The sequence below is a fragment of the Sorangium sp. So ce1036 genome (assembly GCF_051369805.1).
Classification (GTDB): Bacteria; Myxococcota_A; Polyangia; order Polyangiales; family Polyangiaceae; genus Sorangium; species Sorangium cellulosum_F.
In genome coordinates this window covers 461,374-692,059 of the sequence record NZ_JBBMOX010000002.1, presented here as the reverse complement: position 1 = coordinate 692,059, position 230,686 = coordinate 461,374, and the positions used below count along the sequence as shown (strand labels likewise).

At 73.0% G+C, this 230,686-nt stretch carries 155 protein-coding genes and 6 pseudogenes (2 of these 161 running past the window's edge); 68 read left to right on the top strand and 93 right to left on the bottom strand.

The window, feature by feature from the left end:
- From WMF31_RS39575 to thiO, 4 genes are all read left to right on the top strand, one after another.
- Positions 1–896: the 3' portion of a hypothetical protein gene (locus WMF31_RS39575; protein WP_436607059.1), read on the top strand. It extends 19 nt beyond the left edge of the window; only the last 896 of its 915 coding nucleotides appear in the window; its start codon lies beyond the left edge, outside the window; it ends in the stop codon at positions 894–896.
- A gap of 966 nt (positions 897–1,862) precedes the next feature.
- Entirely contained in the window at positions 1,863–3,623 is a 1,761-nt protein-coding gene (locus WMF31_RS39570) for a DUF1592 domain-containing protein (RefSeq protein WP_436607058.1), read from the top strand.
- A complete protein-coding gene (locus WMF31_RS39565) occupies positions 3,620–4,981 on the top strand; it encodes a DUF1552 domain-containing protein (protein WP_436607057.1) in 1,362 nt (453 codons plus the stop codon). Before WMF31_RS39570 ends, WMF31_RS39565 begins: the two co-directional genes overlap by 4 nt.
- A 104-nt stretch (positions 4,982–5,085) precedes the next feature.
- Entirely contained in the window at positions 5,086–6,195 is a 1,110-nt protein-coding gene (gene thiO, locus WMF31_RS39560; RefSeq protein ID WP_436607056.1) for a glycine oxidase ThiO, read from the top strand.
- A gap of 46 nt (positions 6,196–6,241) precedes the next feature.
- Here the strand turns inward: thiO and WMF31_RS39555 are convergent, their stop codons facing one another.
- The 3 genes from WMF31_RS39555 to WMF31_RS39545 form a co-directional block, all read right to left on the bottom strand.
- Positions 6,242–6,673: a (deoxy)nucleoside triphosphate pyrophosphohydrolase gene (locus tag WMF31_RS39555; protein ID WP_436607055.1), complete on the bottom strand. Its 432-nt coding sequence runs from the start codon at positions 6,671–6,673 to the stop codon at positions 6,242–6,244.
- A 352-nt stretch (positions 6,674–7,025) separates the two neighbouring features.
- Positions 7,026–8,231: a type II toxin-antitoxin system HipA family toxin gene (locus WMF31_RS39550; RefSeq protein WP_436607054.1), complete on the bottom strand. Its 1,206-nt coding sequence runs from the start codon at positions 8,229–8,231 to the stop codon at positions 7,026–7,028.
- A 3-nt stretch (positions 8,232–8,234) separates the two neighbouring features.
- Positions 8,235–9,758 carry a DUF262 domain-containing protein gene (locus tag WMF31_RS39545; RefSeq protein ID WP_436607053.1) on the bottom strand — a complete coding sequence of 508 codons (1,524 nt, stop codon included), beginning with the start codon at positions 9,756–9,758 and terminating at the stop codon, positions 8,235–8,237.
- A 443-nt stretch (positions 9,759–10,201) separates the two neighbouring features.
- Here WMF31_RS39545 and purM point away from each other — a divergent pair, with 443 nt between their 5' ends.
- The gene (gene purM, locus WMF31_RS39540; protein ID WP_436607052.1) at positions 10,202–11,245 is read left to right on the top strand and encodes a phosphoribosylformylglycinamidine cyclo-ligase; all 1,044 of its coding nucleotides are present in this window, start codon (positions 10,202–10,204) and stop codon (positions 11,243–11,245) included.
- Positions 11,246–12,119: 874 nt separating this feature from the next.
- On the opposite strand, the pseudogene WMF31_RS39535 reads toward purM, so the two are convergent.
- Both WMF31_RS39535 and WMF31_RS39530 read right to left on the bottom strand, forming a co-directional pair.
- Positions 12,120–12,689 (bottom strand): annotated as a pseudogene (locus WMF31_RS39535) (pentapeptide repeat-containing protein); the annotation flags it as partial.
- Between the two features lie 896 nt (positions 12,690–13,585).
- Positions 13,586–14,485 (bottom strand): annotated as a pseudogene (locus WMF31_RS39530) (serine/threonine-protein kinase); the annotation flags it as partial.
- 371 nt (positions 14,486–14,856) lie between these two features.
- Between WMF31_RS39530 and WMF31_RS39525 the strand changes: the two are divergent.
- The 3 genes from WMF31_RS39525 (at position 14,857) to WMF31_RS39515 (ending at position 18,328) form a co-directional block, all read left to right on the top strand.
- Entirely contained in the window at positions 14,857–15,738 is an 882-nt protein-coding gene (locus tag WMF31_RS39525) for a Uma2 family endonuclease (RefSeq protein WP_436607051.1), read from the top strand.
- A gap of 278 nt (positions 15,739–16,016) precedes the next feature.
- Entirely contained in the window at positions 16,017–16,712 is a 696-nt protein-coding gene (purN, locus tag WMF31_RS39520) for a phosphoribosylglycinamide formyltransferase (RefSeq protein WP_436607050.1), read from the top strand.
- Positions 16,709–18,328, top strand: coding sequence for an NAD(P)-binding protein (locus WMF31_RS39515; protein WP_436607049.1), 1,620 nt, complete (start codon positions 16,709–16,711; stop codon positions 18,326–18,328). Before purN ends, WMF31_RS39515 begins: the two co-directional genes overlap by 4 nt.
- A gap of 145 nt (positions 18,329–18,473) precedes the next feature.
- Here WMF31_RS39515 and WMF31_RS39510 read toward each other — a convergent pair whose 3' ends face one another.
- The 3 genes from WMF31_RS39510 to WMF31_RS39500 all read right to left on the bottom strand — a co-directional run bounded on the left by WMF31_RS39510 (position 18,474) and on the right by WMF31_RS39500 (position 22,348).
- A complete protein-coding gene (locus WMF31_RS39510; RefSeq protein WP_436607048.1) occupies positions 18,474–19,541 on the bottom strand; it encodes a glycoside hydrolase family 11 protein in 1,068 nt (355 codons plus the stop codon).
- 501 nt (positions 19,542–20,042) lie between these two features.
- Positions 20,043–20,999 carry a glucuronyl esterase domain-containing protein gene (locus WMF31_RS39505; RefSeq protein ID WP_436607047.1) on the bottom strand — a complete coding sequence of 319 codons (957 nt, stop codon included), beginning with the start codon at positions 20,997–20,999 and terminating at the stop codon, positions 20,043–20,045.
- Positions 21,000–21,553: 554 nt separating this feature from the next.
- Positions 21,554–22,348, bottom strand: coding sequence for an ABC transporter ATP-binding protein (locus tag WMF31_RS39500; RefSeq protein WP_436607046.1), 795 nt, complete (start codon positions 22,346–22,348; stop codon positions 21,554–21,556).
- A 534-nt stretch (positions 22,349–22,882) separates the two neighbouring features.
- Between WMF31_RS39500 and WMF31_RS39495 the strand changes: the two genes are divergently transcribed.
- The gene (locus WMF31_RS39495; RefSeq protein ID WP_436607045.1) at positions 22,883–24,355 is read left to right on the top strand and encodes a cellulose binding domain-containing protein; all 1,473 of its coding nucleotides are present in this window, start codon (positions 22,883–22,885) and stop codon (positions 24,353–24,355) included.
- Between the two features lie 136 nt (positions 24,356–24,491).
- Here the strand turns inward: WMF31_RS39495 and WMF31_RS39490 are convergent, their stop codons facing one another.
- Complete coding sequence (locus WMF31_RS39490) at positions 24,492–24,833, bottom strand: hypothetical protein (RefSeq protein WP_242515616.1); 342 nt, start codon at positions 24,831–24,833, stop codon at positions 24,492–24,494.
- Between the two features lie 118 nt (positions 24,834–24,951).
- Here WMF31_RS39490 and WMF31_RS39485 point away from each other — a divergent pair, with 118 nt between their 5' ends.
- Positions 24,952–26,775: a DUF2169 domain-containing protein gene (locus tag WMF31_RS39485; RefSeq protein ID WP_436607044.1), complete on the top strand. Its 1,824-nt coding sequence runs from the start codon at positions 24,952–24,954 to the stop codon at positions 26,773–26,775.
- Between the two features lie 92 nt (positions 26,776–26,867).
- Entirely contained in the window at positions 26,868–28,322 is a 1,455-nt protein-coding gene (locus WMF31_RS39480; protein ID WP_436607043.1) for a type VI secretion system Vgr family protein, read from the top strand.
- A gap of 75 nt (positions 28,323–28,397) precedes the next feature.
- On the opposite strand, the gene WMF31_RS39475 is transcribed toward WMF31_RS39480, so the two are convergent.
- The 9 genes from WMF31_RS39475 to WMF31_RS39435 all read right to left on the bottom strand — a co-directional run bounded on the left by WMF31_RS39475 (position 28,398) and on the right by WMF31_RS39435 (position 38,766).
- Positions 28,398–29,582, bottom strand: coding sequence for an STAS domain-containing protein (locus WMF31_RS39475; protein WP_436607042.1), 1,185 nt, complete (start codon positions 29,580–29,582; stop codon positions 28,398–28,400).
- 374 nt (positions 29,583–29,956) lie between these two features.
- The gene (locus tag WMF31_RS39470) at positions 29,957–31,165 is read right to left on the bottom strand and encodes a PAS domain-containing protein (RefSeq protein WP_436607041.1); all 1,209 of its coding nucleotides are present in this window, start codon (positions 31,163–31,165) and stop codon (positions 29,957–29,959) included.
- 164 nt (positions 31,166–31,329) lie between these two features.
- Positions 31,330–31,971 (bottom strand): superoxide dismutase family protein, encoded by a 642-nt coding sequence (locus WMF31_RS39465; protein WP_436607040.1) that lies wholly within the window; start codon positions 31,969–31,971, stop codon positions 31,330–31,332.
- 338 nt (positions 31,972–32,309) lie between these two features.
- The gene (locus tag WMF31_RS39460) at positions 32,310–33,353 is read right to left on the bottom strand and encodes a hypothetical protein (RefSeq protein WP_436607039.1); all 1,044 of its coding nucleotides are present in this window, start codon (positions 33,351–33,353) and stop codon (positions 32,310–32,312) included.
- A gap of 134 nt (positions 33,354–33,487) precedes the next feature.
- A complete protein-coding gene (locus WMF31_RS39455; protein WP_436607038.1) occupies positions 33,488–34,684 on the bottom strand; it encodes a response regulator in 1,197 nt (398 codons plus the stop codon).
- On the bottom strand, positions 34,681–36,327 hold the full coding sequence (locus WMF31_RS39450; protein WP_436607037.1) for an ATP-binding response regulator: 1,647 nt from the start codon (positions 36,325–36,327) through the stop codon (positions 34,681–34,683). Before WMF31_RS39450 ends, WMF31_RS39455 begins: the two co-directional genes overlap by 4 nt.
- A 212-nt stretch (positions 36,328–36,539) precedes the next feature.
- Positions 36,540–37,658: a hypothetical protein gene (locus WMF31_RS39445; RefSeq protein ID WP_436607036.1), complete on the bottom strand. Its 1,119-nt coding sequence runs from the start codon at positions 37,656–37,658 to the stop codon at positions 36,540–36,542.
- Positions 37,659–37,825: 167 nt separating this feature from the next.
- Positions 37,826–38,515, bottom strand: a complete 690-nt coding sequence (locus WMF31_RS39440; RefSeq protein WP_436607035.1) for a sterol desaturase family protein — start codon at positions 38,513–38,515, stop codon at positions 37,826–37,828.
- 65 nt (positions 38,516–38,580) lie between these two features.
- Positions 38,581–38,766, bottom strand: coding sequence for a hypothetical protein (locus WMF31_RS39435; protein WP_436607034.1), 186 nt, complete (start codon positions 38,764–38,766; stop codon positions 38,581–38,583).
- Between the two features lie 181 nt (positions 38,767–38,947).
- Here WMF31_RS39435 and WMF31_RS39430 point away from each other — a divergent pair, with 181 nt between their 5' ends.
- From WMF31_RS39430 to WMF31_RS39410, 5 genes are all read left to right on the top strand, one after another.
- Positions 38,948–41,578 (top strand): hypothetical protein, encoded by a 2,631-nt coding sequence (locus tag WMF31_RS39430; protein ID WP_436607033.1) that lies wholly within the window; start codon positions 38,948–38,950, stop codon positions 41,576–41,578.
- Between the two features lie 828 nt (positions 41,579–42,406).
- A complete protein-coding gene (locus tag WMF31_RS39425) occupies positions 42,407–43,219 on the top strand; it encodes a hypothetical protein (RefSeq protein ID WP_436607032.1) in 813 nt (270 codons plus the stop codon).
- Between the two features lie 92 nt (positions 43,220–43,311).
- A complete protein-coding gene (locus tag WMF31_RS39420; RefSeq protein WP_436607031.1) occupies positions 43,312–47,307 on the top strand; it encodes a serine/threonine-protein kinase in 3,996 nt (1,331 codons plus the stop codon).
- 139 nt (positions 47,308–47,446) lie between these two features.
- Positions 47,447–48,916 (top strand): serine/threonine-protein kinase, encoded by a 1,470-nt coding sequence (locus WMF31_RS39415; protein WP_436607030.1) that lies wholly within the window; start codon positions 47,447–47,449, stop codon positions 48,914–48,916.
- A gap of 120 nt (positions 48,917–49,036) precedes the next feature.
- On the top strand, positions 49,037–49,420 hold the full coding sequence (locus tag WMF31_RS39410) for a nuclear transport factor 2 family protein (RefSeq protein WP_436607029.1): 384 nt from the start codon (positions 49,037–49,039) through the stop codon (positions 49,418–49,420).
- On the opposite strand, the gene WMF31_RS39405 is transcribed toward WMF31_RS39410, so the two are convergent.
- Positions 49,399–52,236 (bottom strand): AAA family ATPase, encoded by a 2,838-nt coding sequence (locus WMF31_RS39405; protein ID WP_436607028.1) that lies wholly within the window; start codon positions 52,234–52,236, stop codon positions 49,399–49,401. The genes WMF31_RS39410 and WMF31_RS39405 overlap by 22 nt on opposite strands.
- A gap of 527 nt (positions 52,237–52,763) precedes the next feature.
- On the opposite strand from WMF31_RS39405, the gene WMF31_RS39400 reads away from it, so the two are divergent.
- Together WMF31_RS39400 and WMF31_RS39395 are read left to right on the top strand one after the other, a co-directional pair.
- Positions 52,764–54,044, top strand: a complete 1,281-nt coding sequence (locus tag WMF31_RS39400) for an ABC transporter substrate-binding protein (RefSeq protein WP_436607027.1) — start codon at positions 52,764–52,766, stop codon at positions 54,042–54,044.
- 224 nt (positions 54,045–54,268) lie between these two features.
- Positions 54,269–54,616 (top strand): hypothetical protein, encoded by a 348-nt coding sequence (locus WMF31_RS39395; protein WP_436607026.1) that lies wholly within the window; start codon positions 54,269–54,271, stop codon positions 54,614–54,616.
- Positions 54,617–55,609: 993 nt separating this feature from the next.
- On the opposite strand, the gene WMF31_RS39390 is transcribed toward WMF31_RS39395, so the two are convergent.
- Positions 55,610–61,318, bottom strand: a complete 5,709-nt coding sequence (locus WMF31_RS39390) for a sensor histidine kinase (RefSeq protein ID WP_436607025.1) — start codon at positions 61,316–61,318, stop codon at positions 55,610–55,612.
- A 26-nt stretch (positions 61,319–61,344) separates the two neighbouring features.
- On the opposite strand from WMF31_RS39390, the gene WMF31_RS39385 reads away from it, so the two are divergent.
- The gene (locus WMF31_RS39385; RefSeq protein ID WP_436607024.1) at positions 61,345–61,503 is read left to right on the top strand and encodes a hypothetical protein; all 159 of its coding nucleotides are present in this window, start codon (positions 61,345–61,347) and stop codon (positions 61,501–61,503) included.
- A 401-nt stretch (positions 61,504–61,904) separates the two neighbouring features.
- Here the strand turns inward: WMF31_RS39385 and WMF31_RS39380 are convergent, their stop codons facing one another.
- Positions 61,905–63,362 carry a glucose/sorbosone family PQQ-dependent dehydrogenase gene (locus WMF31_RS39380; protein WP_436607023.1) on the bottom strand — a complete coding sequence of 486 codons (1,458 nt, stop codon included), beginning with the start codon at positions 63,360–63,362 and terminating at the stop codon, positions 61,905–61,907.
- A gap of 578 nt (positions 63,363–63,940) precedes the next feature.
- Positions 63,941–64,393 carry a hypothetical protein gene (locus WMF31_RS39375; protein ID WP_436607022.1) on the bottom strand — a complete coding sequence of 151 codons (453 nt, stop codon included), beginning with the start codon at positions 64,391–64,393 and terminating at the stop codon, positions 63,941–63,943.
- Positions 64,394–64,700: 307 nt separating this feature from the next.
- Here WMF31_RS39375 and WMF31_RS39370 point away from each other — a divergent pair, with 307 nt between their 5' ends.
- The gene (locus tag WMF31_RS39370; protein WP_436607021.1) at positions 64,701–64,979 is read left to right on the top strand and encodes a hypothetical protein; all 279 of its coding nucleotides are present in this window, start codon (positions 64,701–64,703) and stop codon (positions 64,977–64,979) included.
- Here the strand turns inward: WMF31_RS39370 and WMF31_RS39365 are convergent.
- The 3 genes from WMF31_RS39365 to WMF31_RS39355 form a co-directional block, all read right to left on the bottom strand.
- Positions 64,976–65,386, bottom strand: coding sequence for a response regulator (locus tag WMF31_RS39365; RefSeq protein ID WP_129355307.1), 411 nt, complete (start codon positions 65,384–65,386; stop codon positions 64,976–64,978). The genes WMF31_RS39370 and WMF31_RS39365 overlap by 4 nt on opposite strands.
- A 281-nt stretch (positions 65,387–65,667) precedes the next feature.
- Entirely contained in the window at positions 65,668–66,810 is a 1,143-nt protein-coding gene (locus WMF31_RS39360) for a hypothetical protein (RefSeq protein WP_436607020.1), read from the bottom strand.
- 16 nt (positions 66,811–66,826) lie between these two features.
- Entirely contained in the window at positions 66,827–67,048 is a 222-nt protein-coding gene (locus WMF31_RS39355; RefSeq protein ID WP_436607019.1) for a DUF350 domain-containing protein, read from the bottom strand.
- Between the two features lie 152 nt (positions 67,049–67,200).
- Here WMF31_RS39355 and WMF31_RS39350 point away from each other — a divergent pair, with 152 nt between their 5' ends.
- From WMF31_RS39350 to WMF31_RS39340, 3 genes are read left to right on the top strand one after another with little or no spacing between them, the layout of a single operon-like run.
- Positions 67,201–68,877 (top strand): M16 family metallopeptidase, encoded by a 1,677-nt coding sequence (locus WMF31_RS39350; protein ID WP_436607590.1) that lies wholly within the window; start codon positions 67,201–67,203, stop codon positions 68,875–68,877.
- A gap of 4 nt (positions 68,878–68,881) precedes the next feature.
- Positions 68,882–70,579: a M16 family metallopeptidase gene (locus tag WMF31_RS39345; protein ID WP_436607018.1), complete on the top strand. Its 1,698-nt coding sequence runs from the start codon at positions 68,882–68,884 to the stop codon at positions 70,577–70,579.
- Positions 70,576–71,607, top strand: a complete 1,032-nt coding sequence (locus WMF31_RS39340; RefSeq protein WP_436607017.1) for a hypothetical protein — start codon at positions 70,576–70,578, stop codon at positions 71,605–71,607. The genes WMF31_RS39345 and WMF31_RS39340 overlap by 4 nt, the downstream gene beginning before the upstream one ends.
- A 412-nt stretch (positions 71,608–72,019) precedes the next feature.
- On the opposite strand, the gene WMF31_RS39335 is transcribed toward WMF31_RS39340, so the two are convergent.
- Both WMF31_RS39335 and WMF31_RS39330 read right to left on the bottom strand, forming a co-directional pair.
- Positions 72,020–72,475 carry a hypothetical protein gene (locus WMF31_RS39335; RefSeq protein ID WP_129355295.1) on the bottom strand — a complete coding sequence of 152 codons (456 nt, stop codon included), beginning with the start codon at positions 72,473–72,475 and terminating at the stop codon, positions 72,020–72,022.
- A gap of 377 nt (positions 72,476–72,852) precedes the next feature.
- Positions 72,853–73,581, bottom strand: coding sequence for a metallophosphoesterase family protein (locus WMF31_RS39330; protein ID WP_436607016.1), 729 nt, complete (start codon positions 73,579–73,581; stop codon positions 72,853–72,855).
- 411 nt (positions 73,582–73,992) lie between these two features.
- Here WMF31_RS39330 and WMF31_RS39325 point away from each other — a divergent pair, with 411 nt between their 5' ends.
- Complete coding sequence (locus tag WMF31_RS39325; RefSeq protein WP_436607015.1) at positions 73,993–75,096, top strand: 2-isopropylmalate synthase; 1,104 nt, start codon at positions 73,993–73,995, stop codon at positions 75,094–75,096.
- Between the two features lie 41 nt (positions 75,097–75,137).
- Here the strand turns inward: WMF31_RS39325 and WMF31_RS39320 are convergent, their stop codons facing one another.
- Positions 75,138–75,449, bottom strand: coding sequence for a hypothetical protein (locus tag WMF31_RS39320; RefSeq protein WP_129355289.1), 312 nt, complete (start codon positions 75,447–75,449; stop codon positions 75,138–75,140).
- Positions 75,450–75,535: 86 nt separating this feature from the next.
- On the opposite strand from WMF31_RS39320, the gene WMF31_RS39315 reads away from it, so the two are divergent.
- From WMF31_RS39315 to WMF31_RS39305, 3 genes are all read left to right on the top strand, one after another.
- Positions 75,536–75,709 (top strand): hypothetical protein, encoded by a 174-nt coding sequence (locus tag WMF31_RS39315; RefSeq protein ID WP_436607014.1) that lies wholly within the window; start codon positions 75,536–75,538, stop codon positions 75,707–75,709.
- Between the two features lie 879 nt (positions 75,710–76,588).
- A complete protein-coding gene (locus WMF31_RS39310; RefSeq protein WP_436607013.1) occupies positions 76,589–77,818 on the top strand; it encodes a PAS domain S-box protein in 1,230 nt (409 codons plus the stop codon).
- A gap of 84 nt (positions 77,819–77,902) precedes the next feature.
- A complete protein-coding gene (locus WMF31_RS39305; protein WP_436607012.1) occupies positions 77,903–81,832 on the top strand; it encodes an amino acid adenylation domain-containing protein in 3,930 nt (1,309 codons plus the stop codon).
- Positions 81,833–82,020: 188 nt separating this feature from the next.
- Here the strand turns inward: WMF31_RS39305 and WMF31_RS39300 are convergent, their stop codons facing one another.
- The 5 genes from WMF31_RS39300 to WMF31_RS39280 form a co-directional block, all read right to left on the bottom strand.
- Entirely contained in the window at positions 82,021–84,276 is a 2,256-nt protein-coding gene (locus WMF31_RS39300) for a molybdopterin oxidoreductase family protein (protein ID WP_436607011.1), read from the bottom strand.
- A complete protein-coding gene (locus WMF31_RS39295) occupies positions 84,276–86,006 on the bottom strand; it encodes a DmsC/YnfH family molybdoenzyme membrane anchor subunit (protein WP_436607010.1) in 1,731 nt (576 codons plus the stop codon). The genes WMF31_RS39300 and WMF31_RS39295 overlap by 1 nt, the downstream gene beginning before the upstream one ends.
- Positions 86,007–86,121: 115 nt before the next feature.
- A complete protein-coding gene (nirD, locus tag WMF31_RS39290; protein ID WP_436607589.1) occupies positions 86,122–86,520 on the bottom strand; it encodes a nitrite reductase small subunit NirD in 399 nt (132 codons plus the stop codon).
- Positions 86,521–86,554: 34 nt separating this feature from the next.
- Complete coding sequence (gene nirB, locus WMF31_RS39285; RefSeq protein ID WP_436607009.1) at positions 86,555–89,095, bottom strand: nitrite reductase large subunit NirB; 2,541 nt, start codon at positions 89,093–89,095, stop codon at positions 86,555–86,557.
- Between the two features lie 601 nt (positions 89,096–89,696).
- A complete protein-coding gene (locus WMF31_RS39280) occupies positions 89,697–91,547 on the bottom strand; it encodes an ATP-binding protein (protein WP_436607008.1) in 1,851 nt (616 codons plus the stop codon).
- A 95-nt stretch (positions 91,548–91,642) separates the two neighbouring features.
- Here WMF31_RS39280 and WMF31_RS39275 point away from each other — a divergent pair, with 95 nt between their 5' ends.
- Positions 91,643–92,572, top strand: a complete 930-nt coding sequence (locus WMF31_RS39275; RefSeq protein WP_436607007.1) for a ketopantoate reductase family protein — start codon at positions 91,643–91,645, stop codon at positions 92,570–92,572.
- 166 nt (positions 92,573–92,738) lie between these two features.
- Here WMF31_RS39275 and WMF31_RS39270 read toward each other — a convergent pair whose 3' ends face one another.
- From WMF31_RS39270 to WMF31_RS39245, 6 genes are all read right to left on the bottom strand, one after another.
- Positions 92,739–93,200 (bottom strand): hypothetical protein, encoded by a 462-nt coding sequence (locus tag WMF31_RS39270; protein WP_129355277.1) that lies wholly within the window; start codon positions 93,198–93,200, stop codon positions 92,739–92,741.
- A gap of 270 nt (positions 93,201–93,470) precedes the next feature.
- Positions 93,471–94,799 (bottom strand): hypothetical protein, encoded by a 1,329-nt coding sequence (locus tag WMF31_RS39265; protein ID WP_436607006.1) that lies wholly within the window; start codon positions 94,797–94,799, stop codon positions 93,471–93,473.
- Positions 94,800–95,028: 229 nt separating this feature from the next.
- On the bottom strand, positions 95,029–95,697 hold the full coding sequence (locus WMF31_RS39260) for a 16S rRNA (guanine(527)-N(7))-methyltransferase RsmG (RefSeq protein WP_436607005.1): 669 nt from the start codon (positions 95,695–95,697) through the stop codon (positions 95,029–95,031).
- A gap of 260 nt (positions 95,698–95,957) precedes the next feature.
- On the bottom strand, positions 95,958–96,566 hold the full coding sequence (locus WMF31_RS39255; protein WP_436607004.1) for a DUF488 domain-containing protein: 609 nt from the start codon (positions 96,564–96,566) through the stop codon (positions 95,958–95,960).
- Between the two features lie 192 nt (positions 96,567–96,758).
- A complete protein-coding gene (locus tag WMF31_RS39250) occupies positions 96,759–102,290 on the bottom strand; it encodes a hypothetical protein (RefSeq protein WP_436607003.1) in 5,532 nt (1,843 codons plus the stop codon).
- On the bottom strand, positions 102,287–104,308 hold the full coding sequence (locus tag WMF31_RS39245; protein ID WP_436607002.1) for a sacsin N-terminal ATP-binding-like domain-containing protein: 2,022 nt from the start codon (positions 104,306–104,308) through the stop codon (positions 102,287–102,289). Before WMF31_RS39245 ends, WMF31_RS39250 begins: the two co-directional genes overlap by 4 nt.
- A 571-nt stretch (positions 104,309–104,879) precedes the next feature.
- Here WMF31_RS39245 and WMF31_RS39240 point away from each other — a divergent pair.
- Positions 104,880–105,644 carry a hypothetical protein gene (locus tag WMF31_RS39240; RefSeq protein WP_436607001.1) on the top strand — a complete coding sequence of 255 codons (765 nt, stop codon included), beginning with the start codon at positions 104,880–104,882 and terminating at the stop codon, positions 105,642–105,644.
- A gap of 247 nt (positions 105,645–105,891) precedes the next feature.
- Here WMF31_RS39240 and WMF31_RS39235 read toward each other — a convergent pair whose 3' ends face one another.
- The 4 genes from WMF31_RS39235 to WMF31_RS39220 form a co-directional block, all read right to left on the bottom strand.
- Complete coding sequence (locus WMF31_RS39235; RefSeq protein ID WP_436607000.1) at positions 105,892–106,251, bottom strand: hypothetical protein; 360 nt, start codon at positions 106,249–106,251, stop codon at positions 105,892–105,894.
- 74 nt (positions 106,252–106,325) lie between these two features.
- Positions 106,326–110,426, bottom strand: a complete 4,101-nt coding sequence (locus tag WMF31_RS39230; RefSeq protein ID WP_436606999.1) for a restriction endonuclease fold toxin — start codon at positions 110,424–110,426, stop codon at positions 106,326–106,328.
- A gap of 86 nt (positions 110,427–110,512) precedes the next feature.
- On the bottom strand, positions 110,513–110,986 hold the full coding sequence (locus WMF31_RS39225) for an SRPBCC family protein (RefSeq protein ID WP_436606998.1): 474 nt from the start codon (positions 110,984–110,986) through the stop codon (positions 110,513–110,515).
- A complete protein-coding gene (locus tag WMF31_RS39220; protein ID WP_436606997.1) occupies positions 110,983–111,330 on the bottom strand; it encodes an ArsR/SmtB family transcription factor in 348 nt (115 codons plus the stop codon). Before WMF31_RS39220 ends, WMF31_RS39225 begins: the two co-directional genes overlap by 4 nt.
- A 541-nt stretch (positions 111,331–111,871) precedes the next feature.
- On the opposite strand from WMF31_RS39220, the gene WMF31_RS39215 reads away from it, so the two are divergent.
- The 4 genes and pseudogenes from WMF31_RS39215 to WMF31_RS39200 form a co-directional block, all read left to right on the top strand.
- Positions 111,872–112,246 carry a hypothetical protein gene (locus tag WMF31_RS39215; protein WP_436606996.1) on the top strand — a complete coding sequence of 125 codons (375 nt, stop codon included), beginning with the start codon at positions 111,872–111,874 and terminating at the stop codon, positions 112,244–112,246.
- The gene (locus tag WMF31_RS39210; protein WP_436606995.1) at positions 112,239–113,204 is read left to right on the top strand and encodes a hypothetical protein; all 966 of its coding nucleotides are present in this window, start codon (positions 112,239–112,241) and stop codon (positions 113,202–113,204) included. Before WMF31_RS39215 ends, WMF31_RS39210 begins: the two co-directional genes overlap by 8 nt.
- Entirely contained in the window at positions 113,201–113,644 is a 444-nt protein-coding gene (locus WMF31_RS39205) for a type II toxin-antitoxin system VapC family toxin (RefSeq protein ID WP_436606994.1), read from the top strand. Before WMF31_RS39210 ends, WMF31_RS39205 begins: the two co-directional genes overlap by 4 nt.
- Before the next feature lie 33 nt (positions 113,645–113,677).
- Positions 113,678–114,487 (top strand): annotated as a pseudogene (locus WMF31_RS39200) (HsdM family class I SAM-dependent methyltransferase); the annotation flags it as partial.
- Positions 114,488–114,725: 238 nt separating this feature from the next.
- Here the strand turns inward: WMF31_RS39200 and WMF31_RS39195 are convergent.
- From WMF31_RS39195 to WMF31_RS39170, 6 genes and pseudogenes are all read right to left on the bottom strand, one after another.
- On the bottom strand, positions 114,726–116,591 hold the full coding sequence (locus WMF31_RS39195; RefSeq protein WP_436606993.1) for a serine/threonine-protein kinase: 1,866 nt from the start codon (positions 116,589–116,591) through the stop codon (positions 114,726–114,728).
- 152 nt (positions 116,592–116,743) lie between these two features.
- Positions 116,744–120,178, bottom strand: coding sequence for a protein kinase domain-containing protein (locus WMF31_RS39190; RefSeq protein ID WP_436606992.1), 3,435 nt, complete (start codon positions 120,176–120,178; stop codon positions 116,744–116,746).
- A gap of 77 nt (positions 120,179–120,255) precedes the next feature.
- Positions 120,256–124,023 carry an FIST N-terminal domain-containing protein gene (locus WMF31_RS39185; protein ID WP_436607588.1) on the bottom strand — a complete coding sequence of 1,256 codons (3,768 nt, stop codon included), beginning with the start codon at positions 124,021–124,023 and terminating at the stop codon, positions 120,256–120,258.
- 96 nt (positions 124,024–124,119) lie between these two features.
- Positions 124,120–125,138: pseudogene (locus tag WMF31_RS39180) on the bottom strand (FIST signal transduction protein); the annotation flags it as partial.
- A 19-nt stretch (positions 125,139–125,157) separates the two neighbouring features.
- Positions 125,158–126,396, bottom strand: a complete 1,239-nt coding sequence (locus WMF31_RS39175) for a PP2C family protein-serine/threonine phosphatase (RefSeq protein WP_436606991.1) — start codon at positions 126,394–126,396, stop codon at positions 125,158–125,160.
- A 159-nt stretch (positions 126,397–126,555) separates the two neighbouring features.
- Positions 126,556–127,578, bottom strand: a complete 1,023-nt coding sequence (locus WMF31_RS39170) for a hypothetical protein (RefSeq protein ID WP_436606990.1) — start codon at positions 127,576–127,578, stop codon at positions 126,556–126,558.
- Between the two features lie 245 nt (positions 127,579–127,823).
- On the opposite strand from WMF31_RS39170, the gene WMF31_RS39165 reads away from it, so the two are divergent.
- From WMF31_RS39165 to WMF31_RS39155, 3 genes are all read left to right on the top strand, one after another.
- Positions 127,824–128,774, top strand: coding sequence for a PAS domain S-box protein (locus WMF31_RS39165; protein WP_436606989.1), 951 nt, complete (start codon positions 127,824–127,826; stop codon positions 128,772–128,774).
- A 162-nt stretch (positions 128,775–128,936) separates the two neighbouring features.
- Entirely contained in the window at positions 128,937–131,726 is a 2,790-nt protein-coding gene (locus tag WMF31_RS39160) for a hypothetical protein (RefSeq protein ID WP_436606988.1), read from the top strand.
- Between the two features lie 257 nt (positions 131,727–131,983).
- Positions 131,984–133,627 (top strand): glycoside hydrolase family 30 protein, encoded by a 1,644-nt coding sequence (locus WMF31_RS39155; protein WP_436606987.1) that lies wholly within the window; start codon positions 131,984–131,986, stop codon positions 133,625–133,627.
- Between the two features lie 51 nt (positions 133,628–133,678).
- Here the strand turns inward: WMF31_RS39155 and WMF31_RS39150 are convergent, their stop codons facing one another.
- The 17 genes from WMF31_RS39150 to WMF31_RS39070 form a co-directional block, all read right to left on the bottom strand.
- On the bottom strand, positions 133,679–135,061 hold the full coding sequence (locus WMF31_RS39150) for an MFS transporter (protein ID WP_436606986.1): 1,383 nt from the start codon (positions 135,059–135,061) through the stop codon (positions 133,679–133,681).
- 67 nt (positions 135,062–135,128) lie between these two features.
- Positions 135,129–135,935, bottom strand: coding sequence for a PEP/pyruvate-binding domain-containing protein (locus tag WMF31_RS39145; protein WP_436606985.1), 807 nt, complete (start codon positions 135,933–135,935; stop codon positions 135,129–135,131).
- A complete protein-coding gene (locus WMF31_RS39140) occupies positions 135,932–137,674 on the bottom strand; it encodes a PEP-utilizing enzyme (RefSeq protein WP_436606984.1) in 1,743 nt (580 codons plus the stop codon). Before WMF31_RS39140 ends, WMF31_RS39145 begins: the two co-directional genes overlap by 4 nt.
- A 281-nt stretch (positions 137,675–137,955) precedes the next feature.
- Positions 137,956–138,975: a metalloregulator ArsR/SmtB family transcription factor gene (locus WMF31_RS39135; protein ID WP_436606983.1), complete on the bottom strand. Its 1,020-nt coding sequence runs from the start codon at positions 138,973–138,975 to the stop codon at positions 137,956–137,958.
- A gap of 226 nt (positions 138,976–139,201) precedes the next feature.
- On the bottom strand, positions 139,202–140,332 hold the full coding sequence (locus tag WMF31_RS39130) for a substrate-binding domain-containing protein (RefSeq protein ID WP_436606982.1): 1,131 nt from the start codon (positions 140,330–140,332) through the stop codon (positions 139,202–139,204).
- A gap of 89 nt (positions 140,333–140,421) precedes the next feature.
- Complete coding sequence (locus WMF31_RS39125) at positions 140,422–141,720, bottom strand: ABC transporter substrate-binding protein (protein ID WP_436606981.1); 1,299 nt, start codon at positions 141,718–141,720, stop codon at positions 140,422–140,424.
- A gap of 543 nt (positions 141,721–142,263) precedes the next feature.
- Positions 142,264–143,058 carry a hypothetical protein gene (locus tag WMF31_RS39120; RefSeq protein WP_436606980.1) on the bottom strand — a complete coding sequence of 265 codons (795 nt, stop codon included), beginning with the start codon at positions 143,056–143,058 and terminating at the stop codon, positions 142,264–142,266.
- Between the two features lie 43 nt (positions 143,059–143,101).
- Positions 143,102–143,962, bottom strand: a complete 861-nt coding sequence (locus WMF31_RS39115; RefSeq protein WP_436606979.1) for a hypothetical protein — start codon at positions 143,960–143,962, stop codon at positions 143,102–143,104.
- A gap of 1,244 nt (positions 143,963–145,206) precedes the next feature.
- Positions 145,207–146,247, bottom strand: a complete 1,041-nt coding sequence (locus tag WMF31_RS39110) for a hypothetical protein (protein ID WP_436606978.1) — start codon at positions 146,245–146,247, stop codon at positions 145,207–145,209.
- Between the two features lie 632 nt (positions 146,248–146,879).
- The gene (locus tag WMF31_RS39105) at positions 146,880–149,051 is read right to left on the bottom strand and encodes a hypothetical protein (RefSeq protein WP_436606977.1); all 2,172 of its coding nucleotides are present in this window, start codon (positions 149,049–149,051) and stop codon (positions 146,880–146,882) included.
- A 9-nt stretch (positions 149,052–149,060) separates the two neighbouring features.
- Positions 149,061–151,118 carry a DCC1-like thiol-disulfide oxidoreductase family protein gene (locus WMF31_RS39100; RefSeq protein ID WP_436606976.1) on the bottom strand — a complete coding sequence of 686 codons (2,058 nt, stop codon included), beginning with the start codon at positions 151,116–151,118 and terminating at the stop codon, positions 149,061–149,063.
- On the bottom strand, positions 151,115–152,215 hold the full coding sequence (locus WMF31_RS39095; protein WP_436606975.1) for a tryptophan 2,3-dioxygenase family protein: 1,101 nt from the start codon (positions 152,213–152,215) through the stop codon (positions 151,115–151,117). Before WMF31_RS39095 ends, WMF31_RS39100 begins: the two co-directional genes overlap by 4 nt.
- 241 nt (positions 152,216–152,456) lie before the next feature.
- Positions 152,457–153,143 (bottom strand): hypothetical protein, encoded by a 687-nt coding sequence (locus tag WMF31_RS39090; protein WP_436606974.1) that lies wholly within the window; start codon positions 153,141–153,143, stop codon positions 152,457–152,459.
- A gap of 108 nt (positions 153,144–153,251) precedes the next feature.
- Positions 153,252–153,695, bottom strand: coding sequence for a hypothetical protein (locus WMF31_RS39085; RefSeq protein WP_436606973.1), 444 nt, complete (start codon positions 153,693–153,695; stop codon positions 153,252–153,254).
- A 159-nt stretch (positions 153,696–153,854) separates the two neighbouring features.
- Complete coding sequence (locus WMF31_RS39080; RefSeq protein ID WP_436606972.1) at positions 153,855–156,998, bottom strand: DISARM system helicase DrmA; 3,144 nt, start codon at positions 156,996–156,998, stop codon at positions 153,855–153,857.
- 478 nt (positions 156,999–157,476) lie between these two features.
- Positions 157,477–158,061, bottom strand: coding sequence for a hypothetical protein (locus WMF31_RS39075; RefSeq protein ID WP_436606971.1), 585 nt, complete (start codon positions 158,059–158,061; stop codon positions 157,477–157,479).
- Positions 157,974–160,259: a hypothetical protein gene (locus WMF31_RS39070; protein ID WP_436606970.1), complete on the bottom strand. Its 2,286-nt coding sequence runs from the start codon at positions 160,257–160,259 to the stop codon at positions 157,974–157,976. Before WMF31_RS39070 ends, WMF31_RS39075 begins: the two co-directional genes overlap by 88 nt.
- 268 nt (positions 160,260–160,527) lie before the next feature.
- On the opposite strand from WMF31_RS39070, the gene WMF31_RS39065 reads away from it, so the two are divergent.
- The 3 genes from WMF31_RS39065 to WMF31_RS39055 are packed head-to-tail and all read left to right on the top strand — an operon-like array spanning position 160,528 to position 163,786.
- Positions 160,528–161,040 (top strand): hypothetical protein, encoded by a 513-nt coding sequence (locus WMF31_RS39065; RefSeq protein ID WP_436606969.1) that lies wholly within the window; start codon positions 160,528–160,530, stop codon positions 161,038–161,040.
- Positions 161,037–162,347 carry a ParA family protein gene (locus WMF31_RS39060; RefSeq protein ID WP_436606968.1) on the top strand — a complete coding sequence of 437 codons (1,311 nt, stop codon included), beginning with the start codon at positions 161,037–161,039 and terminating at the stop codon, positions 162,345–162,347. Before WMF31_RS39065 ends, WMF31_RS39060 begins: the two co-directional genes overlap by 4 nt.
- Positions 162,344–163,786, top strand: coding sequence for a hypothetical protein (locus WMF31_RS39055; RefSeq protein ID WP_436606967.1), 1,443 nt, complete (start codon positions 162,344–162,346; stop codon positions 163,784–163,786). The genes WMF31_RS39060 and WMF31_RS39055 overlap by 4 nt, the downstream gene beginning before the upstream one ends.
- 54 nt (positions 163,787–163,840) lie before the next feature.
- Here WMF31_RS39055 and WMF31_RS39050 read toward each other — a convergent pair whose 3' ends face one another.
- From WMF31_RS39050 to WMF31_RS39040, 3 genes are all read right to left on the bottom strand, one after another.
- Positions 163,841–165,415: a helicase-related protein gene (locus WMF31_RS39050; RefSeq protein WP_436607587.1), complete on the bottom strand. Its 1,575-nt coding sequence runs from the start codon at positions 165,413–165,415 to the stop codon at positions 163,841–163,843.
- Positions 165,337–166,359: an SNF2-related protein gene (locus WMF31_RS39045; RefSeq protein WP_436606966.1), complete on the bottom strand. Its 1,023-nt coding sequence runs from the start codon at positions 166,357–166,359 to the stop codon at positions 165,337–165,339. The genes WMF31_RS39050 and WMF31_RS39045 overlap by 79 nt, the downstream gene beginning before the upstream one ends.
- A 758-nt stretch (positions 166,360–167,117) precedes the next feature.
- Positions 167,118–168,563 (bottom strand): MBOAT family O-acyltransferase, encoded by a 1,446-nt coding sequence (locus tag WMF31_RS39040; RefSeq protein WP_436606965.1) that lies wholly within the window; start codon positions 168,561–168,563, stop codon positions 167,118–167,120.
- 226 nt (positions 168,564–168,789) lie between these two features.
- Between WMF31_RS39040 and WMF31_RS39035 the strand changes: the two genes are divergently transcribed.
- From WMF31_RS39035 to WMF31_RS39020, 4 genes are all read left to right on the top strand, one after another.
- A complete protein-coding gene (locus tag WMF31_RS39035; protein ID WP_436606964.1) occupies positions 168,790–169,350 on the top strand; it encodes a hypothetical protein in 561 nt (186 codons plus the stop codon).
- Between the two features lie 3 nt (positions 169,351–169,353).
- Positions 169,354–170,166 carry a polysaccharide deacetylase family protein gene (locus tag WMF31_RS39030; protein WP_436606963.1) on the top strand — a complete coding sequence of 271 codons (813 nt, stop codon included), beginning with the start codon at positions 169,354–169,356 and terminating at the stop codon, positions 170,164–170,166.
- 19 nt (positions 170,167–170,185) lie between these two features.
- The gene (locus tag WMF31_RS39025) at positions 170,186–170,962 is read left to right on the top strand and encodes a SirB1 family protein (protein WP_436606962.1); all 777 of its coding nucleotides are present in this window, start codon (positions 170,186–170,188) and stop codon (positions 170,960–170,962) included.
- Positions 170,963–171,169: 207 nt separating this feature from the next.
- Positions 171,170–171,754: a Uma2 family endonuclease gene (locus tag WMF31_RS39020; RefSeq protein WP_436606961.1), complete on the top strand. Its 585-nt coding sequence runs from the start codon at positions 171,170–171,172 to the stop codon at positions 171,752–171,754.
- A gap of 6 nt (positions 171,755–171,760) precedes the next feature.
- Here WMF31_RS39020 and WMF31_RS39015 read toward each other — a convergent pair whose 3' ends face one another.
- Positions 171,761–172,669 (bottom strand): sigma-70 family RNA polymerase sigma factor, encoded by a 909-nt coding sequence (locus WMF31_RS39015; RefSeq protein WP_436606960.1) that lies wholly within the window; start codon positions 172,667–172,669, stop codon positions 171,761–171,763.
- 136 nt (positions 172,670–172,805) lie between these two features.
- On the opposite strand from WMF31_RS39015, the gene WMF31_RS39010 reads away from it, so the two are divergent.
- Positions 172,806–173,282, top strand: coding sequence for a carboxymuconolactone decarboxylase family protein (locus WMF31_RS39010; RefSeq protein ID WP_436607586.1), 477 nt, complete (start codon positions 172,806–172,808; stop codon positions 173,280–173,282).
- A gap of 166 nt (positions 173,283–173,448) precedes the next feature.
- Here the strand turns inward: WMF31_RS39010 and WMF31_RS39005 are convergent, their stop codons facing one another.
- The 5 genes from WMF31_RS39005 to WMF31_RS38985 all read right to left on the bottom strand — a co-directional run bounded on the left by WMF31_RS39005 (position 173,449) and on the right by WMF31_RS38985 (position 179,097).
- Entirely contained in the window at positions 173,449–175,224 is a 1,776-nt protein-coding gene (locus WMF31_RS39005) for a hypothetical protein (protein WP_436606959.1), read from the bottom strand.
- Between the two features lie 19 nt (positions 175,225–175,243).
- Positions 175,244–176,185, bottom strand: coding sequence for a hypothetical protein (locus tag WMF31_RS39000; RefSeq protein ID WP_436606958.1), 942 nt, complete (start codon positions 176,183–176,185; stop codon positions 175,244–175,246).
- Positions 176,182–176,775, bottom strand: a complete 594-nt coding sequence (locus WMF31_RS38995; protein ID WP_129355192.1) for an RNA polymerase sigma factor — start codon at positions 176,773–176,775, stop codon at positions 176,182–176,184. Before WMF31_RS38995 ends, WMF31_RS39000 begins: the two co-directional genes overlap by 4 nt.
- A gap of 68 nt (positions 176,776–176,843) precedes the next feature.
- Complete coding sequence (locus WMF31_RS38990) at positions 176,844–178,055, bottom strand: hypothetical protein (protein WP_436606957.1); 1,212 nt, start codon at positions 178,053–178,055, stop codon at positions 176,844–176,846.
- Between the two features lie 634 nt (positions 178,056–178,689).
- Positions 178,690–179,097, bottom strand: coding sequence for a hypothetical protein (locus WMF31_RS38985; RefSeq protein WP_436606956.1), 408 nt, complete (start codon positions 179,095–179,097; stop codon positions 178,690–178,692).
- A 310-nt stretch (positions 179,098–179,407) separates the two neighbouring features.
- On the opposite strand from WMF31_RS38985, the gene WMF31_RS38980 reads away from it, so the two are divergent.
- The 3 genes from WMF31_RS38980 (at position 179,408) to WMF31_RS38970 (ending at position 183,266) form a co-directional block, all read left to right on the top strand.
- A complete protein-coding gene (locus WMF31_RS38980; protein ID WP_436606955.1) occupies positions 179,408–179,674 on the top strand; it encodes a hypothetical protein in 267 nt (88 codons plus the stop codon).
- A gap of 132 nt (positions 179,675–179,806) precedes the next feature.
- Positions 179,807–181,813: an amylo-alpha-1,6-glucosidase gene (locus tag WMF31_RS38975; protein ID WP_436606954.1), complete on the top strand. Its 2,007-nt coding sequence runs from the start codon at positions 179,807–179,809 to the stop codon at positions 181,811–181,813.
- A 322-nt stretch (positions 181,814–182,135) separates the two neighbouring features.
- Positions 182,136–183,266, top strand: a complete 1,131-nt coding sequence (locus tag WMF31_RS38970; RefSeq protein ID WP_436606953.1) for a pirin family protein — start codon at positions 182,136–182,138, stop codon at positions 183,264–183,266.
- 33 nt (positions 183,267–183,299) lie between these two features.
- On the opposite strand, the gene WMF31_RS38965 is transcribed toward WMF31_RS38970, so the two are convergent.
- Positions 183,300–184,883, bottom strand: coding sequence for an ATP-binding protein (locus tag WMF31_RS38965; protein WP_436606952.1), 1,584 nt, complete (start codon positions 184,881–184,883; stop codon positions 183,300–183,302).
- A 410-nt stretch (positions 184,884–185,293) separates the two neighbouring features.
- On the opposite strand from WMF31_RS38965, the gene WMF31_RS38960 reads away from it, so the two are divergent.
- From WMF31_RS38960 to WMF31_RS38935, 6 genes are all read left to right on the top strand, one after another.
- Positions 185,294–187,591 carry a hypothetical protein gene (locus WMF31_RS38960; RefSeq protein ID WP_436606951.1) on the top strand — a complete coding sequence of 766 codons (2,298 nt, stop codon included), beginning with the start codon at positions 185,294–185,296 and terminating at the stop codon, positions 187,589–187,591.
- 215 nt (positions 187,592–187,806) lie between these two features.
- Positions 187,807–190,083: a hypothetical protein gene (locus WMF31_RS38955; protein WP_436606950.1), complete on the top strand. Its 2,277-nt coding sequence runs from the start codon at positions 187,807–187,809 to the stop codon at positions 190,081–190,083.
- A gap of 305 nt (positions 190,084–190,388) precedes the next feature.
- Positions 190,389–192,917, top strand: coding sequence for a PAS domain S-box protein (locus WMF31_RS38950; protein ID WP_436606949.1), 2,529 nt, complete (start codon positions 190,389–190,391; stop codon positions 192,915–192,917).
- Between the two features lie 30 nt (positions 192,918–192,947).
- A complete protein-coding gene (locus WMF31_RS38945) occupies positions 192,948–193,808 on the top strand; it encodes a CPBP family intramembrane glutamic endopeptidase (protein WP_436606948.1) in 861 nt (286 codons plus the stop codon).
- Positions 193,809–194,084: 276 nt separating this feature from the next.
- A complete protein-coding gene (locus WMF31_RS38940) occupies positions 194,085–196,517 on the top strand; it encodes a diguanylate cyclase (RefSeq protein WP_436606947.1) in 2,433 nt (810 codons plus the stop codon).
- Between the two features lie 214 nt (positions 196,518–196,731).
- A complete protein-coding gene (locus tag WMF31_RS38935; protein ID WP_436606946.1) occupies positions 196,732–197,163 on the top strand; it encodes a hypothetical protein in 432 nt (143 codons plus the stop codon).
- A 22-nt stretch (positions 197,164–197,185) separates the two neighbouring features.
- Here the strand turns inward: WMF31_RS38935 and WMF31_RS38930 are convergent, their stop codons facing one another.
- Positions 197,186–198,661 carry an outer membrane protein assembly factor BamB family protein gene (locus WMF31_RS38930; protein ID WP_436606945.1) on the bottom strand — a complete coding sequence of 492 codons (1,476 nt, stop codon included), beginning with the start codon at positions 198,659–198,661 and terminating at the stop codon, positions 197,186–197,188.
- A gap of 345 nt (positions 198,662–199,006) precedes the next feature.
- On the opposite strand from WMF31_RS38930, the gene WMF31_RS38925 reads away from it, so the two are divergent.
- Positions 199,007–199,630: a hypothetical protein gene (locus tag WMF31_RS38925; protein WP_436606944.1), complete on the top strand. Its 624-nt coding sequence runs from the start codon at positions 199,007–199,009 to the stop codon at positions 199,628–199,630.
- A 306-nt stretch (positions 199,631–199,936) separates the two neighbouring features.
- On the opposite strand, the gene WMF31_RS38920 is transcribed toward WMF31_RS38925, so the two are convergent.
- Genes WMF31_RS38920 through WMF31_RS38910 form a run of 3 tightly spaced genes read right to left on the bottom strand, consistent with a single transcriptional unit; the run spans position 199,937 to position 203,487 of the window.
- Positions 199,937–200,797, bottom strand: coding sequence for an HAD family hydrolase (locus WMF31_RS38920; RefSeq protein ID WP_436606943.1), 861 nt, complete (start codon positions 200,795–200,797; stop codon positions 199,937–199,939).
- 29 nt (positions 200,798–200,826) lie between these two features.
- Positions 200,827–202,431 carry a hypothetical protein gene (locus WMF31_RS38915; protein ID WP_436606942.1) on the bottom strand — a complete coding sequence of 535 codons (1,605 nt, stop codon included), beginning with the start codon at positions 202,429–202,431 and terminating at the stop codon, positions 200,827–200,829.
- A gap of 9 nt (positions 202,432–202,440) precedes the next feature.
- Entirely contained in the window at positions 202,441–203,487 is a 1,047-nt protein-coding gene (locus WMF31_RS38910) for an SDR family oxidoreductase (RefSeq protein ID WP_436606941.1), read from the bottom strand.
- A gap of 667 nt (positions 203,488–204,154) precedes the next feature.
- Between WMF31_RS38910 and WMF31_RS38905 the strand changes: the two genes are divergently transcribed.
- Positions 204,155–204,415 carry a SemiSWEET transporter gene (locus WMF31_RS38905; RefSeq protein WP_436607585.1) on the top strand — a complete coding sequence of 87 codons (261 nt, stop codon included), beginning with the start codon at positions 204,155–204,157 and terminating at the stop codon, positions 204,413–204,415.
- Positions 204,416–204,517: 102 nt separating this feature from the next.
- On the opposite strand, the pseudogene WMF31_RS38900 reads toward WMF31_RS38905, so the two are convergent.
- Together WMF31_RS38900 and WMF31_RS38895 are read right to left on the bottom strand one after the other, a co-directional pair.
- Positions 204,518–205,093 (bottom strand): annotated as a pseudogene (locus WMF31_RS38900) (tRNA-uridine aminocarboxypropyltransferase); the annotation flags it as partial.
- A gap of 80 nt (positions 205,094–205,173) precedes the next feature.
- Entirely contained in the window at positions 205,174–205,350 is a 177-nt protein-coding gene (locus WMF31_RS38895) for a hypothetical protein (RefSeq protein ID WP_436606940.1), read from the bottom strand.
- A 1,147-nt stretch (positions 205,351–206,497) separates the two neighbouring features.
- On the opposite strand from WMF31_RS38895, the gene WMF31_RS38890 reads away from it, so the two are divergent.
- The 4 genes from WMF31_RS38890 (at position 206,498) to WMF31_RS38875 (ending at position 211,286) form a co-directional block, all read left to right on the top strand.
- Entirely contained in the window at positions 206,498–206,944 is a 447-nt protein-coding gene (locus WMF31_RS38890; RefSeq protein ID WP_436606939.1) for a DUF4879 domain-containing protein, read from the top strand.
- A 148-nt stretch (positions 206,945–207,092) separates the two neighbouring features.
- The gene (locus WMF31_RS38885) at positions 207,093–207,590 is read left to right on the top strand and encodes a DUF2505 domain-containing protein (protein WP_436606938.1); all 498 of its coding nucleotides are present in this window, start codon (positions 207,093–207,095) and stop codon (positions 207,588–207,590) included.
- Positions 207,587–210,298: a signal peptide peptidase SppA gene (gene sppA / locus WMF31_RS38880; protein ID WP_436606937.1), complete on the top strand. Its 2,712-nt coding sequence runs from the start codon at positions 207,587–207,589 to the stop codon at positions 210,296–210,298. Before WMF31_RS38885 ends, sppA begins: the two co-directional genes overlap by 4 nt.
- A gap of 4 nt (positions 210,299–210,302) precedes the next feature.
- Positions 210,303–211,286: an ABC transporter ATP-binding protein gene (locus WMF31_RS38875; protein WP_436606936.1), complete on the top strand. Its 984-nt coding sequence runs from the start codon at positions 210,303–210,305 to the stop codon at positions 211,284–211,286.
- A 120-nt stretch (positions 211,287–211,406) separates the two neighbouring features.
- Here WMF31_RS38875 and WMF31_RS38870 read toward each other — a convergent pair whose 3' ends face one another.
- The 5 genes and pseudogenes from WMF31_RS38870 to WMF31_RS38850 all read right to left on the bottom strand — a co-directional run.
- Positions 211,407–212,021 carry a hypothetical protein gene (locus tag WMF31_RS38870; protein ID WP_436606935.1) on the bottom strand — a complete coding sequence of 205 codons (615 nt, stop codon included), beginning with the start codon at positions 212,019–212,021 and terminating at the stop codon, positions 211,407–211,409.
- Between the two features lie 34 nt (positions 212,022–212,055).
- On the bottom strand, positions 212,056–212,913 hold the full coding sequence (locus WMF31_RS38865) for a type VI immunity family protein (protein WP_436606934.1): 858 nt from the start codon (positions 212,911–212,913) through the stop codon (positions 212,056–212,058).
- 107 nt (positions 212,914–213,020) lie between these two features.
- The gene (locus WMF31_RS38860; RefSeq protein WP_436606933.1) at positions 213,021–213,470 is read right to left on the bottom strand and encodes a VRR-NUC domain-containing protein; all 450 of its coding nucleotides are present in this window, start codon (positions 213,468–213,470) and stop codon (positions 213,021–213,023) included.
- A 78-nt stretch (positions 213,471–213,548) separates the two neighbouring features.
- Entirely contained in the window at positions 213,549–214,382 is an 834-nt protein-coding gene (locus WMF31_RS38855; protein WP_436606932.1) for a bacteriophage T4 gp5 trimerisation domain-containing protein, read from the bottom strand.
- A gap of 40 nt (positions 214,383–214,422) precedes the next feature.
- Positions 214,423–214,521: pseudogene (locus WMF31_RS38850) on the bottom strand (hypothetical protein); the annotation flags it as partial.
- Between WMF31_RS38850 and WMF31_RS38845 the strand changes: the two are divergent.
- Positions 214,493–214,630, top strand: a complete 138-nt coding sequence (locus tag WMF31_RS38845; protein ID WP_436606931.1) for a hypothetical protein — start codon at positions 214,493–214,495, stop codon at positions 214,628–214,630. The pseudogene WMF31_RS38850 and the gene WMF31_RS38845 sit on opposite strands and share 29 nt — an antisense overlap.
- A gap of 76 nt (positions 214,631–214,706) precedes the next feature.
- On the opposite strand, the gene WMF31_RS38840 is transcribed toward WMF31_RS38845, so the two are convergent.
- Positions 214,707–215,309 carry a contractile injection system protein, VgrG/Pvc8 family gene (locus WMF31_RS38840; RefSeq protein WP_436606930.1) on the bottom strand — a complete coding sequence of 201 codons (603 nt, stop codon included), beginning with the start codon at positions 215,307–215,309 and terminating at the stop codon, positions 214,707–214,709.
- A gap of 218 nt (positions 215,310–215,527) precedes the next feature.
- Here WMF31_RS38840 and WMF31_RS38835 point away from each other — a divergent pair, with 218 nt between their 5' ends.
- The 8 genes from WMF31_RS38835 to tssI all read left to right on the top strand — a co-directional run bounded on the left by WMF31_RS38835 (position 215,528) and on the right by tssI (position 225,400).
- Positions 215,528–216,229 carry a hypothetical protein gene (locus WMF31_RS38835; RefSeq protein WP_436606929.1) on the top strand — a complete coding sequence of 234 codons (702 nt, stop codon included), beginning with the start codon at positions 215,528–215,530 and terminating at the stop codon, positions 216,227–216,229.
- Entirely contained in the window at positions 216,222–217,379 is a 1,158-nt protein-coding gene (gene proB, locus WMF31_RS38830) for a glutamate 5-kinase (protein WP_436606928.1), read from the top strand. The genes WMF31_RS38835 and proB overlap by 8 nt, the downstream gene beginning before the upstream one ends.
- A gap of 196 nt (positions 217,380–217,575) precedes the next feature.
- Positions 217,576–218,103: a hypothetical protein gene (locus tag WMF31_RS38825; protein WP_436606927.1), complete on the top strand. Its 528-nt coding sequence runs from the start codon at positions 217,576–217,578 to the stop codon at positions 218,101–218,103.
- A gap of 182 nt (positions 218,104–218,285) precedes the next feature.
- The gene (locus WMF31_RS38820; protein WP_436606926.1) at positions 218,286–219,164 is read left to right on the top strand and encodes a trypsin-like serine peptidase; all 879 of its coding nucleotides are present in this window, start codon (positions 218,286–218,288) and stop codon (positions 219,162–219,164) included.
- A gap of 109 nt (positions 219,165–219,273) precedes the next feature.
- A complete protein-coding gene (lepB, locus tag WMF31_RS38815; RefSeq protein WP_436606925.1) occupies positions 219,274–219,912 on the top strand; it encodes a signal peptidase I in 639 nt (212 codons plus the stop codon).
- Positions 219,913–220,404: 492 nt separating this feature from the next.
- On the top strand, positions 220,405–221,187 hold the full coding sequence (locus WMF31_RS38810; protein ID WP_436606924.1) for an FHA domain-containing protein: 783 nt from the start codon (positions 220,405–220,407) through the stop codon (positions 221,185–221,187).
- Between the two features lie 208 nt (positions 221,188–221,395).
- Positions 221,396–223,147 (top strand): DUF2169 family type VI secretion system accessory protein, encoded by a 1,752-nt coding sequence (locus WMF31_RS38805; RefSeq protein WP_436606923.1) that lies wholly within the window; start codon positions 221,396–221,398, stop codon positions 223,145–223,147.
- Positions 223,148–223,693: 546 nt separating this feature from the next.
- Entirely contained in the window at positions 223,694–225,400 is a 1,707-nt protein-coding gene (gene tssI, locus WMF31_RS38800) for a type VI secretion system tip protein TssI/VgrG (RefSeq protein WP_436606922.1), read from the top strand.
- 192 nt (positions 225,401–225,592) lie between these two features.
- Here the strand turns inward: tssI and WMF31_RS38795 are convergent, their stop codons facing one another.
- The 5 genes from WMF31_RS38795 to WMF31_RS38775 all read right to left on the bottom strand — a co-directional run.
- Positions 225,593–226,297 carry a GbsR/MarR family transcriptional regulator gene (locus WMF31_RS38795; protein WP_129355148.1) on the bottom strand — a complete coding sequence of 235 codons (705 nt, stop codon included), beginning with the start codon at positions 226,295–226,297 and terminating at the stop codon, positions 225,593–225,595.
- Positions 226,298–226,485: 188 nt separating this feature from the next.
- Positions 226,486–227,136: a TlpA family protein disulfide reductase gene (locus tag WMF31_RS38790; protein ID WP_436606921.1), complete on the bottom strand. Its 651-nt coding sequence runs from the start codon at positions 227,134–227,136 to the stop codon at positions 226,486–226,488.
- A gap of 68 nt (positions 227,137–227,204) precedes the next feature.
- Positions 227,205–227,453: a glutaredoxin family protein gene (locus WMF31_RS38785; protein ID WP_436606920.1), complete on the bottom strand. Its 249-nt coding sequence runs from the start codon at positions 227,451–227,453 to the stop codon at positions 227,205–227,207.
- 36 nt (positions 227,454–227,489) lie between these two features.
- Positions 227,490–228,974, bottom strand: coding sequence for a B12-binding domain-containing radical SAM protein (locus WMF31_RS38780; RefSeq protein ID WP_436606919.1), 1,485 nt, complete (start codon positions 228,972–228,974; stop codon positions 227,490–227,492).
- Between the two features lie 106 nt (positions 228,975–229,080).
- Positions 229,081–230,686, bottom strand: partial view of a DNA internalization-related competence protein ComEC/Rec2 gene (locus WMF31_RS38775; RefSeq protein WP_436606918.1) — the 3' portion only. Its footprint extends 1,022 nt past the window's final position; the window shows 1,606 of its 2,628 coding nt (coding positions 1,023–2,628); the start codon falls outside the window, past its right edge; it ends in the stop codon at positions 229,081–229,083.

Genomic DNA, 230,686 nt, shown 5'->3' with positions numbered 1-230,686 from the left:
TCAACGAGCACAGGACGGTCGAGACCGAGCCGGGTCGGCTCCTCAGCGACATCGCGGCCGAGCACGGGATCGCGGTGTGCCGCGAGGCGTTCCGGGGCACGGGCATCGGCGACTACACGTGCTGGGTGAAGGGGGAGCCGGGCGCGACGTCGCCGCCGACGTTCGTCGAGCGGCTGCTCGGGGTGCGCGGTCAGCGGCGGATGGCGAACAGGACGCGCGTGCTCGGCGACGTGCAGGTCTGGACGCAGGCGGGCCCGGGCAACCGGCTGCGCGCGCCGCGCCCGATCGCGCCGCCGCCGCGGCCGTCGGCGGATCCGGACGCGCCGCGCAAGCCGATCGACGCGAGCGGGAGCGCGGCGTTCCCGTACGGCGATCCGCGCGCGGTCGGCCACGGCAAGCGCGAGCCGATCGCGGCGGGGGCGCTCGAGGCGAAGGCCGCGAAGGAGAAGAAGGCGAAGGCCGCGGCGGCGACGGCGAAGGCGCCGGAGGGCGCGGCGCCGGAGGCGGCGGCCAAGGCGCCGGACGGCGCGGCGTCGGAGGCGGCGGCCAGGGCGCCGGCGGCCAAGGCGCCGGAGGGCGCGGCCGCGGCGAAGGCGCCCAAGGCCGCCGCGAAGGCGCCCGGCGCCGCAGCGGAAGCGTCACAAGCTGCCGCGGGGGCCCCCGACGCCGCGGCGGAAGCACCACGAACCGCCGCGAGCGCGCCCGACGCCGCGACGGAAGCGCCGCGAACCGCCACGAGCGCGCCCGACGCCGCGACGGGAGCGTCGCAAGCCGCTGCGAGCGCGTCCGACGCCGCGGCGGAAGCATCACGAACCGCTGCGAGCGCGTCCGACGCCGCAGAGGCGCCCGTCCCCGCGGCGGCAGCCAAGGAGGGCGGTGGGGGGGCGTCGGCGTAGCGGTCGCGCGCTCTGGCACGACTGCGGGGAGTTGCCCCGGCTCAGCAGAAGAACCGCCATGGCGCCAACGACGCCAAGAAGAGAGGGGAAGGGTTGTCCCTCCATTTTCCCCTTCTACTTCCCTGGTTTCTTGGCGCCCTTGGCGTCATGGCGGTTCGCCTCTCGGCCCGACTTCCCGCAGCAGCGCTGGGGCACCGTTCACGTTGAACAAGCGAGAGCTCAACCGCCAAGGACGCCAAGAATTGATTCTCTCCTTGGCGCCTTGGCGGTTCGAGCTTCTGCACTTTTCAGGCGGTTTCAACCCGTTTGTCGCCCCAGGCTCTGTCTGACGAGCTGCTCGCGCAGCCCGATCCGTCGATCGAGCTCGCCCCACTCGCGCACCAGGCGCGAGATCCCGCGGCTCGTTCATGGCGGCGCTGGTACCCTGGTCGCTTCTCCGCGACGGCGTGAAACGCCCGCGCGGTAGAGCCGGTCTAGCCGGAGAACCGGTGACGCTTCTCCGCGACGGCGTGAAACGCCCCTCATCCATCTCCGCTCTTGCATTCACATTTCTCGTCCCCCTCCGCATGGCTTTTGCGTGCGGCCCCGCGGAGACTTCGTCTCTCCGGCACCACGAGCAACAGCGACGAGCCGACGAGCCCGGAGCAGCCGTCCGCCTGCGAGCCCCGACAGGCCACCAAAGCAGTTTACTCTCGGCAGCAATGTTCGGCGTGGCGCGAGGCGCCGCTGCCGTCGACACTCAAAAACGTGGCAAGAGCCGCGAAAAATGAGTGAGCGAGTGCGCCGCTGGAGCACAAAAGTGCGCGCGATCGGCCCGTAGACGTGTGCCTGACCGGACGGGCTCTGTTACCTTTCTCCTCTCGTCGCTGTTGAGTCGCAGCGTCGAGGACCCATGTCGGCGTCGACCCGTGTGGTCGGCGCCCGCACCGGCTCGTGCCTCTCGTCAGGCGCGGCGTGGAGGAGACGGTGAACCCCGAGCAACACACGCATCGCTGGCCTCTCGAGCTCCCCGGCGCGAAGCTCAGGTACGCCGCGCCGCTCTTGCTCGCGCTCGTCGCGGCGTGCAACGGCCGGATCGGCGGCCCCGGCGAGCCCACGCAACCCGGCGCGGAGGCTGGGGACCGCGGCGGCAGCGGGGACGTGCCCCGGAGCGGCCAGCCCCCGGAAGAGGTGCTGGACTCGCCCTTCTGCCAGACGCCGCAGCCCGGCCCGGCGCCGCTCCGCCGCCTCAGCAACCACGAGTATTCCAACACGCTGAAAGATCTCTTCGCCGGCGTCTCGGGCGTGGCCTCCGCCATCGACACGGCGGTCGCCACGTTCCCGCACGAGCCCGAGTCGCTCGGCTTCCGCAACAACGCGAGCTTCTTGACCGTCGGCTCGCTCGTCGCGCAGAAGTACCTCGACGCCGCCGAGCAGATCGCCGCCGTCGCGGCGCGCGCCCCGGGCCTGGTCTCCTGCGATCCGGCGGCGCTCGGCGACCTCGAGTGCGCGCGCGAGTTCATCCACACCTTCGGCGCCAGGGCGTACCGGAGGCCGCTCACCGAGGCCGAGGTCGAGCGCTACGAGGAGCGCTTCACCGCGGGCGCGGACGGGCACACCTTCGAGGACGGCATCGAGTGGGTCGTCTTCAGCATGCTCCAGTCGCCGAACGTGCTTTACCGGGTCGAGCTCGGAGAGCCGAGCGCGGGCGACGTCACCGAGCCGACGCCCTACGAGATGGCCTCGCGGCTCTCGTACCTGGTCTGGCAGTCGCTGCCGGACGAGGAGCTCACGCGCGCGGCGGCGGCGGACGAGCTCGGCACGCCGGAGCAGCTCGAGGCCCAGGTGCGGCGCATGCTGGCCGATCCCAGGGCCGAGCGCCTCTTCGAGTTCTTCGACCAGTGGCTCGACACCGACCTCCTGAGCGGCATGACGCGCGATCCGGCCGTGTATCCGGACCTCGTGCGCGATCTGCCCGCCCTGCTGCAGGAGGAGACGCGCGCGTTCGTGAAGAGCCTGTTCTCGAGCCCGGGCGGCTCGTTCGACGAGCTCCTCACCGCCGACTACAGCTTCGTGAACGGCGCGCTCGCGCAGCATTACGGCGTGAGCGGCGTGACCGGCGACGCGTTCGTCAAGGTCGACATGCCCGGCCGCGCGGGCGTGTTGACCCAGGGCATGCTGCTCGCGCGCGACAAGGCGACGCGCACCTCGATCGTCCGGCGCGGCCTCAAGGTGCGCACCGACCTGCTGTGCCAGCTCGTGCCCGCTCCCCCCAACGACGTTCAGCTCGATCTCGAGGGCCTGGGAGAGGGGCTGTCGCAGCGCGAGCGCCTCGAGCTCCACCGCACCGAGCCGAGCTGCGCGGGGTGCCACACGCTGATGGATCCCATCGGCGTGGTGTTCGAGTCGTTCGACGCCGCGGGCCGCTTCCGCGCCGTGGACGAGGACGGCAGGCCGGTCGACACCTCGAGCGACATCACGGCCACGCTCGACATCAACGGCCCCCTGGCGAGCGCCGCCGAGCTGGGCCAGCGCCTCGCGCAGAGCGAGGAGGCGCGCGCCTGCTACGTGCTGCAGAACTTCCGCTTCTTCTTCGGTCGCGACACGACCGGCGCCGACCGCTGCTCGATGGCGGCGCTCTCGACCGCGTTCAAGGAGAGCGGCTACAGCCTGTCCGAGCTCGTGGTCGCGCTCGCGCAGACCGACGCCTTCCGCTACCGCCCCGTGATCAACCCGGAGACCCCATGAGACCGCTGAGCCGCCGAACCTTCCTGCGTGGCGCATCCGGTGTCGCGCTCGCGCTCCCGTTCCTCGATGCGATGCGCTCGAGCCGCGCGCGCGCCCAGACGGCGCCCTCCCCGCGCCGCATCATGTTCGTGTTCCAGGCGAACGGCGACCAGACGGCGAAGCGCTTCAGCGCCGCCGGGGAGACGAGCTTTCAGCTCGGCGAGTTCCTCGCCCCGCTCGAGCCTTACCGCGAGGATCTCGTCTTCCTCAACAAGCTGCACAAGCGCTTCCATAATCTGCCGGAGGACGAGCGGGCCGACAACCACCAGCAGGGCGGCAGCTCGCTCGCGCCGTGGAAGTCCGGCACCGGGTCGTTCCCGATCGGCGGCGCCGAGACCACCATCGGTTACGTGGAAGGGCCGAGCGCCGATTACGTGATCGGCGGCCGCGTGCTGGAAGCCGAGGAAGGCGTCGCGCACCGGCACCTCGTGTTCCGCATCGGGCAGAAGTACAACAACATCTGGAACACGCACGCCCACGCGGGCCCCGTGGGCGAGCAGAACCCGATCCCGCCGGAGACCGATCCGTACGAGGCCTACGCCCGCATCTTCAGCTTCGCGTCCGACGGGGCCGCGCAGCAAGAGGTGCTGAGGCGCCTGGCGAAGCGGCAGTCGGCCATCGATCTGGTGCGCGAGGAGGGCAACACCCTCCTCACCAAGCTCGGCGCCGAGGACCGCGCCAAGGTCCAGCAGCACCTCGAGGCGCTCCGCGACGTCGAGCGCGCGCTCCAGGCCCCCAGCGACGCGGCCGCGTGCGTGCCGACCCCGCTCGGCGAGCGGCTCGACCCCTACAAGGACGAGAACCACGTGATCATGGGCGAGCTGTTCTTCAAGATCAGCGCCCTGGCGTTCGCCTGCGATCTGACGCGCGTGGTGAACTTCAACTGGAGCGGCAACACCAGCAACCGCGTCTACTCGAACCTCGGCCTCAGCGAGGGTCACCACGACATCTCGCACAACAGCGACGACGCCGCGTTCGCCGACATACGCAAGATCCACAAGCACCTCTGGCAGCAGAACACCAAGCTCTACGAGATCTTGAAGAGCACGAGCGACGGCGACGGCACGCTCTGGGACCACACGCTCGTCGTGCACTGGAACGAGCTCGGGCAGGGCGACACCCACAGCATCAACGACAGCCTGGTCGTCTTCGCGGGCAAGGCGCACGACCACTTCCGGCGCGGGCGGCTGCTCGACTTCGACAACAAACGCTCCTTCGCCGACATGCTCGTGAGCTGCTTTCACTACATGGGCTTCGAGGACGTCACGAGCTTCGGCGAGGACGTGCTGAACACCGGGGGCGCCCTGCCGCTCACCTGAGCAGGCGCCCGGACGGCGGCGGCGCGAGCGTCGCGGCGCGTCGCGGGCGGCGCGCTCCAGGTTGGGCGGCTGCTCCCGGCGCCCGGCGTGCTATGCACGCGGCGATGAGCGATGTCGTCGTGATCGGGGCCGGCGTGGCCGGGTGCGCATCGGCGCTCTCGCTCGCCCGGCGCGGGCTCTCCGTTCGCGTCCTCGAGCGCAGCCCGGGCGAGGGCGCTTCCTGGGCCGCGGCCGGCATCCTCGGCCCGCAGCTCGAGGCCGCGGGCGATGGCCCCATGGCGCGGCTCTGCCTGGCCAGCCGCGCCCTCTACCCGGAGCTCGTCGCGTCGCTCGCCGAGGCGACCGGGGTCGACGTGGGCTACCGGCGGTGCGGCGCGCTCCGCGTGGCGCTCACCGCGCCTGGCCGCGAGGAGATCGCGCGCGAGATCGCCTGGCAAAAGGCCGCCGGCCTCGCGATGGAGCTCTGCGACGGCGACGCGGCGCGGGCGCGCGCGCCGGCGCTCTGCGCCGAGGTCACCGGCGGCGCGTGGTTCGCGGACGAGGCGCGCATCGATCCGCCGTCGCTGCTGCGCGCGCTGCGCATCGCGGCCGAGCGCGCCGGCGTGCAGTTCCGCGCCGGCGCGGCGGTCCGGCGCGTCCTGGTCGAGCGGGCGCGGGCGGTCGGGGCGCTGCTCGAGGACGGGACCCGGGTCGAGGCGCGCTGGACGGTGCTCGCGGCGGGGAGCTGGTCGTCGCTCATCGAGGCGTCGGGGCTCGCGCCGCAGGCCGTGCGGCCGGTGCGCGGGCAGATCGTCGAGCTCACGCCGGCGTCGCCGGTGCTGTCGCAGATCGTCTTCGGCCCCGGCTGCTACCTGTCGCCGCGGGATGACGGGCGTGTGCTCGTGGGCGCGACCATGGAGTTCGCCGGGTACGTGCCCGCGGTGACGTCGCGGGCCGTGCGCGATCTGCTGACCGCGGCGCTCCGGCTCGTGCCCGCGCTCGGGGAGGCGCCCCTCGGCAGGACGTGGGCCGGGCTCCGGCCGCACCCGCGCGACGAGCTGCCGATCCTCGGCGAGGGGGAGATCGCGAACCTGGTGTTCGCGACAGGGCACTTCCGCAACGGCGTCCTGCTCGCCCCGGTGACCGGGAAGATCGTGGCGGCGCTGATCACGGGGGAGGAGCCGCCGCTGGATCTGGCGCCGTTCTCGGCCCGGCGGCCCGGCCTCGCCGCCTGAGCGGGGCGGCGGGCGCGGAGCGGCGCTGACCGCGACGGCGGCAGCCTCAGGAGCTCGCCGAGAGCCGCGCGCGCACCTTGGCGAGCACCGCGACGTCGGCGGGCGGGAAGAGCTCGTCCCGGAGATCGGGCGCCTCGGCCCAGCGCACGGCGGCGACGTCGAGCGCGGTGGGCGCGGGCGAGCCCTCGGCGAGGGAGGCGGCGTAGAAGAGGAGCAGCACCGGCCGCTTCGGGTAGCGGTGGTACGTCACCTCCACGATGTCGCCGACCTCGGCCTCGACGCCGATCTCCTCGCGCAGCTCGCGGACGAGGGCGTCCCGCGGGTCCTCCTCGGCCTCGACCTTCCCGCCCGGAAACTCCCAGGCGCCCTCGAGGTGAGCGCCCGCCTTGCGCTGCGTGAGCAGGACACGGCCGCGCTCGATGATGACGGCGGCGGCGACGAGGAGGAGAGGAGGAGCGGGCTCGGGTGTGACAGACATGGACGCGTAGGATGTCGACAGCGGTGCAGAAGACAAGGGGACAAGCGCCGTGAGCGCGGCTGCGATGGTCGGCGTCACGCTGGAGGTCCGGAGCGGACCGCGCGGTCGGACCGACACACCAGCAGGTCGATGGCTTTACGGCGAGGCATGCCACTTTACCATCATTTCGAGTCGAACATCTCCGGCGCGACAAAGCCTCGCCGCGCTCCGCGCTGGCGGAGCGTCGTGTGCCGCCCTGACCGCCCCGACCCCGGCCAAGGTCACGCGACGTGCGGACGCCGCTGTCGGTATGCGCCTCCTCGGTGCGCGCGCATGCCGCGTCAGCTCGCGTCTTCCGTGATGTCTGCGCCGATCAGATCGAGCACATCGCCAGGTGCTTCTCCAGTGTCTCGCGTGCGCGAGGAGCGATGGGCAACGATCCGCGCAGCCTGGCCCAGGTCTCTCGCGCGCGCGACGCCGTCTCGGTCACGAGCGCGCCCGTGCGCTCCGGCGACGCGTCGATCTTTTCGGCCAGCGTCTCGAAGTGGGATCGGGCAATGCTGGAGAAGTCCTTCTCGCCGGAGAGGCGCAAGGCGAGACGCTGGTCGAGGCCCGACCCATAGGCCAGCGTGGAGACGAGATCATAGGCGGGGGAGAGGCGCGCACGGCGGCCGTCGGGATAGACCAGCGACCAGTTCTTCAGGTGAGCGTCGGCGTTGCCGCTCAGCACGACGAACACGAGGCGGCGTACCAGCTCCTCGAAATCGGGCTCGCCGCACACGGTTCGCACGATGTTCGCGATCGTCGCATAGTTGTGGCCCCTGTACTTGTCCCGCGGACGCACGTTCAGGACCTGGGCGAAGTCCTCTTGATGAATGCGGGCTCCCTGTTCATCCCGATCGAATCGCCGGATCGCGAGCGCCAGCGCCTCGTCGAAGCGCAGCTCATCCGGCAATCCCTGGACGTCCGTGACCTGTACGAGCCTGAACTCCGGCACCCGGACACCGATCTCCTGTGCCCACGCGAGCATTGAGTACTCGTTCTCTGGAACGCGAGAATACCGCGTATCCGGCAGCTTGACGATCCAGCGTCCGCCCTGGCCCGTGACGGGGAGGGTGAAGCGACTCCCCTGCTGAAGCACCGAGAACTTGAGCTGCATCCCGGCCAGAGAGAAGCGCAGCGCGTCCTCCCCGGGGGGAGACGGGGGGGCAAGCTCGTCGCGTTCGGCGTCTGGCGCCGCCGAGTCTTCGGCCCGGACGACGATGGCGCCGGGAAGATCGCCGCCGAGCGCGGCCAGGAGTGGCAGCTCCTGCTGCTCCTTCACGCCGGCCTTGCGAGCCAGCAGCGCGCGAAGCGCGCTCTCCTCCTCCGGCAGGTAGTTCTGGAAGAACGGAGGCAACCGGCCGCTCTGTCCAGTGTACTCCAGCGGGGGGACCAGGTGATCCTCGAACCACCGACCGAGCACGGGACGGTCGGGGAGCGCCATGTAGCCCTCATCGAGGCGGAACGCGATACGCCCGTCCCGATACCGCTCGAGCACGCCCACCGGCACCTCGCGAAGCAGAACACGCAGCAGCATGCCTCAATCCTCGCTCACGATCATGGAAGCCAGGGACGGGCTGTCGTCGGCGCTCCACTCGCCCTGCCGCTGGAAGTAGCGCTCGACGGTCTTCTGCAACGCTGCCTCCCGCAGCGCGAGGAACCGCGCGGCGTCGCCATCACGCAAGGCCGCCTGCGCCTCGGTCGAGATGGCATGCGAGGCGAGCGTCCGAGCGTCGCTCGTCGCCGTGATGGCCTGGATCAGGCCTCGCATCGGGAGCCGCGGGTGCAGGATGCGGTTCGCCAGGCCTGAGGCGCGGTCATCCTCGGCGAGCTTGCCGCGTAGCACGGTGGGTACCTTCTCCTCGCCGGGCGCGGACAGGAGCGCCGGCAGATCGAGCAGCTCCCCGGTCACCAGATCCCGAGGCCCCAGCGACGCCAGGGCGCAGCACTGGAGCTTGCTGCGCGCCCTGGCGAAGTGAAAGCTGTGGAGGAGCGTGACGTCCTCGGCCGGCGCCGTCCCTGCGAGCGCCAGCAGCCGCTGGACCGAGCCCTCCTCATCGTCCTTCCGGATGCAGGCGAGGTGCTGCCTCATCCCCACGGTGGCTCCGGTCAGGCGGGCGCCGAGCGCCCCCCGCCATAACCAGCGACGCAGCAGCAACCGGCTGCGATCACGAGGCGCCGGGAACTCGTGAAAAAACTTCGACAGCACCACGACGGGCAAGGTGTAGGGCAAGAGCTCCACGTGCGCGAAGCCGGCGTCACGACGGAGAAAGACGATCGTCTCCCGCAGGGCGGCCTCGGTGGCCCGGAGAGCCCCGGGCACCTCGTCGCGATCCAGCGCGTCGGTGAAGTCGCGATCGAGCGGGAGCCCCTTCACCGCCAGCAGGGCGTTGAGCACGTCGCCTTCTGGCAGCGGACCGAATCCCATCTCGGAGGCCCTCTGCGCGACGTGGCGCAGGTCAGAAGGCTGATGCTGGCTGAGCGCCCCGAAGAGCGCGTCGAAGACCTCGTGCGCCTCGAGCGGGCGACCCGAGCGGTTCGTGCGGTGGAAGATGGTCCTCAGCACCTGCTCGTCCCTCGTCTCGACGATGTAACAGGGCATCTGATATTCCCGGATCCGCTTGCCGACGTCGAGCACGAGGGCGCGCTGCGCCGGGTCGAGCGCGGGATGAGCGAACAACCACTCGAGGAGCTGCGCGGAGTCGAGCACGACGGCCAGCGGCAGCCTGGGGGAGGGCCTCTCCGCCTCGGTCTCTTCGCGCCCCTCCGCATCGGCCTCTCCAGGGACCTTCGTGTAGACGAACTTCACGCCTCCGAGATCGAAATGGATGGCGCGCGCGCCGGATACGGGGTGCCCGAGCAGGGTCTCGGCGAGCGTCGTGATGCGCTGTTGCCCGTCGACGACCCACAGAGCATCGGAGCGCGCGGGCGCATCGAGGCTCAGCTTCCCCAGCGAGAGCCGCGCCGCAGGCGCTTCACGCTGCCAGAAGAGCAGCGTCCCGACGGGATAACCCCGGTAGATGCTATCAAATAAATCAAGGCGGTCCGAGTCTTCCCACCTCAACCCGCGCTGGAAAGGAGGGATGCGAATCTTCCCTTCTCGAACCCTGGGGAGAAGCTCGTCAATCTGAAAAGCCCTGGCCTCAGGACGGCGATCCAGCTGCGGCGGTGGCTGGGCGGAACGGCGCGTGGCCATGTTGCGCCGAGTATATCCCGCCCAGACTCGCCCGTCAGTCGCCGGGCGGGCGCGCACAACCGCTCTGGCCGCCCCTACCGCCGATGCGCCGACCCGGACAGCATCGCCGCCGCACACGCGCGCTCCGCCCCGGCGCCAGGCAGCCCAGCGTCCTCGCCGCGCCGCGCCGGGGCGGAGCGCGCCGGCCTCCCCGGCGACCGCCGAGCCCCCGGGAGCGAGCCGGCCCTGCCGGCGGCCCCGGGGCCTCGCCGGGAGCGCGCCCGCCGCCCTCCCGCTTCCCTTTGCCGCCGAGGTATGGGATGGCGCCTGCCATGAGCGTCACGTACCGGGAAGCGGGGGTCGATATCGATGCAGGGGACGCGCTCGTCGAGCGCATCAAGCGGCTCGCGAAGCCGACGCGCACCCCCGAGGTGCTGGCCGACGTGGGCGGGTTCGCCGGGCTGTGCGCGCTGCCGGGCGGGCTGTCCGAGCCGGTGCTCGTCAGCGGCACGGACGGCGTGGGCACCAAGCTGAAGGTCGCGTTCGCCACCGGCGTGCACGACACGGTCGGCATCGACCTCGTCGCCATGTGCGTGAACGACGTGCTGACGGTCGGCGCGCGGCCGCTCTTCTTCCTCGACTACTTCGCGACCGGCAAGCTCGACGTCGACGTGGGCGAGGCGGTGGTCCGCGGGATCGCCGAGGGGTGCAAGCAGGCCGGCTGCGCGCTCCTCGGCGGCGAGACGGCCGAGCTGCCCGGCATGTACGCCGACGGCGAGTACGACCTCGCCGGCTTCGCCGTGGGCGTCGTCGAGCGCTCGCGCATCCTCGACGGCAAGCGCGTCTCGCCCGGCGACGCGGTGATCGGCGTGGCGTCGAGCGGGCTGCACTCGAACGGCTACTCGCTCGCGCGGCGGGTGCTCGAGAAGGAGATGGGGCTCCGGATGGGCGACCGGCTCGACGAGCTCGGCCGGACCGTGGGCGAGGCGCTGCTCACGCCGACCCGGATCTACGCGCGCGCCATCACGGCGCTGCTCGCCGCGTGCGGGGAGGCGGTCCGGGGGCTGTCGCACATCACGGGCGGCGGGCTGCCGGGGAACCTCCCGCGCGTGCTGCCGGACGGGCTGGGCGCGCGGCTCGACCTCGGCTCCTACGAGCGGCCCGCGGTGTTCCAGGTGCTCCAGCGCGGAGGGCCGGTGGACGAGGCCGAGATGCGGCGCACGTTCAACCTCGGGGTCGGGCTCGTCGCCGTCGTGGAGAAGGGCGCGGCGGACCGGGCCATCGAGGCGCTCGCCGGGAGCGGGGAGCGGGCGTGGGTGCTCGGCGAGGTGATCTCGGTCGGCGACGTGCCGTTCGAGGAGCGCGTGCGGTTCTAGAGGGGGCGGTCACCCGCCCTGGAGCCGGGCCCTCAGCTTCTTGATCGCCTCGTCGATCGCCCTGTTCTTCTTGTAACAGGGCCTCACCGCCGTCTCGAGCACCACCAGGGTGCGCGCGTCGCCCTCGGAGACGGCGCGCTCGAGGAACGGGAGCTTCTCGCCGCAGGTGGCGTCGCGCAGCTCGAACGAGATCCGGACCGCAGGGGTTCCGCGCGCCGCGACCTCCGGGTCACGGAGCAGCTTGGCGGCGCGCGTGGCGGGCGTGGAGCGGCCGCGGGTCTCGACCAGCTCGTAGAGGACGTCGATGCCCGCCGCGCCGAAGCGGCGCGCGAGCGCGTCGAAGATCCTGTCGGCGTGCTCCTCGCCCGTCCTCGCGATGGCGATGGCCACGTTGCGCACCGCGATCGCGAGCGGGCGCTCGCGGAGCGCCGTCGGATCGCGCTCGCCGAGCAGGTGGATCGCCTCGGCGGCCTTCACCCACTGGCGCGCCCTGACCGCGTCGAGCAGCGCCTTCCGGGTCGCCTCGTCGGGCGGTGGCTCGGCCGGCACCTCGGGCGCGGCGGCGTCGGGCGCGGCGGGCGCGGCCTCGGGCGCGGGGGCGGTGGACGCGGGCGTCTCCACGGCTGCGGCCGGGTCGACCGGGGCGGGCCCCGACGCAGCGGGCGCGCTCGCGGGGGGCCGCCCCGGGCCGAGCTGGGGGTCGAGCTCCGCCGGGGCTCGCCCGCCGCTGGCGAGCGCTGCGATCACGCCCGCCGCGATCAGGCCGACGCCAAGGAACGGAACGACCCGGCTCAGGCGAGCGCCCCAATCGTCGCGGCGTCGCCGCGAGGCTCGCGCTTCCCTGGCCGCCTGCTTTCGCCTGGCCTTCTCTTCCTCACGCTCCCGGGCGGCGCGCTCTGCCTCGGCCGCCTCCAGCTCCCGCAGCAGCGTCGGGGCAAACGCGGGCCGTGAGCCGCTCAGCGGCTCGGAGACCGGCGCCGAGGCGGGCGCGCTGTCCTCCTCGGGTGGCTCCTCCGGCGAGGCCGCGGGCGATAGCTCCTGCGGCGACGGCAGCCGCTCCGACGGCGGCCGCTCCGACGGCGGCGCCGGCGACGGCGCCTGGGCGGAGGCTGGCGCGTCCACGGACGGCAGCGATGGCGCGCTGGACGAGGGCACTTCCGTGGACCGCGCGGACTCTCCCGTCGATCGCGAGGGCTCCTCCGGCGGCGGGGGCGTGGTGACGGCCAGCGCCGTGGGCGGCGAGACAGGCGCGTTCGACGCCGGCTCTGTCGAAGCTCGCTCCTTCGACGTCGGCTCGCTCGAAGCTCGCTCCTTCGACGTCGGCTCGCTCGAGGCTCGCTCCTTCGACGCCGGCTCGCTCGAAGTTCGCGCCTCCGACGCCGGCTCGCTCGAAGCTCGCTCCTTCGACGTCGGCTCGCTCGAAGTTCGCTCCTTCGACGCCGGCTCGCTCGAAGTTCGCGCCTCCGACGCCGGCTCGCTCGAAGTTCGCGCCTCCGACGCCGGCTCGCTCGTGGCCCGCTCCTTCGACGCCGGCTCGTCCGGGCCTCGCTCGGTCGACGCCGGCGCCTGCGAGGCAGACTTCCTCGACGCGGGCTCCTCCGACGGCGGCGAGGACACCCGCGGCGGGGAGGCAGCGGCTTCGGCAGAGACATCACCGGCGGCCTCCCGCGCAAAGACGACCTGGGCGAAGAGCGCCGCACCGCCCACCGTGGTCGGGCGGGAGTCGCGCGTCAGCTCGGCGACGAGGGTCGGCGTGTTGCGCACCGGCGTCGGCCGCGAGTGGCTGTCCACGCCCTCGTCATCGTCCTCGTCGGCCCCCGCCGGCGCCGCTCGCCGCGCGCTGTCCGCGCTGTTCCCCGGTACCTCGTTCGACTCGCGCCCCGCGCCCTCGCTCCCCGCGCCCTCGCTCCCCGCGCTCGCCGGCGCCTGCGCGCTCGCCGGCGCCTGCGCGCTCGCGCCGCCCTCCGCGATCTCGCCGGTCGCCTGCCCGGCGACCGCGCCCCGCTCGTCCGCGAGCGCATCGACCTCGTTCAGCGAGACCAGGCACGATTCGCCGAGAAGGATCGCCGACGAGCTGCCCGTGGCCGCCCCCGGCTCGCGCGGCGCGGTCCCCGCCCCCGGCTCGCGCGGCGCTGCCCCGGGCCCCCCCTCGCGTGCGGACGCGCTCGGCAGCGGCGGTGGCCGGCCGCTCGGCGGGCGCGCCGGATCCGCCAGCGCGGGCACCGACGCCATCTCCGCCCGCGACGACATCTCCGCCCTCGGCTCCTGCGTCACGATCCCCGACGCGGCGCACGCCGCGTCGAGCGCCGCGAAAAGCTCCGCCGCGCTCTCGTAGCGGGCGCGCGGCTGCTTCTCGAGCAGCCGCCGCACGACCGCCTCGATGGCCGGCGGGACCACGACGCCCGGAGCGTGCTCCGCGATCGCCGGCACGGGCGCGCTGCGCTGCTGGTTGAAGAGCGCGACCGGATCCGTCGCCAGGAACGGGTGCTTGCCGGCCAGCATCTCGTAGAAGATCAGGCCGAGCGCGTAGAGATCCGCGCGCTGGTCGACGAAATCCATCCCGAGCGCCGACTCGGGGGCGAGGTACGCGATGGTCCCGAAGATCACCCCGGCGGTGGTGAGGCGGGCCGGGAGCGACGCCGGCCCGGACGGCTCGGCGTCCGGCGTGGCGACGGATCGGCGCAGCTGGTCGACGCTCACCTTCGCGAGGCCGAAGTCGATGAGCTTCACGAGGTCGCCGTGCGACTCGACCACCATCACGTTGCGCGGCTTCAGGTCGCGGTGGACGATGTCCATCGCGTGGGTCGCGTCGAGCGCGGCCGCGAGCTGCCGCGCGATGTGGACCGCGCGCGCGGCGGGCATCGGGCCGCGCCGGATGATCTCGTGGAGCGTCGTCCCGCGGACGTACTCCAGGACCAGGAAGAACGAGCCGTCCTCGTCCTCGCCGAAGTCGGTCGCGGTCGCGACGTTCCGGTGCTGGATGTGCGCGCCGGCGATCGCCTCGCGCTCGAACCGCTGCACGAGCTCGGGGAGCCGCTCGGTGTCGGGGTGCAGGATCTTGATCGCGACGCGCTTGTGCATGTGCACGTGCTCGCCGCGGTAGACCGCGCCCATGCCGCCCATGGCGACGACCTCGTCGATGCGGTAGCGCTTCGAGATGACCCGCCCGATGTAAGACGCCGCCCGGCGCTTGGCGGCCGCTTCGGCGGTCAGGGGCGGCTCGGGCGGACGGTCGGACATCGTGGCGGCGCCACCCTACCCTGAGCGGGGCGGTATGGGTACTACCCGCGGCGTGGGGACGCCCCGAGGGCCCCGGCCGGAGGGGGTCCGTGCGCGGGGCGTGGGGGCGCCCCACGCGCGGCAGGGCCCGATGAAGGCGTTCGGCCCGCCCTGCGTGATGGCGACCGAGCGCCCCACGCGCGAAGGGGCCCGGTGGGCAGAAGAGGTTGGGTGAGCACAGCGGCTGATCTTTGCGAACGATCAGACCTCTTCTCACGTATGTCGCAGACCGCTTTGCCTCGAGAAAGCCGGCGCCTCGAGCGCAGCGTCGTCCCAGAAAGAAGGGGTCAGCGGGCCTCGCGGGGACCTCTTGGGCCGAGTACACTGTGGCCATGACCCAGGCGTTCAGCTCGCTCCCGTACCATGTCGATCCCGCGGATCCTCGCGCGCCCAGCGTCGATCAGTGGCGCCGCATGACCCCCGAGGAGCAGGCGCGCGTGGTGGACATGCTCCCCTCCGAGCTGCCGATCGAGCTCTGGCCGCCGGAGGGCGATGTGCACCGCAAGGCGAAGGAGAGCCCCGTGCAGGCGCTCTCCGCGTTTTTCCAGCGCACGGGGCGGAAGGTGTACATTTCCTCCGAGCTCCCCGTGTATTACCCGGGCGAGCGCGTCATCGCGCCCGACGTGCTGGCCGTCATGGACGTGGAGCCGCACGAGCGCAGCAGATGGGTTGTTCAGCGCGAGGGCAAGGGGCTCGACCTCGTGATCGAGGTGCATGTTGCGGGCGATGCGCACAAGGATCACGTCGAGCGGGTCGAGCGCTATGCCCGGCTGGGGATCCTGGAATACTTCGTCTTCGATCGCGCAAGGTTGCGGCTGCACGGATACCGGTTGCCCGAAGGAGCACGGCAATATCAACCGATCTTGCCGCAGCGCGGGCGCTACCCCTCCCACGTGCTCGGCCTGGAGCTGAGCGTGGAGGGCGACAAGCTCCGCGCCTTCGCCGGCACGGCGGCGCTGCCCGATGCCGGGGAGATGATCGCCCAGCTCGAATCGTCGGTGAACGAGGTCGTCGCGCACAAGGAGGAGGCCGAGCGCCGCGCGGACGCCGAAGCCGAGCGCGCCGCCGAGCTCGAGCGGAAGCTCGTCCTCGAGGCCGAGCGCGCCCAGCAGGAGGCCGAGCGCGCCCAGCAGGAGGCCGAGCGCGCGAGCGCGCTGGAACGTCGCCTCGCCCAGATCGAGGCCGAGCTCGCGCGCCTGAAGCAAGGCCGCTGACAGGGCCTGCGGGCCACGTCGGAAGCAAGGCCGCTGACAGGGCCTGCGGGCCACCTGGGCCGGCCGGTGGAGCAGCCCGCGGGGGGCTCACCGGAGGGGCTGGAGTGCAGGCGAGCCACAAAAGGGGCTCGCCGGAACGCAAGCCCCGGAGGGGAACCCCCGCGGGCTGCTCCACCGGCCGGCGTGCTTGACCTCCCAGCGGGACCGCAGCGCAGCAGCCAGGCCGCGCCCGCCCCGGATCTCTCCCGCGCCCGCCCCGGCCGTAGTATCTGCCCCCCATGCCCACCCTCGATCTCGGCGTCCTGATCTCCGGCCGCGGCTCGAACCTCCAGGCGATCCTCGACGCGATCGCCGCAGGCCGCCTCGACGCCCGCGTCCGGCTCGTCGTCTCGAACCGCCCCGGCGTGGCGGGCCTCGCCCGCGCCGAGCGCGCCGGGATCCCGACCCGCGTCATCCCGCACCAGGGCTTCGCCGATCGCGACAGCTTCGACGCCGCCATCGCCGCCGCCCTGCGCGAGGCGGGCGCGACCTGGGTCGTCCTCGCCGGCTTCATGCGCCTGCTCTCGCGGACCTTCCTCGACGCCTTCCCGCACCGGGTCGTCAACATCCACCCGTCGCTCCTGCCCTCCTTCCCCGGCGTGGACGCCCAGAAGCAGGCGCTCGAGCACGGCGTGCGCATCACCGGCTGCACCGTCCACCTCGTGGACGCCGGCACCGACACCGGGCCGATCCTCGCGCAGGCCGCCGTCCCCGTGCTCGACGGCGACGACCCCGACACGCTCGCCGCGCGCATCCTCGACCACGAGCACGCCCTGCTCGTCCGCGTGCTCTCGTGGATCGCCGAGGGGCGCCTCCGCGTCGTGCCCCCCCCCGTGCCCGGCGGCCGCGCGCGCGCCGCGCTCGCCGGCGTCGACGCCGCGCTCGGGCTCACCCACGAAGGCCGCGCGCCGCAGCACCTCGGGGAAGGGGCGTGATCCACAAGCACTACGACGTCATCGTCCTCGGCCGCTCCATCGGCGCGCTCACGGCCGCCGCGCTCCTCGCGCGGCGCGACTTCACCGTGATGGTCGTCGGGCACGGGGAGCGCCCGCCCACCTACCGCCTCGACCAGCACGTCCTGCGCCGCCGCGCCTTCACGATGCTCGCCGAGCCGTCGCCGGCGTGGCGCCGCTTCCTCGTCGAGCTCGCCCAGTCGCAGACCTGGAAGCGCCGCATCGCGCCCGCCGTGCCCATGCTGCAGGTCGTCGCGCCGCGCCGGCGCCTCGACGTGCCGCCCGACATGCTCCTCTTCGGCCGCGAGATCGACCGCGAGTTCCCCGAGCTCCGGCGCGTCGTCGACGAGCTCTACACCGAGCTCGCCTACGTGAACGGCGCCGCCGACGACGCGTTCTCGCACGACGCCGTCTGGCCGCCGGGCACGTTCTGGGAGCGGCGCGAGACCGCGCGTTACGCCGCCATGCTCCCCTACGCGCGCGCCGAGCCCGACGCCGACCTGCTCGTCGAGTTCCCGCGCGGCCACCTCTTCCGCTCCATGGTCACGCAGTCGGTGCTCTTCGCCACGGATCTGTCGGCGCTCCCGCCCCCGTTCGCGGTGGCGCGCCTGCACGGGGCCTGGACGCGCGGGCTGATGATGCTCCCGCGCGGCGAAGAGGAGCTCGAGGAGTTCCTCGTCGAGCGCATCCTCGCCCACGGCGGCCGCTGCCTGCTCGACGAGCGCGCCGCGTCGGTCCACGTCCGCCGCGGCACCGCGGCCGGGGTCGTGATCGACGGCGACGACCACCCGCACGGCGGCAGCTTCGTGATCACCGACATGGACGGCGAGACGCTCGCGAGCCTGTCGGGCGGCGAGGGCATCCACAAGCGCGCGCTGCGCGAGTGGCCCCGCATCACGTCCTCGGTCGGCCGCTTCGTCGTCTCGCTCATCGTGCGCCGCGAGGGGCTGCCCGAGCCGCTCGGCCCCGAGGCGCTCCTGCTCCCGTTCCCGTCCGCGTCGGCCGCCCGGCCGAGCGCGGCGCCGCGCGCCCCCGACGGCGCCGGCGGCCGGTCGAGCGCGCCGCGGCAGGCGCGGCCCGCTGGCCCCGCGCGCCCCGTGGTCCACCTCCAGCGCTGCGATCTCCCGCCGCCCTCGACCGACACGCTGCTCGTGGCGGAGATCCTGCTCCCCGACCGGGGCCCGCTGTCGCTGCTCGAGGCGCGCCAGGCGGTGCTCGACGCGCTCACGGCCGAGCTCCCGTTCCTGGAGCGCCACCTCGTGCTCGTGGACTCGGTGCACGACGGCCTGCCCGTGTGGGTCTACGACGGCCCGAGCCGCCGCCTGGTCGAGCGCGCCCTGCTGAAGGGGGCCGCCCCGGGCGCCGAGCCGATGGTGCGGCAGCTCGAGGTCGACCCGCCCGGCTACCTGGGGCTCGCGGGCGAGCCGATCCGCGGCCCCATCGAGCGGACGCTGCTGGTCGGCCGGAGCGTGCTGCCCGGGCTCGGGCAGGAGGGCCAGCTGCTCGCCGCGTGGGGCGCGGCGCGGCTCGTGACGCGGACCGACCGGCGCAAGGAGCGGATGCGCCGCGACATGTGGAGCAAGGTCGAGATCGGCTAGCGCCGCCGCGGGAAGTCGGGCCGGGAGGCGAACCGCCATGACGCCATGGCGGTTCTTCTGCTGATCCGGGGCGACTTCCCGCAGCCGTGCTGGAGCACCGATCGGCCGAGAAATGAAACGTCAAGGCGCCGAGGGCGCCGAGGTCTCATTCCATCGAGAACTTCACGTCAGCCTTCCCGCTGCTCTGATAGCCTTCCACGGTCATCGAGACCTCGTACAGGTTCCCCATGTTCATCCCCAGGCGCTCCCACGCAGCGAAGTGGTTGCCGACGGTGATGGTCCCGCTCGCACGCTTTTCCTTACGGACGCTCCAGTACTGATAGAACGTCGCGGTGCCTTCGATGGAAGGCTGGTTGACTCGCTGGGTCCGGTAGATGTCATAGGTGCCCCCGTCACTCTCGACGGTGCCCATGTGCCCTTGTCCGCCCGGGGGACGCCAGTTGCCCCAGCTATCGACGATGTAATATTCCACGAGCGGACCCTTCGTCCACCCATAGACACACAGGTACGAATTTCCGTTCGGCTGGTAGTTGGCCTCGTAGGTCACGACCTGGTCCTTGGACCCGGGCCTCACGCCTTTACGACCCAACAAGTTATTGATGTTGTTCCAGTCTACGCTGAAGCCGTCCGACTTGTTGACCAGGCACCCGCTCCCTTGATCCTTCCAGTATTCATAAGTGTACCCGCAGTGGTCGCCAATACCGTTGTCGCAGACCCTCATCTCGGGCTCCGCGCACGCGAGCGGTGTGCCGCCGGTGCCGGTCGTGGCCCCGGTGCCGTCCGAGCCCCCGGTGCCGGTCGTGGCCCCGGTGCCGGTCGTGGCCCCGGTCCCGGTGGTGGCCCCGGTGCCGGTCGTGGCCCCGGTGCCGGTCGTGGCCCCGGTCCCGTCCGAGCCTCCGGTCCCGCCCGCTCCCGTCCCGGTGGTGGCCGGGCCGCCCGTGGTCACGCCGCCCGAGCCATCCGTGCCGCCGGTGCCGCCGACTCCCTGACGGACACAGCGGAATACCGAGCCGTCGCAGGTGCAGACTCGCGGGTCGGCCGCGCTGGAGCTCCGGTCACAGACGGCACCCGCGCCGAACGCGCTGCACTCGGTGCCATCGTTCACGCCCTCGCAGTTGCCCCCGACCGTGCCACCGGTGCCGCTCCCCGTGGTCACGCCGCTCGTCGTCGTGCCCCCCGTCCCAGCCGAGTTGCCCCCAGCCCCGGGCTCCACAGGTGAATCGTCCGCCCCCGCGCAGCCAACGGCAACGACCCCTAAGACCAAAGTAAAAGTTTGAAGCAAAACTGAACGCACGGCTCCTCCTTGGCTTGACGACCCGATCCCCGACAGACTACCTCGTATTCACGGCTGGCACCAGCGCTCGGTGGCCACCACGACCCGGAGGGGCGCTCCAGTCGCCGGCCCAGGGCCAACCCTCAGGCCCGCCCCGGCCAAGCCGCGAATGAGATCGAGGAGCCGCCCCCAGCACGGTGGGCCTGCGAGCGCCCGTCGAGACAAGGCGTCCTCGGCCAACCGGACGGCGCGACGTCGGCGGAGCTGCGCCTCCCCGTGGGATCCGAGGCTGCGAGGACGGAGAGCGGTCGCTCCGGCCCCTCGCTCCAGGGCCTCGGAACCGGAGCGATGCTCTCCCCGCGAGGCGCCGAGGCTGCCTGAGCCGCGAGGCGCCCCGGGGAACGTCGCCCGGCCGCGACAGGCCGCGGACGACGACGACGATCACTCCAAGGTGGGAGTATCCCACTCGATCCATTTGGCCAGATCGGCAGTGGCGACCGGCTGCGGCTCCATCCTCCCGTCCGGATCAGCCTTCCGGGTCAGGTGGGCCCGGATGGCCCTCCTCAGCGGCTCCGCCTGCTCCGGGTAGAACTGGCAATGGTTGTGCGGGTCCGACGGCCTGCCGCCGTGATAAGCGACGTTCTTCTCCACGCCGAGCGCCTCGTACACCTCCCCGCCAGCCGCGGTGGCCGCGTGCTGAGCGATCGATCCCAGCTCGCCGATACGCGAATTGTCCAGGACGAGGAACCCGCGCGGCGCGTACATGGCGACCATCGAGCGCGTGTCCACCGGGATGACGTTCACGTTGCTCCTGTAGTTGCCAAAGACGGTCCCGAACCACCCCTGCGCCTCGCTCCAGGCGGAGCTCAGCGACTGAGCCGGTTTTCCGTTCGGCCCCACGGGATTGGTATTCACGATCCGGAGCGCAGACACGCCGCCGGTGCCGGATTCGTGCGGGATGCCCAGCGCGATTCGCTCGTCGAACGCGCCGATGGTGAACGCGCCCTTACCCAACCTGGAACAGCCAGTGACGCCGATGGCCGTGGGATCGATGATGTCGTTCCGCCCGGCGTCCCGCTCGTCGACCAGCACGTCGAGGATGCGGCTCACCCCCCAGGCCCAGGCGACTTGAGCGCTGGCGCCGGTGTTGCCATAGATGTTCGAGAACAGGCCGCTCCTGCTCGTCTCGCTCGCGATGCGGTTGTTGTCATAGCTGATCGTGGCGACCCCCTCCTCCGCGAGGAGGGATCTATCCAGGCTCCCCCCTCCCAGCCCGATGATGGCCGGGACGGGGCCGCTCGCGCCCCGCGGCAGGGACACCGACACGCTGAAATCGATCGTCTTGCCGCCGTGCTCCACGTGCACCGAGATGGAGCTGCCGCTCACCTTCCCGGTCACCGTATCGGGTCTCCCCGGCTTCTGAATCCCATGAGGGAGAGCCCCGCTGCCAAAACAGTCCAATCCACCGCTCTTGCGCGCGCGCGTTCTGCCATGAGCTCTAATCCCCGCGATCGAAAATTCTGATCTCCGGCTCAACGCCTATTTCTTCGCCTCCAGTTCCCCCCGCTCGACTCCGCCCAAGAAGATCCAGAGAAATTGATGGTTTCTGCCTTCGATGCGCTCAGGCACATCGCTATCGAGAGCCGCAGGCCGTGGCGCGAAGGCGGCCCCTTCGATGCATGAATAAGCTCTTGACGCGGCGTCGCTCTTCCAGGACGGCGGCGGACCGCGTAAGGGACCTTCTGTCACCTGGGAGGTGAGCGTGGCGATCCAGCCCGCAGCGGCGCGGCGGGAGCGCTCGCCCGACCGGCAGCAGCTCGTCCTCGGGGCCGGCGGCGGCTCCGTCCGCGCCGCGGACGGAGCCGCGCCGGGCGGCGGACGCCGGAGCCGGCGCGCACGCCTCGCCCGGAGGCCCCGGCCCCTGCCGCCGGAGAGCGGCGACGGCGCCGGGGTCAGGGAGCGCGGGGGAAGACCTGGAAGAACCCGCCGCGCTCGACCACGGAGAGCGGCACGTCGAACAGCCGCGACAGGCGCTCGTCCCTCAGCACCTCGCGCTTCGGGCCGTCGGCGAAGACGCGGCCTCTCGCGAGCAGGACGACCCGCTCGATCTCGGGCGGGATCTCGTGCACGTGGTGGGTCACGAGGACCAGCGTCTTGCCCTGCCGCGCGAGCCGTCGGACCACGGCGACGAGCTCGATGGCGGCCTTCAGGTCGAGGCTCGTCGTCGGCTCGTCGAGCACCAGCGCCTCGGGATCGTGCACGAGGGCCCGCCCGAGCAGGCAGCGCCGCTGCTCGCCGGCGGACATCTCCGCGATCGGCTCGTCGCCGAGGTGCGCCACGCCGAGGTCGCGCAGCACCGCCTCGGCCCGCGCGCGCTGGGCGTCGGTCGGCGGCTCGTGCGGGTGCAGCCCGGCGCTCGCGAAGAAGCCGGAGAGCACCACGTCGAGGCCGCGGACGCCCCGCGGATAGGCCATCTGCAGCTCGTAGGACACGAGCCCCAGCCTGCGGCGCAGCGCGGAGACCTCCCACCGCTCGCGGCCGAGGATGCGCACGGCCGAGCCCTCGCGGACGACCGGGTAGATCTCCCGCGAGAGCAACCGGAGCAGGGTCGACTTGCCGGCCCCGTTCGGCCCGAGGATCGCTGTGCTCTCTCCCTGCTCGATGCGGAGCGAGAGGGCCTCGAAGACGCGGGTGTCGCCCCGGAAGACCTCGGCGTTCTCGATCTCGATGAGCGGCGGGGGGCTCACCGGGCCGCTCCATGGGTCGCGTTCATCGGGGGCAGACTAGCAGGCTCCTGGAGCGCTGGGCTGGCTGAAAGAGAACGACACACAACCTGGCGCGCTGTCGGACGGGGTCGGCCGTGGTGGCGCGGGGTGCGGGGCGCGGGATGGATGACCGCACCCGGCACCGGGTCCTTGTCTGAAACTTCTGCTCTCACTGCGTCATTCAGCGAGGAACAACGGACGATCCCCGGCGCAGATCGCGTCGCTCGCCCGGATCTCGAGGGACTTCGCGCGTCGTGACTCCTCAGGACACGGGTGGTGGATCAGCGGTGTCCCGGATCATCGATCCACTCCAGCGCTCGACATCACATGTCGTCTGGGTGGGAATCACCAGGAAAGCCCTGCGACAGCGCGCTGGCAAACTCATGACATGATGGCCCGGTGATTGCAGTTGGCCGGGGACCTTCAACACGTGCCCCGCGCCAAGCCGACGCTGGCGCTCGGGAGCATAAAAATCCGGCGCGTGGCCGGGCCGCGCGGCCGCTTGGAGAGAGACGGATGACGAAGATCAAGGGTTCGCTTTTCGGTGCTGGGGCCGTGGGGTGCACGCTCGCCGTGCTCGGGGGGTGCATCGTCGCCGCAGACGACGGCTCCAGCGTTGCCGAGGAGGACGGGATTTTCGCCGAACAGGCAGCGGCCGCAGCGGCCTCGCAGATGCGCTTCGGGGTCGCCCCCTACTGGGACCAGAGCTGGGCGCCGCCCGCGTCCGGGCCGGCCAACGTCGACGTGGTGGCCGTCGGCGACTGGCTCCTCGCGCGCGGGTTCACCGCGACGCACGGCACCAAGCTCGGCCAGATCCTCGACCGAGGCAAGACCCCCTATTTCTTTGGCTACATCGCCACCGCGATGACGAAGGACGGGCTCGGATCCCAGGACGACTGCGACGGCAACTCGGGCAGGCCGCTGTGCCAGAGGGGCGCCGCGTACATGCGCGCGCACATCGGCGAGATGGTGGCGGCCTACCGGAAGGCGGCGGGGGCCATCGGCGACGCCCTGCGGAGTCGCGGGGCGTCGGCCGAGCCGCTGATCCACATCGAGCCGGACTGGTACCAGTTCTCGCAGACGGCGCAGACCAACGCGCTCACCGAGGCAGAGTCCGACGACTTCATGAACCGGATCCTCGGCGCCATCCGCGAGGGCTGCCCCTCGTGCAAGGTGGTCATCGACTTCAGCCCGTGGTTCAGCCCGTCGGCCACCAAGTGGGCGTCGTCCGTCGGGGACTTCTACGACGGCTGGGATCGCAGCGTGGTGAAGTACGTCGGGCTCACGGGCAAGCAGTTCCCGTTCACCGAGGGCAGGATCGACAACTTCACTTACCGCGACATCACGCGCGCGGTCGGCCTGCCGCTCGTCGTCGTCGACGCGTACACGTTCGGCGGCTACGCGATCGACATCGATACAAGCTGGCTCAACGAGAGCAACATCGCCAAGGCCGTCGACATGGGCATCGCCATCGTCATGCTCTCGCAGAAAGGCGACGTCGCCGGCTATGACCGCTTCATCGCCCAGGTGAAGGGCGGCAGCTCCAGCAGCAGCAGCTCCAGCTCCAGCAGCAGCTCCAGCTCCAGCAGCAGCGGCGGCGGCACCACGTCCTCGTCCAGCGGCAGCGGCAGCGGTGGCAGCGGCGGCGGTGGCACCACGTCCTCGTCCAGCAGCAGCAGCGGCAGCGGTGGCAGCGGCGGCGGCGCGACCGGCGGGGCTGCGCGCGTCGAGCCCGGGACGGCCTCGATCACGATCACCAGGGACTCGGACTGGGGCCAGGGCTATTGCAGCAAGGTGAAGATCACCAACGACGGCTCCGGCCCCGTCACGTGGAAGGCCATCCTCCCGAAGGAAGGCACCATCACGAACTCGTGGAGCAGCGTGCTCACGCAGGACGCCACCAGCTGGATCTTCACCGGCGCCGACCACAACGCCGAGCTCAAGACCAAGGACGCGTCCGCCGATTTCGGCTTTTGCGCCAAGCGGTAGCGGCCCGGGCCCGCTCGGCGGGAACACCGCGCCCCGCGCGGCGGGACCACCGACGGCGGGCAACGGCCCATGGCCGGCTCGACGAGCCGGCGCAGGGCGCAGGGGCCGATCTCGAGCGCGGCCCCAGCGCTCGACATCAGCAGGCGCCGGCGCAGCCGTCGGCGCTGTTGAACCAGAGCCCGCCCGCGTCCTCGCACGCGCTGCGGTCGTACTTGCCCGTACAGCAGCGCTCCTCGCTCTCGCAGACCTTCGCGGCGCCCTCGCCGCTCCGGAAGCAGCAGTTCCGGTTCTCGGGAGGATCGGGCACGGCGGCGGCCGGATCCTCGGGCGCGCTGACGTCAGGCGCGGTCGCCTTCTCGATGGCCACCGGGACTGCAGGTGCGACGAGCGTCGCCACCGTGTCGCAGCCGAGCGAGGCACTCCCGACGAGGACCACGAGCCCGGCCACCAGCGCACGAACGGTTCCAGCCAGCTTCATGGCCGCCGTGGGTGGCATGGTCGCAGGCCGGCTGCAAGTGGCATGCTCTGCGTCTCCCGGCGTGAGATCTCCCGACGCGAGATCGGCGACGACTGCGGCCGTGCTATAACCCGACGCCATGGCGACCACGGCGATCGCGCCCGACAGGGTCCTGCCTTTGAACGGCGCTGCGGCCACCGCGGTCGCGTGGCGCAGCCGGGACCAGCTCCGTGTGACCGTGATCGTCAAGGCGACCTTCGCCTTCGCCGCCGACACGGTGATGCCGAGGGTCGAACCGCAGAAGATCCTCCGCGGCGAGGTGCACCACGGCGACAACCCCGGTCGGAGCGTCCGGCTCACGAGCGATCTCGCGCCGCACCTGGAGCGCGCCGACGTGCTCTTCACAGGCCACGCCCACGCGCCGCCGCCAGGGACACCCGTGCAGTCGTTGCCTGTGCGACTCGCGATCTCCGACGAGGGGGGGGCCCTCCTGGAGAAGGAGCTCCTCGTGCAGGACAGGGCGGGGTTCCAGCGGATGCCGATCGTGTACGAGCGGGCCGTCCGCGGGGAGAACGACCAGGAGAATTTCCTCGGCGTGCCGGCGACGGGCGACCCCGCCGAGGTCGAGGCGAACGTCCTCGATCCCCGTGAGCCGGCGCGCCCGGCGGGCTTCGGCCCGATCGCGCGCGCCTGGCCCGCGCGCAGGCGGCTGCTCGGGTCGACCCCGCGCAAGGCGCTCGACGCCCCCATCGCCGAGATCCCCGACGCCTTCGAGTGGGCCTATTTCCAGGCGGCGCCCCCCGATCAGCGGATGCGCTACCTCCGCGGCGACGAGTGGATCGAGCTCCACGGGCTCCACCCCACGCTGCCCCGCCTGAGGACGCGGCTGCCCGAGGCGCGCGGCCGGGCGCGCATCCACGGCCTCTCGAGCGCCGGCGTGAGCGAGGGGCAGCCGCTCGACCTGAGCGCGGACACCCTGCGCATCGACGGCGACGAGCAGCGGTGCACCCTGGTCTTCCGCGGCAGCTTCCCCGTCCCCGACGAGGCCGCGCTCGCGGCGGTGTTCGTCGTGGCGGGGGTCGAGACCGTGGACGCGCCGCTCGACTGGCCCGAGAGGCCTCCGGAGCGGGGCGCCGCGGCCCGCGAGCCCGGGCGGGCGGAGGCGGTCGCCAGCGCAGCGCGGGCCGTGGACGCGCTGAGCGCGACCCAGGCGGCTCCGGCCGCCGCGGCGGGCACGGTGAGCCTCCCGGCCGACGGCGCGGCGACGGCAGCGTTCGCCCTGGCGGCGGCCGTGACCCCGTTTCGACCCGGGATCGCCCTCCTCGATCGCGACGCCGCGGCCGCGGGCCCGGGTGCGCACGGACCGCAGCAGGACACGGGGACGATCGCCTTGCCCCCGGACGAGGAGGCGGCGCCCGGATGGCGCCCCTCGGCCACGCTGGCGCTGCTCCCCGAGCAGGACAGCCGGGCGGCGGACCGGCCGCCGCTGCCCTTTCAGCCGGCGTCCCCGGGCGAAGCAGGGCCGCTCCCGTCCGCGGGCGCGCGGGAGCCGGGCGCGGCGGAGGAGCGGCGGGATTCGGGCACGCTCGCGCTCGCGCCCGAGGACGGCGGGGACGCGGGCACGGTCGCGCTCGCGCTCGAGGACGACGGGGACGCGAGCCCGGAATCGACGGAGAGCCCCGGACCGCACCGGAGCGCCGCCGGCGCTGGCCCCGCGCCCGATCCCGCGGACGGCGCGGAGGCCCCGCCGAGCGCCCCGGAGCCGCCTCCGCCGCCTCCTGCGCCGGAGCCGCCGCAAAGGGCCGTGATCAGCGCCTCGCCGGCGCGCTCCCCGGAGCCCGACACGCCGAGCGCGGCGCCTCCCCCGCCCCGGCCGCCTCCTGCGCCGGAGCGCCCGGCCCTGCCCACCCCGTCCCCCGCGCTAAGAAGGAGCCTTTACGAACGGTTCGATCGCAAACGGTAGCTCGCCGCACCCGGGCGGACGCGAGGGGCGCCCGGGGGAGGCGCCGAGCGGCAACTGCCCCTCTCCCACGGCACCATGATGGAGCTGCGACGATGACATCCCGATCCGATTCGCTCGACATCCATCTCGAGCTCTCCGCCTTCCCGCCCGATCTGCTCCAGGTCCACAGGCTGACGGGCCGCGAGGCGATCTCGCAGCTCTTCTCGTTCGACGTCGACATCAGCTGCCCGCGGGAGGCCGCGGTCGATGGCCAGGCGCTGACGGGCGAGAGCGTCGCGATCGTGCTCGAGCAGGACGGCGTGGAGCTCCGGCGCATCCACGGGATGGTGGCCGAGGTGCGCGACATGCTCGCCAGCTCGCTGGAGCACCGGGCGTACCGGCTGCGGATCGTCCCGCGCGCCTTCCGGCTGACGCTCGTCGAGACCACGGAGATCTCGATGAACGTGACCGCGCCCGATCTCATCAAGCAAAAGCTCGAGCTCGTGGGCCTGAGCGGGGGCGACGTGGAGCTCCGGCTCATGGGCAGCTATCCGACGCGGGAGTTCGTGGTGCAGTATCAGGAGACCGATTTCGCCTTCGTCTGCCGCCTGGCAGAGCACCACGGAATCAGCTTCTTCTTCGAGCACCAGGACGGGAAGGACACGATGGTCTTCGCCGACGACGCCGGCGGGTTCTCGCCTGCGCCGGGGGCGGCGTCCGTCCAGTTCCGCGAGCGGGGAGAGACGCGGGACGTCTTCGAGATCGAGGCGCGATCACGGCTCATCCCGAGCGTCTTCGTGGCCCGGGACTACAACTACCGGCAGCCGATGCTCGATCTGACGTCGGAGCACGTCCTGTCGGACGGGTTCGCGGGGGGCGTGATCGAGTACGGCGGCCATTACAAGACGCCGGCGGAGGGCAAGGCGCTCGCGCAGATCCGCGCCGAGGAGCGGCAGGCGACGCAGCTCGTCTACGCGGGCAGGAGCTCGGTGTGCGCGCTCGGCGCGGGCGCGCGCTCCACGCTGGAGGGGCACCCCGACCTCGAGCCGCTCGAGCTGCTCTTCGTGGAGGTGGAGCACCACGTGACCCAGGCCTCCGGCAGCATGGAGGCCGGGGAGCCGCAGCGCTACGTCAACGCGTTCCGGGCGATCCCGGCGCGGAGGACGTACCGGCCGCCGCGCGCCACGCCGACGCCCCGGATCACCGGCGTCGTCACGGGCATCGTGGACGCGGGGCCGGGCGGCGGGGGCAAGGACGCGCAGATCGACGACCAGGGCAGGTACATGGTCCGGTTCCTCTTCGACACGGCGGCGGCGGCGGGGGGCGGCGCGCCGTCCCGGCCGGTGCGCATGCTCCAGAACCACGCCGGGGCGAATTACGGCACGCATTTCCCGCTCAAGCCAGGGACCGAGGTGCTCATCGCCTTCGTGAACGGCGACCCCGACCGGCCGGTCATCGTCGGGGCCGCGCCCAACCCGCTGACCCCCTCGCCGGTCAACAACGCGAACCGGTCGACCCACCGGATCAAGACGCAGGGGGGGATCGTCTTCGATCTCGTGGACGAGTGATGCCGCGGCCGCGGCCCCCGGCCGGGGAGCCCCCAGAGGGCCGCACCACCCGCCGCCGCGCAGCGCCGGCGCCGCTCAGGGCTTCGGCGAGGGGCGCGGGGCCGCGGGCGCGCCGGGCGAGGCACCCTTCGCGCGGCTCATGCTCCGGATGGCGTAGTTGAGCGCGGCGCGGAGGTTGCGCTGCGTGTTGAGCTGCGAGAGATCGAGCCCGAGCGCCACCATCGTCTGCGCGACGGTCGGCTTGATCCCGGCGACGATCCCGTCCGCGCCGAGCAGCCGGATCGCCGTGATCAGCTCGATCAGGTGGCTCGCCACCTTGGTGTCGACGACCTCGACCCCGGTGAGGTCGAGGATCGCGAAGCTCGCCCGCTTCTCCACGATCTGCGACAGCAGGCTGTCCATCACCTCGGCCGTGCGCACGCTGTCGACCGTGCCCACCATCGGGAGCGTGAGCACGCCGTCCCAGACCTCGATGATCGGCGTCGACAGGTCGCGGATCACCTTCTGCTGCGCCGCGATCTGATCGAGCTGGATGCGCAGCTCGTTCTCGACGCGCCTGGAGTCGGTGACGTCGAGCGACACGCCGAGGACGCCGTCCACCCCCTCGCCGCGCTCGTCCCGGAGCGGGATGATCCAGTGGTCCCAGTCGATGCCGCGCTCCTGGGAGGTGAAGCGGTGCACCGCGCCGTCGAACCACTGCTGGCGCACGTCGTCGTCGTTGCGCGAATGGAGGTCGAGCACGTTCTGCCCGGCGTACGGCCCGGTCCTCTGTCCGCTCTTCTCCAGCGCCTTGCCCGCGTGGTAGTGGCAGAGCCCCGCGCGATCGATCGCCCAGAACTCCATGCGATCCATGTGCCCGGCGATGCCGTCCAGGAGGCGCGCCTTGAGCCGGAGCGTCTTCGGATCCTCCCCGGCGTCCTCGGGCGCGGCCCGGAGCGAGCCGAAGACCGCACCGCCGTCCGACGACCGCCGCGCGCTGCACGTCATGCGCTGGTAGGCCCCGCCCGCGCCGCGCAGCCGGACGACGAACGAGACGGGCGCGTCCGCCCCGAGGACCCTGGACCAAGCCGCCGAGAGCGCCTCGCGATCGTCCGGGTGCGCGAGCTCCGGGAGCCGCGCGCCGTCGAGGGCCGCGGCGCCCAGCGCCTGCCGCGCCACGTCGCTCCCGCGGAGCAGCGCTCCGTCGGCCGAGGCGACGAAGAGCAGATCGGGAGACCTGGTGAAGAACTCATCCAGCAACACGTTCGAAGCAGCTTCCATCAGCCTCACATCCATCGAGAGCGGAGAAGGGGAAGGGTACCGCGAATGCAGCGAATTTCGGAAGGATTCTCCTGCTGCCAAGACGCTCATGAGGCCGCGGGGGGCTGCGCGGCGCGAGCGCAGCGCGACCTCGTATGCCAGCTTGGCGGCGCTGCATACCACGAGGCGATGTGGCGAGTCGGGCTGCGCCCAGGCATGGACGAGCCCGCACGGCGGGTGACGGGATCTGCGCGGCCGAGCTGCCGCTCGAGCGCATGCGAGCGGGATCGAGGCGGACGTGGCGAAGACGTATGTCGCGCGGAGCGCCTAGTACTACAGCCGCGGTTAGGGAGCCCGGGCGCGGGCGACCGGGCTCCCTAACCGCGGCTGTAGTACTAGGCGCTCTCGTTGGGCGACGGCCGCGGGGCCGGCGGCGCGCCGGGCGAGGCGCCCTTCGCGCGGCTCATGCTCCGGATGGCGTAGTTGAGCGCGGCGCGGAGGTTGCGCTGCGTGTTGAGCTGCGAGAGATCGAGCCCGAGCGCCACCATCGTCTGCGCGACGGTCGGCTTGATCCCGGCGACGATCCCGTCCGCGCCGAGCAGCCGGATCGCCGTGATCAGCTCGATCAGGTGGCTCGCCACCTTGGTGTCGACGACCTCGACCCCGGTGAGGTCGAGGATCGCGAAGCTCGCCCGCTTCTCCACGATCTGCGACAGCAGGCTGTCCATCACCTCGGCCGTGCGCACGCTGTCGACCGTGCCCACCATCGGGAGCGTGAGCACGCCGTCCCAGACCTCGATGATCGGCGTCGACAGGTCGCGGATCACCTTCTGCTGCGCCGCGATCTGGTCGAGCTGGATGCGCAGCTCGTTCTCGACGAGCCTGGACTCCGATACATCGACGGACACGCCGAGCAGGCCGTGGGCGCGCTCGCCGGGCTGGTCGCGGAGCGGGATGATCCAGTTGTCCCAGTGGACGCCGTGGGACTCGCTGCGGAAGCGGCGCACCTCGCCATCGTACAATCGCCGCATCTCGGCGGCGCTCTCGGGCTCCCGCGCGTGGAGCTCGAACACGCTGCTCCCGAGGAACTGCCCCGGCTTCAGCCCGGATTTCGCGAGCCCCTTCCCCCGATGATAGGTGAAGACCCCTTCCCCATCCAGCGACCATACCGCGATGGAATCCATGTGCTCGGCCATCTCGTCCAGCAGGCGGGCCTTGAGCCGGAGCGCCTTCAGCTCCTCTCCGGCGAGCCCGGGGGCGACCTCGGGCGCGGCCCGGAGCGAGCCGAAGACCGCACCGCCGTCCGACGACCGCCGCGCGCTGCACGTCATGCGCTGGTAAGCCCCGCCCGCGTCGCGCAGCCGGACGCTGAACGAGACGGGCGCGTCCGCCCCGAGGACCCTGGACCAGGCCGCCGAGAGCGCCTCGCGATCGTCCGGGTGCGCGAGCTCCGGGAGCCGCGCGCCGTCCAGGGCCGCGGCGCCCACCGCTTGCCGCAACGCGTCGCTGCCGCGGAGCAGCGCACCGTCGGCGGAGGCGACGAAGAGCGGGTCGGGACACCTGGCGAAGAACTCACCCAGCAATGCGTTCGAAGCAGCTTCCATCAGGCCCATGTCTCCCGGAGAGGGCCGGAGGCTATCGCGAACGCGGCGCGTTCTGGAAGAGCTCTCTCATGAGACCGGGGCGGTTCATAGGCCGATGGGCGCGCCGCGCCAGCGCAGAAGCGCGCTCGCTCCCTCGGGGCGCGAGCGCGCAACCACGGTCGGCATCACTTGCCCTGCGCGATCACCCCGCAGCCGATGCGTCCTCCGGCGTTGCCGGCCGGCTGGCTGCCGTCGTCCTGCTTCTCGTGGACGATGATGGCGCGGCCGATGAAGGAGTTCGGCGCGCCCTCCTTCAGATTCGCCCCCTTGGCGACGATCTCGTGGGTCCCGGTCCCATCGGCCTTGACCTCGATGTTGCCGAGATCCCCGAGGTGACGCTCCCCGCCGTTGGGGAGGCCATGCGGGTGGTTCTCGGGGTTGTAGTGCGCACCCGCGCTCATCGCGTCCGGCGCGCTGCAGTCGCCCTTCTCGTGCACGTGCACGGCGATCTTCCCGGGGGGAGCGCCCGAGACCTGGACGGCCACCTTCACGCCGCCCTCCGTCTCGGTGAACGTCGCGCTGCCGTTGAGCTTCGAGTTGCTCCGCGCCTCGATGGGCACCACGACCGACACCGCCGGCGCCGCGCCGTCCGCCTGCTCGCTGGCCTCGGGCCCCGGCGTCGCCCCCGTGGGCGCGACCGGGGTCTCGGGCGCAGGCTGCGCCGGCTCGACCGGCACCTGCGGCGCAGGCTCCGGCGCGCCGCCGCAGGCAGCGACGACCAGGGCGAACGAAGCGAGCAGCGGAAGGGGATGACTGAGCTTGATCACGACAGGGACCTCCAGGTTGCGTGAAGCCGTTGTGCCTCCGCCCACTCCTAGAGCGGTCTCAGCGGGCGATCAACAGGCCCGCTCGACCTCCGGCAGGCAAATCGCCCGCGCGCCCGGGCCAGACACCCATCGGCTCGTGCAAACTCCGATGCTCCCATCGGGAAAACCCCTGACGAGCGGCGGCGCCGCGCGAGGCCTGAGGCATTCTGCCACATCGAGACGAGGCGCTCGCGCCATCGGGACCGAGGGTGATCGCGCCATCGATCCTGAGGCTACCGCGAGATTGGAGGAGGCGCGGGCGCGGTCTCCGCGCCTCGGGCGAGCTCAACGAGGCGAGCTCACTGCTGGGTCGGGCAGCCGATGGGCTCGGTGCCGATCACGACGTCATCGATCCACATCGTGCGGGGCGCGTCCTCCTGGTACGACTCCCAGCCGAAGCCGAGGCTGGTGAACTCCGGCGCGGTCCACTCGTAGTCCTCCACGTTGTTGGCGCAGCCCTGGCCGGCCCCGGACATCTTGAGCTCGGTGATCTCCTCACCGTTCAGCCAGAAGCGCATCTCGTTCTTCGGCCCGTCGAAGCTGAACTCGACGCACGTCCACTCGCCGACCGGGACCACCTTGCCCTCGGCGTGATGCCAGCAGTCCGTCTGCGGCGCGGTCCGGGGGTCGCTCCAGTAGCCGGGCGTGTCGTAGTTCGCCATGAGCTGGCTGCCGCCCTCGACCGGATGCTGACCGCCGTAACGGTACACGGCCGAGTAGGGCATCCCCTCGAAGTCGCTGTTCGGGACGACGCCCGCGCCGTCGACAAGGGTCCAGTGCACGTCCGTCTCAGGCGCGGACTCGAGGAAGAACATCATGCGGCCATGGACGACGTTGCCCTCGACGGGCAGGGCGCTCTCGTCCTTGAACTGGATCATGGCGGACTTGTAGTTGTTGTCGCCCGAGCTCTGGGGCGTGGTCACCTTGACCGATTTGGTGCCGCTGTACGCCATGGTCGTGTCGACCGAGACCGCGGAGCCGTCCATGGCCGTGTAGACCGTCCACTTGCCGCCGGGCGCCTCCGCGGCCGTGTACGCCTCGAAGTCGTCGCAGTAGAGCCCCGCGCAGGCCGACGCACCGCCGCCGTTGCCGCCCTCGCCGCTGCCGCCCTCGCCGCTGCCGCCTTCGCCGCTGCCGCCTTCGCCGCTGCCGCCCTCGCCGCTGCCGCCCTCGCCGTCACCCCCGCCGCCGTCGTTACCCCCGTTGCCGCCGCTGCCGCCCGTGCCGCTGGTCGACGTCGACGTGGTGCCGCCGCTGTCGTCATCCGAGCAAGCGGCAGCGCCCATCGCCGCTGTCGCGAGCAGGGCGAGCAAGGTAACACAAGAACGAAGCTTCGTGTTCATTCGATCCTCCGCGGCGACTATGCACGAGGGCCCCGCGTGGTTCAAGAACGAACGTTTGCTGTGGATCGCCCTTTTCATGGGCCTGATCGGCCATGGCACAGGCATGGTGCGGCGCGATCCGCCGCGCGCTGGAGCTACCTTGAAGCGCCTGCCGCCCCGCCTCCGGGAGCCGGCGTGCGCGCCTGTTCCACGTCCTCTCTGGCCGCCTCGGGCGAGATCGCATAGAGCCTCTCCTCTCCCTGCTTGCCTCGTATCCGCATCAGCACGGGCGCCGCGCTCCCCGGGCTCCCGGCCGCGGCGAACGTCGCCTCGTCCATCAAGAGGCCGCCGGGCCTCGCCTGCGCCTGGATCCGAAACGCGGTGTTCACGCGATCACCGATGATCGTGAACTCCCGCCTTCCGCTCGACCCGATGCTCGCCAGGACGACCGGCCCCGTCGAGAGGCCGAGCCGCGTCGGGAACGCCGGCCGGCCCTCCGCGCGCTGCCGCTCGTTGAAGGCCGCGATCGCCCGCTGGATCCGCTCCGCCGCCGCGAGCGCGTCCGGCGCGCTCCGGAAGAACGCGAGCATGCCGTCGCCCACGTACTTGTCGACCTCGCCCCCGTGGTCGTAGACGACCTGCGCCACCGTGGCCATGTACAGGCTGAGATCCGCGAGCAGCGGCCCCGGGTCCTCCCGCTCCGACAGCCGCACGAAATCCTCGATGTCGCTGACCAGCACCGTCAGCACCTCGCGCGCCGGCGGGCTCGGCCGGTTCGACGACACGCTCTCCTCGATGCTCTCCCACGCCCGGTCGGACAGGTACCCGCGCAGCGCCGCGTGCATCTGGCAGATCTGCGCGTACCGCGCCTCGAGCTCCGCGCGCTGCCGCTCGAGCTCCCGGCGCTGCCGGTGCAAGAGGAGCTGCGTCTCCACCCGCGCCAGCACCTCGCGGAGCTCGAACGGCTTGGTCACGTAATCGACGCCGCCCGCCTCGAACGCCATCACCTTGTCGCCGATGCCGGTCATCGCGCTCAGGAAGATGACCGGGATGTCCGCCGTCCGGGGCTCCGCCTTCAGCCGCCGGCACACCTCGTAGCCATCCATGTGCGGCATGTTCACGTCGAGCAGGATGAGGTCCGGCGGCTCGGCCGCGACCGACATCAGCGCCATCGCCCCGCTGATCGCCGCCCGCACCTCGTAGCCCTGCGCCGTCAGCATCGAGGTCAGGAGCGACAGGTTCGCCGGCATGTCGTCGACGATCAGGACGCTCGGCGGCGGCTCCTTCGCGCGCTCCGGCCGCGCGCCCGCGCCGCCCTCGAGGGCCTCTGCCTTCGTGCCTCTGTCCGTCATGACGGCTCCTCCTCGTCGGCGCTCGAGAGCGCCAGAATGCTGTCGAACCGGTACCGCCGCGCGAGCTCGGCCACGGCCCCCGCGAGCTCCGCGTCCGCCGGCCGGATCCGCTCGACGGCCGCCTGCACCGCCCGCGGGTCGAGCCGCGTCGCCGCCTGCCGGAGGTCCTTGCGGAGCGGCGCCGGCAGGTCCGCCGCCGCGCGCGCGAGGTCCACGGTCCGCGCGGCCGGCGCCGGCGGGGCCTCCGCGGGCTGCTCCTCGTAGGTAAAGCGCGCCCCGAGGTGCCTCGAGAGGAGCGCGAAGAGGTCCGCGTCGCGGAACGGCTTGCTCAGGAAATCGTCGCACCCGGCCTCGAGCGCGAGCGACCGGTTGTGCTCGAACGCGCTCGCGGTCATCGCGACCACCACCGTCTCCCGCCCGCGCGGGCTCCGCTTGATGCGGCTCGCCGCCTCGTAGCCGTCGAGCAGCGGCATGCGCAGGTCCAGGAGGACGAGGTGGGGCGCCCACGTCTCCCACTGCGCCATCGCGCCGAGCCCGTTCGTCGCGCTGCGCACCTCGAAGCCCGCCGAGTCGAGCAGCTTGAGCAGGAGGTGGCGCACGTCCCACCGGTCGTCGACCACGAGGACGCGGCATTTGGGCTGGCCCGGTGCGAGGCCCACGACCCGCAAGGAGCGCGGCGCCCCGCCGCGCTCACGCGCGGCGTCCGAGAGCGACAGGCGCACGTCGAAGCGGAGCGTCGTCCCGCGGCCGACCTCGCTCTCCACGTGGATGTCGCCGCCCATCATCCGCACGATCCTGCGGCTGATGTGCAGCCCGAGGCCCGTGCCCTCGCGCGCCCCGCGCGCGCTCGCCGTCTGCACGAACGCCTCGAAGAGCTCCGCGATCTCCTCCCGCGCCATGCCCCGGCCGGTGTCCGTCACCTCGAACGACAGCCGCACCCGCCCCGCCCCCGCGCCCTCGTGCGCGCCGGTCGCGAGCCGCGCCCACGCGCGCAGCGTCACCGACCCCTTGCTCGTGAACTTCAGCGCGTTGCCGAGCAGGTTGATGAGCACCTGCCGCAGCTTCCCCTCGTCGCCGTGGACGTGCCGCGGCACGCCCGGATCCCGCTCCACCGCGAGCGCGAGCCCCTTCCGCCGCGCCTCCACCGCGAACATCTCCGAGAGATCCGAGAGCGTGTCGTGGAGGTCGAAGTCGGCCTCGGCGAGCGTCATCCGGCCGGCCTCGATCTTCGCCATCTCGAGGATGTCGTTCACGAGGCCGAGCAGGTGCTCGCCGCTCTTGCTGATGACCGTGAGGTTCTCGCGGTGCCGGTCGCCGAGCGATCGGTCGCGCTCCATGAGCTGCGCGAAGCCGAGGATCGAGTTGAGCGGCGATCGCAGCTCGTGGCTCATGTTGGCGAGGAACATGCTCTTGGCCCGGCTCGCGGCCTCGGCGTCGGCCGCCGCCTTGCGCGCCGCCTCCTCGGCCCGGCGCGCCTCGTGGAGCTCCTCGCCGAGCCGCTGCTCGGCCGCGCGGCTCACGGCGAGCTCCTGCGCCTTGCGCTCGAGATCGCGCTCGCGGGCGCGGAGCCGCCGGTGGAGCGCCCAGAGGACGACCACGAGGAGGGTCCCGACGAGGACGCTGGCGGAGACGACGAGCTGCATGCGAACTGCCCCACCCGCCGCCTGTCCACGGCGGGACGGACCGGCGCGCCGATCCCGTCGCAGGGCACAGGCCAGCGTACATGACTTCGGGACACGGCGTGACGCCGCGATCGGCCGCGCACGCGCGGCGCGACCGGCGCGCGCGGCGCGTGGGTCAGGTGGGCCACGTTCGTGGCCCTCGGGCCGGCGAGCCACGGACGCGGCCCGCCGGCCTAGCGAGCGCCGCCGTCCGGCTTCGCCCGCCGCGGGGCGACGACCTCGTCCGGCGCGCCGCCGTCTCCCGCTGGCGGGGGCGCGCCGCGCCCCTCGGGCGCCGGCGGCAGCCGCGGCGCGGGCGCGGGCCTCTCCAGCGCGCGCAGCGAGGCGAGCCGCGCGACGAGCGCCGAGGCCTCCTCGGCCGACAGCGAGACGCGGGCGTGGAGCTCCTTGCCCTCGGCCGCGATCTCGACGCGCTGGAGCAGCGCGCCGAAGCCGATGAGCCGCGTCGCGAGATCCTCGGCGCGCGCGTCGCGGGCGGCGCGCAGCCGCGCGCCGAGCTCGGCGCACGGGGCCTCCGCGTCGCAGAGGATGACGCCGCGGACGGCGATCTCGGGGCCGAGCGCGACCCCGGCGCCCGCGGCGACGACCGACGCCGCGGGCGAGCGGGCGCCGCCGCCCGGCGCGAGCTCGCGCTCGAGCTCGGCGCGCTGCTCGGGCGTGAGCACCACGGTGACGCGCGCCGCGGCCTCGCCCACCTCGCGGGCGACCTCGCGGTGCGCGGCGCTCTCGCGGACGGGCTCGGCGCGGCCGTCGGCGGCGTCGATCATGGCGCGCAGGTACGCCCCGCCGCCGAGCAGGATCGGCCCCCCGGGGCGCACGGCGATCTCGCCGCGGCCCTCGGCGCTCGAGTCGCGCACCGCGTGGAAGCTGCCGATCTGCGTGACGACGGGCTGGCCGCCGCGGGCCTCGACGACCTTGGAGGCGCACGTGAGCAGCGCCTCGCTCTGCACGGCGCCCGCCGCGACCAGCCCGAAGTCGCCGCCCTCGCCCGCCGCCGGGATGGCGAGGACGACCTCGGTGAGCCCGGCCATCGGGTCGAAGCCGCACACGTCGCGCACCTTGCCGAGGCCGGGGATCTCGCGCTCCTCGCGCAGGAACGAGGCGAAGGCCTTCGACGCCCGCAGCGCCGGGAGGTCGAGCGAGGCGACGAGCAGCGCGTCCGCCGGCACCGCGTCGAGCGCGCTGGGCGCCGGGGGGCTCTCCTGCCGGCGGCCGAGCAGCCAGGCGATCCCGCCGCCGAGCAGCGCCCCGGCGAGCAGGAGGGCGAGGCCGTCTCGGGTCCGCGTCTGCACGCGCGACCGTTAGCACACACAACGGCAGGCCGGGCGCCCCGGTCGCGGGGGGAGGGGCGCGCCGGGGGGCTCCCCTCCGGGGCTTGCGTTCCGGCGAGCCCCTGTCGTGGCTCGCCTCCACGCCAGCGCCTCCGGGGAGCCCCCCCGGCGCGCCCCTCCCCCCGCGGCTACGCGCGCGACGCGGGCCCGGGCGGGGGCGACCAGCGCGTCCCGCGGACGACGTCGAACACGGGCACGGTCACGTTGAAGTTCCAGCGCTTCATGAGCCGCGGATCGTGGTGCCGCCGGTGGTGCTCGCGCAGGCAGAGGAGCCCCGGGAGCCGGAGCACCACGCTGTCCGCCGGCAGGTGATAGGCGAGGTGCAGCCACTCGTAGCTGACGAAGAACCCCATCGCCGTCGCGAGCCCGAGCAGCGCCGCGTCCCGCGTGAACAGGATCCCCGCCGCGGCGGTGAGCGGCAGCAGCAGGACGAAGACCAGGAGCACCGAGTACGGCGGCGTCAGCACCAGCCACAGCTCGCGGGCGCTCCGGAGCGCCATGTCGTCGGCCGTGAAGGCGAGGTGGTGCTCGCGCTCGTGCCGCTCGAACAGCGTGCCGAGCAGCGGCGCCCGCCGGTGCAGCACCGACCTGTGCGCCCACCACTCGAAGGCGAAGGCGAGCAGCAGCGTCGCCGGGACGGCGAGGAGCTCGACCGCCTCGACGGCGTCGAGGGAGCCCACCGCCGCCGCGAGCACGAGCGCGCCGAGCGCCGTGGGCGCCGCGAGGTGGAGCGCAGGACAGTACCCGCGCGGGATCCGCGCCGCGATCTCCGCGCGCCGCCGCCGCCGCCGCGGAAAACCCCGCTCGTTCGCGACCATGGGGGACTATGAATTCCAAAAAAACAGAACGCAAGCGGGGCTCGAGGCGCGGGCGGTGTGCGCGCTCAGCGGTCCGGCCGCTCCTCTCGCGATTCCGCGCTGTCCTGGCGCGCGCGTCCGTCCGCCGTCGCATCTCGCTCGAACAGCGCGCCGATGGCCTCGCCGATGCGGCCGATCTTCGTGGCGAGCAGCACCACGATGAGCAGGAAGGCCACGAGGGCGATCTCGTTCGGGGAAGCGCCGAGCACCATGTGCCGATGTCTACCACGCCGGCCGCGCCGCGCCGCGGCCCGCGCGGGCGAGGAGGCGCTGCGTGGCAGGAACGCGGAGGTCCGCGATCGCGTTTGACAGCCCGCCGGCGACCGTCGACAGTCCAGCCGATACGGGGCCCTCGGTGCAGCTCCGCGGGGCCGACCTCCAGAGATGACCGCCGTGTCCGAGCTCCGCGACGACCCCGAAGCCGTGCAGGCGCGCCTGCGCGCGGGCGCGATCCTCCTGGCCGACGCGTCGCCGGAGGGGGAGGCGATCGGCACGGCGCTGCGGAGCCGGGGGTTCGACGTCACCGCGACCTCGATCGCCGAGCTCGAGGCGCGCCTCGGGCGCGACGCGCCGCGGGTCGTGATCGTCGACATCGATCAGCCCGGCGCGATCGAGGCGCTCGAGCGGCTCTACCATCATCGCCCCGGCGGTGTGGCCGCGTCCGTCCTGCTGGTGGGCGATCCGGCCCGCTCGGCGGAGCTCGATCCGCAGCTCTTCGGGCAGGTCTTCGAGCGGCCGGTCGACATCGCCGAGCTCGCCGCGCACGTGAGCGCGGTCGCCGAGCCGGTCTGGCTCCGCAGCGATCACGGCGCCGCGCCGCGCCCGCCGACGGCCCCCCCGGGCCCGCTCGACCAGGAGCTCCCGTCGAGCCCGGACTTCTCCAGAGAGCTCGACCCGCTCGACGTCGGCTCCGTGCTGCCGCCCCCGGAGGACGGCGAGGCGGTCGGATCGCGGCTCTTGCCGGCCCGGATCAGCCCGGAGCTCGAGGAGATCCTCGTCGCCGCCGAGCAGCGGGTGACGGCGAAGGCGCACCCCTCGAGCATCCCGGCGGCCGAGGAAGAGGTCGATCTGATCCTGTCGCCGGAGCTGCTCTCCGCCCTCGACGAGCCGATCGATCCGGACGACGACGAGCCGCGGACCGGCGCGAACGCGGCCTTCGCCCCGCTGCACGCCAGCCCGGCGCCGCACGCGGCCGCGGTGTCGTACGCGGCCTCGGCGTCGCAGCCGAGGACCGGCGAGGGCACGCACGGCGGCGCGGCCGTGCCGCACCAGGCAGCCACGCGCTCCGAGCCCACCGGGCCGGGTGAGCCCATCGACGAGCTCGCCGAGCCCGGGGACGAGCCCCACGTCGAGCCGCCGCTCGACGCCGCGTACGCGACGAGGCGCACCGGAGCCGAGCTCGCGGCGCTCGCGCGCGATCCGGAGGCGCTCCTGCCCGAGCGGGAGGACCGCGAGCACGGCTCTCCCCCGCCGCGCTGGGGAGGCGGGCGCGACGCCGCGCCGCCGACGCCGCGCGAGGCGGTCCGGCCCCACGGCGGCCAGTCGCCGCCGCCGCGCGCCGAGCCCGCGTGGGAGCGGACGCCCGCCCCTCCGGCGGCCTCGCGCGCCGAGCCCGCGTGGGAGCGGACGCCCGCCCCTCCGGCGGCCTCGCGCGCCGAGCCCGCGTGGGAGCGGACCCGCGATCCCCGCGCGCCCGGGTTTCTGCCGCCCGCGGCGGCGCCGCCGGGCGTCGCGCTCGCGCCGCCCACGGCCGGCGCGAGCCCCCCCGGGCGCGCCCTCATGCCGCCGGCGGCGCCCGTCGCGGCGGGCGCGCTCGGCCGCCTGCCCGCCCCGGCCCCGCTGTCCGTCGCCGTCACCGGCGCGCCCGGGCGTGCCCCCGCGCCGCCCGCGCCGCCGGTGCCCTCCGCGCCGGCCACGGTCAGCACCGGCGCGCTCGCCCGCGCGCCGCTCTCGTACGCGGCGGCCGACGAGGCCCCGAGCTCCGCCGGCGCCTCCGCCACCGTGCTCGGCCCGGGGGACGCGCCGCGCGCGCTCGCCCGCGCCGTCGGCAGCCGCGCCTCCGGCTCGCTCGCGGTCTCGACCGAGGCGGGCGTGCGGCGCATCGTGCTGCACGAGGGCGATCTCGTCACCGCCGGCTCGGGCATCGCCGACGAGACGCTGCTCGCCTTCCTGGTCGGGCGCGGCGACATCGCGCGCGAGGTCGCCGCGCGGCTCTCGGGCAAGCTCCCCGCCTCGGGCCGGCACGCCGGCGCGGCGCTCATCGCGCACGGCCACCTCGGCCAGGACGATCTCTGGCCGGTCCTGCGCGCGCACGCCGAGTGGATCATCGGGCACGTCGTGCTCGTCGAGGCCGGCACGTGCGATCTGGAGTCCGAGCCGCCGGGCCGCCTCAAGGCGGAGCCGAACGTCTTCGGCGGCGCGACCGGCGCCGAGGTCTTCGTCGAGACCGTCCGCCGCGTCATCGCCCCCGAGGTGGCGCTGCGCCGCCTCGGCGGCCCGGGCGCGCGGCTCGACGACGGCGTCCGGCGCAACCTGCTCGGCGAGTGCGCGCTCCGGCGCGAGGAGGAGGAGCTCGTGCGCAGCGCGCGCGGCCGCGCCGTCGGCGAGCTCGTGGGCGCGGCGGAGCCCGACCACGCCAGCGTGCTCTACGCGCTCGTCTGCCTGGAGGTGCTCGACGTCCTGATCCCCCCGTCGATCACCGAGGCGCCGCCCGCGCCCGTGGCGGATCCGCTCGACGAGGAGGCGATCCGGCAGCGGGTCCGCGCGCGGCTCGCGCTGGTGGAGGAGGGCGACTACTTCTCGATCCTCGGCGTCCCGCGCGACGCGACGAGCTACGAGATCCGCCGCGCGTACCTCGCGCTCCGGAGGGCGTTCGAGCCGTCGACGCTGCTGACCGCCGCGACCGTGGACCTGCTCGACGACGTGCGGCTGGTCATCGAGGTGCTCGACGAGGCCTACGAGATCCTGCGCGAGCCCCACCGGCGCGAGCGCTACCGGCGCGCGATCGAGGCGGGGCCGCCGTAGCGGCGGGGTGTGGGCTCGCCGGGGGCTCTCCGAATCGAGCAGCACGACTGCGGAGAGTCGCCCCGGATCAGCAGAAGAACCGCCATGGCGCCAAGGCCGCCAAGAGGAGAGGCACCCCCGCGCTTTTCCCTCCTGACTTCCCTGCGTCCTTGACGGCCTTGGGTCCCGGTAGGGACGGCCCGTGCGTGCTGACCTACCTTCGGTCAGTCTGGGCCGCCCCCGGACAGAACCCGGCGAGCGGATTTCCCGCACCGGGCTCCCACATCGGGTCGACGGACCGGCTCGCGGTCTCGCGGTAGAGACGGCCAGGGATGATGGATGCGGGGCTGCGGGAGGGGGAACCGCTGCTCGAATACCGTTCGTTGCGATCGGGTCCGGTTTGCGCGCTGGCTCCTCCGCTGAAGCTGGCGATGCCGGCTCACGCGCGCACGCTCTCGAAACTGGTGCGATGCTCGGTAGTTCGTGGACACTCCGCAGCACCGGAAGCGTCCTGCGAGCACCCTGGCGAGCCATGCGGGGCTCGTTCGACGCGACGTTGCACGATCTCTCCTCTCGCCGTGCTGCACCGCCAGCTCGAGTGGATGCGACATCTGTCCGAAGCAGAAGTCGCTTTCCCTTGGATGTCGGGTCCGGATTCAGGGCGAGTCCATCGTGTGGCGCAGCGGGTCCGTCTGCCACGAAACAGGCTGTCATATCGACCAGGCCGCGAATTTTCGTCGCGCCTCCGGGTTTGTATCTTGTCCATATAATCGGGGCGCGCTATGATTGCGATAAACTGGCGACTGTCGTGCTTTGCAGGGGGGGATGGACATGAGAAGCAATCGTCCCGTGCGTACAATCGTGTGCGCCGCGCTCTCGCTCGCCGCTGCCTCGTGCGGCGTCGAGGGGGCGGGGCGCGAAGACGTGGAGGTCCGCGAGAGGGCGCTGTTGAGCGACAATGCGCTCAACATGAACGCGCTCAACATGAACGCGCTCAACATGAACGGGCTCGAGCTCTCCGCGCTCAGCTCTATCACGCTCTCGCCAGACAACCTCGCGGCGATCCGCGATCCGGGCACGATCGGCAGCATCGCGCGGCAGCTCGTCCAGTACGCCGTGAGCTGTGCGTTCAGCCCGACGCAGTCGTTCAGCTTCTCCTGGACCGATAGCAGGGGCGTGGTCCATAACGAGGACTACTGGGGGCAGCTGGGGCTCGACACAAACTGGGCGACAAAATCCCTGTCCAACGCGGGGCAGAAGTGGGTATCCGCGTGCCTGGCGGCGCGCGTCAACTGGTATGGCGTCCCGGTGACTGTTTCAGCGCGGGGCTCGACAGGCGGTCTCAACGTCACCGACGCCGGCGAGCTCAATACATACATTTTCGAAGAGGGGGCCTTCTTCGGCAACATCTTCGGCGCGATCCCGGTGATTTATGCGTGCAACCTCCCCGAGAACGACGCCCACTCGCGGGGGCAGTACCGCGATTGCGCCGCCGGGCATCTCATGAAAAACGGGTCTGTGCAGGATTGCGGAATCATCCAGCGGGTCGGTTCGTGCAGCACGCAGTGCGCCGGGCTCACCAACAGCGGGAAGTACCATCCCCACTGCATCGACAGCGCGGACGTCACCTGGAGCGAAGTCATCACCGTCTTTCTCAAATAAACACGGGCTCGATGGTCCGCGAACTTTCCCGGCAAGTGCGGGCGTCGACGCTCACGCAAGCGCAAATCCGTTGCTCGTCCTGCGGGCGGCGCGTGTCGCGCGACGCCCCGGAGTGCCCCGACCACGGCCAGGTGTCCGCCCAGGTCGTCGTGCCGGTGGAGGACGAGAGGTCGAGTATCTCGCCGCACGCCGTGGAGGCCAGACGCGTCGACGTGCCGGGCTATCGCGTCCTGCGTGTCCTCGGGCGCGGCGGCTTCGGGACCGTGTTCGAGGCCGAGCCCGAGGCGGGCGGACCGAAGGTGGCGATCAAGCTCGCGCGGCACGACAGGATCGAGGCCGCGCTGCACCTCGCGAGCGAGCTCGCGCCGCTTCGAGCGGTCGGTCCCCCCCACGTCCCTGCGGTCTACGGCTGGGGCGAGCTTCACGACGGGGTGTTCCACGTCGTGATGGAGCACATCGCGGCGCCCACGCTGGCCCAACGGATGGTGGCGCGCGCCATGCCTCTCCACGAGGTGGCCCCGACGGCGACGGCCATCCTCGACGCGCTCGCCGCCGTCCACGCCGCAGGCTTCGTTCACGGCGACCTCAAGCCCGAGAACATCTTCGTCGATGACGCCCCGATGGCTCGGCTGATCGACTTTGGTCTGGTGCTCAAGCCCGGCGACGGAACCGAGTCGTCAGTGGACAGATGGATCGCTGGCACCGCGGAGTACATGGCTCCCGAGCAGTGCGCCAGTCACGGGGAAGTCGGCCCGCGCGCGGACGTTTACGCCATGGGAGTCGTCCTGTACGAGATGCTCACGGGTCGCCCGCCGTTCTGGGGGGCGCCGGCCGTCGTGCGGCAGGCGCACTGCGAGCGTCGGCCGGCGCGCCCCTCGGCGTTCGTCCCGGTGCCGGTTCCCATCGAGGGCGTCATCCTCCGATGCCTCGCGAAGGAGCCGCTGGATCGCTTCGCGGACGCCGCGGAGCTGCAGGCGGCGTTCGCCGCGGCGCTCGCGAGCGTCGACGCATGCGAGCAGCCCAGCTCGGCGCCCAGGTCGGCGTCCGCCTTGCAGGCACCCGCGCCCCTCCTGCGCGAGCGCCGCCGCGTCGTCTTCGTGTTCTTCGCGTCCGAAATCGATGTCATCGGGCTCCGGCGCAAGCTGATCTCGCTCGGCGGGCAGCTCGTCCATTCCAGCCATGGTCGCTTCGTCGCGATGTTCGGCCATGAGGCGGGAGATAACCCGATTCGGTGGTCGATGCTCGCCGCGCTGGAGCTCATCCAGCGCGATGTCTGCGCCCGTGCCGCCGTCGACCTCGCCTTCGTCACGATCCTGCCCCGCGCCGATGGATCTCGCCGCTATCTGAGCCCGCTGTTCTCCAGCGTCGACCGCTTCCCGGCTGCGAGCGACCCGCCGGGGGTCTTCCTCACCCCTGCCGTGGCGGCGCTGCTCCCCGAGGTGTCCGGCGCCAGGCTCGAGGATGCTCGCGCCTGGGTTCGCGTCGATAGAATCCATCCCGGCTCCCTTCCGCCGCTGGACGACGTCAATACGCACACGGGCGTGCTCATCGGGCGAGACGAGGTGCTGAATCAGCTCCTGTCCAGCGCACGCGCGGCGGCCCTGGGCAAACCCTCTCTCACTCGGGTCGTGGCGGAGCCAGGCTACGGCAAGAGCCACCTCGCCGCCGCGCTGGTCGAACGCCTGCGCGCGATCGATCAGCGCGGCACCGTCCTCGCGATCCGCGCCGGCGAACTGGCGCTCGACGGCGGCGACCAGGCGCTGCGTTCGTTGCTGGTGCAAGCGCTCGGCCTCAAAGAGACCGCGCACGCCAGCGCCGTTCGCGCGCATCTCGACGAGCGGCTCGGCGAGCGCGCCGCCGCGCTCGGCCCGATCCTGGCTTTCGCCCTGGGCTGCCTCGCGCCTGACGCACCGGAGATCGCCGCGCGCACGGCCGCCCCGCGAGCGCTGGAGTCAGCGGTCAGGGTGAGCGTGGCGGAGGCGCTCCGGCTACGGGCCGCGGAGGCGCCGCTGCTCATCGTCCTCGACGACGCCCACCACGCCGGCGAGGTGACGCTCGCGGCGCTGGCGCTCGCGACGCGCGCCGACCTGGGCGCGCCGATCTGGGTCTGCACGCTCGAACGCCCGGGCTTGAATGGAGTCGGACAGGCAGGCGTCGCGCTCAGCGATGCGGTCGCGGTCCACCACCTCGGGCCGCTCGATCCGCAGAGCGCGACCGAGCTCTGTCGCGTGCTCCTCCGTCCGGTCGAGGAGGTCCCCGACTTCGCTGTCCAACACCTGGTCAAGCGGGCCCAGGCCATCCCGCTCATGCTCGTCGAGCTCGTCCGCGGGCTGAAGCGAGAGGGGTTCGTACGCCGGCGCGCGATGGGCGGCGGGTGGTACCTGGCGACAGACGAGATCGATTACTTGCCGAGCTCGCCGCGCATCGAGTGGCTCGCCGAGGGGGAGCTCGACAGCTTGGCGCCCGTGCTCCGCGTCCACGCGCGCCTGATCGCATTGCTCGGCGCGGATGCGACCCTGCCCGAGATCGAGGGGGTGCTCGGCCGCCTCGATCAGCAGGGCGACGTCGAGTCGCTCCCGCTCGACGCCCGCGTCAGCGTGGCGCGCCTCCTCGCGTCGGGCGTGCTCGTGCAGTACGACGACACGACGATCGGCTTCCGCCACGCCCTCACGCGGGAGGCGGTCGCGCAATCCACACCGGAGGCGCTGCGGAACCGGATCCACTGCGCCGCTTACGATTACTACGGTGAGGTCCTGGCCATGCCCGAGGCGCGGCGGCATGCGAGGCTCGCCTACCACGCGGAGAAGGCGGGCATGGGCGCCGCCGCGCAGGCGCTGTACCTCGATCTCGCCGAGCAGTCGCACGCGCGCCACGTCTACGTCGAGGCCGAGGCGCTCTACACCCGTGCCATCGAGCAGCCCGCGCCGCCCTCGCTCGCGGCCTTTCGCGGGCGCGGGCTCATGCGTTACCGGGTCGAGCGGTACCAAGACGCGCTCAGTGACTTTGCCCGCGCGCGCGACCTGGCCGCGGCGCAGCGTGACGCGGCGACGGAGGCCGAGATCCTCCTCGACGAGGCGACGGTGCTCGACTGGATGGAACAGTACACGAGCTCCGAGGAGCGCGTGCGATGCGCCAGGCAGCTCGCAGCGGCCGCGGCGCTCGACTCGCCGCAGATCGAGGCGCGCCTGTTGCTTGGCTCTGGGCGCTCGCTCCACCGCTTCTGCAAGGAAGCGGAGGCCGCTAGCACGCTGGAACGGGCGGCGGCAGCGGCCGAGCGCCTCGGGGACGCGGAGTACGAGACGCTGGTGATCGCGCTCGTGATGCTCGGCTTCATCTACCCGGCGCTCGGGCGGCTCGCCGACGCACGGCGGGTGCTCGATCACGCCATTCGCCTCGCCGAGGAGCACGGAGACATGCTCCATCTCGTGGGCGCCATCAACAACCGAGCCCTCCTGCTCGCGTGCCTCGGCGACAAGGCTGGTATGCTCGCCGACTTCTCGCTCCAGATCGAGCTCGCGCGCATGCTCGGGCATCGCACGCCGGAGCTCTTCGGGCACTACAACCTCGGTGAGTTCCTCTATCTCATGGATGACATGGAAGCCGCCGCCTTCCATGTGCAGCGCGCGATCGAGCTGGAGAGGCGCCGGTCCGGCGATCAGGGCCGTCCTGTGTTCGCGCTCCTCGCTGCCCGGGTGCAGCTCTATCGCGGCGACGTGGCGGGCGCGCGCACGGCGATCAGCGCGATATGGACGAAGCAGGCCATCGCCATCCGCGACGGGCGCCCGGACGGGCTCATGCTGCCCTCGGAGGAGGTGCTCGCGTGCATGGTCGATCTCATGACGCGCGAGGCGAGCGACGCGGAGTGGGACGAGCTCGACAAGGCGTCGGCGCTGCACTCGGTCGGCCAGGAGCGGATCGAGGTCATCGAGGCGCGGGCGCTCTGGGATTACCGGCGCGGGCGCCTCGAGGACTCGCGGCGCCACCTGGATCGAGCCATCGAGCTCGCGGCGCGCATCCCGAACGTGATGGGCGCTCGTCTCCGCCGGTGGCTCGACGTGGTCAGCTCGAAGCTGCAGGAAACGTCGTGAGTCGATTCAAATCATGACGCTGCCAGCGACGCACTCGTCGCGTGGTCGTCTCGACATTGGAGACGGCGCTGCGCGTGGGTGGTTTCGTGCGGAGTTGATGGAGCCAATCGTTCAGAGCGTGAGCCTTGCCGGGGGAGCCATGGACGACGAGCAGGAGACGAAATCGATGTTCTTGTTGGACCAGCCGCCTCTCGGCGGCGATCTGCCTGGCGGAGCGCAAGTCGGCGACTACGTCATCGACGTTTTGCTTGCCAGCGGGGGATGCGGAGCGGTGTACGGAGCGAGGCACCGGCACACGGGCGATCGTGTGGCGCTGAAGGTGCTCCACCGCGGGCTGGCGGCCTCGCCGAAGATCGTCAAGCGCTTCCTGCGCGAGGTCGAGGTGGTCCGGCTCCTCAAGCACCCTGGCATCGTGGAGATATTCGCCGCGGGGGAGCTGGAGGACGGCAGGCCGTTCTATGTCATGGAGTATCTTGAGGGCGTGACCCTCGACGTGCTCACGCGGCAGGAGGGTCGGCTCTCTCCAGAAGAGGCGCTGAAGCTGCTTGAACCGGTCTGCTCAGCGCTCGAAGCCGCCCACCATGCCGGCATCGTCCATCGCGACGTCAAGGGCAGCAACGTCTTCGTGACAAAGAAGGTCCCCCGCGCCGTCAAGCTCCTCGACTTCGGCGTCGCGAAGATGCTCGGATCGGCGGAGACCGCCATGGGCTTCACCACGGCGGGCCGCACCCTGGGCACGCCGAGCATCATGGCGCCCGAGCAGATCCTGGGCGGTCCTATCGACATGCGGGTGGATGTCTACGCGCTCGGCGTCCTGCTTCATCGCATGCTGACCGGAGCCCTCCCCTTCCACTCCCCCGACGCCGCCGAGCTCGCGCGGCAGCACCTCGAGGAGCCGCCGCCCAAGCCCAGCCGCCGCATCCCGCTCTCGCCGGCGATCGATGCCGTCGTGCTCCGTTGCCTCGAGAAGCTCCCGGAGCACCGCTACCCATCGGTGGCGAGCTTCCTGCACGAGCTGCGCGAGGCCGTGGGCGAGGCTGCGTCCGGGCGGGATACGCTGCCCGGGCTGACGGTGAACGCGATCGCCATCCACGTCGAGCTCCGCGCGCGCATCGACGAGGACGATTTCGACGATGAGCTCGCCGATGAGCTCGGCGGAACCCTCGACTTCGCCGAGCGGAGGATGCGGCAGGCAGGGCTCATTCTGGTCTCGACGACAGGCAGCGAGATCCTGGCGATGCGCCTGCTCTGGGGTGACGCGACCGAGACGCTCGCGGCGCGCGAAGAGGTCATGACGGTCGCATCGGCGCTTCAGATGGACCTCGCGCGGCGGACGTGCCTGAGCGCGCGCTTTCACGCCAACGTATGTCTCCACACAGCGCCTGTGGCGGTCCGGTCGATGCTCGACCCGGAGATCCTCGGCGGTGCGCTGGCCCGCGTCGGTGAATGGGCGCCCATCGAGGACGTCGGCGGCCTCTGCGCCACGCCGGACGCGCTCGCAGGGATCGATGGGCTGGACACTGAGCCGGGGCCGTCTGGTCTCTTGATGATCCGACAGGGCGCGGCTCCGGTACCGCGCGAGCGCACGCTCCAGAGCGAGCTCGCGTGAGCGGAGCAAGACGCGCACACCCGGACTAACCGCTTACGGGGAATCGACCGCGGATGAGCTCGGCGACGGCGTGGAGGGTCAGGTCTGCGCCTTGCAGGCGCCCCTCCGGCAGGAGGCACCATGTCGAAGGCGAGCGACTTCATCGACGCCCTGCGTCGGATCGAGACAGACGGCAACGTCGAGCCCATGGCCGCGCTGTTCGGGCCCGACGCCGAGCTCAGCAACCCCGCGATCACGAGGCCGCTCCACGGCCAGGACGGCGCCCGCAACTTCTGGCGCAGCTACCGCCACACCTTCAGCGAGGTGCGCTCCGAGTTCCGGTGCGTCGTCGAGTCGGAGTGCGCCTCGTTCCTCGAGTGGACGAGCCGCGGGACGCTGTCGCACGGGGCCGCCTTCTCGTACGACGGCGTGAGCGTCATCGAGCACCCGGCCGGCGTGATCACGCGGTTCAAGTCGTACTTCGACCCGAAGGCCCTCGGCCTTCAGCTCGAGCACGCGGCGTAGCGCCGCTCGCCGGCCCGCGCGACCGCGTCGACCACGATCTCGCCCTGCTCGACGCCGATGATCGCCGCGGCGCCCTCCTCGAGCTGACCGCGCAGGATGAGCTCCGCGAGCGGCGCCTCGATGAGGCGCGCGATCGTGCGCTTCATCGGCCGCGCGCCGAGCTCCGGGTCGAACCCGCCCGCGTCGAGCAGCGCGTCGATCGCCTCCGGCTCGACCTCGAGCGCGACGCCGCGCGCCTCGAGCTCGCGCTCGAGGCCGCCCAGGAGCCGGCGCGTGATCTCGGCGACGTCCGCCCGCGTGAGCGGCGCGAAGCAGAGCACCTCGTCGATGCGGTTGTAGAGCTCGGGCGGGAGCGCGGCGCGGGCCGCGGACAGCATCACCTCGCCGAGGCGCTCGGGCGACGGGGCCGAGGACGCGCGGCTGAAGCCCACGGAGCGCTCGGCCTTGAGCGCGCCGGCCTCGGCCGCGCCGAGGTTCGACGTCATCACGAGGACGGTGTTCGTGAAGTCGACCCTGCGGCCGCGGCCGTCGGTCAGGCGCCCCTCGTCGAAGACCTGCAGGAACGCCTCGAGCACGTCGCGGTGCGCCTTCTCGATCTCGTCGAGCAGCACCACCTGGTACGGCCTCCGCCGCACCGCCTCGGTGAGCTGGCCGCCCGCCTCGTGGCCCACGTAGCCGGGCGGCGCGCCCACCAGGCGCGCCACCGCGTGCGACTCGGCGTACTCGGAGAAATCCAGCCGCGTCATGGCGTCCGCCGAGTGGAACAGCGCCTCGGCGATCGCCTTCGCCGTCTCCGTCTTGCCCACGCCGGTCGGCCCGAGCAGCAGGAACGACCCGATCGGGCGGCGCGCGCGCAGCCCGGCCGCGTTCCGGCGGAGCACCCGGGCGATGCGCGCGAGCGCCGCGCCGTGGCCGACGACCCGCTCGGCGAGCAGCGACTCCAGCGCGAGCATCCGCTCGCGGTCGGTCTCGAGCAGCCGCTCGACCGGCAGATCCGCGAGCTCGGCGACCACCTCGGCGACCTCGGCCGGGCCCACCTGCCGCGCGGCCGCGCCCAGCGCGGCGCGCTCGCCCGGCGCCCCCACCGGAGCGCGCTCGCCCGGCGCCCCCACCGGAGCGCGCTCGCCCGGCGCGCCCTGCGGCGCGCGCCGCCGCGTGCGCGCGCCGGCCAGGTCGAGGATCGAGAGCGCCTTGTCGGGCAGCGCGCGCCCGGGCAGGTAGCGCACCGACCAGGCGACGGCCGACGCCAGCGCCTCGTCGGTGAACGAGAGCCCGTGGTGCGCGCCGAGCCCCACCGCGACGCTCTGGAGCAGGAGGAACGCCTCGTCCTCCTCGGGCTCGTCGATCTCGACCACCGTGAAGCGCCGCGCGAGCGCCGGATCGACCTCGATGCTCTTCCGGTACTCCTCGGGCGTGGCGGTGCCGATGAGCGTGATCTCGCCGCGGGCGAGCGCGAGCTTGAGCTCGGCCATGGCCTCGTCGAGCGCGCCGCTGCCGAAGAGCTCCGACAGCCCGTCGATGAACAGGATCACCCGCCCGCCCGCCTCGCGGAGCTCCGCCCGCAGCGCGGCGAACCGCTCGCTGAGCGCGCCGCGCGCGCCCGTGCCGGAGAGGAGCTCGGAGGGCACGATCTCGACGACCACGCGCGGCTCGCGCTCGTCGAAGGCGAGCCGCTGCGCGACGCCGCGCGCGACCGAGGTCTTGCCCACGCCCGCCGGACCGAGGAGGCAGGGGTTGTTCGCGTGGCGCTTGGCGAGGACGTCGAGCGCCTGCTCGATCTCGCGCTCGCGGCCGACGACCGGCTCGAGCTCGCCCTGCGCCGCCGCGAGCGAGAGGTTGTGGCCGAGCGAGGCGAGGGCCGGGAAGCGCGCGCGGTCGAGGGTGAAGAGGGCGAAGCGCGCCGCGGGGCTCGCCGCCGCGGCGGCCCCGAGCGGCCACCCCGCGGCGCTCGCGTGGTCCGGCGCCGCGGCGGCGCTCCGGGGCGCCAGGGCCACGGCGGCGAGCGGCTCGGCGGCGGCGGGCGCGTCCTCCGCCGGCGCCGCGGGCTTCTGCGGGCGCGGCGGCGGGAACAGCGGCACGGCGACGCCGGGGCCCCGCGCCGACGGCCGCAGCTCGGGCACGGCGACGCCGGGGCCCCGCGCCGACGGCCGCAGCTCGGACACGGCGACGCCGGGCCCCTTCGCCGACGGCCGCAGCTCGGAGACCGCGACGCCCGGGCCCTTCGCCGGCGGCCGCAGCTCGGGCACGGCGACGCCGGGCCCCTGCGCCTGCCGGAGCTCGGCGGGCGAGCGCGCCGGGCCTGCGGCCTCGCCGCGGGCGCGGCGCGCCGCGGACGCCCTGGGCGCCGCCGGCGACCTGTCCGGCGCGTCGCCGTCACGGGGCGCGCGCGACGGCACGGCGCGCCGCGCGTGCACGACGCCGAGCGCGATCTGCAGCGCCGCGGTCCGCAGCCGCGCGAGATCGACCCCGGACTGCGTGAGCGCCCGGTGGGCGGCCGAGGTGCGGTCGGACAGCAGCGCGAGCAGCAGGTGGAGCGCCGCGGGCTCCTTCGCGGCCGCCCGCTTGGCGACGTCGCGCGCGCCCCCCATGGCCCGGCCGATCGGATCGGGGCCCTCGTCGTCGACCGAGCGGGTCGCCTTGAGCAGGGCCTCGTCGTCGAGCCGCCGGTCGCGGAGCAGGTCCGCCGCGGGGCCTCCGCGCAGGGCGACGGCTGCGAGGAGGTGCACGCTCGACAGGCGCTCCTTGCGCTGGGCGGCGAGGTCCTGCGCGAGCTTGCGAAGCGTGACGAGCTCGGCGTGGGAGCGAGTGCTGGTCATCCTTCCAGAGGTCTCCAGGCCCCCGGTTCGCACGCCCGAGGGGAGCGGGCCAAATTTCGGAGGCCGGGGACGCCCGGGGGGCGCGCGCCACGCCCGCGCCTCCCGGCGGCTCGCCCGCCCTTCCCGGCGGCTCGCCCGCGCCTCCCGGCGCACCGCCGCGGGGCACCGCGCTCACGCGCTCCTCCTCGCGGCGGCCGCGTCAACGAACGATGGCGCCTCGGTGTCGCGGACAGGAACTCGAGCGCCCGCCATCCCACGTGCTCCTGCTCCACAAGCGCACACGCGTCCCGGACAAGGCCAGGTGCGCCGCGTCGCACAATGACGTGAATTCCCATCCTGACCTGCGATCCTCATGCTCGCTGTTCATTTCATACGCCCTTGACAGATCCGCTCGCGACGCGGTGTCATCGTCTCGGGGGTCACGAATGTTCCTTCGGCTGCGCGCCGCTCCGGATCGCCGTGCTCGAGACGGCAAGCGGCACGCTCATCTCAGGCGACGATTGCGCTGTGTGGAGACGGGGCTGCTTGTGGGACTCGCGTCCCTGCTCTCGGCGTCATGCTCGCCGACAGCGCCCGATCGCCCCGAGAATGCGGTGGTCGTGGGCGCCCTCCTGCCCTTCTCCGGCAGCGAGTCGGCCATCGGCCGCAACCTCGAGCAGGCCATGTTGCTCGCCGTCGAGGACCTGAACGCGGCGGGTGGGCTCGACGGCAGGCCGTTCGACCTCCTGAGCCGGGACAGCCACTCGAGCTCGGAGCGCGGGCTCGGCCAGCTCCTCGAGCTGCTTTACACGGATCGGGTCGACTACCTGATCGGGCCCGAGGAGAACGATCTCGCCCGTGAGATCGTACCGGACGTGAAGGGGCGCAACGTGTTCCACATGATGCCGGGGTACGCGGCGCCCTCCGTCGCGCGCAGCGAGGTGAGCGGAGGCTGGATGCGGCTCGCCGCGTCCCCGCTCGCCGTCGGCTGCGCGCTGGCGAAGCACGCCCTCCGCGAGGACGTCGACGCCGTGAACAGCATCGCGGCGCGGGACGACTACAACACCAGCGTCAGCAGCGAATTCACGAGCCATTTCGCGCTGATCGGGGGCAGGGTCCTCCCCTCGGTGACGATCACGTCGGGCGAGCAGACGTACCTGAGCAAGATCGAGTCCGCCCTCGCGCCGCAGGTCGGCAGCACGCTGCTCGCCGCCTACCCCGCCACCGCCTCGACCCTCATCACCGAATGGGCCATCTCCGGACACCGGGGCACCTGGCTGCTCGGCCCTGCGCTCCGCACCGAGGTGTTCCTCGCCAACATCCCGGCGGGCTCCCTCGATGGCTACATCGGGGTCTCGCCCACGCTCAGCCTGCGGAGCGAGTGTCGCGTCGTGGACGAGGAAGAGGACACGGTCGACTGCGCGACCGGGAACGCCGCCGCCTTCATCAGGCACTTCGCCGACCACTGGAACGGACAGGCGCCGTTCCCCGCGGCGCATTTCTATTACGACGGCGTCGTCCTCATCGCGATGGGCATCACGTACGCCCAGGCGACGGGCGTGACGCTCCCGCCATCCGGACGCGAGCTGCAGAATATCCTCCGCGAGCTCAACAGCCCCGACCACGAGGTGGCCTCGTGGCGTGATCTGGGGACGGCCATGGCCAAGCTCCGCGCGGGAATCCCGGTCCGGTATGCCGGGGCGGCCGCCGAGTACGAGTTCGACGAGTTCGGGGCGAACAAGCATCGTTACATGAACAGGTGGACCATCGACGGCGACACCTTCGTCGACCTGACGCCCATCTCCGTCACATGCGAAATCTGGAGATGAGCTCGCCGCGACATTGATTCCAGGACAGACCCTCACGCAGGCCACCGCGCGCGACCGAACGACCTTTGCTCCAGGAAGGGTATCATGACCGCGATGCGACGACGTTGGATGACGGCCTTCGGGCTCACGCTGATGGCGGCGGGCTGCGCAGCAAACGAGGCTGCCGACGTGGGCGGGGACGCCGCGCACAGAGAGCCCTGATCGAGGCCGCGGATCCGCCCGTCGTGGGCATGCTCGGCCTGTTCAACCTCTCGTACCGGTGCGCGCTGGCCGCGGAGGCGGCGGGCAAGCCAGAGATCCCCGTCGTCGCGTTCGACTTCGAGCCGAAGACCGTCGAGCTCATGCGCGCAGGTCGCATCGCGGCCACGCACACGCAGCGGCAGTACTACGAAGGGTACCTCGTGCCCTACATCCTCTATGGCATCAAGACCATCGGCCTCGACGCGACCAGGGCGATCCTCGCTCCGCAGCTCGTCGGCGGCGACAAGGTCGACATCGGCCTCGACGTGGTCCCGGGGGACAGGGTCGACGAGTACATCAATTTCCTCGACCAGATCGGCGCTGCGCAGTAGCGGCGCCGCGACGCGCTCGCGCGGGGGGTGCGGCCCCCGCGCGCGGCGGCCGCCTCATCCGAAGGATCGGCTCCTCGGTGTCGCGAACGAGGGCTCCGCGAGCTCGAGGGCTCCGCGGGAGCGGGCGAGGTCGCCGTCGGCCGCCCGCCGTCGGCCTCCCCGCCGGCGCCGTCGGCCCGTCGTGCCCGGGGCGACGGAGGCCCGGCCCGGCGCTTGAAACGGCCGAGCCGCCCGTCGCAACGGCTGCTGCAAGCCTTGAAGCGGCGACTCGGAGGCCCAGTCGGCGCTTTCAACGCTTGAAACGGGCGAACCGCCCGTTGCAACGCTTGCTGCAAGCCTTGAAGCGGCGGCTCGGCCGCCCAGCCGGCGTTTTCAACGCTTGAAAGGGCCGGCTCGGCCGCCCAGTCGGCGCTCTCGACGCTTGAAGCGGCCGGCGCGGCGCGCCGGGGGTCGTCCTCGAGCGTTGAGAGCGCCCGCTGGAATCCTCGGAGCCTGGCTCCCGGCCTCGGAAGGGGTCGCTCGACCTTCGAGGGAGCGCTTCCCCCCGTCGGGATCCCGGGCGCTTCGAGCGACATCGCGGCGATGGCGATCCTCAGGTGATTAACGTGCCTTTTCCGGCACCACATCGTCGTCCAGCGCCTTCCTTCGAGCGGCGTGGACCGCCGCGAGCCAGTGCGCCTGATCCGGGTCGCTGTCCCACGGCGGGGCCTCCCGATTGAGCGTGTCCCAGTACTCGCGCGCTGCCGCCTCGCGCTCGCTCTCGCCGTCGGGCGCGTCCTCGCCCCGGTCCGCGGAAGCGCGCCAGGGGTCCGAGGCATGGGGGCTCAGGTTCGGCCACGGTCGACCGGGCGCCCCGTCAAAGACCCCGCCGCCGGCTCTGGAGGTAGCTCTCGTAAGCGCTCCGAGCGATGGCGTCGCGCCGGCGGCGGTTGACATGCCCCATGCAGCACGTCTTCGGGTCGCCGCGCGCGGCGCGGCGCGGTGTTGCTGCGCCTAGATCGAATCGCGCGAGCAGGCCGGCGCGCGCGGCGACACAGGCGGCCCGGCCCCGGGGAGCTCGACGGTGAACGTGGCGCCGGCGCCGGGCGCGCTCTGGACACGGATCGAGCCGCCGTGCGCCTCCGCGATCTGGCGGCTGATGTACAGGCCGAGCCCCAGCCCGCCGTAGTGCCGGTCGGACACGGCGCGCTCGAAGCGGTCGAAGATCCGCGGCTGGCGCGCCGGATCGATGCCGATCCCGTGATCCGTCACCGAGAGGCGCACCGCCCCGGCCTCCTCGCCGGCGACGATCTCGATGGGCTTGCCCGCGCCGAACTTGATGGCGTTGGCGAGGAGGTTCGTGACGATCTGATCGACGCGGGAGCGATCCCAGCGGCCCACGAGCCGGCCGCTGGTCCGCAGCGAGACCGAGCACCCGGTGCGCGCCAGATCCAGCTCGAATCGCGCGGTCACCTCGCGGACGACCGCCCCGAGGTCGACCTCCTCGACATCGAGCGAGACCCGGTCCATCTGGATGCGTGAGACCTCGAGGAGCTCGCTGTTCAGGCGGGCCAGGCGCGTCGCCTGCCGCAGCGCGCGCTCGACCTGCTTGCCCATCGCCTGCGGGTCGAACGGCCGGCCCCCGTGGAGGCTCCGATCCATGGCCTCGAGCGAGAGCGTGAGCGACGTCATCGGCGTGTTGAGCTCGTGCGTCGCCACGGTGAGGAACTCGTCCCGCAGGCGAACGGCGTCCTGGGCAGCGCGGTACAGCCACGCATTGTCGATCGCGAGCGCGGCCCTGCGCGCCACCTCCTGGACGAGCTCCAGGTCGGCCTCCCCGTAACGGCGCCCGGGGGCGGCCGAGATGACGCTCAGCGCGCCGATCGGCCGCCCCCGCGCCACGAGCGGCACGCTGATGAAGCTGCGCGCCCCGAGATCGCGGAGGAGCGCCACGTACCCCTCGTCCTCGGCGTATTTCCGGAGGTCCTCCTCCGAGAGCTCGGGGACCAGGAGCGGCCCCTCGCCCCGCTGGACCCTGGCCGCCGGGTCGGACGCGCGCCAGTCGAGGCGATACCGCCGATTCAGCTGGTCGAACAGCGGCTCCTTCGCGGGATCCCGGTGCGCCCAGAAGGATCGCCGGAGATCCTCCCCTTCAACGAGGTCGATCACGCACCAGTCGCAGAGCGATCGCACCGACAGCCGCGTGATGTGCGACAGCGTCTCCTCGTCATCGAGCGACCCGGAGAGGATCTCCCCGGCCTCGGCCAGGAAGGCCGCGCGTCGCCCGGCCGCCTCGGCCGCGGTCCGCGCGGACTGCTCCCTGGCGAGGAGCCGCGCGTTCTCCAGGGAGATCGCCGCCTGCGCGGCGAGGAGCGAGAGGGTGGTGAGCCGCTCCGGCGGGAACGCGCCCGCGAGGAGGGTGTTCTCGAGGTAGAGCAGGCCCGCCACCTCCGCCTGCCTCAGGATGGGCATGCAGAGGAGCGATCGGGGCTTGTGCCGCGCGAAGTACTCGTCGCCGGAGAACCGGCCCACGCTGGCCGCGGTGTTGACCAGGATGACGTGCTCCTTCGTCCGGTGGACGTAGCGGACGAGCGACATGGGGACGCGCCGAGAGGCGTCCTCCGTCGAGCGCGGGAGGGAGATCGCCACTCCCCCGCTCTCTTCGAGGGTCGCCTCGGCGCCGATGGAGAGGCGCTCGTCCTGAGCCAGGACGAGGCAGGCGCGCTGCGCGCCGCCCTGCTCGAGGACGACCCTGAGCAGCGTGCGCAGGAGCTTGTCGAGGACGATCTCGCTGGAGATGGTCTGAGACGCCTTGATCACCGAGAGCAGGTCGAGCTGCTCGGGCCGCGCCGCGAAGGAGGCCGTCGGGGCGAGCGGCCTCGTATCCCAGAGGCGCGGGCTCTGCTCATCGATCCGCTGGACCTTGCCGTCCGCCCCCCAGCGGGCGTAGCCGGCGCGGGCCTCGCGGAGGTAGGTGTCGGCGATCAGGTCGAACCCGCGTTCCCGGTAGAACCTCGACGCGATCTCGTAGGCCAGCGCCTCGTTGTGGACGAAGCCGCCCTCGCGCGCGCGGCGAATGGCCTGCTCGTACCGCTGCGCCGCAAGGTCCCCTTCGCCGCGGAGGCGCGCGACCTCGGCGCCGATCAGCGCCGCCCGATCGCCGAAGTTGTCGGGGCAGCTCTCCGCCCAGGCGTCGATCTGCTCCTGGTGGGCGAGGAGGGCCTCCAGGTGCCGGCGCCGCTCGCCGGCGTCGCCCGCGCGGCAGCGCGCCGCCCGCACGAGCGCTCCATAAAAATGATACTCGGCCACCTCGAAGAACGAGCCTGTCGTCCAGAGGAGCGGCCGCGCCTTCTCCGCGGCCTCGAGCGCGGCGTCGAGGTCGTCCGCGAGGAAGCGCGCCTGCAGCTTGCGTATCCAGTACCAGCAGGTCGCGATCGCGAGGCGCGGATCGCCCTCCAGGCGCTGCTCGAACCGGCGCTCGTCGAAGTCCGCGTCGTTGAACGAGGCGAGATCGGGCAAGAGGCCCCGGAGCGCCCGGATGAGCTGGAGCTGCACGGTGATGATGGCGATCTCGAGGCCGAACCGCGCCCGCCGCACGAAGAGGAGCGCGCCCTCTGCCTCCCGCTGCACCTCGCCGAGGGGCTCTCCGGCGGCGAGCAGGAGCGTGATGAGGCAGTTCTTGTTGTACGAAGCGTACGTGAGATCGCCGGTCTCCTGCCCCGCCTCGAACCCGCGCCGCAGGAGCTCGACGCCGCTGCGCAGGTGCCTCACCCACGGGTTGACGCGGTGCCCGAAGCCCAGATAGACGCGGGACTTGAACCGGAGGGCCCCGCGGCGCTCCAAGAGGTCGAGGCCGAGCTTGGCGAACCGGTAGGCCATGCGGTAGTCGCCGAAGCGCGGCCCGAGGAGCATGCCGAACCAGGTGTATGCGATGCACGAGGCGTCGCCGTTGCCGTGCTCGAGGCTGAGGTTCGTCATCCGAGACACGACGAGGCAGTTCAGGTTCGCGTCGGTGAACAGGGCCGGCGACTGGGCGTGGGTCAGGACCTCGAGGGTCGCGCGGCACTCCGGATCGGTCATCTGGGGCGAGTCGATGAGATCCTCGACCGCGCGGCCCCCGAGCAGCGTGAAGACCCGCTCGTATTCCTCTTGCACCTCCTCGTCCGTGGGGTGCGGCGACCACGTGATGCCGACCCTGCGGAGGTAGTCGAGGCCCACCTCGACGCTGCGGTCGCTGCGGTCCATGGTCGTGTAGAGGCCCAGGCGCACGCACGTGACGGCGGCCAGATCGATGAGGCTCTCGGCGCGGCGCGAGAGCGCCGAGAGCCGCTCCTCCGCCGCCGAGAGGTCGCCGGTGAGGTACTCGCACTCGGCCCGGTGGAGCTCGAGCGCGAAGGCGAGCGCGTACCGTCGCTCCCAGCCGTCCTCCGGGAGCAGCGCCCCGCCGGCGGCGAGGTACTTGAGCGCCGAGGCGCAGGCCGTCGACGCCTTGGCGCGCTTGCCCGCGATGAGGTTGAGCTCGGCCACCCGCTCGCGCTCCTCCTGCGACGTGATCAAGGGGGCGCCGCGGTCGAGCTGATTGACGATCTCGAAGATCTTCTCCTCGAGCTCCTCGGGCGCCGTGCGCGACGCGAGCAGCCGGCCGATCGCGAGGTGCATGGCCGGCCGCTCGCCCTCGGGGATGAGCGAATACGCGGCCTCCTGGACCCGGTCGTGGAGGAACTTGTACGCGGGGTCCAGGCGCAGGACGAGCCCGGCGCGGACGGCCTCCCGGAGGTCCTCGTGCGCCTGCTCCACCGAGCCGCCGCGGACCGTCGCGAGGAGGGCGACGTCGGCGGCGCTCCCGAGACAGGCGAGCTGCTTCAGCGCTCCCTGGGTGCTCGGGGGGAGCCGCACGAGCTTGCCGACCATCAGGTCGATCACGTTGTCCGTGAACCCCTTTTCACGGATCTTCGCGACGTCCCACCGGAAGACCTCGGCGCGCTCGTCGAACGCGATGAGCCGCTCCTCGTGCAGCGCGGTGAGGAACTGGATCGCGAAGAAGGGGTTGCCGGCCGTCTTGTCGTGGACGAGGTCCGCGAGCTCCCTCGCGTCCTCGCGGCGGCAGCGGAGCGCGTCGCTCACGAGCGCGGCGAGGTGCTCCCGCGAGAGCGGGCCGAGCGCGATGTCCGAGATGCGCGCGCCGTCCTTCCGCGCCTTGTTGAGCGCCAGCATGAGCGGGTGCGAGGGGGTCACCTTGTTGCTGCGGTACGCGCCGACGAGGAGGAGGTTGCGCGTCCCGGGGTGCGTCAGCAGATCACGGAGGAGCTCGAGGCTCGCCAGGTCGGTCCACTGCAGGTCGTCGAGGAAGAGCGCGAGGGGGCGCTCCTCCCGGGTGAACACCCCGATGAAGCTCCGGAGCGCGGCGCGGAACCGGTGAGACGCCTCCGCCGGCGGGAGCTCGGGGACCGGCGGTTGCCGGCCGATGACGAGCTCGACCTGCGGGATGACATCCACGATGAGCTGTCCGTTGCTCCCGAGGGCGCCGAGCAGCCGGCGCCGGAGGGCCGCGATCCGGTCCTCCGGCGCGGCGAGGACCTCGCGCACGACCTCCCGGAAGGCCTGGATGATCGTGGAGTGCGGGATCTCGCGCTTGCACTGATCGAACTTCCCCGCGAGAAACAGGGCTCGCTCCCGGGCGATCGGCTCGCAGAGCGCGTGAACGAGCGCCGACTTCCCGCTGCCGGAATAGCCGGAGACCAGGACGAGCTCGGGGGCCCCCGTGTCCACCACGCGCTCGAGCGCCCGCAGCAAGGCGGTCGCCTCGTCCTCGCGGCCGTAGAGCTTCCGAGGGATCTGGAAGCACCCGGAGGTGTCGCGCTCGCCCAGGGGGAACGGCTCGATCGCGCCCCTGGCCCGGTGCTCCGAGAGGCACCGCTCGAGGTCGTGCTTGAGGCCGCGGGCGCTCTGGTAGCGATCCTCCGCCATCTTGGCGAGGAGCTTCAGGACGATCGCCGAGAGGACCTCGGGCAGCGCCGGGACGACCGCGGAGGGCGGCGGCGGGTCGCGGGCGACGTGGCAGTGCACCCACTCGAGCGGATCCCGCGCCTCGAAGGGCAGTCGCCCGGTGAGCATCTGGTAGAACGTGACGCCGAGCGCGTAGAGGTCGGCGCGGCTGTCGATCGCCCGGTCCATCCGCCCCGTCTGCTCCGGGGCCAGGTACGGCAACGAGCCCTCGATGAGCCGGGGAGGCCCCGCCGGCGCCTGCTCGCGGGAGAGGTGGGCGGCGAGGCCGAGATCGGCGATCTTCACCTGGCCGGTGGTGGTGTTGACGACGAGGTTCTGGGGCTTGAGATCCTTGTGGAGGATGTCCCGCCGGTGGAGCTCCGCCACGCAGGCCGCGATGCGGACCGCGAGCTCGAGGAACCGCTCGGGGGCCATGGGCGCGCCGATGAGGTGATCGAGCGACTCGCCGCCGAAATCCTCCATGACGAGCGCCGGCAGCCCCTCGAACGTCTCGAGGGCGAGCGGGCGCACGATGGCCTCGTGGCCGTCCAGCAGCTTGCCAATCGCGTACTCGCGCTGCAGGCGCTCGATGTCCTGCGAGCGGCCGCTCCTCGGGTCGAGGACCTTCAAGATCACCGGGAGGCCATCGGCGCTCCGGACCGCGCGGAGCAGACGGGTACTCCGGCCCTCGTGGAGGGTCTCGAGGATCGTGTACGGGGAGGGAGGGTGCATCTCCATGGGGAGATTCACCGGGAAGGCTCGCCATGCGCCGCTCGCGCCCGGCGGCCCGGCGGGACGTGGCAGCCGTCGTCGACGCCGGGGCGGTCGAGCCCGCGCGCCTCCCCCGGCGGACATGGCCGCGCGACGGGCGCGAGCGCCCGGCGCGCGCCGATCGCCGCGCTCCCCGCCCCGCGCTCCCCTGATCGTGTCATCGCCCGACCCCCCTATCGATACCACGACGCCCCAACCGCGCTCGCCCCTGAGCCCGCGAGCGCACGAGCGGCCGGGCTCTGAGGTGCGCTGAGCAGCAGGCGAGGCGCGGGCGCCCCTCCCGCGCGGGCTGGTCGAGGCCCCCCGCTCACTTCGGGAGGGATCCGGGGATCGGGAGCGAGCCTGGACAACGACGCTCCAGAGCACCGATCACGTTGAACGAGCGAGAGCTCAACCGCCAAGACGCCAAGGACGCCAAGAATTGATTCTCTCCTTGGCGTCCTTGGCGTCTTGGCGGCTCGAGTTTCTGCACTTTTCAGGTGGTTTCAACCCGCTTGTCGCCCTAGGACTGCGTCACCCAAGCTCGGCGGGAGGTCTCGAGAGAGAGGCGCCGTCAGTTCGATCCCGTGTACTTGAACTCCAGGATCGCTCCCGGGTTCTCCACCAGCCACGTGGCCCCACCGTCCGGCGTGCTCGCGTTCCCCGCGGTGTCCGTGATCACGTAGAGCGTCCGGCGATCCGGGCTCATCGCGAGGTCGCGGTAGCGGTTGATGGTCTTGAAGTACTCGACGGGCTCGCCGACCACGGATTTCCCGTTCGGGCTCAGCTTCACCCGGTACAACGCGCCCTTCTTGAGGGCGGTCATCAGGAGCGAGTGCCCCCACCCGGGGATGCCGTAGCCGGCGGGGTAGTAGTGGAGCGAGGAGGGCGCGATCGTCGGCCAGCAGATGTACTCGAGGAACCCGCACGCCGTATCGCGGAAGTTGTAGTCGTTCTCGACGGTGTAGAAGGTGAGGAGCGGCTCGGTGAAGTCAGGGTGGCTGAAGGCGCTCTCCGGCTGCCGCGGCACGGAGGCGGGCGGCACATGGTCGTCCCAGGCGAGATCCTCGCAGGGCGTCGGGCTCGCGGCCGACCAGTTGTCGTACGTGTAGGCCTTGTCGTCCTGATAGCCGACGACATGGGGCCAGCCGTAGTTCTTGCCGGGCCGGATGAGGTTCACCTCGTCGTCGCTCTTCGGCCCGTGCTCGTTCGCGTAGAGCTTGCCGCCGCGGCCGAACGTGAGGCCCTGCGCGTTCCGGTGGCCGTACGAGTAGATATGGCTGCGGATGCCGTCGATCTTCGGGTTGTCCTCCGGGATCGAGCCGTCGAGGTTCATGCGCAGGATCTTGCCCACGTACTTCGACCAGTCCTGCGCCGCGACCTCGGCCGCCGTGGGCAGCTCCTGCGCCCGGATCGGGTTGCACTTCCTGGCGAACTGGTTGTTCCCCTGATCCCCGATGGTGTAATAGAGCCTCCGATCAGGCCCGAACAGGAGCCGCGCGGAGTTGTGATCGTCGCTCCCCGGCAGCCCCGTGATGACGTCGTGAGGGCTCCCCAGCGTCTCGGTCGCCGGGTCGTACGTGTAGCGGCGGATCTTCGTCCTGCGCTCCACCGCTGGACCGGGGTCGACGTCATAGGTGTAGGAGACATACACGTAGTCTCTCCCCTTGCCCTGGAGCAGCTCCGGGTGCAACGCCAGGGCCAGGAGCCCGTCCTGCCCCCCCGACTGGAACGCTTCCTCGACGGTGATCGCGGTCGTCTGCGCGCCGTCCTCCGGGTTCACGCGCACGACGCGCTTGCCCACGCGCTCGGTCAACCAGAGGCGGTCATCCGGCCCCCAGACGATCCGCATCGGGTACGACAGGCCCCGCAGGATCTCGCGCGAGGTGAAGGAGGCTTCCCCGGCGGCGTCGGCATCACTCCCGTCGTCGCCGGGCTCACCGACGACGGCTTGGCCGTCGGCGCCGACCGGATCCTCCTGCGGCTCCGCAGGGCCGCACCCGGCGAAGCCCCACGACATCGTGGTGAGCAAACCAACCTGTGCCAGAACAACAGCTGGACGGTGTGAGACGAAGAAGGACATAGGACTACCTCACTGCTTCTTTCAAGTGACGGCGCTGATCGAGCCCACCGCGCCGGGGCGCGGCGGACCTGCTGAGAGAGCTTCCAACGAGAGAACGCGGATCGCAGGGCGCCCGGTAAGGCGTGTGCAGGTTAGGATAAGGTCTTAACTGTATAGGAAGCGCCAAGGCCCCCCGAGCTGTCAAGTCGAATCCACGTTGCAGCACGAATGACACGGCGCGCGACGGGGCGTTGAACTCAGCGGCATGGACGTTGCGTTCCGAAAGCTGAAAGGTGCGTCGGCCCGCCGACATCGGATCCAGCGAGGGCCGGCGCGTCTCCAGTCTCCACGCCGAGCGGCGCAGCGGCCTCGTCCGGGGAGGTGAACGAGCCGTGGAGCACCCGATCGGCGCGGCAGCACGCCTCCAGGCGGCTCGGGCCATCGGCGGGGATGGTCGAGGCTCGACCTATCCAGATCGAAGCGCGGGATACAGATCACCCATGGGGGCGGCCGACGGCCAAACGGTGATGGCTGGCTCTGACCGCCCATCAGATGATCAGGATGACGTCGATATCGCTCTCCGCGGGGAGCGCGCCCGCCGCGGGCACGTGAGGCGCGTTGGCCGGCGCGAGGCGGAGCGCGCGGGTGAGCCGCATCGGCGGGCGTCCGGGCAGGGGCCCGCCGGCCGCCGGCGCGCTGCGGGGCGGCTCGCCGTGCGCGCGCTCCGCGCAGCGGGCGATGGCGGCCCGGATCGCGCAGAGCACGCGCTCCGCGTCGAGCCCGCCGAGCGCCTCGACCGCCCTGGCCAGGCCCTCGTCGACGCAGCCGGCGCACGGCGTCGAGCGCGCGGCGAGCCGCACGACGAGCCTCGCCGCCGAGCCGCCGGGCTCGGAAGGCTTGAACGGCACGGCGAGCGCCGAGCCCTCCCCCACATCAACGCTGATGAGGACGTGCTCGCGATCGCGCACGATCACCGTTTGCCGCGGATATCCCGTGTTCATGCACCCTGGAGCCGACTCACGTCGACTTGCGCTGACGAGTATCCACAGGCGGTCCGAGCTCGCCTGTCCGCTCTTCTCCACATCGTCGCTGGTGAGGCCTTCTGCCATTCGCGCGCCCTCCGGGACGGCGAACCTACTGCCGCCAGAGGCGGACGGCGATGGGGGCTCCGGACAGACAATGTCCGTGATGGCGAGTCCGCTCGGGACGCCTATCCGCGGCGGTGAGCGCGGTCCCACCGATCCTCGCTGCGTCCGTTGCGCCGCTCGGCGCGAGGCGGTAAGCACAGCCACGGGTGGAGGGCGAAGCGTGGGTGAGCCGGAGCGACGCGACGAGGACCCGGATCATGGCCCAGGCGGTGTCGGGAAGGACCGCGCGCCGCTCGGTATCTTGTTCCTCGCCGCGGCGTTCGCGCTGGCGCTCCTCCTGACGGTGATCGGGCTCCTCGCGTTCACGGCGATGACCCCGAGATCGCCGCCCGGGCCCTCGGGGGAGCACCCCGGCGCAGGCCCGGCCCGCGGGGCCGGATCGAGCCCGCGCCCCGCGCTGCACGAGCGCGGCCGGCCGGGCTCGACGGCGGGTGTCTAGCCGCAGGTCTTCTGGACCACGCCGAGCAGCGCGCCGAAGTCGACAGGCTTCTTCAGGTAGCCTGTCCCCTCGGGCGGGCCATCGTGGCCGGACACGATGGTCACCGGGATGGCCGCCAGCGCGTGCACCTGCTTCAGCGCGGCGAGCATCTCCTCGCCGGTCATGATCGGCATCATCAGATCGAGGAGGATGAGCCCAGGCGGCGGGTCCGCCTGGTGCAAGAGATCCAGCGCCTCCCGGCCGTTGCTGGCGCAGTACACGTCGTAACCCGCGGATTCGAGCATCTCGCGCAGCATGTCGCGGAGCTCGGCGTCGTCGTCGACCAGGAGGACAGGGGCGCGCGGGTTTGGGGGAATCGGCGTCACGCGCGGCGTGCTGGGCCCGCCGGTTGGCCAGGGTTCATTCATTGCTGTCACCTCTTCGGGCTTCGCAAGCATGTAGGCGCGATGGCAAGCAAGAGCCGTGCACACGGCGCATGCTGTCAGGATGTCCAGATGTCCTCCGGATCCGTGGTTCCGGGACTCGCGGGGCGGCGCCGCGCCGCGCGCCGGGCGGGGGACGGGCGGGACGTTGCGGGAGCACGGGCGCCGCGAGCGAGGCCATGCGAGCGGCGAGGGTTACGGGAGTTGCGTCGCGGGTCAAGCCTCTCGTCTCGCCGGCCCGCGCGCGGCGCGTCTCGTTGTCTCGCTCACGATGCCGCGGCGTTTGCTGCCCGCGCGGCGTCGCCGGACCGGAACCCGAGCGCGCGCGCCTGGGCGGGGCCGGTATGACGGCGTCGCCAGATCACCGCGTCGAGCACGTAGTGGGTCGCCTGCGGGACCGCGAGCAGCGGCACGAGCAGCGACAGCGCGCGCGGCCCGAGGAGCGGCTCCCCGGCGCCGCCGAAGAGCTCCGGCCGGTCGTGCCAGACGAGCCGGTCCCAGATCATCTCCTCGGCGAACGCGAGCGCCAGCGCGAGCCCGAGGAAGCCGAGCAGCCCGCCGGAGAGGAGCCGCGCGAGGAGCGAGCCGGGCGCCTCGCGGGCGCGCTCCCGGGCGTACATGAACAGGAGCGCCATGTACGGCACCCCGTGGGCGATCACGTTCGTCACGGTGAACTGGAGATCGCTGTCGGTGGCGACGATGCCGACGTACCAGGTCGCCGCGGTCGTCGCCACGACGACGTGCTTGCCGAGGTTCAGCGGCGCGCGGTCGACCCATGCCCGCTGGATCGCGCGGGCGACGTAGGCGACCGCGAGCGCGGCGTACACGGCGCCGAGCGGGCCCACCGCGGCCGCGAGCCAGGACGCGGTCACGAAGTCGCCGTCCATGAACCAGTGGAACGCGCGCGGGGCGTGCGCGTGCCAGTGGAGGAGCGGCCACCCCGTCGCCGCGTAGACGAGCGCGTCGTCGAGGAAGCGATCGAGGCGCGACCGCTCGCCCGCGAGCGCGCGGTAGATCGCGACCCACCCGACCTGCTGGCGGACGAAGTGGATCACGGCGACGTAGGCGAGCGCGCGCCAGAAGGTCAGCGCGGAGGCGAGGTGCAGCGCGACGCCGGCGGCGTAGCAGGCGACCGGCGCGGCGGCGTAGAGCGCCGGGTGGCGGCGCAGCTCCTCGCGATCGAGGTAGGTGCGGAAGAGCGTCGTGTGCACGTGGGCCACGTCGACGCCGACCACGAAGAGCAGGAAGCCCCACGTCGGCAGCTCGCCGCCCGCGGAGAGCGCCGCGAGCGCCAGCGCGAACGCCGCGGAGCCGCCGAACACCGCGAGGTCGGGGCCGCGGCCCCACAGGTAGGCGCCGCGGCGGCCCGCGGGCAGCGCGCCGAGGAGGTCGGGCCCGGCCGAGGCCAACGCCGAGCCCCGCGCGTCAGCCGTGGATGGCCGCCGAGATGATCCAGGCGAGCCCCAGGATCACCGAGCCGATCACGATCGCCAGGGCCGTGTTCTGGTCCTCCTCGATCTCCTTGCGGATGGAGAACGGGGTGAGCTTCGTGATGAGGAGGAACGCGAGCAGGAACACGACGAGCCCGAGGGCCACGAAGACGAGCGTTCCGGCCACGGCTTTCATCAGGGTATCGGCGTCGGGCATCGGCGGTTCTCTCTGAGCTCGGGGCGGCGCGGCGCAGTGCGCGTGCGCGCTGCGCGTGAGCCTACGCGAGTCGGCCGGCCGGGTGAAGCGCGGTCGCCGGGTCGAGCCGCGGGCGCGCCGGGCCGGCGACGTGCTATCGCCTTGCCGTGTCGATGATGGTGAGCCGCCTCCTGCTCCGCCGCGCCCTCACGACCGGGCTCGCGGCGCTCGGCCTGCTGACCGCGGGCGCGCCCTGGCCTGCCTCCGCCGCGCCCCCCTCCGGCCAGCCGACGAAGGCCGCCGCGGGCGCCGCGAAGGCCGCCGCGGGCGCCGCGAAGGCCGCCGCGGGCGCCGCGGAGGCGCCGCTCTCGCTCGCGCTGCCCGTCGAGCGCGCCACGCTCCAGAACGGGCTGCGCGTGGTGCTGAGCGCCGACAGGAGCTCGCCCACCGTCGCGGTGGCCGTGACGTACGACGCGGGCTCCCGGGACGAGCCGAGCGGCAGGAGCGGCGTGGCGAGCCTCGTGACCGGCCTGATGGCCCGGGGCAGCCGCAACGCGCCGCCGGGCGAGCCGCGGCGCCTCGTGGCCGAGCGCGGCGGCGAGCTCTCCGCCGTCACGGGGGTCGATCGCACGACCTTCACGACGGCGCTGCCCGCGAACGAGCTCGCGCTGGCCCTGTGGCTCGAGGCCGATCGCATGCGGGCGCCCGACCTGAGCGCGGCGGCGTTCGAGGCGCAGCGCAAGGAGGCGCTGGAGCGCCGCGACGCGGCGCTCGGCGCCGCCTACGGGAAGGGCCCGGACCGGCTCGGGTCGCTCGTCTTCCAGGGGTACTGGCCCCACGAGCACCCGGCGCTCGGCCAGGCGGCCGATCTCGCGGGCGCGGAGCTCGCCTGGGTCCGCGACTTCCACGCCGCCCACTACGGCCCGGGCCGGGCGGTGCTCACCATCGCCGGCGATTTCGACGCCGGCGAGGCGATGGAGCTCGTCCACAAGTACTTCGACGACATCCCCGCCGCCCCCGCGGCGCCCTTCAAGGACGTGCGGTTCCCGGAGCAGACCAGCCAGCGCACCGCCGTGGTGCGGGACAGCGCCGTCCGCGTCCCGTCCATCCTCTACGGGTGGGCCATCCCGCCGCGCGCGAAGGCGGATCACCGCGCGCTGGAGCTCGCGGCCTTCCTGCTCGGCCACGGCGAGAGCTCGCGCCTCGCGGCGCTCCTCGTCCGGGACAAGGCGGCCGCGCAGTCGGTGCGGGTCGCGACGCACGGTCACCGCGGGCCCGATCTGTTCTCCATCGACGTGCGGCTCGCGGGCGGCGCCCGGGTCGGCGACGTCGAGAAGCTCATCGAGGGCGAGATCCGGTCGCTCGCGACGGCGGGGCCGACGCAGGCCGAGCTGTCGAGGGCGCGCCGGCTCCTGCAGTCGGCGTTCGTGGCGAGCCTCGCGGGCGCGAGCGCCCGGGCGCGGGCGCTCGGGGAGCACGAGCTCCTCTTCGGCGACGCGGCCCACCTGAACGGCGAGCTGGCCCGCTACTTCGCGGTGACCCGGGAGGACGTGCAGCGCGCCGTGCGCGAGCACCTCGGCCCGACCCGCAGGACGATCGTGGAGACCTACCCGCCCGACGCCGAGGAGCTCTCCCCGCGGCCGCGGCCGCGGCCTCCCGCGCGCGCGGCCTCGGGGAAGAAGGGGCGCGGCGCGCAGGCGACCTCGGGCAAGGGCTCGACGAAGGCGCGCGGCGAGGCGGCCCGGCCTGCGCCGAAGGCGGCCCGGCCCGCGCCGAAGACGACCCGGCCCGCGCCGAAGGCGGCCCAGCCCGCGCCGAAGAGGAAGCCGGCGAAGACGAAGAAGAAGTGAGGCGATGAGCGAGCAAGGCACGCGAGGCGAGCAAGGCATGCGAGGCGAGCGAGGCGACCGAGGCACGCGAGGCGACCGAGGTACGCGGCGGCGAGGGCGCCCCTCCCTCCCCTGGATCGCGGCCCTCGCCGCGGCCGTCGCCGGCGGGTGCGCTCCCGCCGGTGACGGGCGCGCGCCGCGCGCGCCGGCGCAGCAGGCGGCGCCGGCGGAGGGCGCGCCCGAGGCGACGCCCCCCGCGGCCGCGCTCCGGGAGCAGCCCCCGCCGTCCGGCCCCGCGCGCCTCGCGCGCATGCCCGCGATCTCGTGGGCCGAGCTCCCGACCGGCCTGAGCGTCGCCACCGCGGTGCACCGCGCGCTGCCGCTCGTGGAGGTGCGCGTCGTGGTGCACGGCGGCTCCGCGGCCGACGGCGAGCGCACCGGGCTCGCCGCGCTCACCGGCGAGCTCCTCGTGCACGGCGGCGCCGGCGGCCTCTCGGGCCGCGAGCTGCTCGCGCGCGTCGCGTCGCTCGGCGCCTCGCTCCGGGTGGACACCGGCCTCGACGCGACGGTGATCGGCCTGCGCACCACCCCGGACCGCCTCGCGGAGGCGATCGAGCTGCTCGGGCTCGTGGTGCAGCGGCCGCGGCTCGACGCCGCGGAGCTCGGCAAGCTGAAGGCCCGCGCGGTCGAGGCGGCGCTCGACCGCGCCCGCCTGGACGACCGCTGGGGCGCGCTGATGGTCCTCTTCCGCGACCTCTACGCGCTCCCGGGCGAGCTGCACCCGTACGCGTCCTTCGCCGCGACCGCGGCGGAGCTGCCGAAGATCACCGCCGCCGACTGCCGCGCGTTCCACGGCAAGTGGTACGTCCCCAGGAACACCGTCGTGGTGGTGGCGGGCGACACGACGCCCGAGGCCGTGCGCGCGGCCGTGGAGAAGGCGTTCACCGACCGGCGCGCCGACGAGCCGCCGGCGCTCTCGTTCACCGATCCGGTCCCCCCGGGGTCGCTCAAGATCACGATCGTGGATCGCCCGAAGAGCGCGGAGAGCGAGCTCTTCCTCGGCGTCCTCGGCCCCGAGCGCCGCGACCCGGCGTGGCCTTCGTTCGCGGTCGCGGGCGAGGTGCTCGGCGGCCCCTCGGGTCGGCTGTCCCAGGACCTCCGCGCGCGGCGCGGCGTCGCGCGCGCGGCGGCGGCGGCGACGCTCGACGTCGCGCACGGGCCCGTGCCGCTCGTGGCCCACGCGCGCGCGCCGTCGGCGAGCACGGGCCTGGTCGCAGAGGAGCTCCTCGCCCACGCGGAGCGGCTCGCCGCCACGACGCCGTCGCAGGAGGAGGTCGAGGTGGCGGCGCGCCGGCTCGCCGCGGGCCTCGGCCTGGCCGTCGAGACGGCCGGCGGCCTCGCCGACGAGATCGTGGCGCTCCAGGTGCTCGACCTGCCGGACGACCACCACGACGGCTACCGCAGGGAGCTCCGGGACATCACCCCCGTCCTCGCCGGCAAGGCCGCGGCCGACCACGTGCGCCCCTCGCGCGCCGCGCTGGTCGTGACCGGCGACGCGCAGGAGATCGGCCCGATGCTGAGCCGCTTCGGCGACGTCAAGGTGGTCGACCCGACCCGGGCCTTCGAGCGGAAGCGCACGATCCCGCGGGCCCCGGGCGGCGCGCCCGGCCAGGCCCCGGCGCCGGACGGCGCGGCGCACGCGCCCGCGCAGGACCGGCCGTGACGGCGAAGGCGCGCCGCGCGCGAGCGCGCGCCGGGCGCGCCGGCCCGGCGATGTCGCGCGTCGTCGCGCTCGCGGCGGGGCTCGCCGCCGCGGTCCCGGGTCGCTCCGGGGCGCAGCCGAGGCCAGCGCCGGTGACGGTCGCGCCGGCGGCCCACGCGCCGGCCGCGGGGCCGCTCGACGGCGCGACGTACGACTACGCGCACCCGTCGGCGCCCGCGCACGCCGCGGCCCGGGACGAGGCTGCCGGGGCCGGGGCAGCGGCCGACGCCGGCGTGGCGGCGCGCCCGGTGCCGCCGGAGCAGCGCTGGATGGGTCGCGTCTTCGTGCACCGCCTGGCGGCCGCGGCCCCGGCGCGGCCGCGGCCGATCCTCGTGTTCCTGCACGGCACCAACGCCGAGCAGATCAGGTACCGCTGGATGGGAGGCGGCCGGGAGGGCGATGTCCGGCGCATCGCGGCAGAGCTCATGGAGGCGGGTCGGATCCCGCCGATCCTGGTCGCGGGGCCGAGCGCCATCCTCCCGGCGGCCATCGCCGCGCCCCGGACGAGCTGGCCCGCCTTCGATCTCGACACGTTCCTCGACGCCACCGCCGCGCGGCTGCGCGGCGTCGCGACCATCGACCGCACGCGCGTCCTGGTCGCGGGCCACTCCGGCGGCGGCTGCAACGAGGCGGGCGGCGTCGTGACCGCCCTGCGCGCGTCCACGCCCGTGCACGCGGCGCTCGTCATCGACACGTGCATGGACGCCGACATCGCGCTCCCCCTCGCGCTGTCCCCTCCGACCACCCACGTCGTCGTGTCCTGGCAGACCATGACGTGGGCCCGGCGCCCCCTCGGCGCGTTCCGGCGGGCGTTTCAGGCCGCGGTCGAGGCGCACCCGGCGGCGCCGGGCGTCCTTCGCGAGCTGGAGCACCTCCGCCCGACCGAGCCCATGCCGCACGACGCCATGGTGCCCCTGGTGCTGCGGCGGTGGCTCCCGCCGCTGCTCTCGCCCGACGCCGCGCCGAGCATTCCCTGCGTCTCGCCGTGATGCGCCCGACCGCGGCAGGGTCGTGGCGGCCGCCCCCCCCGCGCGGGCCTCAGGCGCGCAACGCGCAAAAAAAGAGCGCCCGTCCGACGGTGGGGGGGGAACCGTCCCTCAGGCGCTCTGCCCTCCGGTATTGCAGGAGCTGGGCCAGGGAACTCCCGACGGCGGATCATCGATCTGCGCGCCCCGCCCAGGGCGTCGCCATTTCAATTCGGACATGCCCGATTTCATTCATGAAATTGCGGCACGGGCGCTGCCCCGGCGGGGAGCCGTCCCGGAGGGCGGCGCTCGTCGGCTCGCTCGGGGCGCGATGGGCCGCTTGCGGCGGGCGTCCTGCGCGCATCTTCCCGCCGCTACGACGCGCCCGATGCGCCCGCGCTCGTGCCGCTGGTGCGGCGCGCCCCTCGGGCCGGCGCTACGCGGTGCGACCCGTCGGGCCGGCGCCGACGCGCCGCATCTTCCCGACGCGCCTCGCCTGCTGCCGGATGTGCTCCACCGCCTTGTCGAAGAACACCTCGGGTGAGCTCTTGCTGACGGTGATCTGCTCTCCGGCGACGAGGACGACGAGGAGCCCCCTGTCGGTCCTGCCCAGCGCGAAGAGGTCGACGGTGAACGGCGGCTCGTCGTCGATGGTGAGCGACAGCTGACACTTCAGGACCTCTCCGACGCCGGGCTGACTCTCGACGACGAACCGTTGCAGGAGCCCGCTGGCGTGGACGTCCCCGGTGACCCGATTGAGCGCCCACCGGTCCCTCGGCCAATCCATGTGATCACGGAGCTCGTATATCCAGTACAGGAGCTCCTCGGCGACCTGGCCGATCGCCGCCTTGGATGCCTCGTAGGACAGCTTCACCTGCTCGTACTTCGTCATCGGGGCCTCCATCGCTCCTCGGCCGCCTCGGCGAGGCCTCCGCGGGGGCTGGCCGCGTCGCTGGAGCGCCTTCTGGGTCGCGCTCGCTGCGCGGGTCTGGGTGGATCAGGGTGAATCAGGGTGGAATGAGCGCGCCCGTCACGCGTTCGTCGATATCGGGCCGCCCGGGCATCCATGGTCGCTGTCGTGGTACCGGAGGACGGCTCATACCATGGAAACCCGCCCGATCCAATGAGGTCTGTCCCGCGCCGTCCCCGTCACAACGCGCGCCGGCGGCTCCGGAGGATACTGCGGTGTTCCTCGCTCGCGCTCCCTGGGCCGGGCCGCTCGCCGCGCTCGTCCCACAGCGCCTGATGCGCCCCGGGTGAGCCGCTCGATCAGGCGTAGTGGCGGAGCAGCGCGCCGCGCATCGGGTTGTCGCAGGCCCGCGCGGCCTCGCGGAGCGCCTCCCGGTCGACGGGCACCCGGTGCAACGTGACCTGGACCGCGCCGCGGCGCGCCTCCACCGTCGCATACTCGGCGTGATCGAGCAGCGTCGGCGGCCCCCCGGCCGCGAACTCCTTGAACGGGAGCCCGACGCTGCCCGGGTTGACGAGGAGCGTGCCGCGGTGCTGGCGGAGCATCTGAATGTGCGTGTGCCCCCCGGCCATGACCGTCGCCGCGTAACCCGCGAGGGCGCGATCCAGCTCCTCGGGCGGCGTGTCCGCGAGGAGATTCTCCATGTGAGACCGGGGTGAGCCGTGAAACAGGAGCAGCGTCGACCCGGCGTCGAGCGGGATCTCGAGGCGCGCCTGGAACGTGCGCAAGAACGCGAGATCGTCCCCGGAGAGCTGATCACGACACCAGTCCACCGCGTCGACGACGATCGGCACATCGGTGTAGGTGCGGATCAGCGCGGGCTCCAGCAGGAACTCGTCGTGATTGCCGAGGATGCACGGACACCCGAGCTCCCGCAGCACGTCCAGGGTGGCGCCCGGGCGCGGCCCCAGCGTCGCGACGTCCCCGAGGCAGACCACCTGATCGACGCCGACCTCCTCGATGCTGGCCATCACGGCCCTCAGCGCCACCTCGTTGGCGTGGATATCGGAAATCAGCGCGATCCGCATGGGAGGACCTCCTCGTGGGCGGCCGATCGACGAACCGGGGGGGCGTCGGCGGCCTCACGGCGGCCGATCGAGCGTCGAGGGTAGACCATGTCCGGCGGTGCCTCCAGCCCTTCGCGCCGGCCGAGCGCGCGCGATGGTCGCCGCCCGGCGGGCGTCGCGAGGAGTCGCGGCGGGCGCGGCGCGCGACTCGGGGGCAGCGGCGCCGGGGCCGGCCGGGATCGATCGCGCCCCGGAGGCGCGTGAGATGCGATGGCGCCGCGTGAACGGCTGTGCTCGACAGCGCGTCATTGCCGGTCAGGCGCACACACGGGTTGGGTTTGCAGCCGGCATGAAGTAATGTCCCCGCGCGCCGAGCTCGCGCGCCGGGCAATGCGCCACTCCCAGAGCATCTCACAGAGGTCAACGCAGCGCATGAACGCCGACGTCCGGGATCCCGGCGCCGCGGCCCCCTTCGACTGGAATCGCACGGAAGCCGCGCCCCAGGCGCCCCCAGCGCCCGCCGGGGGCGACGCGTGGCTGCCCTTCGGCCGCGCGGCCCGGCCGGTCGAGGTGCTCGACGAGACGCTGCGCGACGGCATCCAGGGCGTCTCCATCGTCAACCCGCCGCGCGCGCGCCGGATCGAGCTGCTCCACGCCATGGCGAGCGTCGGCGTCGACGTCGTGAACCTCGGCATCCCGGCGGCCGGGCCGGGCCACTTCGAGGACGCGCGCCTGCTCGCCCGCGAGATCGTCGCGGCCCGGCTCCCGCTCGCGCTGACCGCGGCCGCGCGCACGATCGACGCCGACGTCGAGGCGATCGCCCGCGTCGCCGAGCGCGTGGGGGCGCCGATCGAGGCCTACGCGTTCATCGGCAGCTCGCCCATCCGGCACTTCGTCGAGGGGTGGGGGCCGGATTTCCTGGTGCGCCGCGTCGAGGGCGCGGCGCGGGCCGCCGCCGCGGCGGGCCTCTCGTTCTGCCTCGTCGCCGAGGACGCCACCCGCTCGCCGCCGGAGGCGCTCCGCGCCCTCTTCCGCGCCGCCGTCGGCGCCGGGGCGGCGCGCGTCTGCCTGTGCGACACGACCGGCCATGTCACCCCGCCCGGCGTCGCCGCGCTGATCGCGTTCGCCCGGCGCGAGCTCGCCGCGCTGGGCGCGGCCCGGATCGCGCTCGACTGGCACGGCCACAACGACCGCGGGCTCGGCCTCTCGGCCGCGCTCTGGGCGGTGGCGTGCGGGGTCGAGCGGGTCCACGCCACCGCGCTCGGCGTCGGGGAGCGGGCGGGCAACAGCTGCCTCGAGCTGCTCCTCGACAACCTCGGCCGCCTCGGCGCGCGCCCCGCCGTGCCGCGCGAGCGCCTCGCCGCGTACTGCGCGGTCGCCTCCCGCGCGCTGGGCTGGCCGATCCCGGCCGATCACCCGATCGCCGGGGCGCGCCTCCGGGCGCCGCCGCCGCCGCGCGGGGCCGCGCCGGCCGAGCCCGTCGAGCCAGCCCTGCCGGCGGGCCTCTCCGCGCCGGAACGCGCGCCCCGGAGGTGAGCCCCCCCGAGCGTGACCCCCCGGCGCCGGGCCTCGGCGCCTCAGCGCGGGGCCACGCGGGCCAGCGCGGCGCGGACGATGGGCGCTGCGGGCGCGAGCGCGTCCACGAGCTCGCCGACGCGGCCTGCCGCACGCTCGGCGCGGGCCCACGCCGCCGAGTAGCCGAGCGTGCCCGGCGGGTGGGCCGACGCGAGGGCGATCGCCTGCCGGAGGTCGTCGCCGATCTCGGCCAGGGCGTGGAGATCTGCCACGCCGGCGCCGCGGGCGCGCGCCGCAGCGTAGAGCGCGCGCACGATGCCGAGCAGGTCGCGGGCGGCCTCCAGGGGGAACGGGTCGCGGCGGATCGAGAGCACGCCGGCCGCAGATCCGGGAGGCCGGGCGGGGCGTCAAGCCGGTGCGTCGTCGCGCTGCGGCTCGAATGTTGCAGCTCCACGGGGTCATGAGCCCCACGACGCAGGAGCCCCCGAAGCCCGAGGGCCCGACCGACGACGATTTCTCGCAGCCGCCCAACCCGGGCGATCCCGGCCCGGAGCAGCCGAAGCCGTCCGCGCCCATCGATCCCGCCGAGGATCCGCGGATCCCGCATCCAGGCGAGATCCCGCGCGGGATCTGAGCCGAGCGGGCCCGCCGCCCGCGCGACCCGCCCGCGCGACCCGCGCCGCCGCCCGCCCGCTGTCCGGGATCGCGTCCCATCACGCGCGCTGTCCGGGACTGCGGCGCTGCGTCCGGGACTGCGGTGCTGCGTCGCGACGGCTTCACGCCGTGATCTGCGGCGGTCACCCGACGACCTTTCGACCCCAGCAGACGGCATTTCGCCCCGGCCGGTCGGAATGTGCAGATGTCGTGAGCGGAAACCGCCCGTTGCGATGCAGGAGATACTGCACGGCGAGGCGCGCGGCGCTGACGCCGTCGGCGTCATGCTCCATGGATTTGTGCTGGAGCAGGATCGCCGGGAGGACATATCGACGGACATCGCGTGGCCGGGTCGTGCGGTGTCCACGGGGAGCGCGCGGGCCACGCCGTCGCATAAAAATGTATCTTGAGTCAGCAGGGTCGGCTACGCTCCGGCTCCTGCATGACAGGCGAGGTGCCGGGCCCGCGCTGCGCGGCGCACGGCGATCCCCGTTCCTGATTGACATCGATGCAGGATGTCCTCGGGAATCGAATGCATCGCTGAAATAATTACACATTCACGGGCTCCAGGGCCTTGTGCCGTGGCGCCCTGTGCGCAGCGGGCCGCCTCGCCCCACGCGCGCGAGGCGCGCTGGCGGCGAGCGCCCCTGCGGCGAGCGCAGGAAACGTCCCTATTTCATTCACGCCATCTGACGTCCTACCGACTTCCAGGCGCGGCCCATCGGCTGTACCATCGCTGCGCCAGGCGACGTGTTTACGGACTTCGCCTCGATATCCTATCTGCCAGGGAGGTTCCATGGATCCCGGTGAAACGGCGCACCCTTCGCTTCATGGCGAGCTTGTGGCGCTCCGCGCCCGTATGTCCAGGCTCGAGCAGATCGAGCGGGAGCTGCGAGCAGAGCTGCGCCGCGTGTACCTCATGCACGAGGCCGCGCCCTACCTCATCTGCGTGCACGATCCCGTCGAGAAGCGGACGCTCTACGAGAACCGCTCGCTCGCCGCCGCGCTTGGATACCCGAATGACGACGCGGCGTACTCGGGATTCGGCGGCTTCCTTTCGCTCGCGCACCCGGACGACCAGGCCCGGGCTCGCGAGCAACTCGATGGCAGCGGCAGCGCGGGCGAGCGCGCGGAGATCGCGTGCCGGTTGCGCAGGGCGGACGGCTCATGGCGCTGGATCAGCCGGCGCGACATCGTCCTCGATCGGGACGACGCCGGCGCCCCGCGCCAGATCATGAGCGTCTTGCACGACATCACCGAGCAGCGAGAGGCCGAGGCGGAGCAGCGCCGTCAGGCCGAGGATCTGAGCGTGTCGAAAAGATTGGTTGACAACGCGCTCGACGGTATCACCCTCACGTCGATGGCGGGCGAGGTCATCTATGCCAACGTCGCCTTCAAGACGATGAGCGGCTTCGGCGACGGGGCGGTCGGGCGCATGATGACCGATTTCTACTCGCCGGAGAGCTTTCATCAGCTCTCCGCGGAGGTCGTGCCGACCCTGACCAGGGACGGCGCATGGCGCGGCGTCCTGAGGATACGGCGCCCGGACGGGAGCGAATGGATGGGGCAGACCAGCGCCTTCATGATCGCGGGTCCATCAGGGGAGCCCACGGGGATGGCGGCGTTCTGGAGGGACATCACCGAGCAGCTCCGGTACGAGCAGGAGAAGCTCGCGCAGATTCAGGTGATCGAGGCGCAGCAGGCGGCGCTCCGGGAGCTCGGCACGCCGCTCATCCCGATCGCCGACGGGGTGATCGCGATGCCGCTCATCGGGGCGATCGACCGGGATCGCGCGCAGCAGATCCTCGAGGCCCTCCTCGGCGCGCTCGGCGAGACGCAGGCGGCGGTGGCGATACTCGACATCACCGGCGTGAAGGCCGTGGACGGCGAGGTCGCGGCCGCGCTGGTCCGCGTCGCGCAGGCGGCGAGCCTCCTCGGCGCCGAGGTGGTGCTGACGGGCATCCGCCCCGTCGTCGCGCAGGCGATGGTCGATCTCGGGGTCGAGCTCCGGGGGCTGGTCACCTGCGGCACCCTGCAAAGCGGCGTCGCCTACGCGCTCCAGCGGAAGGTGCGGCCGGGCCGCGCCTGATCGTCCTCGCGCCGTCGCCTGCAATCCAACGAAGGGAGTTCAAGCATGCGTGCTCGAGCGACAGGGAGTTGTTTGTCCTGTGGGGTGGAAGATCTGGCCGGCGAGCTGCCGGTGCTCGAGCTCGTGACGGACCACCCCCGCCCATCCGCGCTGTCGTTGCGCCGCGCCTCGGTGTCCCGCACGCTGCCCGCTCACCTCGCTCCGGCGCTCGAGGCCGTGAGCCGGCGGTCGAGCACGACGCTCTTCGTCACCCTGCTCTCCGCCCACGCCGCCTTGCTGCACCGCCACACCGGGCAGAGCGACATCCTGATCGGCGCGCCCTTTCCGCGCGGCGGCCGCGCGCAGGGCTGGGAGCCCGGGGACGGGCCTCATCACCCGCTCGTCGTCCGCGCCCGCTTCCACGAGGAGCCGAGCTTTCGCGCGCTCCTCGCGCAGATCGCCGCGCAGGTCGCCTCCGCCGAGGCCCGCGGCCCCGCGCCGTTCGACGCGCTCCTCGCGCGGCTCGGGCTGGCCGAGGACGCGAGCCGACATCCGCTGTTCCAGACCACCTTCGCGCTCGATCCCGGCGGCGACGGCGCGGCGGGGCCCACCGCGACCGGGTTCTCGCGCGCCCGCGCGGCCGTGCCCGTCGAGCTGTCGCTGTCCGTGGCGGCGTCCGACCGAGGGCTCGCCGCCACGATGGCGTACAGCGCCGACCTGTTCGATCCGGGGACCATCGAGCGGATGCTGGGCCACCTGCACCTCTTGCTCGCGGGGCTCGCGGAGGACGCCGAGCGGCCCGTCGCCGACGTCCCGCTCCTCACGCCGGAGGAGCGGCGCCGGGTGACCCTGGAGTGGAACGCGACGCGGAGCGCCTACCCGCGCGACGCGTGCATCCATGAGCTCTTCGAGGCGCAGGTCGCGCGGGCGCCCGGCGCCGTCGCCGCCGTCGACCGCGGCGAGACGCTCACGTATGGCGAGCTGAACCGCCGCGCCAACCGGCTCGCTCACTGGCTCTCGGCGCGGCGCGCGGGCGCCGAGCTGCGCGTGGCCGTCTTCGTCGAGCGGTCGCTCCGCACGCTCGTCGCGCTGCTCGGCGTCCTCAAGGCCGGCGGCGCCTATGTCCCTCTCGACCCGGGCTACCCGGCGCAGCGGCTGCGCTCCATGCTCGAGGACGCCGAGGCGAGCATCCTCCTCGGGGAGCGCGCGCACGCGACGAGGCTCGGCTTCCGCGGAGAGGTCATCGACCTCGACGAGGCGTGTCGCGGGCCCGGCGACGAGGGGAACCCGGCCCGCCGGGCGACGGCGACCGATCTCGCCTACGTGATGTTCACCTCCGGGTCGACCGGGCGGCCCAAGGGGGTCGCCGTCCCGCACCGGGGGGTCGTCCGCCTCGTCAAGCAGACCAACTACGTGGCGCTCGGCCCATCGGATCGGGTGGCGCACGCCGCGAGCCTCTCCTTCGACGCGTCGACGTTCGAGATCTGGGGGGCGTTGCTCAACGGCGCCCGCCTCGTCCTCGTGCCGCACGAGACGCTGCTGTCGCCGGAAGGGCTGCCGGCGCTCGTCCGACGCGAGGGGATCACCGTCATGTTCCTGACCACCGCGCTCTTTCACCAGATCGCGAGCGCGAGCCCGGGCGCATTTCGGGGGCTCTCGTACCTCGTCGTCGGCGGGGACGCGCTCAGCCCGAAGCTGGCCAGCGACGTGCTCACGCGCTGCGCTCCAGCGCGCCTCGTGAACGGCTACGGCCCGACCGAGAACACGACGTTCTCCACGGCGCACCTCGTGCGCGCGATCCCCGAGGGCGCCGTGCGCGTGCCGATCGGGCGGCCCATCGCCAACTCGCGCGTCTACGTGCTCGACGGCCGGCGCAGGCCGGTGCCCGTGGGCGTCCCGGGAGAGCTCTACGTCGCCGGCGACGGGCTGGCCCGGGGTTACCTGAACCGGCCCGAGCTGACGGCCGAGGCGTTCATCCAGAACCCTTTGCCCGAGGAGCCCGGGGATCGCCTCTACAGGACGGGCGACAGGGCCCGCTACCTGCCCGACGGATCCATCGAGTTCCTCGGGCGCATCGACGCCCAGGTGAAGATCCGCGGCTTCCGCGTCGAGCTCGCGGAGGTCGAGGCCGCGCTCGCCGCGTGCCCCGCCGTGCGCGACGCCGTGGTCGTGGCCCGGGAGCACGCGCCCGGCGACAGGCGCCTCGTGGCCTACGTCGTCGCGAGCGCGGGCGCGCGGCGCGGCCCGGCGCGCGGCGAGCGCGGCGCGGCCCAGCGCGCGGCCGACGGGGAGGACGCCGGCGCCTCGCCGCGCGATCTGTCGAGGATCCTGCGCCGGTACCTGCAGGAGCGGCTGCCCGCCTACATGATCCCCGCCGCGTTCGTCGCGCTGCCGTCGCTGCCGCTCTCGCCCGGCGGGAAGGTGGATCGCCGGGCGCTCCCGGCGCCTCCCCGCGACGCGCGCCGCGCCGGCGCGCCGGCGGAGCTCGGCACCCTGCTGGAGCAGCAGGTGGCGAGGATCTGGGCGGAGGTCCTCGACACCGACCGGATCGAGGCCCACGCGAGCTTCTTCGAGCTCGGTGGGGACTCGCTCTCCGTGGCGCAGGTGCTGCTCCGCGTGAAGGCGGCGTTCCAGGTCGACGTGCCCGCGCGCCGGCTGTTCGAGTCGCCGACCGTCGCCGGCCTCGCCCGCGCCGTGGAGGAGGCGCGCCGCGACGGGGCGCGCGGCGCCGCGGCGGGGGCGCGCCGCGCGATCGACCTGCGCGCCGAGGCCGTCCTCGATCCCGACATCCGCCCTCGCGGAGCGGCCGTCGACGCGAGCGCGCCGCCGCGCGACGTCTTCCTGACCGGCGCCACGGGGTTTCTGGGCGCCTTCCTCCTGCGCGAGCTCCTCGAGCGGACCTCCGCGACGGTGCATTGCCTCGTCCGCGCCCCGGACGCGGAGGCGGGCCTCTCGAGGATCCGGCGGGCGCTCGAGGCCTACGGGATCTGGGAGCCCGCCCTCCGCGCGCGGATCGTCGCGGTGCCCGGCGATCTCTCGCGGCCGCTGCTCGGGCTCACCGCGGCCGGGTTCGAGGCGCTCGCGGCGCGCGTCGACGCGATCTACCACGCTGGCGCGGAGGTCAACTACATCAAGCCGTACGCGTCCCACAAGGCGGCCAACGTGCTCGGGACGCAGGACGTCCTGCGGCTCGCCTGCCACTGCCGGACCAAGCCCGTCCACTACGTGTCGACGATCGGCGTGCTCGGCCACATCGGCTTCTTCACCGGAGTCCGGACCGTGAAGGAGAGCGACGATCTCGAGTGCTCGGCGGACTACCTGCACACGGACATGGGCTATTCCCAGAGCAAGTGGGTCGCGGAGAAGCTCGTGTGGCTCGCGCGCTCGCGGGGCGTGCCGGTCACCGTCTTCCGCCCCGGATTCATCACGGGTCACAGCGAGACGGGCGCCGCGAACCTGAGCGACTTCGCGAACCGGATGATCCGGGGGTGCCTCGCGATGGGCGCGGCCCCGGATCTACCGGAGCAGAGCAAGGAGTTCGTGACGGTCGATTACGTCAGCCAGGCGATCGTGCACCTGTCCTGCCGGCAGGGGTCGCTGGGGAAGGTGTTTCACCTGGTGCCCGCGCCGTCGCGGCGGCTCGACCTGAACGGCTTCTTCGATCTGCTCGGCGCCCATGGTTATCCGCTGGAGCGCCTGCCTTACGCGCGGTGGCGCGAGGCGCTCCTGAAGGAGGCCCGGCGTTCGCGCGACAACCCGTTTCTGCCGCTCCTGCCCATGCTGACCGAGGAGGTCCACGGCGGCCGGACCCGCTGGGAGATGCAGGAAAAGATGCCCGCATTCGATTGCCAGAACACCCTCGACGGGCTGGCCGGGACATCCATCGAGTGCCCTCCCATGGACATGCGGCTGCTCGACACGCTCCTCGCCTACCACGTGCGCAGCGGGCACCTGAGCGCGCCGGCCTCACCCGGGAGCGACGTGCGCCCCCGGTCCGGCAAGTGGATGGCGCGAAATATCCCAAGTGGACGGTAGGCCCAGCGGGGGCGGGGGATCTGAGGGCATTGCCGGAGGGGCCAGAGCGCAGGCGGGCAAACGATAGAGCGCCCGCCGGAGCGCCGGCCCCGGAGGCGATGCCCTCAGACCCCCCGCCCCCGCTGGGCCGGGCCATCGTCGAGGCCCCCTGACGCCCTGAGGAGACGCGCCTGGAGGACGCGGCGCGCCTACCCGCGATCCTCCTCGCGCCGCACTTTCACCGCGCACGCCTTGTAGGACGGCTGGCGCGAGTACTGATCGAACGCCGGGAACGTCAGCTTGTTCGTCACCTCGTAGTGCATCGGGATGAACAGCTCCCCCGGCTGCACCGAGTTCGTGATGAACGCCCGCGCCTTGATCTCCGCCCGCCGCGACGCGACGACCACCCACTCATTCATCGCCACCCCGAGCCTCCTCGCGTCCACCGGGCTGACCTCGACGTAGATCTCCTTCGGATAGAGCCGCCGCAGCACCGCGGACTTCTTCGTCCGCGTCTGCGTGTGCCACTGGCTGGAGCTCCCTCGCCCCGTGAGCAGCGTGAACGGGTACTGCTCGTCGGTCGGCTCCGGCAGCGGGCGCGGCGCCTGGAACGCGAATTTGGCCCGCTGATCCGGCCGGAAGAACCGCCCGTCCTCGAACAGCCGCCGCTCGTTGTCCTCGGGCTCCGCGCCCTCGGGGAACGGCCACTGGATGCCCCCCCGCTCGTCGATCATCGCGTAGTCCCTGATGCCCGAGATATCGCAGGGCTGCCCCTTCGACAGCCGCTTCAGGATGTGGAAGACGGCCTCCGGGCTCCTCCACTCCTTGAACAGGTCGCCGCACCCCCAGTACTGGGCGATGAGCTGGAAGATGTGAAAATCGGCCAGCGCCTGGCCCGGCGCCCGCGCGACCTTCTTGACCAGGCCGATGCGCCGCTCCGAGTTGATGAACGTCCCTTCCTTCTCGGCCCACGACGCCGCCGGGAGCACGAGGTGGGCGCGCTCCGCCGTCTCCGTCGTCGTGAACATGTCCTGCACCACGAGGAACTCCAGGCGGCCGAGCAGCTCGTGCAGGTCCTCCTGGTTGATCCACGAGTGGGCCGGGTTCGTCGCGATGATCCAGAGCCCCTTGATCTTCCCCTTCAGGATGCCCTCGATGATCCGATCGTAGGCCAGGCTGTTGCGGCTCGGGATGACCTCCTCGGGGATGTCGAGGAGCTCGGCGACCTCCCTCCGGTGCTCCTCCTTCGTGAAGTCGCGCCCGGCGAACAGGCCCGTCGTGTTGCTGAACATCCGCGAGCCCATCGCGTTGCACTGGCCCGTGATCGAGTTCGCCCCCGTGCCGGGCCGGCCGATGTTCCCCGTCATCAGCGCCAGGTTGATCAGCGACTGCGCGACCCGGACGCCCTCGTGGCTCTGGTTGACGCCCATGGTCCACCAGAACGACACCCGCTTGCCCCGGTGGATCGTCTCCGCGAACGACGAGAGCTGCTCCTCGCTGAGCCCCGTCGCCTCGGACACCCGCGCCGGCGTGAAGCCCTCGACGTGCGCCTTGAACGCCTCGAAATCGACCGTGTGCTCGCGGATGAACGCCTCGTCGATCCACCCCCGCTGGATGAGCAGGTGCGCGATGCCGTAGAACAGCGACAGATCCGACTTCGGCCGGAGCGCGTAGTGCGCCGTCGCCGCCATCGCCGTCTCGGTCTTGCGCGGATCCACGACGAGGATCGCGGGGCGATTCCTGTTCTTGCACAGCCGCTCCCACATGATCGGGTGGGCGATGCAGAGGTTCGAGCCGACGAGCACCACCACGTCGGACTCCTCGAAATCACGGTAGGTGTAGGGCGGCGCGTCGAAGCCGAACGCCTCCTTGTAGGCGACCACGGCCGTCGCCATGCACTGCCGGGTGTTGCCGTCCCCGTGCAGCATGCCCATGCCGAACTTGGCGAGCGCCCCGAGGAACGCCATCTCCTCGGTGACGATCTGCCCGGTGCTGATGAAGGCGACCGACCCCTTCCCGTGCGCCTCCTGGATCGCCTTGAAGCGATCGACGAACGTGCGGAGCGCGACGTCCCACTCCACCCGCTCCAGCTTCCCGCGCGCGTTCCGCAGGAGCGGCGCCGTGGCGCGGTCGCTCGCCCGGAGCGGCGTGAGCGCCTCCCAGCCCTTCGGGCACGCCATCCCCAGGTTGACGGGATAGTCGGTGTTCGGCGTGAGGTTCACCGCCTCCCCGTCCTTCAGGTGGATGTTCAGCCCGCACCCGGTCGAGCAGAAGCCGCACACCATCGTCGTCGTCTGATCGGGCTTGAGCCGCGCCGGCACCCTCCCGAGGCCGAACTCGCCGGGCGTGAGCAGCAGCTCGCGCGTCAGCGGGCCGTTCCGCTGCAGGAGGATGTTGTCGCTCACCTTGCGCTCCGGAGGCGTCGTGCTCGCCGGAGACGGCCTGTTCGCGTCGCGGGTGGTCATCAGGAGAGCCCTCCGGGCATCTTGGAGGCGGGCGCGGCGGCGAAGAAGAGATACCGCTCGAAGAGCTCCCCCGAGAGGCAGAACAGGAACGCGACGACCGCCATCGCCATGAGCGCCTCCGAGCTGATGCCGCTGTCCGGCGCGGCGAAGAGGCTGAGCGCCGGCAGGACGATGCCGCCGAGCGCCCCGCACGCGAAGCGCCACGCCGTCGCGCCCTGGAGCTCCCCCGTCATCAAGATCGCGCTCCGCTTCAGCGTCGAGTGGCTCCGCTTGCGGAGGTGCCGGAATATCGAGAGCTCCACGAGCAGCTTGAGCGCCGTCGTCACGCAGAGGAACGCGGAGAGCGCGCGGAAGCCGCCCGTCAGGAGCAGCGCCGCGTGCTCGCGGCTCGAGAGCAGCGCGATCATGAGGATGGTCGAGCTGCCGAGCACGGCCGCGGTGGCGGCGAACTTGAAGCCGGTCAGGGCTCCTCGCCAGTGCTCCCGCTGCGTCGCCGCGTACACCATCACCGAGCAGAAGACCCCTAACATCCCGCTCAGCGCGACCGTATAGGAGAGCGGGCCCTGCAGGTGGCGGAGCGGGAGCAGGGCCGGGAGCGCCGGCATGGACGCCACCCAGAACGAGGCGGCGTAGAGCGTCCCGGCGCCCGCGAAGAGCGAGAAGCCGAGGATCTCCCGGCTGAGCCAGGACGTCTTGAGCCCGAGGAACGCCCGGAACGCGTATTGCGGGCGCCCCAGGTGGAGCAGGCTCGCCGCCAGCGCCGCGAGCCCGAACACGAGCGCGAAGGTGGCGCTGTGGCCGCCGAAATCCTGGGTCGCCTGCTCTCCGAGCGCCTTGTTCAGCGCCAGGCTGACGCAGAAGGCGCCCACCGAGAGCTGGGTCAAGACGAGCATGATGACGAGCGGCGGGTGGGAGTGCTCCCGGTTCACCTCGTAGAAGTCCGCGGGCAGCATGTTGCGCGGGAACGACCGCTTCGTCTTGTAGCTGGTCGTCGGGAGCGTGTGGCCCGGCGCCGGCGCCCCCGGCAAGAAGATGTTCGCCTCGCTCTCCTGCACCGCGTTCGCCTGATCGACGACCGTGATCCGGATGGCGCCGTTCGGGCACGACTGCACGCACGCCGGGGCCTCGTCGTTCGCCAGCCGGTCGCTGCACATGTCGCACTTGCGCACGATCCCCCGCTCCGGGTTGAACTTCGGGGCGTCGTAGGGGCACATCAGGATGCAGTACTGGCAGCCGATGCACTGGTCATCGAGGTGCTTGACGATGCCGGTGACGGGGTCCTTCTCGTACGCCTTGACCGGGCAGCCCGACATGCACGCCGGGTCCAGGCAGTGGTGGCACGAGGTCGTCACGCTCTGCTGCGCGGGCGCCTGCGGCGTGCCGCCGTGGAGCAGCCCCACCGACCGCCACACCTCGGACTCGTCGAGCCCGTTCAGGCTGTGGCACGCGGTGACGCACGCCTTGCACGCGGTGCAGGCGTCGAGGTCGACCTCGAAGGCGTACTGCTGCCCCGGCTTCGGCCGCTCGAGGGGGATGAGATCGCGGTAGTACCTGGACTGGGCCGGGAGCGCGTGCTCCTCGTGCAACCGCGAGAACCGCTCGACGGCGGTGAGCTCCTGCTGCTGCTCGAGGAGCGCCTCGAGCAGCTTCTGGTTGCTGTCCTGGCGCCTCTTCGGCGAGTTGACGACGGGCAAGCGAAAATGGGTGTCAGACACCTTTGCGACGCTCATCGAAAGTTCCTGTCTACCCCGCGCGGAAACCCAGTCCGGAGGACTTCAGGAGACACACCGCGAGCGCCTGCGTGTCCGCCGCGAGGATGAATGTGGCGCTGCTCCCGGATCCCACTCAACCCGCTCGCCGATCGGGCGGCTGCGCCGCCGCCTGGACCTCGACCCGCCCGCCCCGGACCCGCACCGGGAACACGGGGACGCGCACGCCCGGGTCGTCCAGGCACTGGCCGGTGCGCAGATCGAAGCTCTGCTTGTAGATCGGCGAGGCGATCTTCGGGACCCCCCCCTTGTCGCCGACGATGCCGCGGGAGAGGACGAACGCCTTGCTGAACGGGTCGAAGTTGCTGAGGGCGTAGATCTCCTCGCCCTCGCCGACCCGGACCACGGCGATCTGGCGCTTGCCCACGAGCGCGCAGACGCCCGTGCTCGGGATGATGTCCTCGACCGCGCAGACATCGACCCAGCCCTCGGTCGTGCCCTCGTCGCGGAGCGCCTCCGGATGCCGCTCGTTCATGCTCGATTCCCTGAAAAGGCCGATGTTCATGGTGCTAGATCATCTCCTCGACGGCGGTCGCCTTCTCCTTCCACGCCGCCGGACGGTGCTGCGCCCGCTCGCTGACGAAGACGATGCTCCGGTCGGGCTCCCTGGCGTTCACGAAGGGGCGGAACTGCTTCAGCTTCTCCTCATCGTTGATCGCGGCCTTCCACTCGCACTCGTACGTGGCGATGATGTGGGCCATGTCCCTCTCGAGCTCCTCGCAGATCCCGAGCGAGTCCTCGATGATGACCTGCTTGAGGTAGTCCATGCCGCCCTCCAGGTTGTTGAACCACGTGGCCGTGCGCTGGAGCTTGTCGGCCGTGCGGATGTAGAACATCAGGAAGCGGTCGAGGTACTTGAGGACCGTCGCCTCGTCGAGATCCGCGGCGAAGAGCTGGGCGTGCTGCGGCTTCATCCCGCCGTTGCCGCAGAGGTAGAGGTTGTACCCCTTCTCCGTGGCGATGATGCCGAAGTCCTTGCCCTGCGCCTCGGCGCACTCGCGCGCGCAGCCCGACACCGCCGACTTCAGCTTGTGGGGGCTGCGCAGCCCCTTGTAGCGGTTCTCCAGGGTGATGGCGAAGCCCACGGAGTCCTGGACGCCGTAACGGCACCACGTGCTGCCCACGCACGACTTCACGGTGCGGAGCGCCTTGCCGTAGGCGTGCCCCGACTCGAAGCCCGCGGCGATGAGCTCGGCCCAGATGTCGGGGAGCTGCTCCAGGCGCGCGCCGAACAGGTCCACGCGCTGGCCGCCGGTGATCTTCGAGTAGAGGTTGTACTTCTTCGCGACCTGCCCGAGGGCGATGAGCTGCTCCGGCGTGATCTCGCCGCCCGCCACGCGCGGGACCACCGAGTAGGTGCCGTCGCGCTGGACGTTGGCCATGAACCTGTCGTTCGTGTCCTGCAGCGGGAGGTGCCGCTTGCTCAGGATGTGCTCGTTCCACGTCGAGGCGAGGATCGACGCCACCGCGGGCTTGCAGATCTCGCACCCCTTGCCCTTCCCGTGGCGGGCGAGCAGGTCGTCGAACGACCTGATCTCGTGGACCCGGATCAGGTGATAGAGCTCCTGACGCGAGTAGCCGAAGTGCTCGCAGATGTGGTTGTTGACCGCGACGCCGGCCTTCTTGAGCTCCTTCTTCAGGAGGTCGGTGATCAGCGTGGTGCAGGAGCCGCAGCCCGTGCCCGCCTTGGTCTGCCCCTTGATCGCGGCGACCGTGTGGAGCTTGTCATCGCAGATGGCCGAGCAGATGGTCTTCTTCGTGACGTTCAGGCACGAGCAGATCGTGGCCGAGTCGGGCAGCGCCTCCACGCCGAGGCCGGCGGGCTTCGCGCCGTCGCGGGGCGCGACGATGAGATCCTCGGGGTGCGGCGGGAGCGCGATCTTGTTCTGCACGAGCTGGAGCAGCTGCCCGTAATTCGAGGCGTCGCCGACCATGATGCCGCCGAGCAGCAGCTTGCCGTCCGCGCTGACGACGAGCTTCTTGTAGACGTTCGACGTCGTGTTCATGAAGCTGATCACGCGCGCGCCCGGCTGCGCGGCGAAGGCGTCGCCGAAGCTCGCGACGTCCACGCCCATCAGCTTGAGCTTCGTGCTCATGTCGAAGCCGCCGAACCTCTCCTCTCCGCCGGTGAGGGCGTCGACGGCGACCCGGGCCATGTGGTAACCCGGCGCGACCAGGCCGTAGAGCTGGTTGTTGAAGCTCGCGCACTCGCCGATCGCGAGGATGTCCGGATCGGACGTCTGGCAGCGCTCGTCGATGGCGACGCCGCCGCGGTTGCCGAGCGCGAGCTCGCACTTCCGGGCGAGCTCGTCCCTCGGGCGGATGCCGGCCGAGAAGACGATCATGTCCGTCGCGAGCTCGCTCTGGTCGGCGAAGAGCATCCTCGCCACCCGGCCGCGCTCGGCCACGATCTCGGTGGTCGACATGTTCGTGTGGACCTCGACGCCGAGCGCCTCGATCTTCCGGCGGAGGATCATGCCGCCGGCCTCGTCGACCTGGAGCGCCATCAGCCGCGGCGCGAACTCGACCACGTGGGTCGCGAGGCCCATGTTCTTGAGCGCGTTGGCCGCCTCCAGCCCGAGCAGCCCGCCCCCCACGACCACGCCGACCCGGGCGACCTTCGCGTGCGCCTGCATCGCCTCCAGGTCCTCGATCGTCCGGTAGACGAAGCAGCCTTTCGCGTCCCTGCCCTTGATGGGCGGGACGAACGGGTACGAGCCGGTGGCGAGGACGAGCTTGTCGTAATAGACCGTCTTCCCCTTCGCGGAGGTCACGCACCTCCGCCGCCGGTCGATGGCAACGGCCTTGTCGCCGAGGAGGACCTGGACCCCCGCCTCTTCGTAGAGGCCGGGCTTCACCATCGACAGATCCTCGGCCGATTTGCCGCTGAAGAAGGCGGACAGGTTCACCCGGTCATAGGCAAGCCGCGGCTCCTCGCAGAAGGTCGTGATGTTCCATTCGCGCAGGAAGCCGCCGAGCACCATGTTCTCGATGAACTTGTGCCCGACCATGCCGTTCCCGATAACGATGAGGTCCTTCTTCTTGCTCATGCACCCGCCTTGCTGGGCCTGGTGACGCACGCTCACGCCACGTTCACTCCGCCATCCGGGTGATTCGCCGGACGGATCCCGGACTTCATGGGTCTACTGTGACCCCTGTTTCACGGTTGTTTCGCAGCGATGAATTGTCGCCCCCGCCGCGCGCCCTCATCGGGCGCGCGTCACCCTCGGCCCCTGTTTGGCCCCTGTTTCCTGCATGTTTCGCGGTCACCGAGGCGCGCATTGCAGTCCTGCACTGGGCGTCCACACCTACACCGATGAATGGAAATGGGCGCACCGCGCGAGTCACGTCCGTCCGTTTCAACCACGTTTCGCGCCCGGACCGGATGCAGTGGAGTCCGTCCGTCTCACGCTTCGCGCCCGGCTCGGATGCAATGGAATCCGGCCGCGCACGGCGGGGCACGGCCGAGGGGGGAGGAGGGCGGGGGGTGCTCACTGGAGGGGCTTGCGTGGAGGCGAGCCACAAAAGGGGCTCGCCGGAACGCAAGCCCCGGAGGTGAGCACCCCCCGCCCTCCTCCCCCCTCGGCCGAGCGGGGCGCCTCCCTCGGCCGAGCGGGGCGCCTCCCTCGGCCAAGCGTCGCAGACAGACGATCAGCCCGGCCGGCTCGCCCTGGCCACGAGCTCGAGGAGCTGGTCCGAGGCGACCGGCTTGGTGAGGTGCGCGTCGAAGCCGGCCTCCCGCGAGCGCCGGCGGTCCTGGTCCTGGCCGTAGCCGGACACGGCGGCGATGTAGGCGTGCTGGAGCTCGGGGGCGGCGCGCAGCCGCCGGACGACCTCGTAGCCGTCCATCCCGGGCAGGCCGATGTCGAGCAGGATGAGATCGGGCCTCCCGGCGCGGGCCTCCTCGATGGCCGCGGGCCCGTCGTGCGCCATCGCGACCGTGTGGCCGTGGAGCTTGAGGATGCGCCGGAGCCCGTCGGCGGCGTCCACGTTGTCGTCGACGAGCAGCACCCGGAGCGCGGCCCCGCCGGCGCTCGGCGCCTCGCTCCGGCGCGGCGCGGGGGCCTCCTCGGCGGCCCCCGCGAGCGGGAGCCAGACGCTGATGGCGGTGCCCTCGCCGGCGCCGGCGCTCCGCGCCTCGACGCGCCCGCCGTGCAGCTCGGCGAGCCGCTTGACCAGCGTGAGCCCGACCCCGAGGCCGCCCTGCGACCTGTCGAGCGTGCGGCGCGCCTGCATGAACGGCTCGAAGACGTGCGGGAGCAGCTCGGCGGGGATGCCGACCCCGGTGTCGACCACCTGGAGCCACGCCTCGCCGCCCTTCGCCTCGCAGGCGAGCGAGACGCGGCCGCCCGGGTTCGTGTACTTGATCGCGTTGTTGAGGAGGTTCACGACGACCTGCTCGAGCCGCACCCGATCGCCGTGCACGAAGACCGCCGGCTCCACCGACACGCTGAGCTCGTGCCCGCGCTGCTGGAGGAGCGGTCGCGCCGACTCGACCGCGGCCTCGACCACGGCGCCCACCTCGAGCCGCTCCCGCTTCAGCGCGATCTTGCCGCGGGTGATCCGGGAGACGTCGAGCAGATCGTCGACGAGCCGCACGATCGTCTTCACCTGCCGCTCCAGGATCGCGAGGATCTGCTGGTCGTCGCGCTCGCCGCGATCGCTCATGTTCATGCGCAGGAGCTCGAGGCCGGTGGTGATGGGCGCGAGGGGGTTCCGGAGCTCGTGCGAGAGCATGGCGATGAACTCGTCCTTGCGCCGGTCCGCCTCGTAGGCCTCGCGGTAGAGCCGGGCGTTCTCGAGGGCGACGCGCCGCTCGCGCTCGATGATGGCGGCGCGCTCCTCGTGCAGGCGGGCGCGCTCGATCGCCTGCGCGCACTGGCGCGACATCGCGACCAGGAACTCCCGCTCCTCCTGGTCGAACGGGCGCGGCTCCGCGAAGCTCAGCCCGAGCACGCCGATCGGCCGGTCCTGGACCAGGAGGGGGACGCAGCAGAGCGAGGTGGTGGTGACGGTCAGCTCGCCGGCCGCGAACGCCGGGTACCGCGCGCAGAGCTCGTCGCGCGAGCGCAGCCAGAGCGGCGCGCCGGCCCGCATGGCCTCGGCCAGCGGGAGATCCGCGGTCACGGGCAGCTCCCGGTAGCGCTCGACGGCGGCCTCCGGGTAGCCGACGGCCGCGAGGCACTCGAGGACGTCGCCCGCGGCGACGACGATCGTCCCGGCGTACGCGCCCGCGGCCGCGATGCCCTGGTCGATGACGACCTCCGCCACCGCCTCGCTGGTGAGCGCGTCCGCGAGCGCCGCCGTGATGCGCTGGAGGCCGGCCATGCGCTGCGCGGCGCGCTCGGCGGCCCGGCGCGCCTCCTGCTCGGCCAGCAGGCGCGCTGTCTCCTGCTCGGCCAGCGGGCGCCCCTGCCCGGCGTCCAGGATCGGGCCCGGCGGGGCGCCCGAGCTCGGGCCTTCGCTGGTGCGAGGCGTGGTGACGGCATCCGGCCTGCGCATCTGGATCCATGCATATCTGCAATCGGCGCTCATGGCCACAGGCCGCGCCGCGCGATCGGGGCCGCGGCGCGATCGGGTATGATAGGGTCGCGGCGATGCGGATCCTCGTTGTCGGCGCGGGCGCCGTGGGCGGTTATTTCGGGGCGAGGCTCGGCCTCGCGGGAGAGGACGTGACCTTCGTGGCGCGCGGCGCGCACGCCGAGGCGATGCGGTCGCGCGGGCTCGTGCTGCGCACGCCGGCCGGCGAGCTGCGCACGCCGCCGCTCCGCGTCACCGAGCTCGACGGGGCGCGCGGGCCGTTCGATCTCGCGCTCGTGGCCGTGAAATGGCCGTCGCTCGCCGCCGTGAGCGCGGCGCTCCCGGCGCTGCTCGCGCCCGACGGCCTCTGCGTGCCGCTCCTGAACGGGCTCGACTCGGAGGACGCGGTCGCGCGCGATCTCGGCGCGTCGCGCGTGATCGCCGCCGTCGCGTTCATGTCCGCGAGCCTCGCCGGCCCTGGCGAGATCCACACGGTCGCGCCGACGCGCGCCGGCCTCGCGCCCTACCGTCCCGGGCAGGAGCCGCGGGTCGAGGCGGTCGCCGCGCTGCTCGAGCGCGCGGGCATCCCGGTCCGCCGGGCGTCGGATCACCGCGCGATGCTCTGGGAGAAGATGGTCTGGAACGCGCCGTTCAATGCGATCTGCGCGCTGACCGATCAGCGCGCCGGCGTGGCGGCGGAGCGGATGGAGGACCTCGTCCGGGCGGGGATGCTCGAGGTGATCGCGGTCGCGCGCGCGGAGGGGACGGACATCTCCGGGGCGATCGCGGATGCGATGATCGCCATGACCCGCAAGGAGTACCCGCTCACGGAGCCGTCGATGCTCCAGGACGTGCGCGCCGGCCGCCCCACGGAGGTCGACATCCTCCAGAGCGCCGTGGTCGACCGCGGCCGCCGGGCCGGCGTCGACACGCCGGTGCTGCGCACGCTCGCGGCCCTGCTGCGCGGCCTGGCGCCGCGCCCGGCGGCGCCCGCGAGCGCCGGATAGGCCCGCCCGGGGTTGCTCCCGCGCGCTCCTCCGTGGCCGCGCGGGGCCCCTCGCCGCGGGACGCCGCGAGCCCACCTCGTGGCACGGTCCTCGCCGCGAGCTCACCTCAGAACACGGTCCTCGCCGCGAGCTCACCTCAGAACACGGTCCTCGCCGCGAGCTCACCTCAGAACACGGTCCTCGCCGCGAGGCCCCTGCCCATGGGGAGGATCTGCACGCGCCCCACCTCCGTCACCGTGCGCTTCGCCGGGAACAGGAATCCGCCGAGGATCTGCAGCGCGCCGATGGCCTGACCGAGGCCGTCCGCCACGAGCAGCACCTTGTTCGTCGCCTCGTGGTTGCACGACCCCCTGCAGCGCCCGCGCGAGCCGAGGTCGATCCAGGGCCCCGCGACGGGCACCCAGAGGGCGCGGTCGGCCGGTTTGTCGCTGACGGCCGCGACGACGGTCGAGATCCCGTAGGTCGTACCGAGCACGGCGACGCCGCTCCAGATGAGCCCGCGATTCGGCACCGAGTCGGTGATCGTGACCGTGTCGCGCGCCCTCTCCTGCGCGCGCGCCGTCGAGGGCACACCGATCATCGCGACCGCCACGGCGGCGGCCGATGTGAAGAGAGCGAGCTTCTCCATGCGATCCTCCTGCCCCGGCGCGCAGGAGCAAGCAGGGTGCCGGCGCGACGTGCCCGGATCCGTTGTGTCGCTGCGGTGACGGGCGCACCCCGCCGCCCGATCCGTGTGGCGATCTGCCCCGCGTGAGACAGCGCGCCTCGTGCCTGACGCGAGGGCGCTCATGAAGGAGGGCTGGAGAGGAGGAAGTGATCTGTGGCGCGCGGGCCTCGTCGCCTCGCGAGCCCGCAGAGCTCGATGGAGGAGAAGAGGCCCAGTCCTGGAGTGCGGCGATCAGGCGCCGCCAGCGCCGTCAATGCCGCCAGCGCCGCCTTCGCCCGTGCCGCCGCCGGCCGTGCCGCCAGCGCCACCCTCGCCCGTGCCGCCGCCGGCCGTGCCGCCAGCGCCGCCCTCGCCCGTGCCGCCGCCGGCCGTGCCGCCAGCGCCGCCCTCGCCCGTGCCGCCGCCGGCCGTGCCGCCAGCGCCGCCCTCGCCCGTGCCGCCGCCGGCCGTGCCGCCAGCGCCGCCCTCGCCCGTGCCGCCGCCGGCCGTGCCGCCGGCGCCGCCCTCGCCCGTGCCGCCGCCGGCCGTGCCGCCGGCGCCGCCTTCGCCCGTGCCGCCGCCGGCGCCGCCCTCGCCGCCGGCGCCGCCCTCGCCCGTGCTGCCGTTGCTGAGCGGATATCTCGGGTCGAGGCAGAAGAAGCCGTCAGGCGTCTCGGCGCACTCTTCGGACGTCTCGCAATCGCTCTTCTCCTCGCACTCCTTCGGGTCGTAGGTGCAGAAGCCGTGGGTATCGAGGCCGAAGAACTCGCAGCGCCCCTGCGGCACCATGCAATCGGTGTGCGCCGTGCACGCCCTGGTGCAGAGACCGGCGTCGCTGACGCCGAGCGAGGCCCCGTAGACGCAAAGACCGTTCTCGATTCCGCCGCAGTCGGACTCGAACGGATCGCCGCCGAAGCTGCAGTACTGGGAGCACGCGCCGACGCCGCCAGGGAAGACCTCGCACAGCCCGGCGCACGCGTTCTCCTCGGCGTCCGGATCGCACGCGGCGCCCAGCGGCAGGCCTTCCGGCGGCTCGTCCACGCAGAAGCCGCTCCGGAGATCGCACTTGCGATCGCCGGAGCACTGGCTGTCGGAGCCGCAGGTCGGAAGGCAGAGCACCCCGATCTGGATGTCCTGACAGCGAAGCTCCTCACGGCCTTGACACTTGTACGGATCGAGATCGTCGGCGGCGCCCCGCAGCTCGGGCTCCCCGGGCGTGCAGCCGAGGTAGCATGCGCCCTCGAGGCAGAGGCTGCCGTCGCCCTCACAGTCGCTATCTTCTTCGCAGTCCTTCGTGCAATACCCGCCTGGCGGACCGCCCTCGGGGTCGGACTCCGGAAAGCAGACCCCATCCGGACCGCAATCGGCGTCCACCTCGCACGCGGCGCCGAGGAACTCCGCGACGCCCGGCGTGGTGGTGCCGGTGGACACGGTGCTCGTGGGCGTGGTGGTGCTGGTGGTGGTCGTGGCCGTCGAGCCCCCCCCGGCGCCGTCGTCCGGGTCATCGGAGCCGCAACCCATGAACCCCGCCGAGAAGGCGCCCGCGGTGAGCAGGATCGCCGAAATCCGTTGCACTTTCATCGCTGTCTCCCGAGCCAGGAGGCCCTGCCCACCGGGGGCGCGCCTTCATGTGGTTTACCGACAGTAACGGAATCGGTGCGGCTCCGCTACACCGGACAGACCGCGGCTCGCTCGAATCGCGCCCCCGTGGAAGCCGACAGCGCGGCAGGAGGGCGCCGCCCTGCAGAATGGCAGTCGAGTGGTCTCTCGATACTCCTTCAGGGGATCCCCGGACAGGAGTTCAGACCAATTACGTGATCACTGAAACATACCGCACGGCCCTCCGCTCCGCGCCGGTGAGCGGCCAGCGATACCGGTGGTCGCCCGCGGGCGCCCAGCCGGGGAGCGACGGCGGCTCGTCGCGGGCGAGCAGGACCCAGACCTCGCGGCGCGCCGGAGGCTCCCCCGCCGTGAGCGCCGCGCCGAGGGGCAGCCACGCCTCCGGGGCGAGCGTCGCGCGGGAGATCGCCACCTCGAACGATCGCCCCGCGCGCGCGAGGTCCTCGCCGCGCGCGCGCTCGACCCGGGGCGCCCGCGCGAGCTCGCCTTGCTGGACCAGGGTGCCGGTCGCCGTCCGCAGGAAGGCCACGCGTTTCTGGAGCGGCTCGACCAGCGTCACCTCCAGGTCGGGCCGCAGGAGGGCGAGCGGCAGGCCCGGCGCGCCCGCCCCGGTGCCGACGTCGACCACGCGCCGGCCCTCGGGCACGTGCTCCGAGAGGAGCCGCGCGTCCGCGAGCATGAGATCGGCAAGCTCCTCGGCGCTCCGCGCCGCGGTCAGGTCGACCTTCGCGTTCCACGCCGCGACGAGCTCGATCCAGCGCGCGAGCGCCGCGGGGGCGCGGGCGGGGAGGCTCGCCTCGCGACCGGCGAGCAACGCCGCGATCCGCTCCGCCATCCGTTCGGGGCCGCCCAGGTCCATGCGCGCAGTGGAGCACAGGACCCGGCGCCGGGGCACCCCTCCGGCGGCGGGAGGTGGGGGAGCTCGGGGGGTTCACTTCCGGGCGGCGGGAGGTGGGGGAGCTCGGGGGGCTCACTTCCGGGCGACGGGAGGTGGGGGAGCTCGGGGGGCTCACCTCCGGGGCTTGCGTTCCGGCGAGCCCCTGTCGTGGCTCGCCTGCACTCCAGCCCCTCCGGTGAGCCCCCCGAGCTCCCCCACCTCCTCTGATGCCAGCGCGGCGGTCAGCGGCCGTGGCGCGCGCCCGTGCGTCCGCCGCGACGGCCGCCGGGGGCCGCGGCGTCGCCGAGCGGCAGGGCGCGCTGGGCGCCGAGGTCGTAGATGAGGTGGCCGGCGCCGTCGATCCGGGCGGCAGGGTTCAGCGCGTGCGGGGCGCGGGCGCCGCGGCCGAGCAGGTGGACGACCGGGAGCCCGCGCGCCACGAGGGCGTCGGCGATGAGGCGGCGGTGGCACCGCCACCAGAGCGTCTCGGCGCACATCAGGGCCATGCGCCGGCCGGCCCGGGCCTCCGCCTCGAGCTCGGCGAGCGCGCGCTGGAAGGCGTCGGTCTCCATGTGATCGGCGTAGGCCCGGAAGCTCGCGTTCTCCCAGGCGAGGTGGGGCGAGCCCTCCCGCCCGGACCGCCGGCCGCCGAGGGTGTCGCCGCGGAAGACGTACGTCACCCCGAGCGGCGGCAGCGCGCGGGCGAGCGCGTCGCGCGACAGGTGCGGCGACCGGCTCGATCCCGGGAACCTCCGGACGTCGACCAGCGTGTCGGCCGACCCCTCGCCCAGGAGCTCGACGAGCTCTTCCAGGCTGCGCGTGCCATGACCCACGGTGAAGACGGTGCCCACGGGGAAAGCGTTGCGCGGCGCCCGCGGACCGGCAACGCCGGTTCCCCCCGCCCCGGACACCGGCCCCGTCGCGGCGGTCACCCGCACAGGAGACGGGCCCAGATCGGCGTTTTCGGCGCGGAAGCGCACTCCTGTGCGCTGAGCACCGAAAACGTCGAGATGGGCCCGTATCCGAAGCGGGTGACCGCCTATCTAGCCCATCGAGCGGAGCAGGTGCTCCAGCGCGCGGCGCTCCTCCGCGTCGGTCACCGACTTGAGCGCCCGGTTCACCTCGCCCACGGCCGCCGCCGCCAGGAGCGCGACGGCCGCCGGATCGGGCGCGCCGCGGGCGCGCAGCCACGCGAGCGCCTCGTGCTCGGGGTTGATGACGATCTGGCACCGGCTCGCGTCGTAACGAACCGGCCTCCCGGAGCGGCGCTCGACGACGGAGCGCACCGGGGCGCCCTCGAGGCCCATCTCGAGGACCGCCGCGAGCAGCGCCGCGGCGAGCGGGCTCTCCGCCTCCCCTTGCGGCCCGGCCACCGCGTCGAGCCGCGCGTCCCCGCCGCCGATCAGGTCGCGGACGCCGCGCCACAGCGCGGACGCCCACGCGCGCACGCCCCGCTCGGAGCGCGGCGCCCCCGCGGCGACCTCCACGGCCGGCACGCGCTCGGGGTCCTGCTGGGCCCCGAGGACGGCCTCGGCGCCGGGGACGCACGGCGCGCCCTCACCCCCCGTCGCTCCCTCGCCTCCCTGCGCGCCCTCGCCCCCCGCCGCGTCATCGCCTCCCTGCGCGCCCTCGCCCCCCGCCGCGATCCCCCCGGCCGGGGCCGGCGCGCTGGGCGCGCCGAGCTCGCGCAGCACGCCGGGGGCGGCGCGGTGGCGCAGCACCTCGACGAGCGGCGAGCCCTCGTCGAGCAGCACGAACGACGGCGCCCCGCCCGGAAAATCGCCGCCCGCGCCCCCGCGGCCGTCGGAGATCCACAGGCGGCGCCGCGCCGCGAGCTCCGCGCGGATCTCCGCCGGGCCGACGCGCTCCCCGGCGACGGTCCGCGCCGCGAGCGTGCCGCCCTCCAGCCGGTCGAGCAGGTGCAGGTTCCACAGGTACGGCGCCGCGGCGGGCTCGTCCGAGAGCTCGGCCGCCATCGACGCGGCGGCCTGCATCGCGAGCTCCGCGACCGCGTCCCAGCGCCCGCCCGGCGGCCAGACGAGGAGCATGCCCTCGACCGGCGGCCGCCCGATCACGCCGCCCGCGTCGCGATCGACGCGCAGCTCGCGCGGCGTGAACGCGCCGCGCAGCCCGCCCCCCGAGGCCCCGCCGGCGGCGCCCGCCGTGGGCGTCGCCACGAGCACCCGCGGCGCGCGCGGCCACCGCGCCGGCAGCCAGAGCACGCCGATCACGAGCAGGAGCTGCTGCCAGCCCTGGACCACGTCGACCCACCGGGTCGCGAGCGCGTCCGCGGGCGGCGCGAGCTCGGCGCGCAGCCACCGCGCCGCGGCCTCGCGCACCGCCCGCCGGAGCCGCTCCGCGTCCGCGCTCTTCCCGAGCCCGTCGAAGGTGTCGTTCGGCGCGAGCGCGTCGTCGTTGATCGCCGCGCACAGCGGCCACCCCTCGCCCGCGTCGATCGCGCACAGCGGGCGGCGCCCCACGTGCACCGCGATCTTCGCCGCGCCGGCGCGCTCCGGCACGAGCAACCCCATCTCGCCGTACGCCACGGGCTCGCCCGCCCGCGCGCCCGCCCACGGCTCGAACGGCGTGACCTCGAAGCACGCCGCGCGCGCGGCCTCGTCGAGGCCGATGGTGACGAGCGGCGGCGCCGCGAGGCGCGCCTCGGCCGCGAGATCGCGCGCGATCGCCAGGGTGGCGTCGTTGACGAGCACGGCGGTCGAGAGCTGCAGCCGCTCGGCCTCGCTGAGCCGGAGGACCGGCCGGCCGTAGCTCCGCTTCGGGTACGGCGGCGGCGCCGAGGTGCACAGCCACCCGGCGGCCGCCGCCCGCCGCAGATCGTCGAGCGACCAGTAGCGGCCCTCGATGTCCTGGAAGACCGGCGCGCTCGCGGCCCGCGCGACGAGGCGCTTGCCGGACGCCAGCGTCGTCAGCACCCCGCGGCGCGTGTGGCTCCGCGCGAACGGCGGCAGCTCGTCGAAGCGCGGCGCGAGCGAGATCAGGTAGCGGCCCGCGACCCGGGCGAGCTTCGTCAGCAGCGCGCGCGTCTCGGCCCGCGACGGGTCGTCCGCGCCGGTGCGGGCCACGATCCGCAGCGGGATCGGGAGCTCCGCCTCCACCCGGCGCTCCGCGCCGTCCGGCCCGACGAGGCGGACGTCCGACGCCGGCCCCTCGATGATCTCGAGCTCGCCCTCGGCCTCCCGGACGTGCAGCGCGGCGAGGCGCACCCTGAGCCGCGGGTGCGGCGGCGCGCCCGGCAGCACCGGCGCGCCGCGGACGCTCCGGGCGGCGGCGTCGCGCCGCGGCCCCTCGCCGGCGGCGGCGCGGCGCTCCCGCTCGAGGGCCGCGCGCCGCCGCCGCGCCGGCAGCCCGCCGTGCGCCATCGCGGCGCGCCCGCCGGCCCAGCGCAGGAACGCCGCGCCCTCCCGGTCGTCGCGGACGAGGACCGGGTACCACGAGAGCGTCTCGAAGCCGGGCGCCTCGTGGAGCACCGGGATCGACGATCTCCCCGGGTGCGCCGCCTCGATGGTCTCGAGCGAGCACGAGACCACCTCGCCGCGCGCGTCGAGCATGCGGAGCAGCGACAGGCGCCGGAGGCGCGCCCCGAGCTCGCCGAGGGCGGGCTCGACGGGGCTGCGCCGGGCCTGCTCCGCGATCGCCCGCGCGCAGTCGAGGAGGTAGGCCGTCACCCGGGTGTCCGGCCGCCCGCGGTCGCGGAGCGGGTCGCCCCGGAGGCCGAGCCGCGCGCGCGCCGCGCCGTCGCCCTCGAGCGCGGCCACGAGCGCCTCGCAGAGCTCGCGCTCGGCCGCGTGGACGGCGGCGTCGTTGCGCGGCGACAGGAGGCTGCCCCAGCCCCTGCCGGGCACGGCGGCGTCGTCGTCGATCGCGATCGCGACGGGGCCGAGCAGCGGCGCCCTGGGCGGCGCGGCGAGCGGCTGCGCGGCGTGGTGCCACGCCTCGGCCATCGCGTCGCTGGGCGTGACGAGCGCGACGGAGCCGGGACGGACGACCTCGAGGACCGGCGCGCCGGCGGCGCCGGGCCCCGCGAGCTCCTCCAGGGCCGCGGCGAGCGCGCGCCGGCGCGCGGGGCCCCGCGCCGCGAGCTCGTCCTCGGTGAAGAGCCCCGGCGTGTAGAGGACGAGCTCGCGATCCGGGAGCGCGGCGGCGAGCCAGTCGAGCTCGCGCTGCGAGGCGGCGAGCACGGGCCGCCCGTCGACCGCGCGCCCCCGCGCGTCGGGCGGCGCGACGCACAGGCCGCGCGACGCCCGCGCGAGCGCGGACAGGCCCTCCAGGCTCATGAACCGGCCCGTCACGAGCATGGGCCAGATCCGCGCCTTCAGCAGGCCCTCGAAGGCCGACGGCGCGAGGTCGTCGCCGGGCGGCGGCGTCACGCCGCCCTGGCCATCCGGGACGCCGAGGCGCGGCGGCGCGCAGAACAGCGCCCCGATCGCGGCCCGGAGCGGGGCGCGCAGGCGCGCGAGCTCGCGCTCGGACGGCGCGCCGCGCGCCGCCGCGCCCGGGAGCACGGGCCTCGGGCCGAACAGCCGCCGCGCCTCGCGGTCGGCGGCGGCGAGCGCGACCCGGAGGGCGTGGCGGACCGCGCGGAAGAAGCGCTCGTCGCGCTCGACGCCCTCGTAAGAGAAGCGGGGCCGGACGCGCCCCTCCCACGCGAGCGCGATCTCGACCGGCAGGGGGACGGCGGCCGGATCGAGCTCGACGGTCTCGAGGTGCCGCCCCTCGACGAACACGCGGACCTCGGCCCTGCGCCGGGCGTCGCCGTCGCCCGCGAACACGGCGAGCTCGCCGCGGAGGCCCGTGAGCGGGCCCTCGCGCTCGTGGAAGGCGGCGCGGAGCGCGTGCTCGGGGGAGGGCGGCACGACGGGCTCGCCGGTCGCGTGGCGGAGGAACGCCCTGCGGCGCTCGGCGCCGAGCCTGGCCTGCTCGAACATGACCTCGGCGTCGGCGAGCGGGAGCCCGGCGAGGGCGCGCTCCACGAGGCCCCCGCGGCAGCGGAGGACGTCGTGGGCCCAGGGGGAGAGCTCGTCCGGGAGGTCGGCGTCGCCGCGCAGGAGGAAGAGGGGCGACCCGTCGCGCGCGTCGAGCGACGCCAGGGAGACCGGCCGCCCGAGGCCGTCGCGGAGCAGCGGCAGCGCGCGCACGGCCTCCGCGGCGGCGGGCAGCGCGTCGCCCGCGCGCGCGGCGCCGGTCGCGACGCACGCGAACGCCGCGAGCGCGTCCTCGAGCCGGTCCGGCTCGAGGTCGACGACGGCGACGCTCTCGGGGACGGCGCCGTCGCCGCAGACGAGCGCGGTGAGCGCCGCGAGGGCGTCGAGCAGCGCGGCGGTGGCCGCCTCGCGGAGCAGCGGCCGGAGGGGCGCGTCCTCGCGCAGCGCCGAGCGCGACGCGTTGGTGGGCAGCTCGTCCGCGTCGGCGACGATGCGGACCGGGAGCTCGACGCCCTGGTAGGGCGCCGAGGGGAACCGCGGGGCGAAGCTCCAGCGCTGGCGGACGAGCCGCACGCCGCGCTCGAGGTAGTCGATGACGGGGAGGCCGGAGAGGGGTGGGGAGAGGGGTGGGGAGGGCGGTGGTGCGAGGGGTGCCGGGAGCGGCGTCGACAGCGGCGAGACGAGCGGCGACGAGCGCAGCGCGGCGCGCGACGACTGCGGCCCCGAGCGCGACGACTGCGGCCCTGAGCGCGACGACTGCGGCCCCGAGCGCGACGACTGCGGCCCCGAGCGCGACGACTGCGGCCCCGAGCGCGACGACTGCGGTCCCGAGCGCGACGACTGCGGCCCGGAGAGCGCGACGGCGCGGGAGCTCGGGACGGCCGCGTCGTCCGGCGCGCTCGGGGGCGCGACGATCTCCAGCGCCGCGCTGCGCACGCCGCGCACGCGGAACGGCACGCGGAGGAGCACGGCGCGCCCGAGGGTCGGCGACGCGCGGCGGAGCGGCTCGCCGCCGAGCGTGATCGGGATCGGGAAGTCGCCCGTCGCGGCGGCGAGGTGGCCGAGCTCGGGCGGCAGATCGCCCGTGATCGCCCGCTTCAGCACGGACCAGCCGAGCCGCCGCCGCACCTCGATCCGCATGCCGGACGCGGGCATGCCGGGCGGCCGCGGCACCTCGTCGCAGGCCGGGGCGGCGGCCGGGGCGAGCGGCTCGGCGGGCGCCTCGAGCAGGGCGGGCGTGAAGCGCACCCGGGCGCAGGTCGCCCCGGGGGCCTCGCCGGACGGGCCGCGGCCGGTCGTGAGCAGATCGACGCGCGCGGGGCGCAGCCCGAGCGCCGCGTTCACGCCGAGGGCGAGCAGGCGGAGCCGCCGGGACGGCTCGTCGGGCGTGGGGTTGAGCAGGTGGTCGAGGAGCCGCGTCAGGACGGGCGCGTCGAGCGGCTCGCCGTCGAAGGTCAGGGAGACGTCGTCGGCGTCGTAATCGAGGTCGATGCGGGTCGCGCCGCCGGCCGCGGCCGCGCGGACGAGCTCGAGCAGGTAGAGGTCCAGATCGACGAGCAGGTGCTCCCTGAGCTTCTGGACGGCGCGCCGGGCATCGACGCGGATCGCGCCGCGGGCGACGACACGGCTCACCGCGGGAGCCCCTGAGGTGCGCCGGGCGCGCCGTGGAGATCGCCCGCGCCGCGCGCGCTGCTCGCGGGCGCCTTCGCGCCGGGCGCCGCGCCCGGAGGCGCCTTCGCGCCGCGCGCGCTGCTCGCGGGCGCCTTCGCGCCGGGCGCCGCGCCCGGAGGCGCCTTCGCGCCGGGCGCCGCGCCGGCGGGCGGCGGCGGGCGCGCCGCGACGTCGAGGAGCCGGTCGCTGTCGTCGGGATCGAGCGGCCCCCTGGCCTCGACGAGCAGCGCGCGCGCGAGCAGGTTGCCGGCGGTGACGGCGTCGAGGGCGGCGCGCCTGCGCGCGAGCGCCACCGCGTCGCTCTCGACGTTGAGGTACAGCGTGTACCCGGGCCGCCAGCGCGCCGCGCAGCGGGCGACGTCGCGCGCCGCGTGGCAGGAGCGCCCGGGCCCGCCGGCGGCCTGCGCGCGCGCGGGCAGGAGGATCGCGCTGCGCTGCCGGAGCGCGCCGTCGATCTGGCAGAGGCGGACCCCGGCGACCGCGTGCCGGGCGCGGGCGAGCGCCTCGGCGACGACCGTGAGCAGCGCGGCGTCGCCCTCGGAGGCGCTCTCCGGCGCCTCGCGCACGAGCAGGTAGGCCGCGCGCACCTCCTCGATGCGCGCGAGCGGGAAGCACTGCGTGAGCAGCGAGAGGACGGCGGGGTGGCAGCACAGCACGACGGGCAGGCCGCCCTGCGTGACGGCCTCGGTGAGCGCGTCGGGCCGCTGGGCGACGAGCAGCGGCTCGCGCCCCGGCGCGAGCGACCGGAGGCCGGCGCGCGCCCGGTCGCCCGCGAGGGGGTTCGCGAGCGGGAACGGGATCTCGTCCGGATCGAGCGCGGTCGGCGGCGTCAGCGCGGCCTCGAGCAGGGCCACGTACTCGGCGACGGCCGCGCTGGCCGCGACGGCCACGCCGCCCGCGCCGCGAGCGACGGCCGCGACGCCTGCGCCGGCCGCGCCGCGCGCGAGGCCTGCGCCGGCCGCGACGCCCGCGCCGGCCGCGGCGGCCGAGGCGGCGGCGGCGGCGGCGGGCGCGAGGCGGGCGGCGAGCTCGCGCCGGAGCGGCCCCTTCACGAGCTCGCGCACGCGGGCGAGCGCCTCCCAGAAGGCGTCGTCGCGGCGGACGTTGTCGCGGCTCAGCGTGTGCTGGAGGCGGGGGCTCATCACCTTGAACCGCACGCCGGACAGCCCGCTCAGGACCTCGTCCGCGGTCTCGAAGAGGGTGAGGCCGCGGTTGTAGAAGCCCGCGAAGCTCTGGCCGTGCTCGACGGCGGCGTCGCGGCTCACGTGCTGCGCGAAGCGATGCGCGCCGGCCGAGGGGCCGACCACGAGCGTGGCGTCGCCCTCGACCGAGGTCACGGACACGGGCGCCGCGACGGTGAGCGGGCCGTCGATGCGCTCGACGCGCGCCCTGGCGAGGGCGTCGGGGCCGGCGATGCCGAGGGTGATCTCGCACTCGGCGTGGCGGCACCAGCGGCGGAGGGCGGCCCGCGCGCGCCGCGCGTGCTCGACGAACGCCTCCCGGGTGAGCTGCTTGAACAGGGTGACGCGGGTGCCGCTGCCCTCGCGCGGGCCGGCGTCCTCGAGCTCGTAGCTCGTGTCGCCGAGCAGCCGGAGGCGGTAGGCCTTTCCGTCGCGCCACGTCTCCACCTCGACGTGCTCGGGCTGGATGGCGAACACGGAGACGAACCCGACGCCGTACTTGCCGATCTTGCCGACGTCGCCCTCCTTGGACGAGCTGAAGAGCGTGAGGAGCGGCCCCTCGATGTCGTCGCGGGACATCCCGGCCCCGTCGTCCGCGACCGAGGTGGCCGAGGCGCCGGGCAGCGCCTCGACGCGGACGGCGATCGTCCGCGCGCCGGCGTCCATGCCGTTCTGGACGAGCTCGCGGAGGAAGGCGTACGGGTCGGCGAACTGCTGCACCATGTCCGCCACGGGGCCTGGCGGCGGGCCCTGGGGGGCGGGCCGGCGGTCCTCGTGGAGGGAGCGATAGGGTGCCATGGCGCCCTGCGAGGCTATCACACGGCCAGGCTGAGCCTCGGGGCTGTGCCGGAGGACTCATGAGGATCCCGCGAGGCGCCCGCCCCGGGGAGGCTCGGAGGCTGGACGCGACCACCACGGCTCGCGGCCGGGGCTCTGGGATTGGTCGGCGCTACCTCCACGCCTCGCAGACGGGGCGCCGAGGTTGGTCGACGCAACCATCACCCCTCGCCGACCGGGCTTCGGGGATGGTCGGCGCTACCTCCACGCCTCGCCGACGAGGCTCCGGGATGCTCGGCGCTACCTCCACGCCTCGCCGACGGGGCTCCGGGATGGTCGGCGCTACCTCCACGCCTCGCCGACGGGGCTCCGGGGATGGTCGGCGCATCCTCCACGCCTCGCCGACGGGCCCAGGGGGGCGCGTCTGTTGACCGTCGTATTACCAGTGAAATCTCGGCATGTTGACGAGGATCTCTGGAGCCCTGGTGTCGCCATCGGTCGAATGCCCTCTCGTCATCAGCGCGCTCGACTGGCACGGTTCCGACGGCCTGGGCAGCTTGACGCCACAACTCGCCCTTCTACCCTCGGCAGGATGCAAAACCTCACGCTGTCCGACCTGAAGCTCGGACTCACCGACCTGTTCGACAAGCGAAGATCAGCGCTCCTGCGCTCCAGCTCCGGCAAGACCTACGAGCCGATGCTCGCGAGGAAGCTGGCGGAGATCTCCGCGCTTCCGCCCGCCGTCGTCGGCGGGAGGGCCCTCGCCGCGGAGCTCGACGAGACCGACGCGGAGCACGACAGCCTCGGCAAGGCGGTCTGGCACATGACCGAGGCTTACCTCCAGCACCCGCAGATCTCGCCGGAGACGGCCGCCGCGGCGGCGCGGATCCGGCGCGCCTTCATCCCCGCGCTGTCCGAGCTCAAGGCGAGCTACGCGGACGAGGCGACGGCGGCCATCGAGCGCAAGAAGGTCCTCGGAGAGCACAGGGCCGATCTCGAGCGCTTCCCCGTCGCCGAGGGGGAGACCCTCTATCACTGGATCAGCGGCTTCCTCGGCGCCGGCGAGCGACTCCACTCCATGCTGAGCGACCGCGCCGACGTGAGGGAGACGTCCCGCAAGGGCGCCGGCGCGCTCCGCGCCGCCACGATAGGCCTCCTCTCCCGCCTGCGGGCGGGCCTCGCCGACGAGGTCGAGCACACCCCGGAGCTGCCGCGCGACCTCGACGCCCAGGTGTTCGGCTACCTGGACGAGCTCCATGGCCCCCGCGCCGCCGCGGCCAGGGCGAAGAAGGCGAAGAAGGCCGCGCCCGGGGCGGCGGAGCCGGCCGAGGAAGCCGTGTCGACCGAGATTACCTGAACGTCCGCTCGTTGGTCTCGCGGCCGGCAGCTCGCGGCCTTCGGGTCCTGGCCCCCTCTCGCGCCGCGCGCTGCCACTTGGCCGGGGGGTCTGCCTGATGGCGCGCCGATCGGATCCGTCGTGTTTCACACCACCCACGTGCGTTAGGGCGCAGCGCTCGCCTCCCAGCGCTGCGCCCTCGTCGTAGTAGTCGGCTTCTCCACGGCCCCAGCGGACAGCACCGCGTCTCGCCGCCACCCCCTGGACATCAGCCAGGAGCTCGAAGCTCTTCTTCGAGAAGGACATCGTCCTCGATCCTGAGGATTGCCATCTTCTCCCCGTCCTCACCCTGGACATGAAAGTACCCGGACAGATCAAGCCCGAGGAGCACCATCTCGCTTAGCACGCAGCGAAGCATGACTAGCCCTTCCTCCGTCACATCTGCCCCGTAGAATACATATCGCGTCCAGTTGATTGGCTCACCGCTCCAGCACCACCCCTTCATATAGAGCTGCGCTTTCTCATCGTCGCCCCATCGCACACGCATTGTCGAAATGATGGATATGACATCCGGAAAGGCCTCGGGCGACATCTCCAACCAACCGCGAACCGAGTAGAAGTATGACATGATTATCGCCTGTGGCTGCGCTCTCGCTCGATGGTCGACAAGTTCACGCGAGCACCATGACTCGCATCGGCTGGTCAGGAGGAGCAGCCGCCTCCTGTCGACGGGGGTAGACCGACGCGCACTTCGGCCCCCTTTTCTTCGATGTAGTCGCGAACTTCAGGATGCGGCTCCTCTTTGAACCAATAAACCGGCTTCTTGCCGTATTGACCCGCAAGACGCACCGTCTCCTTGATTTGAACCCTGGTGCTTTTACTCAAAAAATTCTTCGGCTTGGCGATTGCAGTAGACGAATCCTTTGCCTGAATAAGCTCCGTGGATGTCACCGAGTCAAATTCTCGGTTGTCAATTATCTGCGATGTTCCCCCGCTGACTCTTCTCACCTCTTCTTCCCAGGCTTTCCCTGCCTCACCGAATATCTTGCCTTTTGCAAGACCAAGGGGATCGATGTGAACGGTCGGACTGCCATTGAACATGAACAGCTGCCGGCTTCCGGTTATCCCCAGCGGATCCGGGCTGCACCACCCCCCCGTCTCCGGATCGAAGAACCGGAACCGCGTGTAGCAGAGCCCCGTCTCGTCATCCGCGTACTGTCCCAGCAGCCGGAACGGCGACTCCACGGGCGTCTTGTGGTTGAGCGCGCTGATCGGATCGCGCTGCACCTCGACGACCTTGCCCCAGGCCGAGTGCGCCGCCGCCCACGCGACGAGCCCGCCCGGGTCGAGCAGCTCCTTCGGCATGCCGAGGTGGTCGTTGATGTACGTGAGCACGCGCCCGTCCTGTTGCTGGAGCAGCGGGACGAACGTCCCCGGCGCGTGCACGAACGTCCGCGCCCCCCGCTCCCGGTCGACCTCGGCGGCGAGCTCATCCCCATCCCAGACGAAGTCCACCACGCGGGGCCGGCCGACCAGGGCCGCGCCGATCACCTCCTTGCGTATCCGCCTGCCGAAGGCGTCATAGGTCATGACGACCCGCGTGCCATCCGGGAGCCGCACCTCGCGCAGCCGGTCGCGGCAGTCCCAGGTGTACCGGGTCATGTCCTGCTCGGTCGCGGCCCCGCCGTTCGGGTGGTTCTCCCGGTAGCGCGACAGCTCCACCTTGGCGGTGCGCCGCCCGCGCGCGTCGACCTCGTACGCCGCCGCCTCGGTCCTGCGCAGCACGCCGCCGCGCTCGATCCGCCACGACGGCTGCATCCAGTCCTGCGCCGGCTGCGCCTGCGCCAGCACCCCCGCGCCGCCGCGCTCCGCGAGCTCCTCGAGCATCCGCGTGATCGAGCCAGCCGGATCGTACGTGAAGACCTCGCGTCGCTCCCCCCGCTGCGCGGACAGTAACCTGTCGACGCGATCGTAGCGGTACGCCGTCGCCCCCCAGCGCGCGTCGTCGATGCGCTCGACGCGCCCGCGCGCGTCGTAGAGCCACTGCCGCGCGACCAGCACCTTCGGCACCCCCGGCGCCGGCGCCGTCGCGCGCTGCTCGATCAGCCGGTCCATCGCGTCGTAGGCGCTCCGCACCGCGATGCCCGCCGCGCCGTCCTCGCCCGCCTTGGCGCTCGTCCGCTGGATCTCCCGCCCGAGCACGTCGCGCTCGAACGCCATCCGATGCCCGTCGTGCTCGATCGCGCTCAGCGCGTCGAGCGCGTCATACACATACCGCGTCCTCGCGCCGTCCGGCATCACCCGCTCGACGCGCCGCCCGCGGGCGTCGTAGGCGTAGCGCACCACCTTGTCGCCCTGCCGCGCGCATACGACGCGCCCGAACGCGTCGCGCTCGAACCACGTCTCGACGCGCTGCCCGCTCGCCTCCTCCAGCACCGCGCCGATCAACCGCCCCATCCGGTCGCGCGCGTAGCCGATCACCCCGTCCGGCGTCTCGTCGCCGATCAGGTTCCCCGCGCGGTCATGGAACAGGTTGCGCCACGTCTCGTCCGCCCGGTGCTCGATGCGCCCGAGCCGGCCCGAGCTGCGGTAGCCGTAGCGCAGCGTGCGGCCATCGAACGTGTCCTCCTGCCCGACCCTGCCCGCATCGTCATAACGGAAGACGTACTCTTCGCCCCTGGGGTTGATGACGACCTGGAGCCGCTCCTTCTTCGTGTACGCGAAGCGCCACACGCCCCCGCCCGGCTCGACCACCTGCGCCAGCACGCCCGTGCCCTGGTAAGCGAGCTGCGTCGTCTGCCCCAGCGCATCGACCAGCCGCACCGGGTTGCCCATGCGGTCGTAGGTCGCGACCGTCCGCGTCCCGTCGGGCCGCTCGACGCGGATCGGCCGGCCCATCCGGTCGTACGCCACGCGCGTCGTCCGCCCGAGCGCGTCGGTCTGCGACACCGGCCGGCCCATCCCGTCGTGCGCGTAGGTCGTCCGCGCGCCGCGCGCGTCGGTCTCGGCGATCACGTTGTGCCGCGCGTCGTGCTCGTAGCCGAACAGCAGGCCGCCCTGCCCGCCGCCGTGTCCGTGGATGCCCGTCACGCGGCCGTGCGCATCGCGCGCGAACGCGTACGCCTCGCCCGTCGGGAACAGCACCGCGCTCACCTCGCCGCGCGCGTCGCGGATCACCTGCGTGACGAGCCCCTCGGGGCCGATCTGCCGCACCACGAGGTCGCCCTCGACCTCCCACCGCGTCTCGTTGCCGAGCGCGTCGACCTCGCGGATCAGGTTGCCCCGCGCGTCGTACCAGCGCTGCACGCCCTCGCCCGCGCCGTTCACCTCCGCGACCAGGCGCGCGTCCTCGTCGTACGCCCGCTCCCACAGCACCGTCCCGTCGGGCAGCGCGGCGCGTGTCACCAGGCCGTCGGCGTTCCAGGTGTACACCCGCGGCTCCTCGCCACGGACCTCGGTCGTCCTCGCCCGCGCGTCGCGGCAGAGCTCGACCTCGTGCAGCCCGTCGTTTCCGCCCGTCTTCCGGCACCGGGATCCGTGGCGGTCCTCGTAGGCGTACCAGAACCGCTCGCCGTTCTTCAGCGTCGCCGACGTCATGCGGTGGCGGACGTCGTAGTCGTAGCGTTCCACCCCGCCCACCGCATCGATCGCCGCGATCAGACACCCCGCGTCGCCATATCGGTACTCGACCCACTGCTCCAGCCGTCGCTCCGCCCACAGCTCGAGGCGCGTGATCCGCCCCTCCTCCCATCGCACCTCGAGCTCCCGACCCGCGGTATCGACGATCCGGACGAGCCGCTCGCCCTCGTGCTCCAGCCGGATCTCGTTGCCATGCACGTCCCGGATCGCCCGGAGGCGCGCCCTCGTCCCGTCGCCCTCCGCCGCGAACACCCGCACATGGCGCGCGTCGAGCGCCACCACCCGGAACTCGCGCGCGCCGTCGCGGTGGAGCTCCAGCCGCTCGCGCCGGTGGAACGTCGTCTCCCCCGGCCCGACCTTCTCGAACCAGATCCATCGCCCCTCGCCGTCGCGCAACGCGAGGACCTCGTCTCCCTCTTCGATCCATTGCTCGCAGGAAGACGCCCACCCCGGCCCGAACGCCCCGTCCCGCTCCTCGTGACGCGCGGACGAGTAATGGCGCGCCCAGACGAGCGGGATCCTCCCCGGAGCGGCGATGTCCACCGCCGCGTCGACCACCGCGCCGCTCGTGACATCGACCGGGTGTCCCTCGGTCGTGCACTCCTCCAGCGGCGGCGACGACGACTTCCCTGCCTTCGCCCCCTTGTGGCTCCCCCCGCCACCTGCCCCTCCGCCGCCGCCCGGCGCGCTCGGTCCGCCGCCGCCCGGCGCGCCGGCGCCGCCGCCGCCGCCTCCGCCGCCCGTGCCCCCGGCCCCGCCGGCCCCGCCCGCGCTCGTCCCGGCGCCGGCGGTCACCGACTTGTTCATCTGCCCCATGCTGCCGGTGATCCCGGCCATCCCGAGCTCGATGAGCACGTTCGGCGCGCCGAGCCACGGGAAGCAGGGCCCCCCTGTGTTGAGGCTCAACGTCTCCTTCAAGGTGCCCGGCTCGTTGCCGTGACACGCCTTCATGCACCCGCCGACCGTCAGGATCTTCTTTCCCTCGATCTTCGTGCGCATCGGCGCGTCGATGACCCCTTCGGCCACCGTGCCCATCGTGGGGTAGGGGATCGGCAGCGGGCTCGGCGCCGCCGGCGTCGTGCACACGCTCACGGCCATGCCCGTCATCTGGTGACCCGAGCCCTCATGGACGGTATCCAGGCTCAGCGCCGTGACCTTCCCCATGACCGGGAAGCATCGCGCGTAAGCGGGCGCACCGTCAAGGCGACGCCGGCCGCGCGGCGGCGAGATCGGCCGCGCGGGCGCGCCGGCTAATGGGCCACGTGCGGATTCGACAGCGCGGCGGCCAGCTTGTCGAGGAGCCAGACGGTGCCCTGCTCGCGGCCTGGCGCATCGTCCTTGTTGCCGAAGAAGACGCCTTGTTCGGTCATCCGCAGGTGAGTGCCCGTGCCTTCCGGCAGGAACTCTACCGAGGCGAGCGACACCGACAGCTTCTTGTCGTCCACATACATGTCGTAGGCGTAGACGAGGAGCCGGTTGGGGACGATCTCATGGAAGCGGGCGTCGAAGTACGAGACCTTGCCGTCCGGGAAACGACCTTTCGCGGTCTCGCGCCCGCCCGGGCGGAACTCGAAGACGCGTTCGAGCTCGGTCCACCCGTCCGGTCCGGCAAACCAGCGCGCCTTGGCCTTGGCGCTGGCCCAGGCCGAGAAGACGCGCTCCGGAGCATAAGGATACGAGCGGTCGAGGACGAAGGAGGAGCAGTGGACAGGCTGTTCGATCATTGGGCATTTCCTTTGCGCTCAAGCTCTTCGGCGAGGAGGTACTCGTCGAGCTTGTCGAGGTGGCGGTTCCATTCGGCGCGACGCTGGGAGATCCAGCGCTCGAGCTCGTTCAGGCCCCGGGGATCCATGCGGCAGGTCCGGACACGGCCGACCTTCTCGGTCCGAACCAGCCCGCTCTTCTCCAGGACACCGATGTGCTGGACCACGGCCGCCAGCGAAATGCCGAGCGGCGCGGCCAGCTCGCTGACCGACTTGGCGCCCCTGGCGAGCGCTTCCACCAGCGCCCTGCGCGTCGGGTCGCCGAGAGCATGGAAGACGTCGGCGGCGGGTCCATGGTTAAGCACGGACTAAAGCGTAGTGCGTGCGATGAGGACAGTCAAGCGGGCACTAAAGTAACGATCGCGCCCCCGCCGACCGACGAGCGCGCGCGTTGCCCCCACCGCCGTCACCGCCGCCCGGCGCACCTCGGCGCCGTTGTCCTGCCCGGGGCGCCCGCGGCCGGAGCGCCGGCTGCGGGCGCTCCGGCATCGACCGGTGGATCACGTCAGAGCCGGTCTTCCTGCCGCGCGTCCCCAGTCCGCCTGAAGGCATTTGCGGACACGGCTATTTGCTGCCGATGAGCGCTCCCTGCGCTCGCATCCCCCAGGAGCGCTGGTCGTCGCTGCAACGTCACTGGATGGCGGCCTCTCCGGCTCCGAACCGGCCAGCCGGCGGCCGTTGCGAAAGCTGGGCACGAGCCGGGGAGGATTGCACAAAGAAAAGGAGGCAATGCCATCGGGGCTGTCGAAACATCCCCTTGGCCGAGCCTCCACGGTTATACTGGAACGCCCTGTCGTGCCCTGTCAAGGCCGACATGGAGCGGCATCTCGCCACCACAGAGGCCCGATGAGCAACCCCTCCGCCCAGATCGTCCTCACGCTGGGGAAATTCGAGGCTGCGCCATCGCCGCTTCCCCCCGCGTCTGAGCAGCATTGCATCGATGCTGAGGTCGCTCGCCTCCTCCCCGTCGCCGACGAGGTCGAGCAAACCGTCCGCGCCCAGCTCGCCCGCGCGCAGCGCCTCCGCCAGGCCGCCCTGAAGCGTGCCTTCGAGGGCAAGCCCGTCCCGCAGGATCCACGTGACGACCCCGCGAGCGCGATGCTCGATCGGATCCGCGCGAGACGCGCCGTGCCGCCCGCCCCGAACGGCCCGAGCAAGACCTCCCGCAAGAGCCGCGCTAAGGTGGTCCGAACCCCCGAGGGGAGGATCGACGATGGGTGAACGCTCCAGGACCATCAAGCACCCCGCGTCGGGCAGGCAGCTCCGCTGCGCGCGGCACGTGCTCCGTTTCACGGGCGACGAGGTCGCAACGCAGCGCGCCCCGTTCCTGCGCGACCTGCTCGACGTCCTCGTCGACGGAGCGCAGCAGGCGATGCGCCTGCAGATCGACGGCCGCAGCACCGCGCCGGGCACGCCTCCAGCCTGGCTGGAGGACGCGGCAGCGTTCGAGATCGAGCAGATAGAGGAGCGCGAGATCGTCCTCCGCGCCCCCTCGCTCGCGGAGGCGCTATCGCTGCGCTCCCGGCAGCTCGATCTCTTCACGGCCGCCGAGCCGGGCCGCTCGTGCCTCGACTACCTCGAGGACAGCCTGGACGACGCCCTCGCCGGACGCGAGGACAGCGATCGCTACGATCGGCCGCTCATGGCCACCCTCGAAGGGTTCGGCCGGCTTTTCCGCCACGGCGTGGACAGCATCGAGCTGGTCAACGGCCGGACGCTCCGTGTCGACGCCGGAGGCATCGAGGCGATCCGCGCGCTGCGCCAGCGCACGCCCGAGGATCGACGCGTCGCGGTCGGCGGCAAGCTCGACGCGATCCGCCACAGCGATCGCTCCTTCACGCTCGTCCTCACCTCGGGCGAGACCCTGCGAGGCCTGGCCGCCGAGTCGGTGGCTCCAGCGGACCTCGCGAGGCTCTTCGGTCAGCCGGCGATCGTCTCGGGCATCGCCAGGTTCCGGCCCTCCGGCAAGGTGCTGCGCATCGAGGCCGAGCGCATCGACCCGGCGACGGGCGACCTCGCGGCCTGGTCGACGATGCCGCGGCCTCTGGACATGCCGGCCGAGCCGCACTGGTTTCGTGTGCCGCAGGGGCCGAGCTCCGGCGTCGCGGCGATCTTCGGCGGTATTCCGATGGATGACACCGAGGAGGAGTTCCAGGAGGCGCTCGAGGAGCTCTCATGACAGTGCCGGAGGGGCCGGTCGTCCTCGACACCAACGTGGTGTTGCACCTTGCGCGCGGGAACGAGTTCGGCCGCCGTCTCGACGCCGCGTATGGGCTCCAGACCCGTCCCTTCCGTCCGATGATCTCCATCGTGACCGTGGGGGAGCTGTTCGCTTTCGCCAGACGCCGAGGCTGGGGGGCGGAGCGGACCGGCAAGCTGAGCCAACTCGTCAATCAGCTCGTCGTCTTCGACATCAACCGTGCCATCATCGAGCACTATGCGGCGATCCACACGTTCCTGATCGGCTCCGGCCGAGCCGTGGGGGATAACGATGTCTGGATAGCCGCCACCGCCGCCGCGACATCGGCGCTGCTCATCACGACGGACAAGGACTTCGAGGCCCTCGCCGGGACCTTCCTTCAGGTGTCGGTCTTCGCTCTTCATCCCGGGAAACATTGAACGCGTCGAACCCCTCCGCCCAGATCGTCCATCGGGCCGAGCGAGGACGAGGGGCAGCCGCCCGTCGAGACCCGGGACAGCCTCGCCGCCGATCCCGGCTCCCGCTACTCCATGGTCCTGACGAACCCGCCTTTCGGAAAGAAGTCGAGCGTCGTGGTCCTCACCGAGGAGGGCGACGAGGCGCGCGAGGGGCTCACGGTCATGCGTGAGGACTTCTGGGCGACGACCAGCAACAAGCAGCTCAACTTCATCCAGCACGTGAAGACCCTCCTCGCGATCCACGGGCGCGCCGCCGTGGTCGTGCCGGACAACGTGCTCTTCGAGGGCGGGGCCGGGGAGACGATCCGCCGCAAGCTGCTCCACGACTGCGATGTGCACACGCTGCTCCGGCTGCCGACAGGCATCTTCTATGCGCAGGGCGTGAAGGCCAACGTGCTCTTCTTCGACAAGAAGCCCGCGAGCGAGAAGCCGTGGACCCGGAAGCTCTGGATCTACGATTTCCGGACGAACCAGCACTTCACGCTGAAGACCAATCCGCTCTCGCGCGCGGATCTCGACGACTTCGTCGCCTGCTACAAGCCGGGGGAGCTGCACAAGCGGAGAGCGACGTTCTCGGAGAAGAACCCGCCCGGGCAGTGGCGAGCCTACGAGTACGCAGAGCTGGTCGCCCGGGACAAGTGCAGCCTCGATATCTTCTGGCTGAAGGACGAGAGCCTGGAGGCGTCCGAGAACCTCCCGACGCCGGACGTGATCGCGGGGGAGATCGTGGAGGACCTGCGCGCGGCGCTGGAGCAGTTCGAGGCGGTGGAAGCCGATCTGAGGGCGCGGGCGGCGGCGGGCTGAGGCGTGGGGGTTGCCGCGACCGTCCCTGAGCCCCGACGGCGAGGCTTCGGGGTTGCCTCGACCATCCCTGATGCCCCGACGGCGAGGCTTCGGGGTTGCCTCGACCGTCCCTGAGCCCCGACGGCGAGGCTTCGGGGTTGCCTCGACCATCCCTGATGCCCCGACGGCGAGGCTTCGGGGTTGCCTCGACCATCCCTGAGCCCCGACGGCGAGGCTTCGGGGTTGCCGCGACCATCCTTCACCGCGGTGGGGCGCTGACCGAGATGCCCTCTCCCCGCGAGGGCGAGGCGGATGCAGGAGGTATCCCGCTCGCGGAGAGCAGCGGGGCCGCAGCAGCGCGGGGCGCGCCGCCCTGAGGCGTGGGCCGGGCCTGCTCCGGAAGCACCCCGCGCCAGGCGTCCGCGACCGGCTCGGCCGAGGGCGCGGAGGACGCCGCGGGGGGCGCGCTGGCCGTGGCGGCCACGGGCGGCGGACCGGGCGAGCCCGCGCCCGCGAGGGGCGCCTCGACCCCGGGAGCGCTGGACGGCGGCTCCGGAGGCGGCGCTCCGCTCACGAGCAGCACGGCGGCCACCGCGATCGCCGCCGCCACCCCGAAGCCCACCCGCGAGGGCGAGAGCCACCGGCGCGGCCACGATCCCGGGAGCGCGCCGTGGGAGCTCGGCTCGACGACCATGGCCTCCTCGAACCGCGGCTGAGCCGGAACGGCGGTGACACTGCGCTTCGCTCCGGGCTCGCTGACCGGAGCAAGAGAGGACATCGGAGTCGACGGCGGTGGAACCGACGGCGACGCGCTGGAGAACACCGGGGTCGACGGCGGCGGAACCGACGGCGGCGCGCTGGAGAACACCGGGGTCGACGGCGGCGGAACCGACGGCGGCGCGCTGGAGAACACCGGGGTCGACGGTGGCGGGACCGATCGCGGCGACACCGACGATGGCGGCGGCACCGACGGCGGCGACACGGACGACGGTGGCGGGATCGACCGCGGCACTCCCGACGAGGGCGGCGGGACCGACGGCGGCGGCAAGGAGCGAAGCCGCTCCAGCAGATGCGCATCGAGCCCTCCCCCGGACGGCGGCGGGTAGGAGCTGGTCGACGTGGAGACCGCGCCGCCATCCCCCCGCCCCGCCACGCCCGCGCCGGGTCGCGCGCCGCCGCGCGACGCGCGCGGGCGATCGCGGAGCACGCGCTGGATGCGCTCGACGAGCCGGTGGGCCGCGGGCGGCGCGAACGGGCGCAGCGCCTGCACCAGCTCCGCCACGTCGGCAAAGCGCTGGTCGCGATCCCGCTCGAGACACTTCATGATGACCGGATCGATCTCCGGCGTGAGCCCGCGCCGGACCTTCGACGGCAGCGGCGGCACGTACCGCCCGCCGAGCACCAGCGAGACCGTCTGCACCGAGCGGGCGTGCATCGGATACCGCCCCGTCAGGAGCACATAGAGCAGCGAGCCGAGCGCCCAGATGTCCGCGCGCGCGTCCACGTCGCGCTGCCCGCGCATCTGCTCCGGTGGCATGTAGTGCGGTGTCCCGAGCATCAGGCCCGTGCTCGTCCGCAGCTCGCCGAGCCCCAGCGTCGACGCCTCCGACACCTTGGTGATGCCGAAATCGAGCACCTTGATGCACGGCAATCCATCGCGCGTGTGCGTCAAGAACAGGTTCGCCGGCTTCACGTCCCGGTGCACCAGCCCGAGCGCGTGCGCCTCCGCGAGCGCGTCGCACGCCTGGATTATATAGAGCGTCGCCTCCTCGACCGGCAGCGGGCCCCGCTGCTTGCGGAGCGCCCGGAGATCACGGCCGGTGAGCAGCTCCATCACCAGGAAAGGAAGGCCGCTCTCGAGCCGCCCCACGTCGTACACCCTCACCGCGTGCTCGCTCCGGAGCCGCGCCGCGATCCGCGCCTCCCGCAAGAACCGCCGCGCCATCTCCGGATCGGCGGCCGTCGCCGGCAGCAGCAGCTTGATCGCCCGCAGCCCTCGGGCCTCCACGTCCGTCGCGGAGAGGACCGCGCCCATCGACCCCTTCTCGAGCAGGCGATCCACACGGTACTTGCCCGCGATCAGGGTTCCGGCCTCCAGCCCTTGGATCTCTTCCAGGCCGCGCATGTTCGAGACCTCCGACCGAGAACGCCGCGCCGCTCTGCCCTGAGCATATCGCATCAAGGTCCAGAGCACGAAAGCGACCAGGTCAGGGCATGGCAGCCGACGCCCCCCGCGGGCAGCGCCGCCCGGCGCCGCTGCAGCGCCCCCCGGCGCCGCTACGGAGGCCCGCTCGGCCTCTCGATCACGACCGTCCGCCGCGCGCCGCCCGCCTCGAGCGTGAGCTCGAGCGCGCCCCCTCCCCGCGCTTCCTGCGCGATGCGCTGCAATGCGTCGAAGCGGAGGATCGGGTGGCCGTCGACGGCCACCACCACGTCGCCGACGCGGACGCCCGCGGACGCCGCGGGGCCCGGGTCGTCCACGGAGACCACGACGGCGTCGCCGCTCGTCTTCAGCTCGCCCTCCAGCAGCGGAAAGACCGGCGCCACCGTCAGGCCGAGCACGCTCACCGTCCTCCGGTAGCTCTGCACCGCCTCGTCGAAGCGCTCCCGGGGCATGCGGTAGCGGGCGACGGCCACCACCGCGCCGTCGCGCTCCTGGAAGCGCGCGTCGACGCGCTCGGGCGTGGCGAACGCGCCGACCTGCCGCAGGTAGCGGCTCGCCTCGGCCTCCGCCATGCCGGCGCGCCGCGCGCCGCCGCCGCGCGCCTTCAGGAAGCCGTGGGCCTGCGACCCGGCCAGCGCCGGCACGACGTGGCTCGCGAGCCGGGAGATCGCGTCGGCGCGCGCGGACGCCAGCGCGGCCTCCCGGGTCGCGCCCGTGCCCTGGCCGACGACGAAGACCGCGCCGCCCTCGGAGACGAACGGCTGCTGCATCCAGGGCGGCATCTCCCCGGCCGGCGGCGCCGCGCTCGCCGCGCCCGGGCTCGCCGCGCTCGCGCCCGGGCTCGTGCCGGAGGCGACGTCCGCCCCAGGCGCGCGGCGCGCGCGGCCCCAGCCCAGGTGCGTGACGCCCACACTCACGACCAGCAGCGCGGCCGAAAGCGCGACCGCCACGTACGCAAGGCGCGACCCCGGTCCGCCGGCCCCGGCGGCGGCCCTGCCCGCGGCCGCCGCACGAGGCGCGCCCGCCAGCAGCGACCCCGCCGCGCCCCCCTGCCCCGCCAGCGCCGGCGACCCCGCCGCGGCCGCCGGCGACCCCGCCGCGCCCCCCTGCCCCGCCAGCGCCGCCCCCGCCGCGGCAGGGCCCGCCCCCGCGGAGAGCGCCGCCGGCGCGGGCTCCCCGGACGCATCGCGCGGCGCCGGCCCGGCGCCGAGCCGCTTCAGCGCCGGCCGGAGCGACTGGAACGACAGCGGCGCGTTGCACCGCTTGCACGGCACGTACGGCTCCCGGTCCTCCAGCGCGGCCTGGACCGCCTCCTTCACGTCGAGCACCGCCTGCCTCGGCGCGTCGCACCGCGCGCAGACGCCGTCGACGACCGCCGAGGCGACCACCGCCCGGAGCCGCGGCGCCGCCGCGGCGAGGTGCTCGAGCAGCGCGACCGGACAGCCCTCGATCCGGATCGACGTCACCTCGTCGCCCAGCGCGCGCAGCGACAGCTCGAGCGCCTCGGCCCCCTCCTTCGTCACCCCGGCCGCGCCCGCGAGGTCGAGCACCAGGTCCCCCTCGATCCCGTCGAGCGCCCGCTTCCACCGGACCTGCGCGTCGAGCTTGCAGCGCACGCGGATGCGCGTCCCCCGCTCGTCGACCGTCTTCTCGATCGCCTCGCTGGTCCCGGCGTCGAGCCGCGTGAGCTCGTCGAGCGCGACCCGGACGTCGGCCGGGAGCTGGATGCCCGCGTGGCTCACCGCGAACGCGAAGTAGCTCTCCGCGTCGTCGTCGAACACCGCCGCCCCGCCGCAGCGCGGGCACGGGCTCGCCGGCGGCTCGTGCGTCCGGACGACGTGCGCGTCCCGGTCGCAGTCGAAGAGCCGCTCGAACGCGGCGCCGCAGCGCTCGCACCGGTACGGCCCGTAGAACGACACGATGCGCCCGTCGCCGAAGAAGCGCCGGATCATGCTGACCTGGTTGACGATCGGCTCGGTGCAGCGCGCGATGTACAGCTCCGACGCGCTCAGCGAGACCTCCGCCAGCATCGCCATCCACTCGCGCACGCCGAACGACGTGACCCGCTGCACCCCGCCCAGGTCGAACAGCACGCGCCCGCCGATGCCCCGCGCCACCACGTGGCCCTGGAGCTCCTCGGTCATCCGCCCGGACAGCGAGACGACGAGCAGGTTGCCCAGCTTGCGCCGCGTCACCGTGAGGGCGCGCGGCCCGGGCGCGGCCGCGCCGTCGAGCTCCGATCCCGGGCCCGCGTCCGCGAGCGAGCGCGCGGGCGGCCGCCTGGAGCGCGGCGGCGCGGGGTCGAGCGCCCCCACGGCCTCGAGCCGCGACGACGCCTCGAGCCGCGACGACGCCTCGAGCTGCGACGACGCCTCGAGCTGCGACGACGAGAAGAGCGGCGCCGACAGCTTCGTGGCCGCCCCGGCCGTGCGGCCGCCGCCGTGCGCGCTCGCCGGCGCGCCGCCGAGCCCGTCGAGCTCCCCCGCGAACGAGTCGTCGTTCTGCAGGCTCGACTCCTGCTTCTCGACGATGTGCGACAACAGCTCGGACTCCGAGCCGAGCGCGCCCCGCCACGCCTCCACCCGCTGGCCGAACAGCTCCTCCATGAACGACGACAGCGCCAGCGCCGACGTCGCGAGCCGCTGCTCCCGGGCGAACGCCTCCAGGTCGATCTGGAGATCCCGCGCGGTCGCGTACCGCTTCTCCCGGTCCCGCTCCAGGCACCGGAGCACGATGCGCTCCAGCTCCGGCGGGTAGTCGTGGCTCACCTGGCTCGGCGGCAGCACCGGGTCCTCGACGATCGCCCGCATGAGCTCGAACTCGGTCGCGCCGCGCCGGAACAGCCGGCTGCCCGTCGACATCTCGTACAGCAGGATGCCCACCGAGTAGATGTCGCTCCGGCGATCGAGCTGCTCGCTCGTGCACTGCTCCGGCGACATGTACGGGACCTTGCCCTTGAGCGCGCCGTCGCGCGTCTCGTTGACGCGGTTCGCCGCCTTCGCGATCCCGAAATCGAGGATCTTCACGGCCCCGTCGTACGTGACGAAGACGTTGTGCGGCGAGACGTCGCGGTGGACGATGTCGAGCGGCTTGCCGTCGAAGCCGACCTTCTCGTGCGCGTAGTGCAGCCCGGCCGCGACGCCGATCGCGATGGTGACCGCGTGCTCCACCGGCATCCGCCGGTTCGCCGACCGGAGCGTCTTCTTGAGCGTCCTGAGATCCTCGCCGTGCAGGTACTCCATGGCGATGAGCGGGACGCCGTCGACCTCCTCGATGTCGTACATCTGGACCAGGTTGGGGTGGTCCAGGGTCGCCGCGATGCGCGCCTCGTCGAGGAACATCCGCACGAACTCGGGGCTGTCCGCGAGGTGCGGGAGGATCTGCTTCACGACGCAGATCTTCTTCACGCCCGAGATGCCCGCGACGGAGGCGACCCAGATCTCCGCCATGCCGCCCATGCCGATCTTCTTCAGCAGGCGGTACCGGCCTAGCGTCGTGGAACGGCGCGCCGCGGCGCTCATGGGGCCGGCCACGTGGCGCTCGGTCATGCGCCGGCCTCTGCCATCCGGGCCCTTGGCGTCGCTTCTCCGGGAGCACGGCAGGCGATCATCTGGCTCATCGAGGTTCAGCGGCCTGTGGACTTCGCGAAAGTCACGCTGCGGCGCTCACCGCGCGACTCGATCTGGAGCGCCATCGTACCACCGGTCGGCGTGCGCGCCCACGCGTCCGCCGCGGCCCTGTCGAACGCCTCGACCGAGTGGACCGGGCGCTCGTTCACCGCGAGGACGATGTCGCCCGCGGCGATCTCGGGCGACGCGTCGCCGCCTCCGCGGCTCCCCGTTGCTGCCCGCGCGCGGGGGACCGCGACCACGATGAGCTCGCCGGCGGTGCGCACGCTCGCCTCGAGCTGCGGGAAGAAGGTCGCCACGGTGATGCCCTGGAACGTGGCCGTCCGCCGGTAGTGCGCCGCGGCCGCGTCGAAGCTCTTCCGGGGCAGACGGTAGCGCGCGAAGGCGACGACGCCGCCGCCCTCCCTGCGCACGACGGCCTCCGCGCGCTCGGGCGTCGCGAACGCGCCGACCTGGGCGAGGAACCGCCCGGCGATGCGCTCGGCGAGCTCGGCGCGCGGCGGCGGGGCGGCGCCGGCCGGCGGCTGCGCCATGAGCAGCCCGACCACGGGAGAGCTCGCGATCTCGCCGACGAGGCTCGACGTGAGGCGCTCGATCGCGCCGTGGCGCGCCGCGGCGAGCGCGTCGGCCTCGCTCGGGCTCGGGCCGCCGCGGCCGACGACGAGGACGCTCTCGCCCTCGATGACGAACGGCCGCTCCACCCACGCGGGCGGCAGGTCGTCCATCGCCGACCAGCGCGCGGACGCCTGGGCGGACGCCGGCGCCGCGGACGCGGCCGAGGAGGCCGCGGGCGCCGCCGGCGCGGCCGTGGGCGCCGCGGACGCGGGCGCCGCCGCGGGGCCCAGGCCGCCGCGCCACAGCGCGAAGCCGGCCGCGACGAGCGCCACCACGCCGACCAGCGCGACGAACGCCGGGCTGCCGGCCGCGCCCGGCTGCGCCGCCGCCGCGCCGGCGGGCGAGGCGCTCGCGGCGGCCGTGGGCGTCGCGCTCGCGGCCGCCGCCGGCGCCGCGCCGGCGGGCGAGGCGCTCGTGGCCGCCGCGGGCGCCGCGCCGGCGGGCGAGGCGCTCGCGGCCGCCGCCGACGCCGCGGCCGGGGGGGACTGCGACGCGCGCGCGGCGTGCTCGCCGAGCACGTAGAGCAGCGAGCGCGAGCCGTCGAAGGAGAGCGGCGTGCTGCACCGCTTGCAGGGGACGCGCGGATCGTGGCCGCCCCGGAGCCGCTCGGCGTTCCTGTCGATGTCGACGATCACCGCCCGGATCGCGCCGCACGACGCGCAGCGGCCCTCGACCACCGCCGACTCGACCCGCGCGCGCTGCGGCCAGGAGGGGCTCGCCATGCGCTCGGCGAGCAGCCGCGGGCAGCCCTCGATGCGCACGTCCTCCACGGCGCCCTCGATCCCGCGGAGCGCCGCCTCGAAGCGCGCCGCGCCCTCGGCCGTCACCCCGGGGACGCCGCTCAGGTCGAAGACGACCTGGCCCTCGAGGCCGTCGATGATGCGGCTCCACCGGAGCGCGGCCGTCATCTTGGCCCCCACCTTGAGCCGGGTGACGCGCCCGTCGACGGACTTCTCCACCGCGTCGCCGCCGACCGGGTCGTCGCTCTTCTCGAGCTCGAGCAGGATCGCCCGCACCTCGGGCGGGATCGCGCCGGCGCCGTGCTGGGCGACGAACCCGAAGTACGTCTCCGCGTCGTCGTCGAAGGCGCCCGCCCCGCCGCAGCGCGGGCACACGGCCTCGGGCGGCCGGCCCCCGGCCAGCGCGGCCGCGTCGTGCACGCAGTCGACGAGCCGCTCGAACTGGGCGCCGCACCCCTCGCAGCAGTAGGGCGCGAAGAACGAGACGACCTGCCCGCCGCCGGCGAACCTGCGGATCATGCTGATCTGGTGCACGACCGGCTCGGAGCAGCGCGCGAGGTAGAGCGCGCGCAGGCGGGGCTGCGCCGCCTGGAGCATCTGGAGCCACTCGCGGACGCCGAACGACGTGATCCGCTCGACGCCGGCGAGATCGAACAGGACCCGCCCGTCGAGCTCCCGGGCGAGCGCCGCCCCCTTGAACGCCTCGGTCATGCGCCCGGCGAGCCGGACGACGAGGACGTCGCCGATCCTGCGCCGGTCGGACGCGAGGGCGTCGAGGCGGCCCGAGGCGCCGACCGGCGGGACGCTCCGCGTGGGCGCGGCGCGGTGCGCCTTCGCGGCCAGCGACAGCCGGTCCACGGTGGTGGGCAGGTGGCTCGACGAGACCGGCCCCGAGCCGGGCCCGCGCGCCGCGTCGCGCGGCGGCCTGCGGCCCTTCGACGGCGGCGGCGCCGGGATCGTCGGCCGCGGGTCCTCGCCGGTGCGCGCCGTGGGCGGCGTCGTCTGCGGCGCCGCGGGCTCGGCGCGCGGCAGCGGCGTAGGCGATTCGGAGAGGACGGTGAGGGTCATGGTCTGGTTGTGCAGGTCGCAGTGGCCGGTCGCGTAGGGCGCGATCTCGCCGTACGAGTAGAAGCCCGCCACCTGCGTGCCCCGCGGCAGCGCGCCCAGCACCGCCTCGACCTCCTCCTCGACCCGGTCGCCCAGCACGATCCGCCGCCCCACGCAGCTGATCGCGATCGCCAGCGCGCCGTCGCCCCCCGCCCGCGACCCCTCGCCCGCCCCCTCACCCGCCGACCGCGCCGCGCGCTCCGCGCCCCCGATCAGCCGCTCGAAGTCCGCCTTCATGAGCTGCACCAGGTGGCCCTCGGGCACGTCGCCCGCGAACGTCATCGACTGCTTCTCGTGGTCGACCGCCAGCACCGTGCGCACCAGCGCCTTCTCGTCCCCCGCCGCCGCCCGCAGCGACAGCGGGAACAAGAGCGCAGACGCCGGCAGCTCCGACGCCTTGTCCCCGAGGTACTCCTTGTACAGCGCGAGCGCCGGGCGCCCGTCCACCTCGTAGAGCACGTTGCCCTCCGAGCGCGTCACCACCCGCTCCGGCCCGAACTGGTCCCAGCCGCCCCGCGACCCGTGCTGGATCACCACGTGCTCGCCGTACAGCCCCACCGCCGCCACGATCCCGCTGCGCACCGTGTCCCCGGTGCACACCCACGTCCGCTGGAACCGCGTCCCGTCCCCCGATAGCCCCCCGGTCACCACCACCGACTCCGGCAGCGCCGCGTTCAGCCCGCGCACGAGCTGGCTGCCGTTCACCCCGAGCCCCTCGCTCAGCAAAAGCACCCCGCACAGCCCGGGACGGTCCAGCTTGCGCGCCAGCGCCTGCCCCGCCGCGAACGACTCCGCAGCGCTCCCCACCTCCACCTGCGCCGTCCGCAGCGCCGTGCGCTCGAACCGCGCCACCGCCACCGACAGCGTCCCGTCCCGCACCGCCGCGCCCGCGATCTCGCCCGCGCTCGAGCAGCCGACCATGTGCGACCTCGGGTACGCCCGCCGGAGCTCCCGGATCGCCCCGGGGTCGTCCGCGAACTCCGGCGCCCCGAACACCAGCACCAGCGTCCGGTCGCTGTCGAGCGCGGGCAGCGCCCGCACCGACCACGCGCCCGTCTCGCGCGAGAACGAGAACGTCTCGAGCCGCATCCCCGACGCCGCGCTCGAGGCGGGCCACTGCGGCTCGAAGGAGGTGTCGGACGCGATCTCGAGCTCCTCGAACTCGGCCATCCCGCCCGCCGGCTGCGCGACGACCCGGGCCGCCACGCCCGCCTTCTCCTTCGCGTCGCGCGGCTTTCGCTCGGGATCGCCGGAGCGGAGGGTGGGCAGCGCCGGCGACTCGGAGAGGACGGTGAGGGTCATGGTCTGGTTGTGCAGGTCGCAGTGGCCGGTCGCGTAGGGCGCGATCTCGCCGTACGAGTAGAAGCCCGCCACCTGCGTGCCCCGCGGCAGCGCGCCCAGCACCGCCTCGACCTCCTCCTCGGCCCGGTCGCCCAGCACGATCCGCCGCCCCACGCAGCTGATCGCGATCGCCAGCGCGCCGTCGCCCCCCGCCCGCGACCCCTCGCCCGCCGACCGCGCCGCGCGCTCCGCGCCCCCGATCAGCCGCTCGAAGTCCGCCTTCATGAGCTGCACCAGGTGGCCCTCGGGCACGTCGCCCGCGAACGTCATCGACTGCTTCTCGTGGTCGACCGCCAGCACCGTGCGCACCAGCGCCTTCTCGTCCCCCGCCGCCGCCCGCAGCGACAGCGGGAACAAGAGCGCAGACGCCGGCAGCTCCGACGCCTTGTCCCCGAGGTACTCCTTGTACAGCGCGAGCGCCGGGCGCCCGTCCACCTCGTAGAGCACGTTGCCCTCCGAGCGCGTCACCACCCGCTCCGGCCCGAACTGGTCCCAGCCGCCCCGCGACCCGTGCTGGATCACCACGTGCTCGCCGTACAGCCCCACCGCCGCCACGATCCCGCTGCGCACCGTGTCCCCGGTGCACACCCACGTCCGCTGGAACCGCGTCCCGTCCCCCGACAGCCCCCCCGTCACCACCACCGACTCCGGCAGCGCCGCGTTCAGCCCGCGCACCAGCTGGCTGCCGTTCACCCCGAGCCCTCGCTCAGCAAAAGCACCCCGCGCAGCCCGGGACGGTCCAGCTTGCGCGCCAGCGCCTGCCCCGCCGCGAACGACTCCGCAGCGCTCCCCACCTCCACCTGCGCCGTCCGCAGCGCCGTGCGCTCGAACCGCGCCACCGCCACCGACAGCGTCCCGTCCCGCACCGCCGCGCCCGCGATCTCGCCCGCGCTCGAGCAGCCGACCATGTGCGACCTCGGGTACGCCCGCCGGAGCTCCCGGATCGCCCCGGGGTCGTCCGCGAACTCCGGCGCCCCGAACACCAGCACCAGCGTCCGGTCGCTGTCGAGCACGGGCAGCGCCCGCACCGACCACCTCCTGGGCTCCCGGTCGTAGTGGAACGTCTCGAGGATCATGGGGCGCCTCGCCCGCAGATTACAGCACGCGGGCCACGACGAGCGTCATGTCGTCGTCGAGCGGGCGCCCGCCGTGGAAGCGGGAGACCGCCGCCATGATCGCGTCGCGCGCCTCCTCCGGCGTGTACGTCGCCACGCTCTGGAAGAGCGACCGGAGCCGCCGCTCGCCGAACTGCTCGGACGCCGCGCTCTCGCACTCGGTCACGCCGTCGGTGAACCAGAGGAGCGCGTCGCCGCGCTCGAGCTGCACGGTGCTCGACGCGTACTCGGCCGAGCTCGCCGCGCCGAGCGGCGAGCCCTGCGACGCGAGCTGCCGCACGGCGCCGTTCCTGACGAGGTACGGGAACGGGTGGCCGGCGTTCGCGAGGGTCAGCGAGCGATCCTCCGGATCGAAGACGCTCGCCGCGCAGGTCATCAGGAAGCGCTGCTTGCCCGCCTCGAAGATGCAGCAGTTCATCAGCGCGAGCAGCCGCGCGGGGGTGAGCGCGTCGCGCTCGAGCGTGCGCGCGAGGTCGCAGGCGGCCTTCGCCGCCCCGGTGATGATCGCGGACGAGATGCCGTGGCCGGTCACGTCGCCGATCACCGTGAGCATCTTGCCGCCCGGCAGGTCGTGGAACGTCCAGAAGTCGCCGCCGCACTCGGCCGCGGGCTGGAAGTGGCTGGCGAGCCGCAGGGCGCCCCGCGCGATGACGTCCTCGCCGGGCACGAGCATCTGCTGGACGGCGCGCGCGACCTCGAGCTGCTTCTTCAGCGACGCCTTCTCGGCCGTGTCGGCCAGGAGCTGCACGAGCCGGTCCCCGAGCCCGACGAGCTGGACGCGCACCTCGTTGATGGCCTCGTCCGAGTCGCGCGAGCCGGCGGCGCCGCGCGCGGCGCCGCCCAGGGAGAGGATCTCGCCGAGCCTGGCGGCGAAGCGCCGCGTGGTCGTGGAGACCGCGGAGCCGGCGTCGAGCGGCCGGTCCGGCTCGGCCTGCGAGCTCGCCGCGTCGTGGAAGATGGTCAGCGCGTCGCCGATGGCCACGACGACGCTGCGCAGCCGGTCCCGCTCGGCGAGGAGCTGCCGGTGGAGCGCGCCCATCTCGTTCGTGGAGAGGTCGAGCGACCGCGTGAGCAAGCTCCTGTCATCGGCGACGTGCCGGTAGTGCTCGCTGATCCGCGCGACGACCTTGTGCCACGTCTCCCGGTCCGGCGGCTCGTCGATATCCTCGATCCCGAGCCGCCGGAGCTGCCGCACGAGGAGCGGATCGATCTCAGCCACCGATCCCCTCCGGACGCGTCGCCCGGGGGCGGGCGGTGGCGGGGCCCCCGGGGTGCTTCCCGGAGGGGCTGGAGTGCAGGCGAGCCACGCGAGGGGCTCGCCGGAACGCAAGCCCCGGAGGGGAGCACCCCGGGGGCCCCGCCACCGCCCGCCCCCGACCTACCACCCCGGCCGCTCCAGGGTCTCGACGGTCGACGTGGAGCGCTCGAAGAAGTGGAGGGACGCCGGCAGCGAGCGGAACTCGCGCGGGTTCACGTCGAGGTCCCAGAAGGACGTGACCATCGTGGACGAGGTCGGCGCGACGTCGATGACGAGCACCGCCCCGGCCGCGTAGATCTTGAGCATCCCGAGGCCGGCGCCGCCGCGCGAGGTGTCGAGCACGTCGCCGCGCGAGGCGTCCGCGGCGCGGGCGCTCAGGCCGCGCGTGATGCCCTCGAAGACGTGGTGGCGCCGCAGGCCGCCGAACGGGTCGTGGGCCTGGAGCGCGAGGTGCGCGCCGTCGGTGCCGAGCCGGAGCGTGGGGATCTCGCTCTCCTCGAGCACGATGTCGCGCCGCCGGTCGTGCGTGTAGCGGGGGCGCCCGCGGCCGTCGATGGGCGCGTCGTACATGGCGTTCATGAGCAGCTCGTGCGCGAGCGCAGCGAGCCGCTCGGCCACGCGGGCGGGCGCGCCGGCGCGCTCGGCCCAGTGCGCGACCTCGGCGACGGTCCGGTCCCGGTCCTCGCTCGTGCGGGGCCGCCACTTCACGATGGTGGCGCCCCACGAGAGCAGGTCGGACAGGCGCGGCGGCAGGGCGAGCGGCTTCAGGATGCGCCGGACCGCGAGGGCGATCTCCCACGGCCGCGGCATGGAGGCGAAGCTCGGCCAGCCGACGATGCTGGAGAGCCGCGGCTCCTTGAGCGCGGCGTGGAGCACGGCGTCGGTGCTCCCCGAGGTCCACACGAGCAGGTGCAGGCTGGGATAGCGCTCGGCCGCCCACTCGAGCGCGAGCTCGAGATCGGCGGCGTCGCAGCCGAGCAAGAGGGGGCGCTCGGACAGCCGGTCGCGCAGCTCGGCGGGGTCGCTCGCCACGGGCACGTCCTGCATGCCGGCGGCCGCGGCCATGACGCGGGCGATCCGCTGGCCGACGACCCGGTTGCGCTCGAGGACGGCGATCGTCGCTTTCGGGGCAGAATCGCTCAAGAGGGCACCGTGGGCTGGCCCGGGCGGGGAGCCGCCCGGGGGAGGAGAGGAACACGGCCATTACATCACGATCCGCCGCCCGGTGGCGCCGCGGAAGACGCCCCGCCGCGGCGCGGCGCAGCGCGGCGAAGAGCACCAGCTCGCCCGATCGCCGGCGCGGCGAGAGGGCGACCGCGCTGCCGCGCCTTTGGTAGGCTCGCCGACGGGGACGCCGCTGTCTGCCGCCTTGCGGGGGTGATGGGATCATGAACGAGGATGTTGCCAACGGTCGCCTCGCCTTGGAGGCGGAGCTGGAGACGCTACGCCGGCGCAACGCCGAGCTCGAGCGGGAGCTCGCCGAGAAACGGCAGGTGGAGATCGCGCTGCGGGAGAGCGAGGCGCGCTACCGGGGTATCGTCGAGGACCAGACCGAGCTCATTTGCCGCTTCCGGATGGATGGCACGTTGACCTTCGTCAACGACGTGTACTGCCGGTACTTCGACAGGACGCGGGACGAGCTGGTCGGCCATCACTTCACGCCGCTCGTCCCCGAGGAGGACCGGCAGCTCCTCGACGCGCAGTTCGCGAAGCTCGGCCCCGAGAACCCGATCGTCCACACCGAGCACCGGGTCGTGCGCCCCGACGGCTCGATCCGCTGGCTGCGCTGGACCAACCGCGCGCCGCTCGGCGAGGGGGGGCCCCACGCCGAGTTTCAGGCGGTCGGCGTCGACGTCACCGCTCGTCGCCGGGCGGAGGAGGAGGTGAGGCGCCTCAACGTCGAGCTGGAGCAGCGCGTGGCGGACAAGACGAGGCAGCTCGAGCAGCTGGTTCGCGAGCTCTCGACCCCGCTCATGCCGGTGGCGGATCAGGTCATCGCGATGCCGCTGATCGGCTTCCTCGACAGCGCCCGCGCCGCGGCGGCGCTCGAGGCCGTGCTCCACGGGGTCACGTCACACAACGCCACGACGGTGGTCCTGGACATCACGGGCGTGGGGATCATCGACTCCCAGGTGGCGGACGCGCTGATCCGGATGGCCAGGGCGGTGAACCTCCTCGGCGCGCAGGTGGTGCTCACCGGCACGCCGCCGCGGATCGCGCAGACGCTGGTCGCGCAGGGCGTCGATGTGGGCGGCATCGTCACCCTTCGGACCCTGAAGGAGGGTATCGCGTTCGCCCTGCAGCGCGGCCACGCCGGCCCACGAAACTCGGCCCTCTAACACGGCGCTTGTCCCGGAGCGGTGATGAAAACCGCTCTCGAAGGACTCGTGCGCGACGCAGGAGCCCGGGCGTGTGACGCGTCGTGCCCAACCCGCCTTTGCTCGATCGGTGGGCGCGCCTCCGTGATACCGTGAAAGGTCCCCCCGCACTCGGAGGTGCCCATGATGAAGCTTGTTCTCCGGTCGCTCCCCGCGCTCGGGCTGGCGGCGCTCGCGCTGGGCGCTTGCGCCGACACCGGCTCGCTGGTCGATGAATCCCGGGCTGTCACGAGCGCGCCGAGCGCCCTCGCCGCCGCGCGATCCTATACCCTCTTCGAGAGCGGCCAGGTCCGGCCTCTCGCCCTCTCGCCGGACGGGTCGACGCTCTTCGCCGTCAACACGCCGGACAGCCGGCTGGAGATCTTCAAGGTGAAGAAGGGCCGGCTCATGCACCGCGGCTCCGTCGCCGTCGGCCTGGAGCCGGTCGCGGTCGCGGCCCGCAGCGACGATGAGGTCTGGGTCGTCAACCACCTCTCCGACAGCGTGAGCGTGGTCGACGTCTCGAAGCCCCACAAGGCCCGCGTGGTGCGCACGCTGCTCGTCGGGGACGAGCCTCGCGACATCGTCTTCGCCGGCCCCGGCGAGGGCCGCGCCTTCATCACCACGGCGCACCGCGGCCAGAACAGCCCTGTGGACCCGGCGCTCACCACGCCGGGCGTCGGCCGCGCCGACGTCTGGGTCTTCTCCGCGACGAGCCCGAGCCCCGCGCCGCTCACCATCGTCACGCTCTTCAGCGACACGCCGCGCGCGCTCGCCGCCTCGCCCGACGGCGCGCGCGTCTACGCGGCGGCCTTCCACTCCGGCAACCGCACCACGGTGGTGGAGACCAACCTCGTGAACCTGGGCCTCGGCCTGCCCCCGCCGACGACCAACGCCGCCGGGGTCGCGCAGCCCTCGACGCCGCTCATCGTCCGGTTCGACGGCCAGCGCTGGGTGGACGAGCTGGATCGATCCTGGGACGACAAGGTGAATTTCGCGCTCCCCGACAGGGACGTCTTCGTCCTCGACGCCCTGGCCGACCCGCCCGCGCCCGTCGCGGGCCCGTCGGGCGCGTTCCAGGGGGTCGGCACGATCCTCTACAACCTGGCCGTCAACCCGGTGAGCGGGCGCGTCTACGTGACCAACACGGAGGCGTTCAACGAGCAGCGCTTCGAGGGCCCCGGCGTCTTCGCGGGCCACAGCGTGCGCGGCCGCTTCAACCACAACCGCATCACGGTGCTCGATCCGGCGACGGGCGCCGTGGCCCCGCGGCACCTGAACAAGCACATCGACGACAGCGCGTGCTGCGCCCCGGTCCCCAGCGCCGAGAACCAGAAGAGCCTCGCGCTGCCCCAGGGCATGGCCGTCTCGGGGGACGGGCAGACGCTCTACGTCGCCGCGCTCGGCTCGGACAAGATCGGCGTCTTCTCCACCGCGGCGCTCGAGGGCGACACGTTCGTGCCCGACGTGGCGCACCAGATCCCGGTCCCCGGCGGCGGGCCGACCGGCCTCGTGCTGGACGAGGCGCGCGGGCAGCTCTACGCCCTCACGCGCTTCGACAACTCCATCGCGGTCATCGATCTCGACGACCGGGCCGAGGTCGCGCGCGCGCCGATGCATAGCCCCGAGCCGGAGAGCGTGATCCGCGGCCGCCGCTTCCTCTACGACGCCTCGTTCTCGTCGAGCCGCGGGGACTCGGCCTGCGCGAGCTGCCATCCGTTCGGCGACATGGACCACCTGGCGTGGGACCTCGGCGACCCGGACGCGATGACCGCGCCGATGCCGGGCCCCTTCGTGGTCGATCCGACGCTCTTCGGCCAGCCGGCCGAGTTCGCGGCGCTCAAGGGGCCGATGACGACGCAGCCCCTGCGCGGGCTGGCCAACCACGGCCCGATGCACTGGCGGGGAGACCGCACCGGCGGGAACGACGCGCCGAGCGCGCAGCCGGACAGCGGCACCTTCGACGAAGAGGCCGCGTTCAAGAAGTTCAACGTGGCGTTCGCCGGCCTGCTCGGGCGGGACGCGCCCATCCCCGAGGCGGACATGCAGGCGTTCACCGACTTCATTCTCCAGCTCATGTACCCGCCCAACCCGATTCGCCGGTTGGACAACGCGCTCACCCCCGACCAGGAGGCGGGCAAGGCGTTCTTCACCGAGCCGGGCGGCGCGTGCAGCACGTGCCATGTGCTCGACCCGTCGGGCAACGCCGAGCACGGGGTCGCGTTCCCCGGCTTCTTCGGGACCGACGGGCGCTACACGTTCGATTTCATCTTCCAGAGCTTCAAGGTCGCCCAGCTCCGCGGTCTCTACGCGAAGGTGGGCATGTTCGGCATGGTGCAGAACCCTCGCTTCAACGATCGCGACAGCGGGTTCCAGGGCGATCAGATCCGCGGGTTCGGCTTCGGCCACGACGGGACGATGGACACGATCTTCCGCTTCCACGATCAGCTCGGCTTCAACGAGGCGCCGGGGGTCGAAGGCTTCCCGCCGGGCGAGGCGGGCGACGTGCTGCGCCGGCAGGTGACCGATTATCTGCACGCCTTCGAGACCAACCTGGCGCCCATCGTGGGCCAGCAGATGACGCTCGCCGGCGCCGGCGATCCGGCGGCCGAGGAGCGCGTGGATCTCTTGATGGCGCGCGCCGATGTGGGCGAGTGCGATCTGGTGGTGAAAGGCCGCGTCCACAAGGAGGAGGTGGGGTTCCTTTACCAGGGTGACGGCGCGTTCCGCCGGAACCGGGCGGGGAGCGCGGCGATCGGCGCGGCGACGCTGCGCCTCATCGCGGCCGCGGGGACGCCGCTGACCTATACCTGCGCGCCGCCGGGCGCTGGGGTGCGGATGGCGCTCGACCGGGATGGCGACGGGGCGCTCGATGGGGACGAGGAGGACGCGGGGACCGATCCGGCGGATCCGGCGAGCCAGCCCGGAGGCTGAGCCCGGCCCGGGTCACCTCGAACGTGTCATCGCGCCAGGGGCCCCGCCCCACGGGCACGCCTCGCCCGCCGCCCACCGCGGGCGCCAGGCCTGGCGGACACACCGCGTCCTGACGGGCCTCGCTCAGAGGCCCCCCTCGGAAAACGTCGCGTTGGTCGGATCACCGCGGCGCCTCTTGGGCATTAAGGACGGCCATGTTCGGCCCCCTGCTGCAGGCACCGCCAGGGGCCTGCACCCCAGGATCGAGGAGCTTCGCGATGAACAGGACACTTGCATCGACCGCCGGCATTTTGCTCGCGTTTTTCTTCGTGGCTTGCGGCTCCTCGACCGGCCCGACCGAACCCGAGGGCGCGGGCGGCGCGGGCGGCGCGGGCGGCGCGACGGGGGCGGGCGGCGGCGCGGCGGGCCCCGGGGGCGGGGGAACGGGTGGCGGTCCGGGCACGGGCGGCGCCGCGGCGAGCGGCGGTGGGGGCACGGGCGGTGCGACGGACCCGGGCGGCGACGGCGGCGCTCCGGCCGGCGACGGCGGCGGTGGCAGCTCGTCCACCGGCGGCGGGCCCGCCGTGATCGAGCCCGTGCTGGTCACCTCCGGTCAGGACGACTACTGGAAGATCGAGACGCCGACGGAGGTGACGAGCGGCAACGCCGACGTGACCGTCGACGACGCGACGACCCACCAGCGATGGGACGGCTTCGGCGGCACCTTCAACGAGGTGGGGTGGCACGTGCTCTCCATGCTCAGCGAGCCGGAGAGGGCGCGCGCCATCAAGCTCCTCTTCGACGCGCACGAGGGGGCGGCGTTCGTCTACGGGCGCATCCCCATCGGGGCCAGCGACTTCGCGATGGATCGCTACACGCTCAACGAGACGCCGAACGATACCGCGATGGAGAGCTTCTCCATCGCTCGGGACAGGGAGAAGTTGATCCCGTACATCAAGGCGGCGCTCGCCGTGAGGCCTGGCCTCCACCTCTGGGCCAGCCCCTGGACGCCCCCCACCTGGATGAAGAGCAACGGCGCCATGGATGGCGGCAGGATGAAGGACGACGCGACCATCCTGCAGGCGTATGCCCTGTACCTCGCCAAGTTCGTGGAGGCGTACGCGGAGGAGGGGCTCACCATCGAGGCGGTCCACCCCCAGAACGAGCCCAACTACGAGACGAGATATCCGAGCTGCCTGTGGACGGCGCCGCTCATGACCAAGTTCATCGGCACCTACCTCGGGCCGACGTTCGAGGAGCGGGGGCTCGCGGCGCAGATCTATCTCGGCACGATGTCCAACGACGCTGCCGGGGCGGACGTGGCGATCCTCGACGCCGTGACCGGCGACGCCACCGCGATGAAGTACGTCGAGGGCTTCGGGCTGCAGTGGAACGTGATGGGCAGCGTGGCCAGCTTGAAATCGCGCAATCTGCCGATCGTGCAGACGGAGCACAAGTGCGGCAACTATCCCTGGAACACGGGGACATTCAAGCCGGACGCGGCGCCGAACGACCACGCCTACGCCGTGGAGAGCTGGGGGCTCATCCGCGACTGGATCAAGGCCGGGGTGAGCTCGTACAGCGCCTGGAACATGGTGCTGGACACGGCCGGGAAGAACCTGGACTCGCAGCGGCCGTGGCCCCAGAACGCGCTTCTCACGGTGGACACAGCGACCAGGACGCTGAACGTGACGCCCGTCTATCACGTCTTCCGTCACGTGTCCCAGTACGTCGATCCTGGGGCGACGCGCGTCGGCACGACCGGCGGCGACGCGCTGGCCTTCAAGAACCCTGACGGCACCCTCGTCGCGATCCTGCACAACTCCGGCAATTCACCGAAGGCGACCACCCTCGCCGTGGCCGGCAAGAAGCTCCAGTTCAGCATTCCTGCCCGCGGCTGGGCCACCGTCAACTGGAAGTGAGGGCGAATCGGGCGCGGCGCTTCCGCTGGAATCAGCGTGGAAGAAGAGGCGTCACCGTGACGCCCTGGCCGGCGCCGCGCCGCGGCCGGGGAGCGTCAGCGCGCAGCCGATCGAGAGCAGCAGCGCGACGCCGAAGACCGCGATGGCCATGGTGTGCTCGCGCACCACGACCTCGGGCGCGCGGGCCTCGGTGAGGACCAGGCCGAGCACGGTGAGGCCGCCGATGCCCCCGAGGTAACGCATCGTCGAGGTGAGGCCCGCGGCCATCCCGCTCTGGTGGCGCGGGACGTCGCTCATGGCGGCGGCCTGGGACGGCGCGGACGTGAGGCCCAGGCCCGCGCCGAGCAGGGCGAGCGCCGGCGCCGCGTCGGTGATGGCGCCGAGCGGCCGCGCCGCGAGCAGGACCATTCCGAGCAGGGCGAGCGAGCCGCCGAGCAGGGCGACGGCGCGCGCCCCGAACCGCTCGGAGCCGCGCCCCGCGAGCGGCGAGGCGACGACCATCATCGCCATCATCGCCACCAGCGTGTTGCCGACGTCGCGCGGCGCCACGTCGAACAGCCGCGCGGCCACCTGCGGCAGCTCGAACATGACCGAGTACATGGCGAAGTTCTGGAGGGCGATGATCAGGCTGCCGCCGACGAACGTGCGCCGCCGGAACAGCGAGAAGTCGATGACCGGGTCCGCGGCGCGCCGCTCCCAGAGCACGAACGGCACGAGGCCCAGCGCGCCGAGCGCGGCCGCCCAGCGGAGGTGGGCGTTCTCGAGGCCGAGGACGATGCCCAGGAGCGAGGCGCCGAGCAGCGCCGAGCCCACGAGGTCGAAGCGCGCCGGCGCGGCGGGGGCCGCCGGCGCAGCCGGCGCAGCCGGCGCGGCGGGCACCGGCGCCGCCGCGCGCGCGCCGAGGTGCGCGAGCGCGGCCGCGAGGAGCAGCACCGGGACGTTCGCGAGGAAGATCGACGCCCACCCGAAGTGCGCCACGAGCAGCGCCCCGACCTTCGGCCCCGCGCCCGCCGCGAGGCCCATCATCGCCCCGAAAGCGCCGAACGCGCGGCCGCGCACCTCGGGCGGCAGCTCCGTGCGGAGCATGGCCGTCGCGCTCGGCGCGAGGATCGCGCCGCCCGCGGCCATCACGATGCGCGACGCCGTGAGCACCGGGAGCACCGGCCACACGTAGGCGAGCGCGGCGCCCGCGGCGAAGATGAGCTGGCCCAGCGCGAGCGCGCGCCGGTGGCCGAGCCGGTCGCCGAGCTTCCCCCCGGGGCTCTGCAGGACGATGTTCGTGAGCAGGTAGCTCGTGACGAGCCCCTGGCGGAGCTCGCCCGAGCCCTCGTGGAGGTCGCGCGCCATCTCGGGCAGCGCCACGGCCACCATCGTGGAGTTGAGCGGCGCGAGCGCCGTCGAGAGCACGATGGCGGCGAGCAGCCGCACCGGCACCCGGGACGAGCCCTCGGCCCGGGACGAGCCCTCGGCCCGGGACGAGCCCTCAGCCCGAGACGAGGCCTCAGCCACGCGTGATGGCCCGCCGCTGGAGCAGGACCAGGCGGTCGCCCGCGAACGCCCACTCGAGGTCCTGCGTGCCGCCGAACGCCGCCTCGCACGCCGCGGCCAGCGCCTCCAGCGCGGCGAGCCGCGCGTCGTCGAGGCACAGCGCCGCGGCCCGCTCGGGCTCGACCGCGACCTCGCGCGTGCCGCCCTCCTCGGCCCACACGATGGCGACGTCCTTGTCGCCCGGCCGCCGCTCGAGGACGCGCCCGCCGCGGGCCATGCGGTAGCTGTCCGGGGTCACGAGGCCGGCGACGACCGCCTCGCCGAGGCCCCACGTCGCCTCGATCACGCGCTCGTCGGCGCCCGTGGCCGGGTTGCGCGTGAAGAGCACCCCCGCGCAGTCGGCGTGCACGAGCCGCTGCACGACGATCCCCATGCGCGGCTCCGGCGGCAGCCCGAGCCTCCGCCGGTAGGCCAGCGCGGCCTCGGTGCGCGCCGAGGCGTGCACCCTGCGGACGGCCTGGAGCAGGCCGTCGCGGCCCCGCACGTTGAGCTCCGTCGCGTGCTGCCCCGCGAAGCTCGCCGAGGCGCCGTCCTCGCCGACGCCGGACGACCGCACGGCCGCCGGCCCGTCGAGCGCGCGGAACGCCTCGACCAGCCGGTCCACCGCCGCGCCCTCGCCGGCGACGACCCGCTCGACGAACCCCGCCGACAGCGCGACGCCCGGCGGCACCGGCAGGCCCTCGCGCAGCGCGCGCCCGAGCTGCGCCGCCTTGCCCCCGAACTCCGCCTCGTGGAGCGCCTCGTGCAGGCCCGCGATCACAGCGTCGCCTCCTGCGCGCGGCGCTCGGGCGCCCTGGCGAGGACCGTCACCTCGCCGGCGGCGCCGTCGACGCGCACGCGCGCCCCGTCCGGGATCGTCGTCGTGCCGTCCCGCGTGCCGACGACGCCGGGGATTCCGTACTCGCGCGCGACGATCGCCGCGTGGCAGAGCTGCCCGCCGCGGTCGGTCACGATGGCGCCGAGCAGCGGGAGCACGACGTTGAACGACGCCGACGTCGCGCGCGTCACGAGCACGTCGCCCTGCTGGATCCGCCCGAAGTCGTCCGGGTGGATCACGACGCGCGCCGTGCCCTCGTACACGCCGTCGTTGATGGAGAGGCCGCGGACGGTCGCCTCGGTGTTCCTGGCCTCGGACTCGGAGGACATGGCGGCGAGGAGGGCGTCGACGGCCCGCGTGGCGCGGCGCGCGGGGGCCGGGAGCAGGTCGAGCGGGGGCGGCGGGCCGGGGGGCATGTTCAGCCACGGGGGCGCGTCGGCGAGGGTGGCCGTCGCGCGGAAGCGGGCGCGCCGCGCGACCTCCGCGGCGGACGGCTCGCGCCGATCGCGCAGGAGGCCGATCATCTCGTCGAGGGAGAGATCCACGGCGTGCTCGGGGTCGTCGATCTTGCCGGCGGCGGCGAGGCGGCGCCCGGCCTCGAGGACGGCCCGGCGGGCGAGCCCGGTGCCCCACGCGTCCGAGTAGAGGGCGCGCTCGTCGCGGAGCCGGTTCGTGAGGCGCGCCTCGGCGAGCAGCTCGTCGAGCTGCGCGCGGTGGGCCGCGGGCACGCGCTCGCGCAGCGCCTTCTCCCGGGCGTCGCGCGCGGCGAGCGCCCGGTCGCCGCGGTCGCCCTCGACGGCCGCGTGGATGGCCCGGACGAGCATCTCGGGCAGCTCGCCGCCGGTCTTGTCGGCCACGTCGTAGCCCACGGTGCGGAACCGCACGAGGTCGAGGTAAGCGCGCGTGGCCTGACCGACGTCGCCCTCCAGGGCGGCGAGCGCGTCGAGCACCGCCTGCGGGTCGCCGCGCAGGGCGAGCGCGTCGCGGCCCGCCGCGCTCGCGCGCAGGGCGCCGGCGAGGGCCCCGAGCTCCTCGGCCGCGACGCCCTTCGCGAGCGGCGTGGTCCCCTGCAGGAGCGCGAGCGCCTCGCCGGCGCTCGCGCCGGTCCACGCGGCGACGTGCGCGAGGTAGTCGCCCACGGGCAGGACGCTGGGGAAGTTGTAGCGGTGGTGCAGGGCGATCATCGCCTCCAGGTGGGCCTGGACGCGGCGCAGGTGCGCGATCAGCGCGTCGGTGTCGAGCCGGGCGGGATCGACGGCCTGGACGGCGAGGTTCCTCTCGGTGGCGCGGGGCCGGTCGACGCGATCCCACCGGTCGAGGTCCTCGCGCCACAGCCGGGTCTCGAAGACCTTGCGGGACCGCTCGACGCGCTCGCGCAGCCGCGGGTGCAGGCGCAGGAGGAGCCACAGGAGCGGCTTCGGCGGCGGCCCGCTCGCCCCTTCCCGCGCGCCGACGGCCACGGACTGCATGTAGAGGAAACCGCTGACGAGGGCCGGCTTGAAGTGGCTCATGAGGAGCCCGTAGCGCTCCGCCCCCTCGGCGAAGCCCCTCGGCATCCCGTACATGAACGGCTCGGCGGAGAACCGGGAGATCGGTCGCGAGAAGTGCGCCCGCTCGAGCTCCCAGGGGCCCGGGCCGGGGGCTTGGAATCTGGCGTCGGGATAGCTCGGATCGTTCTTCATCGCTGGACCACCCCTGACCGACACGCCGCGCCCGCACGAGCCGCCGCGGCGCCCCGAGGGCAACGGCGACCGCGGGGTGACGCTTCGGTCACGATTTCATGAAGGCCCCGAGGGTAGGGGTGGCGATCGTGGCGGTCCAGCCCTGGCGAGCGGCGGAGGAGGCGGGTGATCCGGTGGCGGGGGCGTGGGCGGGGGTGCGACAGCGGGTCCGGTGGGACGGCGTCGCGGAGCTCGTCCCGGGTGTGCGCGGCGCGGGCCTCGTCGGGCGCCGCGGAGCGGCCTCACTCGCGGATGCGCGTGCCGGTGTTGTAGCCGCGCGGCGCGAGGGGCGACAGCTTCTCCAGCCAGATCTGCTCGAGCAGGGTGAGCTCGTCCGACACGGAGAACCCCGGATCGTCCTTCGGCTTCACGACCTCGAGCACCTCGAACGTGAAGGCGTCCGGGCCGTGCAGCTTCCAGTCCTTCTGGAGCTCCTGGTTCGTGTGCATGCCGATCGACAGCATGAAACGGTGCTTGTTGAGCGGTCCATGGAGGTTCGTGCTGCTGCCGAGCAGGACCTTGCCGTTCACCGTGTTCTTGACCTGGAAGATGCCCGCCTGCTTCGGGGTCTCGAGGTACTGCCGCTTCAGCTCCTTGCGCGTCGCCATCGTGCTCACGTCCGCCTTCCTCGTTTCTGACCCTGAGGTCCTGGTCTCCGCCTCGGGGGTGCTGGTCGCTGGATCGATCAGCTCGTAGAGCTGGCCGTCGCGCGCCATGTAGCCCTCGTCCATCAGCATGCGCCGGATGGTGCAGTGGTCGGGGTAGAGGGCGTGGATGATCTCGTTCACCTCGTGCTCCCGGTAACGCCGGCCCGGCCGGAACTTGCCCACGAACTGCTCGAGCACGATGCGCCGCTTGCGCCAGGTCTTCGGTAGCTGGACCAGCGCGCCCTCGCGGAAGAAGGCGCGCAGCACCTGGCTCCGGGCTCGCTCCGCGCGCCGCCGCGCGGGGCCGTCGCCGGCGGGCGGCAGCGCCACGAGCTCCTTCAGCGTGAGGCGGAGCAGGTCGTCGCGCAGCGCGTAAACCTGGTAGTACTGGGTCTTGCGCCTGGTCACGAGCCCGGCCTCGTCGAGCTTCCGGAGGTGGAAGGAGACCGTCGACGCCGAGCGCCCGAGCCGCTCCGCCAGCTCCTCGGGGCAGTGAGGCCGCTCGATCAGGGCGCTCACCACCTGGAGCCGCGAGGCGTCGGCGAGCGCCTTGAGCACGCCGACGCGCTGCTCGACGCCCAGCGCGCGCGCCGGAGAATCTGATTCGATGCTCATCGAAACGGATCTGCGGCGCCGCGCCGCGGCCGTCAAGATGATTCGACGGCCGTCGAATCAGATTTCCCCCGCTGCCGTCTGTTTTCTCGTGCCCGCTCGTCCGCCACCGCCTCGGACACGAGCTCGATCACGTGAACGTGAACGTCCCCCGGAGCTCGCCGCTCTCGATTCCCGCAGCGCGTTCACCCCGTCCAGCGCTCCAGCTCGTCCTCGAGCTACGACATCGCTACTGATTCGCGCCGATCGAGTCGAGGAAGGCGTTGTAGTCGTCGACCTTGTCCCCCGGCACCACGTCGATGCCGAGGTCGAACCGGGTCTCGTCGACCATGTGCCGGGCGAGGATGTCCCTGGTCGCCTCGAGGCCGATGCTCTTCATGCCGTAGAGGATGTACGGCACGAGGTACCCCTCGTAGTACTGCCGCTGGACGTGCGTGGCCTTGATGCGGCCCTGACGCATGTAGCCGACGGTCTTCGGATCGAAGTCGAAGGCCACGATGGGAAGGCCCGGCTGGTCCGCGGCCTCCGCGGCCATCGCGCAGCGATACGACACGCTGAACAGGCCGAGCATTCCCACGACGGGCGGGTCCGCGGCCACGATCGCGGTCTTCATCGCTTCGACATCGTCGAGCTCTTTCTCGTTGGACCAGATGACCGAGCTCACCACCACGGTGTAACCGGCTTTCGAGAGCACCTCTTGGGCGCCCCGCGTCCGATCCATCCCGTCGGCCCAGGTCTGATCGGTGCTGCCGTGGAGGATCACCGTCCCCGGCCCCTCGGGCAGCTCCTCGAGCAGGGTCCTCCCTGCCGTGGCGCCGGCCGACTCGTTGATGGTCCCGACGTAGATCGAGCGCCGCGAGTCCTTCAGATCGGTGTCGAGCGTCACCACGTGGATCCCCTCCTCGACGGCCTCATCGATGACGGCCGCGTTGCCCTGGCCGAACGGCGCGATGCCGATCCCCTCGGTGCCGCCCGCCACCGCCTGTCGGATCTGCTCGTTCTGGTGCTCCACCCTCTGCTCCAGCTCGCCCGTCCGGCCGAGGCCCGCGACCACGTTCCCCGTGGCCCCGAGCTCGCCCATGGCTCGGCCCGCGCCCGTGGCGACCGGCGCGAAGAAGCCGTCGATGGACTTCACCAGCACCGCCATCTGCATCGGCTCGAGCGAGCTCTCGTTGATCCTGGCGACGAGCGCGTCGATCGTCGCCTCGAGCTCCACCGGGGTGAACTCGTTCTCTACCGTCGGCGCTCGCTTGATGGGCTCGGCCCTCTCGTCCGATCCGGCCGTGTCGCTCGATCCGCACGCCGCCGTCGTCAACATGAGCCCCAGCGCCGTCATCCAGCATCGTCCAGTCCTCGTCATGGATCCCTCCTCGTCCCTCATGGTTCCAGTCGCTCGCGGAGCCCCTGCGTGAGAATCGAGCCTGCGTGACGCTCGAGCGCGCAGCGAGATCACTGGCGGAAGGGGCAGTCCACGGCAACGGGGGCGAGGTCGACGAAGCCGTCGCCGTCGATGGTCCACCGCTGCATGAAATGATGCCTGCTCGCCCCGTAGTCGTCGAACTCGTACTCGGCCGCTGCCCCGACGTACCGCAGCGGGATCCCCGCGCGGAGCCTGGCCATCGCCCCCTTCATGTCCCGCCACGAGGCCGCGTCATGGCCGGGGCGGTTGAGCTCGCGGACGATCTTCTGCAGCTCGAATCCGGACGACGGGATCGTCCCGCTCGTCGCCTGGGCGTACACGAGCCCCATCGCGAGCAGGACGACGCCGTCGTAGTAGAAGTGCGCCGCGGGCAGCGGCGCCTCACCGTCCCAGCGGCGCGAGAAGCGCGCGATGAAGGCCGCGGCGTTCCCGGTCGTGCAGTCGACCGTCCCCTGGGCGCCGCCCGCGACATGGCACTCGCTGCGCAGGCTGAGCGACGGCGAGACCCCCAGGAAGCCATCGAGAGCGCCCGTGGGGATGTTGGCGAGGAGCACCTCGGTGCGCAGCGCAGGACCGAGCAACCAGGTGCCCGGGCGTCCGGAGACGGTCCATTCGGTCACGATGGTCGAGGCGGTGGCGGGGTAGGCGGCCAGGAGCGTGCGTTCGGCGCGCGACCCGAACGCGGCCTTGATCTGGGTCGTGTACGTCTGCTCGCCCGACGTGAACGTCACCGAGGGGAGGATCGTGCCCCCGAGCACCGTGAACCGGGTCGAGAACGCGCTGCTGACGCCGACGTTGTAGTCGTCCCGCGCCGTGAGGCTGTTCACGGTGTCGATGTGCTCGGAGACGGCGAGCTTCGCCAGGGCGCAGCCGACGTGGAACGCGGAAGGGGCGAGCCGCATCCGGCCTCCCTTCGTCTCGCTGCGCGCGACCGTGGGCGCGGCATACCCCGGCAGCATGTGAAACACGTCGAGCGCCGTCACGTCCTGCGCGATCTTGCGGGCGAGCTCGTTCTCCTCGGGCCCTATCAGGTAGGCGACCTGATCCGTGTAAAGCAGCTCGAAGAGCTGCTCCAACCCACGCTCCGGGCTCGAGTGGCTGTCCCGGCTCCGGAGGTAGAACGGCCTCCCGTCGAGCCCCCCCGCTGCGTTCACGTCCTCGACGGCGAGCAACATCGCCTGTTCGAGGTTCCGGCCGATCGCCGACTCGCTGCCGGAGAAGGGCAGGAGCGCCCCCAGGACGACCGCGTCCTCGGGGCGAGCGGGCGCCGTCGGAGCGCAGGATGCCGAGCCCAGGGACGCGAGCCCCACGAGCAGCCCGATCCCCATGCAGTGAATGAGCCGTTTGCGACAGGCGAACCGCTTGCTGCCTCGCTCGGATCGATCCGAGGAGGCAGGTATCCCGGACGGCATTCTCGACCCCCGAGCGCGGATGACAACGCATCGAGGAACGATCTGTCAAGGACGCATTATTGGGATTCGAGATGACCGCAAGGGGGGGGCATGGCGTGGACATGCAAACCGTCATGAAATGTAGCCCACGCTCGCCCGGCGCCGCTTGCCGTCGTCAGCGTCGTGCTCACTGTCCGTGCAACGCGGCGTTCAGGCCGAGAGGTGGGCACGACCGCGAGCGTGGGGCGGGGCCTGCGCTCCGGCGGGCCCCGTTCGTGGCACGCCGGAGCGCAGGCCCCTCCGCGATGACCTCCGGACGACCTCGGGGACGCGGACCTGGGGCGACAAACGGGTTGCAACCACCTGAAAAGTGCAGAAACTCGAACCGCCAAGGCACCAAGACGCCAAGGAGAGAATCAATTCTTGGCGTCCTTGGTGCCTTGGCGGTTGAGCTCTCGCTTGTTCAACCGGATCGGCGCTCTAGGGCTTCAGCGTGATCCGCACCTTGTACTGCTGGCGGGCGAGGATCGAGCCCCTCTGGATGGCAGGGTCCGTGGTCCCGAGGCGGCCGCGGTCGAACCGAAGCAAGGCCTCGCACCCCTCGGCGGGAAGACCCGTGGGGTACGACTCTTTGGGAATGATGAACGAGCCGGTGTCCTCCGTGAAGCCATCCGAACGATCCCAGGAGACGTCATCCACGCAAGGCCCCGGATCGTCGAAGCTGACAGGTCCGAGAGACCAGCCCATCCGGTCGTCGGTGCCCAGCGGCTCCCACGACAGCACCAGATCCTCGCCCGAGCTGAGGCTGAACTCGCTGTCCTCCTCGGGCGTGGTGAGCTCCGGGAGCTCGGGCATCACGACCTCGAATCCGTCGAAGTCGTTGAACCGGACCTGGATCGCCTGGCCGGGCTCGGCCCGCCTTAGGTAGCCGCGGCACATGGCGGCGATGAGGTTGTCCTCCGGATAGCTGTCGTGCCAGAAAATGCAACGGAGCTCCACCTCCTCCTGGCCGCTGTGCACGACGAACGTGTCGGGGAGGTACTCCCCGTCGCCGGTCTCCCGGACGCCGAACGCGTTGCTGGGCTCCGTCTTCCGGACATAAGCCTCCGCATCGCCCCGGTACTCGACGCCATCGCGGACGAACGGCGCGCTGTACCCGTGGACGGCGATGGTGACCACCTCGTCCTCCGCGAGGGGCCGATACTCGTCCGGTGAGCACGCCGCCCCCGAGAGGCCCAGGGCGGCGATCGCGGCCGCTCTCCCGATGTTGTGCATGAGGTCCTCCGCTCCTATCTTCTTCGCCGCCGGCGAGCGCCCGTCACCTGCAGGGAGGGCAGTCCCCGCCGCAGTCGGCGTCTTCCTCTTCCCCGTTCCGCCGGCCGTCGCTGCACGTGCGTGGCTGACACACGCCAGCGAAGCAAATACCACTCTCGCAGTTCTCATTGGCCCGACACTTGTATCCGTCCGCGCAGGGGTAGCAACCAAATCCACAATCCACGTCGGTCTCGTTACCGTTTTGCACGCGATCGAGACAGCGGTCGACGGAGCAGGTCCCATCTGGCCCGCACACGCCCGTGAGGCAGTCATACTTGCTATTGCACGGCCGCGTTATCCTGCACGGATCGCAATGACCGCCGCAGTCCATGTAGGTCTCCCCGTAATCAGGATCGAGCATGCCGTTCTTGCACTCGAGGGGGATGCAGTTCCCGAGGAGGGAGCAGAACCGCGTCGGATCTTCGCAGTCCGCGTCGTACAGGCATGTGACCTCCTGTCCGCTGCCATTGCAGAATCCGGAGCCGGAGGGCGCAGGGGAAGGTCTGACATACTTGTTGACGGGCCCGGTCGGATCGCAGACGTCCTCGGTGCACGGGTTGCCATCGTCCCACACGTCGTCCGGGTCACGCTCGGCGACCCGTTGCCCGTCATGGCAGCGCGTGATCTCACAGTCGCCTCGATACTGGCTCCTCGATGTCTCGTACAGCTCGAGCACGCAGGCGCCCTCGATGCAGGCCACCTCCCCGCACCTCGGGTCCACATTATAAGGCAACTCACACTCCTCCGTGCCTCTGCACTCCGGCGGCGGAATGTAGGGAAGCGGCGGAGGGTCCGAGCAAGCGAGCCAGGACGACGCGATGGTGAGCGCCGCGATCGCCGCGGCGAAGCTTCTCTGTCTGTTCATGATCCCTCGTGTCCGATGTCTGGGCGGTCGACGTACAGCGGGCACACGGCGCAGGAGCCGCCGCAATCGCGACCGGCCTCGTCGCCGTTCATCACTCCATCGCTACACGTCGCGTCGCGGCACAAGCCGTCCACACACACGCCGCTCTGGCATGACTCGTGTGAGCCGCACCTCTGTCCTGAATCGCAGGCGGGGCACGATGGGGCGCCACAATCCACGTCCGTCTCCGCGCCGTTGAGCACCCGATCGCCGCAGCGCGCGTGCGCGCACGTCCCGTCCTCGGCGCAGATCTGCTCGACGCAATCGTCGTCGCTGTCGCACGGCTGTCCGGACTCGCAGGGATCGCAGGGGCCGCCGCAGTCGAGCGCCGTCTCTCCGGAGGAGACGTCCAGGATGCCGTTTTCGCACCATTCGTGGACGCACCTGCCGGACGTGGAGCATGCATAGGAGGGGTTTCCACAGTCCTCGTCTCGTAGACAACCAACCCACTCACCGTCCTTGCAATATCCCGACGTCTCCGGCGATGGCCCGGTCGGGTGAGGCAGGTGCACGCTGGTTCCGTGGGCGCAGCGGTCGATCGTGCACTCGTTGCCATCGTTGAAGACGTCGCTCGCTGAATGCTCGACCCGGGTCGCCCCGGCATCGTCGCACTTGACGACACGACAGTCGCCAGCGCGCTGGTGCTCGAGCTGCTCGCGCAGGGCCAACCTGCAGACGCCGGCGACGCACAGCGCCTGGCCGCACCGCGGGTCCACGGGCCCTGGGCAGTCCCGAGCCGCCTCGCAGGGCGCGGCGATGCATTCGCGGACGGGCCGACACGCGCGCTCGCAACGATCCCCCTCCTCCTCCCTGGCGCCAGGCTCGCAGCAGCTCACGTCCCCGAGCTCCGGGCACCGGCAACGCCCATCGATGCACTCCGCTCCGGTCAGGTCGGCCCCGCAGTCCGCCGTCGAATCGCACGGAGGCTCCTGCTCCACATCGATATAAGCGTCACCGCTGCAGGCTGCCCAGACGACGCCTGCCAGGAGCACCATGCAGGGGGCGCTCAGGCGCCGCTTCCACATGCGCGGCACGATACCAGGCGTCGTCGCGCAGAGGACAGGGAGATTCGAAGTTGGGTGTCGAAAGATGCGCGCAGATCGCATTACGTCGAGCGCGCCAAAATTCTCTCCGATGTGGGCTTTGACCCATAAAAAAATGAGCTTGGCGCCACACGCGGAAGCACGCCCGTGCGAGGTCGGGCGCTACCACGCGAAGGAGAACGCCACGCCGGGGGCGCTCCCCACGGCCCCGACGCGGACCGTCGTCTCCGGAGCGAGCAGGAACCCCGCGGCCACGGCGCCGCCGGCCGCGAGGCCGGCCCCGACGAAGGCGCCCACCGACAGGGCCGTGAAGGTCCTCGCGCGCCCGTCGGCCTCGGCATGGGCGTCGCAGGCAGGGAGCCCCGGCCGGCAACGGAAGACCTCCCAGCGCGCCCGGACGAAGGCGGCGTCCCGCTCGCCGGCCGCGTCGTTGGCCTCCGCGACCGAGATGCCCCCGACGACGCCGAGAGCCACCGACGTGGCCGCGAGCCCGCCCACGGTCCACCACCGGAGCGCTCGGTCGCGCGCGGACCGAGCCGGCCCCGCGCCGGGCCGATCGACCGGCTTGCTCGCCGGGGGGCGCGCGGGGGCATCCGCTCGGGCGGACGGGAGCATGAGCCAGACGGTCCGGTCGCCGCCCCCGTCGATGGCGACCGGTACCTCGACCTGCGCCCCTGCGAGCTGCGCGCCCACGCGGCGCTGGCCGGGAGCGACGTACACGGGGCGCGGGAGCGGGGAGACGCCGACTTGGCGCCCGTCCACGAGCACGGCAGCGCCGGGCTCGCTCACGCGCACCTCGATCGCGCCGACGTGCCGCCGCGCCTCGGCGAAGTTGGCGCGCGCCAGCTCGTAGCTCTCCTTGAAGCCCGGCGGCACCCAGATCTTCGGCGCATCGGGGGTGCCGACCATGTCGAAGTAGATGGAGAGGAACTCCGCCGCCATCGGGAATTCGCGCAACCTGAACGACAGCATCCCCACGCGGAATGCGTCGGAGGCGCTCCTCGTGAGCCGCCACAGCGTCAGGTGGATGTCGCGCGCGTCCGCGATTCGCCCCTGGTCCACGAGCCGCTCCGCCTCGTCGAGCATCTCCTGCTCGGGGCCGGTCGGCGGCGGGCGCCGCGGGAGCGGCTCCGCCGCCACCGAGGCCGGACACGAGTACAGCAGCAGGACCGCGGTGATCAGGCTTCGTGGCGAGCGTCGCATGGTCGGATCTCCCGGGGCGTCTTCCGCGGAACAAGGGCGCGCTGTGCAGCCTGCGAGGTGCTCGGCGGCTCGGCGTTCCCCGGGCTCGGGGTCAAGCCCCCGGATCGGGAGCTCGCCAGCGCGATCTCCCACCCTCGACCGCCTCTCTTATCAGAGATCGCCGCACGGTTGCGCTCGGGATGCGCGGCACGAGGGCCTACGTCACGCGCGCCACATGCATTACGTCGAGCGCGCCAAAATTCTCCAAATCCATGCATCAACGGGCCAGAGGCGCCCCTTCCTGACAGGAACGGTGAGGTGCCCGTCTCCGCGTCGGCCGACACGCTCCGGGTTCCCTGGGGCGCCTGCGTTCGTCACGGCCCATTCGTTGACCAGGCTCGTCCCTGGTTGCGCGGATTGTCTCTCTTGAACCAGCGTAGGCCCAGGGCGCGGGGGTGGCTCCGGGCATTGCCGGAGGGGCCAGAGCGGAGGCGGGCAAACGATAGAGCGCCCGCCGGAGCGCCGGCCCCGGAGGCGATGCCCGGAGCCACCCCCGCGCCCTGAGCCGGGCCACCGGCGAGGCCTTCACCAGGGCGACCGCCGCCCCCCCCGATCGTGGATCCAGTCCTGGAACGCCCCTGGAAGACGCAGCCCTAGTTCCCCGCGCTCCGCTCCTTCAGCGCCGGCGGCAGCGGCGGCAGCCCCGGGCGCGGCCGGTACCCCGGCCTCCGGTACGACAGGATCGGGATCGCCTCGTTCTTGTACGGCGCGCTCTCCCCGGGCTTCGGGCACTGATCCCGCACCCAGTAGACGTCGAACGCGACGATCTCGTCCTCCGGCCGCCCGGTGCGCTCGTGGTACCGGAGCAGGTAGTCCTGGAGGCCGGGCCTGCGGAACACCTTGTTCCGGTCGAGCCGGATCCGGTTGAAATAGTCCTGCTGAATCTGCCCGAGCCCGAGCCCCCGCGCGTCGGTCAGGTCCAGGTCCGGCGGGAGCCCCGTGAACGGATCGACGTGTCGCCCATCCACGGTGATCGCGTCGACGCTGATCGACCCGTCGTCGGTGATCGGGTTCGGCGCGAACATCCCCCACCCCTGGAGCAGGCGCGGATACACGATCGTCGCCTGCACGACCTTCGGCTGGGTGTGCTTCAGAAAGGCCGGAACACTCTTGTTCTCGTTGATGGCCTGGCTCACCGCGCAGAGCCCGAGATACGCAATCAAGGTCTCCCGCGCGATCACCCGGCCGCGCGCGATCTTCTCCGCGAGCGGCGACGGGCCCGCCGCCGCCTGCGCCTGCGCCCGGCGCGAGGGCCGCGCCCCGAGCCCGAAGAAGCGGGCGATCTCGTCGCGCCGCCGCGCCGCGAGCCCGAGCAGCGCCCCGGGCGCGCCGAGGGTCAGCCCCCAGACGAGCGGCCGCGCGAAGCGCCCTCCGGGCAGCGCTCGCAGGATCTCCCGCAGCGCCGCGGCGCCCTGGAACACGCGGCCGTCCCGCGGATCGCGCGCCACGAAGAGCTCCGGCCGGCGCGCCTCGCCCCCGGCCGCCGCGAGCTCCGCGGCGGGCGCCGGCCGCGCCTCCTCGAACCGGAGCAGCTCGAGCCGGTCGAGCCGGACGAGCAGCCGCATCAAGGCAAAGGCGAGCGGCGAGCCGCCGTCATAGACGACGACCCGGGGCGCCGCGCGGCGGCGATACCACCGCTCGAGCGCGTCCCAGTGCTGCGACGTCGGCAGCAGGAACGACCAGGCGATCATGAACCACGAGAACGGCCCGAGCCGCATCATCACGCCGAACGTGCCGTGCAGGGCCCACATCCCCGCCATGGCGAGCGGGCGCGTGAGGCGGCGGCCGTACGGCGAGAGGATCCACGTCACGAGCAGCGCCTCGAGGACGAGGACCGCCCAGGCGATCCCCTTCGTCGCCCAGAACGGGAGCAGCTCCCGCGCGAAGACCGCGATCCCCGTCACCATGCGATCGAGGTGCAGCACGTAATGCACCGTCTCGCCACGCCGCCAGATCTGGCCCGATTTGTTGACGACGTTGAAGTAATAGATGGTCGCCAGGTTCAGGATCGCGAGCAGCACGATCCCGGAGACATACGGGCGTTCGGCCCACGCGGGGCGGCTCCGGTCCGCGAGATCGGCGGCCGTCCGCTCCCGCCGCTCGCGGAAGGAGCGGAGCAGCGCGTCGACCGAGAAGCGCCTGCCGGTCGGCATGAACATGGCCCAGCAGGTGATGAGGTTCACGACGACATAGCCGCCGTTCTCGATCATGACGATCCGGTTGTCCCGGCTCGTCACGAGGAGGAAGGAGAGGATCGAGAACAGCCGCGTGTGCCAGCCGATGAAGAAGCAGAAGAAGCAGAGCAGCGAGAGCGCGAACGCGACGTGGACCTCGGCGGTCGACGAGAACGCGTGATACAGGCTGAAGTTGTATCCGCTGCTCGGGCGGAAGAGGTGGAAGTGGTTGGTGAGCACCCCGTCGTTGCTGTAGATCCAGCTCGCCTCGGCCCAGTGGCGCAGGCAGTCGCCCACGAGGAGCGCGCCGAGCACCAGCCGGAAGAAGCCGAGCGTGCGGACGTCGATGGTGCAGTAACGCTCGCGGATCCAGCGCCCCGCGCGCCGGAGGCTCCCCCCGGCCCGCGGCGCCGGCGCAGCGGCCCCGACCTGCTGCGCCGCCGCGGCCTCGGACGGCGCCGCCGCGGCCTCGGACGGCGCTGCCGGCGCGTCCTCTCCGCGCGACGCCGCGGCCTCGGACGGCGACGGCGCGCCCTCTCCGGGCGGCGCGGCGGTGTCCGCGGCGCCCGGGTCCCTCTCACGCTCAGCCATGCGAGCGCCTCAGTTCAGCGGTTGATGTCGCCGGAGGACCGGGCGGGGCGACCGCCCCGGCCCGACGTTGAGCCGCTTCGTGCCCCCCCGCGAGTGCGACATCACCTTTTCCCGCTCGATGTCGTCTGACCCGGGCGGCGGCTCGCCGGGCGCGGGGATCGGCGCGGCGATCCAGTACACGTCGAAGCCCGACAGCGCATTGTCGCGCTTCCCGCCCTCCGAGAGCGGCCCGCCCTTCGCGAGGTAGTCCCGGAACGCCCGCTGGAACCCGGACCACGCCGGCCGCCGGATGCGATCGAGGTAATCGGTCCAGAGCTGGCCGAGCCCCGCGGCGGGGTGCCCGGCAGGGTCGAGCCCCGGCTCCTCGCCCGTGAGCGGATCGATCGGCTGCGACGCGCGCGTCTGCCCGTCGATCACCACCAGCCCGTTGCTCCGCGGCGGCTCGGGCGCGAGGACGTCCCACCGCGCCAGCATGCGCGGCCACGACGCCACGGCCGCGAGCACCTTGCCCTGCGGGATCGCCGCCGCGCCGGGCAGCGGGTTCTCCTTCGCCGTCTGCGCGATCATCGCCGCGAGCACGACCAGCACCGCCGCCTCGCGCAGCGATCCCGCGACAGCGCGCGCCGTCCGCGCCGCCGGCGCCGGCCCGGCGGGCGCGTCGTCCTCCGCGCCGCTCCCGTCCGCGTGGGCCTCGTCGGGCAGCGGGATGCCGCACGCCTGCTTGCCGAGCAGCGCGCTGATCCGGTGCCGTCGCGTCGCGACCAGCTCGTACGCCGCGTCGAGGAGGTGGGAGACGCCGGGCAGCTTGAGCGGCCACGCGAGCCAGCCGAACGGCAGCGCCAGCAGCGCCTCGGTGACGGCCGCGCCGCGCAGGAACACCCGCCCGTTGCGGTCGACCGCGAGCACCGTCCGGTCCACGAGCTCGGACGTGACCTCCTTCGGCATCGGCAGGTGCTCCGTCGCGCCGGTCTGGTTGCGGACGAGGAGCTCGTCGAGCGCCGTGTTGCCCTGGAACGCCAGGTGCCCGCGCAGATCGAGCCGCTTGAGCAGGCGGCAGATCGTGAGGCACAGGCCGCAATCCGCGTCGTAGACGATCGTGCGGGCCCGCCGCTCGTTCCAGGAGCGCTCGTAGGCGTCCCAGAGCTCGGCGGGCAGCACGAGCGGCGCCGCGGCCACGAGCGCCCAGCCGAAGAGCCCGAAGTCGAAGAGGAGCCCCAGGAGGAGCCCGTGCAGGAGCATCAGCGCCGCGGCGATCCCGCGCGTGAAGCGGAAGAACGCGGGGACGAAGAGGAGCGCCGGGATCGCGAGCTCCATCGCCCGGAACCCGTACGTGAGCCCGGTCAGGGTGCCGAGCGGCAGCGCCCCGCGGAGCCACGCGCCCGCGTCGCTCGCCCACCTGTCGACGTGCAGCGCGTAGTAGAACGCCGTCCCGTCGCGCCACGCGTCGCCGCGCTGCTGGAGCGCCGAGCAGAGGTAGATGAGGCCGAGCTGCAGCAGCACCGCGAGCGCCGCGAGCGAGGTCGGCGACCAGCCGGGCAGGCGCCCGGCCTGCACCTCGGCCTCCGGGGTCGTCGAGCTGTCGTTGAGCTCCGTGTCGCGCTGCTCGTCCCGGAGCGCCATGGAGGCGCGGAGGCTGTCGAGCGAGAAGCGGCTCCCGCACGGCAGGAAGGCGGTGAGCGCGAGGAGCGCTATGGCCGCGTAGTTGCCGGCGTTCTCGAGCAGGATGTTCCGCGACGTCAGGCTCACGAGGAGGACCACCGAGAGCACGTGGAAGACGCGCGTCCGGTAGCCGATCAGGAACAGGACGTAGGCGACCAGCGTGAGCGAGAAGGCGAAGTGGGCCTCGCCCACCGTCGAGAAGGCATGGAACAGGCTGAAGACCTGCTCCTTGTCGCGGAGGTTGAAGAGGTGGTTGTGATTCGGCAGGACGCCTTCGTTCGAGTAGAAGTCCCGCACCCACCGCCACCGCGTGAAGAGGTCGGCGATCAGGACCAGCGCGAAGGAGATGCGGAACAGCCCGAGCGAGCGGGCGTCGAGCCGCAAGAAGTGATCGCGAAGTGATTTCACGGACAGTCCTCGACCCGGAAGCCGTAATCGGACGCGTGCTCGAGCTCGGGGACGCTCGGCTTGCGCAGGAGCAGGGAGCGCACGGTCCACAGATCGCCGAAGACGCGGTAGCGGAGCGCGGTCTGGTCGAGGTAATCGACCCCCGCGGAGCCGCCCGTGCCGGTGCGCCGGCCGATCACCCGCTCGACCATGCGCGCGTGGCGCTGCCGCCAGATGAGCATGGCCTGCTCCATCTCCAGGATCCGGTCGAGCACCTCGCGCGGCCACGCGAGCCGGGGCAGCTCGCGGTAGCTCTCGATGAAGACGATCGCCGCGCGGATCGCCCGGCGCTTCTCGCGGGTGGCCGCGTCGGCCTGCGGGTCGTCCTCGGCGAGCAGGAACGCCTCGGCGTTCGCGTTCTCCGCCTGGTAGCGGGCGCGGAGCCGGTCGACGTCGGCCGGGGTGAGCGCCTTGTCGATCGCGATCTGCACCCTGCGCTCGCTCTCCGCGCGCATCGACCGGATGTAGTTGCGCAAGAAGCGCAGGACCGCGTCCGGATCGCTCGACCCGTCGATGGGCGTCCGCGAGAGCCACTCGTCGAGGTAGTGCTTGAGGCTGGGCCCGCTCGCGAGGCGCGCCTCCAGCCGGCGCGTCGCCGACGACGGCGAGCCGTCGGCGGTCTTGAGCGCCTCCTTGTAGCTCCCCTCCCGGCCGAGCGGGATCCGGAGCGCGTCGTCGAGGCCCATCAGCACCTCGATCTCGCGGAGCTGCGCCGACTGGAAGCCGCTGGCCGGGATCAGGCGATCGCGGAAGTCGAGGTAGTCTCGCGTGGTGAGCGTCTCCATCACCCGGAAGTGCTGGATCGCCTGCTCGAAGATGGTGACGACCCGCCGGAAGGAGCGCGCCGCGGAGGCGAGCTTCTGATCGGGCACGGGGTTCTGGCGGAAGAGCTCGCGCGCCGAGGTGAGCTCGCGGAGGATGAGCTTGAACCAGAGCTCGTAGATCTGGTGGACGACGATGAAGAGGGCCTCGTCGTTGCTGACCTTCTTCTCGTCGTCGTCGAACCCGCCCTGGAGGGCGAGCAGCTCCTCGACGTGGATATAATCCCAGTAGTTCATGTCGGTAGCGATCGCGGGATCTGCGCCCGAGGAGCGTGCGCGGCGTGCTCACTGGCGAGCGCCGCGCGGGCTCCCGTGAGCGGCGCGTGGAGTCTACTTCCCGCGCCCCGCAAAACGGAAGCGCGCCGGCGTGCGTCGCAAGGAATGCGCGTGTCGCAAGAACTGCGCGTCGAGCGGGCGGCCGTCGTTGTCATGAGCCCGGCGCTGCGCCTGTCGTGCACCGCACCGACGCCCGGCGCGCTCACGGCGGGCTCGCCGCGGCGGGCGGCGGCTCGGCCGGGACGCGACGCACGCCGTCGGGGCCCACGTCGACGGGCGGCGCGTAGCTCCGGAGCTCCGCCTTCTCGTGGCTCGTGGCGCCGGCGGCCTCGATCGCCACCACGCCGACGTCGGGGCAGAACGTCGACACGAAGCGCGCCGGCCGATCGCCGAGGCGCTCCTCCACCGTCTGCACGCACCCCGAGAACCGGCCCGCGGGCACCTCGATGGCGACGTCGACCGCCGCGATCCGGGCGCGCCCGCCGTGCTCGCCGATCCAGGTCGTGCCGGGCGCGATCGGCTCCTTGAGCACGAAGGCGCCGGTGTCGCTGCGGACGACGCCCCCGGCGGTGAACTCGAAGCGCCTCACGCCCGAGGGGAACCGGAGCTCACCGTGTCGGGCGCCCGCGCGGTGCACGCGCGCGACGAGCAGGCCCTGCTCGCCGACCTCGTTCGTGGTCGCGTAGTGGTAGATGTACCCGTCGACGAGCGGGAAGTAGCGCTCGGCCCGGGTGCCCGAGGAGACGCCGGGCTGCCCGTCGGGCGCCGCGTTCCACGCCGGGGGCGGCGCCGCGCGGCCGGCGCCGCCGCAGCCGAGGAGCGCGAGCGCGAGCGCGGCGAGGCGCCGCGCGGCGGGGCGGAGCGGGGGCCTCTCGGTCTCCGCGGTCACGTCGCTGCTTCCTCGGTCTCCGCGGTCACGTCGCTGCTTCCTCGGTCTCCGCGGTCACGTCGCTGCTTCCTCGGTCTCCGCGGTCACGTCGCTGCCTCCCCTCGGGCGTCACGGGGCCGCGTGGGCGTGCGACCAGTACCAGAGCGAGAGGAACGCGAGCAATGCCACGGCCGCGAGGAGCAGGATCACGGCGAGCGGATCGGGGTCGATCCGGCGCAGGAGCTCCCGCGCCGCGCGGCGGACGTCGGCGCGCTCGGCCTCCCGCGCGAGCCGCCCCGCCTCCGCCCGGACGAGCGCGTAGTCGCCCCGCTCGAACGCCTGCTGGACGCGCTCCAGCGCGGGATCGCGCGGCCGCGCCGGCACGCCCTCGGGCGGGGGCGACGCCGCCTCCGCGTCACGCCGCTTGCCGCGCTTCTTCGAGCGGCGCCGCGGCTCCGCGCCGTCCGCCCGGTCGGGCGCGACGCCCGGCTCCTCTCCCGCCCGTCCGGCCCCTCGGGCGGCGTCGGTCGGCCCGGGCTCGGCGGCGGCGTCGGCCGGCTCCCTGTCGGTCACGTGCAGCTCCCGGTGATGATGAAGGCCATGGCCGAACCCCTGCAGCGGATGCGTCGAGACGCGGCAGGCTACCTCAGCCCCGGCGCGTGTGCCCCAAAAAAGGCCGGGATATCGCGGGTTCGCCGGGCCTACCGCTCGGTCGCGAGCGGCTCGGGGCGATCACGCCAGGGCACGATCGCCTCGCCCTCGTCGTGGACCACGCAGCGGAGCCCCTCGCACGCGGCCCGGTAGTACGCCTTGCGGCCGCAGCCGACCGCCTGGAAGCGGCCCCCGAGCTGCTCCTCCACCTGCACCTCGCTGTCGGCGCAGTCGAGATCGGACGTGGCGCGCGACCGGACCATCGGCAGCGCGTTGGAGGGCACGTTGCCCACCATGCACGCCGGTGAGAGCGCGAGCGCGACGAGGGCGGCGAGGAGGGGCCTGAGCACGGGGCCAGCGTAGTCCACGAATCCGCTCGTGGGCCCGAGAAATCGGCGCGGAGCTCGCCGTCGGCGGCGTCGTGGAGCAGGGCACCTTCCGGAGCCCGCGGGCCGACCCGCGATCACCATCAGCCCGAGCCGGTCGATGTCGACGCCGACGGAGATCATGTTGCTCGCGAGGAGGACGTCGACGTGCTCCTTCGCGGTGTGGGCGGCCCCGAGGCGGTCCTTGGCCTCCTTGATGGCGCCGGCCTTCTCGCGGGAGGTGAGCTCGACGGGCATCGAGATCGCCCGGCTCCGCGCCCACGGGTGCGGCCCCGCGTGGCCCTCGGGCACGCGCTGCTCGATCGTCGCGACGCGCGTGCGCACGTCGTCCTCGACCAGCCGCCGCATGCCGCCGAGCTCGCGCAAGCTGTTGAAGTAGCCCGCCAGCGTCATGTAGGGGTCGGCCGGCTGATCGTCCTCGCCCCTCGGGTCGAACCGCTCCTGCGCCGCGCCGAGCAGCGCCACGTACGTGCGCAGCAAGATCGCCTTCTGCGGCCGCCCGGGCGCGGCGACGCCGACGTACAGCCGTCCGGGGGGACGTGCGATCCAGCGTGGCGAAGAAGGTCTCGGCGTGATCCACGCCGGGCGGCGGGAAGAGCGCCATCTGCTCGCGGCCGAACAGCGCCCGGATCTGCTCGCGGGCGCGCCGCAGGGTGGCCGTCGAGGCGATCACCTTCGGCGGGACCGGCTTCGCGCCGCCGGGCCGCGACGAGAGGTGCTCGATGGCGGTCTCGTAGAGGCCGACCATCGTGCCGAGCGGCCCAGCGATGAGGTGCAGCTCGTCCTGCACGATGAGCTCCGGCGGCAGCAGCCCCGAGGGCAGCGGGGCCGCCCCCTTCGGCGGCCGATCCATCGGCCCGTGGAACTTCTTCCCCTCGCGCGCGGCGGCCCGGCCGAACAGCATCCCCGTCTCGCCGCGCCACGGCAGCATCGCGAACTTGTCCACGGTGGCCACGAGGAACGCGGGCAGCTCCCGGTAGATCTGCTCGTCCACGAAGAGCACGGGCAGGCCTTCGGCGTTGTTGCGGGGGCTGAAGGCGCAGTCGCTCGGCGGCTCCCCGGAGGGCGTCACGCAGCTCACGACCACCTCCTCCGGGGCCGTCCGGCTCGGCGCGAGCACCAGGCTGTCGCGGCCCAGCCGTCGCCCGCACCAGGGGCAATTGGTGAGCGGGAACGGCGACGAGGCGCTCTTCGAGGAGCTGTTCTTGTACTCGATGACCAGCTTCTTCACCTGCTCCAGCGTGTTGGCGGTCGCCGACCGGCCGACCCACAGTCCGACGGCGAAGCGCACCTGGCCGAGCTTCTCCGGATGCTGCTTCCGGAGAAGCTCCAGCGCGCAGACGAGCGTCGCGGCGCGCCCGAGCTGGTCGAGCGTCAGGAGCCGCAGCGTGTACCGGAGGAGCACCGCCACCCCGAGCCCGCCATCGGGCCGCCGCCGTCCCCGCAGCCGGCGCAGCAGCAGCGTGAAGCCGATCACGCCGAGGTACGCCTCCGTCTTGCCGCCGCCGGTCGGGAAGAAGATGAGCTCGACCTGCTCCCGGTCCTCGTGGGTTTCATCGGCGATGCCGGCCAGGTTGAGCAGCACGAAGGCGAGCTGGAAGAGGTGCCAGGTCGGCCGCTTGTCCTTGCCGTAACGGTCCGGGTTCCGTTGCAGCGCGGCCTGCGCCATCGCCTTGTTCATGAGGCCGAAGGCCTCGAGGACCTCCCGGTCGCGGGCCAGGAGGTCGATCCCGGCCTGGATCCGCGCGCACGCGCGCCGCGCCGGCTTGATGACGAGCAGCTTGCGGGTCTCCTCGCGCCGCGAGCTGTCGAGGGGGATATTCGCCTGGTCGCCGATCCACGCCGTGTAGGCCTCGACGAGCGGCTGGAGCGCCGCGGCCACCGCGGCCCCCGGCCGGCCGTCCGCCGCCGCGCCGTCCTCGAGGGCCCGCGCGGCGAGCTCCGCCAGCTCCTCCATCCGCGTGACGACCCGCTCGTCCTTGCGCGTCTTCACCCGGCGCACCTCGTATCGGGGAATCCACGTCGTTCGCAGCGTGGTCACGGACCGCTGCCCGTCGGGCGCCTCGACGGCGACCCCGTGCCCCACGGCCCACTCGCAGTGCGCGCGGAACTGGAGATCTGCGACCCGATCGTCGGGATCCGGCGCGCCCTCGCCCTTCCGGTTCGGGCGGGGCACGAAGCCGCGCGCGTAGTGGAGCTCGAGCTCTACCTGGAAGATGAACTGCGCGTCTTGCTGGCCGCGCTCCCCCGGCTGGCGGCGGTTCACGACGAACAGCGAGAGCGCGCGCGTCCCCGACAGGCCCGGCGCGTCGGCCGGCTCGAGCTTGCCGCATACCTGGATGCCGGGCGTATCGGGGAGCGGCAGGCCCTCCTCGATGGCCCTTGCATCGAGCGGCAGCTCGACGCTGCGCGGCGGCTGCGGCACCCTGCGCCAGACGACCTTTCGCCTGCGCGGCTCGTCGGTCTTCTGTTCCTCCCGCACGTACTCCGCGAAGGTGACCATCGCCCGGACCGTCTCGGGCTCTCCCGGGTCCCTGGGCAGCAGGACGGAGAGGCCCATCGAGGCGGGGAAGTGGTTCTTCTGCTTCGGCTCCAGCTCGGGCGGGCTGCTCTCCTCGTCGTCGTCCTCTCCGGCCTGGGTGAACTCGTCGTCGGCGGTGGGATCGTGCGTCTCGCGGTCCGCCTGCGGCGCGAGGAAGCCGGTCAGGTACCAGCGCGACGGGGGGAGGGGGAGCAGCTCCTCGGCGGCGCCGGCAGGGGTCCCCGGGGCGAAGGGGCCCACCAGATCGGCCTCCAGGGCGGCGACGAGGCCAGCGCGAACATCGGTCGAGGAGGGCATCGTGGAAGCACGATCGCCCGGTGTGCGCTGCCGGACAAGCGCTTCGCGAGGGCGGCCTCGCGCCTCTGGCGAGCTCGATGGCAAGCCAGCGCCGCTCCGATCTCCGGCTTTGTCGGAGCGTTCGCCGCAATGCGCTCCGCTGCCGCCTGGAGGACGACATGGTAGCCGCGAGTCGGAGCGCGGCCGCCCTCGAGGTTCGCTATCGACCTCATCCCACCGGCTCTCCGGCAGGGTGCACAGCATGGCGCCGAGCCGGGAACGCTGGGCGAGGCTGACGTGATCGAAATTGGCCGCACAGGCCACCGGCATTCCGTCCTCCTCGGTGAGCACCACCTCGGTCGAGAGACCTCGAATGGTGCGCGTGACAGGGACGACGATGATCTCGTTCAAGCTCTCGACCACGGAGTCGCGCGCAAATTGAGGACGGGGCGACGTTTATCAGGCGGGTGGAAGGTGTACCAGCGAACCTCTCCGCGCCTCACGGGACGTCCTCCCAGCCCTCGGCGTCCCAGGCGAGCATCTCGTCGGCGTCATGACCGAGCTCGTCTTGCTGAACGGGCATCTTCGCATAGGCGGCCGCGTCCGCTGGACCGTCCTGGGCAGCCGCCGCCAGCGCCAGCCTGGCCAGCCGGACGCGCTCGTCGCGGGGCAGCTTCAGCACCAAGGGCAACAGGTCGTTTGCAGTGATCTCCATGTGCTCCACCCCATCAACCTGCCCACGTGCCCTTGAGCACGCGAGCGAGTTCCTCCTGTCTGCGCTGCACCACCGCCGGCGCCCAGTCCTTCTCCTTGAGCACCTGGATCGTGAGCGGGAAATTCGCGACGCCGCCCCTCGTGCCATCGCCTTCAGCTCATCCGGCGGCGGTCCGCCCTCCCGCAGCCACGCCGTCACCCGGTCGAGCCGCCGCTCCCGCTCCTTCTCCCGTTCCCTGTCCTTCTCGTGCGCGAAGAACGCCCCCACCACGACGTCGCCGATCAGCCGCACCCGGTCCAGCGCGTCCTGCGCGTCCCACAGGAGCCGCTCCTTCTCCCGTTGCGACACCCCGTCGTCCTGCTCCGCCATCTCGAGGATCTGCTGCCGCAGCGCGATCGCCTCCCCGAGCGCCGCGTCGAGCTCCTTCGTGAACAGCTCCTGCTGCTTCCCCGGCTTCCAGTGGAAGCTCCGGATCTGGTCGAAGTCGAGCCCCACCAGCGAGTCCCCGTGGCACAGCGCATGATCCAGGAACGTGAACGGCAGCTCCCGCCCAGCGTCACCAGCCACAGCGACAGCTTCGCCAGCTCCACCGCCGCGTCGTTCTTGTCGACGCCATAAAGACACCGCTGCGCCACGAGCCGCCGCGCGTGCATCAGCGGATCTCCGTGCTCCGCGCCGATCGCCTCCAGCGCCCCCTCCCGCGTCCAGGCCGCCACCACGCGGTCCTCCAGAAACCGGCACGCCTCCACCAGGAACGCCCCGGACCTCATCGCCGGGTCGCAGACCTTCAGGTTCAGGATCCGCGCCGACGCCGGCGCCTCGCCCATGACCGCGAGCAGCGGCTCCAGCGTCCGCCGCACGATCGGCGCCGACAGGCTCCTCGGCGTGTAGTGCGAGCTCGTCCGCCGCCGCTCGCTCCCCGGCTGCAGCACGAGCTGCCCCGCCTTCGCCCGCGTCAGCCCGCGCTCCGCCTTCCGCCCGCCGGCCGCCTGCTTCGCCAGCGCCTCGACGACCTGCCCGGCCCCCTTCGCCGCCGCGATCTCCTGCGCCAGCTTCTCCGCCTGGGCCGCGCTCAGCCCCACGGTCTCCTTGAGCCACTTCGCCCGCCGCCCCGCCGGGACCTCCAGCACCTCCTCGGCCGTCACCCACAGCCGGTCCGGCTTCATGCACACCGCCTCGGCGGACATGCGCCGGACGTGGTAGCCCATCAGCGCCTCGTACACGCTGCCGATCTGCTCGACGTCCAGCGCCCGGTACGACAGCCGCTGCCCCTCGAACACGAGCAGCTTCTCCAGCACCCGGTACACCGTCTCGTCGTCCACGGTCGGCACCCGCACCTCGGCCTGCGCCTCCGCCTGCCCGATCGGCGCGCCCCCCGCCGGCCCCCAGCCCTCGAGGAACGGGGACGTGTGCGGGTTGAACAGCGACCCGCGCCGCGGCGGCATGCGCAGCGTCCCGTGCTCCACCCCGAGGTACACGGCCCGGAACAGGCTCACGATCCGCCCCCAGGCGCCGAACCGCCGCGCCATCGAGTCGGGATACGCGCCGTGATCGGCCTGGAGCTGCTCGAACAACCCGAGCAGCGAGAGGTGCCCCTGGTAGAGCGGGTGCTCGACCGGCAAGAGCCCGCGATCCTCGGCGTAGAGCACGAAGACGAGCCGCAGGAGCACCGTGAGCAGCCCCTTGTAGAGGTGGTCGTGCGCCCGGGCGAGCGCGTCGTCGAGCAGGTCGCGCCCGTCGCGCTCGGCCGCCGCCTCGAACCCGCGCAGCAGGATCTGGAGCGCGTCGAACACCTGCTCCGCGAGCTCGTTCGTGACGTTCGCCTGGCGCTTCCGGCTCTCGGCCAGCAGCGCCGGCAGCGAGCGGTCCGCGGCCACGCCGAAGAAGCGCCCCGCCGAGAGCAGCATCACGAACGCGTCGAGGATCGGCCGCCCCCCCACGGTCGCCATGTCGTCGATGCGGAACGTGATCGCGCCCGACGACTCGCCGTGCGGCGCGTACACGAGCCGCACGACCTCCCGGTTCGTGAGCAGGCCGATCGGCACCCGGCAGTGCCGCAGCAGCCGGTCGAGCTTCGCCGCCGGCGGGTAATCCCACGTGCCCGTGACCGTCTCGGACCGGTCGAGGTCGAGCCCGCGCGGCACGTCCCAGACGAGCGCCTCGTACCGCGCGCCCGCGCCGCTCGCCGGCGTCGCCTCGGCCCCGTCCGGCGGCGCCGCGGTCCCCCCCGGCTTGCGGAGCGCCAGGGTGGGGCGCAGCGTCTGCTTGCCCTCGGGCACGTACAGCGAGAGCTCCTCGGGCATCGCGTCGCCGGCGTCGAAGAGGTCCGGCGTGAGCCCGAGCAGCTCGGCGAAGAACCGCGGGAGGTCGCCGATGCCGCGCCCGGCCGGGCCGCTCTCGTCCTCGCGGCTCGGCGGGCACAGGGAAAGGAGCCGCGCCTGCGTCTCCGGGGGCTGCCGCTCCATGCACTGGGCATCGGCGAGGACAGGGATGGACACCACCAGCCCCTCGATGGGCTGCACCATCCCGAGCCAGGTCTCGTGGAATCGTTGCTCGACGTCGGACATGGATCTACCGGTCTACCTGCGCGCCGAGGGGCGGCGCAGGGCGCGCGCGGCGCGCTCCACGCTACCTCATCACCTCGGCGCCACCGCCGGCAAGCGCTTCGCGGCGCGCGGGCCCCCTCCACGGACGGGCGCGACGGGGCGCGGCGGGTCGGGGGCGGACGCACCCTCGTCCCCGATCCTGCGGGAGCCCCTTCCTTCGGGTCGCGAAGCGAGGCAGAGTCCGCGTCGGGCCGGCTGCTCTGGTCTGCTACCGGCAGCTCGCGACCCGATGACCATGGGCGACTACAATTACGCAGAGGCGGCGAAGCGGCACTACGCCGATGCGGAGCTCCTGAAGAACGACGGTCGGCTCCCTGGCGCGGACCACTTCTACGGCCTCGCCGCCGAGTGCGCGCTCATCGGCATCATGGCGTGTCGGCCCGAGTGCGCGAGGCACTTCGGGGCGGATGGCTCGATAGAGGGACGGTTCAGGGATCACGTCAACAAGATCTGGACCGAGGTCCTGCGGCTGTTTCAGGGACGCAAGGCCGGCGGCTACTTCAGCGCTCTGACCAGCGCCTACAGGGAGAACCCCTTTCGAGACTGGCACGTTCTCCAGCGCTACCACGCCACCGCGGCGTTCGCGTCGGCGGCCGTCGACCGGCATCGCGACGCCGCCGGCAAATGCATCGCGGTGCTCGAGAGGATGGAACGGGACGGGGCGAAGAAATCCGCCCAAGGCGCGGGGCAACCGCCGGCCGGGCCGGGGTCATCGGAGACGAAGGACAAGGGGACCACGTGAGCGCATCGAGCCAGAACCGTCCTGTCCGCTTCGACGAGGCGATGGAGCGGGCCAACGAATTCCTCGGGCGACGAGCGGAAGAGCTCGGTGGCTCGATGGTCCTCGTCCGCGATCTCTACGGGCGCATCAGCCTGGCCGTCGATGCCGAGCGGCGGCCGCGGCACGCGGAGCTCGCGCACGAGCTGCACGCCCGGCTCGGAGCGTACAGCCCGGGTCCTGACGACATCTTCGTGTTCCGCGGCGAGATGTTCGCGCCCGACGCGACCTTCGCGGCCGAGGATGCGCTCCCCCTCACGGAGGGCCGCGGCGACGTCCGGCTGCTCGATCGGCGGCTGACAGGGCAAGACTGGACGCGCGCGCCGCTCCGCGGAGACGAGGCGGCGGGGCCGCCGCGGGCGACGTTCTTCGGGCTCAAGGGCGGCGTGGGGCGCTCCACGGCGCTCGTCGCGCTGGCTTACCGGCTGGCCAAGGCCGACAAGAAGGTCCTCGTCGTCGACCTCGATCTGGAGTCCCCCGGGGTCAGCACCACCCTGCTCCCCAGCGATGCGCTGCCCGACTTCGGCGTCGTGGACTGGCTCGTGGAAGAAGCCGTCGGGCAGGCCGACGAATCGCTCTTGCGCGACATGGTGCAGGCGAGCCCGCTCGTCACCGATACCGCGGGGGAGATCCGCGTGGTACCTGCAGGTGGAAGCAAGGGAGACTACCTCGCGAAGCTCACCAGGTGTTACATGGAATCGGAGGAGGCGGGCAGGCCGCTCGGCTTCGCAGAGCGCCTCGAGGTCATGCTCGATCAGCTCGAGGCACACGAGCAACCCGACGTGGTCCTGCTCGACAGCCGGGCAGGGCTGCACGATCTGGCGGCGATCACCGTGACCCGCCTCGGCGCCATGGCCTTCCTGTTCGCGGGCAACACGGCGCAGACGTGGAATGGCTACGACCTCCTGTTCCAGCAGTGGAGCCGCCATCCGGCGCGCGCGCGGGCGGTACGCGAGAACCTCAAGGTCGTCGCCGGTCTGATCCCGGAGACCGACCGCGACCGTTATCTATCGAGCTTGCTGGAGAGCTCTTATCGCACCTTCGCCCGGCGGCTGTACGACGCCGTCCCGCCCGGCGCCGTCTCCACGTTCAACTACGACCTGCACGACAGCTCCGCGCCGCATCATCCCCTCGAGATCTACTGGACGCGGGCTCTCCAGGAGTTCGACCCGGTGCGCCGCCCCCAGGCGGTGCCCGAGGATCAACTCGAGGCCGCCTGCGGCCGCTTCGCTCGAGGCGCCGCCGAGCTCCTGGGGATCCCGCTGAGATGATCCCGCGCCCGTTTCCTCCTGAGGCTCTCCGTGAGGCCATCGTCAGCTCGATCCCCGAGCAGACGAGCCAGTTCGGCGACGAGCCGCCCGCACCGCAGTTCGTGTACGTCCCCCGCGCGCACGCGCGGGCGCTGAGCCCGGACACGATGCTGGTGCAGGGGATCCGCGGATCGGGCAAGAGCCTCTGGTGGGCGGCTTTGCAGCGGGAGGAGCACCGCGCGCTCCTCGCGAGCGTGCTCGGCCCGAGTGTCGTGGCCGCGAGCACGCAGGTGAGCCCAGGCTTCGGCTCGGCGCCGCTGCCGAGCTATCCCAGGAAGGACAGGCTCCGGCAGCTCCTCCGAACGCATGAGCCTCGCCTAATCTGGCGCACCATCGTGGCGTATCAAGTCCTGCCCGCGCCGGCCAGGGCGCGGCTGGGCAAGACGTGGGAGGAGCGCGTCGCCTGGGTCAAGCAGAACCCCGACGAGCTGGACACGGCGCTTTACGAGGTGGACGTCGAGCTGCGCTCAGAACGACGGAAGCACCTCGTCATCTTCGATGCGCTCGATCAGACCGCGGACGACTGGGGCGATTTGCGCAGGTTGCTCAAGGGCTTGCTGCAGATCCTCCTCGAGTTCCGTTCCTATCGGGCCATCCGCGCCAAGGCGTTCGTGAGGCCCGATCTGCTGTCTTCTCCCGAGGTCAGCAACTTTCCGGACGCTTCCAAGGTCTTCGCCGGCGAGGTGAGGCTGAGCTGGCCACGCGCGGAGCTCTTCGCGCTCCTGTGGCAGCACCTCGCGAACGCGGAGAGAGGCGGGGATGCCTTCCGCGACGGGTGTGCTCGGCAGTTCAGGCAGATCTTCGAGGAGCTCGAGGATGTCTGGTCGATGCCCGACGACATGCGCCGGGATGAGGACCTTCAGCGCGCGATCTTCCACGCCATCACCGGGCCTTACATGGGTGCAGGCCCGAAGAAGGGCTTCCCGTATACGTGGCTCCCGAACCACCTCGGGGACACTCAGGGTCAAGTCAGCCCTCGGAGCTTTCTCTCCGCCATGCGCGCCGCAGCGACGGACGACCGCTACACGTCGAAGTATCCTTTGCACCACGAGGCGCTCAAGCAGGGCGTCCAGGACGCGTCGCGCATCCGCGTGCGCGAGATCGTCGAAGATTTCCCGTGGGTTGACATCGTCATGAGGCCCCTGCGGGGTCTCACCCTCCTCTGCGAGTTCGAGGAAATCGAGAGCCGCTGGCATGAAGAGGGCGTGCTCGAGGAGCTCGAGGCCTATTCGAGCGGCGTCCCGCCGCGGCGCTTGAGCGAGGGGCACTGGGGTCTGTGCAAGGATCTGGAGGACCTGTCGGTCTTCGAGGTGATGAGCGATGGGCGCTTCAACATGCCCGACGTCTACCGGATCGGCTTCGGTCTCGGCCGCCGTGGAGGCATCCCGCCTGTGCGCTGAGGCGCATTCCCCGCGTCTGCTCCGGAATCCCCACGGCGCACCCCGGGCGCCGCGTTAACCGCGGGTCTCCGGCCACAGGACGACGAGGCCGACCGGCGAAAGGCGCCGCAGCGCGATCTGGTACAGGGCCTCGATCTGCCTGGGTTCGCGCTCGGCCTCGCGCTGGATCGCGTCGAGCCGGTCGCTCATCCACTGCTGCTCCTTGCGGAACTGCTCCTGCTCGCGGTCGTTCAGCCCCAGGTCGGCGAACGTGAGCTGCGCCCGGGTCCGGACCTCCGCCAGGATGGCCGCGCGCTGCGACGCCAGGATCTCCATCAGCGCCTCGGACTCCTCCGCGCCCCGCGCGTGGAGCTTCCGCTCCGCGTCGTGCGCCAGGCTGTCGGCCTCGTCCCGGATGTGCGGCCAGAGCGCCGCGAACAGCCCCGGCGCCGCGGCGCGCACCTTCTCCTGGACGGCCAGGGGCACCTGCTCGAGCTCCGGCGCCTCGGCGAGCACCTGCTCGAGCAGATCGACGGCCTTGCGGTCCGCCTCCTCGGCGAACGGCCTGATCTCCTCCTCCTTGCCGTCGATCCAGCGCGCGGCCACGCTGACGAGCTGGTCGTGGAGCCGCGTCGCGCCGCGGCCGAACAGCGAGAGCCGCCCGAAGCCGATGACGCGCACGAGCGCGTCGTGCCGCGTCCGCACGACCGTGACCCGGCTGAGGTCGTGGGCGCTGTAGCCCTGGGACAGGAACCGCCCGAGCACGCGCTGCACGAACGGGTGCTGGAGGTGCAGGTGCGCGAGCGCGCTGTTCATGCGCGGCGGCGGCCGGAACACCACGGGCTGCGGCGGGCGCTTGCGGAACTCCCAGAACGGCTCGTCCCGCCTGCGGGGCGGGCGCAGCGTGTCGACCGTGTCCTGGCAGGACGCGGGCAGATCCGGCACGGTCCAGGCGTCCGCGCCGGGGATCTCCGCCGGGGCGAGCCGCCCGGCCCCCGCGAGCTCCAGGCCGACGTCGATCGTGTCGCGGAGGAGGGCCGGATCGAAGTCCATCACCTTGCGCGACCGGTTCAGGATGCTCCCCGCCTCCTCGATCTCGTCCTGGAGCCGGCGCAGCTCACCCCGCTGCTCCTCCAGCTCCGTCGCGGCCGTCTCCTTGAGCCCCCCGGCCTCCTCCGCGGCCTCGATCCTGGCGAGCGTCCCCTCGTCGATCCCCGCCTCCATCACCGTGGTCATGCGGTCGAGGAGGACCGAGCTGATGGAGCCGAGCTCCCGGTGGATGACGTCGACCTTCGCGACGAGCGTCCGGAGCACCAGGTCCTCGGGCCGCTCGGGGTAGACGAAGTAGTGGCAGCGCACCTCCGGCGACGGCTGGAGCGTCCGGTCGATGCGCCCGTTGCGCTGCTCGAGGCGCGCGGGGTTCCAGGGGATGTCGAAGTGCACGAGGTCGGCGCAGTGCCCCTGGAGGTTCACGCCCTCGCGGGCCGCGTCCGTGGCGATGAGGATGCGGACGGGGTGCTCGTCCGGCGGCGCGTTGAAGGCGCGCTGGACCTCCTCGCGCTGCTCGTCGCTCATCCCGCCGTGGAAGACCAGGACGCGCTGGTCGGCGTCGTCGGTGCCCTCGACGGCCGCCTGGAGGAGCTGGAGCAGGTAGCGCTTGGTGTCGCCGTACTCGGTGAAGACGATGAGGCGCCGGTCGCTCCACCGCCGCTCCGCGCGCGGCCCTCGCGGAGAGGCCCCTCCCGCTGCATCTCGTCCCGCCACTGGAGGCAGACGGACGCGGGGCACACGATGAGGATGAAGTCGACCCGCTGCCGCAGGAGGAGCTCCTGCGCGACGAGCCCCGCCTCGATGGTCTTGCCCAGGCCGACGTCGTCCGCGATGAACAGGTTCGCGCGGGGCAGCATCAGCGCCTTGCGCAGCGGCGTGAGCTGGTGGGCCATCAGCTTGATGCCCGCGCGGAACGGCGCCTGGAACAGCTTCGCGTCCGTCGCGGTCACGCTGCTCCACTTGAGCGCGTGGAGGTAGGCGGCGAAGCGCCGCGGAGGATCGACGCCCGCGATCTCGCCGAGCCCGTGCGCCTCGGGGCGCAGGATGCGCGCGCCGAGCTCCAGCTCCCAGAGCACGTCGAGCGGGCGGCCCGGGTTGTCGTCGTCGAGACAGACGAGCCGGACGAGCGTCGCGTGGCCCTCCGCCGGCGGCGGCGCGACCTGCTCGACGAGCCACTGCCGGTGGCGCACCTGGACGATGTCGCCCTGCCTCGGCGCGTACCGCGGGATCTCGTGGGCGGTGAAGATCGGCGGCGGCGGTGCGGTGTCCGCGGCGCCATGCGCCCCGAGGAGCCGCGCCGCGAGCTCGGGCCGGGCACGCCCCGCGTCGTCGAGCCCATGGAGCCGGCAGGTAACCTTCAGCTCGTCGCGCCCGAGGCTCCCGAGCAGCTCCCGGAACCGGAGCCGTCCGGAGCGGGCGATCAGCTCGACCTGCTGCTCCTTGGCGGCGTTCGGTGGGACGTTGATGGAGAAGGCCTGCCCGAGATCGAGCAGGCGCGCCTTGGAGAGCGTCTGGAGGACGGAGCGCGTCGACGGGGCCGCCACCGTGCCAGGATAGACGACCGTACGGCCGGCAGCGCAGGCAACGCGCAAGGTCGTGAATCACTTCGGCGGCGCGGGGCCGTAGCACCTCGGGCGCATCCCTCGAACGGACGCCGGCCCCTGGCGATCGTTGCCAGCGCCCTCGCCCCCACCCCTGCCCGCACTCCTCCGTCCCCTCTCTCCCTCCCCGTCGCCGTCTTCTGTGCGCGTGCGCGCTCCAGCTCGATCCCGTTCGCCCCGGATCCCGGCTCGCTGACGTATCCTCGTCGCATGGCCCGCACTGCTCCGGTCCCGAGCATCCCTGCCATGCCATGAACCCGGGCGTCTTCGTACGGCGAGTCGACCTACAATCCTGCAACCGCGAGGATTTTCAAGGGAGCACGATGAACACACGTTCGCGCGCGGAGGGGATCGACGACTCGACTGGCGGATCAGAGCTCGCCGCGAGACGAGATGCACTCGAATCCTTGCGCGGCCCGGACGGAGGCTACGCGCGATCGCATCGCGGGCTCGCCGCGTTCTGGCGGGTCATCGCCGAAGAGATCCTCATTCGTCCGACTCCGCCGGAGATCCTCCCGCTGCTGGATTCGGCAGCCTCACCGAGCTCTCTCCGCTCCTGCGGCGGCTGGGCGGCACGGCGGCGCTCGTGGGAGCCGCCCGAGCCATCGCCGAGGTGGGCCAGTGGCTCCCGTAGCCAGCGATAGGCGGTATAGAGCGCGAGGCGACGCAGCGGACCTGTTCCTTGCGCCGTCGACGAACTGCTAGAACTGGAAGTAGACGAACGGCACCGCCGCCGCGCTCGCCGCCTCGTGGAGGCCGATCGCGACGAGGAACAGCAGCGCGCCCTGGAGCGGCGCCGGCGTCGCGATGAAGGCGCTCTTCGCGCGCTCGTACAGGCGCTCCGGCACGTAGTGGGAGAGCAGCGCCGCCGCGAGCAGCGCGACCAGCACGGGCGGGAGGTTCGGGTGGAACGTCGTCAGCGTGCCGATCTGCCGCAGGATGAGCACGGCCTGCGAGAACGTCGGCACGCGGAAGAAGATCCACGCGAAGCACACGTAGTGGAACGTCAGGAGCACGCAGAGCGCGCGCAGCGGCAGCGGCGTGGCCGCGCCCGCGGCCGCGCGCCCGCGGCCGCCGCGCCGCTGGAAGGCGCGCGTGACCGCCAGGCCCAGGCCGTGGAGGAAGCCCCAGAAGACGAAGTTCCACGACGCGCCGTGCCACAGGCCGCCGAGCACCATCGTGATCATCAGGTTGCGGTACGTCGCGAGCTCCGAGCCGCGGTTGCCGCCGAGCGGGATGTACAGGTAGTCCCGCAGCCACGTGGAGAGCGAGATGTGCCAGCGCCGCCAGAAGTCGGCCAGGTTCTGGGCCTTGTACGGCGCGTCGAAGTTCTTCGGGAACCGCACGCCGAGCAGGAGCGCCGAGCCGATCGCGATGTCCGTGTAGCCGGAGAAGTCGCAGTAGATCTGCGCCGCGTAGCCGTAGACACCGCAGAGCACCTCCAGCGCAGAGTAGTTCTCCGGGCGCTCGAAGACGCGGTCGACCAGGTTCAGCGCGAGCTGATCGGACAGGACGACCTTCTTCACGAGGCCGACCGCAATGAGGAACAGCGCCTCGCCCCCCTGCTCGCGCGTGAGGCTCGGGGCGCGCTCGAACTGCGGGAGCAGGTCGCGCGGGCGCACGATGGGGCCGGCGACGAGGTGCGGGAAGAAGGCGACGAACAGCAGGTAGCGCAGGTAGCTCCGGTGGGGCGGGAGCTCGCGCCGGTAGACGTCGATGACGTAGCTCATCGACTCGAACGTGAAGAACGAGATGCCCACCGGCGGCAGCAGCACCCGGAACGCGTGGTCCACGCTCACCGGCTCGCCCGTGAGCAGGCCGCGGAGCGCCGCGACGTTCTCGATCGCGAAGTTCCAGTACTTGAAGAACCCCAGGAAGCCGAGGTTCAGCGCCACGGTGGCGATGAGCATCGCGCGCCGCGCCCGGGGCCGCTCCTCGCGGGCGATCGCGCGCGCGAGCAGGAAATCGACCGTGGACGAGGCGAAGATGAGCGGGAGGTAGCGCCAGTCCCAGGCCGCATAGAACGCGTAGCTCATGACGAGCAGGAACACGAGGCGCGGGAAGACGCCGAACCACCGCGCGAGCGCCCACGATCCGAGGAAGGCGGCGGCGAAGAACGCGGCGTAATGGAGGGTGTTGAAGAGCACGGCCGGTGGGAGCCCGGGGCAGGGGCTGCGAGGCGCGCGCCGCGCCGGGGAGCGCGGGCGCGCCGGGGAGGGTTACCCGGGCGCGGGGCCCGTGTACCATGACGCCGCGCCGCGCGGGCGAGCCGGCGGCACGGGGCCCGTGTACCATGACGCCGCGCCGCGCGGGCGAGCCGGCGGCGCGGCGCCATGTTGAACGGCGCCCCGCGTCGTGCCAAGGATGGAACTGATGCTGGGTCGCCTCATCCTCGGGATCGTGAAGGGGCTCATCGTGGGGGGCTTGCTCGGGTTCGGGCTGGCGAAGCTCGGCCTCGCGGCGCCCGGCGCGATCGTCGCCTACCTGGCCGCGGCGCTCGCCGGGGTCCTCATCGGGCTCGTCGCCGGCAAGCCCATCTGGGCCAAGGACGCCAAGATCGAGGCGGGCATGAAGGCCTTCGTCGGCGCGCTGCTCGGCGTCGGCCTGATGTTCGTGGCGCGGAGGTGGCTGACCATGCCCGTCCCGGTGCCGCTCGGCGAGCTCGGGGGCGCGAACCTGTCCCTCGGCGAGGCGTCGGGGACCCCCGGGACGTTCGGCGGCCTCGCCATCACGTCGCTCGCCGCGATCGCCGCCCTGCTCGGCGGCTTCTACGAGGCCGACAACGACCCCTCGGACGAGGCCACGCCGGGCGCGAAGCCCGCGGCCAAGGCCGCGGCCGGGGGCAACAACAAGCGCATCGCCTCCTCCGCGGCGGCCGACGATCTCGACGAGGATCTCGAGGCCGAGGCCGAGAAGAAGCGCGCGAAGCGCTAGCCCGTGCCGGTCGCGCGGGCGCTCCTCTACGCCGCCTCGCTCGGCGCGATCGCGCTGGTCGCGCGCTCGCTCCTCGTCGGGCCGATCCCCGTCGCCGCGGCGTGCGCGGCGATCGTGGGCTACCTCGCGCTCGTGCTGTGCGGGGTGTTCTTCCTCGGGCTCGGCATGTTCGTGGACGTGGTGCGGCGCGGCCCGCCCGGCGCGCGGGGCGTCGCGCTCACGTTCGACGACGGGCCGAGCCCGGAGCACACGCCGGAGGTCCTGGACCTGCTCGACCGGGCGGGCGTGAAGGCGACGTTCTTCGTCATCGGCCGCAAGGCCGAGGCGCACCCCGATCTCGTCCGCGCGATCGCGGCGCGGGGCCACGCGATCGGGCTGCACGGCCACGCGCACGACCGGCTGTTCGCGCTGCGCTCGGCCCGGGTGGTCGAGCGCGACCTCGCGCGGGGCCTCGAGGTCCTCGAGCGGATCACCGGCGAGCGGCCCACGCTGTTCAGGCCGCCGATCGGCCACACCAGCCCGCGCATCGCGCGCGCGGTCGACGCGCTCGGCCTCGACGTGATCGGCTGGTCCGCGCGCGGGTTCGACGGGCTGCCGGGGGCGAGCCCGGAGGGGGTCGCGACCCGCGTCATCCCGGGGCTCCGCGACGGGGCGATCGTGCTGCTCCACGACGCGGCCGAGCGCGACGACCACGCGCCCGCGGGCGTCGCGGCGCTCCCGCGCATCCTCGCGGCGATGGGCCAGCGCAACCTGGCCGGCGTCCGCGTCGACGCGTGGCTCGACGAGGGCGGCGGGGACGACGTCGTGACCCGCTGAGCTAGACGATGGATCGAAGGTGGCGCTACGCTCCCCCGTGATGGCTGCGCCGGTGAGCCTGACGCTGTTCGCGCACGTCGCGTCGAGGTCGGAGGACGAGCTCGACCTCGCGGAGGCGGCCCTCCTCATCGACGAGGCCGCGTACCCGGGGCTCGACATCCCCCACTACCTCGGGGTGCTCGACCGGCTCGGCGGGGAGGCGCACCGCGCGCTCGGTCGGCCGCTCAGGGCGGCCGAGGCGACGCCGGGGAGCGGCCCCATCGAGCAGCTCCTGCGCTGGCTCTACGGCGAGCTCGGGTTCCACGGCAACACGTCGGACTACTACGATCCGAGGAACAGCTACCTGCACGAGGTGCTGGATCGCCGGACGGGCATCCCGATCACGCTCGCCGTGGTGCTGCTCGAGGTGTGCCGCCGGGTCGGCGTGGAGGCCCAGGGCGTGTCGTTCCCCGGCCATTTCCTGGTCAGGACGCCGGTGCGCGGCGGCGTGCTGCTCATCGATCCGTTCGAGGGCCGCGTGCTCGGCCGGGAGGACCTGCGCGCGCTGCACGCCCGCACCACCGGCGCCGCGCGCGATCCCGATCCGCGGCTGCTGGTGCCGGCGCAGAAGCGGCAGATCCTGGTGCGCATGCTGAACAACCTGCGCTCGATCTACGCGAGCCGCTCGGACGCTGTGCGGCTGCGCGGCGTGCTCGAGCGGATCCAGGTGCTCGCGCCGTCGGACGAGCTGCGCAAGGAGCTCGACCAGCTCGGCGGCGAGCGGCCGTGGCGGTCGTCGGGGCGCGGGGTGAACTGACGCGGGTGGGCGGCCGGGTGGTGGTCGCGTCGGGGGGGCTCGCCGGAGGGGCTGGAGTGCAGGCGGGCCACGAAAGGGGCCCGCCGGAACGCAAGCCCCGGAGGCGAGCCCCCCCGACGCGACCACCACCCGGCCGGGGCGAGCGGACGGGCGGAGCGAGCGGGCGGCCGCTCGCGCGCCGCGCGGGATCGGATACGCTCGTGGCGCATGGTTCAACCCGCCACGGCCTCGCCGACCTTCGAGGAGCTCTACGAGCGCGTCCGCGCTCTCCCGGAGCACCTGACCGGCGAGATCCTGGAGCCCGGCGTCCTCCGCACGATGTCGCGACCCGGAAAGCGCCATCGCCGCGCGGCCAGGCTCTGCCTGCACGGCCTCGTGCCGTTCGACGCGAACGTCGGCGGCACGGGCTGGTGGATCGAGCCCGAGACGGAGATCCGTTTCCCCGGCGGCCGGCTCGTCGTGCCGGACCTGTGCGGCTTCCGTGTCGAGCGGGTGCCCGAGCTGCCCGACGAGAACCCGCTGTCCGTGCTGCCAGACTGGTGCTGCGAGGTCCTGTCGCCGCGGACCGCGCGCGACGACGTGGCGGTGAAGCTGCCGCTCTACGCGCGCTCCGGCGTCGGCTGGAGCTGGATCGTGGACCCGATGCGCCGGCTGGTCGAGGTGTTCGAGACGGTCGACGGAAGGCCGGCGCTCACGGCGACCGCGCAGGACGAGGAGCGCGTCGCGCTGCCGCCGTTCCACGGGGAGCTCGCGGTCGCCTCCTGGTGGCTTCCGGGCACGGCCGAGGAGTAGAGCGCTTCAGACAGGGCTTCTCCAGGTTTCCGGGTGCGGTTCGCCGTCGAGGACCGACAGGTCGAGATCGCGGAGCTGCTCGGGGTCGCCCAGGACGTCGATCCGGGCGATTTTCCCCTGCGCGAGCGTGAAGCGGAGCACCCGGAAGAGCCTCCCGCGCGGGGCGACGACGACGCCCACCGTGCCGTCGACGAGGGCAGGGCGGGCCAACCTGGCGCCGCGCGCGCCGGAGATCGCCTGCTTGGCCCAGGCGAGCGCGCCGCGGGACTCCTTCCCGGCCGGGGGCGCGACCGTGGCGTCGGCGCGGACCACGACGTCCGGATCGAGGATCGCCACGAGCGCGTCGAAGTCGCCGCCGCGCAGGGCCGCGAGGAAGGCGTCGACGACCTCGCGCTGGCGGCCGACGTCGGCGTCCGGCGACGGGGGCGCCCCCTGCACGCGGCGGCGGGCGCGGCTCGCGAGCTGCCTCGCCGCGGCCGGGGAGCGGCCCACGATGGAGGCGACCTCCTCGAAGGGTACCGCGAACAGGTCGTGCAGCACGAACGCGAGCCGCTCGGCGGGGGTCAGCGTGTCGAGCACCACGAGCAGCGCGAGGCCGACGGAGTCGGCCAGCACCGCCTCGCGCTCGGGGTCGGTCCCGGCCTCGCGATCCGCGGCGGGGTCGGGCGCGGCCATCGGCTCCTCGCGCCGCGCCTTGCGCGAGCGCAGCATGTCGAGGCACACCCGCGCCACGACCGTCGTCAGCCACCCGCCCAGGTTCTCGACGCCGCGCGTGTCGGCGCGGCTCAGGTGGAGCCAGGACTCCTGTACGGCGTCCTCCGCCTCGCCCAGGGAGCCGAGCATCCGGTACGCCACTGCCCGCAGGTGGGCCCGGTGGGCCTCGAACCGCTCCGCCAGCCAACGATCTTCATCCATCGGTCACACTCCCTCGTCGCGCTTCGTCATGGCTGTGACGAACGAACCCTGGCCGATGTGACGACGCGAACGGACGTTCAGCGTCCCGTCACGGTCGGCGAGCACCCCCGGACCCCTCGAAAGGATCACGACCATGCTGAAAGCACGGATGAAGAACCCCGCGATGCTCATGCCCGACATCATGCAGCCCATCCACGCCCTGCTCGGCACGGTGAGGAAGAGCGGCGCGCCGGCGCGGACGCTCGAGCTCGTCCACCTGCGGGTGAGCCAGATCAACGGGTGCAGCGCCTGCATCGACATGGGCGCGCGCGAGCTCAGGAAGGCGGGCGAGACCGACGAGCGCCTGTTCGCCGTGGCGGCCTGGCGCGAGGCGCCCTATTTCACCGACGCGGAGCGCGCCGCGCTGGCGCTCGCCGAGGCCGCGACGAGGCTCAGCGATCGCGCGGATCCGGTGCCCGACCACGTCTGGGAGGAGGCCGCGAGGCACTTCGACGAGCCGGCGCTCGCGGGGCTGGTCCTGCACGTCGCGCTGATCAACTGCTTCAATCGCGTCAACGTCACCACGAGGCAGATCGCCGGCTCGATGAAGGAGGCGCGCCCGGACCCCCGCTGAGGAGGCGTCGACACGCCCCGATGTTCCCCGGCATTTGCCGCGGGCCGGAGCTCTCTGCTCTCGCGTCGTGGTGCTTCGCCAGGGGGACGTTGCCTTCCGGCAGCGCCCCTCGGGTCGACCGTCCTCGCGCCGAGCCGAGATCGCGCCCCACCGCGGCAGAGCCACGTCAGGGGGGACAGGCGCTCGTGGCGTTGTCTTCCTCGCGGACGCTGTCGACATGCTCGAGTCCCTCGACGAACGCCGCGATCTCACAGCTCGCCAAGCGCGGGTTGCCGATGACCTCCACCGAAGCGATGGACCGGGCGCCCAGGCCGCGGAGCGTCGTGAGCGCCAGGTTGTCGCTGATGATCAGGCTCTGGAGCTCGCTCAGGTCCTCGAGCCCCGTGAGATCGAGCAAGGCATCGTTGGCCGTGACGACGAGCCCGTTCATCCGTTCGATCCCGCGTAGCGCGTCGATATCGACGAGCCGAGGGTTGCCCTCGAGGGTCACCGACCCGGGCATCCCCGAGCCCCCCGGGCTCAAGGGGCCAAGCCCGTCGAGGCTGGTGAGCGTGGCGTTATTGACGATGCGGATCAAGAACTCCACGGACCGGAGCCCGCTCAGGCCCTCGAGGCTCGTGAGCCGTCGGTTGTCAGCGATCTCCAGCCTGGTGAGCTCCGAGACCTGATCGAGCCCCGTGAGGCTCATGAGCTTCGGATTCGCGACGATGGTGGCCTCCTTGACCGTGCGCAGCGCGGGCGCGCCCTCCAGGCGGACCAGCCCCGAATTGTCGACCACATCGAGATGGCGCGCGGATTCGAGCGACGTGAGCCCCGTCAGGTCCGCGAGCTCCGGGTTCGCCGAGATCTCGAGGACGCTCACATCAACGAGGTTCTCGAGGCCATCGAGCGAGCTCAGATTTGGATTCCCCAACAGGTACAGGCTGATGGCGGTCCGGAGCTTCTCGAGCCCTTCGAGCGAGCTCAAGTTCACGTTCCCCTCCACCACCATGACCCCGACGGTCTCGAGCGCGTCGAGGCCCTTCAAGCTGACGAGCCCGTTACAACCGATGATTTTGAGCCCGTCGAGGTGCGATGCATTGATCCCCTCGAGGCTCGTGATCTCATCGCTGTCCATCACCTCGATGTTACCTTGGCGGAAGTTGCGGAGCGCGCTCAGGCTCGCGAGCCGAGCGTTCGACTCGAGCGAGAGCTTCCCCGCCTCGACCTTCTCGAAGCCTGACAGGGACGCGAGGGCAGCGTTGTGGGAGATCAACCACGAGTGTCCGTTCAACGCGACGCCCGCGACGCTCTCGAGCAGTGGGTTCGCGGAGACTTCTATGAACCCCGTGACCTCCTCCAGGCTGCGCAGCCCATCGAGGTTGCGCAGCGCTGGATTCTCCAAGATTCTGAGGCTACCGTCGATGGTCGTCAGACATTCCAGCGGGGACAGGTCGGTGACGCCGCCGGTGATCTCGAGCGTGCCGCGGAGCGCGGTCATCCCGCGCAGTTGCTCGAGCTGCGCCTGACTCGTGACGATCAGGTTGCCCTCGCGAACGTCGGGATCGCAGCCTTGCACGCACGTCCCACCGCCGCAGTCGTCGGTGCACCGCCACGTTCCGATCGCGGGGTCGCACTCGCAGCTCGACGGCGTGCAGCCCTCGTCGACGCAGGTCTGCCCCGCGGGGCAGCCCTGGGTCTTGCAGCCGGCGGGGTTCGGGCCGCGACACGCGGCGCCGGCGCCGCTCGATGCGCTCGAGCCGGCGCCGCTCGATGCGCTCGAGCCGGCGCCAGCGCCGCCAGCGCCGCTCGATGCGCTGGAGTCGGCGCCGGAGCTGCTCGTGCTGTCGCCGCCGCCGTCACCTCCTGCGCCGCTGCCGAGGGGAGAAACCCCGCACGCAGCGACGAGCAGCGAGAGCGCCGAGGCGCAACAGCGTGTGGATACGGTGTTCAAGGGCCTCATGGCAAAGCCTCCTGCCGTCTCAATCTCCGGTATCGCTCCTCCGGATCACGGTTTCTCCGCGCGCGCCGATGCCGGCGGCCGACTCGACGCGATCGACGTGCGGGCTGCCGGGGTGCGCCTCGAGGAAGCGCCGCGCCGCCGCGTGCGCGCCCGCGCGATCTCCCTTGCTCGCCAGCGCCTCGACGCGGATCGCGGCGGCCTCGTCGGCGAGCTGCGCGCCGGCGAACTCGCGCGCGTGGCGATCCAGCAGCGCGAGGGCGGCCGCCGGATCGCCGCGCCGCAGCGCGCGCCGCGCGGTGTCGAGCAACGCCAGCTCGGAGGCCAGCGCCGAGGCGTTCCTCTCGGGCGCGCGCTGGCTGCTCGCGGCCGGGGCGGCTCCCGCCAACGCCGCTGGACCCGGGGCGGCTGGACCCGGGGCGGCTGGCCGGGACAGGGGCGGGCCCTCGTCGACGCGCGCGCGCTCCTCCGCGACGTGCTGTGGCCACGCCTCTGCCGCGCCGGAGGCCGGCGGCGGGGCGACCGCCGCCTTCGCCTTGCCGGGCGGGTGAACGGGTGCTGCCGGCGCGGTGGGCGTCTCCTGCGAGCGCCGCGCCGGCGCCGTGACGCCGGTCCATTGCACGACCCCGAGCGTGAGGACGCCCGCGAGCGCACCGATCCCGAGCGCGCTCAAGATCCCGCCCCCGCTGGCCGCGCCCACCACGTTCAGCGCGGCCCCGGCAGCCGCCCCGCCCGCGGCCGCCCCGCCCGCGGCCGCCCCGCCCGCGGCCGCCCCGCCCGCGGCCGCCCCGCCCGCGGCCGCCTTGGCCGCGCTGCCCGCGAGCGTCGCGGCCGTCGCGACGCCGAGCGCGGCGAGCGTACGCCGCGTCAGGCCGCTCGGCGGGCTCTCGTCGAGCGCCGCGCGGAGGAGCGCCGTCTGCAGATCACCCTCCTTCTCGTCCAGGAGGCGCTCGGGATCGGTCATGGCGATTCTCCTCGGTGATGGGCCCGCGCCTCCAGCCGCTTCACGGCGGCCTGGAAGTGCTCGCGCGCGCGACGAAGACGGGACGCGACCGTGCCCGCCGGGAGCTCGAGCAGCGCCGCGATGGCCGCCGTCGGCATCTGCTCCAGCTCGAACAGCACGAAGACGGCGCGCAGGTCGAGCGGCATCGTGTCGAGGATGGCGTCGAGCGTCGCGCGGGCGCGCGCGCGATCCATCATCTCCTCGGGGCCCGGCGCCGGATCGGCGCGCTCGTGGGGCTCGTCCTCCAGGACCTCCCGGCGCCGCTGCTGTGTCCTCCGCGCGCGCGAGGCGATCCGCAGCGCCGTGCCGAACAGGAACGCAGGCTCCCGGCCCGCCTCGATGTCCCCGAGCCTCCTGGCCGCCACCAGGAAGACCTGCTGCACCCCGTCCTCCGCGTCCGCGCGCGGCACGCCGAGCCGCACCAGCGAGCGCCAGACGAAGGCCGAGTGCTGCGTCACGAGCGCAGCGAGACGCCCGGCCGCCGCCCGGCTCTCGGGTGGATCGGCGGCGGGGAGCTCCGCCAGGGTCAGCGCTTCACCACCACGGCTCACGCCTCGTGCAATCTCCGGATCCAGGCGACCCGATCATCAAAACGACAGGCCGGCGCCGGCGTGCAGCGTCAAAAGGACAGGCCGGCGCCGGCGCGCAGCGTCCAGGTGACCGCGGGCACCTCGTGGATGAGCTGCGCGGGGCGCTCGAACACGAACGAGCGCCGCACCAGCGGGAGCTGCGGGCCGCCTTGCAGGTCGACGCGCACGCGCGCCCCGGGCGAGGCGGTCGCGCGCGCGAGGAGCCCGAGGCTGGCCCAGGGCACCGTGGCCTGCTTCGCCTCGGCGATCGTCCCGCCGACGAGCCCGGCGCCGCGGAGGAAGCCGCCCTCCGCGCCCACGCAGGGCGCGAGCGCGAGCCAGCGCGCCGGGCGGAGGAGGTCCGCGCAGGCGTCGAGCCGCCCGATCCCGCGGGTGAAGCGGGCGGCGCCCGGCCCGACATCGACGACGCCCGTGGCGGCCAGCTCGACCGCGCCGCGAAGCGAGACGCCGAGCCCCGCATCGGCGCGCAGCTCGATAAAGGGTCCCCCGCCGAGGAGGGCGCCGGGGGTGACGCCGGACGCGGCGCTCGCGTGGAGGCCGAGCGTCCACCGGCGCGCCTCGGGCAGCGGCTGCTGCGGGGAGCCCAGAGGGAATCGGGCGGCCGGTGAGGGCGGGCGGGCCGCCGGCGCGGGCGCGGCGCGGGCGACCTGCGCCGGTGGGGCCAAGGTGGCGGCGGGCGGCGGCGCGGCGGCAGGGGGCGGGCTCGATGATCCCGGCGCCTCGCCGACGGCGGCCTCCGCCGCGCCGGTCGCGCGCGCCGCGCCGGTGGGGTCCGCCGCCCCGCCGGGGGTCGCCGCCCCGCCGGGAGCCGGATCCTCGGTCGAGCGCGGCTCGGCGGCCGGCGGCTGCGGATCGAGGGGCGCGGTGGGGTCGACCCGGAGGGCCGTGATGAGCGCCAGGGCCGCGACCACCTCCGCGCACGTGGCGCCGCCGACCTCGCGGACGCGCGCCCCCTGCCCCGCGCCGAGGGTGATCCGGCCGCGGGTAGCGCCCGCGCGCCGGGTGATGCGCACGTGTACCTCGAGCGCCGCTTCGTCCGGCGCGGCGACGCGGGCGCGGCTCGTGCGCGCGGTCAGCTCGCGCAGGAACACCTCGGCGCCGGGACAGCCCTCGTGCGCCTCGTAGGAGATGCGCAGGGGCTGGACCTCCGCCCGCGCGTCCGACCCGGCCAGGGCACCGGTGAGCGCGGCGACGGCCACGAGACGGCGCGGGTGGAGCACGGCGCTCCCGGAGCATCGCACGGCGAGGCAGCGTACACGAGCCGCCGTTGCGCGGCGGCGCCGATGCGACCGCAGGCGCGGCGGGCCGCAGCGACACGCCGCGGCGGTCACCTCGCCGATCCGCCGCCGAGATCGAGCTGGCCGGGCCCGGCAGCGCCCCGCGCGGCAGCTCGACGGCGCTGTCGCCGCGCGGGGCGACATGGGCGCAGGGGGCAGGGGCATCGAGACATCTCGGCCAAAGAACCAGACAAAAATCGACGCAATCCAGAAATATGTCTGGCTTTCTGGGATCACGCGGGCCGAATTCAGAATGAAGCCGCCAGAATCAGGCCAATCGAGAGCGATATTCAGAAAAACGATTCAAATATCCAGACAAATGCATGCTGAATCCAGAAAAAAATGCCCAGGGATCAAGCGAACGGGGTGCGCTCCGGAGCGTCCCCGCCCGGCGAGCTCACGGCCTGGCTCGGCTTCCGGCTGCCGGCGTACCACCGCCCGCCTCTCGACGCGCCGCTGCGGCGGTGCCCGAGCTCGACGCGCGCGGCCCTTCGGCCGCGGCGCGACTCCTGGGGAGGCTCTCTCCATCGGGCTCGTCGGCCCGGGGGGAGGACGACGAGAAGAATGCCCCCCTTCGGGAGACGCAGCGCGAAGAGACCTAGCGGGAGAACCGGTCGACGGCGATCTCGTACGTGAGCCCATCGCCGCTACCGCGGGTCGTGATCGTGCCGCCGAAGATCACGGGGCGGCGCTCGCCGTCGAGCGTCTCGAGCGTGGAGCCATCGACGACGAACGTGCAGGTGTTTCCGGCGACGTGCTCGCCGCGCTCGACGACGCAGGAGCGCTCGAGATCGCCGTCGCCGTCGAGATCGACCCGCTCGCCGCACATGTCCGGATCGATCTGCGCGAGCTCGAGGTCCTCGAACACCGAGGTCGTGGCCTCGATCTCGAGAGGCTCCGCGCACGAGAGATCTATCGGGAGGTGCTGCTCGACAGCGTCGCGGAGCTCGAACCCATCAGAGCTCACCACCCGCTCTGCGTCGATGACGCTCAGGTAGCTGACCATCGAGGCCCGCGCCGGGGCGCGGCGCGCTTCGAAGCCACCCTCGGCATGGCCGCCACCTCTCTGGAACTCCTCGATAATGATTTTTTGGAGGTGGAATTCATTCTCCACTTGCTGACAGGCGGACCGGACGCGCTGCATCCACGCGCAGACGCCGGGGTGCGCCTCAATGGTGCATCCACCCGCGCTCATCATCGCGGCAGCAGCGTCGATCCCCGTGTCACGAGACCGATACAAGGAAGATCTTGACAGCGACCGATGGCTTCTGATTTAGGACGTCAAGGGGACATCCAATACATTGGGAGAGCGCGACGTGCTGTTCAGACTCGACGCGGCGCTGCAGACGGACGCCAGGACGGCGGCCGCCGATGACGGCTACGATGCCGTGGGCACCGGCATTGCCGGCGCGATCGTCGCCAACGAGCCAGGCCGGGCCGGCAAGCGGGTGCTTGTGGTGGCGGCGGAGACGGGGACCCACCGGTCGATCTCCGGCCATGAGCCCTGTCTCGCCAGCTTCTTCGCGGCGTCGTCGAACGACAACCGGTCGCCGTTCCCCGAGGACCCGAACGCGCGGAGGTAGGGCGGCTGGGGGGCGGATCGAGGTGGTGTCGGGAGGGATCGGCCGAGAGCGAGGCCGACGGAGGGACCCTCGGCGATGGCGAGGGTCGCGTCGAGTGGCTCTGGTCGGCGACAGGACCCGGAGGAGCAGCGCATGATCGGGATGGGGAGGGAGATCTGCGGCGACCTGGGGCTCGCCGAGGGCCGCGAGTGGCTCGTCACCAACGGCATCGGCGGCTATGGCTCCGGGACGGTGGCCGGCTCGCTCACGCGCGGCTACCACGGGCTCCTCGTCGCCGCCCTCCGGCCGCCCGTCGACCGGCGGCTGATGCTGGTCAAGCTCGACGAGGCGGTCACGTACCGCGGCGCGGCCTGGGACCTCGCGAGCAACCGCTGGGCGAGCGGCGCCGTCGCGCCGCGCGGCTTCGTCCACCTCGAGCACTTCGCGCTCGAGGGCTCGATCCCGTGCTGGCGCTACGCCTGCGCCGACGCGCTGCTCGAAAAGCGCGTCTGGATGGAGCACGGCCAGAACGTCACCTACGTCGCCTACACCGCGCTCCAGGCCCGCGAGCCGCTGCGCTTCACCGCGCGCGCCATCGCCAACAACCGCGCCTTCCACGACACCGGCACCGTCGCGTGGCCGACCGCGGTCAGCGCCGCCTCGGGCGGCGTCCGCGTCGTCACGGGCGGCGACGCGCTGCCGCTGTTCCTCAAGCTGGAGGGCGGCGCGGCCACCCCCGCGTCGGAGCTCTACCGCGGGTTCGCGCTCCCGGCCGAGACGGCGCGCGGGCTCCTCGACCGCGACGACCATGTCCACGTCGCGACCTTCGAGGCGACCCTCCTGCCCGGCGAGACGGCGGTGTTCCTCGCCGCCGCCGGAGATGGCGTCACCGCCGTGGATCCGGAGTCGCTCCCGCGCCGCCGCGCGCGCGATCGAGCCCTCCTCGCGGCGTGGAGCGAAGCGAGGCCGCCGGGCGCGGCCGCCGCCCCCGGCTGGGTCTCGCAGCTCGTCCTCGCGGCCGACCAGTTCGTCGTGGACCGCGCGCAGACCCCCGGCGGCAGCCCCGGCAAGAGCGTCATCGCCGGGTACCCGTGGTTCGAGGACTGGGGCCGCGACACGATGATCAGCCTCCCCGGCCTCGCGCTCTCGACCGGACAGGCGAGCATCGCCGCGCCGATCCTCCGCACGTTCGCCGCGTTCGTGGATCGGGGGATGCTGCCAAACCGGTTCCCCGACGCCGCCGCGCTCCCCGAATACAACACCATGGACGCCACCCTCTGGTACTTCCAGGCCGTCCGCGCCTGTCACGAGGCGACCGGCGACGACGGGCTCCTGCGCGATCTGTTCCCGGTGCTGCGGGAGATCGTCGACTGGCACGTTCGAGGCACGCGCTACGGGATCCAGGTCGACGCGGGCGACGGCCTGCTCCGCGGTGGGCAGGACGGCGTGCAGCTCACCTGGATGGACGCCAAGGTCGGCGATCGCGTGATCACGCCGCGCATCGGCAAGCCGGTCGAGATCAACGCCCTCTGGTACAACGCGCTGCGGGCGATGGTCGCCTTCGCCGCCCGCCTCGGCGAGCCGGCCGAGCCGTATCAGGGGATGGCGGCGAAGGCCCTCGCGTCCTTCGAGCGCTTCTGGAACGCCGCCGCGGGCTACTGCTACGATGTCCTCGACGGGCCCGCCGGCGCCGAGGCGGCGCTCCGGCCGAACCAGATCTTCGCCGTGTCGCTCCCCGAGAGCCCGCTCTCCCCCGAGCGACAGCGCGCCGTGGTCGACGCGTGCGCGCGGGCGCTCCTGACCTCGTACGGGCTGCGCTCGCTCGCCCCGTCGGAGCCGGCCTATCACGGGTCCTACGGCGGCGATCAGGCGCGCCGCGACGCCGCGTACCACCAGGGCGCGGTGTGGGCCTGGCTCATCGGCCCGTTCATCGAGGCGCACCTCCGCGTCTACCGCGATCCCGACGCGGCCCGCCGGCTGCTCGCGCCGCTGGGCGACCACCTCGGCGCCGCCGGCCTCGGCTCGATCAGCGAGATCTTCGATGGTGACGCCCCCTTCGCGCCGCGCGGCTGCATCGCCCAGGCGTGGAGTGTCGGCGAGGCGCTCCGCGCCTTCACGCTCCTCGACCGGGCGGCGCCTACCGTCCGGGAGCGCGCTTGACCCGACGACGCGACGAGGAGATCACGAGGTGATCCAGGGCAAGGAAGCGCGCCGCAGCCGGACACCGGCGATCTGCGGCGCGACGACGGCTACTTCGAGCAGCAGGGCAACGTCACGGTGAGGACGCGGATCAAGGCGTTTCAGAGCGCCCGCGCGCCGGCGAGAGCCGCCCGTCGCGGCGCTCTTCCATCACCTCCCACCTCCGCGAGGCTCGACGCCATGTCGGGAGGTGCGCCTGCCAGACGGCACGCCTCCCGGAGAACGCGCGCCCGCTCGGCTCTCCGCGCCTGCCCGGTTCTCTCGGCCGCCGGGGCGCCCTACGATGGCCACCATGGACCGCCGTACCGCCCTCGGTGCCCTCGCCGCGGCGCCCGTCATGGCCGCTTGCAGCCGCGCCGAGCCCTCGCCCACCCGCAGCGACGAGGCTGCGCTCGCCCTGGAGGACGTCGTCCGCGACGTCGCGCCGCTCGGGTTTCCCTGGGAGACCCTCGATCCCTTCCTGTTCTGCGTCCACCACGACGACGCGTACCCGGCCGGCAACGAGCGGCTGGGGCCGGCCGCCTCGCTCGCCGGCCGCGCCATCGGGCGCGATTTCGCCGGGAAGGACGGCTGGCGCATGTACCACGGCGACGTGATCCCCGGCTTCCCGCAGCACCCGCACCGCGGCTTCGAGACGGTGACGCTCGTGCGCCGCGGGCTCGTCGATCACGCCGACTCGCTCGGCGCGGCCGCGCGGTACGGCCGCGGCGACGTCCAGTGGCTCACGGCCGGGCGCGGGGTCGTCCACGCGGAGATGTTCCCGCTCCTCGACCGCGGCGGGCCCAACCCGCTCGAGCTCTTCCAGATCTGGCTCAACCTCCCGCGCGCGGACAAGCTCGCCGATCCCCACTTCGTGATGATGTGGGAGCGCACGATCCCGAAGCAGCGCGCGCGCGACGCGGCCGGGAGAGGCACCGAGCTCACGGTCGTCGCGGGCGCGTTCGGCGACCTCCGCCCCCCGGCCCCGCCGCCGCGGTCGTGGGCGGCGCGCGCCGAGAGCGACGTCGCGATCTGGACGCTCAAGATGGCGCCGGGCGCGCGGTTCACGCTGCCGGCCGCCTCGCCCGGCGCGAACCGCGCGCTCTACTTCTTCCGCGGCAGCCAGCTCCGGGTCGGGGCGCGCTCCGTCCCCGCGGCGCACCGGATCGTGCTCCGCGATGGCGCCGCGGCGCTGCTCGAGAACGGCGCCGACGAGGCCGAGATCCTGCTCCTCCAGGGCCGGCCCATCGGCGAGCCCGTCGCGCAGCACGGCCCGTTCGTGATGACCTCTGCGGCGGAGGTCCAGCAGGCGTACGCCGATTACCGGCGGACCGGCTTCGGCGGATGGCCCTGGCCGAGCGACGGTCCGGTCCACGGCCGCGAGGACGGCCGCTTCGCGCGGTATCCGGACGGGCGGATCGACAGGGCGGGCTGACCCGCGCGGGCGCGCCGACCCTTTCCCCGCGCATCAGGGCGCCGCCTTGGCCCCGCCGCCCGCCGCGGTCTCCGCGCCCGGCAGCAGCACCACGAACCGCGCCCCGCCGTCGGCGCCTCGCTCGACCCCGATCGAGCCCCCCGCCGCCTCGACGAGCCCCCGGCACACCGCGAGCCCGAGCCCCGTCCCCTCGCCGACCTCCTTGGTCGTGATGAACGGCTCGAACAGCGTGTCGCGCACCTCCTCCGCGATCCCCGGGCCGTTGTCCTCGACCTCGATCCGCGCGCCCCCGCCCGCGCCGCGCGCCGCGCGCACCGTGATGCGCCCCCCGGCGCGCGGCACCGCGTCGGCCGCGTTCAGGAGCAGGTTCAGGAGCACCTGCACGAGCCGCTCGTGCGACAGCGGCACGGGCGGCACGTCGGGCGCGACGTCCCGCGCGAGCTCGACCCCGCGGAACACCTTCTGCGGCGCCACGAGCGAGACGACGTCCTCGAGCGCCTCCGCGACCGACCCGGTGGGCTCCTGCCCCGCGCCCCCCGGCGCCCGCGCGCCGCGCGCCGCGGGCCGCGCGAAATCGAGCAGGTCGCGCAGGATCTTGTGGATGCGCTCCGTCTCGCGCTTCATCCGCTCGAGGAAGTCGCGCTCCTCGGCCTTCGTGAGCCCGCCCGCGAGCAGCAGCTCCTGGAAGCCGAGGACCGCGGCGATCGGGTTGCCGATCTCGTGCGCGAGCCCCGCCGCGAGCCGCCCCACCGAGGCGAGCCGCTCCGAGCGGACGAGCCGCTCCTGCGCGCTCTTCAGGTCCGTCGCGTAGCGCTCGACCTCGGCGATCTTCGCCCGCAGCGACTCCTCGTCGGCGCGGAGGCGGCCGGTCATGAGCGCGAGGCTCGCCCCGAGCTCGGCGAGCTCCCGGGCGCCGGCGCGCGGCACCTCGAGGTCCCGCGCCCCGCCGGCCACGCGGCGCGCGGCCTGCGACAGCGCGTCGATGGGCCGCACCACGAGGCGGGTCATCGAGAAGTACGCGAACACGAGCAGCGCGAGCGCCACGACCCCGGTGTAGAGCGCCACGATGCGCACGAGCGGCGCGGCCGGGACCGTGGACGGGTCGGTCGGCACCAGCACCGCGACCGAGCCCACCGCGGGCGCGCGCCCGGGAGGTGCCGCGGCGGGGGCGCGGGCGTGCTCCGGGACGATCACCAGGATGGCGCCCCCGCGCGCCGTGCGCACCGGCCTCGTCGCCTCGGCGCCGGCCTCGACCGAGGCGGGCAGCGCCGCCGCGACGTCCGGCTCGCCGGCGCGGTCGAGGAGCGCCCCGGTCGCGTCGTAGACGCCGATGGCCGAGGCCCCGTCCGGGCCGAGCTGGGCCTCGAGCAGCAACGGCAGCTCCGGCGCCGATCGGGTCGCCCGCGCCGCGACGACGTGCCCGGCGATCGCGCGGCCGAGCGCGCGGGCGCTCGAGGCGCGCGCGCCGCCCAGGGTGGCCCGCGTGAGGCTCGCCACGGCGAAGAAGAGCGGCACGAACGCCAGCACGAGCAGCGCGCCGAGCGCGAACAAGAGCTGAAGCCGGATCCCGAGCCGCACGGTGTCGTCTGCCCCCTGTCGCCCATCCTCGCCCGGCACGCCGGCCGTCCGCTGCCGAAAGCGCGCGGCCGTCCGCTGCCGGAAGCGTGCTGGCTCGGAGGAGCGCCCTCTCTGATAGCGGGCCGCGCGCCCGCGGCAAAGCGTCGGCCGAGGGCCGGCCTGGGGCCTCGCCGTGCGCGCCGGCCGCCTCATCGCGCGCCGCTCGGGGCGAGGCGCGCCGGCCGCCCCATCGCGCGCCGCTCGGGGCGAGGCGCGCCGGCCGCCCGCGAGGCGCGGCCGCGGCACAGGAGCGGAACCGGCGCCTCTTGGGCGTCGCATGCTGGCCCTCCTGAACGACCCCTGAATGAAGCGCGAGGCGACCGCATCGCATGGACGTGCGACGCGGCCGCACCCACGCAGCGGAGCGGCCTGCGCCTAGGTACGATCGATCGCTGCCGGAGCCTCTCTCGATGACGACACGCTCCCTGGGCCCGCTCTCCCGCCGACCGTCCGCCCTGCTGCACGCGCTGGCCACAGCCCTGGTTGCAGCGGCGTGCGCCCCGCCCCCGGCGGGCGGGAGCGGCGGAACTGTGCTGGACGACGGCGGTGCCGACGCGGCGCCGCCCGATCCCGGCGTGGATGCGGGGGACAACACCCCACCCGACCCCGGCGATACGGGGAACGTCACCCCACCCGGCCCCGCCGGCGCTGGGGGCGCGGGCGGCTCGTCAACGGCCCCGGACGGCGGAACGGACCCGGGCGGCGGGGGCGAGGGCGGCGGCGGCGGCATGGGCGGCGGCGGCGGCATGGGCGGCGGCGGCCCCGGCGGAGACGAGGGCTGTGTCGTGGAAGCGCCGGCGGACCCAGGGCCCCCCGCCGGCGGGACCCTGCTGGAGATCCCGCCTGATGCCCCCCACGAGCAACGCCCGCCCTGGCGCGCGGGCTCGTGCACCGGCTGGTCGCAGGTGCCTCCGGCGTACGAATACCGCTCGCTGGCCATCTCGGACGAGGGGCTCTGGGCCGCCGGCAGCACCTCATACACCTCGTCGCACCTCATGCACCGCACGCGCTGTGGCTGGACGATGACGGGCTTCAGACCGGGGTCGAGCCTCCACCGCGTCGTCGCCGGGAAAGACTGGGTGGCGCTCGACACCGGCACGAGCGCCCGCATCCCGTACCGCCGCGGAGGGACCTGGTACAATATCGCCTTACCGGAGCTCACGCTCTCCATCACGCTCTACAGAGTCGGTGAGTCGCTGGCGCTCGTCTCATACGACGGGGGGATTCGGCTGTACGATCCGTCGGCCGGATGGCGCGGCATCCGCCAGGCGGGCACCGGCACCACGCGCGCGCTCTGGGGTGACTCGACCCACCTCTTCGAGGCCCACGACAGCGGGATCCGACACTGGGATGGCTCCCGCTGGCACGAGCTCGCCGGCCCGGCGCCACAGCCATATTTCGCGATCGCCGGGAACGGGACCGAGGTGTTCGCCACCAGCGAGCACGAGCTTTACAAGGTCTCTGACGGCTCGCTGGTGTTGCAGCCCTCGATGAGTTGCGCCAATGGCGCCCTCGCCGCCTATCACCCGCGCCTCGCGGCCGAGGGCGGGACGCTGGTCGTCGCGGCGCTGTGCACCACGGGGGCGTCGGGCGCGTGGAACGTCGAGCTGTTCAGCCGGATCGGCGGCGCGTGGGTCGCGCTGCCCCCGCTCCCGGCGCCGCACGCGACGGTGAAGGGCTCATTTTACGCTCCGGCCCTCCAGGTCGACCGGTCGGGGGTCGTCTACGCCAGCGTGGGCGAGGGGCAGATCCTGCGGCTCGATACGACCGGCTGGACCTCCCTCGTGGAGTCGCCCGCGCCGACGTGGAAGACGTTCGCGGGGCGCTCGACGGCCGAGCTCTATGGCATCGGAGACGGCATCACGCGCCTCTCCGCGGACGGCCTCGCGTGGACGCCGGTCGCCGGCGCCGAGGAGATCCGGGGCCGTGAGGCGTGGCAGGCGCCGGACGGCACGCTCTTCGTCGTCTCGGCCGACGCCGGCACGACCTCGCTGTTCCGTCACGACGGCGCGACCTGGACGCGCGATCTGTCGATCCCGGCCACGGCGAGCTCCAATGTCGTGGGGCGCTCGTCCTCGGACGTCTACGTCGCGCTGGGGAACACGCTCCATCGCTGGGACGGCGCCGCGTGGACCGCGGTGGGCACCTCGCCGTGCAACGGCAGGTCCGCCGTCATGGCGCGCATCGCGGTCGCGGGCTCGCGCGTCCTGGTCGCGCGGTGCGACAAGGACCGAACGGATACCACCCGGGGCCCCGCGTTCGTGGAATGGGACGGCGCCGCGTGGTCCGAGCCCCCCGCGACCGGAGACCTCCTCGCGCAGATCGGCCCGCCCGACGCGCCGCAAGCCGGCGTGCTGGACAGCCGCGGGGGCGGGGGCGCGTACCGCATGCGCGACGAGATCGGCTGGTGGATCAGCGCCTTGCCGCCGGTGACGACCGTCGCCGATCTCGTGGGCACGCCCGGGCGGCTCGTCGCGAGCGCCTCGTTCTACGGCCTGGAGCCGTTCCGCCAGAGCCTCAGCCGAACGGACGGCACGACCTGGACTCACAACCACGACTGGATGCATTTCGCGACCGCCAACGACGTCACATTTCCTCGCCGGATCTGGAGCGACGGTCGCTGGGTAGCCACCACGGTCGGCCTGGGAGAGCTGGATTTGTCCGGCGGTCCCTGGAACACGATCGTGCTGTGCGATCTCGGTCCGTAGCACCACTGCGGGAAGTTGCCCCGGATCAGCAGAAGAACCGCCATGGCGCCAACGACGCCAAGAGCCAAGAAGAGAGAAGAAGGGTTGTCCCTCCATTTTCCCCTTCCACTTCCCTGGTTTCTCGGCGCCCTTGGCGCCATGGCGGCTCGCCTCTCGGCCCGACTTCCCGCAGTAGCGGTGGGCGAGCAGCACGATCGATACCGGAGGATGTCCCGATGACGAATCGCCCCCTGCTTCCTCACGCCCGCCGGGCGCCAGCCTTGCTGCACGCGCTCATCACGGTCCTGGCCTCCTCGGCGTGCTCCTCGCCACCGGCGGGCGGCGACGATGTGCCGCCGCTGGACGCCGGGGGGCGCGGCCACGCCGGGAGCGGCGGCGCCAACGCAGGGGGCGGCGGCAATGGCGGCGGCGGCGCTGGCGGCGGCGGCAATGGCGGCGGCGGCAATGCAGGGGGCGGCGGCGGCGCTGGCGGCGGCGGCGCTGGCGGCGGCGGCGCTGGCGGCGGCGGCGCTGGCGGCCCCGGCGAGGGTGGGGGTGGCGGCGACGCAAAAGGGTGTGTCGTGAACGCGCCCGCCGCCGATCCGACGCCGCCCGCCGGCGGCACCCCGTGGGTCTTCCCGCCTGGCGCTCCCTACGAGCAGCGCCCGCCCTGGCGCGCGGGCGCGTGCACCGGCTGGTCGCAGGTGCCTCCCGCTTACAGGTACTCGAGACCAGCCGTCTCGGATGAAGGGCTGTGGATCGCCGACGGCGAATACCTCAGCTCCTCCCATCTCATGCACCTCACGCCCTGCGGCTGGACGATGACAGGCTTCGGGCGGGAGCTATCGCCCCGCGGCGTCGTCGCCGGGTCGGACTGGGTTGCGCTCCTCGTCAACAGCACGACCGCGCTCCCGTACCGGCGCGGCGGGATCTGGTACGCCATCGCGACGCCGGAGCTCACGAACGGCCCCAGTGGCGCCTTCAGCGTCGGCGGGACGCTGGCGATCACCTCATCCGACGGGGCAATCTATCTCTACGACCCGTCGACCGGATGGCGCAACATCCTCCCCGCGGGCGCCGGGCACGCGTCCGCGCTCTGGGGCGACCCGACGCACCTCTACGAGGCCCACGGCTCCGGCGTCCGGCGCTGGGACGGCTCCCGCTGGCGAGAGCTCGTCGGCCCGGCGCCGCAGCGATACCAGGCGATCGCGGGCAACGGGACCGAGGTGTTCGTCTCCAGCGGCGAGCACCTCTACCTGATCTCGGGTGACTCGCTCGTCCTGCAGCCCGATCTGGACTGCGGCGACGATCGCCTCGTCGACACCTACACCAGCCTCGAGGGCGAGGGCGGGACGCTGGCGCTCGCGGCGCTGTGCTTCACGGGGACGCCGGACGTGCGGAGCACCCGGGTCTTCCTCCGGATCGACGGCGCGTGGGTCGCGACACCCGCCTTCCCGGATCCGGAGACCAGGTTGAACACCTTCCCTGCCCTCACGGTCGACCGCTCGGGCGTCGTCTACGCCGGCGTGGGCAGGGGGCAGATCCTGCGGCTCGATCCGACCGGCTGGACATCGCTCGTGGAGTCGCCCGCGCCCACGTGGAGGACGTTCGCGGGCCGCTCGGCGGACGAGCTCTACGCCATCGGCGACGGCGTCGCGCGCCTCTCCGCCGACCGCCTCTCGTGGACGCCGGTCGCCGGCGCCGAGGAGATCCGGGGCCGCGAGGCGTGGCAGGCGCCGGACGGCACGCTCTTCGTGGTCTCGATCGACGCCGGCACGACCTCGCTCTACCGCCACGACGGCGCGACCTGGACGCGCGACCTGACGCTCCCGGCCTGGGTGACCTCCAACGTCGCGGGGCGCTCGTCCTCGGACGTCTATGTCGCGCTGGAGAACACGCTCTATCGCTGGGACGGCAGCGCGTGGGCCAGGGTGGGCCAATCGCCGTGCAACGGCAGGGACGCGTTCATGGCGCGCATCGCGCTCGCGGGCGCGCGCCACCTGGTCGCGCGGTGCGAGAGAGATCGCCTGGACGATCGCCCGGGGCCCGCGTTCGTGGAGTGGGACGGCGCCGCGTGGTCCGAGCCTCCCGTGACGGGAACGGACCTCGCGCCGATCGGTCCTCCGGAAACGCCGCAAGCTTACCTGTGGGACAGGCAGGAAGGCGGGACCACGTACCACGCGCGCGACGATCTCGGCTGGGCGCTTCGCCTCCTGCCCCCCGGGGGCGTGGCAGACCTCGCAGGCACCCCTGGGCGGCTCGTCGCGAGCCTCTTCGCCCACGACCCGGAGACGGGCCTGCGCGGCCCGAACCTCGGCCGAACCGACGGCGCGGCCTGGACCCTCGACCAGGACTGGAGGCATTTCGCGACCAACGGCCAGCTGGACATCCCTCCCCGGATCTGGAGCGACGGCCGCTGGGTCGCCACCACGGCCTTCCTGGGGCTGCTGCGCGACGAAACCAGCCTGGCCAGCCTGAGGAACACCGCGGTCCTGTGCGACCTCGGGCCGTAGGCGCGCGGCGCGACGGCGGCGCGTCGGGCGAGGCGCGCCGCGCCTGGGCGCTCTGCGCCCGTATCGATACGGCAGAGCCGGTCTGTCCCATCGACGCAGAGCCAGTCTGTCTCATCGACGTTGTGGTCGAGGGCGCCCCTGTGCTTGAAGCGCGGGCGCGTATCGGGAAATAAAGCTCGTTCTGCCTCGCCCCGCGCGCCGGAGACGGCCTGAGCAGGGTTGGGAACGACAGGGCCCCTGGCGCACACATGCTAGTCTAGTCGGTGCGCTGTCACGAGAGTGCCCGCCAGGCTCGAAATCGCAGAATGAAGGAAACAACGCCGGAGCGCTCGAGCTCAGGCCTGGAGGGTCCAGCGCTCCCCGCCGCGCTGCAGGCGCTCGTCTGGGAGGTGCAGGGCGACGCGCTGGATCTGCGCGCGGCGCAGGCCCCGGCGGCGGAGCTCTTCGGACACCCCGCCGAGCGCTGGGCGGCCGACGACGGGCTCTTCCTGAGGCAACAGCACCCCGAGGATCGGCCGCGGCTGCTCGCCCTGCTGCGCAGGGTCCTCGCGGAGGGGTCGACGGAGCACATCGAGCACCGCTTGCTCGCCGCCGACGGCCGCGCGGTGTGGCTCCACAGCGAGATCGCCCGGCAGCAGGGCCGCGGCGGGCTGCCCGTCGCCCGCGGCGTCTCCACGGACGTGACGCGGGCCAGGCGCGCGGAGGACGCGCTCCGCGAGGCCGAGGCGCGCGCGCAGGCGCTCCTCGAGTCGACCGAGCAGGGCATCTACGGGATCGATCGCGCGGGGCGGTGCACGTTCGCCAACCGGGCCTGCGCGCGGCTGCTCGGCTACGGGAGCGCGACGGAGCTCGTCGGGCGCAACATGCACCAGCTCATCCACCACACGCGCGCCGACGGGACGGCGCTGCCGGAGTCGCGCTGCCGGATCCACCGCGCGCTCCGGAGCGAGGAGGAGGTCGCGCACGTCGACAGCGACCTCCTGTGGCGCGCGGACGGGACGAGCCTCCCCGTCGAGTACTGGTCCCGCCCGATCCGAGACGGGGGAGGGCTGGCCGGCGCCATCGTGACGTTCGTCGACATCACGGAGCGACGACGGAGCGAGCAGCTGCTCGCGACGCAGGCGCTCACGGGCGCGCTCCGGGCAGAGGTGGCCGCGGCGCTCTCCCGGCCCGGGACGATGCGGGAGATCGCGCAGCGCTGCGCCGAGGCGATCCAGGGGAACCTCGACGCCGCGTTCACCCGCATCTGGCTGCTCGACGAGCGCGAGCAGGTGCTGGAGCTCGGCGCCAGCGCCGGGATGTACACGCACCTCCACGGGGGCCACAGCCGCGTCCCCGTGGGCCACTACAAGATCGGCCGCATCGCGAAGGAGCACCGGCCGCACCTGACCAACGACGTCCTGAGCGACCCGCAGGTGAGCGACAAGGAGTGGGCGCGGCGCGAGGGGATGGTGGCCTTCGCCGGGTACCCCCTGCTCATCGAGGACCGGCTCGTCGGGGTCATGGCGATGTTCGCGCGGAGGCCCCTGCGCGAGGAGGTGCTCGACGTGCTGGCCGCGATCGCCGACACCATCGCGCAGGGGATCGAGCGCAAGCGCGCCGAGGACGCGCTCCAGCGGAGCGAGGCCAAGCGCGCCGCCAAGCACGCCGTGCTGCGGCGCCTCGTCGGGCAGTGCGGCGACGGGATCGTGATGGTGGACGAGCACGGCGTCGTCCACCTGATGAACCCCGAGGCCGAGCAGCAGCTCGGGCCGGCCACGGGGCTCACGGTCGACGCGTGGACGCGCACGACGGCCTTCCTCGCGCCGGACGGCGCGCCGGTGCCGGCGGAGCAGACGCCGCTGCACCGCGCCCTGCGCGGGGAGAAGGTGGAGAACGCCCGCTGGCGGGTCCGGCGGCCCGACGGCTCGATCCGCGTCCTGTCCGCGAACGCGTCCCCGCTGCGCCACGCGGACGGCTTGCCCGCCGGCGTGGTGATGAACACCCGCGACGAGACCGAGCGGCTCAGGCTGGAGCAGGAGCGCGAGCGGCTGCTCCGGAGCCTCAAGGAGGCGGTCCAGGTGCGCGACGAGTTCCTCTCCCTCGCGTCGCACGAGCTCCGGACGCCGCTCACCCCGCTCCTCCTCCAGGTCGAGAGCCTGCGCCGGATGGTCCAGCCCGGCCACGCGGCGCCGAGCAAGGCGCGGCTCGACGCCAAGCTCTCGACCATCCACCGGAGCGTCCTCAGGCTGCGCGATCTCATCGATGAGCTGCTCGACGTGTCGCGGATCTCCGCGCGGGGCCTGCCGCTGCACGTCGAGGACTTCGATCTCGTCGCGCTGCTCCGGGAGGACATCGAGCGGTTCGAGGAGTCGCACCCGGGCACGTCCGTCCGGCTCCTGGGCTGCCCGGAGGTCCGCGTGCGCGCGGATCGCTCCCGCGTGGAGCAGGTGATCACGAACCTCCTGTCGAACGCCGTGAAGTACGGCGCCGGCGCCCCCGTCGACGTGCGCGTCGAGGCGGACGCGGAGCGGGTCCGGTTCGCGGTGGAGGACCGCGGCATCGGCATCGCGCCCGGCGATCAGGCGCGCATCTTCGAGCGGTTCCAGCGCGCGGCCTCGGTCATGCACTACGGCGGGTTCGGCCTCGGGCTCTGGATCGTGCGGCGCATCGTCGATCAGCACGGGGGCAGCATCACGGTGCAGAGCGCGCCGGGGCGCGGCTCGACCTTCACCGTCGATCTGCCCCGCGCCGTCGCCTCGACCAGGTCCGCGCCGGATCCCGGGCCGCTCGGGTCCCCCCTCCCCCGCGCCCGCGGCGACGGGGGCGCGGGCGGGCCCTCGTGCCCTCCGTGACACGCCGGCTGCTACAACGGCAGCCGTCCGATGCGCTTGATCGAACCTTCCTCCGGGCCGTCCGATGCGCCTCACGACCTCCTCCTCGCCGCCCCCGCGGCCTCCGCTGCGCTCCCCTCGCCGCCGGATCGGCGCGCCCCGTCGGGCGAGCGCGCGGGCCTGCCCGCGGCGGGCGACGCCGAGCTCGAGCTGCTCCGCCGCGAGATCGAGCGCCTGCGCCGCGAGGGGCGCGAGGCCCAGCGCCTGCGCCGGGAGCTCGCGGCGCTCTTCCTCGTCCTCCTCGCCCTCTTCGCCGTCGCGCAGCTCGTCCGGGACGTCCTCCGCGCGGACCTGCCGCCGCTGCTCCAGATGGCGTCTTCGTGGGGCCTGCTGCTGCTGCTCCTCGCCCCGATCGGGTGGTTCGTCCGGCGGCAACCGCTCCCGCTCGCCGAGCTCGGCGTGACGCTCTCGGGCGCGAGGCAGAGCCTCCGCGAGGCGCTCGTCGTCACCGCCGTCGCCTTCGCGGCGGGCCTCGCGCTCCGCGCGGGCCCCGCGCTCCGCGGCGAACCGTGGCTGGTCTGGGGGTCGGTCGCGGGCTACTCCCGCCTCGAGTTCGCGATCTTCCTCGCGAGCTACGGGCCGCACTGCCTGCTCCAGGAGCTCATCGCGCGCGGCGTGATCCAGACGTCGCTCGAGCGGCTCCTGCCCGACGCCGGGCGGCTCTCGCCCATCGTGATCACGTCGGTGCTCTTCGGCGTCTTCCACCTGTACGTCTCGCCGGGCTTCGCGCTCATCACCTTCGCCGCGAGCGTCCTCTTCGGCCTCTTCTACGCGCGCCGCCGCACCCTCGTCGGCGTCACCGCCGTCCACGTCACGGTCGGCCTCACCAGCGTCGCCGTCGGCCTCAACTGACGCACTCCACGAGGGGCATCCTCCCCGCGCCCCCCAACGCCTACATCCCCACCTCCCACCCGCGTCGCTCCGGCCGGGGTGGAGGGGGACTGCGGGGGGCTCACCGGAGGGGCTGGAGTGCAGGCGAGCCACGACAGGGGCTCGCCGGAACGCAAGCCCCGGAGGTGAGCCCCCCGCAGTCCCCCTCCACCCCGGCCGGATCCAGGCCGTCGGACGGTCGCGCCCGGCAGAGAACTGGGCCCGGAGGATCGACCTCTGGTAGCGGCATGCGAGCCCATGGCCAACCTGGTGCTCGCCGTGCTCACCGCCCGCCGCATCGCGCGCAATGCGGCGCCGCTCGCCTGCGCGCTGGCCCTCGGGGGGCTCGTGGTCCTCGACGCGGCCGAGCGGCTCCCGGACGTCGCCGCGGGGGCGGCGCTGCTCGCGCTGCTCGCGCTGCTCGTCCACAGGGCGCGGCGCCGCGCCGCGGCCATCGAGGCGAGCGCGCTGCTCGACCTCGAGGTCGGCGCCCTCCTGATCGTCGCCACGTTCGCCGCCATCCTCCGCGTCGACGGCTCGCTCGACGGCGACGCCCACGCCGCGCTCTACGTGGTCATCGCCCTCGTGAGCGCGTTCGCCCGCCCCGGCGCGTCGGTCCTCGTGGCCCTCGCCGCCGCCGCCCTCGAGATCGCGATCCGCTCGGCCGCGGCCGCGCGCGGCGCCCCGATCGCGTGGGGCGCCGCCGCGCAGCACCTCGGCTTCATGGCGGTCTTCTCGGTGCTGAACGCGGCCATCCTCCGCGCCGAGATCGGCCGCGTCCGCAAGGCCTCCCGCACCCGCCTGCAGGCCGAGATCGAGCGGCTCCGCGACGACGCGCGCAGCTACCGCCTGCTCGCCGCCCCGGCCCAGGCCCGCGGCGCCGCCTCCCCGAAGGGCGACGACGAGCGGCTCGCCCGCTCCGGCGTCGAGGAGATCCACCAGTCGGTGCTGTTCGCGCTGCGCCTCCTGCGCGAGTCGCTGGAGCTCTACACCGCCGTGCTCCTCTGGCAGAACGACGCCGGCACGCACCTGCGCATCAGCGAGCTCGCGAGCGACGCCCCGAACCTCTCCGAGGGCCCGTTCCTCTCGGGCGACGGCGTCTTCGGCGCGGCGATCACGCAGCGCGCGCCGGTCGTCATCGCGGGCCTCAAGCCCGGCTACAAGCTCCCGTACTACGTCGGCCCGTCGCCGGTGCGCGCCGTGTGCGCGCTGCCGGTGTTCGAGCACGGCCAGCTCCGCGGCGTGCTCGTCGTCGATCGGGTCGAGGACCGGCCGTTCTCGCCGCGGGAGCTCGAGCTCATCGACGAGGCGTCCCGCTACGCCGTGCGCGCCATCCAGAACGAGCGCGTGTTCGTGCAGCTCGAGCGCGCCAAGGTGGAGCAGGGCAAGCTCTACCGCGCCGCGGAGGCGCTCGGCGCCGCCACCACGGAGGCGGGCGTCATCGAGGCGGGCGTCACGAGCGCGCGCGAGATCACGTCCGTCGATTTCGCCGCGGTCACGCTGTACGACGAGGCGCAGAAGGTGCACGAGATCCGCGCCGTGAGCGGCGACGGCGGCGCCGAGCTGACCGGGCAGAGGTTCCGCCACAACGCCGGGCTCGTCTCGATGGTGCTGCAGAACCGCCACCCCCTCCCCTACCGCGGCGAGTACGACGAGAAGCGGCAGGTCGTCTTCACCCGCCGGGTGACGCCGCCGCCGATGCCGTCGATCATCGTGCTGCCGCTGCTCGTGCACGACCGGCCGCTCGGCACGCTCGTCCTCGGCTCGCGGCGGCGCGCGGCGTTCACGGACTCGGTGCGCAGCACGCTGGAGGTCCTGGCCAGCCACATGGCCGTGTCGCTCTCGAACGCGCGGATGATGCGGCGCCTCGAGGAGCTCGCGACGATGGACGGGCTCACCGGGCTGCTCAACAAGCGCGCGATGATCGAGGTGGCGGAGCAGAAGATCACGGCCGCGCGGCGCTTCTCGCGGCGGCTGTCGGTGCTCGTCACGGACATCGACCATTTCAAGAAGGTCAACGACACCTACGGCCACGACGTGGGCGACGTGATCATCAAGGGCCTGGGCGACGTGCTCCGGCGGGCGAAGCGCACGACGGACGCGGTCGCGCGCTTCGGCGGCGAGGAGTTCGTGGTCATCTGCGAGGAGACGGACGCGCGCGGCGCGATGCTGCTCGCCGAGCGCGTGCGCGAGGAGCTCGGCCGGACGACGTTCCACGCGGCGGGCTCGAGCGGCCCGGCGCAGCTCCAGGTGACCTGCTCGATCGGCGTGGCCACGTACCCCGAGGCCGGCGGCACGTGGGAGGAGCTCTTCAAGGCGGCGGACGAGGCGCTCTACGTCTCGAAGCGCTCGGGCCGGAACCGCTCGACGGCGTGGTCGGCGTCGATCCGGTCCGGCAGCGGGCACCCGCCGGCGCCGGCCGGCGAGGCGGGCGCGCCGGCGAGGCACGAGGCGGAGGCGCCGCGCCGGGGTGCGGGCGGCAGCGCGCCTCCCGGCGCGGCGCTGCCGCCGGCGGGCGGCGGTCACGACGGCGGAGCGTCCGGCAAGCGCGCCTCGGTCCGGGCGCCGAGGGCGGGGGCGGAGGCGCCCGCCCCGCGGAGCGCGCCGCCCAAGGCGGGGCCGGAGGCGCCGGGCCTGCGGAGCACGCCGCCGAAGGGCGAGCCCCGGAGCAAGCCGAAGACGGCGGCGTGAAGCGAGACGACGGCATGGACGGCATGGACGACGGCGGGGGCGGCCTCGGAGGGGGTCGCGTACGGGGGGGCTCACCTCCGGGGCCTGCGCTCCGGCGGGCCCCTCTCGTGGCCCGCCTGCGCTCCAGCCCCTCCGGTGAGCCCCCCCGTACGCGACCCCCTCCGAGGCCGCGGGTGCGCTTGCGGCGCCCCCCGGGTGGGCACATAGAAGGGCGATGAGCTCGGAGCCCGATCGCGACCCGAAGGAGGACCTCAAGCAGGGGCTGAGCCTGCTGTGGCGCGCGGCCCGCAAGACGGCCGGAGAGCTGCGCCGGGACCTCGATCGCACGAGCGTGGGCAAGGTGATCGACGACGCGGGCCGCGAGCTCGTGCGCGCGACGACGAACGTGATGAGCCGGCTCGGCGCCGAGCTGAGCAAGGGGAGCGCGCCGGCGCCGCGCTCCGGCCTCACGCCGGAGGAGCGCGAGGCCCGGGGCGAGGGGCTCACCGGCAGGGAGGATCCTGGCGGGGATGGCCCTGCCGGCAGCGAGGATCACGCGGGCCGCGAGGGCCACGACGGCGCGCCGCCGCCGGCCGGGCCGGCGGCGGGAGAGCCCGGGCTCCGCATCGCGGTGGACCCGCCGGACGACGACGACAAGCCGCGCTGAGGGCGCTGCGGCGGCGGCCGGTTCAGGGCGATGGGGTCGCCTCGGGGATGCCGCCGCCCCGGTGGAGCCGCGCGACGAGCGCGTCGCGCGCGTCCTCGGCGAGCGGCGGCGGGGTCGCGGCGTCGCTCGCCAGGTCGCGGAGCGCCCTCGTGGCGCCCTCGCCCGGCAGGGCGGCGAGCTCGCGGAGCAGGAACCGCTGCATGGGGAGGAGCTCCGGCTGCGGCAGGGTCACGGCGCGCTCGATCTGCGCCGCGAGCCGCCCGGCGCGCGACGCGCTCGGCTCGCCGCCGGGCGACGCCCCGGCCGGCGCCCCGGGGAGCTGCGCCGCGGTGAGGCCGTCCGCCTGCACCACGCACGCCGCGACCGGCTGGCCGAGCGAAGCGCGCCGCGCCACGGTCCCGCGCCGCGCGTCGAGCAGCGTCACCTCGCCGCGCGCGTCGCACAGCGCGAACCCCCCGGCGTACGCGGCCCCGCCGAGGAGGTCGGCGTCCGCGACGTGGACCCACGCGAGCGCGCCCGAGCGCGCGTCGAAGCCGGCCGCGATCCGGAGGTAGGTCGCCGCGAACCGCCCGCCCTCGACCCCGGCCGCGCCTCGGGCCCGCGGGCGCGCATAGAGCCGCGCCCTGTCCGACGCCGAGGCGACCGGCGGGAGCACCTCGGTGCCGTCGGCCATCCAGACCGGCGCCCCGGGCAGCCCGCGCTCCGGCAGCGCCACGGTCGACGCGCGCCCCGCGGCGCCGAGGCCGATCGCCCCGTCGAGCCGCGTGGCCGCCGACGCGCCGCCGAAGAAGACGGCGCCGCCGCTCAGAAAGGCGTGGCTCACCGGCGCCTGGAAGACCCCCCGCGCCACCTCGCCGCCCGTCTGCAGGTCGAACACCGTGACGTACCGCCCGTGCCAGGGCAGGAGCGCGTGGCGCCCCACCACGGCCGGGACGCCGATGGCGGCGTCGTCCTCGATCTGGCGCTGCACCATCCCGTCGTGGCCGATGGCCAGCACCACGCTCGTGCTGCCCGTGGTCGAGACGAGCGACACCACGGTGGTCTCGCCGTCGTCGCCCGCGCCGCGGAGCCTGCCGCCGGCGTTCCGCGTCCAGAGCAGCCGGCCGGTGCGCGCGTCGAGCGCGAAGAGCTCGCCCTGACCGAGCCCGACGACGACGCTCCCGGCGACGGCGGGGCGCGCGTCGAGCGGGTGCGCGAAGGTCCACGCCGGGCCGCCGTCGAGCGGCACGCCCACGAGCCTGCGCGCGCCGTCGCCCGCGACGCCGACCGCCACGTCGGCGCCGAGCGGGATGGGCCTTCCGGCGAGCTGCTGCGCGGCGAGCCGCTGCGCGAAGGCGGTGATGCCCGCGCCGCCGTCATCCTTCCAGCGCGGGTCGAACGCCTCGCCGTGCGTCTGCCCGCCGCCGCAGGCAGCGCCCAGCGTCGCGAGCGCCACGCCCGACGCGACGAGGAGCGCGCGGACGCGGGCGGAGGCGCGGGGCGAGCGCGGGGATCGCACGGGAGGTCTCCTGCGGGCGTCGTAGCGCGGCCCGTCGTGGCCGAGCAAGCGCGCGCCTGCGAGCGAGCGGGCGCCGCAGCGATGTACCGGCCTGTGCCCGGCGCGATCGCAGGACCACGCCGACCACGAAGACGGGGCGCTACGGCACACGTTCGCGCCCCATTCTGGCACAAACTCGCCGAACCCCGCTGCGCCATGTCGCTGGGTTGCCGCCGAGCTGGGCGCCAGCAGGGGGGGTTCGCACTTGGCCTGACGATTGCTCTCTGGCGCTGTCCAGCGGGACCGGGGACAGGTCAGGGCAAACGCGGCCTCCGGTGCCGAGCCGTAGCTTGGGAGGAGAGACCAATGATCAACGCTTTCAAGGGCCTTGGGTCGCTGGCGGCAGCCGGCCTGGTGTTCGCGGTCGGGCTCGTCGGTTGCAGCTCGCACGCTGACGATCACGAAGCAGAGCTCGGATCGCTCAGCTTGCCGCTCTCGGCCAATGGGTCTTCCGGAGCGCGCTATCAGCTTCGCAACGCGACGTTCGAGATCCAGGGCAACTACTACTACTGGGATTACGGCGCGGGGGGATTCGCCACCTCCGGCGCCACCACCGGCGGGGGCGGCTACTATGTGTCGACGGTGAATACCGAGGATTACGATCCAGGCGCGAGCTCCATCACCGTCGATCTGGAGCAGGGCGGTTACTACGTCACGCTGCTCCCCGGCTGGAGCTTCGAGAAGATCGAAGGCGACACGGTGACGAACGTGGAGGCCACGCTGCTCTCCTCGCAGCAGATCTATGTCTATGTCTCGCCGCGATCGACGACGTGGGCTCAGTATCAGTTTGGTATCGGGGACAGGGCTCTGTGGCTCAACGGCAAGCTGAACATCGGCATCGACGTCCATGAAGATCCGGACGACTACTACGGCGCGGGTGGCGCAGGCGGCGGCTCCTGGGGCGAGGGCGGCGCGGGCGGCGGCGGTTAGCGCTGGAGCGAAGCGCTCAGCGCGCCTCGCTGGGCTGCGCGGCGAACGGCGTCGGCAACCTCCTGGTCCCGAGCAGCGCGTCCACGCTTGCGCAGCCCGTCGTCATCACGGCGCGCGTGGGTGAGGTGCCGTTCGCGCGCTGGCTCCTCTCCAAGGATGTGGACGCCCAGCGCTGGGCGGGGCAGAGCGTCGTGCCATCCACCCCCCCAATATCGGCCTGATCGGAGGGGGCGCGTGAGGAGGCACCGGGGGGGCGGGCGGCTCGGACGAGACGCGCGATCCGCGGACGCGAGGGTGCTGCCGCGTTCAACCGTGCTCGAGCGGACGCGACGCTCCCGCGCTCAGCCCTGGCTTGACGCCGATGTCGATGCCGAAGGCATTCCCGATGGCCCAGGTGAGCGAGTTGTCGTCGTTGCTGCCGACGACCAGCGCGGCCGCCTCCTTGACCGCTTGCAGGCCGTGACCCATCGCGATCGGGAGACCGGAGGCCTTCAGCATGGGGATGTCGTTCTCGCCGTCGCCGGCAGCGACCATCGCCCGCGCGGATAGCCCCCGGGAGGCGGCAATGACCGTCAGCGCGTGCCCCTTGTCGATCTTGCTGCGCGTGATCTCGATGTAGTTCGGTTTGGAGCGCGCGACCGCAACGCTGTCGCCGAGCGCCGAGAGCTCCTGAGCGAGCCAGGTGTTGTCCCTGGTCTCCGGGTCCGTGATCAGGAGGATCTTCTCGGCGGCGCGGCCGTTCGCGAAGCCTGGATCGACAGTGGGCGAGAAGCCGATGATTTCGGCCTCTTCCCCGACACGCCGGTCCACAGTCTGGACGATCCAGTCGAACCCCGAGTAGAGGTTCAAGCTGACCCTGGCGTCATGCCGATACTTCGAGATGACGCGCTCGACCGTCTCCTCCGGGAGCGGCGAGCGATCGAGGATCGCGCCGGTGGACCCGTAGATGATGGCGCCGTTCAGCGCCGCCCACGCACCTCGAAGTCGCATGCGGCGGGCGAACTGCTCCACGGAGCGCGGCGGCCGCGAGCTGACCAGCGTCACGAGGATCTCCTGCTCGACCAGCGCCGAGCAGAGCGACAGCATCTCGGCGGAGATGGTATGATCCGAGCGCAGCAGCGTCCCGTCCAGATCGAATGCAACACCGCGAAAATTCCCTGGTATCATGTGCGATCCCCAATCCTCTCGTCCGTGACTCATGAAAGCAGCCGGCCCCTCTCCAGACCATGACCCCAGTACATCATGAAGTCGTTGATCAGCTCCACGCCCATGAAGTAGATGGCGAGCGCCCGCGCTTCCCGGCCGTCACCCACGATGTGGAACGGCATGTCCGCGCAGAAATGCATCGCCTCGTTGAACAGCATACGACCGGCGGCCATGTCATCACCGGTCAGCTCGTGGCACCATACGTGCAGGTGGCGGTTGATGGCGTCGTAGGTGCGAATCTGAGGCGTCTTCGGGAAATCGAGCCGGGCGCTCACGCGCGAGCCTTCCTGATGCCAGTCCAGGGAGAACTGTCCTTCGTGCAGGAAGTCGTATCGGCCGTTCGTACTGTGGCTGATCTTGCCGAGATCGTAGTAGATGTCGCAGAGCGGATAACCTCGGGGATCGACCAGCTTCGCCCGCGTCGTTTCGGGATCGAAGAGGATGTTCTCGAAATGCAGGTCGCCGTGTACGAACGGACCGACCTGCGCTGGCAGCGCGAAGCTCCGCAGCGACGACGACTCCTCCATCTCTCGCAGCAGTTGCGGGATGTTCTTGTGCGCGCGTCCGTTCACGACGATCTCCTGCGCTTCGATAATCGGCGCGAAGATCGGGCTCAGCTCACGCGTGAGCTCCAGCCTCTTCCATACCCGTCCGAAGTGCATTTTGTCAAGATAGTCATCCGGCGCACGCTCGGTGTCGCGCTGGTACGAGTGTTCGTTGAGCGTGTGCAGCAGGCCGCGCAGCCGATTGACGATCTCAGCAGGGTCGGTGGACCGGTAGAGAAGATGCGCCCGCACCGTCGGCCAGTTAATGAACTCCTGCTCCATGAACACGCCCGCCTCATCCTCGCCGTCGCGCAGGACCTGCGGGTACAGCGCGCGTAGCGGCTCCGGGACCCGCTTCAGGAACCCGATCTCGTCGAGCAGCTTCTGCCGGCCGTGCCCACTCGCCGTCTTGCGGAAGGTCGAGACCACCCGGGAGCGCGCGAAGGACCCGCCGCCAAGCCCCTGCTGGCCGCCGGCGATCGGCATCGTGCCGATGCGGAAGCGGCGGCTGAGCTCGTCGATCAGCTCGATCCAGCGCAGGGCGGGGCGGGCGCTCGCCAGCACGAGCACCGCGCGTTGGACGTGGGATGGGAACACCATCGCGCCGTGGAAGACGAGATCCTGCTCTGTGGTTTCGCCGAGCGTCGCGCCTGCGCTCACGACCGTGCCGCGCAGCGCGCGTACCAGCTCGGTGACCGGCAGGTATGTCTCGCGATGGCGCACCGCGATGACGGCGAGCTCCGCGTTCCGCGCGATCTGCTTGTACATCACTGGTGGCAGCAGCGTCCCCGAGCGCAGCGCGAGGAACGGCGCACCGCCGTTGGCGTGGATGAAGCGGCAGATCGCCGCGACCTCTGGATCCGCAACACCATCCCTGTCAGCCGCGGCGTCGCCTTGGATGACAAGGACGGGGATCGGGCACGCCGTGGCCTGCGGCATGTCCCTCGGCACGCGTTCCGGCATAAGAGCGGCGGAGCGCGCCGGGACCATCGTCCCGGTGGACGCGACGGAAGCGGTGAGGGACTCGATAGTGGACGTGTTCATCGACATGATGGTTCCTCAGCAGTTCGTGGCATTGTCTGCCTGGAGCACCTGCGCCGTTCCGTGGCGCAGGCTCGTGAGTTGCAGATCGATCGTCTGGCGCAGCCGGGCGTCCTCGAGCTTCAGCGGCGAAGGGCGCGGTGCTCCCTTCTCCTCCGCTCCGTCTTCCGGCGCAGGGCGCACCAGCGCATCGGCGTCGTGGCCCGCAATTTCGGCGATCAGCCGCGCCCAGCCGAGCCGCGTGATCGCCTCGGGCCCAGAGACATGATAGACGCCGCTCGCCCGTGGCGCCGCGAGCAGCTTCCAGACGATATCGGCGACGTCGTCCGCCAGGACGGGGTAGCGCTGTCGCCGGTCACAGGCCGTGATCACACGCCCGCGCCGCAGGGACTGCTCCACGGTGCGGACGAACCCGCCGTCGGGCGCGCGTGGCGGCCCGTACACGAGCGGAAGACGCAGGACGATGGACGCGGCGACGGCCGTCACGCGACGCTCGGCCGTGAGCTTCGACCAGCCGTAGATCTGCAGCGGTCCAGGCACGTCGGTCTCCGTATAAGCGTGCTCGCGACCGCTGAACACGTAGTCCGTAGAGATGAAGACGAGCCGGCTCCGATGACGCTCGCAGGCGTCGGCGATATGGTCCGTGCCGGCGACATTGGTCGCGTAGGCATCGACAGGGTCCCGCTCGCACTGGTCCGGGTCCGCGATCGCCGCCGCATGGATGCAGACGTCCGGCTTCAGCGCAGCGAACAGGCCCTCCACCTGCTGCGGATCACGGATGTCGCACGCGCGCACGGCGCCCCTGTCGCTCCGCCCGATCGGGATCACGGTCGCGTGCTTCGAGAGCCGGTGCCGCAGACGACCGCCGAGCTGCCCCCCAGCACCGGTCACCAGGATCCGCAAGGGTCTCGGCTCGACACGCGGCGCGGGCGCGCTGGACGACAGCGATGCGCCGACAGTCCCCGGCGATGTCGGTGCGTCGTCGTCCTCGTCGCCTGCGAGCGACGATGCGCCCGCTTCGCTGGGCGGGTACGCTGTGCCATGGAACTCCGTCGTTTGCGGCATCTTTACGGTTCCTCGATAGGGTCAAATCTCGTTTCGACTCATGCTCGCGATAGCCACGGATCCTGTCCGGTCCAGGGATCGCAGCGCATGTCACAATCCCGTCACATATGGACACATCCCTCGAGGCGACCAGGAGATGGCGAGACGCTCACGACGGAAATCCAGAGCACATACTGTGCCGCGTCATTCCGGGCATCCGAGACCCAATGACACGCACAACAAGCTTTCAACAGATAGAAAATACACCAACACAACTCTATGCACCTGTGACATGTCACGCTGAGCCCGTGACATGTCACGCTGAGTCTGTGACATGTCACGCTGGCCCCAACAGCGCTTTGCGTCGGAACTGCGACAAATTTCGCTCAATTCCGTGACAATTCACACCAAACGGGATCGTCTCATAGAGTCGCTTGACAGGGTTGCATGCGGCCGAGATACAGTCTCCGAGCGGACGCGCGAGGGGGGCTCCTCTGCCGTTGCGCTCTCCTGTCATCTGCGAGCGGCAGAAAACGTGTCCCCGTGAGGTTGCTGTGCGACGTTGCGTTGCGTGAGCCCGCTGCCTGGCGCACGAATTGGCATCGGTGGCCGGCATCGTGCCGGTGGAACATGTGCGCATGGGAGCCATGCGCCGTCCAGGTTGACAGGCGCCATCAAGAGGATACAGATGAACCCAGAGCTAGTGACCGCGATCGGGCTCTCCGCTGCGGCCCTCACCACGATGTCCTTCCTCCCTCAGGTGCTCCGCACGTTACGCACGCGCGATACGCGCGCGATCTCCACCGGCATGTATGCGGCCTTCGTTTCCGGTGTGTGTCTGTGGCTCGTCTATGGCCTGCTCACCGAGGACGCTCCGATCATCCTTGCGAACGCGGTCACCGTCCTGCTCTCCGGGACCGTTTTCGTCCTCAAGCTCCGGTACGGCTGAGCCGTCCGCCGCCGGTTCGACCCGTCTGGGGCGAGGGGACGCCGGAGCCGCCCCGTCCTCCAGCTTCCCGGTGAGCCGCACGCGCGTCGCGCGGTGCACCCACACGTCGAACGCCTCCATCATGCGCCGCTCGATGTCCGCGCCCTCGAGCAGCCCGAGCGCGCGCGCGACGGCCTCCAGCGTCGACAGGGCGCCCTGGTGCGGAGCGCGCCGCAGGCCGTAACGGCTCGGCGCGCCCGCCGGGAGGGTGACCGGCTCGGCGCCCTGCGCGTCGGGGTCCCGGTGGCAGGCCCGGCGCGCCTGGTTCCAGTTGCCGTCGGGGACGAGCAGCACCGCCGGCTCGCCGCGCGCGTCGTCGGGCGAGAGGGTGCGCGCCGCGGGCGACGGGAAGAGCACGAGCCGGCGCCCCTCCGGCAACGGCGGGCGCGGCTGCGGCCCGATCTCGCCGCGCACGCGCACCTCCGCGCCGTCCAGCAGGCGCGCGACGAGCCGCCCCGTGTTGGTGCTCCGGGTGCGCTCGATCCGGTGCGTGAGCAGCACGACGCGCGTGCGCACCGGGAGCCGCGGCAGCGCGCCGCAGAGGCACATCTCCCGCGGCAAGCCGCAGCCCCGGCAGCGGGGCGTCCCTCGCGCGCGGATGGGGGGCAGATCGGGCGGCTGCAGCGGGACGAAGCTCATGAGGGCCGAGCGAGCGCTCTCGCAGATCCGGGCCCCTCGGTCCAGCTTGAATTTATATGAGTTTCAATCCTTTCGGTGATCTAGGGGGCGGGCTTGATGCATTGCCGGGCGAGGATCGACCCGAAGCTGTCCCCCGCGAAGGGCTCCCATCCCTCCGGCAAATCGAAGGCTTCCACCACGGGACGCACGACGACGTTGTCGGGCGGGGAGTCCGGGTTCGGATAGGGGATGGTCGCCTGCGCGTACGACTTCGGCATGAAGCCTTGGACCTGCCACTGGAGACATGCGGGCTGGGACGGCGAGGTCTGGGCGTGCGCGACTCCCCCCGACGATGATGACGACAGGCCTGCCGATTCATCCGAGCATGCCGCGAGAGCCACGTGAACGGCGAGCGCCCCCGTGAGGCTCGCAGCGACCAGACGCATTCTGTTGGAGACCATGGGCACACAAAGCTCCTCTCGATGGCCAAGCATCGAAACACGAGAGCTCCGTAGCGTCAACGACGAGCCCCCTTCGAGGCGCGCCGCCTCGACACCTAGCACGATTTCGACGATTCACGAGCGGCAGCTCAGCGAGACGCCCGCCTGGCCGGCGATCGACAGCGCGCGGCGCTGTGCAAAGAGCCGCGCGCACTGGGCTTTCAACATGCGCGACGCCCTTCGGCGCCCCTCTCCTCGCATCCGCTCGCCGGCGATTCGAGCTCAGGTTCATGGTTGACCCAGCGTGGATATCGCCCCCGAGCGCAGCAAGATGACACAATACGCTCGCCACGCCTGCCGCTCCGCGCCGCCAAGGCATGCGGAGCCCTCTGGGAGCGCCCTCCGCTCGCGCGCCGAGGCGCGGGGCGAGGCGGCCTCCCCCGCTTCCTGGACCAGCGCAACGGCCCGCGCACCTCCGCAACGGTCTGCATACCCCCGCAACAGGCCGTGGCTGGCCATCAGCGTACGAGCCTGACGACGATCCTTCCAGGCGCCTCTCGATCGCACGTCCTCGCCGAACATCAGCGGCAGCGGCGCTCAAGCGACGCGATGGAACACCCATTGCCTGCGCTCGCGCACGACACCTGGAGAAGACTCGGATGCGGCGACAGGCTCGCTGGACAGCACCCCGAAACCAGAGCCCCACCGCTCGCGCCGCGCTCCTCTGGGACAGCGACGCTCCTGCACGCGCTCCGCGCCCCGGCGCGAAGGCTCAGGCACAAGACAAGCAAAGACCACCCCGCGACATTGTCGCCGTCGAGTCGTCGCGCACCGCACACCATGGTTCACGGCCGCGCATCGGACGATGGGTCGAGCGGCAGAGAGCGGCTCACGTTCAACGAACTCGCCCCAGGACGGGCAATCGACAATAGCTCCCGAAGACAACCTCGAGGCACAACGAACAGCATCAACAGAGGAGTCATCAATGAAGAAAGCACTCATCGCATTGGTAGCCGTGGCCTTGTCGCTGATCCAGATGACCGCATCCGCGCAGCCCGCCCCACCGCTCTCCGACGTTCAGATCCTCGGCGTAACCTCGGATGGCGCAGGATACATCTGGGATGAAATCTCTTTCACTCAAACGACAGCAAGCATGCCCTTGACGGGGACCACAGGCTACATTGCGATATATGTTCAAGGGACGCAGCTCGGCTCATTCCCTGCCATCCGAAACGGAGGCAACGTCATCACAACGACCCAGGCCCTCCCAATCCAATATGTAGAAAACAGCATGGGCTACATCATCGGCGCCATTCATTACCGTCAATTCGATCTGGCGGACGTCACAACCGGCCAATTCTCAGCCACGGCAATCAATTACTACCCTCCCAATCAAAGCATCACCGATTTTCTTTATGTCCATGTGGAATGAATGAGCCCAGCAAGCACCTCTCGGCTGCCATCCGCGCCTGGCCCAGGCGCAACAGGCCCGGCGACCAGCACCTTCATCCCCACGCCACGCGTGATCTGCTGATGGCGCGCCGCTCGTGGCCCGCCTTCGCCGTGTGCTAGAAGGCCCCGTGCACTTCACCATCTGCCACGAGCTCGACGCCCCCCTCGACGCCGTCGAGCTCGCCGTGCTCTCGCCCGAGCTCGGGCCGCGCCTCGCCAGCAAGGTCGCCGCGCTCGAGAGCGTCGTGACCGTCGAGCACGCGCTCCAGGGGGGCGAGCTCCTCCGCGTCCTCCGCTTCCAGGCGAGCGCGCCGCTGCCGATCTTCAAGGGCTACCCCGTCGCCAGGGACGCCATGTCGTGGGAGGAGCGCTCCACGTACCGCCTCGCCGATCATGCCTCCTCCTGGGAGGTGACCCCGAAGGCGCAGTGGCGCAGCTATTTCCGTTCCCGGGGCACCTACCGGCTCGAGTGGCTGCCTGACGGGCGCACCCGCCGCCGCGTCGACGGCGACATCGAGATCCGCCTGCACCTGCTCGGCCCCCTCGTCGAGCGCCTCGCCCTCGCCGAGGTCCAGAGGACGTACGACGCCGAAGCGGATACGCTCCGGGAGCTCGTCAGCGCATGAACGCCCTCCAGCGCATGAACGCCCTCCAGCGCATGAACGCCCTCCAGCGCATGAACGCCCTCCAGCGCATGAACGCCCTCCAGCGCATGAACGCCCTCCAGCGCATGAACGCCCTCCCCTGCCCCGCGCGGTCGCCCCGACGCGCCCGCCCGTCCGCCGCCGCCGCGCTCCTCGCCCTGTGCGCGCTCGCCGGCGCGACCGCCGCCCACGCCGCGCCGCCCGACGGCCCCTCGCAGCCCGTCCCCGACCCGGGCAAGGCCGTCGCCAGCAGCGACGACACCTCCGCGCTCGCCGTCAACCCCGCGAACCTCGCGTTCCTGCCCGGCACCGAGCTCCGGTGGACCTGGGTCTCGACCGGCTCGGCGTCGCCGCTCCCGGCGCGCGGCCATTCGCTCGCGCTCGGCGTGCCGCTCTGGTTCCTGTCCACCGGCCTGCGCGTCGACTTCCTCGACCCGACCGGCGCCGCGGCCGCCCCGCTCGACAGCCCGTCGCGCTGGGTCCGCTGGGGCCTCGCGCTCGACGCCGGGCCCACCCTCGCCTTCGGCACCACGCTCGGCTGGAGCAGCTCCGACGCGCCCGCCCTCGACAGCCACTTCTCCCTCACCAGCGGCGTCACCGTCCGGCCCGCCCCCTGGCTCTCGCTCTCGGCCGTCGCCCGCGACTGGAACCGGCCCGAGAGCCGCCTGCGCGACGCGATCGAGCGCAGCTACGACCTCGGCGTCGCCGTGCGCCCCTTCGGCGGCCGGCGCGCGCTCGAGATCGGCCTCGAGACCGCCTACGCCGAGGGCCGCGACCCCGGCGAGGGCGGCGCCTGGGCGCCGCGGGCCACGCTCGCGATGCGGGTGCCGTACGTGGGCACGCTCCGCGGCGACGTGACGCTGCGCGACCTCGAGGCCGACGGCGGCCCGCGGATCGCCGCCATGGCCGGCCTCGACATCAACGTCGACGAGGCGCAGCTCTCGGCCGGCGGCGTCTTCGGCGACGCCCTCACGAAGAGCGGCGCCGGCTTCTACGCCGGCGTCGCGCTCCGCAGCTTCACCGAGCCGGGCGTCCGGCTGCCCGCCCGCGTCGTCCGGGTCCGCCTCGACTCGACCCCCGGCGTCCGCCGGCACACGCACTTCCTCCAGCAGCTCTGGCGCCTCGCCGACGACCCCGAGGTCGCCGGCGTCGCGCTCGTCCTCCGCGCCGAGCCGGCCAGCTCGCTCGCCCACGCCGAGGAGGTCGCCGACGCGGTCCGCGAGCTGCGGCGCCGCGGCAAGAAGGTCGTCTGCCACCTCGAGGACAACGGCGGCCGCTCGCTCCACGTGTGCTCGCAGGCCGACGCCATCGCGATGAACCCCGCGGGCGGCCTGCGCTTCTCCGGCATCTCGTCGAGCTACTTCTACTTCGGCGGCCTCCTCAAGAAGCTCGGCGTGCAGGCCGACTTCGTCCGCATCGGCCCCCACAAGCTCGCCCCCGAGCAGTTCGCGCGCGAGGGCAGCACCCCGATCGGCAAGGACGACCACCAGGCGCTGCTCGACCGGCTCAACGACACCTTCCTCCGGACGGTGAGCGCCGGCCGCCGCATCCCGGTGGAGGAGCTCCGGCGGCGGCTCGCCCGCGGCCCGTTCCTCGCGCAGGAGGCGCGGCTGAACGGGCTCGTCGACCTGCTCGCCTACGACGACGAGCTCGGCCGCGTCGTCGACGAGGTGATGGGACGCGCGTCCCGCCTGACGGACGACGCCCCGGACGACGCGGCGCCGGAGCGCTGGGGCCGCTCGCCCAGGGTCGCGCTCGTCTACCTCGACGGCGACATGATCGACGGCGAGAGCCGGTCGGTCCCGCTCCTCGGCGTCAAGCTCGCCGGCTCGTACACGGTCGCGGGCGCGCTGCGGCGCGCGCGCGAGGACGCGAGCGTCCGCGCCGTCGTGCTCCGCGTCGAGACCGGCGGGGGCTCGACCCTCGCGTCCGACGTCATCCTCCGCGAGGCGATCCTCACGGCGCGCGTCAAGCCGCTCGTCGTCTCCATGGGCTCGCAGGCGGCGAGCGGCGGCTACTACGCGTCCGTCGCCGGCAGCCCGATCTTCGCCAACCCGTCCACGATCACCGGCTCCATCGGCATCTTCTACGGCAAGGTCGACGTCACCGGGCTCCTCGAGAAGATCGGCGTCCGGGTGGAGACGCTCCGCTCCGCGCCCCGCGCCGACGCCGAGTCGCTCTACCGGCCGTTCACCGACGACGAGCGCGAGCAGCTCGGCATCAAGGTCAAGCAGCTCTACGATCGCTTCGTGGCCCGCGTCGCCGAGGGCCGCCGCATGACGCCCGACGAGGTCGACGCCGTCGCGCGCGGCCGCGTGTGGACCGGCGCCCAGGCCCTGGAGCGCCGGCTGGTCGATCGCGTCGGCGGGCTCCGCGAGGCCATCGCCGAGGCGCGCAGGCTCGGGAAGCTCCCCGACGACGCGCCCCTCCTCGCGCTCCCCGAGGAGGGCACGTCGCTCCTCGGCATGGCCCTCGGCCTGGTCGGCTTCTCGGCGAGCGCGCAGGGCGAGCTCGCGGCGGCGACCCTCCCGCCCGTCATGCTCGACGCCGCGCGCGCCCTCGCGCCGTTCCTCGTGTTCGGCGCGGACCGGCCGCTCGCGCGCAGCGAGTTTGCCGGCGAGATCTCGTTCGGCGCCCCGGCCTCGGCCCGCGAGGGCGAGCCCGGCCTCCGCGCGGCGGGGGCGCCCTGAGCCCATGGATGCGCCCGTGATCGCCGCGCCGCCGGTGCTCGACGCGCGCGCCGCGCCGCCGCTGCTCGACGCGCGCGCCGCGCGCGTCGCCGTGGACGACGTGGTCGCGCTCGACGGGCTCACCGCGACGACGCGCGGCGACCGCGTGCTCTGCGCCGGCGACACGGGGGCGCTCTTCGCGGCGCTCACGGGCATCCCGCGCTCGGCCTCCCGGCGGCCGGCGGCGGGCGCCGCGGCCGACGACGCGCAGGACGCGGCGCCCGGCGAGGCGCGCGTCGTCGCCGGGCGGCTCGCGATCGCGGGCCGCGACGTCGCGCGCGCCGCCCACCGCGCGGCGTGCGGGGCGGCGCCGCTCGACCCGCCGCTGCCGCTCGCCTGGACCGCCGAGGCCTACGTCGGCTGGGGCGCCCGGCTCGCGGGCGCCACGGCGCGCGCGGCCGCCGAGCTGGCGCCGGTCGCCCTCGCGCGCGTGGGCCTCGGGGCCGCCGGCAAGCGCGCCGTCCGGACGCTCGCGCTCCCCGAGCGCCGCGCGCTCGTCCTCGCCCAGGCCATCGCGACCGCGCCGGCCGTCCTGATCGCCGAGGATCCGCTCGTCGGCCTCGACGACGGCGCCGCCGCCTTCGTCCTCGCCGCGCTCGCGGGCGCCACCGAGGGCCGCGGCGCGCTGCTCACGGCCGCGCGCCTCGACGTGGACGGGCCCCGGGGCGCCGTGGTGCGCGGCGCCACCGACGTCCTCGTGCTCGCCGGCGGCGAGCTCGCGTTCGCGGGCGCGTTCGCGGAGATCGCCGCCGGGGGCCGCACCTACGCCCTCACGGTCCGCAGCAACGCCGAGCCGCTCCGCGAGGAGCTCGCCGCCCGGGGCATCGCGCTCCGGGGGGGGCCGGCGCGCTTCTGCGCCGCGCTGCCCGAGGGCGCGACCCCCCGCGACGTGGTCCTGGCCGCGGCGCGCTGCCGCGCCGCGATCGTCGAGCTCACCCCCCTCTTCTGAGGGCCTCGGATCGAGCGTCCACCGGAGCGCAGGCCACGCAGCGGCTGTGGTGCTCGGCGCAGCCGCCGCTCCGCGGGCGACGAGCCCGGGGCTTTGTCGTGGCGCTCCTGGTCCGGGGCGTCAGTCGATGAAGTCGTCGAGGAAGATGGCGCTCCGGCCCTCGGGGACGCAGGTCGTCCAGTCGATCTGCGCCTGCGCGAGCGGGTAGTGGTAGGGGACGCCCGTCGCGGCGGCGAACCCCTCGGCGCCGCCCATGCGCAGGTGCGGCGCGAGCTCGTCGCGGGGCACGGCGAACATCTCCTCGAGAACGACGAGCTGCTCGGTGGTCGGCGAGGTGGACGCGCGGATGAGCTCCTCGTCGCCCTCGAACCGGAAGTAGGGGAAGCGGGGGTCCGTGAACAGGAAGTGGATCTGCTTGCCGTGCAGCGCGAGATCGAGGCTCCAGAGCTCCGGATCGGTGTCGATCTCGATGCGAAGCACCCGCGGGAAGATCCGGGCGAGGCGATCGAGGGTCGCGTCGTCCGTCAACACGGCGGCCCAGCGGCGGGCGGGCGGGAGCGCCTCGACCTCCTGCCAGGTGGGCTTGATGGAGTGGTTCTCGCCGTAGAAGAAGGACGAGCCCTCGACCTCTTCCACGAAGACGATCGAGCGGATGCGGTGGGCCTCCAGCGTGCGCCGGAGCGCGTGGAGCGACGGCGCCTGGATGGCGAAGTACTCGGTGTACTCGGTGCCCATGATGAACTTCCTCCTCCCCTCCGCACACGACGGCTCACTTGCCGTCGAAGCGGAAGAGCCAGGCCATGCTGGCGTCCATGTCCATGCGCCCCGGGCCGCCCAGATGAAAGGCGTAGTATTTGGCGATCTGGATCTTCTTGAGCACCTTAGCAAGCGTGACGTAGTGCTGCGGCCAACGGCCCGCTTGCGCGTCGCCGATCTGGGGCTTGTGACCGGCTTGGATCATGAGGCCACCGTCGTACGGATAGAAGGTGAAGTTGTCATCCAGTCGAATACGTAGATAGTCGATCCCTCCCGCTGCCTCGATCCATCTGTCGCCGAGGATGGTGAGCCAGTTTACACCCTTGATGCCGTCCGTCAGATGGATGCCGTGCCCTATGCGATCCTCTACCTCCAATCCGGGAAAGCGCTCGGCGAGTTCACGGACGGCGGGTTGGAAGCGATCGCTGGTCCCGAGGTCGAGCGCCTCGAGAATACCAGTGCCTCCATATCCGCTCAAGGGCTTGATACGTTCACATACTTTGAGCACGAAACCTGGGAACGTGCCGCGGTGTTCACCAAACCAGAGCAACGGCAGGTATACTTGAAAGAATCCCACGCCTCTCTTGATCGCGTTCGGGCCAAAGGCGCTCACCTGAAACTCACTTGCGTCGGTCGCGAGCTCTCCGCCATGGAATCCCAAGGACCAGCTCTCTGATTCTTTGTGCTGAGGCAACCACTCGCTGGGCAATTTCACGCGACCTGAGTCAATCGGATACAGCCGCCCTGTCTTCGGCTGCTTTGACCACCGCAAGTGCTCGCGGAACTCTTGAAGATAGTCTTCTGCAACCACTGCGACAGCCTCGCGTGCCGCGCGGGTCCACGGCTGCTCGAAGAAGACGGTCGCGAGCATGCCAATCCTCAAGGCTGGCCGTCCCTTGCCGTCTCGTATACAGAAGATCTGTGACAGATTCTTTTCGTCTTCTTCGGGTAAGGTCAACATTGTTGCTCCTTACGCTGTCATGGTGTCGACTTGGGCGCCAAAAGCGGTGCAAGCAGTGGTGCGAGCTTCTGCGCAAGGCGTGCCAGCGTCGGTGGAATCAGAACATCATCAGCCTGGCCGCCTACCGCATCGTCAAGGATCAGGACAAGCAGTGCGACTGCCAATACTGCGGCCTCGACAATGTCCTTGGTCGCGACGGAACCACGAGCCGGTACCTGTTGCTCGTTGTCCTCGGCACATCCACACGTTGCCGGCGTCCACACCTCGAAGGGTGCAGCTCCAGCGATGCGCTTGTAATCGTCTCTCTGATCGTCATCGAGAATATCCGGCGGGAACTTGACCTCGACCACCTTCTTGAGGTTGTCCTGCGTCGGCGGCTTCGTCGGCTCCTTCAGGATCACCACGTCCGGCACGTTCGACCCGCCCGGCTTGCCCTCGGTCGGCCGCCACGGCTCCTTCTTGCTCATGATGGGCGCCGGCGGCCTCTGGCTCATGTCGTACGGCACCTCCGCCTTGATGGTGCTCCGCCCCCCCAGCGCCTTATCCTAGGCCCTCAGCCGCCTTGTCACGCAGTCGGACGGCCGCGTCCCGCCCCGCCCGGTCCGGCCGGCGCGGACGTCCTTGCAGGTGCAGATCGCGTCGCAGACGACCGCCTGCTCGGTGTCCACGCCCGGGCTCATCGGCACCGCCGGCCAGAAGGCGAGCACCGGCAGGTGCCGCTTCGCCTTCGGCGCCTCCGCCGCGCCCGCGATCCCCGGCCGCTCCGGCGGCGCCGGGTCGCTCCCCGCGCCCGCCCCGGGCGCGCCGCCCTTCTGGATGAGCACCGCGCCGCCGTCGATCACCACGCCGCCGGCGGTGATCCGGACGAACCCGCCGGGCGCCTTGAGCGTGATGTCCGGCGCCTCCAGCACGATGGGCCCGCCGGCCGCCACGTGGACGGCGCCGCCCACCATGGCCGCATAGCGCCCGCCGATCTCCTCGTGACGATCTCCGCCCACCGTGGCCGAGAGCGAGCCGCGGATCTCCGCCCGCTCCTCCCCGTGGACCGTCCGGTGCAGGCTGCCTCCGATCTCCTCGCGGCGGCTTCCGCCGAGCGCGATGTCCTCCTCGCCCCGCACGAGCCGCGAGCGGTGGCGGCCCACCGTGAACCGCTCGTCGTTGCGGATCAGGCTCTCCTTGTCGCGCTCGGCGCGCTCGTAGAAGCGCTCCTGCCCGCGCTGGTCCTCGAAGCTGATCTCGTTGAACCCGTCGTCGCCGCCCGGCGTGCTCTGGCTCCGCCAGACGGCGCGCGTCGCGTGCCGCGGCAGCGCGTAGGGCGGCGGCGTGAGCGCGTTCGGGGCGCGGCCGAGGATCACCGGCTCGTCCGGGTTGCCCTCCAAAAAAGCCGACGAGGACCTCCTGCCCGACGCGCGGCACCGTCCACAGCCCGAAGCCCGCGCCGGCCCAGCCCTGGTTGACGCGGATCCAGCACGAGCTCTGCTCGTCGCGCGTGCCCTCGCGATCCCACGGGAAGCGCACCCGCACGCGGCCGTACTCGTCGGTGAAGATCGCGCGCCCCGGCGGCCCCGTCACCACGGCGCACTGCACGCCCGGGATCACGGGCCGCGGCGTCACGCGCGGCGGGTAATACGGCCGATCGGCCGGGGTGGCCTCCACCCGCGCTCGCCACGGTCGATCCACCTCGGCGTCCAGCGCGACGCGGGTCACGAGCAGCCCGCGGCGCTCGTCGAGAGCAGGAACGCGGGGTTGCGGAAGTCCCGATCCCGCGTCGCGACCGCCGCGGTGCGCGCCTCGCGCGCGACCGCCACGCGCGTGACGAACTCCACGAAGGGCGCGTCGCCCGGGGCGTCGAGGTACGTCAGCGGAGGGCCGGGCCGCGGCGGCGACGCGCACGGCGCGTCGTGCACCACGAGCACCGAGCCGCGGTGAGCGTCGGACTCGAAGGTGAAGGTGAGCCCTGCCTCCTCGCACAGCCGGCACAAGAAGGCGTAGTCGGTCTCGCCGTACTGGACCTTGTACTCGAGCGGCGGGAACGCGGCGTGATCGAGGCGGAGATCGTGGACGACCGCGAACTCGTCGAGCAGGCGGCCAAGGATCTCCGGCACGGAGGCGCGCTGGAAGATGCGGCAGTCGCGGCGCAGGGTGAGCAGGTGCAGGCGGGGGACGAGGCGGACCGCGTAGGTGCTGAGCCCGGAGGGCTCGACGCCGATCTGCTCGACGGCCTCGCAAAGGCCCGTGTAGAGGCGCCGGCCTCCGCGGCTCGAGCGTGATGGCTGCGCTCGCGCGCTCGGGCCGATCTGGAGCACGCGCGCAGGGGAATCCGCCTGTCCTGCGTCGGCGCCGCATGATCCACCGGTCCTGATGGGCCCCGCCTCGGACGGCTTCCCAGGTCCGCTCCCTCCGGAGGAAGAAGCAACCGTTTGGACATGGGTGGATCCAGGATACCTCCTCTCCGGAGGGAGACAGGAGCGCGCCCTCGTCGCCGCTGTTCGCTCCCGCCGGGCGCCGTAGTACCGTGGGCGCGATGTCAACCGAACGCGCATCCGCCGCAAACCCGCCCTTCGCCTCGACCCCGCCGCCCGCCGCGACCCCGCCGTCCGCCGCCGCCGCTCAGGTCACGCCGGGCGGCCCGGCCCCCGGAGGCCGCCTCGCCGTGCTCACCGCGTTCGCGGTGGGCGCGTCGTGGATCCCGGTCCCGGTGCTCCCCGAGCGGATGCTGCTGCGCATCCGCGGCGCCATCGCGCAGGATATCGTCGCCCGCCACGGCCTCAGCCTCACCACCGACGCGCGCGCGGTCCTCGCCCAGCCCGGGCAGGACCAGACCACGTTCCGCAGGGCCGCGCTGCTCGTCACGCGGGAGGTGCTCCGGCGGCTCTACCCGGCCCAGGCGGTCGCGGCCGCCGCGCGCGGCCTCGAGGTCTACGCCCTCGGCCACCTCCTGAACCGCTACCTCACGCGCGTCCGGAAGACCGGCGCCGTCCGCGTCCAGGCGGACGAGGCGCGCCGGATCCGCGACGCCATCGACCGCGCGGTGCGGCGCTCGCTGTCCCCGGCGCTCCGCCCGAGCCTCACCATCCTGCCGGGCGGCGCGGAGGACCTGCGCGACGAGTTCACGCGCTGGATCGACACGTTCCTGCTCGCGGGCGCCGCCGTGCCCGAGTACATCGAGCGCCGCCTCGACGCGGCGTTCGACGAGATCGTCGCGACCGGCTTCCCTCATGACTGACCCCGAGGATCGAACCGCCCAGTCCGGCGCGCCCGGCGACGGCCCCGCGGCCGAGGGCGCGCCCCTGGGCGAGCAGGGCGCGCGCGCCGCGCTCCGGCGCTGCCGCCGGATCATCGTCAAGATCGGGTCGAAGAGCCTCGCCGGCGACGCCTGGGATCGGCTCGCCGCCGAGGTGGCCGCGCTCCGCGGCCGCGCGGGCCGGAGCCTCGTCATCGTGTCGAGCGGCGCCATCGCGCTCGGCGTGGCGAAGCTCGGGCTGAGGTCGCGGCCGAAGGACATGGCGTGGCTCCAGGCCGCGGCCGCGGCGGGCCAGAGCGTGCTGATGCAGCGGTACGAGGAGGCCTTCGGCAAGGTCGGCCTGCTCGTCGCGCAGGTGCTGCTCACGCACGCCGACCTCGCGGATCGCACCCGCACGAACAACGCGAGGAACGCCCTGGCCGCGCTGCTCGAGGCGGGCGCCATCCCGATCATCAACGAGAACGACGCCGTGGCGGTCGAGGAGATCAAGTTCGGCGACAACGACCAGCTCGCGGCGATGGTGACGCCGCTGTGCGAGGCCGACCTCCTGATCCTGCTCTCGGACGTCGAGGGCCTGCTCGACCGCGAGGGGCGGCGCGTCCCGCTCGTGCGCAGCGTCGCGCGCGAGGCGCGGCACCTCGCCGGCGCGTCGACCTCGGGCGTCGGCACGGGCGGCATGGCCAGCAAGGTGGAGGCGGCGCGGCGCGCCACGCTCGCGGGCTCGCACGTGGTCATCGCCGGCGCCCGCGAGCCGAGCATCGTGACGCGCATCCTCGCGGGCGAGGACGTCGGCACGCTCTTCACCGCGGTGCCGCAGCGGCTCAGCGCGCGCAAGCACTGGATCGCCTACACGCTGCGCCCGCGCGGGGCGATCCTCGTCGATCGCGGCGCGGCCGAGGCGATCGGCACGAAGAACCGGAGCGTGCTCGCGGTCGGGGTCCTCGGCGTGCGGGGCACCTTCCTGCCGGGCGACGCCGTGGCCGTCTTCGACCCGGAGGGCACCGAGATCGCGCGCGGGCTCGCCCGGATGTCCGCGGGCGACGCCGCGCGCATCGCGCGGAAGAAGCGCGACGAGTCCGGCGACGACGTGGTCGTGCACCGCGACGACCTCGTGGTGCTCCCGACCGAGTAGGCCGCCGCCCGCCCGGCCGCGGTGTGGGCGCGAAGGCCACACGGCCGGCGGGCCGGGCACGCCGTGAACGGCCGCGTCGGCGCTCCGCGCGTGCCGGCGCGACCGCCCGCGGCGCGACCGGCGCGAGCGCGCGTCGTTGACGATCGCGGGAACCTCCGCGCTGCCCGGATGTCGTTCCTTGCCTGGAGGTTGGCTGATGCGCCCTTGGCTGTTCGTCGTCAACGGCATGGTCCTCGCCGGGATCGCCCTCACCGTCGGGGTCGGCCCGAGCCTCAGGGCCTCGCGGCTGCTCCCGCCGCGCGCGGCGGCGGGGCACGAGGATCTCGCGGCGCTCGAGGCCCGCTACGCTGCGGACCCGACGCCGGCCAACGTGACGACGCTCGCCGCCGCCTACCTGGAGCACGGGCAGCCCGGGCTCGCCTCCTCCGCGCTCGACGCGGCGCCCCACGAGGTGCGCGCGCTCCCCGAGGCCGCGCACCTCTCGGCCCGCGCCCTGTTCCGCCGCGGTCGCGCCCGCGAGGCGCTCGCCGCGGCCGAGCAGGCCTCGGCGGCCTGCTCGAGCGGCGCCTGCCCTGCGTGGCTCGCCGCGAAGACCGCGCGCCAGCGCGCCTTGCTCGAGCAGATCGTCGCCGCGGGCGTCGAGGACCCGCAGGCCGACCCGGCGGCCGTCCTCGCCGCCTACGAGCGCGGCGCGAGCGAGGTGCGCCTTGTCGCCTTGCGTTGAACCCGCACAGGCGAGACGGCCGGGGGCGGCGATCGTCGGGGCCGCATCCAAGCTTGGAGACCGCGTCGTTGTCGAATGACGGCTCACTCCTTATGCCGTAGTCTCACGTCTTGCTCGGCGCGTTCACACCGGGGGCGCTGTCCGATGAAACCACCGGTTGCGCTTGGGAGGGTCTCCCTCAGGTGGAACAGCCGCAGGCACGCACGCCGGGCGCCCTCGCGCCCGCATCGAGGGGATCGTTCCGCGGCGGCGCCGCCGCCGCCGCGCTGGCCCTCGCCGCCGCCGCGGGCTGCGCGCGTCCGATCACCAACGCCGGGCTGGCCATCCCGGCGGCGCGGCCCGGCCTGGAGCAGCGCCCGATCGACCTGCGGCCGCCGTTCGAGCTCGCCACGAACGAGGACGCCATCGTCCGCATCGTCACCGACGTGACCTGCACGGGGACGCTCATCACCGAGGACCTCGTGCTCACCGCGCACCACTGCGTCGCGGCGCGGGACGAGAGCGGCAGGACGCTGCGCCGCGATCAGGAGCCCGAGCGCATCGCGATCGAGCTCGGGGGCGATCACCTGCCCTGGGGCGACGTCACGGTCCGCGCGGTCGTGTCGCCGGACTGCGGGTACACGTCGGGCGAGGGCGACATCGCCATCCTCGTGCTGTCGCGCCGGCTGATCGGCATCCCGACGCTCGCGCCGCGGCTCGAGGCCGAGCCGAGGCTCGAGGAGCAGGTGACGCCGTACGGCTTCGGCCGCTGCGCGCTCTCGCGCGATCCGGTCCACCTCGTGCCGCGGCCGGGCGGCGCCGTCGACGCCGTGAACCCCGCGCACTTCGTCGCGACGGCCTCGATCTGCCCCGGCGACTCGGGCGGGCCGGCGCGCAGCGACCTGGGGGGCGATGTCGTCGGCGTGATCTCGGCGAGCGTGATGGACGGGGACGAGCTCACGACCGGCGTCTCGTATTTCAGCCGCCTCGACGTGTGGCCCGAGCTCTTCTCCGCGGCGCGCGAGATCGCCGCGGGCGCGAGCCCGAGCGAGCTGCCGCCCTACCGGAGCTGCCGGCGGTGACGTCGCCGCGGCCTCGGCGAGCGCCCCTCGCCCGCCGCCCGGGCCGCGCCAGGCCCGCGTCGCGCCAGGTTCGTCCCCGGGCGACAACGTACTAGGCTTCCGGGGCCGCATGAGGAAGCTGTTCAACGGGCTGCTCTGGACCCTCGGCCTGCTGGTCGTGATCGGCGTCGCGCTCCGGGCGCTCGTCCTCGACGTCTGGACGGTGCCGAGCGACCCGATGCTGGGCGCCGCCATCGCGCCGAGCCTCGCGCCGGGCGACACGGTCGTGGTGCTGACGCGGGGCACGCCCGGCTTCGGCGAGCTGGTGCGGTGCCCCGATCCCGAGGCCCCGGGCAGGTACATCGTCGGCCGGATCGCGGGCGTGGCGGGCGACACGGTCGAGGTCGATCACGGCACCTTGGTCGTGAACGGGAAGCGCTACGACTCCGAGCGCGCGTGCGTCGAGCCCAGGATGACCATCGACGATCCGGCGACGGGCAAGGAGGTCGCGCTGTCGTGCGACATGGTGATGATGGGCGGCGGCCTCCACCTCCGGGCGGTCGGGCGCCGCCCCCCGCTCGAGCGCCCCCGGCGCGTGGACGTGCGACCCGGGACGGTCTTCCTGCTGAGCGACAACCGGAGTTACCACGACGACTCGCGCGATTTCGGCCTGATGCCGCGCGAGGCGTGCGGCGAGCGGATCGTCTTCCGGCTCTGGGGGAGCGGGGGCCTCCGCGACGAGGAGCGGCGCTTCACCTACGTGCGCTGACGGCAGGATCACCTCGAGCTTGACCCCTCCGCGCTCCGACGTCTAGAACCGTTGTCTCTCTCCACCCGGGTCGGGCGTCGAACGCACGTCGCGGTCCGGGCTCCGGCCGGGTTGCTTCAATCGGTCGTGGGTCCGCCCAGGCGGGCCTCCACTGGCGCGGGTCGGGGAGCCGCGACGTCGCGGTCCTCCAATGCACCGAGGAGACGTTTGCACACCGAGCAGCACGAGATCGGCATCGTCTGTGGCCAGTGCGACCTGTGGAGCCCGATGGGCACCGCGCGTTGCCCTGAGTGCGCGAACGACTTGGCCCTGTTCACGTCGCGCCAGGCGAGCTCGCCTGCCCTGTCGGTCCGGCGTCCTCCGTCCTCCGGCGCCGCCGGGGGTGTGCGGCCGGAGGCCCGGCTCGCCCCGACGAGCTCGCGCGGCCCGGGGCGGAGCCCCAAGACCCCCTCGTCCAAGAGCGAATTCGCCGAACTCTCCCAGGAGGAGCTGATGGAGCAAGCCCGTAACTACGTCTGCCGTTCCTGCTCGAGCAGTGTTCCCTCGGGCCACAAGTTCTGCGGGAGGTGCGGGACGGCGGTGCCGCCCGAGATCCTCAACGCGCAGACGCTCTTCTTCGGGGACATGCAGAACCCGGCGAAGGCGAAGCTGATCCTCATCCGCGGCGAGGGCATGGATGGGCTCTCCTTCCACCTCAAGGCCGAGCAGCACATCGTCGGCCGCAACGGGCAGCTCGTCTTCCCGGACGATCCGTTCGTCTCGCCGAAGCACGCGAACTTCTTCTACCGCGACGGCAAGCTGGTGGTGCGCGACGAGGGCTCCCTGAACGGCGTGTACATCCGCGTGCGCGGCACGATCGACATCACGCCGGGCGACACGTTCCTCGCCGGCGAGCAGCTCTTCCGGCTCGATCCGACGCCGCGCGCCTCCGACGGCCAGGACCCGGACGGGACGTTCTTCTACTCCTCGCCGAAGCACCCGAGCCCGTTCCGCCTCACGCAGGTGCTCCAGGGCGGCGCGATCGGCATGACGGTCTGCGCGCGCGGCAGCTCGCTGCAGGTCGGGCGCGAGGGCGGCGACCTGAACTTCCCGGTCGATCTGTACATGTCGGGCTCGCACTGCCGGCTCGAGGAGCACAACGGCAAGTTCACGCTCACCGATCTCAACAGCCGCAACGGCACGTACGTGCGCATCAAGAGCGAGCGCGAGCTCGCCCACGGCGACTACCTGTTCATCGGGCGCAAGCTCCTGCGGGTCGAGCTCAACACCAACTAGCTCCGCCCGAGGGGGCCCGTCGCCCGGCGAGGCTGGGACAGGCGCCTGCGCCGCGCCGCGGCGGCTCCGCTTCGGGGGCGCGCGAGGCGCACGGGGCGCATTCCGCCGGGCACCGGCGCTGCGGCTCGCCTGCTACACTCGGCGTGGGCCGGTCGACCCCGGGCGCGCGTCCGCGCCGGTGCGATCTCCTCCGGAGGCTCTCTCGCCCATGACCACCGCTCGCTGGCCCCTCGACGTCTTCCACGCCGGACCGGTCGCCGCGGGCGCGACGCTGTGGCGCAGCCGCGGCCAGCTCCACGTGACCATCGTCGCCAAGGCCACCTTCGCGATGGTCCCCGGCGGCGACGCGCGGCAGATCGACCCGCTCGACGTGGTCCGGGGCGAGATCCATGCGCGGGGCAACCCGATGTCGCCGCTCGTCGCGGCGAGCGAGCTCGCGCCGTGGCTGGAGCGCGCCGAGGTGGTGCTCACGGGCCACGCGTGGGCGCCGGGCGGGGCGCCGGTCCGGCGCATGCCGGTGCGGCTCGCGATCCTGCGCGGAGCGGCGGCGCTGGTCGACAAGCGCCTCGAGGTCGTGGGCGATCGGACGGCCGTCGCGGGGGCGCCGAGCCCGGAGCCCGAGCCGTTTGTGAAGATGCCGATCGAGTACCAGCGCGCCTGGGGCGGCCCCGGCGATCCGGAGAACCCCTTCGGCGTCGGCGGCCTGGAGGACACGGGCGGCAGGACGCCGCTGCCCAACGTGCTGCCGCCGGACGGGCGGCGCGCGCCGATCGGCCTCGGGCCGATCCCGTCGATCGTGCCGAGCCGGACGCGCCTGCTCCGCGGCCTCGCGCGCGCCGAGCTGGAGGGGGTGGCGTCGATCCCGGACGGCTTCGACTGGTCGTATTACCAGTCGGCGCCCGCGGATCAGCGCTTCGACCGGGTGCTCGGCGGCGAGCAGATCGTGCTGGAGGGCCTGCGCCCGCATCACCCGGCGCTGACCACGCGGCTGCCGCCGCTGCGGGCGCTCGCGACCATCCACCTGCCGAACGGCGCGGCGCGGTCGTTGCCGCTCCCGGGCGACATGCTGATCGTGCAATCCGACGCCGGGCGCTGCGCGGTGGTCTTCCGCGGGAGCTTCCAGGTGGCGTCGGCGCAGGCGCTCGCCACGCTGCGCGTCGCGGTGGGCGTCGCGGTGGGGGGCCAGCCGGTGCCGTGGCCGGACGTCACCGAGGTGCTCGCGCGCGCGCCCGTCGCGGGCGCCATGCCCGAGGGCGCGAAGGCGGCGGACTGGAGCTCCACGGTGCGGCTCGAGGACGACGACATCGAGGACGTCACGGACGATGTTGCGGTCGCGCAAGCGAACCCCCTCGACCGCACGCTCCCGCTCGAGCGCACGCTCCCGCCGCAGGGGCAGGACGCGGTGCGCGCGCCGTTTCCGATCGCGCCTGCGGGGACGCACGGCGATCGGGAGAGCGGCGCGCCCCCGGAGGCGCCCTGGGCGGCGGGCCGTGCGTCGGTGGTCCCGGCGAGCGGGTCACCGCTGGCGGGCACGATTGACATGCTGGCGGGCACGATCGAGGTGCCCGCGCCGGTCGCCGCGCCCGCGCGAGGGGCCGCGCACGCGCCGGAGGCCACGCCCGCGCCGGAGGCCGCGCACGCGCCGGAGGCCACGCCCGCGCCGGAGGCCGCGCACGCGCCGGAGGCCACGCCCGCGCCGGAGGCCGCGCACGCGCCGGAGGCCACGCCCGCGCCGGAGGCCGCGCACGCGCCGGAGGCCACGCCCGCGCCGGAGGCCGCGCACGCGCCTGCGCCGGTCGCCGCGCCTGCGCCCGCCTTCGAGATGCTGCCCACGCCCGACCGCGGCCCGCCGGCCGAGCGTTCGCCCGGGCAGCGCGCGCCTGCCGCGGCGCCGCCTGCGCCGAAGCGCGAGCGGCCCGATCTCGTCGGCAGCCTGTACAGGCACTTCCACAAGCGCTGAGCCGGAACGAGGTGCGCAGCGATGAGGAGGGATTCGCCCCCGATACCTTCACCCTCGCGCGTCGGTGGTGCGGCCCTTTGGTGGCTCACCTCCGGGGCTTGCGTTCCGGCGAGCCCCGGAGGTGAGCCACCAAAGGGCCGCACCCCCCGCGCGCCCCCGCATCGGATACAGTGCCAGGCGAGCCGCAGAGGAGGCGCAGCGATGAACGGGGAGCCGACCGATACCCAGAGGTGCAGCGAGCCGAGCGCCGCCCCGTCCTGCGGCGAACGGACCGCTGCGAGCGCGTACCGCGCGCCGAGCGCCGTGAGAATGGGCGCGGAGTCGGCCGCCGTCCGGCCCCGCGAGGCGCCCGACGCAGGCCCACCATGCACGGAGCGGATCGCGCCTGCGGCATGCGCGGCGAGCGCGGAGGAGGCGCCCGGGCCCGAGGAGGAAGGCGCCGGGCCGTCTCCGAGCGACGGTGGCCGCATGGCTGCGCCTGCGGCGCGGGCGAGCGGCGCAAGGCCGAGGGAGGTCCCGCCATCTCCTCCGCGGGCGCGCGGCGCAATGCCGAGGGAGGTCCCGCCATCTCCTCCGCGGGCGCGCGGCGCGGCGCCGGGGGATGTCCCGCCGTCTCCTCCGCGGTCGAGCGGCGCGGCGCCGGGGAATGTCCCGCTGTCCCCGGGCGGCCCGCCGGCGCCGGAGCCCCTGCCGCACGAGGAGCGTCCCGCCGCGGAGCCGGCACCTCGCGCGACGCGCCTCGATCCGGTCGAGGCGTTCAGGGAGGCGAGGGCCGCGCTCCGAAACCGGGCTCGGCAAGCGCCCGTCCTGCGGCTCGATTCCCCGGAGTTCGCCTGCGACCACCTCCGGCTGCGCGGGGTGCACGGCAAGGAGGCCGTCGGCCAGCTCTTCTCGTTCGACATCGACGTGGTGTGCAGCGAGGGCGCCGAGCTCTCGATCGAGCAGGTGCTCGGCGCGGCCGCGTCGCTGGTGTTCGAGGTCCAGGGCGCCGAGGAACGGACCGTTCACGGGATGATCGCCGAGGTGGAGGACCGGCACGAGACGGAGGCCGCCTTCCGCTCCTACCGGCTCCGGCTCGTGCCGCGGGCGTTCCGCGCGACGCTGGTGGAGCTCCAGCAGGTCTTCCTCGATCTCAGCGTGCCGGAGCTCATCCAGCAGAAGCTCGCGTTGCTGGGGCTCGGGGCCGACGACGTGGTGATGCGCCTCTACCGCGATCACCCGGCCCGGGAGATGATCGTCCAGTACAAGGAGTCGGATCTGGCCTTCATCTCGCGGCTCGCCGAGCACCTTGGGATCTCGTTCTTCTTCGAGCACGAGTCGGGGCGCGACGTGATGGTGTTCACCGACGAGCAGGTGGGGTTTCAGCCGCTGCCGCGGGGCGACGCCGTGGTGTTCCGGCCGCGAGGCGAGCGGCGCGACGTCTTCGAGCTCAAGGAGCAGGCCAGGGCCTTCCCCGCGACGTACGTCATGCAGGAGTACAACTACCGGACGCCGAGGCTCGATCTCACGGCAGCCCACGAGTCGGCGGCGGGCCTCGGGGGCGGGGTGGTCGAGCACGGCGCCCATCACAAGACGCCGGAGGAGGGCCAGCAGCTCGCGCGGATCCGCGCGGAGGAGCGCGCCTCGTCGGGCCGTTATTTCGAGTGCGGGAGCGACGAGCTCCGGCTGATCCCGGGGGCCGTCTTCGCGCTCGAGGGCCACCCGCAGCTCGACGGGCAGCGGTTCTTGGTCGTCGAGGTGGAGCACCGCGCGGTGCAGCCGGTGGCCATCGAGGGCGCGGGCGGGCGCGAGCAGGAGTACGTGAATCGCGCGCGGCTGGTGCGCGCCGAGCAGGCCTACCGCCCCCCGCGGGCGACGCCGCGGCCGAAGATCCACGGGGTGGTGACCGCGCTGGTGGAGCCGCTCCCGGACGGCGAGATCGGGAAGCGCTCGCCGATCGACGAACAGGGGCGTTACCGGGTGCGCTTCCATTTCGACGCGGGGGATCCCGCGTCGCGCGCGTTCCCCTCGCGGCTCGTGCGGATGATCCAGCCGCACGCCGGGCCGAATTACGGCATCCATTTCCCGCTCAAGCCCGGGATCGAGGTGCTGATGGTCTTTCTGGACGGAGACCCCGACCGGCCGCTGATCGTGGGCTCCGCGCCCAACCCGATCACGCCGTCGCCGGTGACCCGCGACGTGAACCTGATGCACCGCATCGAGACGTCGACCGGCATCCTCATCGAGATGAGGGACTGCCCGTCACGCGAGTGACGGCGGTGAGCCCCCGAAGGGCCGCACCACCCGAGTGACGGCCCTCCGCCCGCCCCCCAGCGCGCCGCCGAGCGGCGGTCACCCGCACAGGAGACGGGCCCAGATCGGCGTTTTCGGCGCGCAGGCGTACAAAAGTACGCCGAGCACCGAAAACGTCGAGATGGGCCCGTATCCGAAGCGGGTGACCGCCGCTCACCGCTTGCGGCCAGCGCGCCCGCTGAGCCGGCTGATGGCGTCGCCCGCCGCCCACGCCACGCGCGCCGCCGCGTTCAGCGAGCGCACCACCGGCGCCGGCACCTGCGCGATCAGCCGCTCGAGATCCACGGGGCCGTCGATGGACGGCAGGAGCTGCTCCATGACCTCGGCGAACAGGTCGTACTTGCGCGACAGGTCGTCGAGCCGCGCGCGCATCGCGTCGGCCTCGGCGCCCTGCGCGTCGCCGAGCAGCGCGAGCGCGCGCCGCGCGAGCGCGCGCTTGTCCTGCACCACCCGGCGCAGGCGGCCGAGGTACGCGCCCACGATCACGTCAGGGTACTTGCCGCGCAGCGCGAACGAGTCGTGCCGCGCCCCCGACTCCCGCCGGCGCTCGATGATCCCGGCCGCCTCGAGCCCGCGCAGGTTCGCGAAGATGTTGCTCTTCGAACGGCCGAGCTCCTGGCTCAGCTCGTCCATCGAGCGCGGCGCGTCCGCCAGGAACAGCGCCGCGACCACCTGCCCGCCCAGCCGGGTGATGCCGGGGAACGACGCCGCGATCTCGGCGCCGACCCCCTCCAGGAGCTCCTGCCGCGCGGCGGCGACCCGCTCCTCGTCCGAGGCCCGGCCGTCGCCGCCTCCGCCCGCTGCGGGCGGCTGCTGCGGCGGATGCGCGAACGGCGACGTCGGCCTGCGGGCGGTCATGATGGGTGACTCACATAACGATCTTTCGCGGATGCGCCAAGCAGCCAGCGCGCCCCGCGCCGGGTGAAGGCACATCGGGGAGGCTCTCCTCCGGGGCTCGCGCTCCGGCGAGCCCTCTCGTGCCTCGCCTGCACGCCAGCCCCGGAGGGGAGCGCGCGGCGCGCCCCGTCCCCCGGCGCCGGGCCTGCTCAGGAATCGTCCGTGCAGATCGAGGCGAAATCGCCGCGCGGCTGGCTCTTGTAGAACTCGACCGGGCATCCGCCCCAGCGCGAGACCATCTCGCCCACGTCGATGGCCAGGCTGCTCGACCAGTCCCGCGCGCCGTCGAAGCGGGCCCGGATGATCCCGTTCGGGTCGATGATCCACGTCTCGGGGAAGAGCTGGGTCCCGTACTGATCCAGCACGACCTTGGACTCGGGGTCGAAGAGGATCGGGAACGGCGGATCGCCGCTCAGGGCCACCTTCAGCGTGTCGCGCACGTCGTCGGGCCCCGCGTCGGTCGAGACCGTGAGGACGACGAAATCGTCCCGCGTCCGGGCGATCCGGCCGAGCTCCGCCAGCGCCGGCATCTCCTCGAGGCACGGTTGGCAGGTCTTGGTCCAGAAGTTCAGGAACACCGTCTTGCCCCGGAACGACGAGAGCCGCACCGGCTTGCCGTTCATGTCCGGCAGCTCGAAGTCCGGCGCCAGCCGGTTCTGCCCCGCGTAGGCGGGGCGCAGCGCGCACATGGCCTCGCAGCTCGTGGTGCGCTGGTCGTTCTGCGCCGCGTGCACGAAGCTGTAAACAGCGACGGCAGCGACGAGAATGAAGAAGATCTGCGCGATCGTCGCCGATTTCACGAGCTCAGGCATAGCGTAGGGTCCGGCGGGAAGAAAGCGGACGGACGCGCTCCGGGCCCCCGCACGGGTCAGTCCCCGCCGGCGAGGAGCCGCTCGAGGCGCCGCTCGTCGACGCGGTACTTCATGATCTTTCGCCCCTCCAGCTCCACCACGGGGACCTCCCAGTCGTAGAGCGCGCGCTTCTCCGGGTCGGCGTCGCGGTCCAGATCGACGACCGCGAGCTCGAACGGCAGCCGCGCGCGCACGCGCTCGAGCGCCGCGTGGGCGTCGTCGCAGAGGTGGCAGCGCACACGTGTGAAGAGGGTCACTTTCTTCATGGCATCCTCGGACGGGTGGTGGGGCGCTCCGCCCGCTCACCCCGCCGCGAGGAGCGGCAGGCTCTGGCGGCGCGGCGGCTCCGGCCGCTCTACCTTCGTGAGCGCGCGCTCGTAGTCCCGGAACGAGCCGCCCGCGCGCACCGCCTGGAGCACGGCGCGCCCCTCGGCCTCGCCGCCGGCGGCGAGCTCCGCCTCGACCCACGCCCAGCGGGCGCTCGTGGCCCGCACGTCCGCGCGGCCGCGCAGCCCGCGGCGCAGCCGGTCGAGCCGCTTGTTCACCACGCCGATCCCCGCGAAGCGCGCGCCGTGGAGCGGCGTGTTGCGCTTCGGGCAGAAGGGCGCGATCCCGAGCGCCACCGGGACGATCCGCGAGAGCTCCGAGACGAACGCGACGCACTCGTCGACGTCGGCGTCGGTCTCGCCGGGGACGCCCACCATGAGGTAGAGCTTCAGCCGGTTCATCCCGTGCTGGCGCGCGAGCTCGGCCGCCCGCTGAAGGTGCCGGGTCCGCGCGCGCCGCTCGAGCGTCTCGCGGACGCGCTCGCTCGTGCCGTCCATCGCGGTCGTGAGCGTGCGGTAGCCCGCGAGCCGCAGCGCGCCGACGAAATCGTCGCTCAGCCGGTCCGGCCGGAGGCTGCTCAGCCCGACCTCGCAGCCCCGCTCGGCCAGGGTCCGGACCACCTCGACGATCTTCGGGTGGTCGCTGACCGCGGCGCCGACGAGGCCGACGCGCCTCGCGTCCGCGGGGATGAGCTCGAGGAGGCGCTCCTTCGGCACGATGCGCATGCCGCCGTTGGTCGAGCGGCGCATCACGCAGTAGGCGCACCCGCGCGAGCAGCCCCGCTCCGCCTCGATGAGGAACATGTTGGAGAGCTCCGTCTCCTCGGCGCGGATGGGCGACCAGGCGGGCAACAGCGCGTCGTCGCACCGCGCGACGGGCGGCATCTCCGCGCCGTGGCGCGCGGGCACGAAGACGTGCGGCAGGCGCGCGAGCGCGTCGAGCGCCGCCTCGCGCGAGGACGCGTCCCGGAGCAGCCGGAGCGCGTCGATCGCGAGGGTGTCGGCCTCGCCCATGATGATCGCGTCGGCGAACGGCGCGAGCGGCAGCGGGTTGGAGAACGTGAGCGGGCCGCCCGCGAGCACGAACGGGTGGCGCCCGTCGCGCTCCTCCCGGAGCGCCGGCAGCCCCGCCAGGTCGAGCAGGCGGACGACCCCGGCGAGCTCGAGCTCGTAGGCGACCGACAGCGCGATGACCGGGAAATCGGAGAGGGGGCGGAGCCCCTCGTAGGTGACCGGAGCGCCCTGGGCCGGAGGCGCGCCCGGGACGTCGTCGTCCGGAAGGAAGGCCCGCTCGCACGCCATCCCGGGCTCGGCCTGGATGGTCTTGTAGATCTGGAGATAGCCGAGCGAGCTCATGCCAGCCCGGTACGGCGAGGGGTAGGACAGCGCGACGCGGAAGGGCGCCTGCTTGTCGATACGACCGATCTCGCCCGCCAGCCGGCGGCGGATGGTGGTCGTCATCGCGCTACGAGACATCGGCGGAGCGTCCCTCAGGGGACGTCCAGGCGCAAGGATACGGGGGCGGCAGGCGGCCTCCTCGAGGCGGGTTCCTTCCAGGCTCACCGCGTCATCGCGCCCCGGCGGCGCCGGAGGGCACGGCCCCGGCGCCGCCCACGGGGGCAGGGCTCGACGGGGCGCCCGGGCGGGACCAGAGGACCTGCTCGCCGTCGGTCTCCCAGGTCAAGGCGCCGCCCCGATCCATGCGCGCCACCGCGACGCCGCGGGCCGCGAGGCGGGCGAGCACCTCCGGGCTCGGGTGCCCGAAGCGGTTGCGGACCCCGCAGGAGATCGCGGCGACCGACGGGTCCACGGCCGCGAGGAGCTCCGGGCCGGTCGAGGTCCTGCTGCCGTGGTGCCCCACCTTGAGCAGGTCGGCCCGGAGCGCGGCGCCGTACCGCGCAACGAGCGCGGCCTCGGCCTCGTGCTCCGCGTCGCCGACGAGCAGCGCGGAGCGAGCCCCGTACGTGATGCGCAGGACGAACGAGTTGTCGTTGGCGCCCAGGTCGGGGTGGAGGTCGGGGCACGGCGCGAGCACCTCGACGGTCGCCCCCGAGAGGATCCGCGGGCGGCCGCAGAGCGAGGCGGGCCGCACGATGGGCACGCCGCGCCGGCGCAGGTCCGACAGCAGCCCGGCGTAGACCGGGCCCGCGCCCTCGGCCTCGCCCTGGCCGGTGTCCCAGAGCTCGCCGACCTCCACGCCCGCGACCGCGGAGGGCAGGCCGCCGAAGTGATCCGGGTGCGGGTGCGACAGGACGACGGCGTCGAGGCGCGCCCGGCGGCGCGCCCGCAGCAGCGGCTGGAGGACGCGCGCGCCGGGATCGACGGGGCTGCCCACGAAGCCGCCGGCGTCGACGAGCATCGCGCCGCCCTCGGGGAGATCGATCAGGATGGAATCGCCCTGGCCCACGTCGAGGACGTGGACGCGCAGCCACCCGCGCGGCGCGCCCGCGCGCGCCGCGACGACCTCGAGCAGCAGCCAGGCGGCGGCGCCGGCGGCGAGCGCCGCGAGCCTCTCTGCGCGGCGCGCCGCCACGGACGCGAGCGCGATCGTGGCGGCGAGCGCGGCGAGCTGGGCGGGGGACGGCTCGGGCAGGCGCAGCACCGCGCCGGTCTCGGCCGAGACGCGGGCGATGGAGCGCACCACGAGCAGCGCGCCCGAGCCGACGAGCGCGCACCCGCGCTCGACCGACGGCGCCCAGGAGAGCACGGCGTGCGCGAGGCAGAACGGGAGCGCGGCGAGCTCGCCGACCGGCGCGGCGATCACGTTCGCCGCCACGCCGAGCAGCGGGAACGTCGCCCCGTTCATGAGCAGGAGCGGCGCGCAGCCGAGCATCGCCGCGAGCGTGGTCGCGACGGGCGCGAGGAGCTGCCGCGCGCGGGCGCGCGCCGAGGACAGCCCGAGCGGCCCGCCCCCGGCGCGGTCCTCGCTCCCCTCGCCCGGGCCGGGCACGAGCGCCGCGGCGAGCGGCCGCTGGAGCCAGAGCAGCCCGGCGGTCGCGGCCGCCGAGAGGCCGAACGACAGATCGCACGCGACGAGCGGATCGACGGCGCCGGCGCCGGCGAGCGACAGCGCGAAGCTGCGGACGCCCACCGGGCGGAGGCCCAGCAGCCGGGCGCCCATCGCGAAGCTGAGCATCGCCGCGGCGCGCGTCGCCGAGCCGCCGCCGCCGGCG

Bases quoted from the DNA above. Each gene is read 5' to 3' on its own strand.
- WMF31_RS39565 (WP_436607057.1), top strand. From the start codon at position 3,620: ATGAGACCGCTGAGCCGCCGAACCTTCCTGCGTGGCGCATCCGGTGTC.
- thiO (WP_436607056.1), top strand. From the start codon at position 5,086: ATGAGCGATGTCGTCGTGATCGGGGCCGGCGTGGCCGGGTGCGCATCG.
- WMF31_RS39555 (WP_436607055.1), bottom strand. From the start codon at position 6,673: ATGTCTGTCACACCCGAGCCCGCTCCTCCTCTCCTCCTCGTCGCCGCC.
- WMF31_RS39550 (WP_436607054.1), bottom strand. From the start codon at position 8,231: ATGCTGCTGCGTGTTCTGCTTCGCGAGGTGCCGGTGGGCGTGCTCGAG.
- purM (WP_436607052.1), top strand. From the start codon at position 10,202: ATGAGCGTCACGTACCGGGAAGCGGGGGTCGATATCGATGCAGGGGAC.
- WMF31_RS39525 (WP_436607051.1), top strand. From the start codon at position 14,857: ATGACCCAGGCGTTCAGCTCGCTCCCGTACCATGTCGATCCCGCGGAT.
- purN (WP_436607050.1), top strand. From the start codon at position 16,017: ATGCCCACCCTCGATCTCGGCGTCCTGATCTCCGGCCGCGGCTCGAAC.
- WMF31_RS39495 (WP_436607045.1), top strand. From the start codon at position 22,883: ATGACGAAGATCAAGGGTTCGCTTTTCGGTGCTGGGGCCGTGGGGTGC.
- WMF31_RS39490 (WP_242515616.1), bottom strand. From the start codon at position 24,833: ATGAAGCTGGCTGGAACCGTTCGTGCGCTGGTGGCCGGGCTCGTGGTC.
- WMF31_RS39485 (WP_436607044.1), top strand. From the start codon at position 24,952: ATGGCGACCACGGCGATCGCGCCCGACAGGGTCCTGCCTTTGAACGGC.
- WMF31_RS39480 (WP_436607043.1), top strand. From the start codon at position 26,868: ATGACATCCCGATCCGATTCGCTCGACATCCATCTCGAGCTCTCCGCC.
- WMF31_RS39475 (WP_436607042.1), bottom strand. From the start codon at position 29,582: ATGGAAGCTGCTTCGAACGTGTTGCTGGATGAGTTCTTCACCAGGTCT.
- WMF31_RS39470 (WP_436607041.1), bottom strand. From the start codon at position 31,165: ATGGAAGCTGCTTCGAACGCATTGCTGGGTGAGTTCTTCGCCAGGTGT.
- WMF31_RS39460 (WP_436607039.1), bottom strand. From the start codon at position 33,353: ATGAACACGAAGCTTCGTTCTTGTGTTACCTTGCTCGCCCTGCTCGCG.
- WMF31_RS39455 (WP_436607038.1), bottom strand. From the start codon at position 34,684: ATGACGGACAGAGGCACGAAGGCAGAGGCCCTCGAGGGCGGCGCGGGC.
- WMF31_RS39450 (WP_436607037.1), bottom strand. From the start codon at position 36,327: ATGCAGCTCGTCGTCTCCGCCAGCGTCCTCGTCGGGACCCTCCTCGTG.
- WMF31_RS39440 (WP_436607035.1), bottom strand. From the start codon at position 38,515: ATGGTCGCGAACGAGCGGGGTTTTCCGCGGCGGCGGCGGCGGCGCGCG.
- WMF31_RS39435 (WP_436607034.1), bottom strand. From the start codon at position 38,766: ATGGTGCTCGGCGCTTCCCCGAACGAGATCGCCCTCGTGGCCTTCCTG.
- WMF31_RS39415 (WP_436607030.1), top strand. From the start codon at position 47,447: ATGGACGACGAGCAGGAGACGAAATCGATGTTCTTGTTGGACCAGCCG.
- WMF31_RS39410 (WP_436607029.1), top strand. From the start codon at position 49,037: ATGTCGAAGGCGAGCGACTTCATCGACGCCCTGCGTCGGATCGAGACA.
- WMF31_RS39405 (WP_436607028.1), bottom strand. From the start codon at position 52,236: ATGACCAGCACTCGCTCCCACGCCGAGCTCGTCACGCTTCGCAAGCTC.
- WMF31_RS39390 (WP_436607025.1), bottom strand. From the start codon at position 61,318: ATGGAGATGCACCCTCCCTCCCCGTACACGATCCTCGAGACCCTCCAC.
- WMF31_RS39385 (WP_436607024.1), top strand. From the start codon at position 61,345: ATGCGCCGCTCGCGCCCGGCGGCCCGGCGGGACGTGGCAGCCGTCGTC.
- WMF31_RS39375 (WP_436607022.1), bottom strand. From the start codon at position 64,393: ATGAACACGGGATATCCGCGGCAAACGGTGATCGTGCGCGATCGCGAG.
- WMF31_RS39365 (WP_129355307.1), bottom strand. From the start codon at position 65,386: ATGAATGAACCCTGGCCAACCGGCGGGCCCAGCACGCCGCGCGTGACG.
- WMF31_RS39355 (WP_436607019.1), bottom strand. From the start codon at position 67,048: ATGCCCGACGCCGATACCCTGATGAAAGCCGTGGCCGGAACGCTCGTC.
- WMF31_RS39350 (WP_436607590.1), top strand. From the start codon at position 67,201: ATGATGGTGAGCCGCCTCCTGCTCCGCCGCGCCCTCACGACCGGGCTC.
- WMF31_RS39345 (WP_436607018.1), top strand. From the start codon at position 68,882: ATGAGCGAGCAAGGCACGCGAGGCGAGCAAGGCATGCGAGGCGAGCGA.
- WMF31_RS39335 (WP_129355295.1), bottom strand. From the start codon at position 72,475: ATGACGAAGTACGAGCAGGTGAAGCTGTCCTACGAGGCATCCAAGGCG.
- WMF31_RS39330 (WP_436607016.1), bottom strand. From the start codon at position 73,581: ATGCGGATCGCGCTGATTTCCGATATCCACGCCAACGAGGTGGCGCTG.
- WMF31_RS39325 (WP_436607015.1), top strand. From the start codon at position 73,993: ATGAACGCCGACGTCCGGGATCCCGGCGCCGCGGCCCCCTTCGACTGG.
- WMF31_RS39315 (WP_436607014.1), top strand. From the start codon at position 75,536: ATGAGCCCCACGACGCAGGAGCCCCCGAAGCCCGAGGGCCCGACCGAC.
- WMF31_RS39310 (WP_436607013.1), top strand. From the start codon at position 76,589: ATGTCCAGGCTCGAGCAGATCGAGCGGGAGCTGCGAGCAGAGCTGCGC.
- WMF31_RS39300 (WP_436607011.1), bottom strand. From the start codon at position 84,276: ATGACCACCCGCGACGCGAACAGGCCGTCTCCGGCGAGCACGACGCCT.
- WMF31_RS39295 (WP_436607010.1), bottom strand. From the start codon at position 86,006: ATGAGCGTCGCAAAGGTGTCTGACACCCATTTTCGCTTGCCCGTCGTC.
- nirD (WP_436607589.1), bottom strand. From the start codon at position 86,520: ATGAACGAGCGGCATCCGGAGGCGCTCCGCGACGAGGGCACGACCGAG.
- nirB (WP_436607009.1), bottom strand. From the start codon at position 89,095: ATGAGCAAGAAGAAGGACCTCATCGTTATCGGGAACGGCATGGTCGGG.
- WMF31_RS39280 (WP_436607008.1), bottom strand. From the start codon at position 91,547: ATGCGCAGGCCGGATGCCGTCACCACGCCTCGCACCAGCGAAGGCCCG.
- WMF31_RS39275 (WP_436607007.1), top strand. From the start codon at position 91,643: ATGCGGATCCTCGTTGTCGGCGCGGGCGCCGTGGGCGGTTATTTCGGG.
- WMF31_RS39270 (WP_129355277.1), bottom strand. From the start codon at position 93,200: ATGGAGAAGCTCGCTCTCTTCACATCGGCCGCCGCCGTGGCGGTCGCG.
- WMF31_RS39265 (WP_436607006.1), bottom strand. From the start codon at position 94,799: ATGAAAGTGCAACGGATTTCGGCGATCCTGCTCACCGCGGGCGCCTTC.
- WMF31_RS39260 (WP_436607005.1), bottom strand. From the start codon at position 95,697: ATGGACCTGGGCGGCCCCGAACGGATGGCGGAGCGGATCGCGGCGTTG.
- WMF31_RS39245 (WP_436607002.1), bottom strand. From the start codon at position 104,308: ATGGCACCCTATCGCTCCCTCCACGAGGACCGCCGGCCCGCCCCCCAG.
- WMF31_RS39240 (WP_436607001.1), top strand. From the start codon at position 104,880: ATGCAAAACCTCACGCTGTCCGACCTGAAGCTCGGACTCACCGACCTG.
- WMF31_RS39235 (WP_436607000.1), bottom strand. From the start codon at position 106,251: ATGTCATACTTCTACTCGGTTCGCGGTTGGTTGGAGATGTCGCCCGAG.
- WMF31_RS39230 (WP_436606999.1), bottom strand. From the start codon at position 110,426: ATGGGGAAGGTCACGGCGCTGAGCCTGGATACCGTCCATGAGGGCTCG.
- WMF31_RS39225 (WP_436606998.1), bottom strand. From the start codon at position 110,986: ATGATCGAACAGCCTGTCCACTGCTCCTCCTTCGTCCTCGACCGCTCG.
- WMF31_RS39215 (WP_436606996.1), top strand. From the start codon at position 111,872: ATGAGCAACCCCTCCGCCCAGATCGTCCTCACGCTGGGGAAATTCGAG.
- WMF31_RS39210 (WP_436606995.1), top strand. From the start codon at position 112,239: ATGGGTGAACGCTCCAGGACCATCAAGCACCCCGCGTCGGGCAGGCAG.
- WMF31_RS39205 (WP_436606994.1), top strand. From the start codon at position 113,201: ATGACAGTGCCGGAGGGGCCGGTCGTCCTCGACACCAACGTGGTGTTG.
- WMF31_RS39195 (WP_436606993.1), bottom strand. From the start codon at position 116,591: ATGCGCGGCCTGGAAGAGATCCAAGGGCTGGAGGCCGGAACCCTGATC.
- WMF31_RS39190 (WP_436606992.1), bottom strand. From the start codon at position 120,178: ATGACCGAGCGCCACGTGGCCGGCCCCATGAGCGCCGCGGCGCGCCGT.
- WMF31_RS39185 (WP_436607588.1), bottom strand. From the start codon at position 124,023: ATGACCCTCACCGTCCTCTCCGAGTCGCCGGCGCTGCCCACCCTCCGC.
- WMF31_RS39165 (WP_436606989.1), top strand. From the start codon at position 127,824: ATGAACGAGGATGTTGCCAACGGTCGCCTCGCCTTGGAGGCGGAGCTG.
- WMF31_RS39160 (WP_436606988.1), top strand. From the start codon at position 128,937: ATGATGAAGCTTGTTCTCCGGTCGCTCCCCGCGCTCGGGCTGGCGGCG.
- WMF31_RS39155 (WP_436606987.1), top strand. From the start codon at position 131,984: ATGAACAGGACACTTGCATCGACCGCCGGCATTTTGCTCGCGTTTTTC.
- WMF31_RS39140 (WP_436606984.1), bottom strand. From the start codon at position 137,674: ATGAAGAACGATCCGAGCTATCCCGACGCCAGATTCCAAGCCCCCGGC.
- WMF31_RS39135 (WP_436606983.1), bottom strand. From the start codon at position 138,975: ATGAGCATCGAATCAGATTCTCCGGCGCGCGCGCTGGGCGTCGAGCAG.
- WMF31_RS39130 (WP_436606982.1), bottom strand. From the start codon at position 140,332: ATGACGAGGACTGGACGATGCTGGATGACGGCGCTGGGGCTCATGTTG.
- WMF31_RS39125 (WP_436606981.1), bottom strand. From the start codon at position 141,720: ATGGGGATCGGGCTGCTCGTGGGGCTCGCGTCCCTGGGCTCGGCATCC.
- WMF31_RS39120 (WP_436606980.1), bottom strand. From the start codon at position 143,058: ATGCACAACATCGGGAGAGCGGCCGCGATCGCCGCCCTGGGCCTCTCG.
- WMF31_RS39115 (WP_436606979.1), bottom strand. From the start codon at position 143,962: ATGAACAGACAGAGAAGCTTCGCCGCGGCGATCGCGGCGCTCACCATC.
- WMF31_RS39110 (WP_436606978.1), bottom strand. From the start codon at position 146,247: ATGCGACGCTCGCCACGAAGCCTGATCACCGCGGTCCTGCTGCTGTAC.
- WMF31_RS39105 (WP_436606977.1), bottom strand. From the start codon at position 149,051: ATGGCTGAGCGTGAGAGGGACCCGGGCGCCGCGGACACCGCCGCGCCG.
- WMF31_RS39095 (WP_436606975.1), bottom strand. From the start codon at position 152,215: ATGAACTACTGGGATTATATCCACGTCGAGGAGCTGCTCGCCCTCCAG.
- WMF31_RS39080 (WP_436606972.1), bottom strand. From the start codon at position 156,998: ATGCCCTCCTCGACCGATGTTCGCGCTGGCCTCGTCGCCGCCCTGGAG.
- WMF31_RS39075 (WP_436606971.1), bottom strand. From the start codon at position 158,061: ATGGCGGAGCAGGACGACGGGGTGTCGCAACGGGAGAAGGAGCGGCTC.
- WMF31_RS39070 (WP_436606970.1), bottom strand. From the start codon at position 160,259: ATGTCCGACGTCGAGCAACGATTCCACGAGACCTGGCTCGGGATGGTG.
- WMF31_RS39065 (WP_436606969.1), top strand. From the start codon at position 160,528: ATGACCATGGGCGACTACAATTACGCAGAGGCGGCGAAGCGGCACTAC.
- WMF31_RS39055 (WP_436606967.1), top strand. From the start codon at position 162,344: ATGATCCCGCGCCCGTTTCCTCCTGAGGCTCTCCGTGAGGCCATCGTC.
- WMF31_RS39035 (WP_436606964.1), top strand. From the start codon at position 168,790: ATGCTGGGTCGCCTCATCCTCGGGATCGTGAAGGGGCTCATCGTGGGG.
- WMF31_RS39020 (WP_436606961.1), top strand. From the start codon at position 171,170: ATGGTTCAACCCGCCACGGCCTCGCCGACCTTCGAGGAGCTCTACGAG.
- WMF31_RS39015 (WP_436606960.1), bottom strand. From the start codon at position 172,669: ATGGATGAAGATCGTTGGCTGGCGGAGCGGTTCGAGGCCCACCGGGCC.
- WMF31_RS39005 (WP_436606959.1), bottom strand. From the start codon at position 175,224: ATGAGGCCCTTGAACACCGTATCCACACGCTGTTGCGCCTCGGCGCTC.
- WMF31_RS39000 (WP_436606958.1), bottom strand. From the start codon at position 176,185: ATGACCGATCCCGAGCGCCTCCTGGACGAGAAGGAGGGTGATCTGCAG.
- WMF31_RS38985 (WP_436606956.1), bottom strand. From the start codon at position 179,097: ATGGTCAGCTACCTGAGCGTCATCGACGCAGAGCGGGTGGTGAGCTCT.
- WMF31_RS38975 (WP_436606954.1), top strand. From the start codon at position 179,807: ATGATCGGGATGGGGAGGGAGATCTGCGGCGACCTGGGGCTCGCCGAG.
- WMF31_RS38970 (WP_436606953.1), top strand. From the start codon at position 182,136: ATGGCCACCATGGACCGCCGTACCGCCCTCGGTGCCCTCGCCGCGGCG.
- WMF31_RS38960 (WP_436606951.1), top strand. From the start codon at position 185,294: ATGACGACACGCTCCCTGGGCCCGCTCTCCCGCCGACCGTCCGCCCTG.
- WMF31_RS38955 (WP_436606950.1), top strand. From the start codon at position 187,807: ATGACGAATCGCCCCCTGCTTCCTCACGCCCGCCGGGCGCCAGCCTTG.
- WMF31_RS38950 (WP_436606949.1), top strand. From the start codon at position 190,389: ATGAAGGAAACAACGCCGGAGCGCTCGAGCTCAGGCCTGGAGGGTCCA.
- WMF31_RS38945 (WP_436606948.1), top strand. From the start codon at position 192,948: ATGCGCTTGATCGAACCTTCCTCCGGGCCGTCCGATGCGCCTCACGAC.
- WMF31_RS38940 (WP_436606947.1), top strand. From the start codon at position 194,085: ATGGCCAACCTGGTGCTCGCCGTGCTCACCGCCCGCCGCATCGCGCGC.
- WMF31_RS38935 (WP_436606946.1), top strand. From the start codon at position 196,732: ATGAGCTCGGAGCCCGATCGCGACCCGAAGGAGGACCTCAAGCAGGGG.
- WMF31_RS38925 (WP_436606944.1), top strand. From the start codon at position 199,007: ATGATCAACGCTTTCAAGGGCCTTGGGTCGCTGGCGGCAGCCGGCCTG.
- WMF31_RS38920 (WP_436606943.1), bottom strand. From the start codon at position 200,797: ATGATACCAGGGAATTTTCGCGGTGTTGCATTCGATCTGGACGGGACG.
- WMF31_RS38915 (WP_436606942.1), bottom strand. From the start codon at position 202,431: ATGTCGATGAACACGTCCACTATCGAGTCCCTCACCGCTTCCGTCGCG.
- WMF31_RS38910 (WP_436606941.1), bottom strand. From the start codon at position 203,487: ATGCCGCAAACGACGGAGTTCCATGGCACAGCGTACCCGCCCAGCGAA.
- WMF31_RS38905 (WP_436607585.1), top strand. From the start codon at position 204,155: ATGAACCCAGAGCTAGTGACCGCGATCGGGCTCTCCGCTGCGGCCCTC.
- WMF31_RS38895 (WP_436606940.1), bottom strand. From the start codon at position 205,350: ATGCCGAAGTCGTACGCGCAGGCGACCATCCCCTATCCGAACCCGGAC.
- WMF31_RS38890 (WP_436606939.1), top strand. From the start codon at position 206,498: ATGAAGAAAGCACTCATCGCATTGGTAGCCGTGGCCTTGTCGCTGATC.
- sppA (WP_436606937.1), top strand. From the start codon at position 207,587: ATGAACGCCCTCCAGCGCATGAACGCCCTCCAGCGCATGAACGCCCTC.
- WMF31_RS38875 (WP_436606936.1), top strand. From the start codon at position 210,303: ATGGATGCGCCCGTGATCGCCGCGCCGCCGGTGCTCGACGCGCGCGCC.
- WMF31_RS38870 (WP_436606935.1), bottom strand. From the start codon at position 212,021: ATGGGCACCGAGTACACCGAGTACTTCGCCATCCAGGCGCCGTCGCTC.
- WMF31_RS38865 (WP_436606934.1), bottom strand. From the start codon at position 212,913: ATGCTCGCGACCGTCTTCTTCGAGCAGCCGTGGACCCGCGCGGCACGC.
- WMF31_RS38860 (WP_436606933.1), bottom strand. From the start codon at position 213,470: ATGAGCAAGAAGGAGCCGTGGCGGCCGACCGAGGGCAAGCCGGGCGGG.
- WMF31_RS38835 (WP_436606929.1), top strand. From the start codon at position 215,528: ATGTCAACCGAACGCGCATCCGCCGCAAACCCGCCCTTCGCCTCGACC.
- proB (WP_436606928.1), top strand. From the start codon at position 216,222: ATGACTGACCCCGAGGATCGAACCGCCCAGTCCGGCGCGCCCGGCGAC.
- WMF31_RS38825 (WP_436606927.1), top strand. From the start codon at position 217,576: ATGCGCCCTTGGCTGTTCGTCGTCAACGGCATGGTCCTCGCCGGGATC.
- lepB (WP_436606925.1), top strand. From the start codon at position 219,274: ATGAGGAAGCTGTTCAACGGGCTGCTCTGGACCCTCGGCCTGCTGGTC.
- WMF31_RS38810 (WP_436606924.1), top strand. From the start codon at position 220,405: ATGGAGCAAGCCCGTAACTACGTCTGCCGTTCCTGCTCGAGCAGTGTT.
- WMF31_RS38805 (WP_436606923.1), top strand. From the start codon at position 221,396: ATGACCACCGCTCGCTGGCCCCTCGACGTCTTCCACGCCGGACCGGTC.
- tssI (WP_436606922.1), top strand. From the start codon at position 223,694: ATGCCGAGGGAGGTCCCGCCATCTCCTCCGCGGGCGCGCGGCGCGGCG.
- WMF31_RS38795 (WP_129355148.1), bottom strand. From the start codon at position 226,297: ATGACCGCCCGCAGGCCGACGTCGCCGTTCGCGCATCCGCCGCAGCAG.
- WMF31_RS38785 (WP_436606920.1), bottom strand. From the start codon at position 227,453: ATGAAGAAAGTGACCCTCTTCACACGTGTGCGCTGCCACCTCTGCGAC.
- WMF31_RS38780 (WP_436606919.1), bottom strand. From the start codon at position 228,974: ATGACGACCACCATCCGCCGCCGGCTGGCGGGCGAGATCGGTCGTATC.